At 59.4% G+C, this 226,918-nt stretch carries 210 protein-coding genes, 6 tRNA genes and 4 pseudogenes (1 of these 220 only partly in view); 106 read left to right on the forward strand and 114 right to left on the reverse strand.

Annotated elements, in window-relative coordinates:
- The 5 genes in view from ccmE to ccmI are tightly spaced (at most 10 nt apart) and all read left to right on the forward strand, a layout consistent with a single transcriptional unit that may run on beyond the window.
- Positions 1-56 carry the 3' end of a cytochrome c maturation protein CcmE gene (gene ccmE, locus AAIA72_RS01945; RefSeq protein WP_369601773.1) on the forward strand. It extends 397 nt beyond the left edge of the window, so the window shows 56 of its 453 coding nt (coding positions 398-453); the start codon falls outside the window, past its left edge; its stop codon occupies positions 54-56.
- Positions 53-2,047, forward strand: coding sequence for a heme lyase CcmF/NrfE family subunit (locus tag AAIA72_RS01950; RefSeq protein WP_369601774.1), 1,995 nt, complete (start codon positions 53-55; stop codon positions 2,045-2,047). The genes ccmE and AAIA72_RS01950 overlap by 4 nt, the downstream gene beginning before the upstream one ends.
- A 10-nt stretch (positions 2,048-2,057) precedes the next feature.
- The gene (locus AAIA72_RS01955) at positions 2,058-2,603 is read left to right on the forward strand and encodes a DsbE family thiol:disulfide interchange protein (RefSeq protein ID WP_369601775.1); all 546 of its coding nucleotides are present in this window, start codon (positions 2,058-2,060) and stop codon (positions 2,601-2,603) included.
- Positions 2,600-3,079: a cytochrome c-type biogenesis protein CcmH gene (locus AAIA72_RS01960; protein ID WP_369601776.1), complete on the forward strand. Its 480-nt coding sequence runs from the start codon at positions 2,600-2,602 to the stop codon at positions 3,077-3,079. Before AAIA72_RS01955 ends, AAIA72_RS01960 begins: the two co-directional genes overlap by 4 nt.
- Positions 3,076-4,323 (forward strand): c-type cytochrome biogenesis protein CcmI, encoded by a 1,248-nt coding sequence (gene ccmI / locus AAIA72_RS01965; RefSeq protein ID WP_369601777.1) that lies wholly within the window; start codon positions 3,076-3,078, stop codon positions 4,321-4,323. Before AAIA72_RS01960 ends, ccmI begins: the two co-directional genes overlap by 4 nt.
- 144 nt (positions 4,324-4,467) lie before the next feature.
- On the opposite strand, the gene AAIA72_RS01970 is transcribed toward ccmI, so the two are convergent.
- Positions 4,468-4,785: a hypothetical protein gene (locus AAIA72_RS01970; RefSeq protein ID WP_369601778.1), complete on the reverse strand. Its 318-nt coding sequence runs from the start codon at positions 4,783-4,785 to the stop codon at positions 4,468-4,470.
- 281 nt (positions 4,786-5,066) lie between these two features.
- Here AAIA72_RS01970 and AAIA72_RS01975 point away from each other — a divergent pair, with 281 nt between their 5' ends.
- Complete coding sequence (locus AAIA72_RS01975; protein WP_369601779.1) at positions 5,067-6,671, forward strand: isocitrate lyase; 1,605 nt, start codon at positions 5,067-5,069, stop codon at positions 6,669-6,671.
- Between the two features lie 270 nt (positions 6,672-6,941).
- Here AAIA72_RS01975 and AAIA72_RS01980 read toward each other — a convergent pair whose 3' ends face one another.
- From AAIA72_RS01980 to AAIA72_RS01995, 4 genes are read right to left on the reverse strand one after another with little or no spacing between them, the layout of a single operon-like run.
- Positions 6,942-7,700, reverse strand: coding sequence for a YciK family oxidoreductase (locus AAIA72_RS01980; protein ID WP_369601780.1), 759 nt, complete (start codon positions 7,698-7,700; stop codon positions 6,942-6,944).
- Between the two features lie 2 nt (positions 7,701-7,702).
- Positions 7,703-8,380, reverse strand: coding sequence for an HAD family hydrolase (locus AAIA72_RS01985; RefSeq protein ID WP_369601781.1), 678 nt, complete (start codon positions 8,378-8,380; stop codon positions 7,703-7,705).
- Positions 8,377-9,093, reverse strand: coding sequence for a bifunctional 2-polyprenyl-6-hydroxyphenol methylase/3-demethylubiquinol 3-O-methyltransferase UbiG (ubiG, locus tag AAIA72_RS01990; RefSeq protein WP_369601782.1), 717 nt, complete (start codon positions 9,091-9,093; stop codon positions 8,377-8,379). The genes AAIA72_RS01985 and ubiG overlap by 4 nt, the downstream gene beginning before the upstream one ends.
- A complete protein-coding gene (locus tag AAIA72_RS01995; protein WP_369601783.1) occupies positions 9,090-10,397 on the reverse strand; it encodes a TRZ/ATZ family hydrolase in 1,308 nt (435 codons plus the stop codon). The genes ubiG and AAIA72_RS01995 overlap by 4 nt, the downstream gene beginning before the upstream one ends.
- Before the next feature lie 145 nt (positions 10,398-10,542).
- Between AAIA72_RS01995 and AAIA72_RS02000 the strand changes: the two genes are divergently transcribed.
- The 4 genes from AAIA72_RS02000 to AAIA72_RS02015 are packed head-to-tail and all read left to right on the forward strand — an operon-like array spanning position 10,543 to position 14,852.
- Positions 10,543-11,043 carry a (2Fe-2S)-binding protein gene (locus AAIA72_RS02000; protein ID WP_369601784.1) on the forward strand — a complete coding sequence of 167 codons (501 nt, stop codon included), beginning with the start codon at positions 10,543-10,545 and terminating at the stop codon, positions 11,041-11,043.
- Positions 11,036-13,228: a molybdopterin cofactor-binding domain-containing protein gene (locus AAIA72_RS02005; RefSeq protein ID WP_369601785.1), complete on the forward strand. Its 2,193-nt coding sequence runs from the start codon at positions 11,036-11,038 to the stop codon at positions 13,226-13,228. Before AAIA72_RS02000 ends, AAIA72_RS02005 begins: the two co-directional genes overlap by 8 nt.
- The gene (locus AAIA72_RS02010) at positions 13,225-14,229 is read left to right on the forward strand and encodes an XdhC family protein (protein WP_369601786.1); all 1,005 of its coding nucleotides are present in this window, start codon (positions 13,225-13,227) and stop codon (positions 14,227-14,229) included. The genes AAIA72_RS02005 and AAIA72_RS02010 overlap by 4 nt, the downstream gene beginning before the upstream one ends.
- Positions 14,226-14,852: an NTP transferase domain-containing protein gene (locus AAIA72_RS02015; protein WP_369601787.1), complete on the forward strand. Its 627-nt coding sequence runs from the start codon at positions 14,226-14,228 to the stop codon at positions 14,850-14,852. The genes AAIA72_RS02010 and AAIA72_RS02015 overlap by 4 nt, the downstream gene beginning before the upstream one ends.
- Here the strand turns inward: AAIA72_RS02015 and AAIA72_RS02020 are convergent.
- The gene (locus AAIA72_RS02020; protein WP_369601788.1) at positions 14,789-15,769 is read right to left on the reverse strand and encodes an AraC family transcriptional regulator ligand-binding domain-containing protein; all 981 of its coding nucleotides are present in this window, start codon (positions 15,767-15,769) and stop codon (positions 14,789-14,791) included. The genes AAIA72_RS02015 and AAIA72_RS02020 overlap by 64 nt on opposite strands.
- A gap of 266 nt (positions 15,770-16,035) precedes the next feature.
- Between AAIA72_RS02020 and AAIA72_RS02025 the strand changes: the two genes are divergently transcribed.
- Both AAIA72_RS02025 and AAIA72_RS02030 read left to right on the forward strand, forming a co-directional pair.
- Positions 16,036-16,779, forward strand: a complete 744-nt coding sequence (locus AAIA72_RS02025) for an SGNH/GDSL hydrolase family protein (protein WP_369601789.1) — start codon at positions 16,036-16,038, stop codon at positions 16,777-16,779.
- A gap of 47 nt (positions 16,780-16,826) precedes the next feature.
- Complete coding sequence (locus AAIA72_RS02030; RefSeq protein ID WP_369601790.1) at positions 16,827-17,867, forward strand: hypothetical protein; 1,041 nt, start codon at positions 16,827-16,829, stop codon at positions 17,865-17,867.
- A gap of 14 nt (positions 17,868-17,881) precedes the next feature.
- Here the strand turns inward: AAIA72_RS02030 and AAIA72_RS02035 are convergent, their stop codons facing one another.
- From AAIA72_RS02035 to AAIA72_RS02070, 8 genes are all read right to left on the reverse strand, one after another.
- Positions 17,882-18,829: a LysR family transcriptional regulator gene (locus AAIA72_RS02035; RefSeq protein WP_369601791.1), complete on the reverse strand. Its 948-nt coding sequence runs from the start codon at positions 18,827-18,829 to the stop codon at positions 17,882-17,884.
- 12 nt (positions 18,830-18,841) lie between these two features.
- The gene (locus AAIA72_RS02040) at positions 18,842-19,858 is read right to left on the reverse strand and encodes an ABC transporter ATP-binding protein (RefSeq protein ID WP_369601792.1); all 1,017 of its coding nucleotides are present in this window, start codon (positions 19,856-19,858) and stop codon (positions 18,842-18,844) included.
- Positions 19,851-20,834: an ABC transporter ATP-binding protein gene (locus tag AAIA72_RS02045; protein ID WP_369601793.1), complete on the reverse strand. Its 984-nt coding sequence runs from the start codon at positions 20,832-20,834 to the stop codon at positions 19,851-19,853. The genes AAIA72_RS02040 and AAIA72_RS02045 overlap by 8 nt, the downstream gene beginning before the upstream one ends.
- Before the next feature lie 3 nt (positions 20,835-20,837).
- Positions 20,838-21,791, reverse strand: coding sequence for an ABC transporter permease (locus AAIA72_RS02050; protein ID WP_369601794.1), 954 nt, complete (start codon positions 21,789-21,791; stop codon positions 20,838-20,840).
- The gene (locus AAIA72_RS02055; RefSeq protein ID WP_369601795.1) at positions 21,788-22,768 is read right to left on the reverse strand and encodes an ABC transporter permease; all 981 of its coding nucleotides are present in this window, start codon (positions 22,766-22,768) and stop codon (positions 21,788-21,790) included. Before AAIA72_RS02055 ends, AAIA72_RS02050 begins: the two co-directional genes overlap by 4 nt.
- A gap of 59 nt (positions 22,769-22,827) precedes the next feature.
- Positions 22,828-24,390, reverse strand: a complete 1,563-nt coding sequence (locus AAIA72_RS02060; protein WP_369601796.1) for an ABC transporter substrate-binding protein — start codon at positions 24,388-24,390, stop codon at positions 22,828-22,830.
- A 133-nt stretch (positions 24,391-24,523) separates the two neighbouring features.
- A complete protein-coding gene (locus AAIA72_RS02065) occupies positions 24,524-26,671 on the reverse strand; it encodes a GNAT family N-acetyltransferase (RefSeq protein WP_369601797.1) in 2,148 nt (715 codons plus the stop codon).
- Positions 26,668-26,946, reverse strand: coding sequence for a hypothetical protein (locus AAIA72_RS02070; protein WP_369601798.1), 279 nt, complete (start codon positions 26,944-26,946; stop codon positions 26,668-26,670). The genes AAIA72_RS02065 and AAIA72_RS02070 overlap by 4 nt, the downstream gene beginning before the upstream one ends.
- 232 nt (positions 26,947-27,178) lie before the next feature.
- On the opposite strand from AAIA72_RS02070, the gene AAIA72_RS02075 reads away from it, so the two are divergent.
- The 9 genes and pseudogenes from AAIA72_RS02075 to AAIA72_RS02115 all read left to right on the forward strand — a co-directional run bounded on the left by AAIA72_RS02075 (position 27,179) and on the right by AAIA72_RS02115 (position 36,393).
- Positions 27,179-27,682, forward strand: a complete 504-nt coding sequence (locus tag AAIA72_RS02075; RefSeq protein WP_369601799.1) for a type VI secretion system-associated FHA domain protein — start codon at positions 27,179-27,181, stop codon at positions 27,680-27,682.
- A gap of 46 nt (positions 27,683-27,728) precedes the next feature.
- Positions 27,729-28,211 (forward strand): type VI secretion system-associated FHA domain protein, encoded by a 483-nt coding sequence (locus AAIA72_RS02080; protein ID WP_369601800.1) that lies wholly within the window; start codon positions 27,729-27,731, stop codon positions 28,209-28,211.
- Between the two features lies 1 nt (position 28,212).
- The gene (gene tssJ / locus AAIA72_RS02085; RefSeq protein ID WP_369601801.1) at positions 28,213-28,692 is read left to right on the forward strand and encodes a type VI secretion system lipoprotein TssJ; all 480 of its coding nucleotides are present in this window, start codon (positions 28,213-28,215) and stop codon (positions 28,690-28,692) included.
- Between the two features lie 29 nt (positions 28,693-28,721).
- Positions 28,722-30,041, forward strand: a complete 1,320-nt coding sequence (tssK, locus tag AAIA72_RS02090; protein ID WP_369601802.1) for a type VI secretion system baseplate subunit TssK — start codon at positions 28,722-28,724, stop codon at positions 30,039-30,041.
- Positions 30,042-30,072: 31 nt separating this feature from the next.
- Entirely contained in the window at positions 30,073-30,936 is an 864-nt protein-coding gene (icmH, locus tag AAIA72_RS02095) for a type IVB secretion system protein IcmH/DotU (RefSeq protein ID WP_369601803.1), read from the forward strand.
- Positions 30,933-34,208, forward strand: coding sequence for a type VI secretion IcmF C-terminal domain-containing protein (locus tag AAIA72_RS02100; RefSeq protein WP_369601804.1), 3,276 nt, complete (start codon positions 30,933-30,935; stop codon positions 34,206-34,208). Before icmH ends, AAIA72_RS02100 begins: the two co-directional genes overlap by 4 nt.
- Positions 34,209-34,219: 11 nt before the next feature.
- A complete protein-coding gene (locus tag AAIA72_RS02105; protein ID WP_369601805.1) occupies positions 34,220-34,897 on the forward strand; it encodes a PP2C family serine/threonine-protein phosphatase in 678 nt (225 codons plus the stop codon).
- On the forward strand, positions 34,894-35,748 hold the full coding sequence (locus AAIA72_RS02110) for a serine/threonine-protein kinase (protein ID WP_369601806.1): 855 nt from the start codon (positions 34,894-34,896) through the stop codon (positions 35,746-35,748). Before AAIA72_RS02105 ends, AAIA72_RS02110 begins: the two co-directional genes overlap by 4 nt.
- A gap of 127 nt (positions 35,749-35,875) precedes the next feature.
- Positions 35,876-36,393: pseudogene (locus AAIA72_RS02115) on the forward strand (Hcp family type VI secretion system effector).
- A 146-nt stretch (positions 36,394-36,539) separates the two neighbouring features.
- On the opposite strand, the gene AAIA72_RS02120 reads toward AAIA72_RS02115, so the two are convergent.
- The 4 genes from AAIA72_RS02120 to arsC all read right to left on the reverse strand — a co-directional run bounded on the left by AAIA72_RS02120 (position 36,540) and on the right by arsC (position 39,786).
- Positions 36,540-37,190: a hypothetical protein gene (locus AAIA72_RS02120; protein WP_369601807.1), complete on the reverse strand. Its 651-nt coding sequence runs from the start codon at positions 37,188-37,190 to the stop codon at positions 36,540-36,542.
- Between the two features lie 61 nt (positions 37,191-37,251).
- Positions 37,252-39,060, reverse strand: a complete 1,809-nt coding sequence (locus AAIA72_RS02125) for a GspE/PulE family protein (protein ID WP_369601808.1) — start codon at positions 39,058-39,060, stop codon at positions 37,252-37,254.
- Positions 39,044-39,436, reverse strand: coding sequence for a DUF2069 domain-containing protein (locus tag AAIA72_RS02130; RefSeq protein WP_369601809.1), 393 nt, complete (start codon positions 39,434-39,436; stop codon positions 39,044-39,046). Before AAIA72_RS02130 ends, AAIA72_RS02125 begins: the two co-directional genes overlap by 17 nt.
- Positions 39,433-39,786, reverse strand: a complete 354-nt coding sequence (arsC, locus tag AAIA72_RS02135; RefSeq protein WP_369601810.1) for an arsenate reductase (glutaredoxin) — start codon at positions 39,784-39,786, stop codon at positions 39,433-39,435. The genes AAIA72_RS02130 and arsC overlap by 4 nt, the downstream gene beginning before the upstream one ends.
- 85 nt (positions 39,787-39,871) lie before the next feature.
- On the opposite strand from arsC, the gene AAIA72_RS02140 reads away from it, so the two are divergent.
- The 4 genes and pseudogenes from AAIA72_RS02140 (at position 39,872) to tilS (ending at position 46,391) form a co-directional block, all read left to right on the forward strand.
- The gene (locus AAIA72_RS02140) at positions 39,872-40,558 is read left to right on the forward strand and encodes a hypothetical protein (RefSeq protein ID WP_369601811.1); all 687 of its coding nucleotides are present in this window, start codon (positions 39,872-39,874) and stop codon (positions 40,556-40,558) included.
- On the forward strand, positions 40,559-44,038 hold the full coding sequence (dnaE, locus tag AAIA72_RS02145) for a DNA polymerase III subunit alpha (RefSeq protein WP_369601812.1): 3,480 nt from the start codon (positions 40,559-40,561) through the stop codon (positions 44,036-44,038).
- 34 nt (positions 44,039-44,072) lie between these two features.
- Positions 44,073-45,049: pseudogene (gene accA / locus AAIA72_RS02150) on the forward strand (acetyl-CoA carboxylase carboxyl transferase subunit alpha).
- Positions 45,030-46,391, forward strand: coding sequence for a tRNA lysidine(34) synthetase TilS (gene tilS, locus AAIA72_RS02155; protein ID WP_369601813.1), 1,362 nt, complete (start codon positions 45,030-45,032; stop codon positions 46,389-46,391). Before accA ends, tilS begins: the two are co-directional and overlap by 20 nt.
- Here the strand turns inward: tilS and AAIA72_RS02160 are convergent.
- Complete coding sequence (locus AAIA72_RS02160) at positions 46,337-48,916, reverse strand: EAL domain-containing protein (RefSeq protein ID WP_369601814.1); 2,580 nt, start codon at positions 48,914-48,916, stop codon at positions 46,337-46,339. The genes tilS and AAIA72_RS02160 overlap by 55 nt on opposite strands.
- Positions 48,917-49,117: 201 nt before the next feature.
- Between AAIA72_RS02160 and AAIA72_RS02165 the strand changes: the two genes are divergently transcribed.
- Positions 49,118-50,419 (forward strand): DUF3422 family protein, encoded by a 1,302-nt coding sequence (locus tag AAIA72_RS02165; RefSeq protein WP_369601815.1) that lies wholly within the window; start codon positions 49,118-49,120, stop codon positions 50,417-50,419.
- A gap of 78 nt (positions 50,420-50,497) precedes the next feature.
- Here the strand turns inward: AAIA72_RS02165 and ccoM are convergent, their stop codons facing one another.
- From ccoM to AAIA72_RS02205, 8 genes are all read right to left on the reverse strand, one after another.
- Positions 50,498-50,611 carry a cytochrome c oxidase subunit CcoM gene (ccoM, locus tag AAIA72_RS02170; protein ID WP_369601816.1) on the reverse strand — a complete coding sequence of 38 codons (114 nt, stop codon included), beginning with the start codon at positions 50,609-50,611 and terminating at the stop codon, positions 50,498-50,500.
- Positions 50,612-50,745: 134 nt separating this feature from the next.
- Entirely contained in the window at positions 50,746-52,086 is a 1,341-nt protein-coding gene (locus AAIA72_RS02175) for a hypothetical protein (protein WP_369601817.1), read from the reverse strand.
- Positions 52,083-55,772 (reverse strand): OmpA family protein, encoded by a 3,690-nt coding sequence (locus AAIA72_RS02180; protein ID WP_369601818.1) that lies wholly within the window; start codon positions 55,770-55,772, stop codon positions 52,083-52,085. Before AAIA72_RS02180 ends, AAIA72_RS02175 begins: the two co-directional genes overlap by 4 nt.
- A 48-nt stretch (positions 55,773-55,820) precedes the next feature.
- Complete coding sequence (locus AAIA72_RS02185; RefSeq protein WP_369601819.1) at positions 55,821-56,921, reverse strand: hypothetical protein; 1,101 nt, start codon at positions 56,919-56,921, stop codon at positions 55,821-55,823.
- A 181-nt stretch (positions 56,922-57,102) separates the two neighbouring features.
- Positions 57,103-58,203 (reverse strand): hypothetical protein, encoded by a 1,101-nt coding sequence (locus AAIA72_RS02190; RefSeq protein WP_369601820.1) that lies wholly within the window; start codon positions 58,201-58,203, stop codon positions 57,103-57,105.
- A gap of 48 nt (positions 58,204-58,251) precedes the next feature.
- Positions 58,252-59,256, reverse strand: a complete 1,005-nt coding sequence (locus AAIA72_RS02195; RefSeq protein ID WP_369601821.1) for a hypothetical protein — start codon at positions 59,254-59,256, stop codon at positions 58,252-58,254.
- Between the two features lie 157 nt (positions 59,257-59,413).
- Positions 59,414-60,724, reverse strand: coding sequence for an ISNCY family transposase (locus AAIA72_RS02200; protein ID WP_369599988.1), 1,311 nt, complete (start codon positions 60,722-60,724; stop codon positions 59,414-59,416).
- Between the two features lie 203 nt (positions 60,725-60,927).
- Positions 60,928-63,402 (reverse strand): type VI secretion system Vgr family protein, encoded by a 2,475-nt coding sequence (locus AAIA72_RS02205; RefSeq protein ID WP_369601822.1) that lies wholly within the window; start codon positions 63,400-63,402, stop codon positions 60,928-60,930.
- 503 nt (positions 63,403-63,905) lie between these two features.
- Here AAIA72_RS02205 and AAIA72_RS02210 point away from each other — a divergent pair.
- Genes AAIA72_RS02210 through AAIA72_RS02225 form a run of 4 tightly spaced genes read left to right on the forward strand, consistent with a single transcriptional unit; the run spans position 63,906 to position 67,154 of the window.
- Positions 63,906-64,520 carry a flavin reductase family protein gene (locus AAIA72_RS02210; RefSeq protein ID WP_369601823.1) on the forward strand — a complete coding sequence of 205 codons (615 nt, stop codon included), beginning with the start codon at positions 63,906-63,908 and terminating at the stop codon, positions 64,518-64,520.
- Positions 64,520-65,533, forward strand: a complete 1,014-nt coding sequence (locus AAIA72_RS02215; RefSeq protein WP_369601824.1) for a methyltransferase — start codon at positions 64,520-64,522, stop codon at positions 65,531-65,533. The genes AAIA72_RS02210 and AAIA72_RS02215 overlap by 1 nt, the downstream gene beginning before the upstream one ends.
- The gene (locus AAIA72_RS02220) at positions 65,530-66,381 is read left to right on the forward strand and encodes an RluA family pseudouridine synthase (protein WP_369601825.1); all 852 of its coding nucleotides are present in this window, start codon (positions 65,530-65,532) and stop codon (positions 66,379-66,381) included. Before AAIA72_RS02215 ends, AAIA72_RS02220 begins: the two co-directional genes overlap by 4 nt.
- A complete protein-coding gene (locus AAIA72_RS02225) occupies positions 66,378-67,154 on the forward strand; it encodes a methyltransferase (RefSeq protein ID WP_369601826.1) in 777 nt (258 codons plus the stop codon). Before AAIA72_RS02220 ends, AAIA72_RS02225 begins: the two co-directional genes overlap by 4 nt.
- On the opposite strand, the gene cmoB is transcribed toward AAIA72_RS02225, so the two are convergent.
- Both cmoB and cmoA read right to left on the reverse strand, forming a co-directional pair.
- Positions 67,155-68,129, reverse strand: coding sequence for a tRNA 5-methoxyuridine(34)/uridine 5-oxyacetic acid(34) synthase CmoB (gene cmoB / locus AAIA72_RS02230; RefSeq protein ID WP_369601827.1), 975 nt, complete (start codon positions 68,127-68,129; stop codon positions 67,155-67,157).
- The gene (gene cmoA / locus AAIA72_RS02235; protein ID WP_369601828.1) at positions 68,129-68,854 is read right to left on the reverse strand and encodes a carboxy-S-adenosyl-L-methionine synthase CmoA; all 726 of its coding nucleotides are present in this window, start codon (positions 68,852-68,854) and stop codon (positions 68,129-68,131) included. The genes cmoB and cmoA overlap by 1 nt, the downstream gene beginning before the upstream one ends.
- A gap of 136 nt (positions 68,855-68,990) precedes the next feature.
- On the opposite strand from cmoA, the gene asnS reads away from it, so the two are divergent.
- On the forward strand, positions 68,991-70,388 hold the full coding sequence (asnS, locus tag AAIA72_RS02240; RefSeq protein ID WP_369601829.1) for an asparagine--tRNA ligase: 1,398 nt from the start codon (positions 68,991-68,993) through the stop codon (positions 70,386-70,388).
- Between the two features lie 32 nt (positions 70,389-70,420).
- Here asnS and AAIA72_RS02245 read toward each other — a convergent pair whose 3' ends face one another.
- Positions 70,421-71,782, reverse strand: coding sequence for a response regulator (locus tag AAIA72_RS02245; protein ID WP_369601830.1), 1,362 nt, complete (start codon positions 71,780-71,782; stop codon positions 70,421-70,423).
- Between the two features lie 158 nt (positions 71,783-71,940).
- On the opposite strand from AAIA72_RS02245, the gene msrA reads away from it, so the two are divergent.
- Positions 71,941-72,588 (forward strand): peptide-methionine (S)-S-oxide reductase MsrA, encoded by a 648-nt coding sequence (gene msrA, locus AAIA72_RS02250; protein WP_369601831.1) that lies wholly within the window; start codon positions 71,941-71,943, stop codon positions 72,586-72,588.
- A gap of 565 nt (positions 72,589-73,153) precedes the next feature.
- On the opposite strand, the pseudogene AAIA72_RS02255 reads toward msrA, so the two are convergent.
- Positions 73,154-73,228, reverse strand: a pseudogene (locus AAIA72_RS02255) (hypothetical protein); the annotation flags it as partial.
- A 15-nt stretch (positions 73,229-73,243) separates the two neighbouring features.
- Positions 73,244-73,714, reverse strand: a complete 471-nt coding sequence (locus AAIA72_RS02260) for a transposase (protein WP_369601832.1) — start codon at positions 73,712-73,714, stop codon at positions 73,244-73,246.
- Between the two features lie 47 nt (positions 73,715-73,761).
- Between AAIA72_RS02260 and AAIA72_RS02265 the strand changes: the two genes are divergently transcribed.
- Entirely contained in the window at positions 73,762-74,028 is a 267-nt protein-coding gene (locus tag AAIA72_RS02265) for an ATP-binding domain-containing protein (protein ID WP_369601833.1), read from the forward strand.
- 38 nt (positions 74,029-74,066) lie between these two features.
- A complete protein-coding gene (locus tag AAIA72_RS02270; protein WP_369601834.1) occupies positions 74,067-76,772 on the forward strand; it encodes a cation-translocating P-type ATPase in 2,706 nt (901 codons plus the stop codon).
- Here the strand turns inward: AAIA72_RS02270 and AAIA72_RS02275 are convergent.
- The 8 genes from AAIA72_RS02275 to AAIA72_RS02310 all read right to left on the reverse strand — a co-directional run bounded on the left by AAIA72_RS02275 (position 76,740) and on the right by AAIA72_RS02310 (position 85,396).
- The gene (locus AAIA72_RS02275; RefSeq protein ID WP_369601835.1) at positions 76,740-77,153 is read right to left on the reverse strand and encodes an ExbD/TolR family protein; all 414 of its coding nucleotides are present in this window, start codon (positions 77,151-77,153) and stop codon (positions 76,740-76,742) included. The two genes, AAIA72_RS02270 and AAIA72_RS02275, sit on opposite strands and share 33 nt — an antisense overlap.
- A complete protein-coding gene (locus tag AAIA72_RS02280) occupies positions 77,153-77,716 on the reverse strand; it encodes a MotA/TolQ/ExbB proton channel family protein (protein WP_369601836.1) in 564 nt (187 codons plus the stop codon). The genes AAIA72_RS02275 and AAIA72_RS02280 overlap by 1 nt, the downstream gene beginning before the upstream one ends.
- 154 nt (positions 77,717-77,870) lie before the next feature.
- Positions 77,871-78,254 (reverse strand): hypothetical protein, encoded by a 384-nt coding sequence (locus AAIA72_RS02285; protein WP_369601837.1) that lies wholly within the window; start codon positions 78,252-78,254, stop codon positions 77,871-77,873.
- 134 nt (positions 78,255-78,388) lie between these two features.
- Positions 78,389-79,039 (reverse strand): isoprenoid biosynthesis glyoxalase ElbB, encoded by a 651-nt coding sequence (gene elbB, locus AAIA72_RS02290; protein ID WP_369601838.1) that lies wholly within the window; start codon positions 79,037-79,039, stop codon positions 78,389-78,391.
- On the reverse strand, positions 79,032-79,703 hold the full coding sequence (locus tag AAIA72_RS02295; protein WP_369601839.1) for a helix-turn-helix domain-containing protein: 672 nt from the start codon (positions 79,701-79,703) through the stop codon (positions 79,032-79,034). Before AAIA72_RS02295 ends, elbB begins: the two co-directional genes overlap by 8 nt.
- Before the next feature lie 3 nt (positions 79,704-79,706).
- Positions 79,707-81,842, reverse strand: a complete 2,136-nt coding sequence (locus AAIA72_RS02300) for a carboxy terminal-processing peptidase (protein ID WP_369601840.1) — start codon at positions 81,840-81,842, stop codon at positions 79,707-79,709.
- Between the two features lie 179 nt (positions 81,843-82,021).
- Positions 82,022-84,175, reverse strand: a complete 2,154-nt coding sequence (locus AAIA72_RS02305) for a 3-hydroxyacyl-CoA dehydrogenase NAD-binding domain-containing protein (RefSeq protein WP_369601841.1) — start codon at positions 84,173-84,175, stop codon at positions 82,022-82,024.
- Positions 84,176-84,187: 12 nt separating this feature from the next.
- Complete coding sequence (locus AAIA72_RS02310; RefSeq protein ID WP_369601842.1) at positions 84,188-85,396, reverse strand: acetyl-CoA C-acetyltransferase; 1,209 nt, start codon at positions 85,394-85,396, stop codon at positions 84,188-84,190.
- A 146-nt stretch (positions 85,397-85,542) separates the two neighbouring features.
- On the opposite strand from AAIA72_RS02310, the gene AAIA72_RS02315 reads away from it, so the two are divergent.
- Positions 85,543-85,827 (forward strand): late competence development ComFB family protein, encoded by a 285-nt coding sequence (locus AAIA72_RS02315; RefSeq protein WP_369601843.1) that lies wholly within the window; start codon positions 85,543-85,545, stop codon positions 85,825-85,827.
- 11 nt (positions 85,828-85,838) lie between these two features.
- Here AAIA72_RS02315 and AAIA72_RS02320 read toward each other — a convergent pair whose 3' ends face one another.
- A complete protein-coding gene (locus AAIA72_RS02320) occupies positions 85,839-88,526 on the reverse strand; it encodes a DUF349 domain-containing protein (RefSeq protein WP_369601844.1) in 2,688 nt (895 codons plus the stop codon).
- Positions 88,527-88,702: 176 nt separating this feature from the next.
- Here AAIA72_RS02320 and AAIA72_RS02325 point away from each other — a divergent pair, with 176 nt between their 5' ends.
- Entirely contained in the window at positions 88,703-89,734 is a 1,032-nt protein-coding gene (locus AAIA72_RS02325) for a spermidine/putrescine ABC transporter substrate-binding protein (protein ID WP_369601845.1), read from the forward strand.
- A gap of 17 nt (positions 89,735-89,751) precedes the next feature.
- A complete protein-coding gene (locus tag AAIA72_RS02330) occupies positions 89,752-92,199 on the forward strand; it encodes a putative bifunctional diguanylate cyclase/phosphodiesterase (RefSeq protein WP_369601846.1) in 2,448 nt (815 codons plus the stop codon).
- A 109-nt stretch (positions 92,200-92,308) separates the two neighbouring features.
- Here the strand turns inward: AAIA72_RS02330 and AAIA72_RS02335 are convergent, their stop codons facing one another.
- Together AAIA72_RS02335 and AAIA72_RS02340 are read right to left on the reverse strand one after the other, a co-directional pair.
- On the reverse strand, positions 92,309-93,478 hold the full coding sequence (locus AAIA72_RS02335) for an ISNCY family transposase (protein WP_369600308.1): 1,170 nt from the start codon (positions 93,476-93,478) through the stop codon (positions 92,309-92,311).
- A gap of 195 nt (positions 93,479-93,673) precedes the next feature.
- Positions 93,674-94,843 carry an ISNCY family transposase gene (locus AAIA72_RS02340; protein ID WP_369600308.1) on the reverse strand — a complete coding sequence of 390 codons (1,170 nt, stop codon included), beginning with the start codon at positions 94,841-94,843 and terminating at the stop codon, positions 93,674-93,676.
- A gap of 176 nt (positions 94,844-95,019) precedes the next feature.
- On the opposite strand from AAIA72_RS02340, the gene AAIA72_RS02345 reads away from it, so the two are divergent.
- The 4 genes from AAIA72_RS02345 (at position 95,020) to AAIA72_RS02360 (ending at position 96,656) form a co-directional block, all read left to right on the forward strand.
- Positions 95,020-95,095 (forward strand) — tRNA-Ala (locus tag AAIA72_RS02345).
- 11 nt (positions 95,096-95,106) lie between these two features.
- Positions 95,107-95,182: transfer RNA gene (locus AAIA72_RS02350), tRNA-Glu, on the forward strand.
- 63 nt (positions 95,183-95,245) lie between these two features.
- Positions 95,246-96,205 (forward strand): LysR family transcriptional regulator, encoded by a 960-nt coding sequence (locus AAIA72_RS02355; RefSeq protein ID WP_369601847.1) that lies wholly within the window; start codon positions 95,246-95,248, stop codon positions 96,203-96,205.
- A gap of 145 nt (positions 96,206-96,350) precedes the next feature.
- The gene (locus AAIA72_RS02360; protein ID WP_369601848.1) at positions 96,351-96,656 is read left to right on the forward strand and encodes a hypothetical protein; all 306 of its coding nucleotides are present in this window, start codon (positions 96,351-96,353) and stop codon (positions 96,654-96,656) included.
- On the opposite strand, the gene AAIA72_RS02365 is transcribed toward AAIA72_RS02360, so the two are convergent.
- The 7 genes from AAIA72_RS02365 to AAIA72_RS02395 all read right to left on the reverse strand — a co-directional run bounded on the left by AAIA72_RS02365 (position 96,641) and on the right by AAIA72_RS02395 (position 103,041).
- A complete protein-coding gene (locus AAIA72_RS02365; RefSeq protein WP_369601849.1) occupies positions 96,641-97,594 on the reverse strand; it encodes a GNAT family N-acetyltransferase in 954 nt (317 codons plus the stop codon). The genes AAIA72_RS02360 and AAIA72_RS02365 overlap by 16 nt on opposite strands.
- Positions 97,591-98,751 carry a cupin domain-containing protein gene (locus AAIA72_RS02370; RefSeq protein WP_369601850.1) on the reverse strand — a complete coding sequence of 387 codons (1,161 nt, stop codon included), beginning with the start codon at positions 98,749-98,751 and terminating at the stop codon, positions 97,591-97,593. Before AAIA72_RS02370 ends, AAIA72_RS02365 begins: the two co-directional genes overlap by 4 nt.
- Positions 98,748-100,139 carry an adenylosuccinate lyase gene (gene purB, locus AAIA72_RS02375; protein ID WP_369601851.1) on the reverse strand — a complete coding sequence of 464 codons (1,392 nt, stop codon included), beginning with the start codon at positions 100,137-100,139 and terminating at the stop codon, positions 98,748-98,750. The genes AAIA72_RS02370 and purB overlap by 4 nt, the downstream gene beginning before the upstream one ends.
- 53 nt (positions 100,140-100,192) lie before the next feature.
- Entirely contained in the window at positions 100,193-100,813 is a 621-nt protein-coding gene (gene hflD / locus AAIA72_RS02380) for a high frequency lysogenization protein HflD (RefSeq protein ID WP_369601852.1), read from the reverse strand.
- Positions 100,810-101,904: a tRNA 2-thiouridine(34) synthase MnmA gene (gene mnmA / locus AAIA72_RS02385; protein ID WP_369601853.1), complete on the reverse strand. Its 1,095-nt coding sequence runs from the start codon at positions 101,902-101,904 to the stop codon at positions 100,810-100,812. The genes hflD and mnmA overlap by 4 nt, the downstream gene beginning before the upstream one ends.
- Before the next feature lie 71 nt (positions 101,905-101,975).
- The gene (locus AAIA72_RS02390) at positions 101,976-102,431 is read right to left on the reverse strand and encodes an NUDIX hydrolase (RefSeq protein ID WP_369601854.1); all 456 of its coding nucleotides are present in this window, start codon (positions 102,429-102,431) and stop codon (positions 101,976-101,978) included.
- The gene (locus AAIA72_RS02395) at positions 102,376-103,041 is read right to left on the reverse strand and encodes a pseudouridine synthase (protein WP_369601855.1); all 666 of its coding nucleotides are present in this window, start codon (positions 103,039-103,041) and stop codon (positions 102,376-102,378) included. The genes AAIA72_RS02390 and AAIA72_RS02395 overlap by 56 nt, the downstream gene beginning before the upstream one ends.
- A gap of 140 nt (positions 103,042-103,181) precedes the next feature.
- Between AAIA72_RS02395 and icd the strand changes: the two genes are divergently transcribed.
- Positions 103,182-104,444, forward strand: coding sequence for an NADP-dependent isocitrate dehydrogenase (icd, locus tag AAIA72_RS02400; protein WP_369601856.1), 1,263 nt, complete (start codon positions 103,182-103,184; stop codon positions 104,442-104,444).
- Positions 104,445-104,534: 90 nt separating this feature from the next.
- On the opposite strand, the gene AAIA72_RS02405 is transcribed toward icd, so the two are convergent.
- Complete coding sequence (locus AAIA72_RS02405) at positions 104,535-104,879, reverse strand: cold-shock protein (RefSeq protein ID WP_369601857.1); 345 nt, start codon at positions 104,877-104,879, stop codon at positions 104,535-104,537.
- Between the two features lie 319 nt (positions 104,880-105,198).
- Here AAIA72_RS02405 and clpS point away from each other — a divergent pair, with 319 nt between their 5' ends.
- Both clpS and clpA read left to right on the forward strand, forming a co-directional pair.
- On the forward strand, positions 105,199-105,561 hold the full coding sequence (clpS, locus tag AAIA72_RS02410) for an ATP-dependent Clp protease adapter ClpS (RefSeq protein WP_369601858.1): 363 nt from the start codon (positions 105,199-105,201) through the stop codon (positions 105,559-105,561).
- Positions 105,562-105,575: 14 nt separating this feature from the next.
- Positions 105,576-107,861, forward strand: a complete 2,286-nt coding sequence (clpA, locus tag AAIA72_RS02415) for an ATP-dependent Clp protease ATP-binding subunit ClpA (RefSeq protein ID WP_369601859.1) — start codon at positions 105,576-105,578, stop codon at positions 107,859-107,861.
- Positions 107,862-107,935: 74 nt separating this feature from the next.
- Here the strand turns inward: clpA and infA are convergent, their stop codons facing one another.
- The gene (gene infA / locus AAIA72_RS02420) at positions 107,936-108,154 is read right to left on the reverse strand and encodes a translation initiation factor IF-1 (protein WP_369601860.1); all 219 of its coding nucleotides are present in this window, start codon (positions 108,152-108,154) and stop codon (positions 107,936-107,938) included.
- Between the two features lie 225 nt (positions 108,155-108,379).
- On the opposite strand from infA, the gene AAIA72_RS02425 reads away from it, so the two are divergent.
- Positions 108,380-109,549: an ISNCY family transposase gene (locus tag AAIA72_RS02425; RefSeq protein WP_369600308.1), complete on the forward strand. Its 1,170-nt coding sequence runs from the start codon at positions 108,380-108,382 to the stop codon at positions 109,547-109,549.
- A 98-nt stretch (positions 109,550-109,647) separates the two neighbouring features.
- Here the strand turns inward: AAIA72_RS02425 and AAIA72_RS02430 are convergent, their stop codons facing one another.
- The 8 genes from AAIA72_RS02430 to AAIA72_RS02465 form a co-directional block, all read right to left on the reverse strand.
- Positions 109,648-110,352: an arginyltransferase gene (locus AAIA72_RS02430; protein ID WP_369601861.1), complete on the reverse strand. Its 705-nt coding sequence runs from the start codon at positions 110,350-110,352 to the stop codon at positions 109,648-109,650.
- Entirely contained in the window at positions 110,306-111,064 is a 759-nt protein-coding gene (gene aat, locus AAIA72_RS02435) for a leucyl/phenylalanyl-tRNA--protein transferase (protein ID WP_369601862.1), read from the reverse strand. The genes AAIA72_RS02430 and aat overlap by 47 nt, the downstream gene beginning before the upstream one ends.
- Positions 111,065-111,072: 8 nt before the next feature.
- Positions 111,073-112,023, reverse strand: a complete 951-nt coding sequence (trxB, locus tag AAIA72_RS02440; RefSeq protein WP_369601863.1) for a thioredoxin-disulfide reductase — start codon at positions 112,021-112,023, stop codon at positions 111,073-111,075.
- A gap of 103 nt (positions 112,024-112,126) precedes the next feature.
- Complete coding sequence (locus AAIA72_RS02445) at positions 112,127-113,035, reverse strand: AAA family ATPase (RefSeq protein ID WP_369601864.1); 909 nt, start codon at positions 113,033-113,035, stop codon at positions 112,127-112,129.
- On the reverse strand, positions 113,032-113,934 hold the full coding sequence (locus AAIA72_RS02450; protein ID WP_369601865.1) for a carbon-nitrogen hydrolase: 903 nt from the start codon (positions 113,932-113,934) through the stop codon (positions 113,032-113,034). Before AAIA72_RS02450 ends, AAIA72_RS02445 begins: the two co-directional genes overlap by 4 nt.
- Positions 113,934-114,968 carry an agmatine/peptidylarginine deiminase gene (locus AAIA72_RS02455; protein ID WP_369601866.1) on the reverse strand — a complete coding sequence of 345 codons (1,035 nt, stop codon included), beginning with the start codon at positions 114,966-114,968 and terminating at the stop codon, positions 113,934-113,936. Before AAIA72_RS02455 ends, AAIA72_RS02450 begins: the two co-directional genes overlap by 1 nt.
- Positions 114,969-114,973: 5 nt before the next feature.
- The gene (locus tag AAIA72_RS02460; RefSeq protein WP_369601867.1) at positions 114,974-115,252 is read right to left on the reverse strand and encodes a hypothetical protein; all 279 of its coding nucleotides are present in this window, start codon (positions 115,250-115,252) and stop codon (positions 114,974-114,976) included.
- 65 nt (positions 115,253-115,317) lie between these two features.
- Positions 115,318-115,887: a PilZ domain-containing protein gene (locus AAIA72_RS02465; protein ID WP_369601868.1), complete on the reverse strand. Its 570-nt coding sequence runs from the start codon at positions 115,885-115,887 to the stop codon at positions 115,318-115,320.
- Positions 115,888-115,978: 91 nt separating this feature from the next.
- Between AAIA72_RS02465 and AAIA72_RS02470 the strand changes: the two genes are divergently transcribed.
- Both AAIA72_RS02470 and AAIA72_RS02475 read left to right on the forward strand, forming a co-directional pair.
- A complete protein-coding gene (locus AAIA72_RS02470) occupies positions 115,979-117,223 on the forward strand; it encodes a lipoprotein-releasing ABC transporter permease subunit (RefSeq protein WP_369601869.1) in 1,245 nt (414 codons plus the stop codon).
- Positions 117,216-117,896: an ABC transporter ATP-binding protein gene (locus AAIA72_RS02475; protein WP_369601870.1), complete on the forward strand. Its 681-nt coding sequence runs from the start codon at positions 117,216-117,218 to the stop codon at positions 117,894-117,896. Before AAIA72_RS02470 ends, AAIA72_RS02475 begins: the two co-directional genes overlap by 8 nt.
- A gap of 99 nt (positions 117,897-117,995) precedes the next feature.
- Here the strand turns inward: AAIA72_RS02475 and AAIA72_RS02480 are convergent, their stop codons facing one another.
- The 9 genes and pseudogenes from AAIA72_RS02480 to AAIA72_RS02520 all read right to left on the reverse strand — a co-directional run bounded on the left by AAIA72_RS02480 (position 117,996) and on the right by AAIA72_RS02520 (position 127,549).
- Positions 117,996-119,273, reverse strand: coding sequence for a bifunctional O-acetylhomoserine aminocarboxypropyltransferase/cysteine synthase (locus AAIA72_RS02480; RefSeq protein WP_369601871.1), 1,278 nt, complete (start codon positions 119,271-119,273; stop codon positions 117,996-117,998).
- Positions 119,274-119,309: 36 nt separating this feature from the next.
- Positions 119,310-120,278, reverse strand: a complete 969-nt coding sequence (gene tal, locus AAIA72_RS02485; protein WP_369601872.1) for a transaldolase — start codon at positions 120,276-120,278, stop codon at positions 119,310-119,312.
- The gene (gene dusA / locus AAIA72_RS02490; RefSeq protein WP_369601873.1) at positions 120,275-121,288 is read right to left on the reverse strand and encodes a tRNA dihydrouridine(20/20a) synthase DusA; all 1,014 of its coding nucleotides are present in this window, start codon (positions 121,286-121,288) and stop codon (positions 120,275-120,277) included. The genes tal and dusA overlap by 4 nt, the downstream gene beginning before the upstream one ends.
- A gap of 77 nt (positions 121,289-121,365) precedes the next feature.
- Positions 121,366-122,318, reverse strand: a pseudogene (selD, locus tag AAIA72_RS02495) (selenide, water dikinase SelD); the annotation flags it as partial.
- Positions 122,319-122,371: 53 nt separating this feature from the next.
- Positions 122,372-123,334: a response regulator transcription factor gene (locus AAIA72_RS02500; protein WP_369602958.1), complete on the reverse strand. Its 963-nt coding sequence runs from the start codon at positions 123,332-123,334 to the stop codon at positions 122,372-122,374.
- The gene (locus AAIA72_RS02505; RefSeq protein ID WP_369601874.1) at positions 123,262-125,058 is read right to left on the reverse strand and encodes an AAA family ATPase; all 1,797 of its coding nucleotides are present in this window, start codon (positions 125,056-125,058) and stop codon (positions 123,262-123,264) included. The genes AAIA72_RS02500 and AAIA72_RS02505 overlap by 73 nt, the downstream gene beginning before the upstream one ends.
- A 15-nt stretch (positions 125,059-125,073) precedes the next feature.
- Positions 125,074-126,129 (reverse strand): DUF2156 domain-containing protein, encoded by a 1,056-nt coding sequence (locus AAIA72_RS02510; protein WP_369601875.1) that lies wholly within the window; start codon positions 126,127-126,129, stop codon positions 125,074-125,076.
- A gap of 103 nt (positions 126,130-126,232) precedes the next feature.
- Entirely contained in the window at positions 126,233-127,141 is a 909-nt protein-coding gene (locus tag AAIA72_RS02515) for a ChaN family lipoprotein (protein WP_369601876.1), read from the reverse strand.
- A gap of 120 nt (positions 127,142-127,261) precedes the next feature.
- Positions 127,262-127,549 carry a ComEA family DNA-binding protein gene (locus AAIA72_RS02520; protein ID WP_369601877.1) on the reverse strand — a complete coding sequence of 96 codons (288 nt, stop codon included), beginning with the start codon at positions 127,547-127,549 and terminating at the stop codon, positions 127,262-127,264.
- Between the two features lie 110 nt (positions 127,550-127,659).
- Between AAIA72_RS02520 and AAIA72_RS02525 the strand changes: the two genes are divergently transcribed.
- On the forward strand, positions 127,660-128,013 hold the full coding sequence (locus tag AAIA72_RS02525) for a histone-like nucleoid-structuring protein, MvaT/MvaU family (protein WP_369601878.1): 354 nt from the start codon (positions 127,660-127,662) through the stop codon (positions 128,011-128,013).
- A gap of 34 nt (positions 128,014-128,047) precedes the next feature.
- On the opposite strand, the gene AAIA72_RS02530 is transcribed toward AAIA72_RS02525, so the two are convergent.
- Positions 128,048-128,851, reverse strand: coding sequence for a metal ABC transporter substrate-binding protein (locus AAIA72_RS02530; protein WP_369601879.1), 804 nt, complete (start codon positions 128,849-128,851; stop codon positions 128,048-128,050).
- Positions 128,852-128,978: 127 nt separating this feature from the next.
- Here AAIA72_RS02530 and AAIA72_RS02535 point away from each other — a divergent pair, with 127 nt between their 5' ends.
- The 10 genes from AAIA72_RS02535 to phaC all read left to right on the forward strand — a co-directional run bounded on the left by AAIA72_RS02535 (position 128,979) and on the right by phaC (position 138,584).
- Entirely contained in the window at positions 128,979-129,326 is a 348-nt protein-coding gene (locus tag AAIA72_RS02535) for a PilZ domain-containing protein (protein ID WP_369601880.1), read from the forward strand.
- Between the two features lie 31 nt (positions 129,327-129,357).
- Positions 129,358-130,167, forward strand: coding sequence for a TatD family hydrolase (locus AAIA72_RS02540; protein WP_369601881.1), 810 nt, complete (start codon positions 129,358-129,360; stop codon positions 130,165-130,167).
- Positions 130,157-131,011 (forward strand): alpha/beta hydrolase, encoded by an 855-nt coding sequence (locus AAIA72_RS02545; RefSeq protein ID WP_369601882.1) that lies wholly within the window; start codon positions 130,157-130,159, stop codon positions 131,009-131,011. Before AAIA72_RS02540 ends, AAIA72_RS02545 begins: the two co-directional genes overlap by 11 nt.
- The gene (locus tag AAIA72_RS02550; RefSeq protein WP_369601883.1) at positions 130,986-131,840 is read left to right on the forward strand and encodes a DUF4892 domain-containing protein; all 855 of its coding nucleotides are present in this window, start codon (positions 130,986-130,988) and stop codon (positions 131,838-131,840) included. The genes AAIA72_RS02545 and AAIA72_RS02550 overlap by 26 nt, the downstream gene beginning before the upstream one ends.
- Positions 131,837-132,862 carry a patatin-like phospholipase family protein gene (locus AAIA72_RS02555; protein WP_369601884.1) on the forward strand — a complete coding sequence of 342 codons (1,026 nt, stop codon included), beginning with the start codon at positions 131,837-131,839 and terminating at the stop codon, positions 132,860-132,862. The genes AAIA72_RS02550 and AAIA72_RS02555 overlap by 4 nt, the downstream gene beginning before the upstream one ends.
- 28 nt (positions 132,863-132,890) lie before the next feature.
- Positions 132,891-133,808, forward strand: coding sequence for a 50S ribosomal protein L3 N(5)-glutamine methyltransferase (gene prmB, locus AAIA72_RS02560; protein ID WP_369601885.1), 918 nt, complete (start codon positions 132,891-132,893; stop codon positions 133,806-133,808).
- Positions 133,809-133,836: 28 nt separating this feature from the next.
- Positions 133,837-134,934, forward strand: coding sequence for a chorismate synthase (gene aroC / locus AAIA72_RS02565; RefSeq protein WP_369601886.1), 1,098 nt, complete (start codon positions 133,837-133,839; stop codon positions 134,932-134,934).
- Between the two features lie 2 nt (positions 134,935-134,936).
- Positions 134,937-136,079 carry an MFS transporter gene (locus tag AAIA72_RS02570; RefSeq protein ID WP_369601887.1) on the forward strand — a complete coding sequence of 381 codons (1,143 nt, stop codon included), beginning with the start codon at positions 134,937-134,939 and terminating at the stop codon, positions 136,077-136,079.
- A 263-nt stretch (positions 136,080-136,342) separates the two neighbouring features.
- Positions 136,343-136,705, forward strand: coding sequence for a phasin family protein (locus tag AAIA72_RS02575; protein ID WP_369601888.1), 363 nt, complete (start codon positions 136,343-136,345; stop codon positions 136,703-136,705).
- 67 nt (positions 136,706-136,772) lie between these two features.
- The gene (phaC, locus tag AAIA72_RS02580; RefSeq protein WP_369601889.1) at positions 136,773-138,584 is read left to right on the forward strand and encodes a class I poly(R)-hydroxyalkanoic acid synthase; all 1,812 of its coding nucleotides are present in this window, start codon (positions 136,773-136,775) and stop codon (positions 138,582-138,584) included.
- Here phaC and AAIA72_RS02585 read toward each other — a convergent pair.
- A complete protein-coding gene (locus AAIA72_RS02585) occupies positions 138,574-139,446 on the reverse strand; it encodes a LysR family transcriptional regulator (RefSeq protein ID WP_369601890.1) in 873 nt (290 codons plus the stop codon). The genes phaC and AAIA72_RS02585 overlap by 11 nt on opposite strands.
- A 115-nt stretch (positions 139,447-139,561) precedes the next feature.
- Between AAIA72_RS02585 and leuC the strand changes: the two genes are divergently transcribed.
- The 21 genes from leuC to cysG all read left to right on the forward strand — a co-directional run bounded on the left by leuC (position 139,562) and on the right by cysG (position 164,728).
- The gene (gene leuC / locus AAIA72_RS02590; RefSeq protein ID WP_369601891.1) at positions 139,562-140,992 is read left to right on the forward strand and encodes a 3-isopropylmalate dehydratase large subunit; all 1,431 of its coding nucleotides are present in this window, start codon (positions 139,562-139,564) and stop codon (positions 140,990-140,992) included.
- Positions 140,992-141,648 (forward strand): 3-isopropylmalate dehydratase small subunit, encoded by a 657-nt coding sequence (gene leuD, locus AAIA72_RS02595; RefSeq protein WP_369601892.1) that lies wholly within the window; start codon positions 140,992-140,994, stop codon positions 141,646-141,648. Before leuC ends, leuD begins: the two co-directional genes overlap by 1 nt.
- Positions 141,645-142,736: a 3-isopropylmalate dehydrogenase gene (gene leuB / locus AAIA72_RS02600; protein WP_369601893.1), complete on the forward strand. Its 1,092-nt coding sequence runs from the start codon at positions 141,645-141,647 to the stop codon at positions 142,734-142,736. The genes leuD and leuB overlap by 4 nt, the downstream gene beginning before the upstream one ends.
- A gap of 16 nt (positions 142,737-142,752) precedes the next feature.
- A complete protein-coding gene (asd, locus tag AAIA72_RS02605; protein ID WP_369601894.1) occupies positions 142,753-143,856 on the forward strand; it encodes an aspartate-semialdehyde dehydrogenase in 1,104 nt (367 codons plus the stop codon).
- A gap of 239 nt (positions 143,857-144,095) precedes the next feature.
- The gene (locus tag AAIA72_RS02610) at positions 144,096-147,335 is read left to right on the forward strand and encodes a FimV/HubP family polar landmark protein (RefSeq protein WP_369601895.1); all 3,240 of its coding nucleotides are present in this window, start codon (positions 144,096-144,098) and stop codon (positions 147,333-147,335) included.
- A gap of 54 nt (positions 147,336-147,389) precedes the next feature.
- Entirely contained in the window at positions 147,390-148,223 is an 834-nt protein-coding gene (gene truA, locus AAIA72_RS02615) for a tRNA pseudouridine(38-40) synthase TruA (protein ID WP_369601896.1), read from the forward strand.
- A complete protein-coding gene (locus AAIA72_RS02620) occupies positions 148,220-148,849 on the forward strand; it encodes a phosphoribosylanthranilate isomerase (protein WP_369601897.1) in 630 nt (209 codons plus the stop codon). The genes truA and AAIA72_RS02620 overlap by 4 nt, the downstream gene beginning before the upstream one ends.
- A complete protein-coding gene (trpB, locus tag AAIA72_RS02625) occupies positions 148,833-150,053 on the forward strand; it encodes a tryptophan synthase subunit beta (RefSeq protein WP_369601898.1) in 1,221 nt (406 codons plus the stop codon). Before AAIA72_RS02620 ends, trpB begins: the two co-directional genes overlap by 17 nt.
- Positions 150,054-150,056: 3 nt before the next feature.
- Positions 150,057-150,866: a tryptophan synthase subunit alpha gene (trpA, locus tag AAIA72_RS02630; RefSeq protein ID WP_369601899.1), complete on the forward strand. Its 810-nt coding sequence runs from the start codon at positions 150,057-150,059 to the stop codon at positions 150,864-150,866.
- 11 nt (positions 150,867-150,877) lie between these two features.
- On the forward strand, positions 150,878-151,795 hold the full coding sequence (accD, locus tag AAIA72_RS02635) for an acetyl-CoA carboxylase, carboxyltransferase subunit beta (RefSeq protein WP_369601900.1): 918 nt from the start codon (positions 150,878-150,880) through the stop codon (positions 151,793-151,795).
- On the forward strand, positions 151,785-153,086 hold the full coding sequence (locus AAIA72_RS02640; protein WP_369601901.1) for a folylpolyglutamate synthase/dihydrofolate synthase family protein: 1,302 nt from the start codon (positions 151,785-151,787) through the stop codon (positions 153,084-153,086). The genes accD and AAIA72_RS02640 overlap by 11 nt, the downstream gene beginning before the upstream one ends.
- 39 nt (positions 153,087-153,125) lie before the next feature.
- Positions 153,126-153,806, forward strand: a complete 681-nt coding sequence (locus tag AAIA72_RS02645; RefSeq protein WP_369601902.1) for an SPOR domain-containing protein — start codon at positions 153,126-153,128, stop codon at positions 153,804-153,806.
- A 59-nt stretch (positions 153,807-153,865) separates the two neighbouring features.
- Complete coding sequence (locus AAIA72_RS02650) at positions 153,866-154,357, forward strand: CvpA family protein (protein ID WP_369601903.1); 492 nt, start codon at positions 153,866-153,868, stop codon at positions 154,355-154,357.
- A gap of 32 nt (positions 154,358-154,389) precedes the next feature.
- Entirely contained in the window at positions 154,390-155,910 is a 1,521-nt protein-coding gene (purF, locus tag AAIA72_RS02655; RefSeq protein WP_369601904.1) for an amidophosphoribosyltransferase, read from the forward strand.
- Positions 155,911-155,928: 18 nt separating this feature from the next.
- Entirely contained in the window at positions 155,929-157,155 is a 1,227-nt protein-coding gene (locus tag AAIA72_RS02660) for an O-succinylhomoserine sulfhydrylase (RefSeq protein WP_369601905.1), read from the forward strand.
- Complete coding sequence (locus AAIA72_RS02665) at positions 157,152-159,722, forward strand: DNA translocase FtsK (protein WP_369601906.1); 2,571 nt, start codon at positions 157,152-157,154, stop codon at positions 159,720-159,722. The genes AAIA72_RS02660 and AAIA72_RS02665 overlap by 4 nt, the downstream gene beginning before the upstream one ends.
- A 12-nt stretch (positions 159,723-159,734) precedes the next feature.
- The gene (lolA, locus tag AAIA72_RS02670) at positions 159,735-160,364 is read left to right on the forward strand and encodes an outer membrane lipoprotein chaperone LolA (RefSeq protein WP_369601907.1); all 630 of its coding nucleotides are present in this window, start codon (positions 159,735-159,737) and stop codon (positions 160,362-160,364) included.
- Positions 160,357-161,676: a replication-associated recombination protein A gene (locus AAIA72_RS02675; RefSeq protein ID WP_369601908.1), complete on the forward strand. Its 1,320-nt coding sequence runs from the start codon at positions 160,357-160,359 to the stop codon at positions 161,674-161,676. The genes lolA and AAIA72_RS02675 overlap by 8 nt, the downstream gene beginning before the upstream one ends.
- On the forward strand, positions 161,673-162,071 hold the full coding sequence (gene crcB / locus AAIA72_RS02680; protein WP_369601909.1) for a fluoride efflux transporter CrcB: 399 nt from the start codon (positions 161,673-161,675) through the stop codon (positions 162,069-162,071). Before AAIA72_RS02675 ends, crcB begins: the two co-directional genes overlap by 4 nt.
- Positions 162,072-162,099: 28 nt before the next feature.
- Positions 162,100-163,377 (forward strand): serine--tRNA ligase, encoded by a 1,278-nt coding sequence (gene serS, locus AAIA72_RS02685; protein WP_369601910.1) that lies wholly within the window; start codon positions 162,100-162,102, stop codon positions 163,375-163,377.
- 22 nt (positions 163,378-163,399) lie between these two features.
- Entirely contained in the window at positions 163,400-164,728 is a 1,329-nt protein-coding gene (gene cysG / locus AAIA72_RS02690; RefSeq protein WP_369602959.1) for a siroheme synthase CysG, read from the forward strand.
- Positions 164,729-164,730: 2 nt separating this feature from the next.
- On the opposite strand, the gene AAIA72_RS02695 is transcribed toward cysG, so the two are convergent.
- Positions 164,731-165,804 carry a 3-deoxy-7-phosphoheptulonate synthase gene (locus tag AAIA72_RS02695; RefSeq protein WP_369601911.1) on the reverse strand — a complete coding sequence of 358 codons (1,074 nt, stop codon included), beginning with the start codon at positions 165,802-165,804 and terminating at the stop codon, positions 164,731-164,733.
- Positions 165,805-165,908: 104 nt separating this feature from the next.
- Positions 165,909-166,097, reverse strand: a complete 189-nt coding sequence (locus AAIA72_RS02700) for a hypothetical protein (RefSeq protein ID WP_369601912.1) — start codon at positions 166,095-166,097, stop codon at positions 165,909-165,911.
- A gap of 357 nt (positions 166,098-166,454) precedes the next feature.
- Here AAIA72_RS02700 and AAIA72_RS02705 point away from each other — a divergent pair, with 357 nt between their 5' ends.
- From AAIA72_RS02705 to AAIA72_RS02715, 3 genes are read left to right on the forward strand one after another with little or no spacing between them, the layout of a single operon-like run.
- Positions 166,455-166,769, forward strand: a complete 315-nt coding sequence (locus AAIA72_RS02705; protein ID WP_369601913.1) for a hypothetical protein — start codon at positions 166,455-166,457, stop codon at positions 166,767-166,769.
- Between the two features lie 23 nt (positions 166,770-166,792).
- Positions 166,793-168,781 carry a DUF1631 family protein gene (locus AAIA72_RS02710; protein ID WP_369601914.1) on the forward strand — a complete coding sequence of 663 codons (1,989 nt, stop codon included), beginning with the start codon at positions 166,793-166,795 and terminating at the stop codon, positions 168,779-168,781.
- Complete coding sequence (locus tag AAIA72_RS02715) at positions 168,778-169,182, forward strand: PilZ domain-containing protein (protein ID WP_369601915.1); 405 nt, start codon at positions 168,778-168,780, stop codon at positions 169,180-169,182. The genes AAIA72_RS02710 and AAIA72_RS02715 overlap by 4 nt, the downstream gene beginning before the upstream one ends.
- A 124-nt stretch (positions 169,183-169,306) precedes the next feature.
- Here AAIA72_RS02715 and AAIA72_RS02720 read toward each other — a convergent pair whose 3' ends face one another.
- The 7 genes from AAIA72_RS02720 to AAIA72_RS02750 form a co-directional block, all read right to left on the reverse strand.
- Positions 169,307-170,404, reverse strand: a complete 1,098-nt coding sequence (locus AAIA72_RS02720) for an alpha/beta fold hydrolase (RefSeq protein WP_369601916.1) — start codon at positions 170,402-170,404, stop codon at positions 169,307-169,309.
- A gap of 193 nt (positions 170,405-170,597) precedes the next feature.
- Positions 170,598-171,383, reverse strand: a complete 786-nt coding sequence (locus AAIA72_RS02725) for an enoyl-ACP reductase (RefSeq protein WP_369601917.1) — start codon at positions 171,381-171,383, stop codon at positions 170,598-170,600.
- A 5-nt stretch (positions 171,384-171,388) separates the two neighbouring features.
- On the reverse strand, positions 171,389-172,984 hold the full coding sequence (locus AAIA72_RS02730) for an ABC transporter ATP-binding protein (RefSeq protein ID WP_369601918.1): 1,596 nt from the start codon (positions 172,982-172,984) through the stop codon (positions 171,389-171,391).
- A gap of 1 nt (position 172,985) precedes the next feature.
- Complete coding sequence (locus AAIA72_RS02735) at positions 172,986-174,029, reverse strand: ABC transporter permease (RefSeq protein ID WP_369601919.1); 1,044 nt, start codon at positions 174,027-174,029, stop codon at positions 172,986-172,988.
- Positions 174,026-175,120, reverse strand: a complete 1,095-nt coding sequence (locus AAIA72_RS02740) for a microcin C ABC transporter permease YejB (protein WP_369601920.1) — start codon at positions 175,118-175,120, stop codon at positions 174,026-174,028. Before AAIA72_RS02740 ends, AAIA72_RS02735 begins: the two co-directional genes overlap by 4 nt.
- Entirely contained in the window at positions 175,117-175,677 is a 561-nt protein-coding gene (locus AAIA72_RS02745; RefSeq protein WP_369601921.1) for an ABC transporter substrate-binding protein, read from the reverse strand. Before AAIA72_RS02745 ends, AAIA72_RS02740 begins: the two co-directional genes overlap by 4 nt.
- Before the next feature lie 11 nt (positions 175,678-175,688).
- Entirely contained in the window at positions 175,689-176,921 is a 1,233-nt protein-coding gene (locus tag AAIA72_RS02750; RefSeq protein ID WP_369601922.1) for an extracellular solute-binding protein, read from the reverse strand.
- 159 nt (positions 176,922-177,080) lie between these two features.
- Between AAIA72_RS02750 and AAIA72_RS02755 the strand changes: the two genes are divergently transcribed.
- Entirely contained in the window at positions 177,081-178,517 is a 1,437-nt protein-coding gene (locus AAIA72_RS02755) for an HDOD domain-containing protein (protein ID WP_369601923.1), read from the forward strand.
- Positions 178,518-178,523: 6 nt separating this feature from the next.
- On the opposite strand, the gene AAIA72_RS02760 is transcribed toward AAIA72_RS02755, so the two are convergent.
- Genes AAIA72_RS02760 through gloB form a run of 3 tightly spaced genes read right to left on the reverse strand, consistent with a single transcriptional unit; the run spans position 178,524 to position 180,973 of the window.
- Complete coding sequence (locus tag AAIA72_RS02760) at positions 178,524-179,408, reverse strand: LysM peptidoglycan-binding domain-containing protein (protein ID WP_369601924.1); 885 nt, start codon at positions 179,406-179,408, stop codon at positions 178,524-178,526.
- Positions 179,396-180,163, reverse strand: a complete 768-nt coding sequence (locus AAIA72_RS02765) for a transglycosylase SLT domain-containing protein (protein ID WP_369601925.1) — start codon at positions 180,161-180,163, stop codon at positions 179,396-179,398. Before AAIA72_RS02765 ends, AAIA72_RS02760 begins: the two co-directional genes overlap by 13 nt.
- Before the next feature lie 39 nt (positions 180,164-180,202).
- Positions 180,203-180,973 (reverse strand): hydroxyacylglutathione hydrolase, encoded by a 771-nt coding sequence (gloB, locus tag AAIA72_RS02770; RefSeq protein ID WP_369601926.1) that lies wholly within the window; start codon positions 180,971-180,973, stop codon positions 180,203-180,205.
- A 72-nt stretch (positions 180,974-181,045) separates the two neighbouring features.
- Here gloB and AAIA72_RS02775 point away from each other — a divergent pair, with 72 nt between their 5' ends.
- The 3 genes from AAIA72_RS02775 to dnaQ are packed head-to-tail and all read left to right on the forward strand — an operon-like array spanning position 181,046 to position 182,955.
- On the forward strand, positions 181,046-181,798 hold the full coding sequence (locus AAIA72_RS02775) for a class I SAM-dependent methyltransferase (protein WP_369601927.1): 753 nt from the start codon (positions 181,046-181,048) through the stop codon (positions 181,796-181,798).
- Positions 181,799-181,816: 18 nt separating this feature from the next.
- On the forward strand, positions 181,817-182,242 hold the full coding sequence (gene rnhA / locus AAIA72_RS02780; protein WP_369601928.1) for a ribonuclease HI: 426 nt from the start codon (positions 181,817-181,819) through the stop codon (positions 182,240-182,242).
- The gene (gene dnaQ / locus AAIA72_RS02785) at positions 182,239-182,955 is read left to right on the forward strand and encodes a DNA polymerase III subunit epsilon (protein ID WP_369601929.1); all 717 of its coding nucleotides are present in this window, start codon (positions 182,239-182,241) and stop codon (positions 182,953-182,955) included. The genes rnhA and dnaQ overlap by 4 nt, the downstream gene beginning before the upstream one ends.
- A 9-nt stretch (positions 182,956-182,964) precedes the next feature.
- Here dnaQ and nhaB read toward each other — a convergent pair whose 3' ends face one another.
- A complete protein-coding gene (nhaB, locus tag AAIA72_RS02790) occupies positions 182,965-184,470 on the reverse strand; it encodes a sodium/proton antiporter NhaB (RefSeq protein WP_369601930.1) in 1,506 nt (501 codons plus the stop codon).
- Positions 184,471-184,712: 242 nt separating this feature from the next.
- Between nhaB and AAIA72_RS02795 the strand changes: the two genes are divergently transcribed.
- The gene (locus tag AAIA72_RS02795) at positions 184,713-186,419 is read left to right on the forward strand and encodes a chemotaxis protein (protein ID WP_369601931.1); all 1,707 of its coding nucleotides are present in this window, start codon (positions 184,713-184,715) and stop codon (positions 186,417-186,419) included.
- A gap of 99 nt (positions 186,420-186,518) precedes the next feature.
- Here AAIA72_RS02795 and AAIA72_RS02800 read toward each other — a convergent pair whose 3' ends face one another.
- Positions 186,519-186,830, reverse strand: a complete 312-nt coding sequence (locus AAIA72_RS02800) for an SCP2 sterol-binding domain-containing protein (protein WP_369601932.1) — start codon at positions 186,828-186,830, stop codon at positions 186,519-186,521.
- A 187-nt stretch (positions 186,831-187,017) separates the two neighbouring features.
- On the opposite strand from AAIA72_RS02800, the gene sohB reads away from it, so the two are divergent.
- The gene (gene sohB / locus AAIA72_RS02805) at positions 187,018-188,055 is read left to right on the forward strand and encodes a protease SohB (RefSeq protein ID WP_369601933.1); all 1,038 of its coding nucleotides are present in this window, start codon (positions 187,018-187,020) and stop codon (positions 188,053-188,055) included.
- A gap of 59 nt (positions 188,056-188,114) precedes the next feature.
- A complete protein-coding gene (locus tag AAIA72_RS02810; RefSeq protein WP_369601934.1) occupies positions 188,115-189,104 on the forward strand; it encodes a YhdH/YhfP family quinone oxidoreductase in 990 nt (329 codons plus the stop codon).
- A gap of 9 nt (positions 189,105-189,113) precedes the next feature.
- Here AAIA72_RS02810 and AAIA72_RS02815 read toward each other — a convergent pair whose 3' ends face one another.
- The 5 genes from AAIA72_RS02815 to metH form a co-directional block, all read right to left on the reverse strand.
- Positions 189,114-190,277: a cation:proton antiporter gene (locus AAIA72_RS02815; RefSeq protein ID WP_369601935.1), complete on the reverse strand. Its 1,164-nt coding sequence runs from the start codon at positions 190,275-190,277 to the stop codon at positions 189,114-189,116.
- 81 nt (positions 190,278-190,358) lie between these two features.
- On the reverse strand, positions 190,359-190,862 hold the full coding sequence (locus tag AAIA72_RS02820; RefSeq protein WP_369601936.1) for a DUF934 domain-containing protein: 504 nt from the start codon (positions 190,860-190,862) through the stop codon (positions 190,359-190,361).
- On the reverse strand, positions 190,846-192,507 hold the full coding sequence (locus tag AAIA72_RS02825) for a nitrite/sulfite reductase (protein WP_369601937.1): 1,662 nt from the start codon (positions 192,505-192,507) through the stop codon (positions 190,846-190,848). Before AAIA72_RS02825 ends, AAIA72_RS02820 begins: the two co-directional genes overlap by 17 nt.
- Positions 192,508-192,618: 111 nt before the next feature.
- Positions 192,619-192,831: a DUF2970 domain-containing protein gene (locus AAIA72_RS02830; protein ID WP_369601938.1), complete on the reverse strand. Its 213-nt coding sequence runs from the start codon at positions 192,829-192,831 to the stop codon at positions 192,619-192,621.
- Positions 192,824-196,540: a methionine synthase gene (gene metH / locus AAIA72_RS02835; RefSeq protein WP_369601939.1), complete on the reverse strand. Its 3,717-nt coding sequence runs from the start codon at positions 196,538-196,540 to the stop codon at positions 192,824-192,826. The genes AAIA72_RS02830 and metH overlap by 8 nt, the downstream gene beginning before the upstream one ends.
- 201 nt (positions 196,541-196,741) lie before the next feature.
- On the opposite strand from metH, the gene nfuA reads away from it, so the two are divergent.
- From nfuA to AAIA72_RS02860, 5 genes are all read left to right on the forward strand, one after another.
- Complete coding sequence (gene nfuA, locus AAIA72_RS02840) at positions 196,742-197,326, forward strand: Fe-S biogenesis protein NfuA (protein WP_369601940.1); 585 nt, start codon at positions 196,742-196,744, stop codon at positions 197,324-197,326.
- Positions 197,327-197,443: 117 nt separating this feature from the next.
- The gene (locus tag AAIA72_RS02845) at positions 197,444-198,112 is read left to right on the forward strand and encodes a hypothetical protein (RefSeq protein WP_369601941.1); all 669 of its coding nucleotides are present in this window, start codon (positions 197,444-197,446) and stop codon (positions 198,110-198,112) included.
- Positions 198,055-198,648 (forward strand): DUF445 domain-containing protein, encoded by a 594-nt coding sequence (locus AAIA72_RS02850; protein WP_369601942.1) that lies wholly within the window; start codon positions 198,055-198,057, stop codon positions 198,646-198,648. The genes AAIA72_RS02845 and AAIA72_RS02850 overlap by 58 nt, the downstream gene beginning before the upstream one ends.
- Positions 198,636-198,974: a hypothetical protein gene (locus AAIA72_RS02855; protein ID WP_369601943.1), complete on the forward strand. Its 339-nt coding sequence runs from the start codon at positions 198,636-198,638 to the stop codon at positions 198,972-198,974. The genes AAIA72_RS02850 and AAIA72_RS02855 overlap by 13 nt, the downstream gene beginning before the upstream one ends.
- A 118-nt stretch (positions 198,975-199,092) precedes the next feature.
- Positions 199,093-199,476, forward strand: a complete 384-nt coding sequence (locus AAIA72_RS02860) for a DUF2750 domain-containing protein (RefSeq protein ID WP_369601944.1) — start codon at positions 199,093-199,095, stop codon at positions 199,474-199,476.
- Between the two features lie 6 nt (positions 199,477-199,482).
- Here the strand turns inward: AAIA72_RS02860 and AAIA72_RS02865 are convergent, their stop codons facing one another.
- From AAIA72_RS02865 to AAIA72_RS02890, 6 genes are read right to left on the reverse strand one after another with little or no spacing between them, the layout of a single operon-like run.
- Positions 199,483-200,490, reverse strand: coding sequence for a glycosyl transferase family protein (locus AAIA72_RS02865; RefSeq protein ID WP_369601945.1), 1,008 nt, complete (start codon positions 200,488-200,490; stop codon positions 199,483-199,485).
- An 8-nt stretch (positions 200,491-200,498) separates the two neighbouring features.
- On the reverse strand, positions 200,499-200,813 hold the full coding sequence (locus AAIA72_RS02870) for a TusE/DsrC/DsvC family sulfur relay protein (RefSeq protein WP_369601946.1): 315 nt from the start codon (positions 200,811-200,813) through the stop codon (positions 200,499-200,501).
- Between the two features lies 1 nt (position 200,814).
- Positions 200,815-201,090, reverse strand: a complete 276-nt coding sequence (tusB, locus tag AAIA72_RS02875) for a sulfurtransferase complex subunit TusB (protein WP_369601947.1) — start codon at positions 201,088-201,090, stop codon at positions 200,815-200,817.
- A complete protein-coding gene (locus tag AAIA72_RS02880) occupies positions 201,090-201,437 on the reverse strand; it encodes a DsrE family protein (protein ID WP_369601948.1) in 348 nt (115 codons plus the stop codon). The genes tusB and AAIA72_RS02880 overlap by 1 nt, the downstream gene beginning before the upstream one ends.
- Positions 201,434-201,832: a sulfurtransferase complex subunit TusD gene (gene tusD, locus AAIA72_RS02885; protein WP_369601949.1), complete on the reverse strand. Its 399-nt coding sequence runs from the start codon at positions 201,830-201,832 to the stop codon at positions 201,434-201,436. The genes AAIA72_RS02880 and tusD overlap by 4 nt, the downstream gene beginning before the upstream one ends.
- 43 nt (positions 201,833-201,875) lie before the next feature.
- A complete protein-coding gene (locus AAIA72_RS02890) occupies positions 201,876-202,529 on the reverse strand; it encodes a Bax inhibitor-1/YccA family protein (protein ID WP_369602960.1) in 654 nt (217 codons plus the stop codon).
- Between the two features lie 226 nt (positions 202,530-202,755).
- Between AAIA72_RS02890 and AAIA72_RS02895 the strand changes: the two genes are divergently transcribed.
- The 9 genes from AAIA72_RS02895 to AAIA72_RS02935 all read left to right on the forward strand — a co-directional run bounded on the left by AAIA72_RS02895 (position 202,756) and on the right by AAIA72_RS02935 (position 207,874).
- A tRNA-Ser gene (locus tag AAIA72_RS02895) sits at positions 202,756-202,845 on the forward strand.
- Positions 202,846-203,099: 254 nt separating this feature from the next.
- Positions 203,100-203,756: a response regulator gene (locus AAIA72_RS02900; protein ID WP_369601950.1), complete on the forward strand. Its 657-nt coding sequence runs from the start codon at positions 203,100-203,102 to the stop codon at positions 203,754-203,756.
- Positions 203,749-203,916 (forward strand): GIY-YIG nuclease family protein, encoded by a 168-nt coding sequence (locus AAIA72_RS02905; protein WP_369601951.1) that lies wholly within the window; start codon positions 203,749-203,751, stop codon positions 203,914-203,916. The genes AAIA72_RS02900 and AAIA72_RS02905 overlap by 8 nt, the downstream gene beginning before the upstream one ends.
- Before the next feature lie 38 nt (positions 203,917-203,954).
- Positions 203,955-205,580, forward strand: coding sequence for an excinuclease ABC subunit UvrC (gene uvrC / locus AAIA72_RS02910; protein ID WP_369601952.1), 1,626 nt, complete (start codon positions 203,955-203,957; stop codon positions 205,578-205,580).
- Entirely contained in the window at positions 205,570-206,166 is a 597-nt protein-coding gene (gene pgsA / locus AAIA72_RS02915) for a CDP-diacylglycerol--glycerol-3-phosphate 3-phosphatidyltransferase (protein ID WP_369601953.1), read from the forward strand. Before uvrC ends, pgsA begins: the two co-directional genes overlap by 11 nt.
- 51 nt (positions 206,167-206,217) lie before the next feature.
- Positions 206,218-206,293: transfer RNA gene (locus AAIA72_RS02920), tRNA-Gly, on the forward strand.
- A 44-nt stretch (positions 206,294-206,337) separates the two neighbouring features.
- Positions 206,338-206,411 (forward strand) — tRNA-Cys (locus AAIA72_RS02925).
- Positions 206,412-206,416: 5 nt separating this feature from the next.
- Positions 206,417-206,505: transfer RNA gene (locus tag AAIA72_RS02930), tRNA-Leu, on the forward strand.
- 112 nt (positions 206,506-206,617) lie between these two features.
- Entirely contained in the window at positions 206,618-207,874 is a 1,257-nt protein-coding gene (locus AAIA72_RS02935; protein ID WP_369601954.1) for an MgtC/SapB family protein, read from the forward strand.
- Here the strand turns inward: AAIA72_RS02935 and AAIA72_RS02940 are convergent.
- From AAIA72_RS02940 to AAIA72_RS03015, 16 genes are all read right to left on the reverse strand, one after another.
- Positions 207,844-208,629, reverse strand: coding sequence for a substrate-binding periplasmic protein (locus AAIA72_RS02940; RefSeq protein ID WP_369601955.1), 786 nt, complete (start codon positions 208,627-208,629; stop codon positions 207,844-207,846). The two genes, AAIA72_RS02935 and AAIA72_RS02940, sit on opposite strands and share 31 nt — an antisense overlap.
- Positions 208,630-208,715: 86 nt before the next feature.
- Positions 208,716-210,533 carry a nitric oxide reductase activation protein NorD gene (locus AAIA72_RS02945; RefSeq protein WP_369601956.1) on the reverse strand — a complete coding sequence of 606 codons (1,818 nt, stop codon included), beginning with the start codon at positions 210,531-210,533 and terminating at the stop codon, positions 208,716-208,718.
- Between the two features lie 57 nt (positions 210,534-210,590).
- Entirely contained in the window at positions 210,591-211,973 is a 1,383-nt protein-coding gene (locus AAIA72_RS02950; protein WP_369601957.1) for a cbb3-type cytochrome c oxidase subunit I, read from the reverse strand.
- A gap of 12 nt (positions 211,974-211,985) precedes the next feature.
- On the reverse strand, positions 211,986-212,432 hold the full coding sequence (locus AAIA72_RS02955; RefSeq protein WP_369601958.1) for a cytochrome c: 447 nt from the start codon (positions 212,430-212,432) through the stop codon (positions 211,986-211,988).
- A gap of 168 nt (positions 212,433-212,600) precedes the next feature.
- A complete protein-coding gene (locus tag AAIA72_RS02960) occupies positions 212,601-214,160 on the reverse strand; it encodes a cytochrome D1 domain-containing protein (RefSeq protein ID WP_369601959.1) in 1,560 nt (519 codons plus the stop codon).
- Positions 214,148-214,951 (reverse strand): uroporphyrinogen-III C-methyltransferase, encoded by an 804-nt coding sequence (cobA, locus tag AAIA72_RS02965; RefSeq protein ID WP_369601960.1) that lies wholly within the window; start codon positions 214,949-214,951, stop codon positions 214,148-214,150. The genes AAIA72_RS02960 and cobA overlap by 13 nt, the downstream gene beginning before the upstream one ends.
- A 13-nt stretch (positions 214,952-214,964) precedes the next feature.
- Positions 214,965-216,125, reverse strand: coding sequence for a heme d1 biosynthesis radical SAM protein NirJ (gene nirJ / locus AAIA72_RS02970; protein ID WP_369601961.1), 1,161 nt, complete (start codon positions 216,123-216,125; stop codon positions 214,965-214,967).
- The gene (locus tag AAIA72_RS02975; protein WP_369601962.1) at positions 216,113-216,643 is read right to left on the reverse strand and encodes an Lrp/AsnC family transcriptional regulator; all 531 of its coding nucleotides are present in this window, start codon (positions 216,641-216,643) and stop codon (positions 216,113-216,115) included. The genes nirJ and AAIA72_RS02975 overlap by 13 nt, the downstream gene beginning before the upstream one ends.
- On the reverse strand, positions 216,618-217,079 hold the full coding sequence (locus tag AAIA72_RS02980) for an Lrp/AsnC family transcriptional regulator (protein ID WP_369601963.1): 462 nt from the start codon (positions 217,077-217,079) through the stop codon (positions 216,618-216,620). Before AAIA72_RS02980 ends, AAIA72_RS02975 begins: the two co-directional genes overlap by 26 nt.
- On the reverse strand, positions 217,072-217,578 hold the full coding sequence (locus AAIA72_RS02985) for an AsnC family protein (RefSeq protein ID WP_369601964.1): 507 nt from the start codon (positions 217,576-217,578) through the stop codon (positions 217,072-217,074). Before AAIA72_RS02985 ends, AAIA72_RS02980 begins: the two co-directional genes overlap by 8 nt.
- A complete protein-coding gene (locus AAIA72_RS02990) occupies positions 217,565-218,044 on the reverse strand; it encodes an Lrp/AsnC family transcriptional regulator (protein WP_369601965.1) in 480 nt (159 codons plus the stop codon). The genes AAIA72_RS02985 and AAIA72_RS02990 overlap by 14 nt, the downstream gene beginning before the upstream one ends.
- Positions 218,045-218,052: 8 nt before the next feature.
- Positions 218,053-219,270 carry a cytochrome D1 domain-containing protein gene (locus tag AAIA72_RS02995; protein ID WP_369601966.1) on the reverse strand — a complete coding sequence of 406 codons (1,218 nt, stop codon included), beginning with the start codon at positions 219,268-219,270 and terminating at the stop codon, positions 218,053-218,055.
- Positions 219,270-219,578 carry a cytochrome c gene (locus AAIA72_RS03000; protein WP_369601967.1) on the reverse strand — a complete coding sequence of 103 codons (309 nt, stop codon included), beginning with the start codon at positions 219,576-219,578 and terminating at the stop codon, positions 219,270-219,272. Before AAIA72_RS03000 ends, AAIA72_RS02995 begins: the two co-directional genes overlap by 1 nt.
- Positions 219,579-219,660: 82 nt before the next feature.
- A complete protein-coding gene (locus AAIA72_RS03005; protein WP_369601968.1) occupies positions 219,661-221,382 on the reverse strand; it encodes a cytochrome D1 domain-containing protein in 1,722 nt (573 codons plus the stop codon).
- A 106-nt stretch (positions 221,383-221,488) separates the two neighbouring features.
- Positions 221,489-221,857: a hypothetical protein gene (locus AAIA72_RS03010; protein WP_369601969.1), complete on the reverse strand. Its 369-nt coding sequence runs from the start codon at positions 221,855-221,857 to the stop codon at positions 221,489-221,491.
- Positions 221,838-222,620 (reverse strand): CbbQ/NirQ/NorQ/GpvN family protein, encoded by a 783-nt coding sequence (locus AAIA72_RS03015; RefSeq protein ID WP_369601970.1) that lies wholly within the window; start codon positions 222,618-222,620, stop codon positions 221,838-221,840. Before AAIA72_RS03015 ends, AAIA72_RS03010 begins: the two co-directional genes overlap by 20 nt.
- A 77-nt stretch (positions 222,621-222,697) precedes the next feature.
- Between AAIA72_RS03015 and AAIA72_RS03020 the strand changes: the two genes are divergently transcribed.
- From AAIA72_RS03020 to AAIA72_RS03030, 3 genes are all read left to right on the forward strand, one after another.
- Positions 222,698-222,943, forward strand: a complete 246-nt coding sequence (locus tag AAIA72_RS03020) for a hypothetical protein (RefSeq protein WP_369601971.1) — start codon at positions 222,698-222,700, stop codon at positions 222,941-222,943.
- 118 nt (positions 222,944-223,061) lie between these two features.
- Positions 223,062-223,649 carry an SCO family protein gene (locus tag AAIA72_RS03025; protein ID WP_369601972.1) on the forward strand — a complete coding sequence of 196 codons (588 nt, stop codon included), beginning with the start codon at positions 223,062-223,064 and terminating at the stop codon, positions 223,647-223,649.
- Between the two features lie 69 nt (positions 223,650-223,718).
- Entirely contained in the window at positions 223,719-224,021 is a 303-nt protein-coding gene (locus tag AAIA72_RS03030) for a hypothetical protein (protein WP_369601973.1), read from the forward strand.
- A 27-nt stretch (positions 224,022-224,048) separates the two neighbouring features.
- On the opposite strand, the gene AAIA72_RS03035 is transcribed toward AAIA72_RS03030, so the two are convergent.
- Together AAIA72_RS03035 and AAIA72_RS03040 are read right to left on the reverse strand one after the other, a co-directional pair.
- Positions 224,049-224,720 carry a hypothetical protein gene (locus AAIA72_RS03035; RefSeq protein WP_369601974.1) on the reverse strand — a complete coding sequence of 224 codons (672 nt, stop codon included), beginning with the start codon at positions 224,718-224,720 and terminating at the stop codon, positions 224,049-224,051.
- 125 nt (positions 224,721-224,845) lie between these two features.
- Complete coding sequence (locus AAIA72_RS03040; protein WP_369601975.1) at positions 224,846-226,780, reverse strand: putative bifunctional diguanylate cyclase/phosphodiesterase; 1,935 nt, start codon at positions 226,778-226,780, stop codon at positions 224,846-224,848.
- Between the last annotated feature and the right edge of the window lie 138 nt (positions 226,781-226,918).

Here is a 226,918-nt window from a genome sequence, read left to right on the forward strand (position 1 = left end):
TGTCCAAGGCACTGGAAGACGCCAAATCCACTACGTCGCAGCAGGTGAACCAATGATCCCCGAACTCGGACATTACAGCCTCGTTCTCGCGCTCGCGCTGGCCGTGTTGCTGGCAGTCATACCCATGACCGGCGCGCTCATGAAAGACGGGCTCTGGATGCGCTTTGGTCGCCCGCTGGCCTATACCCAGTTGTTGGCACTGGCCACCGCCTTTGCGGCACTGACCTGGGCATTCCTGACCGATGACTTCACCGTTCAGTATGTGGCCAAAAACTCCAACAGTCTCATGCCCTGGTATTACAAATTCAGTGCAGTCTGGGGCGGGCATGAAGGCTCGCTGCTGCTCTGGATACTGATTCTCGGCGGATGGACAGCTGCCGTGGCACGGTTCAGCCGGGCGCTTCCGGATGAAATGGTGGCCCGGGTACTCAGCGTCATGGGCATGGTGGGTGTCGGGTTTCAGAGCTTCATCCTGCTGACCTCCAACCCGTTCAACCGTTACCTGCCCAACGCGCCCCAGGATGGGGCCGACCTCAATCCGCTGCTGCAGGATATCGGCCTGATCATGCACCCGCCCATGCTGTACATGGGTTATGTGGGCTTCTCCGTTTCCTTTGCGTTTGCCCTGGCGGCCCTGATGGGCGGCAAACTGGACGCGGCCTGGGCACGCTGGTCGCGCCCCTGGACCACCGTCGCCTGGGTCTTCCTGACCTTGGGCATTGCACTGGGGAGCTGGTGGGCCTACTACGAACTCGGCTGGGGTGGCTGGTGGTTCTGGGATCCGGTGGAAAACGCCTCCTTCATGCCCTGGCTGGCGGGCACCGCACTGGTTCACTCACTGGCCGCAACCGAAAAGCGGGGTGTGTTCAAGAGCTGGACCGTGCTGCTGGCCATCTTCGCATTCTCGCTCAGCCTGCTGGGCACCTTCTTGGTGCGTTCCGGTGTCCTGACTTCCGTTCACGCCTTTGCATCGGATCCGGAGCGGGGACGCTTCGTGCTCATGCTGCTGGCCATCACCATTGGCGGTTCGCTGCTGCTTTACGCGCTGCGCGCCCCGGTGGTCAGAAGTCAGATCCGCTTTACCGAACGCTCCCGCGAAGTCTTCATGCTCGTCAATAATATCCTGTTGCTCGTCGCGACACTGACGGTTCTCGGCGGCACCCTGTTCCCGCTGATTGCCGAGGCCATGGGACAACAGGTCTCCGTGGGGCCGCCTTACTTCAACACCATGTTCGCGCTGATCGTGCCGGTACTGGTGCTGTTCATGGGGGTGGGCCTGTTCAGCCACTGGAAGGATACGCGTCCGGGCCAACTGAGTCGCCGCATTCCGCTGCTGGCCGGTGTCGCGGTGCCTGCCGGGGTTTTCCTGCCCATGGCCTATGGCGAATGGCACTGGACGGCGGGGTTGGGTGTGTTCATCGCCTCCTGGCTCATCACCGCACAGCTTTGGGATGCCTGGGAAAAGGCCTCCGGCAAGGCCGGACTGATCCGTGGCATCCGTCGCCTTTCCCGCTCCTACAAGGGCATGGTGCTTGCGCACCTCGGATTGGCGATGACCATTCTGGGTGTGGCCATCGTATCCAACTACACGGAGGAGAAGGATGTCCGTGTGGACAAGGGGGTGAAGGTTGAGTTGGCCGGCCTGAGCTTTGTGTTCAAGGGCCTTGAAAAGGTGGAGGGCCCCAACTACCTCTCGGACATGGGGCATTTTGAGGTCTATGACGGAGACAAGCTCATCAGTCGTCTGAATCCGGAAAAACGCCGTTATCTGGCCTCCGGTCAGGTCATGACCGAGGCGGATATCGATGCAGGTCTGTTCCGGGATATCTATGTGGCCATGGGGGAACCCCTGGAAGGCACGGCTTGGGCCGCACGGCTGCAATACAAGCCGCTGGTGCGTTTTCTGTGGTTGGGCGGTCTGCTCATGGCGGCAGGAGGCGTTCTGGCCATTTCTGACCGGCGCTACCGTATCCGTGTGAAAGCCCGCAGTGCGGCTGCGGGCAAGCCGGAAGCGCCGGCGGTGCCGTCACCGGCAGTTGACGCATGAGGAAAATACGATGAACCGGAGAGTACTGCTTTTCATTCCCCTGATACTGTTTGTCGGGCTCTTCATCCTGTTCAACTGGGGTATGGATCAGGATCTGACTCAGTTGGAACTGGCCCGGAAGGACAAACCGGTTCCGGCATTCAGGCTGCCGGATCTGATTGATCCGGCCGTCATGCACACGGAACAGGAACTCAAGGGCAAAGTGACGCTGCTGAATGTGTGGGCCACCTGGTGTCCCACCTGCCGGGTCGAGCATCCGTACCTCCTGCGCATCCGGGAGACCGGCCTGGTGCGTCTGGTGGGGCTGGATTACAAGGACGATCGGGGGGCTGCGCTCAAATGGCTCCGTGATCTGGGGGATCCTTATGATCTTCATCTGTTTGACGAGGAAGGTCGCTTTGGACTGGATCTGGGGGTCTATGGCGCGCCGGAAACCTATCTGATCGATGCGCAGGGTATCGTGCGTTACCGTCATGTGGGCGCGGTGGATGACAAGGTCTGGCAGACCATTCTGCTGCCCAAGGTGCGCCAGTACAGTCAGGAGAACGGATCATGAGAGGCCCTCTGACAGCGGTCTGTCTGCTCTGGGTTCTGACGGCTCAGGCGGCCATTGATGCCTACGAGTTCAAATCGGACGCAGATCTGGAGCGTTATGAACGTCTGACCTATGAACTCCGGTGTCCGAAATGCCAGAACAACAATATCCGCGATTCCAATGCGCCGATTGCCAAGGATCTGCGCAGGGAGGTGTACCGGATGATCAACGAGGGCAAGACGGATGAGGAAATCATCCAGTTCATGCTCGACAGGTACGGGCAGTTCGTGCTCTACCGGCCGCCGCTGAACGGCACCACCAGTCTGATCTGGTTCGGGCCGCTGGTGGTGCTCATTCTGGCGCTGGGAGGGGTAGGCTGGGCCGTGCGCCGCAAGGCCCGCCAGTCCGATGCGCAGGACGTCAGCCTTACAGAAGAAGAAGCAGAACGCCTCAAGGCGCTGCTAGAAGATACAGACAAACGGAGTACGCCTTCATGATGACACTATGGCTCGGCATCGCAGCCCTGACCCTGACCGTTCTGGCACTCCTGCTGATTCCGGTATGGCGCGATGGCCGGCGCGTCCGGGTGGACCGTGCACGTCTGAATCTGGCCCTGTATGAGGACCGTCTCAAGGAACTGGCCGAGGAACATGCTCAGGGTGCACTGGCGGATGACGAATATGAGCGCCTCTGCCAGGAAGCCAAGAAAATGCTGCTCAATGACGTGGATACCACGGACATGGACGGTACAGTCCAGTCGGAGAGCCGGCGTGGTCCGCTGATTGCGCTGATTGTGGTGGCGACCATCGGGTTGTCCCTGTCAGTGTACTGGAAGTTGGGCGCGCATGAAGAACTGAAACAGGCCGAGTGGTTGAAGGAAACCCGTCATCAGATGGCGGGGCAGGGCGGTGACATGGAGAAGATGCTCGCCACACTGGAGAGCCGCCTGGCGGACAATCCGGACAATGTCGATGGCTGGATTCTGCTGGCCCGTTCCTACATGCAGCTCAAGCAGTATGACAAGGCAGCAGTGGCGTGGCAGCGACTTGCGGCAGCCATGGACAAGGCGGGTGAAGAGTCCGCACCGGCGCTGGGCCTGCGTGCACAGGCGCTGTTCCTTTCCGGCGCAGATCGTGACACGGTCATGGCGGCGGCCAACGAGGCACTGGCCCGCGACCCGGAAGAGGTCTATACCCTCGGGTTGCTCGGTGGTATGGCCATGCAGTCCGGTGAATACCTCAAGGCCATCGATTACTGGAAGCGTGTTCAGGCACAGGAGCAGGACCCGGAGCAGAAGCGCCTGATCGGTGAGTCCATTGCTCAGGCCCAGAAGATGGCGGTCCAGGCCGGCCAGCTCAGCGAAGCAGAGCTGGAGAAGGTCAAGGCGGCGTCAGGTGCCCGGCTGCATGTCATTGTTGACGTGCCTGCGGACATCCGGGCCGGCCTGACGGGCAGCGAAACGGTCTTTGTTCTGGCTCGTCCGGTCGGCGGGCGCATGCCGCTGGCGGTCGTACGCAAGACAGTGAACGATCTGCCACTGGACGTTACCCTGGACGATTCCATGGCCATGGGCCCCATGGCCAGACTGTCGTCCGTGCCGGAGGTGGAGATTGTGGCCAAGGTGTCGAAGTCCGGCACACCCCAGTCACAACCGGGTGACCTGGAGGTGGTGGTCGGACCGGTCAAGGTCGCGGAAGCCAAGGATCCCATTATCCTGTCGGTGGACAAGGTCGTCCGTTAAGTCATATGCAAGGCGAAGCGAGCCGGGTCAGTGGCATGGGCTCGCAAGGACCCGGGCTATCGGGCTGGCCAGGCGTGGGTCAACGGGCACCGTGATTGCCGGACCGGCGGGTTGCACATGCCGGTTCCGGCCTGAAACGCGGGCTCAGAGTGACTGGTCGTCATGTTTGTTTTTGTAGATCCGCGCGGACTCAATGTCGGCCTTGTGCTGCAGCCGCGCGCGCTCACGTGCAGTGACCACACCATCGGCCTTTGCGCGCCGCTCCATGCGGTGCAGTTGATGCTGTCCCCGGAGCAGTTTTGCCGTCTCGCGGGCAGTCAGCTCGCCGCTTTTCACACCCTGAACAATCCGGTTTTTCTGGTTGTGCTCGCGTGCATCGAGAAGCGGTGTGCCGGCCATGGCAGTGGTGGAAGCAACGATCAGGGTGCCGAGCAGTACGGTGGCCATAGCTTTCATTTTCATGGTGAGTCTCCTGTATTCAGTCCGTGTTCGGTGGTGTGTCTGGTCACTTCAACGTCCGGAAGGGGGGAAGGTTGACAGGGCAGTGCGGCGAAACACGATTTTTGTCTCGGACGTGCCGGACAACGTGAGATGATTGCACGGATATTCACAATATATATACCCGGTATCATGTCTATATATTTTATTTATTTTCGGTAACCCCTTAGAATGGGCCCCGTTCACACAACCGATGCGCCTCGTGCCGCATCACTTCAAGTGTCAGTACCGAAAGGAACGAATGTATGTCAAAGTACCTTGATCTGGTGAAAGCCAAACAAGCCCTGATTGAGAGCAACGGCGAAGGCTGGAGAGACATTAAGGCCGAAGCTGCCGTACGCATGGAGCTCCAGAACCGCTTCAAGACCCACCTGGACATCGCCAAGTACACCGCCAAGATCATGCGGGAAGACATGGCTGCCTATGACGCCGATTCCTCCAAGTACACCCAGTCTCTGGGTTGCTGGCATGGTTTCATCGGTCAACAGAAGATGATTTCCATCAAGCGTCGTTTCGGCAGCACCAAGCGTCGCTACCTGTACCTCTCCGGCTGGATGGTTGCCGCACTGCGTTCCGAGTTCGGCCCGCTGCCTGACCAGTCCATGCACGAGAAGACTGCAGTGCCGGATCTGATCCGCGAACTCTACACCTTCCTCAAGCAGGCTGACGCATGGGAACTGAACCACCTGTTCCGCGCCCTGGACGATGCCCGCAAGGCTGGCGACAAGGCCAAGGAAGAAGAGATCATCAACAAGATCGACAACTTCGAAACGCACGTTGTGCCCATCATTGCTGACATCGACGCCGGTTTCGGTAACGCGGAAGCGACCTACCTGCTGGCCAAGAAGATGATCGAAGCCGGTGCCTGCTGTATCCAGATCGAGAACCAGGTTTCCGACGAGAAGCAGTGTGGTCACCAGGACGGCAAGGTTACTGTACCGCACGAAGACTTCCTGGCGAAGATCCGCGCTGTGCGTTATGCCTTCCTCGAGCTGGGCGTTGACGACGGTGTGATTGTTGCCCGTACCGACTCTCTGGGCGCTGGTCTGACCAAGCAGATCGCCGTGACCAACGAGCCGGGTGATCTGGGTGACAAGTACAACTCCTTCCTGGATGGCGAATACATCAGCAGCGCTGACGACATCGAGAACGGCGATGTGGTCATCAAGGCAGAAGGCAAGCTGAAGAAGGTCAAGCGTCTGCCTTCCGGCCTGTTCTGCTTCAAGGAAGGTACCGGCGAAGACCGCGTTGTGCTCGACTGCATCACTTCTCTGCAGAACGGTGCAGATCTGCTCTGGATCGAAACCGAGAAGCCTCACGTGGGTCAGATCGCAGGCATGGTCAACCGTATCCGCGAAGTCGTACCCAACGCGAAGCTGGTGTACAACAACTCTCCGTCCTTCAACTGGACGCTCAACTTCCGTCAGCAGGTATTCGACGATTGGGCTGCTCAGGGCAAGGACGTTTCTGCATACGATCGTGACCGCCTGATGGCGCGTGAGTACGACGACACCGAACTGGCTGCAGAAGCGGATCGTCGTATCCAGAACTTCCAGGCTGATGCCTCTCGCGAAGCGGGTATCTTCCACCACCTGATCACGCTGCCGACCTACCACACTGCAGCGCTGTCTACCGATGACCTGGCCAAGGGCTACTTCGGAGACGAGGGCATGCTGGCCTACGTGGCGGGTGTACAGCGCCGCGAAATCCGCGAAGGTGTACCGACCGTCAAGCACCAGGATATGGCCGGTACCTACATTGGCGATGACCACAAGGAATACTTCGCCGGTGAGGCTGCGCTGAAGGCAGGTGGTGCAGCAAACACCATGAACCAGTTCGAGAACATCTGAACCGGTTTGGTGCAGGCACCATAATGAAACAGGGTCGCATATGCGGCCCTGTTTTGTTTCAGTTGTTCAGATAGACCCAGTCAAAGTATTCCCTGAGTTCCTTCAGAACAAGCTCTTCAAACGGATCGGTCAACTCAAACAGGCGATCAGATGCAGTGGCAACCGTCATGGTAACCTCCTTTGCATGCTGAAAGTCAGTTTGCCGAGTTGAAGTCACCTTGCGACACCCGGGGTGCCGCAAGGCTGAAGATAGGGTTGGTGTTCAGAATTTCAAGAGGCGGGTTTGGGCTGCGCGTCGAAAGCCTGACCATTGACACCCTGGCTGTCAGGTCCCATCAGATACAGATAGGCCGGCATGATGTCTTCCGGTCTGGGGTTGTTTTCCGGATTTTCCGCAGGATAGGCAAATGCACGCATCTGTGTCCGGGTGGCTCCGGGGTTGATGGAGTTGACCCGCACGTTGTAATTGGGATCATCCATTTCGTCGGCCATCACCTGCATCAGTCCTTCGACGGCAAACTTGGAGACAGCATAGGCACCCCAGTATGCCCGTCCTTTGCGACCGACACTGGACGAGGTAAAGACCACGGAAGCATCCTCCGACTTGCGCAGCAGCGGGATCAATGCCTTGGTCAGCATGAAGGCGGCATTGACATTTACATGCATGACTTTCATCCAGGTATCCGGATCGTAGTGATCCAGCGGCGCACGCATGCCCAGAATGGCGGCATTGTGCAGCAGGCCATCCAGACGTCCGAACTCGTCGTCAATGGCATTGGCTACTTCCTGATAATCCTTGTAGGCGGTGGATTCCAGGTTGACCGGCAGGATCGCGGGCTGAGGGTATCCGGCCGACTCGATTTCGTCGTACACGGCTTCCAGCTTGGCGGTGGTGCGGCCGAGCAGCAGCACGGTGGCGCCGTGACGCGCAAAGGTCAGGGCGGCGGCACGGCCAATACCGTCACCGGCACCGGTCACGAGAATGATGCGGTCTTTGAGCAAATCAGGTCGGGCGTTATAGGTATGCATAATCAGTCCAGCTTCAGAGTCTGTTTCAACAGGTTCAGGAGTGCGATGGGAGAAGGAATCAGCACATCGGCGCCCCAGCTTTCAGGAGGATGCCGGTCGGAAATGTAGCCCCAGGTGGCGCCCAGCGTCGGGCAGCCGGCGGCCTGTCCGGCTTCCACATCACGGGGGTGATCACCTACGTACCAGGTTGCGGCAGTTTCCGTTCCGAGGGCATCGCAGGCTTTGAGCAGGGCGTCAGGCGCCGGCTTGGCCCGGGGCACATCGTCAGGGCAGACAACAGCATGCGGTCTGAGCTTCAGGGTGTCCACAATCACTTCGGTGAAGCGTCTGGGCTTGTTGGTGACAATGCCCCAGGGCAGTGTCTGGCTGTCAAGCCAGTTGAGCAGCGCATCCGCCCCCTCATACAGGCGGCTGTGATGGCACGCCTGCTCGCTGTAGGCGTTCAGAAAGGCGCGGTGCAGGTCGGGGAACTCCGGGTGATCCGGCGGCAGGCCAAAGGCCAGGGTCACCATGGCGCGCCCGCCTTCGGAAACGACTGCATGCAGCGCCTCGTAACCGGGCGCGGGCCGGCCATGTGCCTTGCAGAGTCGCGTCAGGACAGCATGAAAGTCCGGCGCAGTATCCACCAGGGTGCCGTCCAGGTCGAACAATACGGCGCCGGGCTGTCCGGGGTGGGTCATTCGGCCTCCGGCTTGCGGGTATGAATCATGTAATTGACATCCACATCCGGCCCCAGCTTGTAGGTCCGGGTGACGGGATTGTAGGTCATGCCGATCATGTCCTGCATGTTCAGCCCGGCCTGGCGGACAAAGCGCGCCAGCTCACCCGGCTTGATGAACCTGGACCACTGGTGTGTACCCCGCGGCAGCAGTTTCAGCACATATTCCGCGCCGACAATCGCGAACAGGAAGGATTTGGGGTTGCGGTTGAGTGTGCTGAAGAACAGGTGCGCACCGGGTTTCGCCACCCGGGCACAGGCTGCGACCACCGATGCCGGATCCGGCACGTGCTCCAGCATTTCCATGCAGGTGACCACATCGAAGCTTTCGGGCGCCGCGTCGGCCAGGGCTTCAATGGTCGTGCGCTGATAGTTGACCGGTATGCCGGATTCGAGGCTGTGCAGTCGCGCAACGGCCAACGGGGCTTCGCCCATGTCGATGCCGGTCACGTCCGCACCGCGGGCAGCCATGCTTTCGCTCAGAATGCCGCCGCCGCAGCCGACATCAAGAACACGCTTGCCCCGGAGCCCGGCGCGGCTGTCGATATAGTCCAGCCGCAGCGGGTTGATCTGATGCAGTGGCCGGAACTCGCTGTGCGGGTCCCACCAACGGTGCGCCAGCTCCTCGAACTTGCGGATCTCTTCGAGATCCACATTTTCCTGAGTCCGGGTCATGACTTGATCCTCGCCTGCCAGTCAGCAATCCGCTCGCGCAGTGCTGCCGTATCAAGGCTTGTGAGTCGTCCGTTCGCGAGACGGCGCTTGCCAGCGGTCCAGACGTCACTGACCTGTCTGGCACTCATGCTGTACACCAGATGCGAATGCAGGTTGTACACCGGCTGGACAAAGAGATCGCCCATGTCCACGGCGATGACATCCGCGAACTTCCCGGGTTCCAGTGAGCCGATGCGGTCGGCCAGACCTAGCGCCCGGGCACCTCCCATGGTGGCCATTTCCAGCGCCTGCCAGGCATTGACCGCAGCCGCATCGTTGCTCTGCACCTTGGCTATCAGGGCGGCTGTCTGCATCTCGCCAAACATGTCCAGGTCGTTGTTGGAGGCGGCGCCGTCGGTACCCAGTGCCACGTTGATGCCGTGCTCGAGCAACGTGTTGACGGGACAGATGCCGCTGGCCAGCTTCAGGTTGGATTCCGGACAGTGCACGATGTGGGCGCCGGTTTCCTTCAGGATGGCCAGATCAGTTTCGTCAATCTGGGTCATGTGAACGCACTGGGTGCGCGGGTTGAGCACGCCCAGTTCGGCCAGTCGCTGTGTCGGCCGCTTGCCGGTATTTGCGATGGCCTGTTCGACTTCCACGGCAGTTTCCTGCAGATGGACCTGGATGGGCAGGTCATGCTCTTGCGCCGCCGCCACCACCTTGCGGAACGGCTCGTCCGATACCGTGTAGGGGGCGTGCGGACCGAGCGCGACCTGAACCCAGTTGCTGCCTCGCCATTGGGCGGCCAGCGCCACGGTTTTTTCCAGATAGTCGTCCGGCCCCTGTCCCCAGGGAGTGGGGAAGTCCATCAGGGGGCAGCATATCTGAACACGCATGCCTTCGGCCTCGGCCACGCGTGAAGCGACTTCCGGGAAGAAGTACATGTCGCTGAACGTGGTGGTACCGCTGCGCAGCATTTCGGCGATGGCCAGACGGGTGCCGTCCTCCACGAACTGCCCGGAGACCCACTGACCTTCCGCTGGCCAGATATGCTCCTGGAGCCAGGTCATCAGTGGCAGGTCATCGGCCAGGCCGCGGAACAGCGTCATGGCTGCATGACCATGGGCGTTCACCAGGCCCGGCAACAGCACGTGCTGACCAAGCTCGACGATCTCGGCCGCTTCCCGGGGCGCCTCTGCAGCAGGCCCCGCATACACAATCTTGTCACCCGCCATGGCGAGTGCGGCATTTTCAATGACGGTACGCGTGCCGTCCAGTTTCAGCATCCAGCGCGCGCGAATCAGAACATCAATCTCAGACATGTGCAATTCCTGTCAAAACACTGGGGTGAAGTATACCGGGAATGGAACAGGGGCGCGAGGTGGGGAATACCCTGTATCCCGCTTGTGGACAAGTGACTAACGGTCACATAACATGAGGCCGATACGCCTCAAACAGGATGCTGCCATGAAAATAACGATAAACGGGCAGGAGCACACCGTCACGGATTCTCCTGATACACCTCTTCTCTGGGTCATACGCGATTCAATCGGTCTCAAGGGCACCAAGTTCGGCTGCGGGCGTGGCTTCTGCGGTGCCTGCACGGTATTGCTGGGGGATCAGCCGGTCCGCTCCTGCAGTACCCCGCTAAGTGCCGTGGCCGGTCAGCCGGTGACCACGATCGAAGGCATCGGTTCGCCCGAACAGCCTCATCCGCTTCAGCAGGCCTGGATGGCACTCAACGTGCCCCAGTGTGGCTATTGCCAGTCCGGTCAGATCATGAGTGCCTATGCACTGCTCAGGCGTATACCCGATCCCGATGATGACGCCATACGCGGGGCCATGGCCGGCAACATCTGCCGGTGCGGCACCTATCCGCGCATTCAGGCCGCCATCCGCCATGCCGCAAGGCAAATGGTGGGCACCTGGACACCGGAAGCTGAAACCGGGGAGGTGTCCCATGGCTGAGCTGAACATGGATCGCCGCACTTTCCTCAAGGTTTCCGCCAGTGCAACGGGCGGATTGATGATGGCCTTTGCGTTGCCGGGGTGCAGCACACTGCCCGAAGGGCAGGATCCCGCCTCGCTGCGGCCCAACGCATGGATAGAAGTGACACCGGACAGCCGCGTGATCCTGACGCTGGACCGGGTGGAGATGGGCCAGGGCACCATGACCGGACTCTGTACGCTGGTCGGTGAGGAAATGAACCGTCCACCGGAGAGCGTGGATGTGGTCTTTGCGCCCGTGGACAAGGTTTACAACCAGCCGGTGTATGGCCTGCAGCTGACAGGTGGCAGCACCAGCATGGCGACCAGTTGGCAGCGTATCCGGGAAGCGGCCGCAGGCTGCGCGGTGCTGCTCCGGAAGGCGGCGGCACGGGTGCTGGACGTGCCCATGGATCAGGTCATCCTTGACGAGCGGGGTTGCACCGTCGGTGACCGGACGCTTGCATTGGGCGATCTGGTCGCGCTGGCCCGCTCCGAAACCCTGCCGGATACCCTCCCGCTCAAGCCGGCTTCCGAATACCGCTGGATCGGCCGCCAGAACAATCGGCGCGACAAGGTGCCCAAGGTCTTTGGCCAGGCCCGGTACGGCATCGATGTGGAGCTGGACAACATGCTCCATGCGGTCGTGACCCGGCCGCCAGTCCTGGAAGCGCGGCCCGCAATTCTGAATGCGGAGGAAATCCGCCGCATGCCGGGCGTGGTGGATGTGGTGGAAATTCCCCGAGGTGTGGCGATATTGGCAGAGCGCTACTGGCAGGCGCGCAAGGCCCGGGAGGCGTTGAAAATTGACTGGCAGGGTGGCCGCCGTGATCTGGATACGGAAGCGGTCTGGGCCCTGTATGAGCAGAAAAGCAGCGAAGACGGCTCCGTGCACCGGGACGAGGGCAATGCCGCCAGAGCCCTGGAACGCTCGGGACGCGTCCTGGAAGCGGAATACCGGGCTCCGTTCCTCGCCCATGCCACACTGGAACCGCAGAATTGCACGGCATGGCTGCGGGATGGCCGTCTGGACGTCTGGGCGCCGACCCAGGGGCCGGATGTGGCCCGGGCCGTGGCCATGCGTGAATCCGGGCTCGGTGCGGAGGCCATTCAGATTCACACCACCTGGATCGGCGGGGGATTCGGTCGCCGTCTGAGCCAGGACTACGTGGCCGAAGCCGTGGCCATCGCCACCCATACGAACCGGCCCGTAAAGGTGATCTGGTCGCGGGAAGAGGATACTCGGCACGATCTGTACCGCCCGGCAGCACTGCACCGTCTTCAGGCCTCTCTGGATGATCAGGGATCACTTGACGCCTGGCGCCACAAGATTGTCTGTCCGCGCATCATCGACTGGTTCGTCAGGGATGCCGCCGGAGCGGTTGTGCCCGCCTGGACGCCTCAGATGATGGTACGGCTTGCCGCCCGCATGGCGCCCATGATCAATCCGGATTCGTCGCCGATTGAAGGGGCCGAAGACGTGCCCTATGCTGCACCCAATGTGGAAGTGGCCCATGTTCAGGCAGATGCGGGCATTCCGGTCAGCTATTGGCGTTCCGTGGGCCATTCTCACAATGCATTCGCCGTGGAATCCTTCATTGACGAACTGGCCCATGCTGCGGGTGAGGATCCGGTTGAGTTCAGACGTCGGCATCTCCGCAACCATGCCAGGCACCTGGGCGTGCTCAATGCCGCCGTTGCAAAGGCAGGCTGGGGGAAACCCGCACCCGGGCGGTATCAGGGGGTGGCCTGCCACAAGAGTTTCGATACCTATGTGGCTCAGGTGGCGGAGGTTGAAGTGGATGAGGCGGCGGGTACCTTCCGGGTTGTCCGGATGGTCTGCGCCGTGGACTGCGGCACCATCGTTAACCCGGATATCGTGGTGGCACAGATGCAAAGCGGAATGATCTTCGGTCTGACCGCAACCCTTTTCGGCCGGATAGACTTCCGGCAGGGGGGTGTTGTGCAGTCCAATTTCCACGACTACCGGATGTTGCGTACCCACGAAGTACCGGAGATGGAAGTGGTGCTGGTGCCGACCGACCATCCGCCCACGGGTGTGGGCGAGCCGGGCGTGCCACCGGTGGCACCTGCGGTGGCCAATGCGCTGTTTGCCGCAACCGGCAGGCGGTTGCGTGAGCTGCCTCTGGAACTGAAACCGGCATGATTGCGGCGGAACCGGATGTCTGGCGCCGGCTGGCGGAAGGTCTGGCGCAGGGCCGCAGCGGATGGCTCGTGACGGTCCTCAGCACCTGGGGCGCTGCACCCCGGTTGCCCGGCAGTGTCTGGGTGTTGTGGGATGATGGCACCATGATGGGGTCGGTCTCGGGTGGTTGCATCGAAGAGGATCTTCAAAGCCGGCTCCGCACATCCCGGAGCCCGGGCTATCGGCTTTTCGGGTTGACCTATGGTGATCGGGAAGGTGACCGGGAGCGGTTCCGGTTGCCCTGTGGCGGCACCCTGCATCTGGTGGCCGAACGTCTGGTACCGGTTCCGGACCTGATGTCGCATTTCCGCCAGGTGGCCGATGCCCTGCTGAACCGGAGGGCCATCTGCAGGGGATTGTCCCTGAGTGGCAGTCTGCCGGATCTGACAGCACCGCGACGGGAGGCGGTGGAGTCCGAACCGGAGCGTATCTGTCTGACCTATGGTCCGGTTGTGCGCCTGCTGCTCATGGGGGCCGGTCCGGTGGCGGAAGCACTGACGGTCATGGCCTTGCAATCGGGGATGGATGTGGCTGTCTGCGAGCCCCGGGAAGCCTGGCGGTCAAGCTGGTCCGTGGCGGGAGTCCGACCGGATGCGGCCCTGCCTGACGACTGGTTGCAGCAAAAGAAACCCGACCACCAGTCAGCGATCGTTTGCCTGTCTCATGATCCGAGAGTGGACGACATGGCCCTGCTGGAAGCACTCAAAGGGCCGGCACTGCTCGTCGGGGCCATGGCATCGGCCCGGACGGCGCGGAAACGGGCAGAACGCCTGCAATCTCTGGGCCTGTCACCTTTTGAGCTGGCACGCCTGGAGTCACCGGTCGGCATGGATATCGGCAGCCGCACGCCTGCGGAAATCGCCGTCTCCATTCTCGCGCGGATCTTTCAGGTGAAAAACCAGCGGTTGCCCGTTCGGACAGACTATCCCGTGCCGGAGGCCCTGCCGGACAGACTGGCATGAACGGCTGCTGGGTCATTCTGGCATCCGGGTATGCCCGGCGTTATGGTGCCGACAAGACGCTGGCGCCCTGTCCGCAGTGTCAGAGGCCGATGTTTGACCATGTTCGGGTGCTGGTTTCAGGTTTCAGCATGCCCGTGGCCGTTGTGCTCAGGCCCGACCAGACGTCGTTGCAGGACCTGGCAACCCGGGCGGGACTTACGCCACTGATCAATCATGATGCGGAAGAAGGGCTGGCGGCATCGTTACGCTGTGCCGCAGCCTGGGCGATCGGCCGGGAATGGATGGGCGTACTCCTGGCCGACATGCCCGCCATCCGGCCCTCCACCCTGACGGCCGTGATGGCCCGGGCAGGCCGGGACCGGGTCGCGAGGCCGCTGGATACCTGCGTCACCCCCGCACGGCCCGGTCATCCCGTGATTCTGGGCAGTGACTTCTTTCCGGCTCTGAAAACGCTGGAGGGTGATCAGGGCGCCCGTGAGTTGATCCGTTCACTGCCCGGTTCCTGCCATGTCACCGTACCGGTCAGGGACAGCGGAGTCTGGCAGGATGTGGATCACCCTCAGGACTGGGCCAGCCTGACGGGGTGTCCCGAAGGGCTGAATGTGCGACAAAAGCGCCGGTAGCCGGAAACGCTGCCGAATCCGAGCAACTCGGAAACATCTTCGGCCGGAAGATTCAGTAACCCCGCATAGACCGCCCAGAGTTCACGGCGAACGCGCGTGAGCATGTGCTGAAAGGTGTCGTGGCACCTGACCAGATGCTTTTGCAGGGTACGGACGGACATGTTCAGGTGCGTGGCCAGCGCCGTGGCATGAAGCAGTTCCGGGTGGTGGCGGATCATGGCATCCGTTGCGCGGTAACTGAAATTGGCGGCCCGCATCTGTGCCTGCCAGTGCTGTTCGGCCCGTTCCAGCGACACCGCATGCAAGGCATCATCACGGCTGATCACGGGGGCTTTCAGATACCGTGCGGGAAACGACAGGGCGGCTGCCGGTGCGTTGAATTCCGGTGCAAGCGGCCAGTGTCTGACAAACAGACGCTGGTAACGCGGCGGCGCGCAGGGCAGGGTGATGCGCACATCTTCCGGCCAGTTGCCCAGCATGGCCTGCAGCCCATTGAGGGCAAAGGAAAAGGTGGCTTCCATGTGGAAGCGTCTGACGCCGTCGTGTAGCGGAAACTGGTGAGGAAAGGTCAGAAATACCCAGACTCTTCCCCCTTCCTCCCGGGTGAACAGGCTGAAGCAATGCCCCCGCGCGAAACTCATCCGGGTCAGCAGTTGCAGGCTGGAGCGTATATCCGGGGCGGTATAGAGTGCCCGGGCAAAGTCGCACAGGCCGGCAGGATGCAGATGATGCCCGTAACGCAAACCCAGATCGGTATCAGGGTGCAGGGAATACACAAGGTTGAGAAACTGGCGTGCCAGCGATTCCGGGTCACTCCCGCTACCGGAAATCGACTGCAGCCTGTCGGACGGAATGACGGGGCCTTCCCGCCCCAGAACGGCCATGAGCAGCCGTGCGTAGATGTCATCACTCACCATGGTTCTTGTTCTCGTTGTCGGTGATCGGTTGCGCATGCAGCCTAGCGAACTTGCACGGACAGTTTCAGGGACAGATGTCTCAAAAACGGCATTCTGTTGTTTTCGGGCATCCCCTGTTTGGGTGATATGCCCGCCCAAGCGCGCAAATTGCGAAGATCCGGCGGGCAGGTGGGCGCAATCGGCCACCCGGACATGCCGGGTGAAGGGGTATCGTGAAAGGGCTGTATTCCCTACAACCTCAACAACAATAACAAGGCAGATCCGATATGAAACAGAAGGCAAAAACCCTCAAAACCCTGTTCTCCTGGCAAGGTCTCAGAGCGCTGATTGCGATGGCTGCGGTCGTCACCCTGGTGGGCTGCACGTCGGGCAACAGTTATGTGCGTCAGGCCGACCGTAACGAGATCATCACCGTGGGCGATTCAATCTTTGATTTGTCCGGAAAGATCCAGCAGTTTCTCGAAGAACGGGCCGGTCAGACCTTCAGGGACTATACCCTCAGCGGCGCGGAGCTTTCCGGCGGGTTTGTGGCCACACCGGTGACACAACAGTATCAGGATGCCCGGCAGGATGACCCCAATATCGAAACGATCGTCATGGATGGAGGCGGTAATGACATTCTGATTCCGGCGCTGGTGTTTGACCCTTACGGCTGCCGTACTCACTGGTGGCGGTGGAACATCTCCTCATCCTGCCGGAATCTGGTCAACGACGTTTACGTGGATCTGGTAGATCTGCTCAACACCATGGCATCCGACGGTGTGCAAAACATCATTTATCTGGGGTACTACTATCCCAAGGGCTTGCAGGCCAATCTGGCCAGGGCCGTGGATTACGGAGATACCCGTCTGGCAGACGCCTGCAGCAACACCTGGGCCAACTGCACATTTGTGGATCCCCGGCAGTTCATCAGTTCCTCCGACATCATTATTGATGGCATTCACCCGGCCACGTCCGGCTCCCGGAAGCTGGCGGATCTGATCTGGCCACATCTGCAACCGCTGCTGTAACGGTTGAACGCGGGGTGACTGCGGTCACCCCGCAAAGGAGTGTAGCCATGAAGATCATGCGATATGGTTCGGTCATCGCCGGACTGGGACTCATGCTGGCCGGAAGTTTCCTTGTCGGTGTTTCCGGAGTGGGGGAGTGGCTGGGCGACAATCTTGCGGCCAATTCCACACCTGTGCCGGAGAGGACAGCGCAGCCGGAACCGGACTCACAGACAACCGGCCAGGATCGCCGGGAAGCCCTCAGACTCAGCCTCATCCGTCGTCTGCGCGAAGACTACGGCACCTACGTGAACTCGGTGGCTGCCCGTGCCGAGCTGCGTGACTTGCGGGACTCGCTGATCAAGGCCTGGCCTGACGAGGGCGATGCCCTGTTCAGGTCGGTGATCCGGGGTGCGTTTCCCGAGCAGGCGGAGGCCATTCTGAACCTGATTGCCCGCCTGGATGCGTATGATGAATGGGTGATTCGCGAGCTGGTCAGCCTGAACCACATGGACCCCCTCTCCAGACAGGGCACACTTTGGGCCAAGCGCCGGGAAATGTTCGGTGACGACGCCGAACAGCTCTGGCAGGACGAGCTGCGTTCGCGGGAAGCCCGGGCGCAAACCGTCCAGCAGACCGTTGCGTTGCTGAACAAGGCGGACGAGACGCCCATGGAGGAGCGCCTTTATCTGCTCCGCACCACGCTTGAAGAACAATACCGCAATACGGTGGAAGCCCCGCTCGTCAATGCGGGCCTGGTTGCCCAGGTCTTTTTCAGGCTGGATTCGGTTCAGAACGACCTAAAGCGACTGCCACCGGATGCGAGACAGTCACGAATCAATGCGCTGCGCAGGCAGATGGGGTTGACCGAGGCACAGGTGGCGGCACTGGAGAAGCAGGACCAGCAGCGCCAGAAACAATGGGAAACCGGGATGGCATACATGGAGGCCCGGCGGGCGCTGACGGCACGTTATCACGGGCAACCGCCGGCTGCGGAACTGGACGCGCTGCGCCGGCAATATTTCGGGAGCAATGCCGTCACCATTGCGCGCGAGGAAGCACAGGGATTCTTCCGCTTCGAGCGACCGCGCCTGTACGGTCGCAACTAAGCCGAGGCGCAGCGTCAGCCAGCAGCCGGCATGACCGGCTGCACGACCTTCCGGTCCTGAAGTCCTGCCCAGAAACGGGCCAGGTTGACGTTATGGTTTTCCTTCCACCGGTACAGCCTGATTTCTACCGGGATATCCCACTCGGGGCCGCCGGCGCGCACCAGTTTGCCGAACTGTTCGGCCTCCTGGGCCAGTCGCGACGGAATCCAGCCCACGCCGAACCCCTCCTTGATCATGGCCTTGATGCTCACCGAGTGAAAGTTGGTGTTGACCGTGGTCAGAAACGGCGGCTGTGACCGCGCCTGCAAGGAAGCGGAGACGACGGGCTTCAGCGGCGCACCGTGGTGGTAGTCGATGAACGGCAGCGGGCGACGGCGTGATCCCGGCAACGCGTAGCGGGGTCTGCCGGACTCATCCGGGACAGAGTAGGGCACCAGTTTCTCGTCGCAGAGCCGGACAAACTCGAATTCGTTGCGTCCCAGATCGCCGGCAATATCCAACGCCGGATGCCAGTAGTACATCATGAGGTCGCAGCGCTTCTGGAGCAGGGCCTGAACAAAGTCGCGGGGTTCCCAGGCCGTGGACTTGAGGTTCAGCTCGACATCCACTTCCTGACGCGCACAGAAGGGTTCGACCCAGCTCTTGTAGAGACACAGATACAGCGTCTGGGACGTGGCAAAGACGAGCCGGTTTTCCTGTCGCTGACGAATCTGCTGGCAGCGTTCCCGCGTGTCGGCCAGCAGTTCGGTGATTTCCCGCGCACTTTCCAGAAAGATCTCCCCGGCCGGTGTCAGTGACAACGGCAGCGAGTTGCGGTCGATCAGCTGCACCCCCATTTCTTCTTCCAGCATCTTGATGCGGCGGCTGAACGTCGGTTGGGTGACATTCTGCTCCTCCGCTGCGCGGGAGAAATGGCGTGTGCGGGCCAGCGCGATAAAATCTTCAAGCCAGCGAATTTCCATCCGGTGATCCGTTCAAAGGCGACCTTCCTCGACAGCATGACACGCGACCCGCGTTTCGTCCACTGTTCTCAGCTTCGGAACCTCGTTACGGCAGCGCTCGTTGGCATAGGGGCAACGCCCGTGGAACACGCACCCGGAGGGCAGGTTGACCGGCGTCGGCACCTCGCCCTTGAGCCGGATGAAGTTCGGCCGGTCGTCCTTGAGTCGCGGAATCGCGCTCAGCAACGCCTGCGTATAAGGGTGACGCGGCATGGCGAACAGCTTGCGGGTGGGGGCATATTCGCACACCGTCCCCAGATACATCACTGCCACCGAGGTGCCGAAGTGCTCGACCACGGCCAGGTCGTGGGTGATGAACATGTAGGTCAGGTTGCGCTGTTCGCGGGCATCCATCAGCAGGTTCAGCACCTGGGCCTGGATGGAGACATCCAGTGCCGAAATGGGTTCGTCCGCCACAATGAATTCCGGGTCCACAATCAGAGCCCGCGCGATACTGATCCGCTGTCTCTGCCCGCCCGAAAATTCATGGGGGTAGCGCACACCCCAGGACGGATCCACGCCCACCGAGAACATGACCTCGTGGATCTTGTCCCGGCGCTCGGTGGCAGACAACTCCGGCTGGTGAAACCGGATGGGCTCTTCCAGCGTCTGGAAGATGGTCATGCGCGGATTCAGGGACGCATACGGATTCTGAAAGATCATCTGCATGCGCTTTCGCCAGGGCAGCAGGGCCTTCTGGCTCAGGTGATCGATGCGCTGTCCGTCGTAATGGATCTCGCCCGACGTGGGCGAGATCAGCCCCATGACCGTCCGGGCCACCGTGGACTTGCCGCAGCCGGACTCACCGACCACGCACAGGGCTTCACCACGCGGGATGTCCAGTGTGACACCGTTGATGGCATGCACGTATTCCTGCTTGCGCACCAGCTTGCCCTTCTCGAACTTCAGCTGATCCAGAAAATCCCCTGAAATGCTGAAGCGCTTGTAGAGATTGCGGATTTCCAGCAGGGACTTGCCCGTATTACTCATCCTCGGCCTCCCGGACCAGTTCTTCGACCATGTGACACGCCACTTCGCAGCCACCCGAACGGACGAAGGTGGGGAGGATGTGCTTGCAGGCGTCACGCACGTAGTCGCAACGCGGATGGAAGGGGCAGCCCGGCGGAATGCGATGCAAAGGAGGCATGGTGCCGCGGATCTGATTCAGTCTCTGGCCGGGCAGTGCCTGCTGGGGCAGGGCATTGATCAGGCCCTGAGTATAGGGGTGTTGCGGGTCATTGATGATTTCCCGGGTCGGGCCCTGTTCGATGATCCGGCCCGCATACATCACGACCATTCGCTGGGTGACCTGGGAGACCACGCCCAGATCGTGTGTGATGAGGATCAGCGCAAGATTCTGACTTTCGCACAGATCCAGGAGCAGGGCCATGATTTCTGCCTGAATGGTCACGTCCAGCGCCGTGGTGGGTTCATCCGCAATAATGATGTCCGGGTTGAGCAGCAGGGCGATGGCAATGATGACACGCTGCCGCATGCCACCGGACAACTCGTGGGGATACTGGTCCAGCCGGGTTTCTGGGGAAGGAATCTGAACCAGGCGCAGCTTCTCCACAGCGATGGCCCGGGCTTCATCGACAGAAATCTGAGTGTGCGCCGTCAGGCACTCCACCATCTGCTGTCCGATGGTCAGCACCGGGTTGAGTGTCATCATCGGATCCTGAAAGATCATGCTGATCCGGTTGCCCCGGATCTTGCGCATCTGTTCCGGGGACAGGCTCGCCAGATCCTGGCCTTCGAAAAGAATCTGGCCTCCGGAAATGTAACCCGGCCGGCTGATGAGATTGAGGATGGAGAAGGCGGCCACGGACTTGCCGGCACCGGATTCGCCGACAATGCCCAGCCGTTCGCCCCGGTTGAGCGTGAAACTGATGTCATGCAGTGCAGTCACATCGCCGGTTCTCAGACCGAAACGGACCTGCAGGTTCTTGACCTCGAGAAGTGCCATGTGTCAGCCCTTGTAGAGTTTCGGATTGAGTACGTCGCGGAGCCAGTCGCCCAGCAGATTCATCACCAGCACCAGACCGATGAGAACCAGACCGGGGATGATGGTGATCCACCAGGCCCCTGAAAAGATGTACTCGAATCCGGAAGAAATCAGCGAGCCCAGGGAGGGCTTGGAAACCGGCATGCCCAGTCCGAGGAAAGACAGGGAGGCCTCGGAAATGATGGCATTGGCAATCTGCACGGTGGAAATGACCAGAATGGGTGACAGCGTATTGGGCAGAATGTGCCTGAACATGATCCGTGCCGAGGGCATACCCATGACCCTTGCCGCATCCACGTATTCCTTCTTCTTCTCGGCCAGCACCGAGGCGCGGATGGTTCGCGCATACTGGGGCCATTCCGCAATACCGATGACGAGAATCAACATGATGAGCGCCAGTTCCTGATACAGCTCCGTGCCGAAAGCGGCCTGAAAGACGGCCAGCACGATGATGGCGACCATCATGGTGGAGAAGGACAGCTGAACGTCCGCGATGCGCATGAGAATGGCATCCACGCGCCCTCCGAAGTAGCCGGCAGTCAACCCCAGCACCACCCCCAGGAAGGCCTGCAGCAGCACGGCGCCGATGCCGATGGTCAGTGAAATGCGTGTGCCATAGAGAATGGTGGACCAGAGGTCCCGGCCCTGTGCATCGGTACCCAGAATAAAGCGTTCGTCACCGTTCTCTTCCCAGATGGGCGGCAGTTCCGAGTCCATGATGTCGATCTGCGTCTGATCGTACGGATCATAGGGCGCAATGACCGGTGCCAGCAGTGCCGCCATCACGTAGATGAACAGCAGGGTGAAGCTGATGATGGCCACCTTGTCGCGTTTGAAACTGTGCCAGAAGTGGGAGTCACGGAAACGTTCCCACGCGGAAGGTGCTGCTTCCTGTTCCAGAACTGTCTGATCACTCATGCCTTATTGCCTGCAACTTTGACCATGGGATTTACCAGACCATAAATCAGGTCAACCACCGTATTGGTCACAACGAAAATGGCGCCGACGACGATCAGATACGCCACAATCAGTGGGGTATCCACCCGGTTGACGGCCTCAAGGAAAAGAAAACCCATGCCCGGCCACTGGAACACGGTTTCGGTCAGTATGGTGTAGGCCACCATGGTGCCAATCTGGACGCCACCGACGGTGATGACCGGCAGCATGGTATTCTTGAATGCGTGGACAAAATAAATCCGTGCCGGCGACAGGCCCTTGGCCCATGCAAAGCGTACATAGTCCTGCTCCAGTACCTCCATCATCTCCGAGCGGATCAGGCGGATGAAGAGGGGCAGCATGATGGATGCAAGCGAAACGGCAGGCAGTACCAGATGTTTCAGCCCGTCAGCCGTTACCAGTCCGGTATTCCAGTACCCGAAGACGTGTACGGTTTCCCCGCGCCCGAAGGACGGCATCCACCCGAGCTCAATGGCAAAGATGAACATCAGCATGATGGCGGTCAGGAAGACCGGGATAGAAATTCCGACAATACTCAGGCCCATGACCACCTTGGTCAGCCAGGCTTGCGGGCGAATGGCGCAATAGATGCCCAGAGGAATGGACAGCGTCACGATAATCAGTGTGGCCGCAAAGACCAGCTCCAGCGTTGCCGGAAGCTTCTTCAGAATGACCGTCAGTGCCGGCTCCTTGAAGAAATAGGAGGTGCCCAGGTCTCCATGCAGGGCGTTTTTCAGAAAGCGGCCATACTGCACCAGAAAGGGATCGTTGAGACCGAGCTGTTCACGCAGTGCGTCACGCTCCGCCTCAGATACGGACTGCCCCACCATCTCGCGAAGGGGGTCACCCAGATTGTCCTGTATGGAAAAGCTGATCAGGCTGATCACGAACATCACAATGATGCCCTGAATCAGTCTGCGAATAAAAAATGCCAGCATGATTCACCTTGTAGCCTGCAAAAAGGGCGCGCATGTGCGCGCCCTGTCGGCGATTCGCCTTACTTGACGACCAGGTCACCCAGGTACGGGAAGTTCATGACGTTGACGACGTCTTCGATCATGACATTCTTCTTGCTTGCCCAGGCCAGGTTCTGCCAGTGCAAGGGAATGAATGCGGCTTCGTCATACAGGATCTTTTCGATGCCCTGCATGATTTCCGCCCGCTTCTTCGGATCGGTTTCGACATTGGCCTGGCGAACCATCTCGTCCACTTTCGGGTTGCAGTAGTTGCCACTGTTGTACTGGCCCCATCCTGTCTTTTCATCCGGACAGGTAGCGAGGAACTCGTAGAAGTTGTTGGAGTCCTCGGTATCGGAGTGCCAGCCAATCATCATGATGTCAGCAGACCGTTTGTCGAACTCGGGCCAGTACTGAGCCTTCGGCATGGTCTTCAGGTCTACCTTGATGTTGATCTTGGACAGCATGGCTGCAACCGCCTGAGCAATTTTCTCGTCATTCACATAGCGGTTGTTGGGCGCCATCATGGTGACCGTGAAGCCATTTTCATACCCGGCTTCCTTCATCAGCTGCTTTGCCTTCTTCAGATCAAAGCGCGGCTTGAGGTCCGGGTTATGGCCGAGATAGCCTTTCGGACTCATCTGCGCGGCAGGTGTGGCAAAGCCCTTCATGATCTTCTTGACAATGCCCACCTGGTTGACGGCATAGTTGATGGCCTGACGGACGCGTACATCCTTGAATTCCGGACGGCGGTTCTGGTTCATCTGGAACATGATGATCCGGGTGCCGCTCATGGTGACCAGCTTGTCCTTGTCGCTCTTGCGAATACGCTCCAGATCATTGGGCGGAACCGGTGCGATGAAGTCCACATCTCCGGAGAGCAGGGCAGCGACACGGGTCGGGTCTTCCTTGATCGGTGTCAGCGTAATGTGATCAACATTGCCCTTTGATGCCTTGTCCCAGTAATCCTTGAAGCGCGCGAACTCAACCCGCACACCCTGTTCACGATAGGTAATGGTGTAGGGGCCGGTGCCACTGACGTGGCGGGAGGCAAAGGAGTTGCCGTGCTTGACGATGGCATCCTTGGGATTGCCGTTTTCGTCAGTCCCGCTGTAGAACGCACTGTCCATCGGGAAGATGTAGGTGGCATTGTTGAGTACCAGCGGGAAGGGATTCTTGGTGACCAGGTCTACGGTATAGTCATCGACCTGCTTTGCCGCCTCGAATGGCTCGAAGATGCCCTTGAAGTCGGGAGAGTTGCGCAGACGGTTGAAGGTCCACACCACGTCCTTGGCGGTCAGGGTATTGCCGCTGTGGAACTTGACACCCTTGCGGAGGTAGAAGCGAACGGTGCGGTCGTCAATCCGTTCCCACTTTTCAGCCAGACGCGGCTCGAAAGTCAAATCCTTGGTCCAGCGCACGAGCGGATCAAAAACCATGTGTGACAGTTGCAATGTGCCGCCTGACAGCTGCTCATGCGGGTCGAGGGATACCGGATCGGCATCGTAGGCGACCTTGAGGTCTGCCGCCATGACAGGAGAAGCAATCAGCCCCAGGCTGAGCGCCGCACCAGCGAGATAATGGAGAGCTTTTTTCTTTTTCATTATGGTTTTCCTTTGTTGTTGCGTTTGCCGAATGGACATACGTCCATTCAGGCTACAGAAATCCGGCGCAATGACCAATCGAAAATATGAAAGACGTTATGTGCGGAATGAATGACGAGGGGGCAGGGCGCGATCAGGCAGCTTCCAGATACGCCAGAAGCGCCTTCCGCCAGGCGTTTTCGGCTGCCGAAGGATGACCATGGTCAAACAGCCGGCACAGATCAGCCCAGTTGCGCTGCTGGAGAACCCGCGCCACCGTCCAGCGGCGGAATTCGGGGGCCAGACGTCTCCAGGTGCCGGTTTCTACCTGAAGAATCAGCCATTCCCTCAGCTGGGGCAGTACCTGATCCAGCGGTCGCTGTCCGCGCGCGTAGGCCAGCAGCTGGCGTGGCGGCGAATCGGGCCAGGGTGAGGGATCGCGGGACAGGGAGCAGAGCAACTCATCCAGCAGGCCGGGTGCGGCATGGGCCAGCGCCGTCGGCCCATAGGTCTGAAGCGTCGCTTCCAGGGCACGTTGCGCCTGAGTCGCACAGCCAAAGGACTGGAAACAGCGGATCACCCCCACGGCATGAGACGCGGTCCAGGTGTCCTGCCGGGTGCCGAGATAGAAGGCATCGAAGTGCTGCCGGTGCCAGAAACGCAGGACCCGCTCGTCCCCGGCAAACACGGCGCCTGCACCGGCCAGCCCGGGGTATTCTGCATTCAGATGCTGAACCAGCTTGTGCAGCAGCAAGGAGCCCACGCCCATGTTCTGGCAGCGCGGGTGCACTGCAATGCGCATGATCCGCGCCCACAGGTGTTTCAGTGGTGCCTTGTCCACACTGATCTGTGTCAGCAACTGGGGCAGGACATGGCCACGGGGCCGCCTGCGCCCTTCCGTAATCGCCTCAATCAGTTCCGGATCACCCAGAGCGCCTTCGAGGACGAACCAGCCAAGGCCCACCACCTCATCCCCGCTGAAAGCGGCGAAGAGCCGGCCTGAGGGGGCATCGAGCAGAACCTTCAGATCGTCAGGCGTGGTGCGGTAATGGGCTTCGCGCAGCAGGGTAAAACAGTGTTCCAGCAAGCGCTCGTCCGCATCCAGCTCGGATGCGGGAATGGCTCTGAAAGTGAGCAGTGTGTCGCCGCTGACCTGCACATCGGGCAATGGCGTCTGCTGGAGGAAGAGCCGATTGCACCAGGCTTCAAGCGGATCGCCGGCAGACCAGCGCATGGGGTATGCCAGTTCCAGCGTGCGCAGTTGCGGGCAGATGGCCCGGATACCCGGTTCCACCCTCAGACGGAATCCCTGCCCGCTGCCTTCATAACCACAGGTTGTAGTGGCCAGTGCCACACGTCTGTAATGGCGGACAAGTTGCAGAACGACCGGGGCCGGCATGGCGGCCGCTTCATCAATCAGCAGCAGATCTGCATCCGGAAGATCGCGCAGCAAGGCGTCCGGTGTCATGAAGGTCAGGTGGGGATGAGTCGGCATGCCGGACTGCTGTTCAAAATGGCGCAGCAGGTTTTGTACGGCCAGCTTGTCCGGTGCAGTGACCAGAATCCGGGCTTCCGGTCTGGACGTCAGAATGCGTGCCGCCGCAATCCCCATGGCGGCGGACTTGCCACGGCCCCGGTCAGCCATCAGGACCAGCGGGCGGCGGGCACGCTGGGACATCAGCCGCACAAGGGCTTCGATGGCTTCGGATTGCGTTACGGCCGTGTCACGCATCACCACGGGCAGACGCGCGGGAGCCTCCGGTGTCACGCGCCAGATGACACCCTTTTCCGACAGGACCAGTACCGGGAAAGGACTCTGTGCGACCTGGGTTCTGAATCGCTGCAGAAAGAGCCCGTTGCCCGAATCGGGCCGGGAAGGCCAGGCCAGCAGTCGTTCCAGATCCCGGTCGGATTCGGGGCGCCAGCGCATCATGTCGGGCATCAGCACACACCAGACACCACCCCCTCTTACCCAGCCCTGGCTGGCAGCCAGCGCATTGGCAATGAGCCCCTGACGCACGTCCACAATGACCCGCTCAAACTCCTGGCCGAGATATTGGCGAAAATTTTCGGGGGGTGTGCGGGGCGTTGCCATGACCGGCAGTCCGGCAGCGGAAAGCAACAACCCGCCACCCGGACACAGGGCTTCAAGGCCTTCCAGAAAGGCGGGCAACAAGGCTTCGGAGTGAACTTCCACCCAAAGCGGCAAGCGGAAACCTTCGCGGCGGCACTGAGCCAGAATGGGTGACAGGGCGCTCAGCTCGTCAGCCAGCACTTCATGACCAAAAACACTGAAACTCAAACGGCCTGATACTCCGGCTTGTCAGGGCGGGGGCGACGATCCGTCCCGAGCCACTTGATTACAAAAACAGCGTGCCCGGTTTCAGCGAAGCTTTCCTTCATGACGCAACTAACGGCATGATTCACTGCATCAAATTCCCCGAATACCTGGGTGCTGATCCGGTTTGGCAGAACCTCGATATCAGGGAACGACTGCAGCCGGGCGATGACCTTGCGGACCCGTTCAGCAAAATCGTCCTGCAGCGGATAGAAACTCAGTTCAGCAGAAACCAGCATGGCGGGCACCTGTATCGTCCATTTGGATGAGATCGCTATGATACCCGTTTTGTCCGGCGGTCAGAAGTGCGACGCACAAAAAATGTGCAGCAAGTGGTGTGATTCGCTTTTCGCAGCCGGGAGCCAGGCCCGAAATTATACTTTTTGGACTATTGCCCCGGTGGTTTCGGCTTTGATAATTTAATCCGCGTTGCAGGACGCATCATTCCCATCACTCAAGGAAGAGGTCAGTATGGAACTGGTATTGTGCATATCCCGCCATCCCGAAGGCGTTGAAATTCCTCACTCCCGTTATACGTTCGATCTGCTTGGCGGCGTCATTGGTCGTGGTCAGGATTGCGACTGGGTGCTTCCGGATCCCAGACGTATCCTGTCTTCCCATCACGCGCTGGTGGGCGTGGAGAACCGCTGCTTTTTCATCGAGGATACGTCCACCAACGGTGTTTACGTCAATCAGTCATCCCGGCCTCTGGGGCGGAACCAGCGGCATGTGCTGTGCAGCGGGGATACGTTGCGCATGGGTGAATATGTGCTGGATGTGGTGGCGACCGGAAAGGAAGAAACCCGGCATTCCGACATGCCGGCCGCTGAGCCGGAGCCAGAACCGGTCGCGGCTTCCGGTCTGGCGCATGGGGCAGATTTCGGCCCCACCGATTTTTCCCCGCGGAACCGGAAGCGAAGGCTGAGCCGGTGGCCACGATTGCCCCGCAGGAGCCCCCCGGGGACGTGCCCGTGAACCGGTCGCATCACAGTCCGTGTCGTCGGAACAGGCATACCGGGAAATGAGTGCGGATACGGCCTGGTCCCTGTTTGTCCGCGAACTGGGTATCGAGGATTATCTGCGGTTGCGTGAATCGGAAGACACCGTCCGGCAGCTTGCCCGGGTTTACCGCAGTGCACTCCGCGTGATCCTGAAGCTGTTGAGCGAGGAGGCGGCATTTTACCGTCGTCATCACCTGACGCCACCGGACGAAGGCGCTTCCGAGGTCAATCCCATGCGCATCTCGGTCAACGAACGCCAGCTCCTTCAGCAACTGATCTTTGACCGGCAGCCCGAATGCATGGATATCGAACATACCATGCAGGACACCTGTGAAGGCCTCACGCGCCACATGCATGCCCTCGAAGCAGTGGTGGCGAGTCTTTGCCCGAGGAAGGCCTTCAGTGGCCGGGACGGCTCGGTGAAACGTGAAAGACAACGGGCACAATGGCTCGAACAGATCATGCGTGAACGTTATTTTGCCAAGGACAGGGAGAAAGCCTGACGTGACCGGTCTCAGACATCATTTGGCCGTGCTTGTCTGGATTCTGGCAAGTCTGGCGATGACAGGCTGTGCCGGCTGGATCAGGTCGGACACCACCAAGCTGGATCTGAGAATGACCGCCGGTGCGGATCTCAATCCCGATCTCAGCGGGCGACCTTCTCCGGTAGTCATCCGGATCTTCGAGCTCAAGGCGCCCTCACTTTTTGCAAATGCGGATTTTGTCGCCCTCTACGAGTACACTCAGGATACGCTGGGGGTTGACTTGGTGCGTTCCGAGGAGCTGGTGCTGGCGCCTGGCGAATCTCGGCATTTCAAGTATGCCCTGGCACCGGAGACCAATTTTGTGGGGGTCATGGCAGCCTACCGGGATATCAGTCAGGCGAACTGGCGACAGATCTTGCCGGTTGCCGCCGGTGAACGAAACAAGGCACAGTTGATCATGGATGCACGGGGTATTTCGGCCGTTGGTGCCGGTCAATAGAAAAGCGCGCTGCAGGGAGCAGACGGATCATGGAATCGATCGTGTGGTCAGAGGGCTTGCTGCTCAAGCCACACCATTTTCAACAGCAGGATGCACTGCACCGCGATGCACTGACACAGCGGACACGGTGGGTGTGCAGTGATCTTTGGGGCGTTGCGGAGCTTGAGGTCAGCCAGAATCAGCTGGAAAACGGTATTGTTGAACTGACACGCCTGCAGGCGCTGTTTCCCGATGGCACCGCGATTGACCTGCATGGCGCGGAGGCACGGAGGCTTTCCGTTTCCGTGCAGGAAGCACCCGTCACCGTATGGCTGGTCCTGCCAGCGGAGGGTCAGGTTCGTCTGGACGAAGATCAGGCCGGGCGAGACGCACCCCGACAGGTTGTCTGGCGGACCGTTGCCAGCGATGTGCAGGATGGTGCCGGTGAGGAGGAGATCGCCTTCTCCCGCCCGAATCCGCACTTGTCCTTGTCGCCGCCGGACAGTTCTCAGACCGGCTTACCCATCCTCAGAGTTTCGGCCATCCTGGGGCAGGACGTGTTGCGCCTTGATCACGGATTCATTCCGCCGGTGCTCAATGCCAACCGGGTTGAGCCCGTGCGGGCACCGCTTGCGGAATTGCTGGCCCTGCTGGAGCGCAGAAGCCAGCAGTTGGGACATCTGATCCGGCGCAGTCGCGTCAGTCTGGCGGCCCGCCTCAACGAAACCCTGGCCCTGGCCGCCGTCAACCGTGCGCTGTCGGCCGGTCGCTTTCTCGCATCGCGACGCAGCGCCCTGCTGACGGATCATCTGCAATGGCTCCTTGCTCTTGCAGCGGATCTGGCTGCGCTGGAAGGACAATCTTTCCCGGACGAAACATTGCCCGATTATGATCACGCCCGACCGGGCGATGTGCTCGAGGTCCTGTTGCCGCGCATCCGGCAGGCGCTGGCCGGTATTTACCAGTCACGGGCCACATCCGTTGAAATCCGGGCGAGCAAACCCGGCTGGCATCTGGCGACCTTTCAGGACAGCGGCCTGTTGCGCGGTGCGGACATCGTTCTGGCCATCAAGGCCGATCTGGGTGGGCAGCAATTTTCGCGGGTGGTCAGGCAGCAAATCAAGATTGCCGCACCCGGTGCCCTCAGGGATCTTGTGTCGCTTCAGCTGCCAGGCATGGAGCTGGCCCCCCTCACCGTGATACCCGCTGATCTGCCCACGCTCAACGGATATCACTACTTTACGCTGTCTCAGGAGGGGCGTTTCTGGAAGGACGTCCTGGATGAGTCGGCGCTGGCCATACACGTATCCGGTGACATCCCCGGGCTGGATCTGGCCATGTGGTCAGTGCGCCGGTCGGCAGCAGACTGAAAGCATCAGCATAATCTGGAGAAGTCGCATCATGGATGAGCGTACTGTTTTTCTTCCCGACATCGTGGCAGACGACCGTACCGAGTTTGCCAGGGATGATCAGGGCTGGGCACACCCCTCGGGGTATGGCGAACCGGACTTTACGGGCGAGTCAGGCCCGTCCATGGGCATGTGGCTCAACAAGCCTTTCGTGCATGTGGAAAACCACGATCGGGCACTCGGCCGCAATGTGCTGGCGGATGCCGCTCAACCCTTGTTCAACCACCTGCAGATATTGCTTGAAGGGGGGGCATTGAAGCAGCCGCGGGCCACGCTGAAGGACGACATCGAACTGTTCGAGCGTGCCGTTCATGAATGCGGCATCGAATGGCCGCGCATCCGTCTGGCGCGTTATGTGCTGTGCACATTTGCTGATGAAGTGCTGGGTGTGCAGGGACTGACCCGAAGCGGAGAGGAAACGCTGCTCTTTCATTTTCACCAGGAAACCTGGGGCGGGGAAGGCGTTTTCTGGGCGCTCAGACGGTGCTGCGAGCAGGCCGTCGATCACTGGATGGAAATCGAGCTGATCTACTTTTGTCTGACCATGGGATTTCAGGGGCAGTTCCGGCGCGAGAAAAATGGCCTGCAGCAAGTGGAGCGGTTGCGGACCATGCTGTGGGGCGTCCTGCAGCGACTCGGCCGGGTCGCTGCGCCCAATCCCCTTGCACAGATACCGCCCATGGCGCCGGTCAGGGTCTCCCGTAGTCAGGTGTTGCTGCCCGTCCTGTTCATGGTGATCCTTGTCCTGTCGGCGGGTGTGGTGTTCGTCAGCAGGACGGATACGGAGTCGGAAGTGAATGCATTGGCAGCCCGGCTGAGTGCGCTCAATCAGACCCTCGGGGAGGCAGCAAAATGATCGGTAACCGGATGCGTCGCAGGCCGCTGCTCCGACCGCTGGCGGAGGGGAAGGGACGCGTTTCCCTGATTCTGGTGCTCTTGTCGGCCATTCTGATCCTGCTCTTCGGTCAGCATCTGATCTGGGCCGGTCAGGCACCCCTGGCCCCTGCCGGATGGCGCATGCTGGTGGCGGCGCTGCTGTTGCTGGCATGGGCCGTGTATTACGGCTTGCGTTATGTTGTACCGCGCCAGACCGCAGCGGATCTGGATCGTCAGGGCATGGAAGCCCGTCTTGAGCGGGAGGCCCGGCAGATACACCGTCATCTGACAAGACAGCGCTGTCTGGACAGTCTGGGCAGGCGACCGCATATCCGGCGTCATCTGTGGATTCTCAATGTGGCGGATGCGGATCTTGAGAGCGCATTGTGTCTGTCAGGACGCCGGCGCCTCATTCACGAGAGTCACGCACTCGGTGTTCGCGTCGTCGAGATCGGTTCCTTGCGTTGTCTCGTCGCACGCGAAACCGGTGATTCGGCCTTGCAGTCCCGGCAGGACAGCGTGACGGCAATTCTGGCCAGGGTACTTTATTCAGGGACAAGGCCGGCCCCGGATGCGGTACTCTGGCAGGTGAAGGCTCAGGATCTCATTCATGATGAAAATCAGTGCCTGATGCAACTGGGGAGACTGAACGAAGCCGTGGCATCCCGAACCGCCACGCCCGTGCCGCTGATGATCTGGATGACCGGGCTGGACACGTTGCAGGGCAGCGAAGTGGTTTGGAGTCCCCGGCGTCGCGAAGTGAGCGGTTTCGATTTTGATACCGGCACAGATCAACTCATCGTGAACTGGCATCAGGGGGCACAGGTTGTTTTCGAGCGTACCCGGGGGGCGGTGCACGATGTGCTGGCCTCGGAGACGGATCCGGCCGTACGCATGCGCGGACTGCGGTTTCTGGCCGAGATTCACGAACTCCTGAACAGCATGGAGCGCGTGCTGTTTCGGCTGGGCAACGACGTCGCAGTGAATGTTCTGAAACCCGTAACCTTTGCGCTCGGAGAATGTGCACAGCGGTTTGCGGATGCGTCCGCACATCCGGTACTTTCCCGTATTCCGCTCCCGGGTCAGGGGCATGAGCGTGCACGCTGGCGGAAGTGGGGACTCGGCCTGGCGTGGCTGAGTGCTGCCACGGCCTCCGCTGCCTTTGCGACCATCAGCTGGCAGGATCGGCAGGCTGCCCACTCAATTCTCCTGCCGCTATCAGACGCTGTGGATCAGCAGGCGGAGGCGGATCGGGGAGCGGCCCTTGCAAGCCTGAGGTCCTGGGATTCCCTGAGATCACAGGTCGCTGCTGCCATGAAAGAGACCACGGTTTCGCTTGATGCACTGGACGGTCCGCTCAGTGCCGGCTATGCGTCTCGCCTGGTCCGGGCGCTTTCGGAAGACGGAGAGGCCTGGATTCTCGGGCAGGTCCGTCAGGCAGACCGGAATTATCAGACGCTTTCACGACTCAGCCGCATGGTGGCTGCATTTGAGGGGCAGGGCGAGTGGTCAGATACACTCCGTCAGGCATGGCTGGCGCCTTGGGCGGACGAACCGGCCGCCGCGCGCTGGCTGAATGACTACATTGCGCTCGGGCACAAGGCTGCCATGCCGGATGCCAGAGCGGCATTGCTTGAAGCCATGTCGGAAGTGCCCCTTGAAGAGCAGTTGATCGCCCGTCTGCTGGATGAGGAAATGATTGCCCGGATGGGGTACGTGGATACGGAGACATTACTGGGGCGCGAGGCCAGGAACTGGCTGCGTGATGACCGGGTGATTCGCCTGCCACGCTATTTCACCGCAGCGGGTTATCACACTGCATTTGCGCCGGGATTGGAATCCCTGCTGGATGAACTGGAGCAGGAATCAAGACAGATACAGGGTGAAAGCGCTCATTTTCCGCGTGACGCGCTCAAGGCTGCTGCCGAGAATGCATACGCTGACGCCGTGCAGAAGGCCTGGTCCGCAGCTCTCGATCAGATCGGGATCCGGCGGCCCCGCAATGACGAGCTGGCTGATTATCTTGCCTGGCTGGGCAGCCGCAGTGATTCGCCGGTGCGCCATCTGTTCGAATCAGTGGTCACGCTGACCGATTACAGTCTGACCACAACCGCCAGCCGGGTCTCGGTTGAAAAGGCCCTGAGACTCGCATCACTGGGGACGGGCTCTGCTGCACGCCTTGCGGTCAGGGCAAAACGCCTGCAGACAGCGCTGGGCGAAAACGCCATGCCGGCAGACAAGTCTCTTGATGTTCCCCCGCAACTGAAGGAAGTGCAGCTCCGCTTCAGAGACGTTCAGCAGTGGTTGCCTGGCAACACTGCGGCCGGGCGCTGGGATGCCCTGGCGGATGTCCTGAAAAAACTGGCTGACGAACTCCGCGAGCAGGCCGACTTGTCACCGTCGGAGCAGTTCACGTCCGCCAGCCGTCAACTGACATCGGACACCGCTTTCCGTGATTACCGGGCCTGGATGAGTACGGCAAGAAGCTTGCCCGGGCCGGCTCGGGAATGGGTGGTTGCATCCCTTGCGCAGTACCGTGGCAATCAGGCCGCTGCAGTCAAGTCGCAGATCGCTCAGGCCTACGGTGTGCTTCAGAAGGCATGGCACGAGCAGTTTGAGGGCCGTTATCCGTTCAGTGCTGAAGGTGGCGATGCGGACATGGCGTCGCTGGAGCGGTTTTTCGGGCCCAAGGGGGATCTGTCCCGCTTTATCGAGACCTATGTTCAACCGTTCGCCATCAAGAACAATGCCGGTTATCGGAACAAGGGTGGGGCCGGATCGCTGGGCTTCTCGAATCGCGCGCTGGCAGTGTTCACCTGGGCCGATGCCTTGCGGAATACGCTATTCGACGAGAGTGGTACATTCCATGTGGGCATGACATGGCGCCCGCAGTATCTGGATGCCAACCTGAGCATGTTCGGGTTGAGCGTTTATGATGAAAGTCTGACCTACCGGCACGGTCCGCTGCTCAGGAAAAGTACGATCTGGACCGCGGGGGATGACCCGGAGCGGGCGGTGGTCAGACTGGTGGATTACAACGGGCTGACCTACCACGAAGCCTTCGAGGGCCCTTGGGCGCTGCACCGCATGTTCATGCGCTTCCGTCCCAGGCAGATCAGCAGCAGCCGTTATCAGGTCGAATTCGAGGTACAGGGCCGCCGTGCCGTTTACGATCTGTCTTTCGACAAGCCCGATGCCTGGTCTCTGCTGGCGCAGGCCAGCAGCATCGAACTCGTTCCCTTGTTTGACTGAGGTGCCGGATCATGTACGGGCAGGCCGGACAGATCGTCGCATTCCACGGCAGATCCCATCAGGGGTTGGTCAGAGACGCCAATGAGGATGCCTGGTGGGCGTCCGAGGATGGCGGCCTGCTGGTGGTTGCGGATGGCATGGGAGGGCTGAGGTTCGGCCGCTGGGCCAGCGATCAGGTTGTGCGCGCCATGTCCGGCATCAATCGTGTCAGCCAGGTCGGACACATGCAGGCCAATGTGGAAGCCGCGTTGCGGCGGGCGAACTGGGAAATCTACAACCAGGCCCGTCATCTTGGTGCCCGCATGGGTACGACCGTGGCAGCAATCTGCTTCACCAACCGGGATGCCCTGATCAGCTGGTGCGGTGATTCCAGGGTCTACATCATGAGGTCCGGCAGGCTGTATCAGCTGACCGCGGACCATGTCACAACCATGGCGTCCGGAAAGGAAGCCCTTTCCCGGGCGGTGGGTGTGGAAGCACGTGTCAGTCCCGAGTTCAAGCGCATTCGCGTTCAGTCGGGAGACCGTCTTTTGCTCTGTACGGATGGTGTCCACCACATGCTGGACGACGAGGATCTGGCCATTCTCCTTAACGTCGGTGATTGCCAGCAGGCGGTTGCTGCCATCGAGCGACAGGTTCTTGCGCGTGGGGCACCGGATAATCTGACATTGATAGTGGTGGATCTATGACAGGAAGCATCAGTCTGGCGGCGGCCAACGCCCCCCCTTTCTGGGAGGAAGGGCATTTGGTGAACGGGCGCTACCGGATTCACGGGTGCAATCGCCTGGGGGGCGCCTGTCTGGTGTACAAGGCAACGGATACCTGGCTGACGGATCCCCGGCACCCCGCGCTGGTGGCCATCAAGACGCTGCGGCCGGAGTGGGAGGCTTCGCAGGAAGCCCGGAACGCACTCCGCTATGAAACCCGGGTACTCAGGGAGGCATTTCATCCGGGTGTGGTCCGGGTTCATGATCTTGCCAGTCTGGAAGGGCGCATGAGCATTGTCATGGACTGGATTCCGGGCGTCACACTGGGCAGGTGGGTGAACGAGCAGGGCGGCACGCTGCCGGTGGAGTTGCGCTTCGGTTACTTTCTTGCGCTGATCAGGGTGGTCAGTCACCTGCACGAGCAGGGCATTGTGCACGGCGATATCAAGCCGTCCAACATTATTGTGCGTGGCCGCATGCAGGTTGTCCTGGCAGATTTCGGTCTTGCGCGTCTGTTGGCAGGGCCAAGGCCCCCGGTGCGCCTGCGGGGTTGCACCCCCGACTACACCTTGCCGGACAGACCGAAATCCGAGCCGGCAGGCATTGTGGATGACCAGTATGCCTGCCTGTGTATCCTCAGCCGCATGTGTTTTGGCACGCCGGACATCACCGCTGCAGACCCGGATAACCGCGCTCAGGCAGCGGCGTCAGGTGTTGTCAGACGTGCCACGGAACAGCTCATGACGACACGCAAGCCGATGGACTGGGAACCGTTCGTCCGCGACTTCAGGTCAGTATTCCGGGAGGGGAGGCGCCGCTGGCGGCTGTGGTAGACCGATTTTTTCTGGCCACGGAAGGTCTGGCCAGGGCAGGCTTCTTTCCGCAGCGGGTTGTCGCGGAAGAAAGGTGTGGGCTTTCGGGCTCACGTTTAATCAACAAGGGAAAAGTAAGGAAACGTTTATGCCAACTCCAGCGTATATGACGATTCGTGGGGAAAATCAGGGCTTCATCACGGAAGGTAACTTCACTGAGCCTTCAGTCGGCAACATCTATCAGGAAGGCCATGAGAATGAAATCCTGGTTGAGGCTTTCAAGCACAATGTGGTCCTGCCCCGTGATCCGCAGAGCGGTCAGCCGACCGGTCAGCGGGTGCATCAGCCGGTAGTGATCACCAAGGTGTTCGACAAGTCTTCCCCCTGTTGTATCAGGCGCTGACCAGCGGCGAACGTCTGCCGGAAGTCCAGATCAAGTGGTATCGGACTTCTGCGACTGGCCTCCAGGAGCACTATTTCACCATTACGCTTGAAGACGCGATCATTGTGGACATTCACGCCCACATGCCGAACTGTCAGGATCCCAGCCAGGCGCATTTCACGCATCTGGAAGATGTGTCCTTCACGTATCGGAAGATCAGCTGGACTCACGAAGTGTCCAGCACGTCAGCGTTTGATGACTGGCGCTCTCCGAAGGCCTCCTGAGGAAGGCTGTCACTGATCGGCTGATCAGTATTGGCCCTGGAGACGCTCGTCTCCGGGGCGTTTTCAACATGACGGGGTGATCGGGCATATCCCGCATGACGCGGACACCCGCTGACCGAAACCTGCCGGACAGCATGCGGAAAAGATCAGTAGCAGCTCAGGGTTTGGTTGATGGCCCGCGCATATCTTGTGCCGTAGTAGGTGCGATCCGCGTCCGTCAGAGACACCTCCCAGCCACGCCAGTTGTTTTCTCCGAAGGCTTCCACCCATGCGGCCGCGGGATCCTTGACGGCCACACTGAGCCGGTCAGACACATCCCACAGACCGGGTTGAGAGAGGTGTCTGTCGCTGACCACGTCAACCACATTCCGGCGTTCCTGTGTATCGTGATAGACGAGCGCGGTCTTGAGCGGTGTACGGATCACCGTAAAGGCCGGGGCACCGCAAAATTTCGGAAACTGATAGAAACAGCTCGTCAGGGCGGACGCGTTGACATCACTGTTCAGCTTTTGCGGAACGCAGTGAATCTCGGCGGTCTGGATGACCTTGTGAATCGTCTCGGTGAAGCCATAGCGAAGGGTGACCGCTGAATTGTCCTGCAGACTGACCCCATCGGCCTGATAGGGCTCGGCTTTGGGGCCGGCAGGGGTCACCGGCCGGGCATCGACAATTCTTGTCTGGCCGGGGGTATTCTGACCGACGGGTCGGTATTCGCTGTCATCAAGCCGTGTGTTCCAGCCGCAGGCAACCAGTGTTGCACAGGCTGAGGCAAGCAGTATGACGCGTCCTGCGTGCATGGTGTCCTCCCTGACCGATAGGTTTACTGCACCGGCATTCTACCACGCGCCCCCGGGGCAGTTAAGTCGTATCCGGGCGGGAGCCACCAAACTGTGATGCGGGCGTCACCCTCAGGACCTCGTCCACCGTGGTCAGCCCTTGGGCAATCTTCTGGGCACCACTGAGGCGAAGCGTTCGCATGCCTTCCCGTATGGCGTGCTTGCGCAGGGTTTCCAGGTCTGTCTGTTCGCTCACCAGTTGCTTGAGGCCGGGTGTCATCATCATGATCTCGTACACGCCCGTGCGTCCCCGGTACCCGGTGTTGCGGCATTCCAGGCAGCCGACAGGAGCCTGAATGGTTTCCGGTGCCGGTGCCTTCCAGGGACGGATCAGTGTTTCCCACGCCCGGGTATCCAGTTCTTCCGGCTGCTTGCAGTGAGGACACAGAACGCGTACGAGGCGCTGCGCCATCACCCCCAGCAGGGTGGCCTTGACCAGATAGGGCGGAACGCCCAGTTCCAGAAGGCGGCTGATGGCCGATGGTGCGTCGTTCGTATGCAAGGTGGACAGCACCAGGTGGCCGGTCAGCGCGGCCTGTATGGCCATTTCGGCTGTTTCCAGATCGCGGATCTCACCGATCATGATGATGTCCGGATCCTGACGCAGCAAGGCCCGCACACCCGCCGCAAAAGTCACGCCGATATTGGGCTGCACCTGTACCTGGTTGAAGGCCGGTTCGACCATCTCGATGGGGTCTTCGATGGTACAGACGTTGACTTCCGGGGTGGCGAGCTGTCTGAGGGTGGAGTAGAGCGTGGTGGTCTTGCCCGATCCGGTCGGACCGGTCACCAGTATGATGCCGTTGGGCTCGTGGGTCATCGTGCGCCAGCGCCTGGCGTCATCCGGGCCAAAACCGAGGTCGTTGAAGGACTTGAGCAGGACTTCCGGATCGAAGATCCGCATCACGAGCTTTTCGCCGAAGGCGGTCGGCAGCGTCGAGAGGCGCAGCTCCACCTCCAGCCCGTCCGGGTTCTTGGTCTTGATGCGTCCGTCCTGGGGCTTGCGTTTTTCGGCAACGTTCAGCCGGCCGAGAATCTTCAGCCGGGAGACCACTGCAGCAGCGACCTGTGCCGGCAATTCATAGACATTGTGCAGCACACCGTCAATCCGGAACCGGACATGGCCGACTTCACGCCGTGGTTCGATGTGGATATCGCTGGCACGCTGGTCAAATGCGTACTGAAGCAGCCAGTCCACGATGTTGACGATGTGCTGGTCATTGGCGTCCGGATCCCTGTCGCCGCTGCCCAACTCCAGCAATTGCTCGAAATTGCCCAGTGCCGTGCCGGCTTCGGAACGGCCCGCGGTCGCGGCCGAGACGGAGTTGGCCAGCCGGTAGAATTCCACGGTGTAGCGGCGGATATCGGCAGGGTTGGCGACGACCCGTTCGATGCGTCGCTTGAGAACGTGGGCCAGGTTGTCTTCCCAGACTGTGTGGAAGGGCTGGGCACTGGCAATCACGACCCTGTCCGGATGGACTTCCAGCGCCAGGATCTGATGCCGCTGGGCAAACGCAAAGGACATGACTTCAGCGATGGCCCGGGCGTTCACCTTGAGCGGATCGATATGATAAAGCGGTTGGCCGGCCCGGTTGGCCAGCCAGGCGGTCAGCAGATTGAGATTGAGGGGCTTGCCTGTCCGGGCATCCGTCAGCTCCGCTTCCACCAGCCTTTCCAGCGGGTGCAGTCCTTTCTGATGGGGGCGGGTGGGTGCCGTCAGCACGCTCTCCGCCTGTTCCCGGGAGAGCAGGCCGTCTTCCACGAGCATGCTGACGCACCGGGTCAGCGTCAGTTCACCTTCCTGAGGCAGTGTCTCAGGCGTTTTCCCCATCAGCCGCAGCCTCCTCTTTTTCAAAGCGTGCCTGCCAGCGGGTGGAGATGGTCAGGACCGAAAACAGCAGCCCCAGCAATACGGCAATCACCGTGTTCAGTACGGGCAGGATCTCCAGCGCGGCATCACTGACTGCGTCGATGAAATACAGGCAGAGTACGAAGCACAGCCACACGTAGGCGCGGATGTTGCGACGGATCAGGCCCGGCATGAACGCCAGCAGCGGCAGCAGCTTGATGGTCGCAGGCAGCAGGGGCGACTGGCCCGTGGACTGGCTCTCCAGGACCACGGCAGCCAGATAGAGAATCAGCAGGAAGGCATACAGCACCAGGGCAATGATCCACCCGCCCGTAGCCTTTTGACCGAGTGAACTCATGAAATCAGTTCCAGCACGTTTTCCGGCGGCCGCCCGAGTACGGCCCGGTCACCGGCCACGACAATCGGTCGCTCGATCAGCCTGGGATGAGCGACCATGGCCTCAATGAGCGCCTCCTCGGAAAGCGACGGATCATTCAGTCCCAGGGTCTTGTATTCTTCTTCCTTGGTGCGGATGAGTTCGCGTGCGGTCATGCCGAGTTTGCCCAGCAGCGCCTTCAGTGTCGCGGCATCAGGCGGTGTATCCAGATAGCGGATGACCTTGGGCTGTATGCCCCGTTCTTCCAGCAGGCTGAGGGTCTGACGTGATTTGGAGCAGCGGGGATTGTGATAAATCGTGATCATGTCCATTGAGGTGTCCTGTTGAGTCAGGTGCAAGTGTATAAAAGATCCGAATGATGTGCCATGCGGGTAAATGCGCTACCATACTCACCCTATGAAAAACCGACTCCGTGAAACAGTTGACCATCCGGTCTTGCGCGACTGGCTGAATGCGTTGGCATTGCCCGTACTGGTGGTGGTGCCCGATCATCCGGCCTGGGTCAATGCGGCCTGGGCGAGACTGGAAGGCCACGTCAGAAAGCAGGCGGAACAGGCACTGGCTGAAGCGGAACCGGGGGCTCAGCCTGTCAGTGTGGCACTGCCGGGCGCCGGATCCCTGGTGATCAGCACCATGGAATCGGGTGGCCGGGTAGCCTGTCTGGTCACTGAGCCGGACAAGGCGCCGGTCACGGGACGCTGGACCCGGCATGCCTTTGAATATCAGCTCATGCGGGAGTTTCAGCGGGCGCAGCGTTACGGTGAGCAGCTCTGTTTTGCCCAGCTGACGCTGGCGCCGGGAGCCGATGCGATGAGCGTGCTGATCTGGCTGGAAGGCCAGCTCCGGCTCTCGGACGCGGTTTGCCTGACCGATGCCTCAAATATCCGGATACTGCTCCCGGAAACCGGTCCGGGCGGTGCAGAGCAACTGTTGCGTCGCCTTGCCGAACGTATCCGGCGGACGCTGCATCAGGACGTGGCGGTCAGTGTCGTGAGCTGCCGGCCGGATCAGAAACACTACAGTGAAATGTTGCGTGCCCTGGAAGCGGAAGTCCTCCGGGGCCATCAGTCAGGACGGGTTTGAATGACATCTTTTGTGCATCTGCGCATACACAGCGAATTTTCCCTGACAAACGGACTGGTGCGGATCAAGCCGCTGGTGGCACGGGCAGCGGAAATGGGCATGCCAGCACTGGCACTCTCGGATCAGTCCAACATGTGTGCCATGGTCAAGTTCTACAAGGCCTGTCAGGGTGCCGGCATCAAACCGGTTGCGGCGGCGGACATCTGGCTGTACAACCCGGAGGATCCTGAACAGCCCCATCGCATGACCCTTTATGCCTGTGACGATACCGGTTACCGCAATCTGACCGAGATCGTTTCCCGGGGATATACGGAAGGCCGTCACGGCCCGCTGGCCCTCATTCGCCCGGAGTGGATCGAACAGCAGCCCGAAGGCCTGATTGCACTCTCCGGTTTTCAGGATGGTGAACTGGGCCGGCTGCTGATCAACGGACACCCGGAAGCGGCCCGGGAGCGGGCGGCACACTGGGCCGGCGTCTTTCCCGACCGCTATTACATCGAGCTGCAGCGCACCGGACGGCCGGGTGACGAAACCTGCCTCCATGATCTGGTCAGCCTGGCCACCGATCTCTCCCTGCCCGTGGTGGCCACCAATGACGTACATTTCCTCGAACGGTCGGATTTTGAAGCGCATGAAGCCCGTGTCTGCATTGCCGAAGGCGTGACACTGGATGATCCGCGGCGCGAGCGGCGGTTCAGCGAGGAACAGTATCTCAAATCGCCGGAAGAAATGGCCGAGCTGTTTGCCGACATTCCCGAAGCCCTTGAGAATACGGTGGAAATCGCACGGCGCTGTACCGTGACCCTGAAGCTGGGCACCTACTATCTGCCTCAGTATCCCATTCCCGAAGGGATGACCATGGATGAATACTTCATCAAGGTCAGTGAGGAGGGCCTGGAAGAACGGCTGCAGAAAATTCTGGATCCGTCGGATCCGGATTATGAGACCAAGCGGCAGACCTACTACGACCGCCTGAAGTTCGAGCTGGATATCATCACCCAGATGGGCTTCCCGGGGTACTTCCTCATCGTGATGGACTTCATCAAGTGGGCGAAGAACAACGGCGTCCCCGTGGGCCCGGGCCGGGGGTCGGGTGCCGGATCCCTGGTGGCCTATGCCCTGAAGATCACGGATCTGGATCCGCTTCAGTATGCGCTGCTTTTCGAACGCTTCCTCAACCCGGAGCGGGTGTCCATGCCCGACTTTGACGTGGACTTCTGCATGGAAGGCCGGGACCGGGTCATCGCCTATGTGGCCGACACCTACGGCCGTGACGCCGTATCCCAGATCATCACCTTTGGCACCATGGCGGCCAAGGCGGTGGTGCGTGATGTGGCGCGGGTACAGGGCAAACCCTATTCACTGGGGGATCGCCTCTCCAAGCTCATTCCCTTTGAAGTGGGCATGACGCTGAAAAAAGCCTGGGAGGCCGAGGAACCCTTGCGCGAGTACCTCGAAAACGATGACGAGGCGCGTGAAGTCTGGGAGATGGCCCTCAAGCTTGAAGGTATCACCCGAAACGTGGGCAAGCACGCCGGTGGCGTGGTCATCGCCCCCACCAAGCTGACCGATTTTGCGCCCGTCTATACGGACGAAGAGGGTGGCGGCATGGTCACCCAGTTTGACAAGGACGACGTGGAACAGGCCGGCTTGGTCAAGTTCGACTTTCTGGGGCTGCGTACCCTCACCATCATCAAATGGGCCCTGGACATCATCAACCCCATAAGGGCTCGCAAGGGTGAGCCGCCTCTGGCCATCGAAGATGTCCCCCTGGATGATGAGGCCACCTTCAACCTGCTCAAGAACGCGGAAACCACCGCCGTCTTCCAGCTGGAATCCCGGGGCATGAAGGATCTCATCCGCAGGCTCCAGCCTGACCGGTTCGAGGATATTGTCGCCCTCGTGGCCCTGTTTCGTCCGGGTCCGCTGCAATCCGGCATGGTGCAGGACTTCATTGACCGGAAGCACGGCCGCGCCAAGGTTTCCTATCCGCACCCCGAGTATCAGCTGGATATCCTCAAGCCCATCCTGGAGCCTACGTACGGGATCATTCTCTACCAGGAACAGGTCATGCAGATTGCTCAGGTCATGGCGGGTTACACCCTCGGCGGTGCCGACCTGCTGCGCCGTGCCATGGGCAAGAAGAAGCCGGAAGAGATGGCCAAGCAGAAGGCCATCTTTCTGGAGGGTTGCGAAAAGAACGGTATCGACAAGAATCTTGCCGAGAAAATCTTCGACCTGGTGGAAAAATTCGCCGGATATGGCTTCAACAAGTCGCATTCTGCGGCCTATGCCTATGTCTCCTACCAGACGGCATGGCTGAAGGCCCATTATCCGGAACCCTTCATGGCGGCGGTGTTGACGGCGGACATGCACAACACCGACAAGGTGGTGCCCCTGGTGGAAGAATGCCGGCGCATGAAGCTGAAGCTCGTGCTACCCGACGTCAACCTCAGCCAGTACACGTTTACCGTGGACGACCAGAACCGGATCGTTTATGGGCTGGGGGCCATCAAGGGCCTCGGAGAAGGTCCGGTGAGTGCCATTCTGGAAGCCCGCAAGACGGGTGGCCCGTTCAGGGACCTGTTCGATTTCTGCAAGCGGGTGGACCTGCGCAAGGTGAACAAGCGGGCCCTGGAAGCACTCATCCGTTCCGGCGCCATGGATTCCATCGGGCCCAGCCGCGCCCGCCTGATGGCCTCGCTGCCCGAAGCCCTGGCACTGGCCGATCAGCATGGTCGCAATCAGAATATCGGCATGGGGGACCTGTTCGGCGACGTGGATCTTGCTGACGAGAACGGTGATCCCTATGCCTCCACGGCCCATCTGCGCGAGTGGCCGGACAAGGAGAAACTCCAGCAGGAGAAGGAAACCCTCGGGCTCTATCTCACCGGCCATCCGTTCGATGGCTATGAAAAGGAAGTCCGGCGCATGGTCCGGACGCCCATCAGTGACCTGCACGCCGCCCGGGATGACCAGAAGGCGGCCGGTCTGGTTGTGGCCCAGCGCATCATGAAGAACAAGAAGGGCCAGTACATGGGCTTCGTGACCCTGGATGACCGTTCCGGACGGATCGAGGTGGCCCTGTTTTCAGAGGTCTTCGAGCAGGCTCGTCCGCTGCTGAACATGGACACCATCCTGATTGTGGAAGGGCAGGTGGATGAGGACGAGTACTCGGGCGAGCTGCGGATGCGGGCCAAGTCCGTGGATGACATTACCACTGCGCGCCTCAAGTACGCCAAAGAGCTTATTTTGTTTTTGGACGAAGACGACTTTAATAGAGGGCTTGTGAGTCAGCTGCAGCACACTCTGACCGGTTATGCCGGGGGAGGTTGTCCGGTGCGCATCGAGTACACAAGGCCCGGGGCCCGTGCAGCGGTCAGACTGGGTGAACAGTGGCGGGTGAAGCCCGCCGATGATCTGGTGATCCATTTGCAGGGCCTGCTGGGCCAGGATCGCGTCAAACTGGAATTCAACTGAGGGCCGGATCTGACCGGCCCGTGGATGGCAAATCATGTCAGGACAAGAACGCCAGCACAACCCTTACTATCTGGACTTCGAGCAGCCCATCGTGGAGCTGGAAGAAAAAATCGAGGAACTGAAGCTCGTCAGCACCGGCAAGGATGTGAATCTGCAGGACGAGATCAACCGCCTGGAAACCAAGTGCCGGGCCTTGACGGAGGAAATCTTCCGCGACCTGTCGAGCTGGGATATCGCCCGCCTTGCGCGCCACCCCAAGCGTCCCTATACGCTGGACTATGTGGAACGCATCTTCGAGGATTTTGACGAACTGCACGGTGACCGCAAGTTCGCTGATGACCAGGCCATTGTGGGCGGGATCGCCCGCCTGGATGGCAAGCCGGTCATGGTGATCGGACACCAGAAAGGCCGGGAGATCAAGGACAAGGTCAAACGCAATTTCGGCATGCCCCGTCCGGAAGGCTATCGCAAGGCATTGCGACTGATGGAAATGGCGGAGCGCTTCCGCATGCCCGTGATCACCTTCATTGACACGCCCGGTGCCTATCCGGGAATCGGTGCGGAAGAGCGGGGGCAGAGTGAGGCCATCGCCGTCAACCTTGCGGTCATGTCACGTTTGCGTACACCGATCATTTCCACCGTCATCGGGGAGGGCGGTTCAGGGGGGCACTGGCCATTGGGGTGTGTGACCGGCTGTACATGCTTCAGTACGCCACCTATTCAGTGATTTCACCCGAAGGGTGTGCATCCATTCTCTGGAAAAGTGCAGAGTATGCCGCCGAAGCCGCCGAGGCCATGGGCATCACCGCAAAGCGCCTGAAGGAACTGAATCTGATTGATGGCATTATCGACGAGCCGCTGGGTGGGGCGCATCGCGATCCGGACATGGCCGCAGCGCAGGTCAAGCTGCAGCTGACACAGGCCCTGGACGAGCTGACTGCACTGGACCGGGATACGCTGGTGCAGCAGCGCTATGAAAAGCTCACCGACTTTGAGCGCTATCTCGGCTGAACAGGCTGACCACCTGATCCGGGAAGCGCTTGGTCGCGCCCCTGTCGCATCAGGATACGTGGTGGCACTCAGTGGTGGCCTGGACTCCATGGTGCTGCTGCATGCCTGTGTTGCTCAGGGCATGGCACCACTGACAGCCATCCATGTTCACCATGGCCTGCACCCGGACGCCGAGAGCTGGGCCCGTCTCTGTCTCAGGGAGGCGGAGCGGCTCGGCGTGCCCTGCATGCGCCACGATGTGGTTGTGGAGCCGACAGGGCAGGGTCTGGAAGCGGCTGCCCGTGAGGCGCGTTACAGGGTCTTTGAAGAGGTGCTGGCACCCGGTCACTGCCTGCTCATGGCCCATCATCAGGATGATCAGCTTGAGACCGTGTTGCTGCGCCTGTTCAAGGGGGCTCAGCCGGAGGATCTCATGGGCATGCCCATCAGCCGCGGGCTGGGAGCGGGAACGCTGTACCGGCCCTTCCTTCACCTGCCTCGTGCCGTGCTGCGGGTCTGGGCCAGGCACCGTGCCGTGCACTGGGTCGAGGATCCCAGCAACCGGGATACGGTCTTTGACCGCAATTTCATCCGGCACGATATTCTGCCCCGTCTGACCGGGCGCTGGCCGGATCTGAACCGGCGTCTGACCGCCCTGCAGGCCAGAATGCGTCAACGCTTGCAGGCGGCGGACAGCGCGGCCCGGGACGTCCTCACCGCCATGCAGGCCGACACCGTGCTGCCTCTGGATGTCTGGAGCCGTCTGAGCCCGGACATGCAGAACAGTACGCTGAAGTGCTGGCTGAGCGAGCGCGCGGGGCAACCGGTGCCGGAATCGATGCTTGCGGAATTCATCCGCGAATTGCATGCCGGTCAGGCGGCCCGCCTGCATCTGAAAGCGGGCATGGCGGCCCGGTATCGTCATGACCTGTACTGGGTTCCTGCACAGGTGATGACGGCGAAGCAGGAGCCAATCGACCTTCACCTCGTGGCGGGCGAGGATACCGTTCTGTCTCTGGCTACCGGACGGCTGACGCTGCGCTGGGTCAGCTGGGGTGCCTGGCTGGCGGCCCCGCCACCCGAGGGGCTGACGATCAGGGGGCGCCAGCAAGGGGACCGGTTGCCGTCCCGGCATCAGGAGGGCAAACCGCTCAAGGACAGCTTTCAGGCAAATGGCATCCCGCCCTGGTTGCGTGATGTCTGGCCGTTGTTGTGTTCGGGGAGTCGTGTCCTGGCCCTGGGTGATCGCTGGCTGGACACCCTGCCAGAGCCGGAAACTGCAGGCTGGCGAATCGATTGGGTGCCCGATCAGGCCTTTTTCTGCAACCCGAATGCCCAGGGATCAAAATCCCGCAGCCACTGAGCCGTGGCCTCCAGGGGCTCCGGGCGATGCAGGTAATAGCCCTGGATCAGATCACAGCCCAGTGCATGCAGTTGCTTGAGTTGCGCCTGATCTTCCACGCCCTCGGCCACCACCGAGCACTCCAGGACCTTGCCCATGGATATGGTCTTGGACAGGACCTGGTAGCGTCTGGTATCGCCATCAATCCGGGTCAGACTGCGATCCACCTTCAGTTCCGTCAGGCGCAGGCTGGAGAGCTGAGCCAGATTGGAATACCCGGTACCGAAATCGTCCATCGAGATCTGCACGCCTGCCTCGTGGAGCCGGTCCAGTGCCTGTCGCGCCTGATCCGGCGCGATAAAGGATTCGGTTTCGGTGATTTCGATGCAGAGGCAGGAAGCCGGCAGCCGGAAGCGCGTCAGGGACTCCAGCACCGTGGTGCTGAAATCCCATTCTTCCAGATTCCGTGCCGAGACATTGACTGACAGTCTCAGCCAGGGTGCGTGCTCCCTGAGGATCACCAGATCGTGCAACCCCTGTTGAATCACCCATTGGGTCAGCGGTCGGATCAGCCCTGTCTGGATGGCGATACTGACCAGTTCATCCGGCGGAACTGTGCCGATCTCCGGGTGATGCCAGCGCAGCAGTGCTTCGACACCCTCGACCCGCTGCGTCATGAGATTGAGCTGTGGCTGGTAATACAGCCGCAGCTCACGATTGTGCAGTGCCGGCTCCAGTGCCTGGATAATATGCTGTCTGCGCTGGTGAAGGGCCAGCACTTCGCCCGTATAGGCGGAAAATCCGGACTGATTGTCTGAGAGGGTGTCACAGGCCCACTGAGCGCAGTGCAGCCACTGATCCGGATCCCTGGGCGCACTTTCCGGGACAACGATACCCGCCTGAAGGGAAAAGCGGACTGGACGGTCGTGAATGACTATGGGTTTCTCAATCTCGCTGATCCAGTACCGTAACCGGGATTCAGTCAACCGACGCCCCGCATGCAGCAAGGCCGCAAAACAGGCCGTATCCACACTGGCCAGGGGATAGCTGCGGTTCAGATCGGGCCCGACAACCGGGCGAATGGCATTTTCCCTTGACAGCAGTGCCGACAGCCTGGCGACCAGGGCCGTACGGGCTTCAGCCAGAAATTCCGGACCCAGTATGGTGCCGAGGCTGTTGAGCTGGGGAATCCGGAGCAGCACGAGGCCGCCTGCCACACGCTGGCGGTGTTCGGACTGAAGACGGCTGCGCAGCAGATGCGCGTTGGGCAGATCGACGCTGTCATCCATCAGAGAAGCCCGTCGCAGTTCCTTCTGGGCCGCCTGCTGCGCGGCCCGGGAACGTTCCGCCGCCGCCTGATGCGCATCCCGCTCCCGGTGTTCATCTCCCATGCGCATGGCTAGCGCAACGGTAAGCATTACGGCGTCCACGGCGGAGCTGACCTGGATGGCATACCGGGACCATAGAGTCGCGGGTATCAGCGCCAGGTTGGCCAGTGTGGTGATCAGGGCGCCACAGGCCAGAATACCGGTGGCGAGCGTGTACAGTGGTGCTCTGGGAACACCTCGTAACCAGCAGACCGGCCCCGTAAACAGCATGGGGACAAGGGTCAGACCCGCCAGGAAAACCCCCACCAGATTCAGGATCTGGTATTCCAGAAACGGAATCAGCAGCAGAAAGAACAGTGCAGCCTGCTGGGTAACACGATAGAACAGAGCCATCTGAGGGGCATGAACCTGGAGGTTGAGAAAGTGACGCGTGAAAGCGCTGAGCGCGCTCAAGGTCGCAAAGATACCTGCCAGGAGTGCATCCTGATACAGATCGGGATGATTGGGCAGGACATAGCGGAACAGGGAGCCCTGCATGGACGCAATCAGCAGCAGCAAACCCAGGGTGGTGAGCGCATAATGCAGGAAGGCCCGTTCTTCGCGTATCTGCCAGAAGAGCAGCAAATTGATGATGGCAATGATACCCAGCGTGCCGTAGTAAAGACTGTTGAGTGTTGACGTCAGGGAGGCGTGACGGACGAATTCTGCCGTAGAGTGAAGCTGGACAGGTATCTGGACACCACCCGTGGATTGGATCCGGACGTACAGCACAGGCCAAGTGCCGTTGTCGAGACGGCTTACCGGGAAGGCAAAGTTTTCGAAAGCAACGGGACGGGTATTGAAGGGCAGGTGATCTCCTGTACTCCAGTGTGTCCGGGGTTGACGTGACGCCGGGGGAACAACGAACACATCCACATAATCGAGCATCGGAAAGGCAATTTCCAGAACCGCCTGACGAATGTCGGCCGGCCCGACCCGGGGCGTGACCTTTAGCCACCAGGCGGCCGTATTGTAACCCGGATTGAGAATGTGTGCGTCGGGCAGCCGTTGCCAGTGTTCCGCAGGCAGGTCGATGATATCTGCCAGCGACTGATTGCCGGTCACATCCTTGACCCACTCGACTTCCATGGACAACACATCGCTGCGCGCCATGCCCGCCATGACAGAGATCAGGAAGAACAACACGGGTATCAGCGCATTACGGCACGGAGTGGGCATAACACCTTCAGCACGGGTCAAAATCAGTCAATTCAGTATAACCGCACATGACACTTATGCCAGTTTTTTCACAAGGTTAGCCTTTTTCAGGAAGTGGCAGGTATGCCGGCGAACCCGGTGAATGGCTCTCATGCGCTTCCATTTCGGCAGGTGCACCGTTATGCTTGGCGCCGTACGTATTACTACGCAGGTTTTTGTCTCATGACGGTTCGCTCAGGGTTGCCCTTCAGTGCACAACGTGATGCGCTCTTCAACGAGTTGCATACCCGGCCGTTTCCCACACTGGCGCATCCCGCGCATTTGTCTCACCTTGCCATTGAAGCGCCTGCGGATGCAGAGGCCGAACGTGCGCATCTCAGCAGGCTCTGCACGCGTTACGCGGTACCGGCACCGCTGCCTGATGCCAATTGCTACTATCAGGATTTTGGTGCGTTCACATTGCGCTGGGAACGGCATACGGAATTTTCCACCTATCTGGTGATTGTTCAGGATACCGGGGGTGAACCTTTTGCACAGCCCGCACTGGATGTGTTGCCTGCCGAGTGGCTCAGGGAGATACCGGGCGCCGTCTTTTCCGCCCTGCATGTGGAAATCGCCGAGGCGGATACGCATCCCACCGACAAGGATGCCCTGCGGCGCTACTTTGAAGGGCAGCGCCTGCTGGGCAGCAAGGTTGTGGGGGAGGGGGCCGAAGTCTGGACGGCCTACCGGATTCATGCGGACGGATTCGGCCGGTTCCTGGTCCTCAACCGACGGCTCAATCCTTGCCAGCTCGGGCGACTGGTTCGCGCCCTGCTTGAGCTGGAAACCTATCGCATGTCCATGCTTCAGGCATTGCCGCTGGCAAAATCCATCGCACCGCAAATGTGGTCCATGGATGAAGAGCTGGCACGCATCATTCAGCAGATCACGGATATCGAAAGCCTGGAGGATGAACAGCGCCTGGTCAGGGAACTTTCTGTGCTGGCAGCAAGAACCGAACGCCTGATCTCGGATACCAACTACCGGTTTTCAGCCGCGTCGGCATATCATGCGCTGGTTCAGGCCCGGCTGGATGAGCTTCGGGAAACGGAGATTCCGGGGCTGATGACACTCAGAGAATTCCTCGGGCGCCGGCTGGTGCCGGCCTGGCGGACCTGCGAGTCGACGCGGGACTATCTGGATGATCTCTCCACCCGCATCAACCGGGCCAACGCATTGCTGCGTGCCCGTGTGGATCTCTCGCTCGAACAGCAGAATCAGGCGTTGCTGGCGTCCATGAACCGCCGCAGCCGGTTGCAGTTGAGGCTCCAGCAGGCGGTCGAGGGGCTGTCCGTCGTCGCCATCAGTTACTATACGGTTGGCCTGATCAAGTACGCAGGTGAAGCTGCCAAGGCAGGGGGGCTGCCGGTCAGCTCAGGCGCCGTGGCCGGGGCCTCCGTGCCCCTGGTGCTGGCCGGTGTCGCCTGGATGCTGCATCGTTTTCGCAAGCAGGTTCACGAGGACGATCAGCAAAGCGCCTGAAAAAGCTGCCTTCCGGCGGGGCACCGGAGATCACGCCGTGCGGCTCCCGCCATTCAGGCCGGGACCGGGCGGCTGACGTCAATGGTGGTGCTTTTCTTCGTCCTTGCGGATCATGTAATACACACCCCCGAAGAATGCCAGCGTCAGCAATACCACGCCTACCCCTGCAATCACCACTTCATCCAAGTACATTTTGACATACCTCCAAACGGTGAGTTGGTATGTGTTATTGTGTGGCACTTACCTCCAAGGGGATATGATCTCGGTCAATTTGACGCGAGATTGATGCCTTCTACGCATCCGGAATCCGGTGGATTGCGGGGTCGTTAACTGCCCCCCAGCACACTCGGCAACTTCTGTTTCAGCCATGTCGCTTCTTCGGCATCGGTCAGCCAGCGTTGCAAACGTTCAGCCTGCTTGTTTTGCGGCAGTTTTGCCCAGCGCAGGGCCGGCGTCAGGGCATGCTTCAGGATGGTGCGTGCGGGGCTGTCAGGATCATCCCGGGTCAGTGATTCGGTCTCGTTTTCCGCCTGCTTGCGCCGCAATGTGTCCGGATCGGTGCCGTCCGGCAGCTTCTTCCAGAGACTGCTCTTCAGTGTTTCGGGCAGTTGTATCAGCAGCAGATAGTGATGATCGCTATCCTGTGGTGTCCACCCTTCGACATCCAGGCCGCTGTCGCCGGCAGAGACAATGCGGCCGAAGCCCAGGGCGGCAAAGGGCTGCTTGCGTTTGAAATGTTCGCCATACAATTCCCCGAACGGGCGCAACCCCTGGAATGTCCGGCCGCTGGGACCCTGATAATTCAGCTTCAGTGTGCCGGCAAATACGTGGCGGGTACCTTGTCCCAGCAGGGTGGTCAATGTCTGTCTGCGTTGCCGGGCACCGACCGGGGCGCTGTCGATGAGGGATTTCAGAAGCGGTGGCAGCTTGGTCTGATCCGTCTGTTCGGGGTTCAGCTGGCCCTGGGAGGTCACGGTCGTGCTGAGCATGGGGCCGTTGACCACATCATGCAGGTTCAGCGTGGTATTGTCATTTTCAAACTGTGCAACCAGGCTGCACGCCTGCAGTTGCACGCCCACCGGGTGAAGTGGCAGAGGGTGTTGGCCTCCGCCTTCATTCGTGTAAGCCTTTCCCAGACGGTCACAGGTGACCACCACCAGCATTTCTGTGGGGGTATCCCAGGCGGCTTCATTGAGCATCAGCGCGTGGTAGCGCACCAAATCCTCCAGATTGCTCATGTTGGCCATGGAGATGAGTCTGGCTATGGCTAGGGCATGATCCGCCAGGTGATCACTTGGGGCAGATTCGGGCGCAAAAACTCCTGTGACCGGATCGCTGAAGGTGCGTTCTGCATTCCAAGCCGGTGACGGATGCAGCCAGGGACCGTTGTCGAAACGGAAGAACAGCTCGACCCGTATCTGGCCGTCGAACAGTTTCGGAAAGGCGTAAGTCACAGCCTCCTGAGTCAGAAAGGCATTGTCGGTCAGCAGGTATTCATCACTGAGCCTGCGTCCGTCCACTTCATGCACCCGCTCGGGATCAACGCTCATGGTAAAGAGACTGTCGTGTGATGCTTCAAGCGGGTTGCGGGAGATTTCACGGTCAGTCCAGGCCAGAAAATAATCCGTCTTGTCGTTGCCGAAGCGCAGGCTCAGGGCACAGGTCATGTGAGAGAGCGCGCCGTAGCGCCAGCCACACTCCGCTCTGTCGGGGAGAACGCCCACTTCATCAGGTCGACTGCCATGTCCAGCCAGTTGTCCGACGCCACGGGACGCAGCCCGTGGTGAGTTACGGGGCCAAACTGAAAGAACGGATGGATGACCGCACCCAGGCGTCCGGCATAGTGCCGCTCTTCCTCCGGCAGCTCATGCTCCTGCAGGATGTGCAGATTGACATCCATCAGCGGACAGCTGACGTTGATGCCATCAAAGCGATGCAGCCAGAGCGTCACAGGTACCGGCGAGGGCCTCAGGAGGATGGGCTTTTTATGTTTATCCAGTCTGAATCGTTTTCCGGTAAGAGGGTCTGTCATGTAATCCTTGTCGGGGATTCCTTCGGCATGGGAGGGCCAGATCTCGTATTTTTCCATGACGACCAGAATCCTGACCGGCTCGAAGGGTGACAAGGGGGCGTGGTTGCCGAAGGGGCCGAACCGGAAACGAAAGGGTGACCATTCGCCGGCCTTGCCCCGCGGGCACCAGTACATATCAGTCCACGCCACACTTTCCGGTGTCAGGGTATGGACAATGGTTGCCAGTTGGGTGGCCAGCATTTCCGTATCTTGAGAAAACTGGCCGTGCAGGGGAAACAGGGTTTGGGTGCGGGCATAAACATGATCCCGCCAGGGCAGATCATGGTAACTGGTCAGACGCTGGTAATGATAGCGCAGTCCATGTGTGAATGACGCCATGTACAGATGCTCAGGGGTGTGTCGGATGACATTTTGTCCGTCAGTACGGGTGTACCAAGAGCGCCTGCGCACCTGGGAGAGCCACAATGCATCGGGTGCGACAGGTATGGCCTCACGGGTATCAAATAACCAGCCATCCCTGAGCAGGTAGGTGTCAATGTAGCCCGGGATGTCGAGCCGGTCGAACCATTTGGCCAGGCTGCTCTGCCTGGGCTCGTCCCCGGTAACTGCCAGCCAGCATGCACGCTGGATCAGGCCCAGCAATCCGTTGAGTATCTGATACCGCAGATGAAACTGCAGTGCGGTCCAGGACTCCAGCCGCGCGTCCCGCTCTGCGTCGGGCGCCTGTTCTGCACGGGCATAATCCCGGGCCGCGGTCAGGGTGAGTACTTCGTTGTGCCGGGCCCGGTCGCGTACCTCGGCAAGACTTTTGTGGATGTGCTCCAGGGAGTCCAGCGCATTGCCGGCAAGTGCGAGACCGTACTCCAGGACACCCCCCAGGGCACCGACAGATTCCGAGGAGCGTATGATATCCGCCTCGGTGGACCCGATCAGATCGGCGCCATTAGCAAGTGCCGAGGCGATGGCCTTGGCGGCGATCAGGGCGCCGGAAACGGGCTGCAGGCTGGGAATCACTCCGAGAATGACCGTGACACTGTCATACGCGCCTGAAAGCGTGGTCAGCAGGGTCGTCGCCCACGCCTTGTCATAACCCAGACTGGCGGCAATGGCGGCATCGCAGCGTAGCGCCAGTGACTGTTGCGCTTCCCGGCAGGGCAGCCAGGCGGCTGGTACGCCTTCGACTACTTCATGGCAGTCCAGCACCACACGCTTTGAAGCCGCCTCGTCCTCGCTGCCATCCGGCCTTGTCACCGGTTCCGACTCGCCCCGACCGGTCACTTCAATGCGCAGTGATTCCGGATAGTCAGCCGGGTCAGCTCCACGGGCGCGCAAGGCCCGCTTCAGTGCCTTCTCTACCTCCCTGGCGCGTTTTTCCGAGAGCAACTGGTTCCAACTGTCACTGCCCGGGGTACTGGCATGCCCGGTCAGCGAGATGATTAGCCGCGATCCGGATTTCAGCTTCTCGGCCAGGGTGTCCGCCAGGCTCGCAAGGAATGTCATGTCGTTCTTGCGCAGGGTGGACAAATTGTGCCCGTAACCGAAGCGCAGAGTGTGCATGGCAATCCGCTTTCGGGGCTTCAGGGCCTTCCTGAACGGCTCTTCGGGCAGAATATCGTCAGGCAGCCAGCCTGAATGCTGCCCGGAAGAACTGTGGTCAGTCATTGGCCTTCCGGTATCCGGCAGGCTCAGCCGGCGGGCATATTCACCGGCAAGGTGACGGAAGGCCGCCACCGCATGGTCCTGCTGGCTGGCGGCCCGATCCACGCTGGCCCAGGTCTGCGGGATGCCCATGATGGCGGCGGCCAGGCTGAAGACATCCAGTGCACTGCCGGCAGCCCGAGCGGAACGCAGGGTGACATCCAGCGGCCCCTTGAGGAATCTGGGGACGTCCAGGGTAGAAAGATAGAACGGCTTCCCTTGCTGTTCCAGCGGATCGGTCCAATTGAGACCCAGGGTCTTGCTTGCCTCTTTCCAGAAAGAAACCGTTTTGGCTGCCTCTCTCAGTCTGCCTTTCTGTTTCAGCGCAGCCAGATCCCCCAGTGCTTTGCGGTTACCCTCGTGCAGGGCATTGCGGATGTCGCGAGAGGTGAAGACCAGGTTGGCAAAACTTCTGAGCTCAGTATCACGTCCAAAAAACTGGGACCCACGCAATGCGTCCGCAAGGTTCCAGTAGATATCACGCGCCGAGGTGGCGGTCAGAGTACCGGCTGCCCACTTGCTGGCCGCTCCGCCGGTCAGGAGCAGACGATCCAGGGCCGGCGCCTCCGCCGGTCGGAAGGTGCCGCCATTGAGGGCCTTCAGCCGGGCTGACCAGCGGCTTTTCCAGGCGTCCGGGAACTGCTGTACCAGCACTTCCTCCACGGTCACCGGATCACCCCGCACCACCTGTGCCGGACCCAGCGGGGTTTCAATGGGAAAGTCCAGGTGGACCATCAGAGTCCAACCCCTGGCGTCCGGAGGCAATCCTGTTGCAGTTTTGCCAAGTACCTGGCTCAGGCGGACACCTTTCGGGAGTTCCACATGAAGATAATAGAGGCCAGAGACGAAATACTGCCCTGCGCCGCCAATGGCCGCACAGGCCCCGAATCCATTGGTGTCAGAAGCTCTGTCACTAAATCTTCTCCCGGTGTCAATGGAGGTCAGGCTGACCAGAGCACCGACCAAATCGGCAGAGGTGAATGTGACATAAACGGTTCTGAAGCGAGGCAGTACCAAGGCGCTGGCAAAGCCGCTGATCTGTCCGAGATCTTGCAGGGATTTGCCCTGACCGGGAAACGCATTCAGGTCGATCTCCTTTATGGGAATCTTTTGCAGGGGGATAAAAGGGATATCCTTTTTTACATCCGGCGCGCTGAGCAGCTTGTGCATCTGCGCTTTCCACTCCTCGCGCCCGTATGCCAGCATCATGGTCTGTACGTCCTGAACCGGTAGCCGCACAAGGGTTAAACCGGCGCCTTTGGATGGATGATGCATGGCTTGGGTGATGCCCGCCATGAAGTTCTGCCTCGTGAGTTCGATACGGCCATCGGGGGTGGTGCGATGCTGCAGATGGTTCAGCTCACCCTGAGCATCGCTGTATACAGGCTCAAAACGCCGCACCAGCCCCGGCAAGCCGTCGTTCCGGGGTACGTCCAGCTCCATCATGAAAAAGAGATGGCTTGCCGGCCGGCATTTGGCACCGGGTACGAAACGGCGCTCGTCCGGATCGTAATCCTTCGTGAATACGCGCCGGCAGATGATGTCATCCTGTTCGAGCCGGCGAGCCAGATCGTTTTGGCGGGGGTTCCCGGTTATGTCAGGACCTTGGACCTGTGCGGACATGGTGACCTTCCTGTCTTAACTGCATCTCACCACTCCCGGTGAGGCGGGTTATTGATTGATCAGTATGTTGGCGCGGTAAGTCAGTGTTGGTGATCCCAGCGGATTGTAGTCATGATGGACAGGCGCACGGTGGCTCAGATAGGGAATGAGTTCAGGGAGCGCGGGGCTGGCGCCGTGCACGCGCCTGAGCCCCTTCCGATCTTCAAGGTAGAGATCACCGTTCGCTCCCAGTATGTTATCAGACGGGAACGGTGTGTCCGGAACTTCTTTCAGGCCCACGCCTTTGATTGTATCCACCAGCCATCCTGTCCCGTCTGTAAGCAGGATATAGGCAAAGCGGCCGTTCTCGGAGACAATGGATGAGCTCGTGCCCGTCACCAGCCGTCTGGCCGTATAGGTCCTGAACAGACTGGTGAACGGATAGGTTTGCAGCAGGGTGCCGTCAAAGGAATAGATTTCAATCTGCTCCGGGTTGATGTTGACGATCTGGTTGTTTTCGCCCCGGAAGCCAAAGCCTGCCGAGCGGAGTTTCAGGTTATAACGGGTGACATGCTCCCCGGTACGGATGTTGTAGCATTTGAAGTCGCCACTGAAATAACAGAGCTTGTCACCCTGAGCAGTGAACTTCAGATCAATGCCGTCATCATCCACATGGGTGAACTGGCGGGTCTTGAGGTCCACCAGCCAGATGGATAGCTCACCTCCGGAGCCGGGTGGCAGTTGCTTGTAGGGGATGTCCTCGCGTCGCCGTAACTCGAAGGCCACGTAGCGGTTATCCGGTGAGCGGGCGAGATGCAGGCTGCTGCGGATACAGCAGGCACTGCGTCCGCTGTCCTTGTACAGTTCCTCTTCGGTCAGCACCAGACGCAGGTCGGAGCCATCGGGCCGGGCGGAAAAGAGCAGCAGGCCATGTTTGTGGTCGGCATAGCGCAGTGGCCAGGGGGAACTGCCGAAGAACATCAGGCGGGGACCATCGAACTGTTTCGGGTCCGTGTAGTCTTCCATGGGCAGGCTGAAGGTTTCTTCGGTGATGGGGTCGCCGTCCTCCATGGCCTTTTTGACCCGTTCCTGCCAGGTGTCGGGTGTGCAGGCGGTGAGGATCAGCAGCCAGATGGCCGTGCAGATTCTTGATGTGTGCGTCCGTGGCATCTGTTCATTCCTTGTGTGCTTTTCCATCGCATGGGGCGTGCCGAAGGTATTATAGCGTGGCGGATGGCTTTTCGGGAAGGTCGTGCCGGGTGCGCCAGCTGCCTCACGCAGGACCCTGGACCTGTGCGGACATGGTGCCCTCCCTGTCTGAACTGCGTCTCACCACTCCCGGTGAGGCGGGTTATTGATTGATCAGTATGTTGGCGCGGTAAGTCAGTGTCGGTGATCCCAGCGGATTGTAGTCATGATGGACAGGCGCACGGTGGCTCAGATAGGGAATGAGTTCAGGGAGCGCGGGGCTGGCGCCGTATACGCGCCTGAGTCCGTCCCGGTCCCCCAAGTAGAGATCACCGCTTGTCCCCAGTATGGCTTCAGCTGGCAAGGGTGTGTCCGGAATTTCTTTCAGGCCCACGCCTTTGATTGTATCCACCAGCCATCCTGTCCCGTCTGAGAGCGAGATATAGGCAAAATGGCCGTTCTCGGAGATGTTGGAGGCAAGTGTGCCTGTCACCAGCCGTCTCGCCGTATAGGTCCTGAACAGACTGGTGAACGGATAGGTATGCAACAGGGTGCCATCAAAGGAATAGATTTCAATCTGCTCCGGGTTGATGTTGACGATCTGATTGTCTTCGCCACGGAAGCCGAATCCCTTGGACCTCAGTTTCAGGTCATAACGGGTGACACGCTCCCCGGTACGGATGTTGTAGCACTTGAAGTACCCACTGAAATAACAGAGCTTGTCGCTCTGAGCGGTGAATTTCAGATTTGTACCTCCGTCGTCCACATGGGTGAACTTGCGGGTCTTGAGGTCCACCAGCCAGATGGATACCTCACCTCCGGAGCCGGGTGGCAGTTGCTTGTAGGGGATGTCCTCGCGCCGCCACAACTCGAAGGCCACGTAGCGGTTATCCGGTGACCGGGCCAGGCGCTCACTGCCATAGATACAGCAGGCACTGCGTCCGCTGTCCTTGTACAGTTCCTCTTCGGTCAGCACCAGACGCAGATCGGAGCCATCGGGCCGGGCGGAAAAGAGCAGCAGGCCATGTTTGTGGTCGGCATGGCGCAGTGGCCAGGGGGAGCCGCCGAAGAACATCAGGCGGGGACCGTCGAACTGGTTCGGGTCCGTGTAGTCTTCCATGGGCAGGCTGAAGGTTTCTTCGGTGATGGGGTCGCCGTCCTCCATGGCCTTTTTGACCCGTTCCTGCCAGGTGTCGGGTGTGCAGGCGGTGAGGATCAGCAGCCAGATGGCCGTGCAGATTCTTGATGTGTGCGTCCGTGGCATCGTTATCTCCCTGTCTGAACTGCATCTCACCACTCCCGGTGAGGCGGGTTATTGATTGATCAGTGTTTCGGCGCGGTAAGTCAGTGTCGGTGATCCCAGCGGATTGTAGTCGTGATGGACAGGCGCACGGCGGCTCAGATAGGGAATGAGTTCAGGGAGCGCGGGGCTGGTGCCGTATACGCGCCTGAGTCCGTCCCGGTCCCCCAAGTAGAGATCGCCGGCACGGGTCAATAGTGCAGAAACGGAGGGCATCGGTGTGTCCGGAACTTCTTTCAGGCCCGCGCCTTTGATTGTATCCACCAGCCATCCTGTCCCGTCTGTAAGCAGGATATAGGCAAAGCGGCCGTTCTCGGAGACAATGGATGAGCTCGTGCCGGTCACCAGCCGTCTGGCCGTATAGGTCCTGAACAGACTGGTGAACGGATAGGTTTGCAGCAGGGTGCCGTCAAAGGAATAGATTTCAATCTGCTCCGGGTTGATGTTGACGATCTGGTTGTCTTCGCCCCGGAAGCCAAAGCCTGCCGAGCGGAGTTTCAGGTTATAACGGGTGACATGCTCCCCGGTACGGATGTTGTAGCATTTGAAGTCGCCACTGAAATAACAGAGTTTGTCACCCTGAGCAGTGAACTTCAGATCAATGCCGTCATCATCCACATGGGTGAACCTGCGGGTCTTGAGGTCCACCAGCCAGATGGATAGCTCACCTCCGGAGCCGGGTGGCAGTTGCTTGTAGGGGATGTCCTCGCGTCGCCGTAACTCGAAGGCCACGTAGCGGTTATCCGGTGAGCGGGCGAGATGCAGGCTGCTGCGGATGCAGCAGGCACTGCGTCCGCTGTCCTTGTACAGTTCCTCTTCGGTCAGCACCAGACGCAGGTCGGAGCCATCGGGCCGGACGGAAAAGAGCAGCAGGCCATGTTTGTGGTCGGCATAGCGCAGTGGCCAGGGGGAACCGCCGAAGAACATCAGGCGGGGACCGTCGAACTGTTTCGGGTCCGTGTAGTCTTCCATGGGCAGGCTGAAGGTTTCTTCGGTGATGGGGTCGCCGTCCTCCATGGCCTTTTTGACCCGTTCCTGCCAGGTGTCGGGTGTGCAGGCGGTGAGGATCAGCAGCCAGATGGCCGTGCAGATTCTTGATGTGTGCGTCTGTCAACCCAATTCTAAAATGTCCCCTTTTTACCAAAGCTAAAGTGTCCCCTTTGGGTATCCTGTTTCAGGAGGTTACCGACTGCCTGCCGGAGGCCGCTTTACCAACCGGAGAACGTCGCCATGGATGGTCCGGCGCGGGCTTTCTGCCTGAGGATGCCTTTTGTCTGGCTCTCGCCTTGTCGACACGTTGGTGGAGGCTTTTCTCGTCATCCAAAGGGACCGGGGGCTCGCCTTCGCTCAGGATTTGCCAATCCAGTTGATGCCCTTTGTGGAGCACCGTCACATGGCCATCCTGTGCTTCACAGATGGTGATCCGGGCGCCCCGGAGCCGATAGCCCTTTCCATAGCCGGTGAGCTGGTATTCCCGGTTCCTGAACTGAAAGGTCAGGTTCTTTGAGAGCTTTCGGTGGTTGTGCAGGCACAGGATGAGCGCCAGCTCCTCTGGTGTGTGCAGAACGGGGCGGTGAGCATCCGTGGCGTTCTGGGCGGGTTTGGCAAAGCGTGCGTTGAAATCGCGCATAAAGCCCGGCAGCCAGGCATTGGCGGTCTCAATGTCCGAGATGCCCGCAAGACGCAACTCCTTGACGAGGCGGTCCTGAAGCGTCTGGTTGGCACGCTCGACACGCCCCTTGGCCTGAGGGGTATTGGCATGAATGGGCTCGATATCCAGCGTTTTGAGAGCCCGGGTGAACTGGGTCAGCTCACCTTCGCGCTCGGGTTGGTTTACCCGGAAGATGCTGTGCTTGTCGGAATACAAAGCAGCGGGGCGGCCGTGCTCGGCCAGATAGCCTTGCAGTGTCTGCAGGTAAGCCCAGGTGGTCTCGGCCGGGGCGAAGCGTAATGCCATCAGTTCACTGGTGGCGTCATCAATGAACACGATCAGGGTGCAGCGCGGGCCGCGCCCTTCAAACCAGTCATGTGGTGAGCCGTCAATCTGAATCAGCTCGCCGCGACAGGGCCGTCTGGGACGTCGCTGGTGAATCCGGGCGGCCTTGCGTTTTCCGGGTTTCCAGAGTCCGTCAGCGATCATCCACTGTCGGAGGGTCTCGGCTGACAGCTTGTATCCATGCAGTGCGGTGAGTTTTTCACAGGCAAGCGTTGGTCCGAAATCAGGGTAGCGTGTGCGAACCAGAGAGAGTACTTCCTTGCGCACGGCCCCGGGAATTGCATTGCCCGGGCGTTTACCGAGATGGCCGGAAACCAGTCCTGACGGCCCCTTCTGACGAAAGCGGGCGACCAGACGCTTAACTTGCCGGACACTCAGCCCAAGCTGCCGGGCAGCTTCCTGTTGCCGAAGCTGTTTTGCGGTCACCTGCTGAATGATTGCCAGCCGATCGATCGCTTTTTGCGTCATTGCAATGGTCTCCTCTGCCATTGCCCCCTCCTGTATCCCAAAAGGGGACATTTTAGAATTGCGAGAAGGGGACATTACAGCTTTGGGCTAACACTTGATGTGTGCGTCCGTGGCATCGGTTGTCCTCAATACTTCACACTAGTGTGTCTTTAACCCTGTATTGTGTTCCAGGAAAAATGTATCGGGGTATAGTGTACTGGCCGACAGATTTCAGCACCTTTCATTCAGTTGTCCTGCGTTGTGCGGTGATTTTTGTCCGGAATAACCGTTCTGAGGTAGTGCCTGGCTGATGTCATCGAATCTGAACATACATACAGATGTAGTGGCTCGTAAGGCGGTTTGCCATCAAAGGGGATCTCATACACTCTTCCATATTGGCGAACCCTTTCGAGCGTGCAGACAGATGTCCACTTGCCATCTCCAGTTGAAAGCTCGAACCGGGCGTCTTCAGGTAATGCGTCAACTGCCAGTTCTCCCGTAAATACGTAACCCGGCGATACCGGATCCGGTGATGCATTGTTGTTCCCGGTGGCAGGCGGAGGGTATCGGAGTGAGTGGGCAAATGTTTTTGCATCCTCACTGCTGCTTTGGGGAGCTATTGCTGACATATTCACTCCGGATTGCACTTGGCGGGGGGCTTGACATGATGTACTGGCACCCAGCACCGCCGAGGGCACGGGTGGCTCGGGTCGTGATGTCGCCGGCGCGGATCCGCTCCCGGTCGTCAGGGGCATGAGCCGCTGAATGTGTGCCGCGTCACCAGACTGGCCGGCCAGCGGCCTGAGCCGTGTACGCAGTGCGCCACGCTCAGGGGGGACTGCCGGGCTTTTCTCCGGCGCGGCGGGACTGGCCGTTGCCGCAGCGCCCCCGCCGCCCCCCATGTTGACCATGACCACCGGTGCGGAGAGAGAAACCCCACCGGGGCCGCAGCTTACGGCGGCACCGCCGACCTTGAAGATGACCGTCTGGCCGCTGTTGAACAGGGCGTTGCCACCCTTGAGGTGGATGCTGCCGCCGGCTTCCAGTGTCAGTGACTGACCGCCCAGCACCAGGGACTGTCCGGCCTGGAGATGTGTCTGGCCGCTGACATGTTCGTTCCAGTTGCCGTCGGCCTGTTCACTGGCCGCGCCGTCAGTGGTTTCCTGCAGGTGACCTGCCACCTTCTGGTGCACGCAGCCCTGTACGGAGGCCTGGTAGCGCTTGCGGGCCCTGAGGGCGAGCTGGCCGCTGCTGTGCAAGAGAATATGGGCGTTGCCGGGGCTGTCGTCCAGCAGGACTTCATGACCGGTGCCATTGGCGGAGCGGGAGCGGAACATCCACTGGTGCTGTCCGTCGGGCAGGGACTGGGGCGCTTCATGGGCGCTGTGGTAACGCCGGCCGGCGACCACGGGGGTGTCGGGGTTGCCTTCGAGAAACAGGACGCTCACTTCATCGCCCGCACGCGGCAGCATGAGACTGCCCCAGCGGTTGCCGGCCAGACGTTGGCTCACACGCAGCCAGGTGCCGGGCTGGCCGTCCGGGTCCCAGGCAAAGCGTACCTGCACGCGGCCCTGATCGTCCGTGAAGACCTTGCCGGGTGCGGGGCCGGTGACGATGGCGGGCCAGAAACCGGTCAGACGCCGGGGTGTCTGTCGGGGTGGCCGCCAGGTCTGGGTGTCCGGTACGGCGGTGAGGGTCTGGTAATGCCGGAACGAACCGCTGGCCAGTTCTTCAAGCACCTGAGGGTGGGCCATCTGCTGGGTGAGGCCGGTGATCAGCCAGTCCGAGCGGGTGTCATCGGGGAAGCGGAAGCTCAGCACCTCGCCGCAGTTCAGATCCGCCCGGTTGCCTTGGGCGATGCAGTGGTCGCAACCGGTATTGAGGCTGTTCAGCCAGCTTTCTGCCTGCCTCCGGGCATCGGGAGCGTCTTCCTGGTGTACATAGTGCTCGTGCAGGCCGGAGGGGGAGGCCTGGTCATGCCTGGCTTCGCCCGTCTCGATGGCCAGCGGCGTGCCCATGCGGTAACGCCGGGTTCTGACCTGATGCAGGGCACGGCGGCGAACGCGTTGAAAGCGGTAGAGGATTTCGCTCTGGCCGCTCTGCCGGTCGTAATGGATGGCCACATGGCGTCGCGTGCCGTCTGGGCGCATCAGGGCGCCGGCGTGATCCGAAACCATGAGGATGTGGCGGTCCGCTTCGTGACGGAAATACCAGTACCAGCCCAGTTCACTGAACAGCCGGCAGAGGAAGTCCCACTCGCTTTCGCCGGACTGGGTGCGGTATTGCCAGACGGGCGGCGTTGCCCGAAGGTCAAAGACCAGATCGTCCTGCCGCAGACCGGCTTCGCGCCAGAGAGCGCGGGCGATGTCCACGGCAGTGGTTTCGGTGAAGATCCGGTAGCGGCAGCGCTCGGTCAGCCACCAGGCATGGGGCACCACGGTGATCTGCATGCGCTGAAAGCGGCCGATATCCTGCAGACGCCATGCCTCGTTCACGGCACCATGCAGGTGTCGTTCACCGTAGCGGCCCCGGAAGCTGACGTGGACATCGCGTGACAGCCAGTCCTCTGGCCCGGGCAACGGTTCCGGCGAGACAATGACGAGGGTGGCATGCGAGAGCTCGGCAAGAGCTTCGCTGAGGGTCAGACTGAGGACACGGAGATCCGCGTCCATTCGGGCAACCCGCACCGTCAGGCGGGCAGTATTGGCAGCCAGTTCCATGGCAGCGTCCTGTTCAGATCCCTGAAACTGCACGGATTATAGGCAGTCCGGCCGCGGGGTGCCATAGGCCGGATGACATAGAGCAACTGCCTCGGACCTTGTCTCATCGTTACGGACAACGCAGCGAATGCCGGTCAGAGGATCCGCAGGCGGGCCTGTTCAACGAAGGGAACGCCGGCTCCATCTGGCCGGGGCATGGGTTATGGATTATGGATCGCTTGCCTTTATTTGCAATAATCACATTCACAGGGTGCTTCCAAATAACCAACATCCCTATGTTTGCCAACTATTACCCCAATATCCTGTTTTGGGCATCAAGCAGTATGCTTTTTGTTTTTTCGAAACGCTGATCTTGCCTGGCAATGGCGTAAATTGGTTGCGCCAGCCAGCTCTTGCGTGATGCTGTGTCCGGTGGTAGGGGCATGACATGGCCATGAAAACCTGCCGCCCTTGAGCAGCACACGGGAATCGGAGACAATCGCACTCTGCATCTGGAGGTGCCCATGATCATTGATTTTGCACGACTCAAGCCCCTGGAGCGTTACCACTGGGTAACGCAGACACTGATTCCCCGGCCCATTGCATGGGTGCTGACCGAAAACCTTTCCGGACAATACAATCTGGCCCCGTTTTCTTACTTCACGGCGGTATCCAGTGCGCCCCCGGTAGTCATGATCTCCATCGGCAAGAAGCCGGATGGCTCACCCAAGGACACCGCAGTCCATGCGAAGCGGACCGGCAGGCTGGTCATCCATGTGGCGGGCTATGCTCAGCTTGATGCACTCAATCTCAGTTCCGAGACCTTGCCCGAGGCGGTTTCGGAGGTGGAGAAGCTGGGCATCGAGCTGACCGCTTTTGAAGGTTTTGCTCTGCCCAGGGTAGCGGATGCGCCGGTGGCGTACGGATGCCGGGTTCACAGCATTCAGGAGCTCGGCGATGTGCCGCAAACGCTGCTCTTTGCGGAAATTGAACAAGTGTACGTTCGGGATGATGCGGTGATCGAGGAGACACCGGGCCGTTACAAGGTCAATGCCCGGGTACTGGATCCGCTGGCCAGGCTGGGTGCCCGGGAATACGCCACGCTCGGCGAAGTGGTCGAGCGGGAGCGCCCCGCCTGATGCTGGATGCGGCCACCTTTCAAACCTTGCTGGAACGCACTCCCCCACAGGGTCGGACCCGGCTTTGGGTCAGCCCACCGGTCGGGACGCGACTGCCCGGGGATGGGGCAGACGATGCCGTGTTGTCGCTGCATGCCGGTGATGCAGCATCATGGCGCAAGGCGGGCAAGGCAGTCCGCTTCGGTCCGGATGACCCGTCGCCCTGGCCGGAGACCTTTGACGAAGCCTGGCTGGTCATGCCCAAGGCGCGTCGTGAGTTCAGCTGGCTGCTGGCACAGGTGGTGCCGTTGCTGAAGCCCGGGTCGCGACTGATCTGCACCGGCCACAAGAAATCCGGTGTGGAAGGTGCCCTCAAGGGCTTGCGGGCTGCGGGCGCAACGGTGGAAAAGCTGGATTCGGCGCGGCACTGCCAGGTCTGGTCCGTGGTGCCGGAAACGGTTCGGTCCGAGCCGGCCGGATTTGAGTACTGGCCCTTTGTCTGGCAGGAGAGGGAAATCCGGGTGGCAACCTTGCCCGGTGTCTTTGCAGAAGGGCGATTGGATGACGGCACCGCCATGCTGCTTGAAACGCTGGCTACTCAACCCTTGCCGCCGGGACGCTGGCTCGATTTCGGCTGTGGAGCCGGCGTGCTGAGCGCTGCTCTGGCCACCTGTCCGGGCGGCGAGGTGGAGGCCGTGGACGTGCAATGGCAGGCGGTGACCTGTACCCGCCGGACGTTGGCAGAAAACGGACTGCAGGGAGAGGTGATGGCTTCGGATGGTCTGGACGCGGTGGAAGGCCGCTATGACGCCGTCATCAGCAACCCTCCGTTTCACGCTCATGTCAGGCAGACCACGGATGTCACCGAACGCTTTATCCGGACTGTCCGGGCGCATCTGCGACCTGGTGGCAGGCTGCGGCTGGTGGCCAACGCCTTTTTACCCTATGCGCAGCTTCTTGAGCAGCATGTGGGGCCGGTTCAGGTGCTGGCGCGGGATGGCCGTTACAAGGTTTACGAGGCGACCACATCATGACGGCCACACCCCGTGAGTGGCACTGGACGTTGTCAGCACCGGCAGTGGCAGTGGACTGGATGGCGAGCCAGACCGGGCTGCCCAAAAGTCGTCTGAAGGATGCCATGAACAAGGGTGCCGTCACCCTCAAACGGGGGCGGAAGGGCGTCAGGCGATTGCGTAGGGCCACTTTCCGGCTGCTGCCGGGCGATGTGCTCAGTCTGTATTATGATGCATCCATTCTGGCCGCCCGCCCGGAAGCGGAGCCGGAGATTCTGGGTGTCCACTGCGGTCAGGTGCAGGTGTTCAAGCCTTCGGGATGGCTGTCCCAGGGCTCGCCGTGGGGCGATCATCTCAGTCTGGAGCGCTGGCTGACGCAACACGGTTTTCCAGACGCCCGGGTGGTCCACCGCCTTGACCGGGAGACCGCGGGCGTCATGGTCTTTGCACGCACGCGTCATGCTGCCGCGACGCTGGGCCGCCTGTTTCAGTCGCGGGATGTCACGAAGGTGTACCGGGCCTGTGTACGGGGTACGCTTGCCCAAACCATGACCCTTGATCTGCCGCTGGATGGCAAGCCTGCCCGGAGTCATGTGGTGCCACTGCGGCCATCCGGTCACGACACGCTGGTGCGGGTGGAGATTGAAACCGGCCGCTTTCATCAGGTTCGCCGGCATCTGGAATCTGCCGGGCATCCCGTTCTGGGTGATCCCCGATATGGTGAGGACAATGCTCACCCGGACGGACTCATGCTGCTGGCGTGGGCACTGACCTACCGATGTCCCGAGTGCGGCGCCCGGCAAAGCCTCACCATTCCGCAAAGCCGTCAGCCCGGTTGGAGCCGCGACGATCCGGAGACCGGGCCATGAGTGCCGGCAACCCGTTTGACACACTGGCTGATGCCTTCACGACAAAAATCTATGGCAGTCTGAAAGGTCAGTTGCGGCTCGAAGGCTTGCGCCGCGATCTGTGTGAGGCTGTGGGTTGTGATCGGCTCGAGGCCGCACCTGCAGCGCTGACTGTGCTGGACGTGGGGGCCGGAGATGCCCGCCTGTCCGCCGAGCTGGCAGAAGCCGGGTGTGCGCTGACCGTGGTTGAGCCGTCCCGGGCGCTTCGGGAGCGTGCCCGGGCACGTTTGTCCGGCGTTTCCCGGGTAGCCTGGGTCGAGGCCCCCTGGGAGACGGTGGCAGGCACTCTGGGACAGTTTGATGTGGTGCTGGTGCATGCGGTGCTCGAATGGCTGGCGGATCCGGTTGCGGTACTGCCGTCGCTGGCGGAGGCTGTGGCACCCGGCGGCTGGTTGTCCGTGGCATTCTATAACCGTCATGGCATCGTCATGCGCAATCTGGCCAAGGGCAACCTGCGCAAGGTGGAGCGCGGAGATTTCAGTGGCATGGCCGGAGGTCTCACGCCGCGGCATGCCTTCGAGCCGGAACAGTTGCGGTCAATGCTGGAAGGGCTTGGGCTGGAGACCCGGATCTGGTCAGGCCTGCGCACGTTTTATGACTTCATACCACGGCATGTCCGTGCCAAGCTCAATGCGGACGACATTCGCCGGCTGGAAGCGCGCTTCAGCCGACAGGATCCCTACCGGCAACTGGCCAGCTATCAGCACTTGCTCTTGCACCGGCCGGCTGGCTGATCAGCCCGGTTTGCGCGCCAGAATCACAGCGCGCTTGGGGGCTGGGTAGCCTTCAAGGGTGCGGCTGTGGTCGTCGGGGTCCAGAAAGTCGCGGAGCGAGTGAAAGCGCATCCAGTCTGTCCGGCGCTGCTCGTCCAGTGTGGTGACAGAAATGTCCACCGTGCGGATGTTCTCCCAGCCAGTGCGCCGCAACCAGCGCTCGGCTGCCAGCGGAGACGGGATGCACCAGACATTGCGCATGCGGGCATAGCGGTCTTCGGGAGTCAGTACCGTATTTTCATCACCGTCCACGACGAGGGTTTCCAGAACCAGGGTGCCACCGGGGCGTAGGAAGGATCTGAGCTCGTCCAGATGATCGAACGGTGCCCGGCGGTGATAGATGACGCCCATGGACAGCACCAGATCAAAGGCCCCGAAGGCGGGCAGGTCCTCGGACTTCAGAGGCAGGTAATGTACCGGTGCATCAGGAATATAGCGCTTGACCGCGCTGAACTGATAGAAGAACTTTTGTGACGGATCGGCGCCCACCACCCAGCCTGCGCCGGCGCCATGAAGTCGCCAGCAATGGTAGCCGCTGCCGCAGCCCACATCCAGGACACAGCGTCCGGAAAGATCGGGCAGGTGAGGGGCAATGCGGTGCCATTTCCAGTCAGAGCGCCACTCCGTATCCACGAAGGTCCCGAAAAAATCAAAAGGACCCTTGCGCCACGGCATCATGGATCGCAGGGCGGTCTCCAGATCTGCCTGCTGTTCAGGTGTCAGCGGCGCCTCACGCGTGATGGTGATGGTGTCTGATGAGGTATCCACCCGGGCGTCGTCCACGTCGGGCAATTTCAGATAGCCTGCGTGCCAGGTGGGCGTATCGCCATTGAGGCGCTCCAGATATTCGCGCCTCAGTGCATCGCGCAGATGCGGTTCGAACCTGGCGAGCCCGGCCCTCTGCAGGGCATCAAAGAAAGGTTCAAGGGGCAACATCACTTCACCGCCAGAATGGATACGAAATTGAAGCACTGGAACCAGCAGGCCGCATGGCGGAACCCGGCGTCCCGCAACCGGTTCAGATGCATGTCCAGCGACTCGGGGATCAGCACATTTTCCAGTGCCGCCCGTTTCTGGGCAATTTCCAGATCGCTGTAGCCCCGGGCGCGCTTGAACCCATGGTGGAGTTCCGTCAGGCGATGCTGGGTGTCTGCATCGGGAAAACAGATCTTCTCTGACAGGATGAGGGCTCCGCCATCCACCATGCCGTCAGCAATGCGCCGGAGCAGGGGCGAGCGGTCTGCTTCCGGTATGAACTGGAGTGTAAAGTTCAGGGCGACGAGAGAGGCCTGTTCGAATTGCAGTTCCCGGATATCCTGTTCCAGCAGGGTCACTGGTGCTCCGTCCGGTTCCCGGTCAATGTTGATCCGGCAGCGTTCCAGCATGGCAGAGGAGGTGTCCACGGCCACGATGACGCTGTCCGGGGGAGCCTGCCGGCGCATGGCCAGCGTTGATCCGCCCAGGGAGCAGCCCAGATCGTACAGCCGGGTCTGTGGCCGGGCATAGGCACGGGTGATCACGCCGATCATTTCCAGGATCATGGCATAACCCGGCACGGACCGGTTGATCATGTCGCTGAATACGGAAGCGACGCGCTCGTCGAAACGGAACGCTTCCACATCGGGTTGAGGCGTGCTGAACAGCGTGTCTTTTGCGGACATGGGTGCACCTGATGAAAACCGGTGCAGGATTGTATCCGGTTGTGTCGCAGGCTGCCAGCGTGGAACCTGCGCATGGACTTTTTGCACCACAGGGGTAACATGCCACACCATCGCAAAGTCTGTGTGAGGATATGGCATGTCTTGTCCCAGTATCAAAACCCTGCTCAATGATTTAGCGCTGATTGGCCAGCCGGTTACTGCGCGCGGTTGGGTACGCAGCCGCCGGGATTCGAAGGCGGGTGTCTCCTTTCTGCACGTGCACGACGGTTCCTGTTTTGACCCGATACAGGCCGTGATTCCGGCTGATCTGCCCAATTATGAAAGCGAGGTGTTGCGGCTGACCACGGGCTGTTCCGTGGAAGTGTCCGGCACGCTGGTGGAATCCCCTGCTGCCGGTCAGCCCTGTGAAATCCAGGCCACGGAAGTCCGGGTCGTCGGTTGGGTGGATGATCCGGAAACCTATCCGGTCGCCAAGAAGCGCCACACACTGGAACATTTGCGATCCGTGGCGCACCTGCGCCCGCGCACCAATGTGATCGGCGCGGTGACGCGTGTGCGTGCAACGCTGGCTCATGCCATTCACGACTATTTCTATCGCAATGGCTTTTTCTGGGTCAATACACCGATCATTACCGCCAATGACTGTGAAGGGGCCGGCGAGCTGTTCCGTGTGTCCACCCTGGACCTGATGAATCTTCCGCGGACGCCGGACGGGCAGGTGGACTTCAGTCAGGATTTCTTCGAGCGGGAGGCCTTTCTGACCGTATCGGGACAGTTGAATGTGGAGAGTTACTGCCTGGCCATGTCGAAGGTCTATACCTTTGGTCCCACATTCCGGGCGGAAAACTCCAATACCAGCCGGCATCTGGCGGAATTCTGGATGGTGGAGCCGGAAGTGGCCTTCGCGGATCTGTCGGATGACGCCGATCTTGCGGAAGACTTCCTCCGCAGCGTGATCCGCGTGGTGCTGGAGCAATGCGAGGCGGATCTGGCATTCTTTGATCAACGGATTTCAAAAGGTCTGCTGGACAGGTTGCGCAATGTGGTGGAGACATCCTTCGTGCGCATGGATTACACGGATGCGATCCGCATTCTTGAGCAGTCCGGCAGGGACTTCGAGTTTCCCGTCAAATGGGGGCTGGACCTGCAGTCCGAGCATGAGCGCTTCCTGGCCGAGACACACGTCAAGGGCCCCCTCGTGCTGATGAATTATCCGAAGGAAATCAAGGCGTTCTACATGCGTCTGAATGACGACGGCAAGACGGTGGCGGCCATGGACGTGCTGGCGCCGGGTATTGGTGAGATTATCGGCGGCAGCCAGCGCGAGGAGCGTCTGGATGTGCTGGATGAGCGCATGAAAATGCTGGACCGCCCGGAAGGGCTGTCATGGTACCGGGATCTGCGCCGTTATGGCACAGTGCCCCATGCAGGGTTCGGTCTGGGATTCGAGCGTCTGCTGGCTTACGTGACCGGCATGGAAAATGTGCGCGATGTGATTCCGTTCCCCAGAACACCGGGACACGCCGAATTCTGATTCCGGCGCGCCCCGGCTTTCCGCCACGGGCCTCAGGGAAGCAGGCCCGTCAGCTTTGCCAGGGCCACACCCGCCGTTGCCACAGCGATGAGACCCAGCGTCCAGCTCTGCAGCCGCAATGAGGACAGCGCCTGATGGAGACGCTGGTTGTCGGCCTTGAGTTCGCGCACCCATTCGTTGTCTTCGCTTTCCGCCATGGGCGCGCTTTCCGGACTGGCATCGGCGTGTTGTGAGTGCTGAGCCAGCTCCCGGGAGAGGCGCTCCGCCAGCTGTGCCGCCATGTTTTCTGCTTCGGTTTTGAGCTGAGCCGCAACCCAGGATTGCACTTCCGTTTTCAGCGCGGCCATGTCCGGGCCGGCTGAGGAGCCTGCGGCCTGGGACCCGGCGCCTGCCCTTTGCACCTGTTCTGCCCGGAAGGCGGCCAGCGCCTGCTCCACGCGTTCTTCGGCCTGCTGTTCGAGCTGGGCCAGCTTGTGGGCCAGCATGGCTTCCACGGTGTCCTGAGCCACGGTCAGCACCTTGTCGGTCAGCGCGGCTTCATCAGCGACCGGCGCCGGTGCGGGCGCTGCGGATGCCGAAGGTATGGCATGCTGCAGGGCGTCAATCTGAGCTTCCAGGTCGGCACGGGATTCGCTGATGGCTTCATCCAGGGAGGTCTGAACCCGTGCAGAGAGGGCATTCAGCTCGCTTTCAAGCAGCGGCATGAGCGTTCGCTCCGCATCCCGTGTGGCTCGTGCGGCCAAGGCTTCCTCGTCCACCACAACCGGTTGCGGCATGGTCTGCCGTAGCTTCTCCAGTTCGTCGGCCAGGCCGGAAACCCGCCCTTCCATGGCATCCAGACGGGCAAGAATGGGCTGAAGATCCACCACGGGTGCCGTGACAGATGGCTGCGGTGCCGGAGCTTGAGCAGGCACGTCGGTGGTGTCGGCTGTCCCCGTCGTGGCCAGATCTGCTTCAGCTGAGGGTTGCGTTGCCGGCTCGGTGGGTTCTGCCGTCTGAGCGGCCGGACGGGCCTGACTCAGCTCGCGGTTGAGCTGCTTGAGCAGGCCATCCAGCACTTCGGCCTGAGGCGGCTTGGCCAGGGTGCCGCTGGCACCGATGGCGCGCGCCTGGTCATCATAATCGGGGATGCCTTCCTTTCCGGTGCACATGATGACCGGAATGTGTGCGGTGGCCGGATTGGCCTTGATCTTTTGTGTGGCTTCGAAGCCATCCATGTTGGGCATCATGTGATCCATGAACACCACATCAGGCAAAGTCCGGTTGATGATGTCCAGTGCTTCTTCTGCGGAGCCGGCCACGGAAACGCTCAGCTGATGTTTCTCAAGCAGGCGTTTGAGCGTGATGCGGGCCAGTTTGGAATCATCGACCACCAGTGCGTTCTGAATCGTCATTTTCATCCTTCCAAGCAGTAATCAGGCTAAATCTAGCACAGGAGCGCTGGCATGATAAAACCCTAATTTGACGGAACTTTGTAACAGAAAATGGGGTCAGGTATACAGCGGGCCAAAGGCGTGAGAAGATAAACGGATCAAGAGCACGGGGGTGATTCATGTTCAGACAGACTTTGCCGGATCCCGCAGAGGCCCTGCCGGGGCGGGATACGCCGATTGATCCGGGCGGGGCGCATGCGGTCAGCGGACGTCCCATGCTGCCACCATTCCCTGGGGGCATGAAGGAAGTCCGGTTGGGAATGGGGTGTTTCTGGGGTGCTGAAAGGCTGTTCTGGCAGTTGTCGGGGGTCTGGGTGACTGCGGTGGGATATGCAGGGGGCCTGACTCCGCATCCCACCTACGAGGAAGTCTGTACCGGTCGTACCGGTCATGCCGAGGTAGTGCGTGTAGTGTACAACCCGGACGAGATTACCCTGCTGCAACTGCTCAAGAGCTTCTGGGAAAATCACGATCCCACGTCCGGAATGCGACAGGGCAATGACATCGGTACCCAGTACCGGTCCTGCATTCTGGTGGATGACGAAACGGATCTGGCGTTGGCCTGTGAAACGCGTGACACCTATCAGGAGGTACTGACCCGGGCGGGCAGGGGGCACATCACCACTGCGATTGCGCTGGACCCGGTCTTCTATTTCGCCGAGCCCTACCATCAGCAATATCTGCACAAGCATCCGGATGGGTATTGCGGGCTGAGATTCAACGGTGTGAGCTGTCCGCTTCCGGCTGGTTCTGCCCACCAACGCTGAAAGTGGAGGCTATGCACGGGGAGCAATGAGCCTGCGTGTGCCGGGACAACGACTGCTTCCTCCTGAAGATAAAAGCAGCGTTTCACGCTAACCCGCGGTGAACCTGAAAAACCGCCCTCAGTGGTCTGTCTTGTCCGGGTTTTTCTTGAGATGGTCCAAAAGTTTCTTGTCCAACTTCTTGAAAAACCTGTCCGCACTATCGGTCGTAGACCACCAAAACAGGAGCAAAGTGGTTACGCCTATCACTGTTCCGGCAACGGCTACAATTTCGATAGGAGCCATAATGTCCCTCCTTGTTTTGGAACTCGTCCAGTGCTTGATTATACACGAAAATGATGGGTTGCTCAGTGCAGAGCAAGAGGCCGCACACGAAGAAGAATTCGGCTGTCAGCATATCCGCCGCATTCGGATGGCTCATCAGGAAAGGCCGGGTGTCGCCTGCGCCAGCCATGATAAGGCCAACGTTATTCAGCACTTTGCATAATCCGCGAAATAACTTTCAAGCATATGTCACCTTCCGTTTGCCAAGTTATTCGCAGGTTTTGGTGTTGCAGAGGGGAGAGGATCACTTTGCGATGGTCTTGCGATTCAGGGCATGTCCGTTTTCGGCCATTTCTGCCACCAGCCGGGGAGCACCATAACGTCCCTTTTTCTGTCAGAAGGCCTCACTGACGGCCTGATCTGTTGCTTCACGGCGCTGATGACGCGCAGAGCGTGCCACCTGCCTGCGGCGCCAGGCGTAATAGCCACTGCGTGAAACACACAGAACACGGCTCATCGTTTTCAGGCGGAACTCTCCTTCATGTGCCTGCATGAACACGTACTTCACTTCAGGCTCTTGGCGAAGTACGCCGCCGCCTTTTTTTAAAATGGCCAGCTCCTCTGCCTGTTGTGCCAGTTGCCGCTTGAGGCGGGCGTTTTCCGCGGCGAGCTGCTTTTCGGCCTCGCTCTGGCCCTGGGCCTGCCTGGCCTTGCTGCGCCAGTTATACAGCTGTGATTCGTGCAATCCCAGGTCTTTGGCTGCCGCACTGATGCCAACGCTGTCAGCCAACGCCAGCGCCTCCTTCTTGAAGTCCTCGGAGTAGCGCTTGCGTGTTGATTTGCCTTGTGTGTTCTTTCTTGCCATGGTTCACCTCTGTAGCGTAGTGTACTCGCTTAATGAGGTGTCCACTATTGCTGGGCAAGATCATCTTCGCCATGACCATCCACAAGACACAGGGCTCAGAGTTTGACCATGTGCTGATGCTCCTCCCGGAAGAGGCCGAGCGCCTGCTGAGCCGGGAACTGATTTTCACCGGCTTGACCCGTGCGAAAAGCGGCTTTACGCTGCTGGCCGAAAAGGCGATCTGGCAGGCGGGCATTGCCCGGCAGATTGAGCGAGAAGGTGGATTGAGGCAGGCGCTCAAGGCGATTGAGACATCCTTGTGCAGCCCCACATAACGTCAGGATATTAGTATTCACAGAGACAGGAGCGCCGAATGAACGCAGGGCAAAGCCCTTTCAACCCGGCTAGGCAGCCATGGCATGCGCATGACAAGGCAACCGCGGCCCGGTTGCTGAGCGTGGACCCCGCTGCAGGGTTAAGCCAGGTCGAGGCAGAAACCCGCCTCGCGCAGTGTGGTCCCAATCAGCTTGCCGAGAACCCCCCACGCTCCAAGTGGCGGGCGTTTCTGGATCAGTTCAAGAATCTGCTGGTGGTCGTGCTCATCGGCGCGGCGATCCTCGCCGGCATGATCGGAGATCTGAAGGATGCTGTGGTCATTCTGATCGTGGTGTTGCTGAATGCGTTGCTCGGATTCTGGCAGGAAAACCGTGCTGAGCAGACCCTCGCCGCGCTCAAGAAAATGTTGGCGCCGGTGGCGCGGGTGAGGCGTGAGGGCAAGACGGAAGAAGTGGATGCCCGGTGCCTCGTACCCGGGGATATTGTACTGCTCGAAGCAGGGAACCGGGTGCCCGCGGACGGTCGTCTCGTAGTGACGCACAATGTAGAGATCGATGAGTCTGCCTTGACCGGCGAGTCTCAACCCACAGGCAAGGACGCCGATGTGCAGTTGCCCGAAGATGCGCCGCTGGCGGAGCGCACCAATATGGCCTTCATGAACACGGTGGTGACCCGCGGGCGTGCAGAGCTGATGGTAACGGCTACCGGAATGGGGACGGAGATGGGGCGTCTTTCCGGTATGCTGGCCGAAGCCGAGTCCGGTCCTACACCGCTGCAGGAGCAGCTTGATGGCTTGGCGCAGCGGCTGGCAATCATTGCAGCAACCATCATTGCGCTGATTCTGGGGCTCGGTCTCTGGCGCGGTGAGCCCTTGGTGGAAACGCTCCTGACGTCCATCGCGCTGGCAGTGGCAGCGATTCCGGAGGGCCTGCCCGCAGTGGTCACGGTGACGCTGGCGATCGGCATGCATCGCATGGCGCAGCACCGGGCCATTGTCAAAAAGCTTGCGGCGGTGGAAACGCTGGGATGTACGACAGTCATCTGCTCAGACAAGACTGGCACGCTGACGCTCAACCAGATGACCGCCCGCGCCGTCGTTTACCAGGGCAGGCGCTTCTCGGTAACGGGTGAAGGTTATGGTACGCAAGGCGAAATCCGCGCAGAAGACAAGGGTGGCACGCCCGACTTCTCGCCCTTGCTGTATCCAGCTGCATTGGCCAATGACAGCCGCCTCCGCGACGGCGGGCTGATCGGCGATCCCACGGAAGGGGCCCTGCTGGCGTTGGCAGCCAAGGGAGGAATCAATACGGATGAGCTGACCCGGAAATGGCCTCGCATCGCTGAGATCCCCTTTGATTCGGCATACAAGTTTCATGCAACCTTCCATCGTGACGGCGAGGTAGTGCGGGTCTTTGTCAAAGGCGCTCCGGATGTGCTGCTGACACGCTCTGCCCGACAGCTTGGGCCGGACGGCGAAACACCTCTGGATATCCAGTGGTGGCAGGCCGAGAATGAGCGTCTGGCCGGAGAGGCCATGCGGGTACTGGCCGTGGCCAGCCGAACGCTTGCCGCAGCTGAGTTTGACCCGACGATTGATCTGATGACGCTGGTGCAGGATCTGACGTTTGTGGGGCTGGCAGGCATCATAGATCCACCGCGGCCGGAAGCACGGGATGCTATCGCCTTGTGTCGGCGTGCGGGTATTCAGGTCAGGATGATTACGGGGGATCACAAGGCCACCGCGGCAGCCATTGCCCGTGAACTGGGTCTGCAAGGGGGTGTTCTGGAAGGTCGTGATCTGGATGCCCTGGGCCCGGAGGCGCTGCGAGAGAAGCTCCGGGGTGTCTCAGTGTTTGCACGTGTGGCGCCCGAGCACAAGGTGCGGATCGTCAAGGCCCTGAAGGCCGATGGCCATGTGGTGGCCATGACCGGTGATGGCGTGAATGACGCGCCGGCACTGAAGGCGGCGGATATCGGCGTGGCAATGGGTATCACGGGTACCGAAGTGACCAAGGAAGCGGCTACCATGGTGCTTACCGACGACAATTTCGCCACGATTGTGCGGGCGGTGAAGGAAGGACGCGCTATCTATGACAATATCATCAAATTTGTGCGCTTCCAGCTCTCCACCAACATGGGGGCCATTCAGACCGTTCTCGGTGCTAGCCTGCTTGGCTGGAGCACCCCCTTCACAGCCATTCAGATTTTGTGGATCAATATTATCATGGATGGCCCGCCGGCCATGAGTCTGGGGGGTGAGCCGGCGCGTGACGGTCTCATGGATGAGCCACCCCGAGTGCGTGATGCGCGTGTTCTGACTGGAGGGCGGTTGGGCCGCTTGCTTGTTTACGGGCTGACCATGGCCGTTGGTACATTATCGCTGTTCTGGTACGCCCAGTCCCAGGGAGAAGCGTACGCGCTCACGCTGGCGTTCACCACCTTTGTGCTCTTTCAGTTCTTCAACGTATTCAACGCGCGCGCTGAAACGGGCTCAGCCCTGAATCGACACTTTTTCAGAAACCGCTGGCTGTGGCTGTCACTTGTCGCCGTCCTGATCTTGCAGGCACTGGTAGTGCACTGGGCGCCTGCTCAGGCGATCTTCCGTACTACTGACCTGGCCCCGGCTGACTGGGGACTGGCGGTGCTGGTGGCTTCCACGGTGTGGGTGTTTGACGAGCTGCGCAAGTTGATGACCCGGATGTTACATTCTTTACCGGCTTTCCATGACAAAGGCGACCTGTGACAGACCGGCGCGCTGAGCGGCCGCGAGGATCCGGCTGATATGGCGGTACTCGGCCTTTTCATCAATGCGAAGATCCACCGGCGCCTCATCGTCCTGTGTGGCCAGGCGGGCAAAGAGCGGTTCGATCCCGTCGACCTGCAGTGGCGCGTCATCAAAGTAGTAGTTGCCCTTTGCGTCGATGGCGAGGCTGTGGTGCTTGGTGTCGGGCTGCTCGGGCGCACCCTGTTCCTTGGGTAGGTCCAATGGCACCGTGTGGGTGAGCAGCGGCGCGGTGACCAGAAAGATGACGAACAGCACCAGCATGATGTCCACCAGCGGGGTGGTATTGATCTCGGCCAGCGGCGCCGGGACTTCCGGTGAAGAGCGGGTTGAAAGTGCCATCAGCTTGCCTCCGTGGCTGTTTCGTCATCGCGCTCTGCGGGCTGCGGGTGATAGAGACAGCTGTGCTGAAGTCGTTCAGCGAGCTGTTGCAGCAGTTGGTGGTGGACGCTGTTTAGGCGGCCCAGACTGTTGTAGGCGATCAGCGCCGGGATGGCCACGAAGAGGCCGAAGGCAGTAGCCACCAGTGCCTCGCCCATTGGGCCGGAAACGACCGCCAGAGAGGCCGACTGCTGGGCGGAGATGGCGGTCAGGGTGCGATAGACTCCCCAGACGGTGCCGAACAGGCCGATGAAGGGGGCGGCGCTCGCGGTTGTGGCGAGGATGGCGAGCCCGCGGTCGCGGCGCAGCCGCTCGCGCTCCAATGCATGCTGAAAGAGATCGCCGGCCACCTCGCGCACCCGGAACTCACCGGGGTGGATCAAGGTTTCGCGCTGGATCATCAAACCCGTGTCCAGCAGCGATTTGACCGGCCCGCGCGCCTTGAGCAGGGATCGTGCGTCGATCCGGGTATACGATTCTATCGTGAACCCTTCCCAGAACAGGGCAAGAGGATTAGTATTCATCTGGACGGCGATAAGTCGGTTGGGGTTGTTTTTCGCAGATTCAAAACCAACCGATTTTACCGCCGTCTCCTACTTTTTCACGCTAACCCGCGATGAACCATAAAAAAGCCCCCTTTTGGGGGGCAAGTCACTCTTGCTCTCAGTAAACACGGGGTTAGTGTGTGAACTTGTCGGCAACCGTTTCGGCCTTTTCGCGCAGAGCGCGGAGCTGATTCTCAAGCTGCTCGGTATAGGCCTGGAGCTGGGGCTTGACCTTCTCTTCGAATGCCTTCTCAGCCTGCAACTGGGAATAGGCTGCCATCATGCGGGCATTCCACTTCAGGCGCTCGCGCAGGTCATAGGTGGCGGCATCCAGGTTGTAGGACAGGGTTTTCAGATCGGGATTCTTTTCCCGGAGCTGTGCGACAACGTCTGCCAGTGTCGGCGCGTTGTCCAGGTCAGCGCCAAGCTGTTTCAGAACGCGCTTGCCTTCGGTTTCAACAAGGTCACGCACCTTGTTCAGCTGGGCCACGGGAGCCTTCAGTTTATCTTGCAACATACGTCGCCTCTGCTATGTGTCTGCCTTGATGTTGAGGGCAGTGTATCGGGAGAAATTAGAATAATCTAACTAGCGACAGAAGGGGCGGGTGCAGGGGATGGCCGGGCAAGAGGAGCGCCCGGCCGGATATCAGGTCAAAGCCAGTCGCGGATCTGGCGGACAAGTTTTTCGATGCCGGCGCCGGCTTCGGAGATCCGCCGGGCGAGCATGTATGCTGGCGTGCTCACCACCTTGTAGCGTTCGTCTGCCACAATGTCATCCACCGGGCAGTTCTGGTGTTCGGCACCCATGGCCTGCAGGGCGGCTGCGGTTTCCGTGTCCGTGCCGATGGTACAGCGGACGCCGGCGGGATAGATCCGGGGGATCATGGCCGGCGCGATGCAGATGTATCCGGCTGGCTTGCCGGCTTCGGCAAAAGCCCGGGCTACCCTTTCAACTTCCGGGTCCAGCTGCATGCCCGTTCCGTTTACCGCGAAGTCGCAAAGGTTCTTGGCTGCGCCATATCCCCCCGGAAACACAATGGCCCGGAACTGTGCGGGATCCAGCTCGCTGAGCGGGTGGATGGCGCCACGAGCAATCCGGGCCGCCTCCGTCAGCACATTCCGCTGCTCATCGGCCGGTGTCTTGGTGTAATGATTGACGACGTCCTGCTGGGGCTTGTCGGGCGCGAAGCATTGATAGGACAGTTCATGACTGTCCAGTGCCAGCAGGGTCATCACGGATTCATGAATTTCCGCACCATCCAGAAAACCGCATCCGGACAGCACCACGGCAACATCAGTCACGGGGCACCTCCTTTTCATTGTGGTCTGCATTTCGTGTTCTGCCCGCCTTGGCTTCGGGGGCTTCTTCTTTTACGGCTTCTTGCGCAGCGTCAGCTTTCCGGGCACTGGGCTTGCGCGTTTTGGCCGGTTTTTCCGGCGCGGCGAAATGCAGCGCCATGTCAAAGGCGGATTCGGTAAAGGTCAGAATCTTGTCGAAAGCTTCGTCATCCAGATCCTGCACCTGCTCGCGGCTGCGCAGGATATTGAGAAAACGTCTTTCACGCTCATACACGACGGGCAGTCGACCGATACCCCACTCCTGAAGCAATTGCCAGAGTTCCGGATTGTAGGCCCGGACATACTTGAGGATGAATGGCACCGGGTCATTCCGTGCCAGCACGGCGGCCAGTCGCACGATCAGATCAAAGGACAGGGTGGCCGTGCCGGCTTCGGCAGCTTCGAGAATGGATTTGTCCTTCAGGTCGATGGCATCAGCCAGTTCGTTGAGGGTGAGGCCGGCCACCTGGCGAAGTTCCTTCAGGGACTGACCGGCACGGGCCAGGGAAGCCAGATGCTCGGGGTTGTCCAGTAATCGCCGGCCGACCTTCAGCGACGTCGAGGCGGAGCGTCGCGCAACGCCCATGGCATTGCCGGTCAGTTCGGTCAGGCGGTCCAGCCAGCTCATGGTTTACTCCAGCATGGTCAGAGGAGGGGTTGTCCCGGCAATGCGCGGACCTTCCACCAGAAAGTCGGCAATGATCTGACCGCTTTCCTTCAGCCAGGCATCATTCTCTGCCGGTTTTTCACGATCCGTTGCGGTTTGTTCATCCTGCCAGTTTTCCACTTCATCCCAGGTTCTGAACGGTGCCTCTCCCCGGGCCTGGCGCTTGAGGTTGAGGATGGCCAGCTGCTCGGCCCGCTGCCGGGTCTGCTCCGTCTTGCGTACATTGAGATTGAGTGAAACCGTCTTGATGTCACGCTGGGCTTCCAGCCACTTTTGCTCGGCCAGCACGGCCCGGAACATGGGATCTGCACTGACCCGCGCATCATGTGCCTGCTTCAGTTCCGGCACGACGGTTTTCCACCTGGTATATTGCGCGTGGAAGACGCTGGAAATCTGATCCCAGGGCAGCGCATTGGGCAGCGCGTCTTCTCCCACTTCCGTCTTGTCGATGCTGAATGGCAGCGTCAGGTCGGGCAGGACACCCTTGTGTTGCGTACTGCCGCCCGAAATGCGATAGAACTTGGCTTCGGTGAGCTTGACCTGACCGTGATTCAGCGGACGGATGGTCTGAACGGTACCCTTCCCGAATGTCTGGTCTCCGACGATGAGTCCGCGGCCATAGTCCTGAATGGCGGCAGCAAAAATTTCAGAGGCTGAGGCGCTCATGCGGTTGACAAGAACCACCAGAGGGCCGTCATAAAGTACGCTGGGATCCGGGTCGTCATAAACACGCACACGGTTGTCCGAGGCGCGCACCTGCACGGTGGGACCGGAGGGAATGAACAGGCCGGTGAGGGCAATGGCTTCGTTCAGCGCACCGCCGCCATTGTCGCGCAAATCAACGATGAGACCGTCTATCCCTTCGGATTTCAGTTCCCCGATGAGTTTTGCGACGTCTCTTGTCGTGCTGCGGTACTCCGGGTCGCCACGCTGCATGGCCTGGAAATCGGCATAGAAGGCGGGCAGTTCGATGACCCCCATGCGCAGGGTCTTGTCGCCGCGGCGGATGGTGAAGGTTTTTTTCTGGGCCGACTGCTCTTCAAGCCGGACCTTGTCGCGGACAATGCTGATAATCCGGGTTTCGGTTTCCGATTTGGCCTTGGCCGGCAGGATCTCGAGCCGGACCACACTGTTCTTGGGACCGCGGATGAGATCCACCACTTCGTCCAGGCGCCAGCCAATCACGTTCTGGATTTCACCATCCGGCCCCTGGCCCACGCCCACGATGCGGTCTGACGGCTTGAGGCCGCCGGCCCGTTCAGCCGGACCACCCGGAACCAGGCGGACGATCTTCGTGTATTCGTTATCGGACTGAAGTACCGCCCCAATGCCTTCCAGTGACAGGGACATGTTGATGTTGAAGTTTTCCGTGACACGCGGGGAAAAATACGACGTGTGCGGATCATAGAGCGAGGTGAGGGCGTTCATGTAGGCCTGAAACGCATCCTCGGCCGTGGTCTGGTAAAGGCGCTTGAGCTGTGTTTCATAGCGCCGGATGAGGGCGTTGCGGATTTCTTCACGCGGCTTTTCATCCAGAATCTGACTGATCATGGCGTTCTTGAGCCGTTTACGCCACAAGTCATCCAGTTCTGCCTCGCTGGCCGGCCAGGGGGCTGCTTCACGATCCAGCTCCAGCATTTCGTTCTTCCCGAAATCCGGCTTCCAGTCCGGGTCCCGGAGCAGCCCGAGCATGTACCCCAGACGCTCGGCAACCCGCTTCTGGTAGCGGTTGTAGATGGCAAAGCCTGATTTCAGCTCGCCGGTCAGCAGTTCATTGTCCAGCGTGTGGCGCCAGGCACTGAAGGCCTCCACATCACTTTTCAGAAAGTAGAGACGCTGAGGATCCAGCCATTTCAGGTAGTTGTCCAACAGCTTTTCTGACAGGACATCATCCACGCGCATGTTGCGGTAGTGGCCGTATTCCAGTTGTCGTGACAGCTCCTGGGCTGCGCGGCGCATGTCGGCACTGGGGGCCAGTTCCCTGAGTTGGGCGACGGCCGCAACCCCGGGGGCAGCTTGCGCTACCGTGGCCTGTGCGGGCGGCAGGCTCATGGCCATCAGGCCGAGCATCAGGAAAAGGCGGGCCAGTGTCCGTTTCATGGGGTGTATCCGGGTGTCTGTGCTGGGCATCTGTCTTTCATTCAATGGATAATGGATTGATTTGATTGTAGGAGATTGCGCGCAGCGCCTCTAGTGCCGGGAGTGAATCTTTTGTAACACGTTGAAGGGTGGCGCCCCGCAGGGCGGGGCGCGCTCGGGAGAGAGGACTATGGCCGCAGTCACTCGAAGGGTAGATTGTCGGCCAGTTGCTGGCGGAGACGTCCCTGCAGACGGAACCGTTCTCCGTGGGCCTCCGCCAGTTCATCGGCTCGTTCCATAAAGCGGGCCGGGCCAACGTAATTGATGAACTGGAGGACGCCGCCGGTCCAGGGGGCGTAACCGATGCCGAAAATGCTGCCGATGTTGGCATCGGTGGCAGAGCGCAACACGCCTTCTTCCATGCAGCGTACGGATTCGATGGCCTGAATGTACAGGATGCGGTCCTTCAGTTCCTGAAGTGGGGTGGCGCGGGTCTTGTCCTCGTCGGCAAAGCGCTCGATGAGTCCTGGCCACAGGTGCTTGGGCTGTCCTTTCGGGTAATCATAGAAGCCTGCACCATCGGCCTTGCCGGTTCGTCCGAACTCCTGAACCATCAGGTCCACGATGCGCTCTGCCGGATGGGGCGTCCAGGTGCCGCCCTGGGCTTCCGTATCTTTCCGGCTCTGGTCCCGGATATGAGTGATCAGTCTGAGGCTGACTTCGTCCGAGAGTGCCAGCGGTCCGACGGGCATGCCTGCAAGCTGGGCGGCATGCTCCACACTGGCCGGGTGAATGCCTTCTCCCACCATGGCAATCCCTTCGTTGATGAAGGTGCCGAATACGCGGGAGGTGAAAAAACCGCGGCTGTCGTTCACCACGATGGGCAGCTTGCCGATCTGGATCACGAAATCGAAGGCCTCGGCCAGGGTCTGGTTGTCGGTTTTCTCCCCGACAATGATTTCCACCAGTTGCATCTTGTCCACCGGTGAGAAGAAATGCAGGCCGATGAATTTCTCAGGCCGTGCCGAGGCTTGTGCGAGCTGGGTAATGGGAATGGTGGAGGTATTGGAGGCGAAGATGCCATGCTCGGCAAGCAGGGGCTCGCTCTCACGCGTTACCTGGCCTTTCAGGTCGCTGTCTTCAAAGACTGCCTCGATGATCAGTTCACAACCTGCGAGATCTTCTGTCCGGTCTGTTGCATGAATGCGGTTCAGGATGGCATCACGCGCTTCTGCACTCATGTGCCCCCTGGCCACTTTCTTGTCCAGCAGTTTGCGGCTGTAGTCCTTGCCGTGTTCGGCCCGCTCCCGGGTCACGTCCTTCAGTACCACGTCAATGCCCCGGATGGCCGTTGCGTAGGCGATGCCGCTGCCCATCATGCCGGCACCGAGCACGCCGACCTTGCTGAAGGTTCGTGTCGGGAAACCTTGCGGGCGGTTGTCGCCGGCCTTGAGGGCATTCATGCCGAACCAGAACGTCCGGATCATGTTCTTGGAGATCCCGCCGCAGACCAGTTCGGTGAAGTAACGGCCTTCGATTCGTTGCGCCGTATCAAAATCCACCTGGCAGCCTTCCACCACGGCAGACAATATCCGTTCCGGTGCCGGGTAGCATCCCCGTGTTTTCTTGCGCAGCATGGCAGGTGCAATGGCGAGCATTTGTGCGACCCTGGGATGCTTCGGATCCCCTCCAGGGATGCGGTAGCCTTTTTCATCCCAGGGCTGTCTGGCCTGTGGATGAGCCAGAAGCCAGTTCCGGGCCTGCGCGATGAGGTCTTCCGGCGTGTCTGCCAGGTCGTGAACGATGCCGGCCTTGAGGGCGTCGGCGGGCCTGAGCTGTTTGCCCTCGAGCAGCAGTGGCAGTGACTTTTCGATGCCAAGCAGACGGGGCAGGCGACAGCATCCGCCACCCCCCGGCAGCAGACCCAGTGTGACCTCCGGTAATCCGAGGCGGATGCGGTCATCATTCAGGCAGACCCGGTAGTGGCAGGCCAGTGCCAGCTCAAGTCCGCCGCCCAGTGCCGAGCCGTTGATGGCGGCAGCGACCGGCACCCCGAGTGTCTCGAGTGTACGCAGGGGGCCCGTGATGCCTTCCCTCAGCAATCTGAAGAAGTCTTCCGCATGTTCAGGTGTGACCTGAACAAGTTCACGCAAGTCACCGCCCGCAAAGAAGGTTTTTTTGGCAGAGGTGAGCAGGATGCCGCGCAGATCCGCCTTGTCCGCCTGCAGGCGGGCCAGTGTTTCGGCAAAGGCTTCGCGAAAAGCGGCGTTCATGGTGTTGGCTGACTGCCCCGGCATGTCCAGCGTCAGGGTGACGATGCCCTGTTCGTCAAGATGATAAAGAATGGCACTCATTGGGGTGTCCTCCTATACGCGTTCAATGATGGTTGCGATGCCCATGCCGCCGCCCACACAGAGTGTGGCCAGTCCATAGCGCAGCTGCCGCCGCTCCAGTTCGTCGAGCAGCGTGCCGAGAATCATGGCGCCGGTCGCGCCAAGGGGATGCCCCATGGCAATGGCACCACCATTGACGTTGATCTTCTCCATGGGAATGTTCATGTCCTTCCGGAATTTGAGGACCACCGCCGCAAAGGCTTCATTCACTTCGTAAAGGTCGATGTCATCTGCGGTGAGACCCGCCTTGGCCAGCGCCTTGCGGCTGGCCGGTGCCGGTCCGGTCAGCATGATGGTGGGATCCGTGCTGGTGACTGCGGTGGCGACAATGCGTGCCCGGGGTGTCAGATTCAGGCGTTTGCCCATGGCCTCGCTGCCGATGAGCACTGCTGTCGCACCATCCACGATGCCGGAGGAATTGCCCGGCGTGTGCACATGACGAATCTGCTCCACCCAGTGGTACTTTCTCACCGGTACTGCGTCAAACCCCATCTGGCCCATCATCTCGAAAGAAGGCTTGAGGCTGGCGAGGGCGTCCATGGTGGTATCCGGACGGATGAATTCATCGCGATCCAGAATGGTCAGGCCGTTCTGGTCCTGCACCGGCACGATGGATTTTTCGAAACGCTGTTCCTGCCATGCCCGGGCCGCTTTCTGCTGCGACTCCAGCGCGAAGGCATCCACCGTGTCGCGGTCGAAACCTTCGATGGTGGCGATCAGGTCCGCACTGATGCCCTGGGGAATGAACTCGGTGCGGAGATTGGTGGCCGGATCCAGTGCCCAGGCACCGCCGTCACTGCCCATGGGGACGCGGGACATGGATTCCACACCACCGGCAATCACCAGGTCTTCCCAGCCGGAGCGTATTTTCATCGCGGCAAGATTGACGGCTTCAAGTCCGGATGCACAGAACCGGTTCAGGGTGACGCCCGCGACGGTTTCGTCATAGCCGGCCACCAGTGCCGCAGTCTTGGCAATATCGGCCCCCTGGTCCCCGATGGGCGTCACGCAACCCATCACCACATCATCCACCTGCGCCGTATCCAGCGCGTTGCGTTCACGCAGGGCTTCGAGAACGCCGGCCAGAAGGTTGACCGGCTTGACCTCGTGAAGCGAGCCGTCCTTCTTGCCGCGCCCGCGCGGTGTGCGTACCGCATCGTATATCCAGGCATCCTGTGTCATGTGCATCCCCTCATGCATGTTATTGTCATTTCTACCCTAAAACGTGCGGGAGGAGGGGTGAATGGCCGTTCAGATCATTCAAACTGACAAAATCGGCCAGGATCGTCTAAGCTCAGGACAGCAAACCGAGACAGGAGAACTGTGGCATGTCGATCATGGACAATATTTCCAACTACTATGAAAAGATGGTGCTTGAAGAGCTGGCCCAGCAGGCGGCAGCCCATGCCGGTGACGAGGATTTCCTGATGGATGCGGCCTGTCTGGCACTGAACAGTCTGCCGCCCCGGTATTACCGTCATGGTGTTGACATGGCGTTCTATCTCCCCAGTGGGGAGTATCTGGAAATGCGCAGCCGGGTAAAGCTGGCCGTTGCGGAGGCGATTGCCAAGGTTGAAGCGGATCAGCGATCCGCTTCAACGGGTGAGGGCTGACCCGGCGGAGCTCAGACGGCCTTTTGGTTGCAGAAGGATTCCACTGCTGTGTCCAGCCGTTGGCGCCGGGCTTCGACAAAGTCCGGATCCCGGGCCAGCCGCGCCAGCAGGCTTTCAAACTGGGTGGCCGTATCGTCCGGTACGGCGCCCTTGAGGCCGGCATTGAGGCGCTCGACCTGCAGTACCATGCGACGCTCCCGCTCGTCTGAAGGTGATTCCGTTCCGGCGAGGATTTCCAGCAGCAACAGGCTGTCTTCCGGGGAGCGGTCTGCATCTTCGGGCAGCAAGGTCCCGGGAATCTTGTTGTCGAGAATGTCTTCCAGGTGCTGCCGGAAGGCAGCGCGGCGCAAGGCCTGCAGACGGGTTTCAAGGGTTTTCACGATATCACGGTAGCGTGCCTGCAGTGCCTGGGCATCGCGCGGGTGGAGCCGGAGTTCGGTAAACTCGCTGCGAAGCCTGTCAGACGCAGCTTCCAGTGCGCCGGGGTCGGTTTCTTCGGAAAGTGACTGCAACGCATCAAGCAGCTCTTCCGCACGGGCCTTCTGGGCGTGCAATGCCTCTTCTTCGGCCTTGCGGGCTTCCCCGAGCCGGGCAAAGATATCATCGCAGTGTCCACGGAAAGCTTTCCAGAGCGCACGGTCGCGCTTGTAATGGGTAATACCCACCTGTTCCCATTCCTTCTGCAGGGCCTTGGCTTCGCGTGTGGCGACCTTGACGTCAGGCTCGTTGACCAGCGCTGCGGCACGCTGAACAATGTCTTCCTTGAGTTTTTCGTTGCGTGTACGTTCCGCGTCCAGCTTTTCATCCAGTCGGGACAGAAGCGCATTGAATTGCTTCTGCAGTTTCCGGCCCTTGCGCGGGTCTACCGGGAAGCAGGCTCGCCACTCTTCCCGGGCTTTTCGGTTCACCGTGTCCACCAGCTTCCAGTCCGGGGCAGTCCAATCGTAGTCTTCCAGGAAGCGTGAAAGCTGTTCGATAATTTCCTGACGTTTTTCCAGATTGGCCGCCTTGAGACGGGCTTCTTCCTCAAAGAAGGCCTTGAGTGGCTGGTAGGCGGTTTCGGCCGCTTCCTGGAAGGCATGCCATAGGCTCTGATCCGGTGTGCCGCCCAGATTCCGCCACTCCTGCTGCAACGCACGGATGGCTTCGGCTTTCGCATGTGGTTCCATGGAATGTCCGGCCAGGTGGCGCATCCGTTCGATCAGTTCTTCCAGTTTGGGTCGTGTCGCGAAGCCTTTCCAGTCCTCCAGATCCCGAAGTTTCTGAGTCAGCCGGGTCAGTTCGGCACGCAGTGACTGTGTTTTTCTTTCGGGGAGAAGGTTGAGCTGATGTCCGACGTCTCTCGCAATGCGCCGGGCTTTCCGGAGGTGGCCTTCATCGATCAGTGTTTCCAGCTTGGCAAGCTGGTTGCGTGCCTTCTCGAGCCGCTTTTTCTCGTCTTCCAGGGCTTCACTGCGTTGTGTTTCGATGCGCCCGATCACGTTCTGGATGGCTTCGAGCTGTTCGGGGAGCGGAAACTCGGTTGGCCAGCGAACGTCCTCGGCGATCTTGCGCAACGTCTTCTCACGCGTCACCAGCTCTTCCGCATCCGTGGAGGCGATGAGTCGTTCCACTTCGGCTTCATGCTCAAGCAGACGCTTGCATGCGAGCAGATAATGGTGAAGCAGGCCCATGGCAGCCAGGTAGCGTTTCTGCTCGGCTTTGTCGATGGCTTCGTGGTGACTGGCTTCAAGCCAGCGTGTTTCCTGGGTCTTGCACAGTGCGTCCAGGGCAGACACTCTGGCAGCATCCGGCCGTCGGACCTGCTTGAGGTCTTCTATCGTCTGTTCGAGCGTCAGCAAGGTCTGTTCCCGTTCCCTTTGCTTGCGCTGCGAAGTTTCCTGAGCTGCCCGGGCGGCCTCTTCTTCGGCACGCATCTGTTCAATCCGTGCCAGGCAACGGTCCGCCAGGGCCTGCCATTCATCCCGGAAAGCGTCACGTACTGTCCCGGGCAGGGTTTCCCATTGCTGCATGGCCGAACTGACCCTACCGCTGTACAGGGCTTCATCCGTTGTTTCGGTCAGTTGCTTCATGGCCGCAAGCAGCTCCTTCGCCCTGGCCCGGTCCGCATTTGCCTTCTCTTCGGCTTCCCGAAGCACACGCAGGCGTTGCCGCGCGATCTGATAGACCGTCTTGTCCTTGCCCTTGCTGTGTTTGGCCAGGTATTCGAGTCCTTCCTGCCCCTGAATCAAGCGGGCGGCGGTTTCCCGTATCAGGGCTGCCGGATGTTCCAGCGCCAGCGATTTCAGTCTGCTGACGGGCTGGCTGGAAAGCAGGTGCTGAATTTCTTCGGGCGGTAGTGCCCTGAAAAGGTTGCCAAGGTGCGATTCGGGGGTTTCCAGTGCCTTGTCCAACGCCGATCTGAAGGGCTCCGGTGTGGAGGTGTAAAGGGCCAGCACGTGATCAAGAATCTTCTCGCGTCGTTTCGGGTCGGGCAGCAACATCACATGCGCCAGAATGGCCGGATCCTGCTGTTCGGCCAGCCATTCAGTGAAGGTGACATCATCCAGTGCTGCCAGCATGTCCAGTGATGCCTTGATGCTGGCTTTATCTGACCAGTCCGGAAGATCCCGCTTCGCGGCGGAGGTGTTGACTTTTTCCTGTTGGGGCTTTGTCTGGGTCTTGCGGGAACCGAACAGCTTTTTGATCAAGGTTGGCATCAGCAATTTCTCCCTGTGGAATCGGACCGGTAACCGACGGTGCCGGCAGTTGAAACGCCGCCATGGGCGTGCACAGCCAACAAGTCTACTCCCTTTTAATTGGGGGACAAAGTCCATGCAAACGATCGCGGCTGTGCTAGCCTTGAAGGTACAGGAAATCAAGGAACTGACAGGCCATGAAACGATGGGTCACCCTGCTGCTGTGCATGTATGCTGCGCTGATACATGCCCGCGCACCTTCCCGGGAAGTCGTGCTGTACAACTGGTCCGAATACATGGATCCGGCCATTCTGAGGGATTTCGAGAGCGAAACGGGGATTCACGTTACCGAAATCCATTATGACTCTGACGAAGGCAAGGAAGAATTGCTTGCGCTCAATGGCGGAGCAGGGATGGATGTGGTGCTCACATCTGCCGTGTCGCTGCCCGGTTATGCCCTGGCGGGATGGATCCGGCCTTTGGACGCGTTGGAAGGCGATGCGGCCATGCTGGCCTGGAGCGAGCGTTATCCGGGGGTGAATGCGCGACTCGGATTGCCTCTGCTCTGGGGCACGGTCGGTATCGCTTACCGGCGTGATCAGGTGGCCCCGCCCACATCCTGGTTGGCGCTGTTCAGACCTGATCCTTCTCTGGACGGAAGAATCATGCTGATTGATGACATGAAGGATACCTTTGGTCTGGCTCTCAAAGCACTGGGTTACAGTCTGAACAGTGTGGATCCGGAACAGAATCAGGAGGCTGCCCGGCTGCTGGAGCGTCTCAAAACCCATCGGCCCATTCTGGATTATCCGGCTCTGAACGCGGATAACGTTTTGTCCCGGGGGCGTGTGACCCTGGCCATGGTCTATAACGGTGACGGGCTTGTACTGCAGCAGCTTGATGAGCGGTTGGCATTCGTCGTGCCCGAAGAAGGGACCAATCTCTGGCTGGATACGGTGGCCTTGCTGAAAGCCGCCCCGCATCCGGAGGACGCGCTGGTGTTCATCCGGTACCTTGCGCGCCCTGACGTGGCTGCGCGCCTGAGCCGGTATACCCGCTGCGCAACAGCCAATCCGGAAGCGGAAGCTCTCTTGCCGGAAAATTTCCGCAAGAATCCGCTGATTTACCCGCCTGCCGATATCCGGGCCAGATCAGAAGGCTTCAGGCCCTTGCCACCGGCTATTCTTCGGCAGCGGCAAGCGGCGTTCAATCGCCTTCGCAATCCTTGAGCAAGGGAGTCACAGGGATGACGTTAAGACAGAAGCTGTTGATGACCTTGGTTCCGGTACTCATTTTTCCATTGCTGATCGTCGGCGGGAGCTCCTGGCTGTACATGCGGGAGGCTGGCATAAGGCTGCTCAATGCCCAGCTCGAGGAGAACCTGCAAAGAGCGGAGCAGGCGCTTCAGGCTGTCATTCAGTCAACCCACGCGACCATGGAGCTTCTGGCGCAGCACGATCTCACCCGTCGTTATCTGGGATTGCCTGAAGCCAACCGCTATGCCATCGCCTACCGACCCATGATCAACCTGTTCAACCAGCACATGCAGGTAAAGCCTGCGCTGGCACGGATTGCGGTGCTTGATCAGCAGGGGCGGATGGAACTGGTGGCAGAACGAACCGGGGACATCGTGCCGGTTTCTCCTGTCCGGCTGCGTGAGCTGTACGCTGGCAAGCCGGCAAGAACCCAGTGGCTTCAGCGCGATGCGGGCAGTCAGAGGATGTATTTTGTTACCGCAAGGAAGGTGGTGGCATTGGGGCAGGCTCTGGATATGCCGGTCACGGCCGACAGCTTCAGAGGGTATGTTATCGTCATGTCGGAGCTTCCTGTCAGTGTGCTCAGGCCGGAGAAGGAGGCCGGCGGACTTCCCCTGGTGCTGCACCTGGTGGATGCCGCCGGAAAGATTCAGGACAGCACGCTCGACATGCCCGGCATTCGCGAGCACCAGAAAATGTCCGCACGCATCCTCGAGTCAAGTCTCACTCGGGTGCACGCATTCGGAGAGGGGGCGTTCTGGGGCGGATACCGGCGGCTGACAGACGGCCTGTTCCTCTCCGGCGTCATGGAGGGGCGTCATGTGGCGGAGCTGACGCAACCACTCGCGACCTCGATCTGGGTGATTGTCGCGTTGACGGCCGCCGGTGCCATGCTCATATTGTGGTGGCTGGCTCATGTCCACGTGTTGGCTCCCGTCCGGCAAATCCGCTACATGGTTGATCTGTTCAAGACATCTCATGCACTGCCCGAGGCCATCACCGACCGGCACGACGAGCTGGGTGACATACAGAGGGCGTTGCATGAGTTGCTGGACGGATTGTTGAGCAGCTACGAGCGCATCAATCAGCTGTCCCGTTTTGATCTGCTGACCGGACTGCCAAACCGGCAGACATTCACGCAGATCCTCGAGGGGCGTATCCGCGATGACAGGTCGCCGGGCCCCGGGCGTGTCATTGCGCTGGTGCATCTGGATGTGGATGGATTCAAGTTCATCAATGATGCGTACGGGCATCAGGCAGGTGACCAGTTGCTCAAACAGATGGCAGAGCGGCTGGAGCAACTGATGGGGTATGTTTCGGGTGCGTCGGGTTCGCCTTGCCGGGATATGGCAGCGAGGCTGGGTGGAGACCAGTATGCCGTCTTGCTGGATGGACTCAGTCAGGCACACCAGGCATCACTGGCCGCCGCACGCATTCAGGACGTCCTGACCAAGCCCTACGATCTGGGTGGGCATACCGTCAACATCACCATCAGCATGGGAATTGCCTTGTATCCGGTTGACGGGGAAACGGCAGACCAGCTCCTAAAGAGTGCAGACCTGGCACTGTTCGAATCCAAGGAGAAAGGCAAGGGGGGATATCAGTTCTTTACCGAAGCGCTCAATGTTTCAGCACACCGGCGGCTGGAGCTGGAGCAGGCGCTGAGAGAAGCTTTGCACCAGCATCAGTTTGAGGTCTGGCTTCAACCCAAGGTCGATCTGGTTCGTGGCGTGGCAACGGGCTACGAGGCATTGGTCCGGTGGCGTCATCCCGAGCGCGGCATGATGCCGCCGGCAGCCTTCATCCCCGTGGCGGAAGAAACCGGACTGATCAACGACCTGGGGCGTGAGGTGTTGTACCTGGGATGCCGGGCGCTGGTGGAGGTGCGCAAGCGGCTGAAGGACACGACCCTGACGCTGGCCGTCAATTTGTCCCCACGCCAGCTGACGGATGACGGGCTGATCGACTACATTCAGGAAACCCTGCAGTATTTTGGTCTTCAGGGCCGGGATCTGGAGTTCGAGGTCACCGAGAGCATCCTGATGGAAGACCGGGATCAGGCCTGGCTTGTCATGTCGGATCTGCATGCACTGGGTGCAACCATCGCGCTGGACGATTTTGGTACCGGATACTCTTCGCTCAGCTATCTCCGGCAGTTTCCCTTCGATGTCGTCAAGATTGACCGTTCCTTTGTCATGGAACTGGACGAAAAGGATGAGGCCGGCCACATTGTGGAGGCGATTTGCCGCTTGATTCTGGATCTGGACAAGAAAGTGGTGGCGGAAGGGGTGGAAACCCCCGGACAGCTGCGGCGCTTGCAGCAATGCGGCGTGCATCTGGCGCAGGGTTATCTGTTTGACAAGCCGAAACCGGCAGATGAAGCCGAGCGGGACTACCGTGTCCATTTTGTGCCGGCGTCGCCTGGTAGGGATGAATAACCCCCGCAGGATCAGAGTACGAAAAAAAATTGAAAAAAGGGGTGTTAGCAACAAATAGAACTGTCCGGTTTTGTAGCACATAAACTGTCCGCTTTGGGTCCACTGATGATCAGACTTGGCAGCGGACGTTGGCCGGTGCCTGATCAATAGGTTCGAGGGGGTCGAAGGGCAGGCCTTCTGGGGTGTAACTGGCCAGTCTTCTGGGGCCGTGGAAGATCGCCAGGGAGCGATCAGGATAACGGTGTACCCGAACCTTGGCCTTGACGTAATGGCGCCGATAGCGGTCGGCAGGGATCTGCAGCTTGAGTCCCTCGAACGAGACGCAGTTGTCCTTGTTCACGGTGCGTTCGTACTGCTCACACAGGATGTCGTCCAGTCCAGGGCCGATGAAAGGCACGAAGGCGCTGCCCTCGACGGCGGGTTTGACGCAGAACTCCCGGTTGAAGGCCGGCAGGTAGTGCTCCCGAAGGTAGCGGTTGGCCGCCGCCATGGTGGTAATGCCCTGGGCTGCAAGTTCCTTGGGCAGGCGTCCCTGATGGGTGGCGAACTGGCGCTCACAGCGGCCCCGGGCCTCGGGGGAATAGGCGGGGATCATCTCGACCCCGAGCTGGGCCATGGCCCTGCCGAACTGGGTGAGGTTGGACTTGTCGACCTTGCCGCCGGCCTTGGGGGTGTGCCAGTAGTGACTGCCCCGGTCGGTATAGAGGCTCGAGGGAAGGCCGTGATCGGTGATGACCTCTCGCATGGCCTGGAAGCTCGAAGCCGTGCCTTCCTCCTCGACGAAGAACATGGAGTAGTGCTCAGAGGTGGCGTCATCGAAGGTGATGATCAGATCCCAGTGGTGGCCGGGAACCCATTCGTGGGTGGAGCCATCCTGGTGGAGCATCATGCCGACCATGGGCGCCCGCTCGCGGCGTCGACGATGCTTACCCCGAGCCGGTGCCTTCTTGACCAGGCCTGCCTTCTGCAAGGTGTTCCGTACCCAGGTATAGCTGCGTGTGCCGCCGTGACGGTCGCGGTAGAAGCTGTAGAAGTGTTTGATGTTCCAGCCGTCGTAGCGCTCCTTGTAGAGCGCCTCGAGGCGTAGAACCTCATCCACCGGGGCCTTGCGGTGGGAAACCTGACTCAGGCGCTTGTCGATCAGGCCGTCGAGGCCCTCCTCCTCGTAGCGGTCGATATAGCGCCGGAAGGTCCGCTCACAGACCCCCAGCAGCCGCGCCGCCTCTTCCTGGGTCAGCCGTTTCTCGGTCCATCCCGTATAGGCTTCTTCGAATCGCATTTTCCGGATCTCCTGTAGCAGTTCTGTCCGTCTCATGGCTCACCTCCTTGGTGATCATGAAACCGGACAAATCACGTGCTACAAGTCCGGACAGTTTATTTGCTCCCAACAAAAATTGAAAAAAGGGGTGTTAGCAACAAATAGAACTGTCCGGTTTTGTAGCACATAAACTGTCCGCTTTGGGTCCACTGATGATCAGACTTGGCAGCGGACGTTGGCCGGTGCCTGATCAATAGGTTCGAGGGGGTCGAAGGGCAGGCCTTCTGGGGTGTAACTGGCCAGTCTTCTGGGGCCGTGGAAGATCGCCAGGGAGCGATCAGGATAACGGTGTACCCGAACCTTGGCCTTGACGTAATGGCGCCGATAGCGGTCGGCAGGGATCTGCAGCTTGAGTCCCTCGAACGAGACGCAGTTGTCCTTGTTCACGGTGCGTTCGTACTGCTCACACAGGATGTCGTCCAGTCCAGGGCCGATGAAAGGCACGAAGGCGCTGCCCTCGACGGCGGGTTTGACGCAGAACTCCCGGTTGAAGGCCGGCAGGTAGTGCTCCCGAAGGTAGCGGTTGGCCGCCGCCATGGTGGTAATGCCCTGGGCTGCAAGTTCCTTGGGCAGGCGTCCCTGATGGGTGGCGAACTGGCGCTCACAGCGGCCCCGGGCCTCGGGGGAATAGGCGGGGATCATCTCGACCCCGAGCTGGGCCATGGCCCTGCCGAACTGGGTGAGGTTGGACTTGTCGACCTTGCCGCCGGCCTTGGGGGTGTGCCAGTAGTGACTGCCCCGGTCGGTATAGAGGCTCGAGGGAAGGCCGTGATCGGTGATGACCTCTCGCATGGCCTGGAAGCTCGAAGCCGTGCCTTCCTCCTCGACGAAGAACATGGAGTAGTGCTCAGAGGTGGCGTCATCGAAGGTGATGATCAGATCCCAGTGGTGGCCGGGAACCCATTCGTGGGTGGAGCCATCCTGGTGGAGCATCATGCCGACCATGGGCGCCCGCTCGCGGCGTCGACGATGCTTACCCCGAGCCGGTGCCTTCTTGACCAGGCCTGCCTTCTGCAAGGTGTTCCGTACCCAGGTATAGCTGCGTGTGCCGCCGTGACGGTCGCGGTAGAAGCTGTAGAAGTGTTTGATGTTCCAGCCGTCGTAGCGCTCCTTGTAGAGCGCCTCGAGGCGTAGAACCTCATCCACCGGGGCCTTGCGGTGGGAAACCTGACTCAGGCGCTTGTCGATCAGGCCGTCGAGGCCCTCCTCCTCGTAGCGGTCGATATAGCGCCGGAAGGTCCGCTCACAGACCCCCAGCAGCCGCGCCGCCTCTTCCTGGGTCAGCCGTTTCTCGGTCCATCCCGTATAGGCTTCTTCGAATCGCATTTTCCGGATCTCCTGTAGCAGTTCTGTCCGTCTCATGGCTCACCTCCTTGGTGATCATGAAACCGGACAAATCACGTGCTACAAGTCCGGACAGTTTATTTGCTCCCAACAAAATTGAAAAAAGGGGTTGACGCGGGGAAGGGCGATCCATAATATACGCACCCGTTACGACGCGTGGGGCCATAGCTCAGCTGGGAGAGCGCAACGCTGGCAGCGTTGAGGTCAGGAGTTCGATCCTCCTTGGCTCCACCACTTTTCCTAGCGTCCCCTTCGTCTAGAGGCCTAGGACACCGCCCTTTCACGGCGGTAACAGGGGTTCGACTCCCCTAGGGGACGCCACTTTATCCGGCCGCGAACACGTCTATACTGTGACGTGTCAGACAAAGCAGTGAGCCATGCGGCATGGACCTTTCCAGAATTGATCTCAATCTCCTTGTCTACCTTGATGCGCTTCTGCGTGAAAAGAACGTCACGCGTGCCGCGCAGATGACGGGTATCACTCAGCCCGCCATGAGCAACGTGCTCAAGCGTTTGCGGGATGTATTCGATGATCCCCTGCTCATTCGTACCAGTGACGGCATGGTACCCACCGCCCGTGCGCTGGAACTGCATCCGCGGGTCAGGCAGGTGCTGGATCAGATTGAACTGATCGTTCAGCCCAAGACACGATTCAATCCGGCCACCAGTCAGCGCGTTTTCCGCATCATGGCCAGTGACTACGCCGAAAGTACGGTGATTCCGCGTGTGCTTGGCCGGATTCGCCGGGTGGCGCCGAATGTCATTCTGGATATCCTGACACCGTCCGATGTGGCTTTCCACGATATGGAACAGGGGCGGGTGGATATGGCCATCAACCGCTTTGACAAGATCCCCCAGTCCTTTCATCAGAAGACCATCTGGCGTGATGGTTTTTCGTGCCTGTTGAGCGTGCACAATCCGCTGGTCTATGACTTTACGCTGGAGAATTATCTCAAGGCCAAGCATATCTGGGTCAGCAAGACCGGGTTTGGTGTGGGGGTGGGCATGAACCCCAAGGATGTCCAGCGACTCGGCTGGGTCGATGATGCCTTGTCCAGGCTCGGCAAGACGCGGCAGATCAGCGTGTTTACCCGTCATTACCAGGTGGCGAGCCTGCTTGCCCAGCAGCATGATCTCATCGCCACGCTGCCCACCCGGGCGGCGTTGCTGCAGCGGGACAATCCGGAACTGGTGATCCGCGAGGTGCCCTTTCCCATTCCTGAAATCGAGCTCAAGATGGCCTGGAGTCCGCTGCTTCAGCATAATCCGGATCATATCTGGCTGAGAAACCTCATACACGAGGAAGCCAACCGGGAAGAAGAGGAAGTCCGGGCGCTGGACTGATTCGCTGTGTACAGTCGGACGGGAAACTGGCGCCGGGAGTGGAGCCAGGATACAAAGTTTTACATTTCAGAGCTGATCATTAATTGATCATGGCGTATACTTTGAGCGTATACGACTTTAGTCTAATGCCCTGGGAGATGCGCCGATGCTCACACCCCGTCAACGCGCCTTGCTGGCCGCCCGAGAAGACACCTATTTCATGAACTGGATTGCACGCTGGATTCCCCAGGACGGGCTGGATGAGCGGGAGCGCTTTGTCCTGTGTCGTGACGCATTCCGAATGACCGTCTGGACGCTCACGCTGCTTGCCGTGCTGCTGCCGCTGGGCCGGATTCTGGAGCTGGTTGTGCTGGTGGCCTGGCCCAATTATCTGTTTTTCGGTCGCTGGGCGGCGTATGCCCGGTCCGCACAGGCCGAACCGGTGCCTGTCCGCCGTCAGAGTGACAGCTGACGAAATTCCGGGCAGGGTACTGAACGGCTGAACAGGGCTTCAAAGTCTGAGGTCAGCATGCGTGCCCGCGCCGGATCGTAGTAGCAGGCAAACCCCTCCGGATAGCTGGTTCGGTGCTGGTAAAGCACTGCCATTTCATCCACGATGACATATTGCGGTTCATCAGCGGACCTGGCTTCAGGCAGCGGTTGTCGCAGATCCAGTGCGGTGCTCAGCCTGCCCAGCAGGGAATGGAGCTCGCCGCTTTGCTGCATGCATTGTGCCGGCTCGCGAATAATCATGCGGACGCTGGGCTGGTTACGGCGGCGTGACAGATATTTCAACCTTTCTGCAATATCCGGGTGCCCGAAAAGCGCAGCGGGCAGGGTATCCGTGACAATATCCAGCCGGTGTGTGCACTGACGGATCAGGCACACCAGATGTGCCGAAATGTCTTCCCATTGCGTCAGTTGATGGCTCTGGCGGTCCTTGCCTACCACCTGAGGCGTCTCGGATGGCGCTTCCCGGAGTTGAAGGGTCATGCGGATGTGGGGGATTCCTGCCTCCTCGTAAACCTCCCCTTCGGTAACGAATCCTTCGGAAGCATAAAAATCCGCGACCTGGGTCTGGGCCGACAGAACGGCACGCTGAAAGGGCTCGGAGCGGGCGTAATTGAGCACATAACGGAGCAGGCTGCGGGCGATACCCCGGCGGCGGTGGTCGGGCAGTACCGCCATGCGGCCGATGCGGGCCTGGCTCTCTTCAGGCACGAGCCTGGCGCAGGCGACGGGTTCGCCGTGCTCCGAGTAGTAGAGAAAATGCAGGGCCCGGGGGTCATGTTCATCCCACTCCAGGGATTCGGGCACGCCTTGTTCCCGGATGAACACCGTCTCCCGGATGTGTCTGAGCACCTGTTGTTCCGGGCTGTCCCAGGCAAGTATCCGGATGTGCGCGATCATGCGGCTTCCTGCACCAGACTGCCCTGATTGATCAGCGCAGTGAGTACGGACCATGCCAGTTCCTGATCATCGGCGCTCAGCTCATACACGACGGAAAGATCCGGGGCGGACCGGGCCGACAGGGCGGCCGCAAAAGGTTCGAGGGCATGTGGCAAATCAAAGAGTGTGCCGTCCACGGCCAGGCAGAGCGTATCACCAATGCGGGTATAGACATACCTGGATCCTTCATTCCAGAGCCAGCCTTGCAGACCTGCGTCGGCCACTTCGGAGATGGTCACCTGTTCTTCGGGTGGAATCACGATACCGGAGTGCTTCGGCTCGGTAGAGAGTCTCAGCAGGGTGCGCGTGAGCCGGCTTTCGGTCAGCAGTTGTGTGACCAGCGCCTCCCTCGCGTTCCGGACCACGCGCGGATCCAGCCAGCCCGGGCGGGATTGCGGCGTGCTCACCAGATCATCCACATGCAGGGGGGCAATGGCGTCCAGTTCGAGCTGATCAAGCCAGGCTGATGCCACCTCGGTGAGCGTGGGGCTTCGGAAGCCTACGGACAGGGTAATCGAAAAACCGTCCGCTATGCCATGGTGAGCCACACCCGGCGGCAGATAGAGAATGTCACCGGGTTCCAGAACCCAGCTATCGGTCACGGCCATGTCCGCAAGGATGCGCAAGGGGGTTCCTGCAACCCGGGGACTGGTTTCGTCACATACGGGACCCACATGCCAGCGCTTTCTGCCTTCGGCCTGGATCAGGAAAACGTCGTAATAGTCAAAATGAGGGCCGACGCTTGCGCCATCCGGGGAAACGGACGCCATGATATCGTCCAGGCGCCAGTTGGGAATGAAGCGGAACAGGTCAAGCAGTGCGGCCAGAGGGCGGTGCCAGTGATCAAGGCCCTGGATAAGCAGCGTCCAGCCGCGATCGGGCATGTTGCTCAGCGTGCGCTCGTCAAAGGGACCGTTCTCGGGTTGCCAGGGCTTGCCATGGCGTGACTCCCAGACGATCCGTGATTCGACGTCTTCCTCCATGGCGAGGCCTGCCAGGTCATTGGCATCCAGATCAAAACCGAAGCCTTCCAGTCCCTGACGGATGAGGAGCGGGCGCTTCTGCCAGTAGTCTGACAGAAAACGCCCGGGCGTCAGCTCGCCCAGGTTCAGCTTCATGGCTTGTCCTGACTGCGGATGCGTCGTGCCTGGTCGGCGGCATTGCCGGTATAGGTCGCGGGTGTCAGCGCCTTGAGCGCGTTTTTGGCCGCCTCCGGCAGGTCAAGGCTTTCGATGAAGTCGGTCATGGTTTCACGGGTAATTGCCTTGCCGCGGGTAAAGGCCTTGAGTTTTTCATAGGCCTGCTCGATGCCAAAACGGCGCATGACCGTCTGAACCGGTTCGGCCAGCACTTCCCAGGCGCTGTCGAGGTCCAGCGCGACGCGCTCGGCGTTGAGTTCAAGCTTGTTCAGCCCCTTCAGTGTTGCCTGATACGCGATGAGCGAGTGGGCCAGCCCGACACCCAGGTTGCGGAGAACGGTCGAATCGGTCAGATCACGCTGCCAGCGGCTGACGGGCAGCTTCTGAGCCAGGTGGGTCAGGATGGCGTTGGCCAGGCCAAGGTTGCCCTCGCTGTTCTCGAAATCGATCGGGTTGACCTTGTGTGGCATGGTGGACGAACCGACTTCATTGGCGATGACGCGTTGCTTGAAGTAGCCCAGGGAAATGTAGCCCCAGATGTCCCGGTCCAGATCAATGAGAATGGTATTGAAGCGACAGAAGGCATCAAACAGCTCGGCGATATAGTCGTGCGGCTCGATCTGTGTGGTATAGGGGTTCCAGCTCAGTCCCAGGGAGGTCACAAAGGCCTGTGCATTGGCTTCCCAGTCAATATCCGGGTAGGCGCTCAGATGTGCGTTGTAGTTGCCGACCGCACCATTGATCTTGCCCAGCAGCTCCACTTCGTCTATCTGTCTGAGTTGACGCTTCAGGCGATAAGCCACGTTGGCCAGCTCCTTGCCCACTGTGGTGGGGGACGCTGTCTGCCCGTGGGTGCGGGACAGCATGGGTACATCCGCCCAGTTTTCAGCCTGCTCACTGAGCTTGTCGATGATTTGCTGCATGAAGGGCCGGATTTCGGCAAGGCCGCCCTTGAGCATGAGCGCATGCGAAAGGTTGTTGATGTCCTCGGAGGTGCAGGCAAAGTGTACAAATTCCCTGGCCTCTTTCAGTTCGTCGGGAGCGTCGGGCCGGTCAAACTGCTCCTTGATGAAGTACTCGACGGCCTTGACGTCGTGATTCGTGGTGCGCTCGATTTCCTTGATGCGCTGTGCGTCGGCTTCCTGAAAGCCTCCAACCAGCGCATCAAGCCAGGCATGGGTGGCTTCGCTGAAAGCAGGCAGTTCGTCAATCCCCGGGTGGCGGGACAGTTGTTGCAGCCAGCGGATTTCCACTTCAACACGGGCACGGATCAGCCCGAACTCGGAGAAGTGGTTGCGCAGGGCATGAACCTTGTCGGCATAGCGGCCATCGACCGGTGAAAGAGCAGTCAGCGTCGTCAGAACCATGTTGAAATTCCTGGTTGGCTAGGTGAAAAAGGGGGCGAAAAGTATAACACGACTCAGCGGTGGAGTAATGCCTCGCAGGTCTCCAGCAGGCGGCGGCGACGTACCAGCAGATGCCAGCGGCGGCCTCCAAGCTGGCGCCACAGGCGGGCTGCCCGGATACCGCCCAGCAGCAGGGCACGAATCCGGTTGGCACTGGCTTCCGGCTTCAGATATTGAGGGTCGCCCACGACACGGATGCGCTGAGACAGTGTGCCGACGGTTGCGGAGTAGGCGTTGGCCAGGGTGGCCAGTACCGCTTCATCCTGCAGGTCTGCGCCGGAAACCTCTCCCAGTTGATCCAGGAACTCTCCGATGCGTGCCAGCAGAACCGGCTTCTTGTTGAGTTTGCCTTCTAGGTAAAGCAGGGTGATGGCATACCGGAGCGCGTTGATCCGTGACGGATCATTTTCGCGGGCCAGCAGGGCGCGCAACTCCTGAAGTCCGGTTTGCAGGGCAAAAAGGTCACCGAACACATCCAGTGCCGAATCGGGATGTCTGACGAACAGGCTGCCCAGAGTGGCGTTGATTGCTGTCTGACCGGCCATGCCCTGGCGGGCGAGCTGATCCACGAGTGCACCGGCCTGAAAGACCCCGGCAAGGGCAATGACCTGTTCTTCCTGCGGGGTCAGGTTCATGTCAATGCCTGCTCGATGACGCCGCCGCCCAGGCACCGTATGCCATCATAGAGCACCAGTGACTGACCCGGTGTGACCGCCCGTTGCGGGCTGTCGAAATGGATGCGATAGCCGGATCCGGATCGGTGCACGGTACAGGGCTGGTCAGCCTGGCGATAGCGGATCTTGGCCATGGCCCGCAATGGAAAGTGATCGGGGGATCCGTTGATCCAGTCGATGTGAGCGACTTCCAGAGTCTGGCGGTAGAGCAGGGGGTGATCCTTGCCCTGCACAACCACCAGCTGGTTGTTCTCCAGATCCTTGTCCGCGACATACCAGGGTGCTTCGGGAAAGTCTTTCAGGCCGCCAATGCCCAATCCCTGGCGCTGACCGATGGTGTGATACATCAGGCCGTTGTGCCGGCCGATGACCTGTCCGTCTTCGGTCACGATGTCTCCCGGCTGCGCAGGAAGGTAAGTCCTGAGAAAATCCGTGAACTTGCGCTCCCCGATGAAGCAGATGCCCGTGCTGTCCTTCTTTGTTGCCGTGGCCAGTCCGTGACGTGCCGCAATGGCCCGCACATCCTTCTTGTGCATGCCACCGACCGGAAAGAGTGTGCGCGCCAGCGCGCCGGCGGGCACGGCATGCAGGAAATAGGTCTGTTCCTTGCCGGGATCGGCACCCTTGATGAGCCAGGTGTCGGTGCCCTGACCCATTCGCTGGGCATAATGCCCGGTTGCGATGTAATCCGCGCCCAGTGTCAGGGCGTATTCCAGAAACGCCTTGAACTTGATTTCCTTGTTGCAGAGGATGTCCGGGTTGGGGGTGCGACCCGCCCGGTATTCAGCCAGAAAATGTTCGAATACCCGGTCCCAGTACTCGGCGGAGAAGCTTGCCGTGTGCAGAGGAATGTCGAGGGCTTCCGCCACCTTGCGGGCGTCTTCCAGGTCGGTCATGGCGGTGCAGTATTCGGTACCGTCATCCTCGTCCCAGTTTTTCATGAACAGGCCTTCCACCTGATAGCCCTGAGCCTTGAGGATCAGGGCCGAGACTGAGGAATCCACGCCGCCGGACATGCCGACAATCACTTTTTTCTGCTTCGCAGCCTGCATGAGTTGCTGTGACCTGCCATTTGATGGGAGCCGGGCATTATAGCGTCTGATGCCCGGCGATGCAGCCGTTGTCAGATATCCAGACGGGTTTCTCGGATGGTGTCGAGCGGCAGGCGACGCCCCGCCAGGTAATCGTCGATGCACTGCATGACCAGCGGGCTGCGCAGGGCCTCCGGCTGGGCGCGCAGTTCCTCCGCAGTCAGCCAGTGTGTGGAAAGGATATCCGGATCCAGAGGCAGGGGCTTGCGTTCCACCGGGCGTGCGACGAAGGCATAACGATGGTAGGTCACGTCACGGGCCGGTACGTGCAGAACGTAGATGCCCAGAAAATCGGTCAGCTCGACCTTCCAGGCAGTTTCTTCCAGGGCTTCCCGCAATGCGGCCTCGAGAATGGATTCACCCTTTTCGATATGGCCTGCCGGCTGATTGTAGACCGGCTTGCCCTTGACCTTTTCCTTGACGACCAGAAACTTACCGTCTTTTTCCACGACGAGCGCGACGGTGGCGCGCGGTGTCCAGCGTTGCATGGGCAGTATTCCTCTTGTTGCCTGGGCGTGCCGTGGGCCGGGTATGATCATGAGTGGTTGTCAGCGTCGGGACATCGATGCGACGCCATTCACCCGGGGGCAGCCCGTCCAATGTCCAGTCGCCCACAGCATAGCGGATCAGGCGTAGTGTAGGGAAGCCGACCGCTGCAGTCATGCGGCGGACCTGCCGGTTGCGACCCTCGCGGATTGTCAGTCTGATCCAACTGGTCGGAATGGATTGGCGAAAACGGACGGGCGGAGTGCGCGGCCAGAGTGATTCGGGCTCGGTCATGTGCTCAGCCTCGGCAGGCAGGGTCAGGCCATCTTTCAGAGTCACCCCCCGGCGCAGCTGATTCAGTGCGGCGTCCGTGATGTCTCCCTCCACCTGAACCCAGTAGGTTTTCGGGCACTTGGTTTTGGGGTGTGCGATGCGATGTTGCCAGCGGCCATCATCCGTCAGGATCAGCAGTCCTTCCGAGTCAAAATCCAGCCTTCCGGCAGGGTACACGCCCGGAACCGGAATGAATTCTGCCAGGGTGCGCTTGTCTCCACTGGGGCTGAACTGAGACATGACCCTGAAGGGCTTGTTGAAGAGAATGAGGGCTGACATGTGGGGGGATCCTTGCGATGTAACAAAATTACTTTTATCTCGTGATATACTTGTGGTGCTGTAATAAAACTACAAATAGATGTGCCCGAAAGGCCCAACTGGCCGGGGCAGGGTCCGAGTCATGACAAATGGAGCGACACATGGGATACGAAAAAATCCGGGTACCCGCTGACGGCGACAAAATCGGCGTCAATGCGGACCTTTCACTCAATGTCCCCAACCATCCGATTATACCTTTTATCGAGGGCGACGGTATTGGTGTGGACATCACGCCGGTCATGCGAAAGGTTGTCGACGCGGCGGTTGACAAGGCCTACGGTACGCGTCGGGCCATTGCGTGGATGGAAGTCTATTGCGGCGAAAAGGCCACGCGGGTCTATGGCCCGGATGTGTGGCTGCCGGAAGAAACGCTGGAAGCCTTCCGCGAGTTTTCCGTGGGCATCAAGGGGCCACTGGCCACGCCGGTCGGCGGGGGCATCCGCTCCCTGAACGTGGCATTGCGCCAGAAGCTCGATCTCTATGTCTGCATGCGCCCGGTACGCTATTTCAAGGGGGTGCCGTCACCGGTGCGCTGTCCGGAGAAGACCGACATGGTCATCTTTCGTGAAAACTCGGAAGACATCTACGCGGGGATCGAGTGGAAGGCAGACAGCCCTGAGGCGAAGAAAATCATCCGCTTCCTGCAGGAGGAAATGGGCGTCACCCAGATCCGTTTCCCGGAGCATTGCGGTATCGGCATCAAGCCGGTCTCGGAAGAGGGCACCAAACGCCTGGTCAGAAAGGCCATCCAGTATGCCATCGACAATGACAAACCTTCCGTTACCCTGGTTCACAAGGGCAACATCATGAAATATACGGAAGGTGCCTTCAGGGACTGGGGGTACGAGCTGGCGCGCGAGCGTTACGGTGCTGAACCGCTGGACGGCGGGCCCTGGCATGTCATGAAGAATCCGAAGACCGGGAAGGACATCATCATCAAGGATGTCATTGCGGATGCCTTTTTGCAGCAGATTCTCATGCGGCCAGATGAGTACAGCGTGATCGCCACCCTGAATCTCAATGGTGACTACATTTCCGATGCGCTGGCCGCAGAAGTGGGTGGAATCGGTATTGCTCCGGGTGCGAATCTGGGGGGATCCATTGCCATCTTCGAAGCGACCCACGGTACGGCGCCCAAGTACGCGGGCAAGGACAAGGTCAACCCGGGGTCACTGGTGCTTTCTGCCGAAATGATGCTGCGTCACATGGGCTGGACCGAGGCGGCGGATCTGGTGCTCAAGGGGATCTCGCGCGCCATTGAGGCGAAGACGGTCACCTATGACTTCGAGCGCCTGATGCCGGATGCCACCCTGCTCAGATGCTCGGAGTTTGGTGAAGCCATCATCGACCACATGGATGACTGAGCCGCAAGCAACCCGCGCCCCGCATTGTGGGGCGCTGTCCTGCACCCATTGTACCCGGCAGCAGGCATCGCCTGCTGCGCCTGCCGCATCTCAGGCGTGAATCAGGTGTTCTGCCTTGGCGTTGCTGTCAGCGGATTCCGGCTGTGCAGAGGGCTGGCTTTCTCCCGCGTGGTCAGGCTCTCGCTTGGGCTGGGATTTGACGGGATTGCCATCCTCATCCAGCGGAATGATATTGACGGCATGGAGTCCCTTTCCGGAAGGCTGAGTATCGAAAAGGACACTCTGCCCGGCCTTCAGGGTTCGGTAGCCTTCCATCTGGATGGAGGAAAAATGCACGAAGAGATCTTCGCCGGCGAGTTCGGGCCAGTCTTCATCCGCGATGATGAATCCGTAACCCTTTGCATTGTTGAACCATTTGACTTTACCTTGAGGCATGATCGACTCCCTTGTCTCGGAAGGTTGCGGGCAGCGCCCATTTATTATTGTTTGTTGAGCGGCTCAAACGACTTCCGCCAGGGCCATCCAGGCCCGAATGACGCCCGGCTGAACGCCTAGTTTGATACTCTCCAAAAAGGTATTATAAGAGCATTGATCAAAAATGGTACCGCCCATGTGGAAAAAAGTGCTTGAAACCCGGCACTTTGGCATCCATAACTGTATGAGAGTGCACGGACACAACGTATGCGTGGCAGTCCGGTGCCTGGGCGGGGTTCACAAAGCGTTACAGCTTTAAATCAAATTTAATCCGGCAGCTATGGGAAATCCAGAAAGTCCTCGTCTAATATTGAATCAGGGACCGCATGAGGAGGAGGGGGATCACGAAGGTGATCTGAAGGTCGCTCCTGCGAAACCGCAGGTGCGCAAACCCTCCATGTACAAGGTTGTCATGATGAATGATGACTACACCCCGATGGACTTCGTCGTGGAGGTTTTGATGAGGTTCTTCGGCATGTCCGAGTCCAGAGCGACTCAGGTCATGCTGACCGTGCACACGCAGGGAAAGGCGGTGTGTGGGGTGTACACCCGCGATATTGCCGAAACAAAGGCGATGCAGGTGAATCAGTACGCTTCCGAATGCGAGCACCCGCTAATGTGCGAAATTGAAAGAGCCGATTAGGCCAGAGGTGAGCAATGCTGAGCAAAGATCTCGAACTGACCTTGAATGCTGCATTCAAGAACGCCAGGGAGAAACGGCATGAATTCATGACCGTTGAGCACCTGCTTCTCGCATTGCTCGACAATGATTCAGCCGCACGTGTCCTGGCGGCCTGTGGTGCGGATCTGCAGCAGCTTCGTAACGAGCTGACGGAATTTGTGGATTCCACGACCCCCCTGATTCCGAGCAATGATCCGGATCGGGAAACCCAGCCGACACTCGGTTTTCAGCGTGTCCTGCAGCGGGCCGTATTCCATGTCCAGTCTTCCGGCAAGAAGGAAGTAACGGGTGCAAACGTCTTGGTGGCCATTTTCTCCGAACAGGAAAGTCAGGCCGTCTACGTGCTCAAGAAGCAGAACATCGCACGCATTGATGTGGTCAATTACATTTCCCACGGGATCAGCAAGGTGGGAAATGAGCAGGAGCGTCCGCAGGAGAGCGAATCCTCCGAGGAAACCATGGAAGATGCCGGTGGCCCGAAACCGCTGGAATCCTACGCGACCAATCTCAACGAACAGGCACGTCAGGGGCGGATTGATCCGCTGATCGGCCGCGAGAAGGAAGTGGAACGGGTCATTCAGATTCTCTCGCGCCGGCGCAAGAACAACCCGCTGCTGGTGGGTGAGGCCGGCGTGGGCAAGACGGCCATCGCCGAGGGTCTGGCCAAGCAGATCGTGGAGGGCAATGTCCCTGATGTTATCAAGGACGCCGTGGTCTACTCGCTGGATCTGGGTGCGCTGCTGGCCGGCACCAAATACCGTGGCGACTTCGAGAAGCGTTTCAAGGCGCTGCTCAAGGATCTCAAGAAGCAGCCAAAGTCCATTCTGTTTATTGATGAAATCCACACCATCATCGGTGCCGGTTCGGCTTCCGGTGGTGTCATGGATGCCTCCAACCTGCTCAAGCCACTGCTGAGTTCAGGGGAGATTCGTTGCATCGGGTCCACAACCTTTACTGAATTCCGTGGCATTTTCGAGAAGGACAGTGCACTGGCACGCCGGTTCCAGAAGGTGGATGTGGTGGAGCCCTCTGTAGAGGATACCGTGGAAATTCTCAGGGGACTGCGCAAGCAGTTTGAGGCGCACCACGAAGTGGAATATACGGATGAGGCGCTGCGAGCGGCGGCCGTCCTGGCTGATCGCTACATCAACGACCGGCACATGCCGGACAAGGCCATCGACGTGATTGACGAGGCCGGGGCCAGCCAGCGCCTGAAGCCGGAAGGTGAGCGCAGTCGCGTGATCGACGTGGACATCATCGAGCAGGTCGTGGCCTCCATCGCGCGTGTGCCGGCCAAGACCATTTCGGCAACGGACAAGGACAAGCTGCGCAACCTCGAGCGCAACCTGAAGATGGTTGTCTTCGGTCAGGACGAGGGTATCGAGGCGCTTGTGACCGCCATCAAGCTCTCACGTGCCGGGCTCAAGTCTCCGGAAAAACCGGAAGGCGCATTCCTGTTTGCCGGTCCGACGGGGGTTGGCAAGACGGAGGTGACGCGGCAGCTTGCCAAGATTCTCGGGATCGAGCTGGTACGCTTTGACATGTCCGAGTACATGGAGCGGCATACGGTTTCCCGCCTGATTGGTGCTCCGCCGGGATATGTAGGCTTCGATCAGGGCGGTCTGTTGACGGAGGCCGTGAACAAGCATCCGCACTGTGTGCTGCTGCTGGATGAAATCGAGAAGGCACATCCGGAAGTGTTCAACCTGCTGCTGCAGGTCATGGACCATGGCACGCTAACGGACAACAATGGACGCAAGGCCGATTTCCGTCATGTCATTCTGGTCATGACGACCAACGCCGGGGCCGAAGTGCTCAACAAGCGGTCCATTGGCTTTCAGCATCAGGACAACTCCACGGACGCGATGGAAATCATCAACCGGGCATTTACGCCGGAGTTCCGAAACCGTCTGGATGCCATTATCCAGTTCCGTGCGCTGACGCCGGCCACCATCAGTCATGTGGTAGACAAGTTCCTCACTGAACTGCAGGCACAACTGGACGAGAAGCGCGTGCAGCTTGAGGTATCTGACGGCGCCAAGGTCTGGCTTGCCGAACATGGCTACGACGAGAAGATGGGGGCTCGTCCGATGGCCCGGCTCATTCAGGAGCGCATCAAGAAGCCGCTGGCCGAGCATATCCTCTTCGGGGATCTGGCGGAAAATGGGGGTGTGGTGCACGTGGATGAGCGGGATGGTGAGCTGGTATTCACCTTTGACCCGGCGGTTCGCGCACTGGCTGATGAGTCGGCCTCAACCTGAGCCGGTTTGCTGCAACGCAAAGCAAAAAGGGAGCTTCGGCTCCCTTTTTCACGATGCACAACCTTGAATTGGTCTCAGCGGGCGCGGTAAACGATGCGGCCCTTGCTCAGATCATAGGGTGTCAGCTCGACCTTGACCTTGTCGCCGGTGAGAATGCGGATGTAGTGCTTGCGCATTTTCCCGGAAATATGTGCGGTCACAATGTGACCGTTTTCCAGCTGAACCCGGAACATGGTGTTCGGCAGCGTCTCAATGACGGTGCCTTCCATTTCTATTGCATCTTCTTTCGCCATCTATTAAAGGACCTCAACAACCTTGTGCGTTGGGATTGCCCACAGGGGGCTATAATCAGAGTGCGCAGATTTTGCCTGATTTTGCGTCAAATAGCAAAGGTTTGGGTGTTCAGGTGTTGGGAGCAAATAAACTGTCCGGACTTGTAGCACGTGATTTGTCCGGTTTCATGATCACCAAGGAGGTGAGCCATGAGACGGACAGAACTGCTACAGGAGATCCGGAAAATGCGATTCGAAGAAGCCTATACGGGATGGACCGAGAAACGGCTGACCCAGGAAGAGGCGGCGCGGCTGCTGGGGGTCTGTGAGCGGACCTTCCGGCGCTATATCGACCGCTACGAGGAGGAGGGCCTCGACGGCCTGATCGACAAGCGCCTGAGTCAGGTTTCCCACCGCAAGGCCCCGGTGGATGAGGTTCTACGCCTCGAGGCGCTCTACAAGGAGCGCTACGACGGCTGGAACATCAAACACTTCTACAGCTTCTACCGCGACCGTCACGGCGGCACACGCAGCTATACCTGGGTACGGAACACCTTGCAGAAGGCAGGCCTGGTCAAGAAGGCACCGGCTCGGGGTAAGCATCGTCGACGCCGCGAGCGGGCGCCCATGGTCGGCATGATGCTCCACCAGGATGGCTCCACCCACGAATGGGTTCCCGGCCACCACTGGGATCTGATCATCACCTTCGATGACGCCACCTCTGAGCACTACTCCATGTTCTTCGTCGAGGAGGAAGGCACGGCTTCGAGCTTCCAGGCCATGCGAGAGGTCATCACCGATCACGGCCTTCCCTCGAGCCTCTATACCGACCGGGGCAGTCACTACTGGCACACCCCCAAGGCCGGCGGCAAGGTCGACAAGTCCAACCTCACCCAGTTCGGCAGGGCCATGGCCCAGCTCGGGGTCGAGATGATCCCCGCCTATTCCCCCGAGGCCCGGGGCCGCTGTGAGCGCCAGTTCGCCACCCATCAGGGACGCCTGCCCAAGGAACTTGCAGCCCAGGGCATTACCACCATGGCGGCGGCCAACCGCTACCTTCGGGAGCACTACCTGCCGGCCTTCAACCGGGAGTTCTGCGTCAAACCCGCCGTCGAGGGCAGCGCCTTCGTGCCTTTCATCGGCCCTGGACTGGACGACATCCTGTGTGAGCAGTACGAACGCACCGTGAACAAGGACAACTGCGTCTCGTTCGAGGGACTCAAGCTGCAGATCCCTGCCGACCGCTATCGGCGCCATTACGTCAAGGCCAAGGTTCGGGTACACCGTTATCCTGATCGCTCCCTGGCGATCTTCCACGGCCCCAGAAGACTGGCCAGTTACACCCCAGAAGGCCTGCCCTTCGACCCCCTCGAACCTATTGATCAGGCACCGGCCAACGTCCGCTGCCAAGTCTGATCATCAGTGGACCCAAAGCGGACAGTTTATGTGCTACAAAACCGGACAGTTCTATTTGTTGCTAACAAGGTTTGGGTGTTCAGGCCGGGGCGTGGGGTTCAGGCACGTACCCACTGCTGATCCAGGTAATATTCCAGCGGAGAAAACTGGTTCTTGTACTGCATCTTCCGGCTGTTGCGGATCCAGTAACCGAGATACAGGTAGGGCAGACTGAAACGACGACACTGGTCAATCTGTGTGAGAATGGCCAGGGTACCCAGGCTGTTGTGAGGCATGTCTGGCGAGAAGAAGGTATAGATGGCGGACAAGCCATCAAGCAGCCGGTCCACGACTGACACACAGACCACGGTGTCACCCTCCCTGAACTCGTTCAGATAGGATCCCGGGCGGGCATCCAGTAAAAAGGAATCATATTGCTCTCGACTGGGTGGATACATGTCGCCGTCTGCGTGGCGGGCATTGATATAGCGGCAATAGAGATCAAAGTGCTCCGGGTAGAAATCGACCGGTTTTTCAGTGACCCGAAGGTGTGCGTTGGCACGCAGTACACGCCGGTGGCGGCGGCGCATATCAAAGTCCCAGACGGGAATCCGGACGGGAATGCAGGCCTGGCAACCGGCACATTTCGGTCTGTAGTAATGCTGGCCGCTGCGCCGGAAACCGATTTGTGACAATCGGGTGTACAGGGTGTCATTGATGGGCATGGATGGATCAACGAAAAGCGTCACCGCCTGTCGGCCAGGCAGATAGGAGCAGTCATGCTCTGGTGTGGCGTAGAAGACCAGTGTTTTCAGATTGCTCATGTGACAGGATCACCTCAAGCCCGATCGTGGGTGCCCAGTGTGTCTGGTCGGGCAGGGCCACGCTTTCTTCAAGTATAGTCAAGAATTGAGCGCGCGGTATGGTAAAGGCACCCAGACTCTGGAGATGACTGTTGGGTAGCTGGCAATCAATCAGGCTGAACTCCCACTGCGTAAGTTGCAGCACCATCCATGCGAAGACCAGCTTGGAAGCATTGGTCTGCCTGCTGAACATGGACTCTCCGAAAAAGGCGCGCCCGATAGCGACGCCGTAAAGGCCACCCACCAGGTTGTCTCCGTGCCAGAGCTCAAACGAGTGGGCTATGCCCGTTTGATGCAGTGCTTTGTAGGCGGCAATCATTTCCGGCGTGATCCAGGTTCCGCTGGAATAGGTGCGGGGAGCGGCGCAGGCCTCAATGACCTGATCGAAGGCCTGATCAATGGTAATGATCAGGTGACTCAGATTCTTGCGCAGGTGTTTTCTGAGCGAGCGTGAGACATGCAGATGATCCCGGTCGATCAGGCAGCGCGGGTCGGGTGACCACCAGAGAATGGGCTGGCCTGCTTCATACCAGGGAAAAATCCCCGAAGCGTAGGCCAGCCTGAGACGCTGGATTGAAAGATCCCCGCCTGCGCAGAGCAGGCCATCCGGTTCTTTCAGGGCAAGCTGTGGAGGTGGAAACCACAGCTCATCATCCAGCCAGACAACAGACAAGGCAGGCCTTACTCACCGTCAAGGAAGCGCTCGGCATCCAGCGCGGCCATGCAGCCGGCTCCGGCAGAGGTGACCGCCTGACGGTATACCTGGTCGGCCACATCGCCGGCAGCGAATACACCGGGTACACTGGTTGCCGTGGCGTTACCCTCGCTTCCGCCCTTGACGCGGATATACCCCTTGTCCATCTCCAGCTGACCTTCAAAGATGTCCGTGTTGGGCTTGTGGCCGATGGCGATGAAAACACCCATCACGTCAATGTCTTTGGTCTCGCTGCTCTGGGTGTGCCTGATACGGATACCGGTCACGCCCGCGTCGTCACCCAGTACTTCGTCCAGGGTGTGGTTCCATTCGATGGTGATCTTGCCTTCCTTCTCGCGCTCAAACAGCTTGTCCTGCAGGATTTTCTCGGCCCGAAGCTTGTCGCGTCGGTGTACCAGTGTGACATGGCTGGCGATATTGGCCAGATACAGGGCTTCTTCAACCGCTGTATTGCCGCCGCCAATGACGGCCACTTTCTTGCCGCGATAGAAAAAGCCATCGCAGGTGGCGCAGGCGCTGACACCGCGGCCCTTGTAGGCCTCTTCCGAGGGCAGGCCGAGATACTGGGCAGATGCCCCCGTGGCAATGATCAGTGCGTCGCAGGTGTAGGTGCCCTGGTCACCGGTCAGCGTAAAGGGCCGGTTCTTCAGATCAACAGTATGAATGTGATCAAAAATGATATTGGTTTCAAAACGTTCCGCATGTTTCTTCATGCGTTCCATGAGTTCCGGGCCTTGTACCCCTTCCCAGTCTCCGGGCCAGTTGTCCACATCGGTCGTGGTGGTCAGCTGGCCACCCATTTCCATGCCGGTGATCAGGGTGGGTTGCAGGTTGGCACGTGCCGCGTAGATGGCTGCGGTATAACCGGCGGGACCGGAACCGAGAATGATGAGCTTGCTGTGCTTGCTTTCGGACATGGTGACCTCATGATGCAGAATGGTTTGGACATACGGTATCACAGACCGCATGTCTTTGGGATTGAATGCGCCAATGATACAAATAGCAGGCGTCTATCTGCTGTTACAGAACGTTCACGCTGGCGAGAATATACTCGGAAAGGGGGCTGCTGCCCAGTGGTGAATGACCTCCCAGACGATGCTCTGCCACCGCCGGGAATACGGCCTGGACGTCTTCCGGCAGGACATGTGTCCGGCCATTCAGGAAGGCCCAGCCCCTGGCAGCGTGAAGCAGATTCAGGCCTGCCCGGGGTGAGAGTCCGTGCGGAATGCTGTCGTCCGTTCGGGTGAAATTCAGAAGCCGCAGCACGTAGTCCACCAGTGGTTGGGTCACGGTGAGACGGGTAATCTGGTGCTGCAGCGCGATGATGTGCTCCGGTTTCAGCAAGGGAGTGAGCTTGCGGATCGCATCGCGACGATTGTGTCCCATCAGCAGGGCCCGTTCCGCATCTTCCGGCGGATAGCCCAGGTGGATGCGCATGAAGAATCGGTCCAGCTGAGATTCGGGCAGCGCCTGGGTGCCTTCCTGATCCTGCGGGTTCTGGGTGGCGATGACGAAGAAGGGCTCGGGCAGGGGGTGCGTTTCGCCTTCGATGGTGACCTGACGTTCTTCCATGGCTTCGAGCAGTGCGCTCTGTGACTTGGGACTGGCCCGGTTGATTTCGTCCGCCAGAACCAGATTGGCAAACACGGGTCCGGGGTGGAAGGTGAAGGTCTGGGTTTCACGGTTGAAGATGTTGACACCCAGGACATCGGAGGGCAGCAGGTCATTGGTGAACTGAACGCGGTTGTAGCTCAGGCCCAGTACCTGGGCAAGCGCATGGGCCAGGGTGGTCTTGCCCATGCCGGGGACATCCTCGATGAGAAGGTGTCCACGGCAGAACAGGCAGGTCAGCGCCAGACGGATCTGGCGCTCCTTGCCCAGGATGATGGTGTTGAGCTGCTTGAGCAGGGCGTTCAGCGGCTTGCTCATTGGTCTCCCAGCCAGCGCTTGACGATGGGGGGGTAGGCATCAATCCGGCGGTCACGGAAAAACGGCCAGATGCGGCGTACGTCTTCACTGTGTCCGATGTCCAGCGTATGCACCAGTGCAGTATCCTGTCGGGTGTCCGCCATGGCGAGAATTTCACCCTGGGGCCCGGCGATGAAGGAGTGTCCCCAGAACAGGATACCCTCGGACTGTCCGCTCGGGTCGGGTTCGTGCCCCACGCGGTTGATGGCAATGACAGGCAGACCATTGGCGACCGCATGGCCACGCTGAACCGTTTCCCAGGCGCCTTGCTGGCGGGATTGCTCGGCTTCGTCGTCGCGCGGATCCCAGCCGATGGCAGTGGGATAGATCAGCAGGTCGGCACCACCGAGTGCCATCAGTCTGGCAGCTTCCGGGTACCACTGATCCCAGCAGACGAGAACGCCCAGGCGCCCGACGGATGTGCTGATCGGCCGGAAACCGGGTTCATCTGCATCACCCGGCGTGAAATAGAATTTTTCATAGAATCCCGGGTCGTCCGGAATGTGCATCTTGCGGTAAAAACCTGCCAGAGAGCCGTCCTTTTCCAGCACGACCGCTGTATTGTGATAGAGCCCAGGTGCCCGGCGCTCGAAGATGGAGCCCACGATGACGACAGAAAGCGCTTGTGCGAGGCTGGCAAGCCGCTGTGTCGTGGGCCCGTCCAGCGGTTCGGCAAGATCGAACAGGCGGGTGTCCTCGGTCTGGCAGAAGTAGAGGGTGGCATGCAGCTCCTGCAGACAGATGAGTTCCGCGCCTTCCCGGGCGGCGGCGCGGATCAGTTGTTCGGTATGATCCAGACTGCGGGTCTTGTCAGCAAAACTGTGTTGCTGGATGGCGGCGACAGTCAGGGTTCGGGTCATCAGCTCAGTACTCCTTCGGGAATTTGCATGGTGACGCAATGCAGGCTGCCATGCTGTTCGATCAGGGTGCGGCAATTGACGGCCTCAATGGCCCGGCCGGGAAATGCTTCGGCCAGCCGCTCCAGTGCCACGCGGTCTTCCGGAACGCCATAGGTTGGCACCAGTACGGCGTCATTGATAATCAGGAAGTTTGCGTATGTGGCGGGCAGCCGATGACCGTCTTCGCTGTAACAGGCCTGAGGCATGGGGAGCGGGATCAGCGTGTACGGGTTGCCGTCACGACGGGTAAAGCTCTGTAGCTGGGCTTCCATAGCCCGCAGGGCATCGTAATGCGGGTCGTCGGGATCCGTGCACTGAACGTAGGCAATGGTGTCCGGGTTACAGAAGCGGGCGAGGGTGTCCACGTGGCTGTCCGTGTCGTCTCCTTCAAGATAGCCGTGATCCAGCCAGAGCACCCGATCCACGCCCAGTTTCTCGCCGAGGTAATGCTCAATGTCTTCCCGGGTGAAATCCGGGTTGCGCGTCGGGGTCAGCAGGCACATGGATGTGGTCAGCAGGGTGCCCTCGCCGTCGCTTTCTATGCCGCCGCCTTCCAGCACGAAGGGCAGACTTTCAACCGGTGTCCTGCCGAAGGCGCCCTGCTGGTGCAGGTTGCGTGTGATTTCGTTGTCCAGCGTGGCGTCAAACTTGCCGCCCCAGGCATTGAAGGTGAAATCCAGCAGTACGGGCCGGCCGTCCCGCAGCACGGTGACCGGTCCGTGATCCCGGGCCCAGGTATCGTTGCTGGGAACGGTATACAGGTACACCGGATGAGGCAGGTTGTGTGCCAGTGTTTCGATGGCCGCGCGGTCTGCCGCCGGGTCACAGGCGACAATGACGGGCTCATGCCGGGCAATGCGCACGAGAAGCTGGCGAAAGTTGTCTTCTGCTGCCTGGAGGATGTCTGCCCAGTCCGTGTTGCGATGAGGCCAGGTAAGCATGACGGCGTCCTGGCGTGCCCATTCGGCAGGCCAGACTACGGAGTGCTGTGTCATGAAACTCATTTCCGGTTGATGACGCTGTGAATGACGTATTGCCGCTCGAAAAAGACGGTAAATGCGGGATAGACCCAGGTTTCAATGGGCGGTTCACCGACCGGTCCTTTCACGCTCTGTGGCTGGCCGAACCGATCCAGTACCTGTTGCATGGTCATGCCGCGTGTGGGCATGTTCTGCACTTCCTGGCCGGCACCTTGCTGCCCGACGGGGATTTTTACCTGTTCGGCCTGGGCGGCCAGCGCGCTGCACAGCAGAGCGATCATCAGCAGGATGTGTTTCATGGTCATTTCCTTCTTGCCTTGCGTGTGATCAATGAGGCCTGACAACTCAGGCCCGGGACAGGTTTCTAGTTTATGGAGTTGTCCCGGTTTTGTCTCGTATGTTGTTGGTGTTGCAGAACCAGCTTGGCCAGCAGCTTGCGATCATTCTCGGCCAGGTTCCCGAACTGGAGGTGAATGCGCCAGCGGCTGCCTTCCGGGTCGGCGTGCAGGACAAACCCCCTGAGCCGGAAACCGATATAGTCCGGCAGCAGGACCAGATGAATCTGAACCGGTTGCCGCACGGGGAGTCCGGCGTCCGAGAGGTAGGAGAGCCCGCCTTCGCTGAGATTGATGGTATGAATGTCCGTCTCGGAAAAAGTGGTCTGCGTGGCGGTCAGGGTCCGGGCAAGCAGGTCGATTTTCCGGTTGATCACCTTCAGGGCCGCCAGCATGGTCTTGTCGCGGTCGTACAACAGCGCTGCAAGGTGGCTGAACTCGCCGTCAAGAGCGGCCAGGTTGCGTTGCAGGGCGGGCCAGGCTTCTTCCCCCATGTTGACGGGTGAAGTCTCCGGATCCTTGTCCTGCGGCAGAACCCTGAGCAACGCACGGGTCTCGATTCGGTAGAACTTGCGGCGATTGGGCTTGGACTTTGTCACTCGGCCTGTGTCCCGGTGCTTTGTTATGAGCGTTGAATCCATTATAGTGGGCGCTTCGCAAACCTACTACATGGATTGAGTCGTACGGATCATGTTTCGCCCCCTGTCGTTTTTCATAGGGCTGCGCTATACCCTTTCAAAGCGCGATAATCATTTCATATCGTTCATTTCCCTCACCTCCATGATTGGACTGATTCTGGGCGTGCTGGTTCTGATTACGGTGTTGTCGGTCATGAACGGGTTTGACCGGGAGCTGAGACAGCGCATTCTGGGCACCGTTCCCCATGCCGTGATCGAGAAGCGGGGGGCGCCACTCATGGACTGGCAGCAGGTGGCGGCACGTGCACTCGAACATCCGTCCGTGGTGGCCGCAGCGCCTTATACACAGGCGCAGGGCATGGCGACGGCCAGGGGGCAGGTGCATGGTCTGCTGATCAACGGGGTGGATCCGGCCTGGGAAAACCAGGTGTCCATTGTCGGGCAGCACATGGTGGCCGGTTCGCTGGATGACCTGAAGCCGGGCCAGTTCGGCATCGTGCTGGGGGATATTCTGGCCAGCTACCTCGGCGCTCAGGTCGGCGACCGCATTACGGTGATCCTGCCCAAGGCGTCCGTGACGCCGGCAGGGGTCTTTCCGCGCATGAAACGTTTCACGGTCGTCGGTCTCTTTTCCATCGGGGCGGAGCTGGACGCCTCGCTGGCCTACATTCACATCGAGGATGCATCCCGGTTGATGCAGCTCGGCGGAGGCGTTCAGGGCGTCCGCCTCAAGCTGGACAACCTGTTCGAGGCTCCGGCGGTCTCATGGGGGCTGGCGTCGCTGCTGGGCAAGGATTTCACCGCCACCGACTGGACGCGGACCCATGGCAATCTGTTTCAGGCCATTCAGATGGAAAAGACCATGGTGGGTCTGTTGCTCATGTTCATCATCGCCGTGGCCGCCTTCAACATCGTGGCCACGCTGGTCATGGTCGTGACCGACAAGCAGGCGGATATCGCCATTCTCCGCACGCTGGGCATGAGTTCGGGGGGCATTCTGCGGATATTCATGGTTCAGGGACTGATCATCGGGCTGGCGGGAACGCTTACGGGCGCGGTGCTGGGGGTTGCACTGGCTCTGAACATCAGCGATCTGATTGCCTGGTTCGAGCATGCCATGGGCATTCGTTTTCTGAGCCCGGACGTGTACTTCATCAGCTATCTGCCGTCGGAGCTCATGTGGTCGGATGTGGCGGTCATTTGCAGCACCACTTTTGGTCTGACCGTGCTGGCAACCATCTACCCCGCATTCCGGGCTTCTCGCATTCAGCCGGCGGAGGCGCTCCGATATGAGTAAAATGGTGCTGAAGGCCGAAAATCTGTCCAAGGTCTACCGGCAGGGGCGGGAGGAAATCCGTATCCTGAATGGTGTCAGTCTGGCAGTTCGGGAAAGTGAGCTGATCGCCATTGTGGGGGCGTCAGGATCCGGCAAGTCCACGCTGCTCAATATTCTGGGCACCCTGGATTATCCGACCAGTGGCCGGGTTGAGGTCTGCGGCCAGGATGTGGCTTCGCTCAGTGACCGCGCCCGGGGCAGATTGCGCAATGAGTCCATTGGTTTTGTCTATCAGTTTCACCATCTGCTGCCCGAGTTTTCCGCACTGGAAAACGTGGCCATGCCTTGTCTGATTGGTGGCATGGCACCCCGCAGGGCGCGTGAGAAAGCGGTGGCGTGGCTGGAGCGTGTCGGGCTTGGGCACCGGCTTTCACACAGGCCGGCCAAGCTGTCGGGCGGGGAGCGCCAGCGCGTGGCCATTGCCCGCGCATTGGTGACTGAACCGGATCTGGTGCTGATGGATGAGCCCACCGGCAACCTGGATCCGGATACCGCGGCACATGTACAGGAGACATTGCTGGAACTGGCACGAAATCAGTCCATGGCGTTTGTGCTCGTCACCCATGATATGGATCTGGCTTGCCGGACGGGCAGGGTGCTCAAGCTCACTCATGGGCATCTGGAACCGGCCTGAGCAGACAGGCGCCCTGATGCGCCGGGATACGCCACCTCTTCACAATAAAAAGCCGGACCCTGTCGGGTCCGGCTGTCGTTACAGGCTACCTCTGCCGGATCAGGCTTGAGATGCTTCCAGCGCCTGGCTCAGATCGGCGATGATGTCATCAATATGCTCGATGCCGATGGACAGGCGAACCATATCTTCCGTGACACCGGCACTGGCCAGTTCTTCGGCATTCAGCTGCCGGTGGGTGGTACTGGCCGGATGGCAGGCGAGTGACTTGGCGTCACCGATGTTGACGAGCCGCACGACCATCTGAAGTGCGTCGATGAATCTGGCACCGGCCTCACGGCCTCCCTTGATGCCGAAGCTGAGAATGCCGGATGCCTTGCCTCCCATCAGGCGGTTGGCCAGTTCATGGTAGCGGTTTTCCGGCAGACCGGCGTAGTTGACCCAGCTGACTTCGGGACGTTTTGCCAGAAATTCTGCGACCTTTTGCGTGTTCTCGCAGTGACGCTCCATGCGCAGCGGCAGTGTCTCCATTCCCTGCAGGATCAGGAAGGCATTGAACGGGGACAGGGCGGCACCCATGTTTCGCAGCGGTACGACACGGGCCCGGCCAATGAACGCGGCTTCGCCCAGTGCTTCGGCATAAACCACACCATGATAGGAGGGGTCAGGCTCGTTGAACTGGGGGAAGCGATCCTTGTGCTCGGCCCAGGGGAATTTCCCGGAATCGACGATCACGCCACCAATGGTGGTGCCATGTCCACCGATGTATTTGGTCAGCGAGTGGACCACGATATGGGCACCATACTCGAAGGGGCGGCACAAGACGGGGGTGGCAACGGTATTGTCAACGACCAGCGGAACGCCCACTTCGTTGGCCAGCTTGCCAAGCGCTTCCAGATCAATGATGTTGCCTGCCGGGTTGCCGATGGATTCGCAGTAGATGGCCTTGGTGCGGTCGTCAATCAGTTTGCGGAAGGCCCCGACGTCATCGCCGCTGGCGAAGCGGACTTCGATGCCCTGTTGGGGAAGCGTGTGGGCGAACAGGTTGTAAGTGCCGCCATACAGTTGGCTGACGCTGACGATGTTGTCGCCTGCGGCGGCCAGTGTCTGGATCGTCGCGGTGATGGCGGCCATGCCCGAAGCCATGGTCAGGGCGCCGATTCCGCCTTCCAGTGCGGCCATTCGTGCTTCCAGCACGGCATTGGTCGGGTTCATGATGCGTGAGTAGATGTTGCCCTGAACCTTGAGGTCGAAGAGGTCCGCGCCATGCTGTGTATTGTCGAAGGCATAGGAGGTGGTCTGGTAGATGGGCACTGCGACAGCCTTGGTGGTCGGATCGGGGCTGTAGCCAGCGTGAATGACGAGAGTTTCCTGTTTCATTGAGCGTTTCCTGTTGATGTTTGTGTTGTTGTGGTTTCAGCCCGCATGGTTGCGGGCCAGATCCTGAATTTTTGCAAGCAGCGTACGCTGGTCTGCGGCAAACTTGCGGATGCCTTCCGCCAGCTTTTCCGTCGCCATCGCATCTTCGTTCATCTGCCAGCGGAATTCGGCCTCGTCCAGCTCCAGTACCGTTTCCTTTGCCACCTGATCCGGACTGAGCACTCGCTTCAGCGGGCCATGATCCTCTGAAAGCTGTGCGAGCAGCTCCGGACTGATGGTCAGCTTGTCGCAGCCAGCCAGGGCCTCGATCTGTCCGGTATTTCTGAAGGATGCACCCATCACGATGGTTTTGTAGCCGTGACTCTTGTAGAAGTGGTAAATCCTGCGGACAGACTGTACGCCGGGATCTTCTGCCGGGGGAATGTGGCTGACACCGCGTTGCCTGCAGTACCAGTCATAGATTCTCCCCACGAACGGGGAAATCAGAAACACGCCGGCCTGCGCACAAGCGACTGCCTGCACGAAGGAGAACAACAGTGTCAGATTGCAGTGGATGCCTTCCTTTTCCAGCTGTTCCGCAGCCTTGATACCTTCCCAGGTGGCCGCGATCTTGAACAGGATCCGGCTGCTGTCGGTGCCCATCTTTTCATAGGCCTCGGCCAGTCGCCTGACCCGGTCTGCCGTGGCATCGGTGCGGAATGACAGGGTCGGATCCACTTCGGTCGAGACAAAACCCGGTACGCGCTTGCTGATGTCGGCACCCACGGCCACACTGAGGTAATCGATGGCCGCAGCGGCAGCTTCATCCGGATCGCTCGTGTTCCGATAACGGCGCGCCGCCTCCTCGAGGACGGGGCGAAACACCGGTAAGGACACGGCCTTCAGGATCAGGGAGGGATTGGTGGCGGCATCCCGGGGCCTGAATCGTTCGATGGCCTCCAGATCACCGGTATCCGCCACGACTTCGGTAAACTTCTGCAGTTGTTCCAGCTTGGAGGGATTCATGAGGTCTCCAGACGTCCTGTGCGAGTGATTGAATACTGTGCCATGGTTTCCCGGAGGTGTCCGAGAAGCTCCGGTGTGGCGTCCTGCCGCACGCCCTGAGTGGAAAGCGTCCGGCGAAAGACCCGGCCACCCTTGCAGCCATGGAACAGGCCCAGAATATGACGCAGACTATGCCATACCGGCTGACCGCGTTCAAACTCTGCCTGCACGTAGGGAAGAAAGGCGTCCAGCACTTCAAGCCTGTCCCCGGTCGGTGCCGGTGTGCCAAACAGGAGGGGATCCACGTCATGCAGGATCCACGGGCGCTGATAGGCCGCCCGGCCAATCATCACACCGTCAACATGCCGGAGATGGTGTTGTGCTTCGGAAACGTCCTGAATACCGCCATTGATGATGATTTCCAGGTCCGGAAAATCCTGCTTGAGCCGATAGACGCTTTCGTGATCCAGCGGCGGGATCTCGCGGTTTTCCTTGGGGCTCAGGCCGCTGAGGATGGCCTTGCGGGCGTGTACGTAGAACGTGCGAATGCCTGCATCCGCCTGCCGGGCGACAAAATCCCGCAGGAACGCATAGCTGTCCAGATCATCAATCCCCAGACGATGCTTGATGGTCACGGGGAGGCGGGTGGCAGACTGCATGGCCTTCAGACATTGGGCCACGCGTTCGCCGTGTCCCATGAGGCAGGCTCCGATCATGTTGTTCTGAACGCGGTCGGAAGGACAGCCCACGTTCAGATTAACCTCGTCGTAACCCCATTCTTCAGCAAGGCGGGCACACTCGGCCAGCTCTGCCGGGTCGCTGCCGCCAAGCTGAAGGGCGACCGGATGTTCCACCGGATGAAAATCCAGGAAGCGCTTCCGGTCACCATGGAGAATGGCGCCGGTGGTGACCATTTCGGTGAACAGGAACGTGTGCCGGCTGATCTGGCGGGCAAAGTAGCGCCAGGCCGGTGTGGTCCAGTCCATCATGGGCGCCGCGCAGAAGCGCCGGTCGGGGAGGGAGTCTGTCATCGTATCCGTATTCCGGGTGAATCCGTTTGCCGGTCAACAAGGTGTCCGATCGGGCTGGCCGGCAGACCGTGGGCCGTCAGGCACTGCTCGACTTCATTCCGGGCCTCTTCGGCAACAGCGACGAGAAGGCCGCCGCTGGTCTGGGGATCTGCCAGAAGGTTGAGCCACTGGTCGTCGTCGGCAAAAATCCGGGCCCCGTAACTCTCCAGATTGCGGCGGGTGCCACCGGGAATGGCGCCTGCGGTCATGGCCTCGCGACACCGGGCAGAAGCGGCAGGGAGGCGGCATCGAGTTCCGCCACCAGTCCGGCAGGTGTGCACATTTCAAGCAGGTGGCCGGCAAGCCCGAAACCGGTCACGTCGGTCATGGCATGGACACCCGCGATGGCGGCCAGGGCCTGTCCTGCACGATTCATCTGGCACATGGTGTCAACCGCCGGCTTTACCCCGGACTCGTCGATGAGTCCGCGTTTCAATGCGGTGGTCAGTATGCCGATACCCAGGGCTTTCGTCAGGTAAAGCAGGTCGCCCGGCCTTGCCGTGTCATTGCGCCTGAGATTCTGAATGCTGACCCGGCCCGTGACCGCAAGGCCGAAGATGGGTTCCGGCGCATCAATGCTGTGACCGCCCGCCAGGGGGATTCCGGCATCGTGGCAGGCCATCCGGCCGCCATCAAGTACCTGTGCAGCCACCGATGCCGGCAGCACGTTCACGGGCCAGCCCAGAATGGCAATGGCCATGAGTGGCTGGCCGCCCATTGCATAGACGTCGCTGATCGCATTGGTGGCGGCAATGCGTCCAAAGGTGGTGGGATCGTCCACAATGGGCATGAAGAAGTCGGTGGTGGAAATGATCGCGGTGCCGTCTCCGAGATCCAGGACGGCAGCATCATCACGGCTGTCATAGCCGACCAGCAAGCCGGGCGCATCAATGCGCTCCAATCGGGATTGCAGAATCTCGGTCAGCACCTGGGGTGCAATCTTGCACCCGCATCCGGCGCCGTGACTGTACTGTGTCAGACGTAAGGTCATGCCTGGAAAACTCCCGCTCAGGCTGGAAATTTGCCTGCCGGAGTGTAGCAGATTCAGCCGGAATCCAGAATGCCGGTTTCTACCGCCCTGATCACGGCTTGCGCCCGGTTGCGCACGCCCAGTTTGCCGTAGAGGTTGCGCAGGTGCGTCTTGACGGTGGCCGTGCTGATATGGAGCGCATCGGCAATATCCTGGTTGCTCTGGCCGGTTTTCAGCCAACTGAGGATTTCCCTTTCCCGTTCACTGAGTGGCTCGGTCATCGGGTTGTCAACCTGCCCGGACGCAGCGCTTGCTGCCGGGGCCTGGTCGCCCAGGATATGCGCCACCACCGCACCCATGCCAGGTTGGGTGCGGACATGGTGTAAAACCGGGTTCAGGTCCGGGCACTGATCCCGATAGAGTTGGAGCATCTCCCAGGGATCGGCCCGTCTGACGGCGCCGGCAAATGCTTCCGAAGCTCCCGCTTTGTCGCCGTTCAGCCAGTGCCATTGGGCCTTGAGAAGAAGTACCTGTGCTGCACGCGCCTGCTGACCTTCGCGCAATGAGGCCTCCAGCAGTGCTTCAATATGTGTGACCATATCAGGGGGCGGGCACTGCAGGCGAACCTTCAGCCACAGCAATGTCAGGCGCCGCCGCTGCTCAAGGGTGCCCGCAAGCGTGTCCGGAGAATGGCGTATCGCCCATTCTGCCAGCGGCATGGGATTGCCGCGAGCGGCTTCGCATATGCTGAGCATGACATCGGGGGGCGGTGTGAGGAACGGCCAGGCGCCCTCAATCTGTGCGGCAGTTCTCGAAAGCTCGGAGGCGGCGCGAGTGGCCTCGTCCAGATCGCCGAGTCCCAGGTGAATCCACCAGTGGTACAGTCTGAAGTACACGGCGTGATAAGGGTTCAGGGCACCACCTGAGTGACGCCACGCTTCTGCCAGAGATGCCCTGGCCTTGTTCAGCTCCCCCGCTCGCGGTGAATGATGGCTGAAAAGTAGTGCGTAACGGCGTAAACGGGATGGTGGATCCAGATGTCGTTCAGTTGCTGTCGGGCATCGCGAAGAAAGACTTCGGCCAGGCTGATTTCTCCGCGGTCGACAAGGGCCGGTATCAGCCATGACAGGGTGGCAACCAGGCAGATCCGGTCGCCCGATTCGGTGGCGGCCGAGACGGCCCGGGTCATGAATCGGATGCCTTCGGCGCTGGCACCCTGCATGAAGGCGTCGGCACCCTTGGATTTCAATGCCCAGGCCTGAAGATGGGGTTGATCCTTGAAGCGCGAGACATCCAGGTTCCGGGTCAGACGGGCGCTTTCTTCAATGTCGCCCCGCCACCGGGCCAGATGTGCCAGCAGGAAGCAGAATCTTGCACGGAGCGCTTCGATGGCTTCAGCGTCGGCCTGCAGGCCGCTGGCAGCGACCTGGTCCGGGCCGAGCAGCGGCTGTGCCTGCGCCGCCAGCGCAGCGGATAATTCCGCGTTGCCCTCTGCAAACGCCCGGGATGCCCGCAGATACAGTACCCATGGATTGTTGCTCGTCCAGGGCTCCGGGAGCTGTTCCAGAATCCGGCGTCCCCTGTGGTAATGGCCGCCCTGAACAAGATCCTTCTGATGGTCTGACAGGGCCTGACTGAGTTGCGGCCACATGCCGTGATCCGCGAGCAGATCAAGACCCTCGATCAGCTGGCCCGTGCTCAGGTACCAGCGGCTTGCCGCAAGGATGACCTCCTCCGGCAGCTGTCCGGTGCCGAAACGTCGCCTGAGCCAGCTGCGGAGGAGATCGTGCAGGACATACTGAGGTTCGTTTTCCAGTCTGTGCTCGGTACAGGGCAGGCTGGAGGATGCAAGGGCCCTGAGCAGTATCCGTGCATCCCAGCGGGGCAACACCTCTCGGCAAAAACTTTCGGAAAAGGAAGGAAACGCAGCCAGAACGGGCAGTGCATCCTTGAGCACCTGGGGCAGGTAGGGGAAGACTTCATGGGTCAGGTAGTCGTCAAGCAGCCTGTCGTCGGTCAGACTGGGTGGTCCGCTGAGTTGCCCCGTCTGTGTGAGCCGGCAGGCCGTAAACTGAATGGCTGCCGCCCAACCTTGAGTCTGCCGGAAAAGGGCACCGGACAGCTGTTCGTCGAGTTCCAGCTGAAAGCGCCTGCTGACCCACTCCCGTATGTCCGACTGGCCGAACGAGAGTGCAGTCTTGTCAATCATGGCGAGCTGGTTGCGGACTTGCCTGCGGGGCAGGTCCAGCTCGGGGAGTTGCCGGGCTGTCAGGACGACATGAAGGTAGTCCGGCAGGTAATCCAGAAAACGGGCCAGATCGGCGAGCAGGGCGGGGTCTTCGATGGCATGAACATCATCCCATACCCAGACCAGTCTGTCCGGCCTCGACCAACTGCGTGCGTGATCCTGAAGTGCGCTCAGTAAAGCAGTGCAAGGGTCATCAGCGGGAAAGGGGGTCATGGAGGGGCTTTCTGTCACCAGGAGGCGGCGAACCCGGTCCACAGTCCTTCCCAGGCTGTGAATGAGCGTATGCCAGAGCCGGTCCGGGTCATTGTCCGTCCGGTCCAGGGTGGCCCAGGCCTGCACGGGGCGCCGCAGTGCCAGCCATTGCGCCACGGCAGTCGTCTTGCCATAACCGGCTGGTGCAATCAGTGCCGTGACGGGCGCCCGGGTGGCCTGATCCAGCTTGTCCATGATGGCAGGACGCTGAACCAGATCGTCCGGCAGTCGCGGCGGGCGTAATTTGGTTTCAATGAGCATGAATTCAGTGTGCCATCAATCCGGGAGAATGCCAGTCCCCTTGAGTACGCCCCAGGTGACCTTTAACGCATTTTTTGACGGGGTGCACACATACCAGGGCTCCAGGTTTCCGCGGTATCTGGATTTGTGATAGGCGAGCGCCTGAAATGCATAGAACCGGTGCCCGTACCGGTGCATGAGCTGACCGACACGGAAAAGCATGGCGGACTGGTTGGGGCAGGGCCGGAGCTGATCCAGTGGTGCAATACCCAGGGACAGGCGACGGATGCCTTCCTTCCGGAATATATCGATGGCATGGAGCAATGTGTAGTCCAGTACAGGATGTTTCGCCCATTCCGGGTCACTGCGCAGAATGTTGGCGCAGTATCCGGAGATCATGCCGTTTTCAAACCAGGGGTCAAAAAAAATGAAGCCGAGGAGACGTCCGTCTGCATGATGACAGTAAAACTTTCGGACGCCCCACTCAGCCTTGAACACAGGTGGTCGTGTCAAAAGGCGTAGTTCCCTGGCCTGTATACGCTTGGTTTGCCGCCAGGCCTCCGAGATGGAGTCGACGGAATCCGGAATATGGGGAACGTGGGTATGTTCCACCACGGTAACAGGTAACCTCCTGCTGAGGTTGGCCGCATGGCGAAGCTGCTTTTTCTCCTTGCCGGCGAGATCGAAAGTCTGCAGATCGATGGCATGTTCCATGCCCATGTGATTGACAGTCCAGCCAAGCCTTGCTGCCGCCTTGGCAACTTCGGCGGTCACACCCAGCAGAACAGGTGTTCCGGGGAGTTGCTGGGCCTGGACAAGCGTCTGTTCAAAGGCCTGTTGCGGTACCAGAGGATTGGTGCAACTGAGGTTGATGGTTCCGAAAGGTGTGCGAACCGGGGCATAACTGAAGCATCCGTCATTCACAAAGTGGTGGGTGAGTCCGGCCTGGACCGTGAAGTAGGCGCTGCTTTGACTGCCATGACGGATCAGTGCGTCCCGGAGTCGTTCCGGTATCCGGTGCAATTCTGTTCTGGCTTGTTTGTTTTCTGCCACATGCTGGAGATGGGCGGTGTGTCGCAGTGTCGATTCCATGATCGTTTATCCCGGCAGACTTTCATGCTTGTCAGCCTACACTGCAGGACGCAGGGAAACATCCACCGGGAGGATGAGTGGGATGAGTGAACTGTGATTCGGTTCAAGGTTTCGTTATCCTGCGTTGATTGAAGGCTGCGCACAAATCTTCCGGTACCGTTTCCGGCGGGGCCAGATAGACCACGTCGTACCTGGGGCGTTCGGGGAACCTGGAGTCGAACAGGTAGGCTTCCGCGTGTGGCTTGTCCGTCTCGGTTTCAAGCAGACCCATGTTCAGAATGCTGACATCGGGGCGAAGTGACTTGAGCCTGCTGATCAGCCCCAGGTTATAGTCCGTGTGTCCGTTGCCGACAATGACAACAACCGGTCGTCGGTCCGTCTCCAGCATGGCTGCGATTTGTTCGGCCATGGTTTGATTGCGCGCCTGCCAGACACGGAACAGCTTTCTCAGGTAGGGCTCTGGTCCCCAGCCACAGTGGGATGCCCTGATCCGCTCGAACATCACCTTCCGGTAAAGCGGATCTGCATCCTCTGTCTCGGGCAACTGGCGCCTTTCCACGGGCAGCAACTTGTCCTCGCCCAGTGCTCCGAGCCGGGCACGCAGGGCGACGGGCAGATCGATGCCGAATGCCGGGCTGCCGGATGCCTTCAGCTGTCGGAAAAGCGGCGCATACTGTTGCCAGGGCAGCCCGTCTTCCTCCATGTTCAGTGCCCTGCGCAGGGCTTCCTCGGTCATGGGCTTTCCATGGACCGGAGGATCGATATATTGCATGAGCAGAGAAGTCTGGTCGCGGCTGAACATCTCCATCCCGAGCGCCGGACGACGACCGTGTTCGACAAGCGCTTTCAGCAGCTTTTGCTGTAGCCCGTGGTGATACCGGTTGTCATGTTTCTCGGCCAGGATGACCACGTCCGCCTGCATGGCGCGCCGGAAAACTTCGGATTCGGCAATGCCTCCCTGAACCGTCTGAAACGTATTGTTCAATGGATGTGGACGGGGAGACTGTTGCATGAGGCTGCAGGATTGCAGAAACCAGACAGCAATCAGAATCAAAGCGGGGCGGATCTTACGGGCGGACAAACGGTTCACTTCAATGCTCTATGAGTTGTATTGAAAACAGTATAAACGCATTTATGGTCCGGTCGTGATTCTGTGCGCATTCTTTTTGACTGTTTTTTCGCCGATACCCTTGACAAGAACCAGCTCATGGATGTTCTTGAATGGTCCGTGTTTGCGACGGTATTCAATAATGCGCCATGCTTTTTGCGGGCCTATGCCTTTTAACTGAACCAGCTCGTTGGCTGTCGCGGTATTGATATTAATTCGTTGCAACAATTCAGCATGGGATTGAAGCGAGATGCTGAGCGATATCAAAAGTGCGCCAATCAAAGTCATAAAAAACCGCTGAACGGACATCATGTCTTTCAAAGCCTCCTGCTTTAATGTTCGGGTTTCGTTTATTGCTTGACCATTATAAAATAATCTCTATCTTATAAAAGGCCCTTTATTTATTAACCGGAGAAATCTGAATGGCGAACAAGATTGAAGAGTTTTTTGAACTGAAGCGTCTGCTCGAAGAAAAAGAACGGCGTCTCAAGGCACTTGAAGCAGACAAGGATATTCAGAACTATTTCAGATTTCAGGAAGAACTGAAAGCCCTGATGGGCAAGTATGACATGCGCCCGGCTGACGTGGCCAAGGTGCTGGGGCTGGGTGCACCGGCCGGGAGCGCCAAGTCAGGCGGCGCCAAGAGAGCGCTGCGGGTTTACAAGAACCCCAATACTGGCGAAGTGGTGGAAACCCGTGGTGGCAACCACAAGGTGCTGAATGCATGGCGCAAGCAATACGGAAAGGAAACGGTCGAAGGCTGGCGCGTTCAGTAATTGCGCGTCCGGTATTCGGATAAAAGGGTGGCGTTCAGCCACCCTTTTTCATGCAAGCCCGGAAGGTATCAATCAGCTGTATGTATATCTCTTTCAAAGACGAGGCCTGCCTGAAAAGCGGATCCACCGGCATGATGACCTGAAAATGGCGTGCAAGACTCGGTTTTCGGGACAGGCCGGACCACTCGGGCTCGACAACCAGGCAGCGGTTTGCACTGGTGCTTTCCAGATTGCGGAGTTTGTCTGACGATAAACCATGATCGCCGCTGGTCAGGGTGTGATAGTTAAAACCGAAATCTTTTTCCAAGGCGTCCAGAAACGGGTGAAAGGCCCACACCTCAATATGGGTGCGCTTGAGTTGGAGGAGTGTGGCTGCCAGTTCCGCCTCCTTTTTTTCGAGTTCAGTTTTAATGCCGGGCAGTACGGGCAGACCGAGTTGGTCTGCCAATATCTCCAGCTGGCGGAGAGTTTGGCTCGGTGAAAGCCAGAAGTGCGTGGGTCCATCCTCTGGTGTCAGCACCAGAACCTTTTCCTGCGGCATGCGCTCCAGTGCCCGCGCAAGGTGAGGTTCCAGGTGTGGGCCGCTCCAGATGATCCGGTCCACGGACAGCAATGTCCTGAGGTCCGAAGGGCGGAGCATGAAACTGTGGGGATCTGCCTGCTCGGGAATCAGCATTGTTGTGGTAACCGCTGTGTCTGCAGGTGGTGCCAGGGCTTCCACCATGAGCCGGTATGGGTGAATCGTGACGCCAATCTTGACGGGCTTGGACAGTCCGGGGACGGACCAGGTCATCAGGAAGAGAAAAATGGTGCGGATGATCAGAGTATGAACGGACACGTCGGCGCCTCGTGAATGTTATGTTATAACGTAAGCACGCATTCTCCGCGTTCTGTTGCAGTATTTCAACTTCAAAAATGCAGAAAATGCAGTATCCTTGTAGGTATCCGTAATCAGAGGACATCACATGGCGAATTTCGGGCCACGCAGCGGTATTCTGACGCTGACCATCAAGGACAAGGCAGTGCTCTATGCGGCCTACATGCCCTTCATCGAAAATGGTGGCTTGTTCATTCCCACGCAAAAGCCCTATCAGCTCGGGGATGAGGTGTTCCTGTTGCTTAACCTGATGGATGAGCCGGAAAAGATCCCCGTCGCAGGAAAGGTCATCTGGATTACGCCCAAGGGTGCCCAGGGAAACCGTGCCACAGGCATTGGCGTCCAGTTCGCTGAAGATGCGCGCATCGCCAAGGAAAAGATTGAAAAGTATCTCGCCGGTGCGGTGAATTCCGAGCGCCCCACGCATACCCTTTGACAGATCTTGAAACTCCGGGAAAACAATACTGATGACTGTGAGCACCATTGCATCACTGACAGACTCCCATTGCCATCTCGACAGGCTCGATCTTGAACCCTTTGGCGGTGACCTTTCCGCGGCACTGAATGCCGCCCGTGAGCGTGGCGTCACGCGCTTTGTCTGCATCAGCATCGATCATGGCAACATGGATCAGGTGGTTGACCTAGCGGAGCAGCACCCGGATGTCTGGGCGACCGCCGGAATTCATCCGCTGACGGAGCCCGAGTCCCCCTTTGATGCAGGTGAAATCGAGCGCGTGGCCAAACGTTCTTCTCGTGTGGTCGCCATTGGGGAATGTGGTCTGGACTACTACTATCACCCCGAATCCAGACCGGTTCAGCTGGAGCGGTTTGAAGCACAGCTGGACCTGGCTGCCCGCCTTGGAAAGCCGGTGGTGGTGCATACACGCCAGGCCGTCGAGGACACGCTGGCCCTGATCCGGCAATACAGTCAGCAGGGCGTCACCGGGGTGCTGCACTGTTTTACGGAAAGCTGGGAGATGGCCAGGGCAGCCCTGGATCTGGGGTGGTACATCAGTTTCTCCGGTATCATCACCTTCCGCAACGCCTCCGAACTCCGGGACACGGTCGCCCGGGTGCCTCTGGAGCAGATGCTGGTGGAGACCGACAGCCCTTATCTGGCGCCCGTGCCACACCGTGGCAAATCCAACTCGCCCATGTGGGTCAGGGAGGTGGCCCGGCAGGTTGCCGACATCAAGGGGGTTGACCTGAGCGTCGTTGCCCGGGAGACCTCCTGCAACGCTTCCACCTTGTTCGGGCTTGAAGCGCATGCAGGCTGAACCATTTGAATGGCCTGCCTCCGGCGGCACACTTCGCGGTTTGTGCTGGAGACCGGGCGAGGCGCCAAGAGGAAACCTGCTCGCCGTGCACGGCTGGCTGGACAATGCCGCCAGTTTCAGCCTTCTGGGTCCGTCTCTGGCCAGGGCAGGGTGGTGTGTCTGGGCGGTGGATTTGCCCGGACACGGTCAGAGTGACTGGCTGCCGGCAGGCGCCGGCTACGCGCTGGCAGACTATATCCCGCCTTTGCTTGAGGGGGTAACGCATCAAAGAGGGGCCTCCTGGTACTATCTCGGGCACTCCCTGGGGGCGGTCATCGGCATGCTTGCGCTGGTCGCAGCCCCTGGAACTTTCGTTCGTGCGGTCTGGATCGATGCTCTCGGCCCCATGACCACCCCACCGGGCCAGACAGCCGACCAGTTCCGGAAGGCCATTCATCACCGTCTTCAGCCAGTGCCGGAAACCTTGCGTGAATATGCCTCCCTCGAAGAGGCAGCAAGGCACCGTGCCAGCCGGTTCTCACCTTCGGATATGAGCGCGGCCCGGATCATCATGGCGCGCAGTCTGGTCAGGAAAGGGAATGTCTGGCAGCTGCGGGCCGATCCCCGGGTGAACTGGCCATCCACCTTTCGGCTTTGTGAAGCTCAGATTCAGGAAATGCTTGAGGCCATTGCCTGTCCGGTGACGGTCATCGGGGCCAGGCAGGGGCTGGTGAAGAAGCCGGGGCCCAGAATGGGCTGGCTTTCACAGGGTAACTTCGTTAGCCTGAGCGGAGGGCATCACCTGCACATGGAAAACACGGCTCTGGAGGCAGTTACGAATGAAGTGGTCAAGGCTTTCGCTTGACATCATTACCCTGGCGCTGATCTTGTGGGGCACTGCGGTTCATGCACTGGAACCGTTTCCGTTTGCGGAGGAGGTTCAGCAAAGCGTATCGGACGAGCCGGACTACCGGATTGTGCTGTCCGGTGTCACCGCCGGGCAGGGCGAGCCGCGCGTGGAACGGGACTACCGTGTGGCCGGCAAGGTGGAGCGCCACACTCTGGAAATTACATCGGACAGAACGCCGCGCGAGGCCTTTGATCATTACCGCGCCCAGGCTGAACTGGACGGGTATGATCTGGTATTCGAGTGTCATGGACGGGATTGCGGAGACAGTGCCACCTGGGCTGCACAGATTTTCAGACAACCCCAGTTGTATGGCTTCAGCCGCGATCAGCACTATTTTGTGGCCGTCAAGCGGGCTGAAGGCAAGGCCTTGATGGTGTACGCCATCCGCCGGGGAAATCAGCGGGTTTATGTGCACTGGGAGCGGGTCAGCACCGGTCAGCCTCTGGATATTCGCCTCACCGTCAATCTGCGTGATACGGCACTGCTGGGGTCCGAACTGGACAGCATTTCCGAGATCGAGCGCAAGATTCGTCCTCTGATGGATGCGCGGGAAAGCGGAGACTACTGGGTGATTGTGTCCTGGAGCCGCAAACCCGGAGCATCGCTCAGGCAGAACATGCGCACGGCCCGATCCCAGGCCCAGCTCATCCGGGATATCCTGACACGGCGTCTCGGACCCGATACCCGTACGGAGATCCATGTCCTGGGACCCTTCGGTCCTGAATATCTCTTTGCACAGGAAGACCGGGTAGTCAGCATTCATCGCACAGGAGAAGCACCATGACGCCATTTCAGCCCAAGGCACCTGGAAAGGGAAAGACTGTCGCACTGGTTCTGGGAAGTGGCGGTGCGAGGGGGTATGCACATATTGGCGTGATCGAGGCGCTGGAAGCGAGGGGCTACAAGGTGGTGGCCATCGCCGGATGCTCCATGGGGGCGCTGATTGGCGGGGTCTACGCCTGCGGACAACTGGAACCGTTCAAGCGCTGGGCAGAATCCCTGAAGGGAATTGATATTGTTCGCCTGCTGGACTTGTCACTTGCCTCACCCGGTGCCATCCGGGGAGAAAAGGTCTATTCCGTGGTGCGCGACCTCATCGGAGAAACCCGCATCGAAGACCTCCCGGTCACCTACACGGCAGTGGCAACCGATCTGGCGCGTTACAAGGAAGTCTGGTTTCAGAACGGCCCCCTGGAAAAGGCCATCCGGGCTTCGACGGCCATTCCCAGTCTCATCACGCCCATGATGGATCGCGGACGCATTCTCGTGGATGGCGGGTTGCTGAATCCGCTGCCCATCATTCCGGTGGTTTCGGCCCATGCTGACATGATCGTGGCCGTCAACCTCAGTCATTACGACCGGGCATTCGAGGAACGTTTCCGGCTGAGGGAGAAGGCACGCAGCCGGCGCGAGTTCGAGGCCTGGATCGAGGCGGTCAAGCAGAAGGCATCGGAGCTGTTTGACTTTGATGCGCTGGACGAGGACGAGGCGCGTGCGGCACCGCCGCCCAAGAAGCGTGACAAGAAGGAAGATTCCGAGGACCAGGTTCACGCCTTTTTGAGCAAGTTCGATATCATGAACCTGTCTTTCGAGACGATGCAGAGTGCGCTGACCCAGTACAAGCTGGCGGGGTATCCGCCGGATGTCCTGATCAATGTCCCCAAGGCCGTTTGCAAGACCTTCGACTACCACAAGGCGCCGGAGCTGATCCAGTTGGGCCGCGCACTGGCTGAAGAGGCACTGAACCAGTGGGAAAATGACGGCAAGTCTGCCAGGGCTGCCAAGACAGAGCCGGATCACGTATAATCGCCGACCCGATTGACCGGAACAGACCATGACCCGACCTCTGACAGATCAACTTCACACGGTTCGCGATTATATCCGCTACGCCTGCTCCGAGATGTACCGGAATCCGGTCTGGCTCGGGCACGGCACGGACAGTGTCTGGGACGAGGCGGTTCAGCTGGTGCTGGGAGCGGTGTCGCTGCCCTGGAACGTGGATCCGGCCGTGCTGGATGCGCGTCTGACCCTTGAGGAAAGGGAGCGGGTTCTGGAGGTGCTCCGGCGTCGCGTCCGGAATCGCGAGCCCCTGCCTTATATCCTTGGGGAAGCCTGGTTTTTCGGCATGCCCTTCTACGTCAATCCGGATGTCCTCATTCCCCGGTCGCCCATCGCCGAACTGCTCGAACAGGCCCTGATGCCCTGGCTGGAGCAGGTGGAAGGCGAGCCGGGTGAACCCCTGCGCATTCTGGATCTTTGCTGTGGTTCGGGCTGTATCGGTCTGGCAGCCGCCAGGGCGTTTCCGGAGGCAGTCGTGACGCTGGCCGATATTTCGGAACCGGCGCTGGAGGTCGCTCGCCGGAATGTGGAGAGGCACGACATGGCAGACCGGGTTGAAGTGGTCAGGTCTGACCTGTTCGATCAGCTGGACGGGACCTGGCATGTGATCCTGACCAATCCTCCGTATGTGGACGCAGAAGACATGGCCGATCTGCCGCCCGAATACCGGCACGAACCGGAACTGGCCCTGGCTGCCGGTCAGGATGGCCTGGATCTCGTACGCCGTATTCTGGTCGAATCTGCCGATCATCTGTTGCCCGGAGGTTTTCTGGTCTGTGAGGTGGGCAACAGTGCAGAGGCCGTGATGAATGCCTGGCCCGACCTGATGCTGACCTGGCCGGAATTCGAGAAGGGCGGCCACGGGGTTTTTGTTGTGGACCGTGATACGCTCGCTGAATACTTTTCAAACTGATTGCTCAAGACAGGACACGGATACGCACATGGCAGGAAATACATTCGGGCAGCTCTTCACAGTCACCACCTTCGGGGAAAGTCACGGCCCGGCACTGGGCGCCATCGTCGACGGGTGTCCGCCTGGCCTGGCCATTACCGAGGCGGATCTGCAGAAAGATCTGGATCGGCGCAAGCCCGGCACCTCACGGCATACCACTCAGCGCCGGGAACCGGATCAGGTCCGTATTCTCTCGGGTGTGTTTGAAGGTGTGACGACCGGTACACCCATCGGGCTGCTGATTGAAAATACGGATCAGCGCTCGAAGGACTATGGCAATATTGCCCGGCAGTTCCGTCCTGCCCATGCCGACTACACCTACTGGCACAAATACGGTGTGCGGGATTATCGTGGCGGTGGCCGCAGTTCCGCACGCGAGACTGCCATGCGGGTGGCGGCCGGGGCCATCGCCCGCAAGTACCTCCGGGAGAAGCTCGGTGTCGAAATCAGGGGGTATCTGGCCCAGCTTGGCCCGGTAGTCTGCAAGCCCGTGAACCTTGATGCCGTGGATGAGAATCCGTTCTTCTGTCCCGATCCTGATCGTGTACAGGACCTTGAGGCGTACATGGATGCCTTGCGCAAGGAAGGCAATTCAGTCGGTGCGCGCATCAATGTGATCGCGACCGGCGTGCCTGTCGGTCTGGGTGAGCCCGTCTTTGATCGCCTCGATGCGGATCTGGCCAAGGCGCTCATGAGCATCAACGCGGTCAAGGGGGTGGAAATCGGTGATGGGTTTGACGTGGTCGCTCAGAAGGGTACGGAGCACCGCGATGAAATGACCCCGGAAGGATTTCTGTCCAATCATGCGGGAGGCATCCTTGGCGGCATCTCCACGGGGCAGCCCATTCTGGCGTCCATCGCGCTCAAGCCCACCTCCAGCCTGCGCCTGCCGGGACGCAGCATAGACGTTGATGGCAATCCTGTGGAAGTGATCACCACCGGGCGCCATGATCCCTGTGTGGGAATCCGGGCGACACCGATTGCCGAGGCCATGATGGCGCTGGTGCTCATGGATCACTATCTGCGCCATCGGGCACAAAACGCTGACGTGCGTGTCACGACACCCGATATCGCCCGTCAGGAGTAAGTGTGTCCGCACCGGTTGTCCGGCTGAGCGCCACCTATCTGGTGTATTTTACCATCGTGGGGGTCGTGGCGCCGTACCTGCCGGTGTATCTCAAGTATCTCGGGTTCGGCTACGAAGAAGTCGGCCTGCTGACCTCCATTGTGCTGGGAACCAAAGTATTCGCGCCGCTGTTCTGGGGGCACCTGGCGGATCGCAGCGGGCGCTTTGTCTACTGGGTCCGGCTGGGCACACTCGCTGCATTGGCCCTGGGTCTGTTTTTCCCCTTCGTGCGCCACATCGTGACTGTCGGTCTGGTGCTGTTCGGGTTTTCCTTTTTCTGGAACGCCGTTCTGCCGCAGCTGGAAGTGATCACACTGACCGCACTGGGAGCACGGCGGCACCAGTACAGCCGTATACGTCTCTGGGGGTCCATCGGTTTCATTGCCGCCGTGACCGGAATCGGCCAGCTGCTGGATATCACCACGCCCATGGCCATTCCATGGAGTGTCGTCGCGCTGCTGGCCTTGCTGGCCGTGCTGGCCTGGTCGTTGCCCGAACGTACGGGGCAGGGTAAACCGGCGGCGGTGCGACGATTCCGTCGCGCTGCACTGAGTCGGTCGGTCTGGCCTTTCTGGGTTATGGTCTTCCTGCTGCAATGGTCATTCGGGGCTTACTACGTATTCTTTACCCTGACGCTTGAGCAGGCCGGCTACAGCTTTGTTCAGAACGGTATGCTTTGGAGCCTGGGAGTCGTGGCGGAAATTGCCCTGTTCACCCTGATGCCACGCCTGCTGGCCCGTTATACGCTCCGGCAATTGTTTGGCGTGGCGCTGGTGGTGACCGTGGTGCGCTGGCTGGTCATTGCCTGGTACGCCGACCTGCCTGCGCTGGTGACCGTGGCTCAGCTCGGGCATGCCTTTTCGTTCGGCATCATGCACGCCTGCAGCATCGAATTTCTGCATCGTACCTTTGCCGGCAAGGGGGAAGGCATGGCGCAGTCCACCTACAGTGCCTTGAGTTTCGGGCTCGGCGGTGCGGTCGGTGCGACCACGTCAGGCCTGCTTTACGAGGCGGGTGGTCCGGCGCTGACCTATAGTGTGGCGGCTGTCATTGCTGCTCTGGCCCTGGCCACACTCTGGTCACCGCTCAGGACCCGTCTGACCTGAAGCGGCACATTTCTGCATTCCGTCCATCCGGCGCAGGCCAGGGTTTCCCGCATCCGGACGAATCCGGATCAGACTGTTGATCCCGGATGCCCGGATCATACACATGTCTGATACAAATCAATCCTAGTTGTCTGTTAAGCTGCTAACGTGTCCTGCAGAAAGCGCCGTGAAGAAGCGTCGGGCATGCAGTGGCACACGGTCATCTCGTTGTCAGATTGACCAGGGACAATCAAACGGGCCAGGCCCGCAAACAGGAGGATGTCATGAACGACACGATCTGGACACAACTTACCGACACTACACAGAAAGCACTCGAACCGCTTACCCGGCTCAATGAAATGATGGCAGCCGGACTGCAAAAGGTCGCCGAATTTCAGATGGATGCCCTGAAAACCTACGCTGACCTGGCAACACGCCAGATGACGGCAGCCATGGAAATACGCGATGCAGAGTCGTTAGGCCAGTTTCTGCAGCAGCAGACTGAAGTGGCCGGAGAAATCTCGCGCAAGTTTCTGGAAGATCTCCGTACTCTGGGGGAAATGGGGGCGGAATTCAGGGAAGAAGTGGAAAAGCTGTTCGAACAGGCGCGTCAGACAACCGGGCAGAGCGAGAAGCAGGCTGCCTGATTACCGGGGGGGGCTGGCAATACTGCCGGCCTCTGCCGTTTCAGGGAATCGATGACAGGAGTTGGGGATGGGTGTCCTTCAGAACAATTTTATTACGGGTAGTGTCAAAAAGGCCAGAGCAGTCACGGATCTGGTATCGTCTCAATATCGTGACGCGTTGCAGGAGTGGATCGGACAGAACAAGCATCTGAATGATGCGCAGGTCACCATTTTCCTTGAAATGCTGGATACGTTCAGGGAGATGGGTGGTCAGCTGGCCAGACATCCCGGAAAAGTGATTCGCAAGGAGGCAGAGTTTGTCCGCGGCTATGCCGGAATCCTCGGGCATGCGGTCAAGCGCATCTTGGGCAAGCCCACGGAGCCGGTCATCAGGCCGGAGCCCGGCGACCGGCGGTTTGCCGACCCGGAGTGGGAGGAAAACATCGCCTTTGATTATCTGCGTCAGGCCTATCTTCTCTATGCCCGGACGCTGCTGGAACTGGCGGAGTCCGTGGAAGACACCCCGGAGCACAGCAGGGAGGAATTTCTGTTCTTCACCCGTCAGCTGGTCAATGCCCTGTCACCGACAAACTTCCCGCTGACCAACCCTGAAGTGCTGCGCAAGATTGTCGAAACCCGCGGCAGCAACCTGATTGACGGTTTTCGCAACTTCCTGGAGGATTACAAGCGCAACCCCCAGTTGCTCAACATTGCCATGACCGACTTTTCGGCATTCGAGGTCGGCAAGAATGTGGCGGCCACGCCGGGAAAAGTGGTGTTCCAGAATGACCTGATGCAGCTCATTCAATACACCCCGACAACGGAAAGTGTCTACAAGACACCGCTTCTGGTCATTCCGCCCTGGATCAACAAGTATTACATCCTGGATCTCAAGCCGAAAAACAGCCTGATCAAGTGGCTGGTGGATCAGGGACACACGGTATTCGTGATTTCCTGGGTCAATCCGGGGCCCGAGCTTCGTGACAAGTCCTTCGGGAACTATCTCGGGGAAGGCAGTCTTGCGGCTCTGGATGCCATTGAGAAGGCCACCGGTGAGGCATCCTCCAATGTCATCGGCTACTGTGTGGGCGGAACGCTGCTTGCGTGCACTCTGACATGGCTGAAGGCGAAAGGACAGGAAAACCGCATCCGATCCGCCACCTATCTGACCACACTGCTGGACTTCTCCGATCCGGGTGGTATCGGTGTTTTTCTCAACGAACGTGTCTTGCGGGGTATCGAGAAGCAGATTCAGAAGCAAGGCTATTTTGATGGTCGTGCCATGGCCTTCAGTTTCAATCTGCTGCGGGAGAACGACCTGCACTGGTCCTTCTACGTCAACAACTACCTCAAAGGGGCCAAGCCCGCACAGTTCGACCTGCTGTACTGGAATTCCGACAGCACCAACCTGCCGGCAGCCATGCACGCATTCTATCTGCGCAACATGTATCTGGAAAACCGGCTGGTCAAGCCTGGCGGCATCACATTGATGGGGGTGCCCATGGATCTCACCACCATCGAAACACCGGTTTACTTTCTGTCCACGCAGCAGGACCACATCGCCAAGTGGAAGGCGACCTACAAGGGTGTGCATCTGCACAAGGGCCCGCGGGCATTTGTGTTGTCCGGATCCGGTCATATTGCCGGCGTGGTCAATCCGCCCACTCAGGTCAAGTACGGTTACTGGACCAACGATCAGCTGCCCGAGGACCCGGATGTCTGGCTGGCTTCGGCGCAGCAGCACGAAGGCTCCTGGTGGCCGCACTGGCAGCGTTGGGCACTTACCTTTGCGGGCGAACGGGTTGCGCCGCGCATCCCGGGCGACGGCGAGCTGCCGGTGATCGAGGACGCGCCGGGAAGCTATGTCAGGCAGCGTGTCGAAGACGTGATCAGCCGCTGACGCCGAGGACATCAAGAAAGGCCCCGGCCACCGTGCTCCGTGTGCGCCGGGTGTCCAGCATGATCCCCAGGGGGCGTGTGATGAACAGTTCCGGCAGCGGTAGCCTGCGGATGGCGCCGTTGACCATGAATGCCGGCAACACGCTCCAGCCCAGATCCACGGCGACCAGCGCCCGTATGGTTTCAATGAAATTGGCGGGCGTGCCGGGTGTCAGCGACAGGCCTTCACGGGTGAAGCACTCCGCGACGCGGCGAAACGTGTAGGTATCCTCGGAAGGCAGAATGTTGGGGTGTTCGATCAGGTGCCGGAGCGTCAACAGTGAATTCTGATGGAGCGGATGGTGCTCGCCGGCGACAAAGACCAGCTTTTCCTCCCAGACCAGATGCCCGGCCAGAGGCGGGTCAAACTGATCCGGCAGGGTGCAGAGTGCCAGATCCACTTCGCCGCTGAGCAGCGCATCGGCAGACTGCTCGGATGTCATGAAGTGCAGATCCAGCCGGATATCCGGATAGCGGCTGCGGATTTCGCGTACCAGACCAGGCAGATAATGAATGCCGATATGGTGGCTGGTGGCCAGTCGCAATATGCCGCCCACATGGGCATCCAGATTGCGGATGGCTAGGGTGGTATTCTCCACTTCACGGAGAATGTGCTGGCACCGCTCGTGGAGGACCCTGCCTGCTTCAGTCAGCTCGATTTTGCGCGGAAGACGAACAATCAGGGGGGTTCCGAGCTGCTCTTCAAGCGACTGGATGCGCTTGGAGACCGCCGGTTGCGTCAGATTCAGTGCGCGTGCCGCGCCGGTGAACGAACCATGCTGCACGACTGCCGAGAACAGGGCTAGATCCTGAAGATTAAGCATTAGGATATGGAATCCAAAACATAATAAACATGAATTTGCATTATTAACGTTCCCTGCGTAGCATTCAAGCCGAATACGAAAAAATACTCGTACCCATTCTTGATGAGGAACAGACATGGCAGGTAAAACCCTGTATGACAAGCTGTGGGACGCACACGTCGTCAAACAGCGTGAGGACGGTACGGCGCTGCTGTATATCGACCGGCAGCTGCTGCATGAAGTGACTTCGCCCCAGGCATTTGAAGGACTCCGTCTTGCCGGACGCAAGCCCTGGCGGGTGGATGCCAACCTGGCGACCCCGGACCACAACGTACCGACCCTGAACCGGGAACAGGGTGTGGAAGGCATCGAGGACCCGGTTTCCCGAATCCAGGTGGAGACACTGGATGCCAACTGTGACGAGTTCGGAATCACCGAATTCAAGATGAATGACCCACGGCAGGGCATCGTGCATGTCATCGGGCCGGAGCAGGGTGCCACACTTCCTGGCATGACAATCGTTTGCGGCGACTCCCATACCTCCACTCATGGTGCATTTGCTGCACTGGCCCACGGCATCGGCACATCGGAGGTGGAGCATGTGCTGGCGACTCAATGCCTGATCCAGCGCAAGATGAAGAACATGCTGGTCCGGGTGAAAGGCCGGCTGGGCAAGGGTGTCTATGCCAAGGACCTGATTCTCGCCATCATTGGCCGGATAGGTACCGCCGGCGGTACGGGGCATGCCATTGAATTTGCCGGCGAGGCGATCGAGGCGCTGAGCATGGAAGGACGCATGACCCTGTGCAACATGGCCATCGAAGCCGGTGCGCGAGCTGGCCTGGTGGCCGTGGATGACAAGACCATCGAATACCTCAAGGGCAAGCCCTATGCGCCGAAGGGAAAAATGTGGGAACGTGCCGTTGAGGCGTGGCGCGAGCTGCACAGCGATCCGGACGCCGTTTTCGACAAGGTCGTGGAAATCGACGCCAGTACGCTTGAACCACAGGTCACCTGGGGAACGTCTCCGGAAATGGTGGTGCCTGTCTCCGGCAGGGTGCCGGACCCCGAGGCAGAATCGGATCCGGTCAGGGCGGAAAGCATCCGCCGCGCCCTGAAATACATGGGGCTGACACCCAATCAGCCGGTGACGGATATCCGGCTTGACCGGGTGTTCATCGGTTCCTGTACCAATTCCCGAATTGAAGACCTGCGCATTGCAGCGCAAGTGGTCAAGGGTCGCAAGGTCGCTGACAACATCAAACAGGCGCTGGTTGTACCGGGGTCCGGTCTGGTCAAGCAGCAGGCAGAAGCCGAAGGTTTGGACAAGATTTTCATTGAAGCAGGCCTGGAGTGGCGGGAGCCCGGATGCTCCATGTGTCTGGCAATGAATGCGGACAAACTGGGGCCGGGCGAACATTGCGCGTCCACGTCAAACCGCAATTTCGAGGGCAGACAGGGGTTCGGCGGGCGCACACACCTGGTCAGCCCCGCCATGGCTGCGGCCGCTGCCATCGCCGGTCATTTTGTGGATGTGCGTGAAGGTTGGCTGGAGGAGGCCGAATAATGGAAAAATTCACTGTACACCGTGGACTCGTGGCCCCTCTGGACATGGCCAACGTGGATACGGACATGATCATTCCCAAGCAATTCCTGAAGTCCATCAAACGTACCGGCTTCGGTCCCAACCTCTTTGATGAACTGCGTTATCTGGACGAAGGACAACCGGATCAGGACTGCAGCAACCGGCCGCAGAATCCGGATTTCGTGCTCAACAAGCCCCGCTACCAGGGGGCAAGCATCCTGCTGGCGCGACAGAATTTCGGTTGTGGTTCCAGTCGCGAACACGCACCCTGGGCGTTGGCGGATTACGGTTTTCGGGCCATCATCGCTCCGAGCTTTGCTGATATCTTCTTCAATAACTGCTTCAAGAATGGCTTGCTTCCTGTTGTTTTGAAAGAGGAAGAAGTGGATGAGCTGTTCCACCGAACGGAAGCGAACGAAGGTTACACACTGACGGTTGACCTGGAACGTCAGGTTGTCGAAACCCCGGAGGGTGACCAGTTCGCCTTTGATGTGGACGCTTTCCGCAAACACTGTCTGCTGAACGGTCTGGATGATATCGGCGTCACGCTCGAAGATGCGGATGCGATTCGCGCCTATGAGGCCCGTCGCCGGAAGGAAGCGCCCTGGCTTTTTGGAGTGACTGAGGAGGAAGCATGAACAAGAATGTACTGATCCTGGAAGGCGATGGCATCGGCCCGGAAATCGTGGCGCAGGCCCGGGCTGTGCTGGAAAAGGTCAACGCCGCAAAGGGGCTCGGCCTTGTCTTTCACGAGGCGCTGGTGGGCGGCGCTGCCATTGATGCGACGGGTGTACCCTTGCCCGAAGAAACACTGGAGAAGGCACGCAAGGCCCGGGGTATCCTGCTGGGTGCAGTGGGCGGCCCGAAGTGGGATGGTCTGGACATGGCCATTCGCCCCGAGAAGGGGCTTCTGGGGTTGCGCTCAGGGCTGGAACTCTTCGCGAATCTGCGTCCGGCCATACTTTACCCTCAGCTTGCTGCAGCTTCGTCTCTCAAGCCTGAGGTGGTCAGCGGCCTGGATATTCTGATTATTCGCGAGCTGACGGGGGGCATTTATTTCGGTCAGCCGCGCGGGGTGGAAACACTGCCCGGCGGTGAACGCAAGGGTTTCAACACCTATGTGTACACGGAAAGCGAAATCCGGCGGATTGGGCGGGTCGCCTTCGAAGCTGCCCGGAAACGCAGCACGCGTCTCTGTTCCGTGGACAAGGCCAATGTCCTTGAGGTAACGGTTCTGTGGCGAGAGATCATGGACGAGTTGTCCAAGGACTATCCGGATGTGGAGCTGTCCCATATGTACGTGGATAACGCCGCAATGCAGCTGGTTCGTGCGCCCAAGCAGTTTGACGTGATCGTGACCGGCAACATGTTCGGGGATATTCTTTCGGATGAGGCTGCCATGCTGACCGGTTCCATCGGCATGCTGCCTTCAGCATCGCTCAACGCAAGTGGCCAGGGCATGTATGAACCCTGCCACGGTTCGGCGCCGGATATCGCCGGCCAGAACAAGGCCAACCCCCTGGCAACTATTCTTTCCGCAGCGATGATGCTACGCTATTCCTTCGCCCTGAATGACGCTGCAGACCTTATCGAGGCTGCCGTGGGTGATGTCCTGGATCAGGGGTTGCGCACTGCAGACATCCGCACCGGCGAGGCCGATCAGGTGGTCTCCACGTCGGAAATGGGTGAAGCCGTGTTGCGGGCGCTGGACAACAGACTGAACTGACAGGAGAACAGCACAGATGAAAAAAGTCGGCCTGGTCGGCTGGCGGGGCATGGTAGGCTCCGTCCTTATGGGGCGCATGCGTGAAGAGGGTGACTTCTCCCGCTTTGAGGCCCACTTCTTTTCCACCTCCCAGGCGGGAGAGCCTGCACCGCAAGAATCGGCGGAAGGCGTGCTCAAGGATGCCATGTCCGTTGATGCGTTGGCGGAAATGGACATCATCATCACCTGTCAGGGGGGCGATTACACCAAGGACATTCATCCCAGACTGCGTCAGGCTGGCTGGAAAGGTTACTGGGTGGACGCGGCAAGTGCCCTTCGCATGGCCGAAGACAGCATTATTGTGCTGGATCCGGTAAACCGTCATGTCATTGAGCGGGGGCTGGATCAGGGCATCCGCGATTACATCGGAGGAAACTGTACCGTCAGCCTGATGCTCATGGCGTTGGGCGGATTGTTCCGCGAGAATCTCATTGAATGGGTATCGCCCATGACTTACCAGGCTGCATCCGGTGGCGGTGCCCGTCACATGCGTGAGCTGGTGAGCCAGATGGGGTTGCTGCATGCCAGTGTGGCGGAGCTTCTCGAGGATCCGGCATCCGCCATTCTGGAGATTGATCGCCGGATTACTGAAACCATGCGTTCAGAAGATTTTCCGGCGCCCATGTTTGGCGCACCGCTGGCCGGTTCGTTGATTCCCTGGATTGACTCCCCCATGCCCAAGGGTCAGACCCGTGAGGAGTGGAAGGCTGAAGCCGAGGCCAACAAGATTCTGGGGCTGCAGGATGCGCCCATTCCCGTAGATGGCCTCTGTGTCCGGATTGGTGCCATGCGGTGTCATAGTCAGGCGCTGACCATCAAGTTGCGCAGACCGCTTGATCCGGCCGAAGCGGAATCCATTCTGGCGACCGGCAATGATTGGGTCCGGGTAATCCCCAACGAAAAGGAAGCTACCCTGTCACAGCTCACGCCGGCTGCGGTCAGTGGAACCCTGCAGGTGCCTGTCGGACGTATCCGCAACCTCTCCATGGGACCGGACTATCTGGGGGCATTCACCGTCGGTGATCAGCTCCTGTGGGGCGCAGCGGAACCGCTGCGACGCATGCTGGACTTCCTGCTCTGATGAAAAAATGGCCGGTGAGAACCGGCCATTTTTGTTACAGCCTGTAACGTCTTCATCCGTCACGGGAAATGGATCACAGGCAGGATTACCGGGCGGATTAATTTCTTGTAAAAACAGATGCTCTCTATAATACTTACTCGCTATAGTCCAGGTGTTTTCTAAGAAACAACACTAAGTCATTCAGCAGTTCCCGCGGGGCATGTGCCCGGGACGGGGTGAAAGGAAAAAAGGAATCGACTATGTTTCGCAAGTTCGCGACCGGAATGATCGCTGCATCCACGCTGGTTTCTGGCATTGCACAGGCGCTCGGTCTGGGGGAGGCCACTGTGCAGTCTGCGCTCAATCAGCCGCTCAGGGCCGAAATAGAACTGGTCAATGTGCGGGATCTTCAGCCCAGCGAAATCATCGCCAATCTGGCGCCTCGCGAAGAGTTTCTTCGTGTCGGTGTGGATCGGGTGTTTTTTCTCAGTGATCTGCGATTCAAAGTCGTCTACAAGGACAATGGCAAAGCGGTCATCCAGGTCACCAGTTCCAAGCCGGTGAGGGAACCCTACCTTGATTTTCTTGTGGAGGTGACCTGGCCGAACGGACGTCTCCTGCGGGAATATGCACTGCTGATTGATCCTCCCACATACAGCCTCGAAGTTCCCCAGCCGGTTCAGCCTGCAACCACCAGTGCGGCACCAACCACAGCAGACTCTGCGACACAGCCGCCCGCCCGCAGTACAGCGCCGGCGAGGCAGGCAACCCCCGCCAGTGCGCAAGGGACCAGTTATGGTCCGACGAGGGCTTCCGATACGCTGTGGGATATTGCCATGCGTTTCCGCCCGGATTCCCGTATCACGCCGCAGCAAATGATGCTGGCTATCCGCGATCTGAATCCGGATGCGTTTGTGAATGGCAATATCAACCGTCTGAAGGCGGGGCAGGTGCTGCGTATTCCGACGGCAGAACAAGCGCTGTCGCGCACTGCACGCGAGGCTATTGCCGAGGTGGCGGCCCAGAACCGTGCACTGAAGGCAGGCAAGCCAACCCGAAGCGCCGTGGATGCCACCGGCCGCACCGCGCGCCAGGAAGGCACTGTTCGACCGACAGGTGAAGATGTTCTCAAAGTGGTCGTTGCCGAAGCGGCTGAAGGACAACAGGGCAGCGAGTCAGGTACCGCCAAATCAGGCAGCTCAAAGGGCAGCGCACTGGCATCAGATGAGGTCGCGAAGCTGGAGAATCAGCTGGCGGTCGTCATGGAGCGTCTGGATACCTCCAGTCGTGAAAATGCAGAACTCAAGGCGCGCCTGAAGGAGCTGGAGGCACAGGTTGAAACCCTGTCGCGCCTGGCTGCTATCAAGGACGACCAGCTCGCCGCACTTCAGCGGCAGCAAGATGTTGAAGGTCAGCTCCAGCCTGCTGAGGGAGCCGCTTCGACCCCATCCGGCACTACAGAGCAGGAGGCTTCGGTACCTCTAACTGAAGCTCCGACTGAGACCACTTCGGCCGCCACAGGCGCAGATAATGCTGCAGATCAGATGCCGGAAGCCACCCCGGAAGCCCCTGCAGCAGCTGAAGAAACCACGGCAGAGGCCGGAGCTCCTCGGATGCCCGTGGAGGAGCAGCCGGTTCAGCAACCGGTCACTCCCATTACTCCGCCTCCTGTCCAGCAGGCGGAGCCCAGTCTCATGGAACGCTTGCTGACTGACCCCATGTATCAGATCGGTGCGGGAACAGGCCTGCTCGTGATTCTTCTTGCCCTCTGGGGCATCTCGCGCAAGCGTGAGCAGGCAGAGGAAGAATCCGACGTTAATGTTCTGATCACGGGTGAAGATGGCGGGGCCGTGGCCTCGGATGCTGATGAAGCCGCCACGGAGCTCGAAATGCCGGAAGGTGGTGCGGGCGAAGGGCAGGATGTGATCGCCGAGGCGGATGTCTATATCGCATACCAGCGTTTTGACCAGGCTGCCCAGATTCTTGAAAAGGCACTTGAGTCCGAGCCTGACCGAACAGATATCAAGCTCAAACTTCTCGAGGTCTTGGGTGAAGATCGTCAGGCAGAGCGGTTCAACTCGCTCTACGCTGAGTTGTTGAACAGTGGTAATGATGACGTGATTGCACAGGCCGAAGCTATTCACGAGCGCTTTGGCGATCTTGGAGAGGAAGAGCCCGGGTTGTCGCTGGATGATCTGGAGAGCCAGCTGTTGTCGGGAGGGGAGTTCGATACCCAGTTCAAGGCCGGACAACAACAGCAAGGTGTCGTGGATCAGGATAGTGTCGAGGATACGGATGATCTGCTGGCAGATCTCAGCCTGGACGAGACGGAAGAAACGGTTGAAGCGTCCGAGGCAGGCGACGTCCTGTCTCTGGACGAAGAAGAGGATAATCTGGATATCGAGTTTGATCTCTCGGATATCGACTTGGGTGAAGACAGCGCCGACACCGGGCAGGCTGTTGCAGAGCAGTCTGAATCCGTTGATTTTGGTGAGGATATTGAATTCGATCTGGATCTTGAGCCTGTCGAAGGTGATGATCGGACAGACATGTCTTCAGCAGAGGACGATAAGCTGACTGACCAGGTTCCGGCCGGGGATGTGTCGGAGTTCGATCTTGATCTGGATATCGGTGAAGACCTTGACGCCCTGAACGAAGCGGATACTGCCGAACAACAAGCCGCGGAAAGCGAGGCTGTTGATGCCGGGGAAGCTCCCGATCTGGATGCAGAGCTCAGCGAAGAATTTCTTGAGGCCGTGTCCGAAGTGGAAGACACGCCTGAAAGTATTGAAGAGGAAGAGGATGAGGCGCTTGATCTCTCCCTGGATGAAGAGATCCCCGAATCGCAAGATGAGTCTTCGGAGCTGTCCGAGGCAGGCCTGGATACCGATTTGGGTATGCAGGATGTAAGCACCGGACCGACTGAAGAGGAGCTCGCGACTGACGGAGAGTCCGCGGTGACAGACTCCGGAAGTGCAGAGAATGAAGCGGATGAGGCGCTTGATGAGTTTGATCTGGATACGGCTGATCTGGATCTCGACAATCTGGAAGGTGAACTGGAGGCGCTGAGTGGTTCTCTGGATGAGACCGACGCACTTCTGGACGAGCTGGATTCCGGATCGGAAGAAGCGTCGGACATTGTACCCGATGAAGGCGGTGACGCTGAAAATCTGACAGAGAGCGTGACAGCAGCCGAAGCGCAGGATGACCTTCAGGAGGTTGCCGAAGAGGCAGCAGAAGAGCCAGTCTCTGCTGAAAGTGCCGACCTGGCTGGCGAAACGCAAACACCCGAACCCATGGAAGGAGAAGATGAGGTGCTGGACGAGGAAGACTTTGATTTTCTGGCGGATACCGATGAGGCAGCGACCAAGCTGGATTTGGCGAGGGCCTACATCGATATGGGAGACAAGGAGGGCGCCCGGGATATTCTTGAAGAAGTTGCGGAGGAAGGTTCCCCGGAACAGCGTGAAGAGGCCCGGTCGTTGCTGAAAAATCTGTAAAGGGTTGCATCAGCAAGTCAAACGTCAATAATGCCCTCTTCGGAGGGCATTTTCATGGTGCAGTACCCAGTATTTTCAGATCAGCCTCTTCCAACGGGGCGTGTGGCGGCAATCGTGGCCTATACAGGCACGCGCTATTCAGGGTGGCAATCCCAGAAGCATAGCGAGGAAACGGTTCAGGGACACGTCGAAAGGGCGCTGAGCGCCGTGGCCGGGGCACCCGTCAGTGTCACCTGTGCCGGGCGGACGGATGCAGGGGTGCATGCCGCAGGACAGGTTATTCATTTCGATGTGTCTGTCAGCCGCAGCCCCAAAGCCTGGATCATGGGAGCCAATCACCACTTGCCAGCAGATATCCGGCTTGTCTGGGCGAATACGGTGGACCCGGCGTTCCATGCGCGATACAGTGCTCTTTCCCGGCGCTACCAGTATATTCTGGTCAACCAGCCCGTTGCGCCGGCCTGGTGCGTGGGCAATCTGGGCTGGTACCATAAGCGATTGGACGAGCAAGCCATGGATCGCGCAGCGCAACAGCTGGTGGGCGAACATGATTTCAGTGCATTTCGTGCGGCCGAATGTCAGTCACGAACTCCGGTTCGCAGGCTGACCAGAATCAGGGTGCGCCGGGATGGGGACCTGATCTGTGTAGATGTGGAAGGGAATGCGTTTCTCCATCACATGGTACGTAATATAGTGGGTACACTTATATACGTGGGCTGTGGCCGGCAACCGGAATCCTGGGTCGGTGAAGTACTGGATTCCAGAGACCGGCGGCAGGGCGGCCCGACGGCACCCGCGAGCGGATTGTACTTTTGCCGGGTGACCTATCCGGAGCATTTTGACATTCCTGCACGAGCTGTGCGCCTGCCTTTCAGAGGAGTGGAATGAGAACACGCATCAAGATTTGCGGGATCACGCGTATTGAGGATGCTCTGGCTGCTGTGGAGGCGGGTGCGGATGCACTCGGCTTCGTGTTTTACCCACCAAGTCCCAGATATATTACACCCGAGGCGGCGTGCAAGATTATCCGTCAGTTGCCCGCGTTCGTCACTGCCGTCGGTCTTTTCGTCAACGAGGCGGCCGGGACGGTGAGAGAAAGCATCCACAAAAGCGGTGTTCACTGTGCCCAGTTTCACGGCAGCGAAACAGTTGAATACTGCGAGCAGTTCGGTATACCTTATATCAAGGCCATTTCCATGGCGCCGGATGTGGAGCCGGCGTCTGTCATGCAGCGTTTTCCTTCCGCTTCTGCCATCTTGCTTGACAGTTTCGACCCCAAACTTCCAGGGGGTACAGGTCGCACATTTGACTGGCAGCGCATTCCCGCGTCAGTGGCCCGGCCCGTCATTCTGGCCGGCGGCCTGACGCCTGACAATGTCGGTCAGGCCATCCGCCAGGTCCAACCCTGGGCTGTCGATGTCAGTGGCGGTGTCGAGGGCCCGGTAAAGGGCATCAAGGATCATGCAAAAATCAAGCAATTCACAGGAGAAGTCTATCGTGTCAACCCAAACTGAGTCGCCTGTGCTGCCGGATGAGAAAGGGCATTTCGGCCCGTATGGCGGTCGCTTTGTCTCCGAAACCCTGATTGCCGCTCTGTTCGAGCTCGAGCAGCAGTATGCGCGGCTCAAGGATGACGCGGAGTTTCTCCGTCAGCTTGACAACGATCTCAAGCATTATGTCGGCAGACCTTCACCCCTGTACTTTGCCGAGCGGCTGACCCGGCACGCCGGTGGTGCACAGATCTGGCTCAAACGTGAAGACCTGAATCACACAGGTGCACACAAGATCTGCAATACGGTAGGGCAGGGGCTTCTGGCCAAATATCTGGGCAAGCCCCGTATCATTGCGGAGACAGGTGCAGGTCAGCACGGTGTGGCAACCGCGACCATTGCAGCGCGGCTCGGGCTTGAATGTGTCGTATACATGGGGGCTGAAGACGTTCAGCGTCAGGCCCTGAATGTATACCGCATGAAGCTGCTTGGTGCGACTGTGATCCCGGTGGAATCCGGCACCCGCACGCTGAAGGATGCCATGAACGAGGCGCTTCGTGACTGGGTGACCAATGTCGATAACACGTTCTACATTATCGGTACCGCCGCGGGGCCGCATCCCTATCCAATGATGGTGCGTGACTTTGCATCCGTGATCGGACGCGAAGCGCGGCAGCAGTCTCTCGAGCAGATCGGTCGCCTGCCTGACGCGCTGGTGGCCTGTGTGGGTGGAGGTTCCAATGCCATCGGACTGTTTCATCCCTTCATTGGCGACGAAAGCGTGGCCATGTATGGTGTTGAGGCTGCGGGGTTGGGACTGGAAACCGGTCAGCACGCTGCGCCCTTGTCTGCAGGGCGTCCCGGTGTTCTGCATGGTAACCGCACATATCTCATGGAAGACGAGAACGGACAGATTCTCGGGACGCACTCCATCTCGGCAGGGCTCGATTATCCCGGGGTCGGACCCGAGCACGCCTGGCTCAAGGACACGGGGCGCGCCACCTATGTGGCGGCCACGGACGAGGAAGCACTTGAGGCGTTTCATCTGCTGACGCGCATTGAGGGTATCATGCCGGCACTTGAGTCCAGCCATGCCGTGGCCTACGCCATCAAGCTGGCGCGGGAGATGTCGCCGGAACAGAGCATTGTCGTGAATCTGTCCGGTCGGGGCGACAAGGACATCCATACCGTTGCAAAGCTTGACGGCCTGAAAGTGGAGGTGGGCTGAACCATGAGCAGAATTCAGCAGGTATTCGATAAGCTGGCCGCGGAAGGCCGGAAAGCGTTGATTCCTTACATCACCGCCGGAGACCCCCGGCCGGAATGTACCCTGGATTTCATGCGGGCGCTGGTCGGGTCGGGGGCCGACATGATCGAGCTGGGCGTGCCTTTCTCGGATCCCATGGCGGACGGGCCGGTCATTCAGCTCGCCTGTGAGCGGGCGCTGGCCGCCGGGACCAGTCTCCGGAAGGTGCTGAGCATGGTGAGCGAATTCCGCAAGGAAAATACGCACACACCCATCATTCTGATGGGGTACCTGAATCCGGTGGAGGCCATGGGCGCCGGTGAATTTGCCCGGGCAGCGGCTGAAGCCGGCGTGGATGGCGTGCTGTTGGTGGACTTGCCCCCCGAAGAGGCAGGCGAAACGGTTGCGCTGCTTGCCCGCCATCAGCTTGATCCCATCTTCCTGATTGCGCCCACTACCCGGGATGATCGTATTCAAAGCGCAGCAGAATTGGGAAAGGGTTACCTGTACTATGTGTCTCTCAAAGGGGTAACCGGTTCAGCTGACCTGGATGTGGAGGATGTCTCGCGGCATCTTGGCCGGATCCGCAAGCATACGGAGTTACCGGTTTGTGTCGGCTTCGGCATCCGTGACGAGGCTTCTGCCGCGGCGGTGGCCCGCGTAGCCGATGGTGTAATTGTGGGGAGTGCGCTGGTGTCTAGAATAGCAGAACATCAGCAGGCCCCGGAACAGGCGCGCGCTGCACTTGTGGCGCTGATGCAGGAACTGAGGCGGGGCGTCGATTCGGCAACCTGAAAGGGTAATTCATGAGTAACTGGCTGGAAAAAATCATCCCGGGCATGCGCCGTTCAGGCGCGCCCAGCAAGGCCAACGTGCCCGAAGGGCTCTGGAAGAAATGCCCCAACTGCAATGCGGTACTGTACCGTCCGGAGCTGGAGCGTAACCTGGATGTCTGCCCCAAATGTCAGCATCACATGCGCATCACCGCACGCCGGCGTCTGGACCTGTTTCTGGATCCCGAACCCCGTCTGGAGATCGCTGCCGATCTGGAGCCGGCAGACCGTCTGCGATTCAAGGATACCAAGCGCTACCGGGACCGCCTGGCGGCCAATCAGAAGGCGACCGGTGAGAAGGACGCGCTCATTGTCATGAAAGGGGCCGTAGAGGGAATCCCTGTCGTGGCCTGCGCCTTCGAGTTCAATTTTCTCGGCGGCTCCATGGGCGCTGTGGTGGGCGAGAAATTTGTCAGGGCCGTCAATGCCGCGATCGAAGCAAGATGTGGTCTGGTCTGTTTCTCTGCCAGCGGTGGTGCACGCATGCAGGAGGCGCTCATCTCCCTGATGCAGATGGCCAAGACGGCTGCAGCGCTGGAACGACTCAAGGCAGAGGGGCTGCCCTACATTTCCTACATGACAGACCCGGTTTTTGGTGGTGTGTCCGCCAGCCTGGCCATGCTGGGCGACCTCAATGTGGCCGAGCCCAAGGCACTGATCGGCTTTGCCGGTCCCCGGGTGATCGAGCAGACCGTCAGAGAAAAGTTGCCGGAAGGTTTTCAGCGTGCCGAGTTCCTTCTGGAGCACGGCGTGCTGGACATGATCATTCACCGTGTCCACATGCGTCACCGGACTGCATCATTGCTGGCCAAACTCATGGGCCTGCCGGCAGGCAAGGAAGCAGGCCTTCACCTGCAGGGGCCTCTGACACCGGTCGGACATGACGAATAAGCAGCTGGAAGACTGGCTGGCACGCATCAGTGCCATGCATCCCAGTGAAATTGAACTTGGGCTTGAGCGCATCTCCGAAGTCTGGGCACAGTTGAAGCCCGAAGGAGCCATTGCCAGACGCGTCGTCACCTATGCCGGAACCAACGGCAAGGGGTCCACGCTGGCCATGACGGAACGCTTGCTGCGGGATGCCGGCCTGCATGTGTGCGCGTACACGTCGCCGCATATACTGCGTTTCACGGAACGTTTGCGCGTGGACGGGCTTGAAAGTGAAGCGCAGGCCTGGGTTCATGCCTTTGAGCGGGTTGAAACTGCACGCGCAGGCACTCCGCTGACCTATTTTGAATTCACCACGCTGGCCGCGCTTGACATTATTGCGAGCCTGCAGCCGGACGTGGCGCTGCTTGAAGTGGGCCTTGGTGGCCGGCTGGATGCGGTTAACATCATTGATCCTGACGTGGCAGTCATCACGCCCATCGACCTCGATCATGCGGACTGGCTGGGCGAGGATCGCGAGGCCATTGGCCGGGAAAAAGCGGGCATCCTGAGACCCGGCATTCCGCTGGTGCTTTCGGATCCGCAACCACCCGAATCGGTACTGGAGACCGCACGGCAACTTCAGTGTCAGGTGTATGCACTGGGACGGGACCACCGGATCCTCATGGAGGCAGGCAAACCACCTGTATGGACAGGGAGTCTCGAGCCGGCAGGCGGGCCCGTCTTGCACAGGACGCTAGATGATATGAGTACCTGCGTGTTGCCAGCCGAGAACGTGTCAGCCGCCATGCAGGTCGGGGCGCTCCTCGGTGTCCTGCCCGAAGACGAGGGCAAATCCCTTGCGCCCTGGCACCATCTGCCCCTGCGGGGCCGATTGGAGAGGCTGTCTGCTGCGCCTGAAATTCTGGTGGACGTGGGGCACAATCCCCATGCCGCGCGCTATCTGCACCGCTGGCTTTGTGAACATCCGGTGCAAGGCAGAACTCACGCCATATTCAGCGCACTGGAAGACAAGGACATTGAATCGGTGGTGGACGCTATGCGTTCCGTCATTGATGTCTGGCATGTGGCTTCACTTGACGTGCCACGTGCGGCAGCCATCGACCGCCTCGAGGGGGCGGTTTCAAGTCGGTCGGGACAGACACCCCGTCGCCACGAGACGGTACGACAGGCCGTTTGCCAGTTACTGCCACAGCTTGACAAGACAGACAGGCTTCTGATTTTTGGTTCTTTTTACACGGTTTCAGAAGCGCTGCCGGTTCTGCAGAAGCCGGGCCTTGCAGCTTGGGAATGAGGCCCGTACACTGGGCCTCAGACTGACGAGGAGTCCAGCATGAACCGTATCAAGCAAAGGATTATCGGTGCTATCGTATTGGTGTCGCTCGCCGTCATCTTCGTTCCCATGCTTTTTGAGGCACCCCATCCTGATCGCGTTCAGACACCCGTGACCATTCCGCCGGCGCCTGAAGTGCCCGGCTACAAGGTTCAGCCATTACCTGCCCCCCCGCTTCCCGCAGCGCCTCAGGCCGCTCAGAGTCTGCCTGCCATTACCGGCTATTCGGATGGTATGGAACAGGGCAGTCGGGATGAGCCGGAAGCCAGTCCTGAGTCAGAAACTGCCGACATCCAGAGCAGTAATGTCGGGGAGCTCGCAAAACCCGTAACGGCGAAGCCTGAAAGTCCTGCAGGGGAAAAGGAGAAAGAAAAAATCATTGAGGCGGCTCCCGCGGCAGCGAGTGCGGCCCGGCCGGCGATGGCGAAAAACTCTCCGGAGGCATTCTGGAAGGTGAAAGTGGGTACGTTCAGCAAGCGTGACAACGCCATTCGTCTGAGAGATGCGTTGCGAAACGACGGCATCAAGGCCTGGACGGAGCCCATGGTGACGGCAAAGGGAGAAACCTGGCTGAGAGTCTGGGCAGGTCCGGTCGCCTCGAAGGAGGAGGCCGAAAAGCTGTCGGCACAGATCGACAAGAAGTGGAAGACACGCTCACGTGTTGTGAACAGCCGCTCCTGATAAAGGCTTACCCGGTGCGGGCCGTTCTGCTAGAATGCCCGCTCGGGAGGAAAGTACTTATGTCTCAGATTGTTTGGGTGGACTGGGTCATCCTGGGCGTCATCCTGTTGTCCACGGTGGTCAGCCTGATTCGCGGTTTCGTGAAGGAAGCCCTCAGCCTGCTGTCGTGGGTTGCCGCATTTGTCGTCGCCCGGCTGTTCTATGCCAAACTGGCCGTATTGCTTGAAAGTACGGTCAGCACGCCCAGTGTCCGCTACATCGCAGCCTTTGTCATCCTGTTTGTGGCAACGCTGATTCTTGGCGCCATGCTCAACCACCTGATCAGCGCCATCGTCAAAATGTCCGGCATTTCCGGTACGGATCGTGTGCTGGGGATGGTGTTTGGCGCCATCCGTGGCGTTGTACTGGTTGTTGTCGCCATTGCGGTACTGAGACTGACCCCGGTGACGGAAGACCCGTGGTGGAAATCCTCTCAGCTGATTCCTCATTTTGCTAAAATCGAAACGTGGTCGCGCAACGTGTTTGGCGACAGCGTCAAGACACTGATGTAACTTCCCTGTAGTCCGCCGGAGACCCAATCAAGATGTGTGGCATTGTAGGCATTGTTGGCCGAACCCATGTAAATCAGGAGCTTTTTGATGCGCTGACTGTCCTTCAGCACCGGGGACAGGACGCGGCAGGCATCGTCACCTTCGAGAATGACCGGTTCTTTCTGCGCAAGAATAACGGCCTGGTCCGGGATGTGTTCCGCACACGGCACATGCTCAGGCTGAGAGGGAATGTGGGGATTGGTCATGTCCGCTATCCCACGGCGGGCAGCTCCAGTTCGGCGGAAGCTCAGCCTTTTTATGTCAACTCGCCCTATGGCATCACGCTGGCCCACAATGGCAATCTCACCAACACGGACGAACTGAAGCGTGATCTGTTTCGTACGGATCTGCGGCATATCAACACGAACTCCGATTCGGAGGTGTTGCTTAACGTTTTCGCTCACGAGCTGCAGATTCTCGGGAAGCTGACACCCAAGGCCGACGATGTCTTTACGGCCGTGGCACAGGTTCATCGTCGTGTTCGCGGGGCCTACGCGGCGGTGGCACTGATTACCGGATACGGGCTTGTGGCATTCCGGGACCCTCATGGCATTCGCCCGTTGTGCTTCGGCAAGCGGGAGACAGAGGCCGGCACGGCCTATATGGTGGCCTCCGAGAGTGTTGCGCTGAGTGCGCTGGGTTACGAACTGGTGCGTGATGTGGCGCCGGGCGAGGCCATCTATATCGAGTCGGATGGTACCGTGCATACACAGCAGTGTGCGGATCATCCGCAGCTCAATCCATGCATCTTCGAACTGGTGTATTTCGCGCGGCCGGACAGCATGCTGGATGGCATTTCCGTGTACAAGGCACGGTTGAAAATGGGTGAAAAGCTGGCCGCGAAAATCCGCCGTGTCCGGCCCGACCACGATATCGATGTGATCATGCCCATTCCCGATACCAGCCGGACTTCGGCCATGCAAATGGCCATGAACCTGGGGGTCAAGTACAGGGAAGGGTTCATCAAGAACCGCTATATCGGCCGTACATTCATCATGCCGGGTCAGAGTCTGCGCAAGAAGTCTGTCCGGCAGAAGCTGAACGCCATCGATCTCGAATTCCGTGGCAAGAATGTGATGCTGGTGGATGATTCCATTGTGCGGGGGACAACCTGCCGGGAAATCATCCAGATGGCGCGTGATGCAGGTGCCAGAAAGGTCTACTTCGCCTCGGCAGCGCCTGAAGTGCGGTACCCGAACGTCTATGGCATTGACATGCCGGCTGCGAATGAGCTGATTGCCCATGGCCGGACCGTGGAAGAGGTTCAGGCGCTGATCGGCGCCGACTGGCTCATTTACCAGGATCTTGAGGATCTCATTGCCTGTGCACGAGAAGGCAATCCGAACATTGAAACCTTCGACTGCTCCGTGTTTGACGGCAAGTATGTGACCGGCGACATCACCGAGGAATATCTGAACCGGCTGGAAGCAGAGCGCAATGATACCGCACGGCGTAAAAAGGATCCGGATCTGGCTGCCGAGCAGGTGCCCTTGGATCTGCACAACGACGAATGACAGGTGAAAGGAAAGGACATGACCGGTAAAGATACGCGTACCGAAGCACTGCTGGTGCCGGACTGGGACCCGGAATGGGAGGATGAGACACGGGCCATTCGTGCCGGTCAGATCCGTTCTCAGGAACAGGAGCACAGCGAAACCCTGTATCTGACCTCCAGTTTTGTATTCAAGTCGGCGGAGGAAGCCGCCCGGCGTTTTGCAGGAGAGTTGCCGGGGAATATTTATTCGCGCTTCACCAACCCCACCGTCAGCATGTTCGAGAGACGGCTGGCCGCGCTGGAAGGCGGGGAGCGCGCCGTCGCCACGGCGTCTGGCATGGCGGCCATTGTGGCGGTTGGCATGGCGGTGCTGAAAGCAGGTGACCATGTACTGTGCTCCCAGAGCGTATTCGGAACCACCACAACCATCTTCCAGAAGTATTTCGCCAAATTCGGCGTTGAAGTCGATTTTGTCCCGCTGGCCCACAGCGCGGCATGGGAGGCTGCCATGCGCCCCGATACCCGCCTGCTGTTTGTCGAGACACCTTCCAACCCGTTGTGCGAAATCGGCGATATCCGTGCCTTGGCAGCCATCGCGGAGAAGGGTGGTGCACTGCTGGTGGTGGACAATTGTTTTTGTACACCCGTGCTGCAGAAACCCTTGCAGCTTGGTGCTCATCTGGTTGTCCACTCGGCCACCAAGTTTCTGGATGGGCAGGGTCGCTGTGTGGGAGGGGCTGTGGTAGGTAATGACCCGGCACTCATGGAGGAGATTTTCGGGGTACTGCGCAGTGGCGGGCTCACCATGAGCCCCTTCAACGCGTGGGTGTTCCTCAAGGGACTCGAATTGTTGCCCCTGCGGATGCGCGCCCACTGTGAAAACGGCGAGGCGGTGGCACGGTGGCTGCGTGCCCAGAGCTGGGTGGAAAAGGTGTTCTATCCGGGGCTTGAGGATCACCCCGGCCATGATATCGCGCGCCGGCAGCAGAAGGGCTATGGCGGTGTTGTCTCCTTCAGGGTGCGTGGCGGACGTGAAGAAGCCTGGCAATTCATTGATCAGAGCGGCTGGTTCTCCATTACGGCCAATCTGGGGGACGTGAAGACCACGATTACACATCCGGGATCCACGACCCATGGACGGTTGTCGCCCGAGGTCAAGACACAGGCCGGCATTACGGAAAATCTCATCCGGCTTTGTGTGGGGCTGGAGTCCAGAGAAGACATCATCGAACAACTGGAACGTGCGGCTGCTCATCTGGCATGACGCAAGCACAGGCAAAACGGGAGCAAAACAGGGAACAGCGCGATCAGTTCATCGAGCAGCGCCTGCGTGAGGGTGCACTCATTGTTGTACTGGCGCTTGCCCTGTTCATTCTGCTTTCCCTGATCAGCTATCACCCGGAAGATCCGGGATGGACTCATATCGGTGGCCAGGATAGCGTCCGCAACTGGGGTGGGCGCGTCGGTGCCTGGCTGGCTGATGTGCTGATGTTCTTTCTGGGTTACACCGCCTATTTCATTCCCCTGCTGCTCATGATTCAGAGCCTGCGAGTCGTTCGCGTTGATCGTGAAGGCGGCTTTCATGGCGTTCGCTGGGCCATGCGTGTGGCGGGTGGCTTGTTGGTGCTGGCCGGAAGCACGGCGCTGCTGGCAACATACAGTGTTCTGGGACTGGGGCCGGAATCAGGTGGCCTGCTGGGAACACGGCTGGCCGACTGGAGCGTGGCCAGGCTCAATCTTGTGGGGGCGACCCTGGTCTGGAGTGCGGTCTTTCTGACCGGACTGACGTTGGCAACAGACATTTCCTGGCTGACGATCATGGAGCGGACGGGTGCCATGACACTGTCCGCATGGAGCTGGTTGAAAGATCAGGCAAGACGGCTGGGTGAGTGGTGGTCGGCACGCAGAAGTGCGGCTGAAGACGACCGGGCGTCCCGTCCCGTCAAGCCCAGAATCCGGACGCCCGAACCGGAGAAACCCGGGCTGGTGGCACGATGGCGCACCTGGCGGGAAGCGCGCAGGGCTGCGAAACTGGCGCAGTCCGCATCCCGGGATGAAGAACCGGCTTCCCGGAAGGAGCCGGTTCTGGAAGCGGATGTCCCGGTACTGTCCGCCGCGGTATCCCCGGAAGAGCCGGATGACAATGTGCCCATGCTGACGGAAGCTGCTGACGCTGAGGTGGCATCCCGTCGATCGGCAGACAGCGGGAAGTCCGACAAGTCCGGTCATCCGGCGATACGCATCATGCCTTTTCAGCGCAAGAGCACCGAAACCGGTGAGCGCATCCGCAAGGAGACTCAGAAGTCCCTGTTCGGGCATGACAAGGGCCCGCTGCCGCCCATCACCCTGCTTGATCCGCCCACCAAACGCAGCAACGGCGGCTTCTCCAAGGAATCACTTGAACGCATGTCGGCGCTGCTTGAAGAGAAACTGGCAGATTTCGGGGTCAAGGTCACTGTGGTCGAGGTCAATCCCGGGCCGGTGATCACACGCTTCGAGATTCAGCCGGCCCCCGGGGTCAAGGCCTCGCGGATTTCGAATCTGGCAAGGGATCTGGCCCGTTCGCTTGCGGTCGTGGCTGTCCGGGTCGTGGAGGTCATTCCGGGCAAGTCCGTGATGGGCATCGAAATTCCCAATGAGAACCGGGATATCGTGCGCCTGCGTGAAGTGTTGTCCTCGGCCGCCTATGACCAATCCGATTCGCCGCTGACGCTGGCACTGGGGCACGACATCGCCGGCGACCCGGTGGTGGCCAATCTGGCCAAGATGCCGCACCTGTTGGTTGCAGGCACAACCGGGTCGGGCAAGTCCGTGGGTGTCAATGCCATGTTGCTCAGCATGCTGTTCAAGGCGACACCGGACGAGCTCCGCCTGATCATGATTGATCCCAAGATGCTGGAATTGTCCATCTATGATGGCATTCCCCATCTGCTGGCACCGGTGGTCACGGACATGAAGGATGCGGCCAATGCCCTGCGCTGGTGTGTGGGGGAAATGGAGCGCCGCTACAAGCTCATGGCGGCGCTGGGCGTGCGCAATCTGGCCGGTTTCAACAAGAAGATCAGGGAAGCGGTTGCTGCCGGAACGCCCATCAAGGACCCGCTCTGGCAGCCGGACGCCACGGCACTGGAAACCGAACAGCCCGAATTGTTGCCCTTGCCGTACATTGTGGTCGTGGTGGACGAGTTTGCCGACATGATGATGATCGTCGGCAAGAAGGTGGAAGAACTGATTGCCCGCATTGCCCAGAAGGCCCGGGCGGCAGGGATTCACCTCATCCTGGCGACGCAGCGTCCTTCGGTGGATGTCATCACCGGTCTGATCAAGGCCAACATCCCCACCCGGATTGCGTTCCAGGTCTCGTCCAAGATCGACTCGCGGACGATTCTGGACCAGGGCGGGGCGGAACAGCTGCTCGGTCATGGTGACATGCTGTACATGCCGCCCGGCACCAGCCTGCCTGTCCGGGTGCATGGTGCCTTTGTGGCGGATGAGGAAGTGCACCGTGTCGTGGAAGAATGGAAAAGCCGTGGTGAGCCGGATTATCTTGAGGAGATCCTGGAGGGTGTGCACGAGAGCGACTTCCTGGCTTCCATGGACAAGGACGGAAGCGGCGGAGAAAGCGGTACGGAAAGCGATCCTCTGTTCGATCAGGCCGTGGCATTTGTCACCGAAACACGGCGCGCCTCCATTTCAGCCGTGCAGCGGCGTCTGAAAATCGGCTACAATCGGGCAGCCAATCTGGTGGAAGCCATGGAAGCGGCGGGTATCGTCAGTCCGGCAGGTCACAACGGCGCCCGCGAGGTGCTGGCACCACCGCCCCCCAAGTAAAGGAGTCACCGAATGAAGACAATTCATCGCATGTTTTTGGGCATTTTGCTGAATCTGGCTGTCGGGTTGGCTCAGGCGGACGCGCTTGCCGATCTGATTGAGCGCCTTTCCGGTATTCAGTCTGTCGAGGCCCGCTTCAGTCAGGTGGTGACCACCACGGAAGGTCAGCTCATCCAGAACCTTACCGGAGAACTCAAGGCCCAGCGTCCCGGACGTTTTCGCTGGCATACGGATCCGCCACTGGAGCAGGAAGTGGTGACCGACGGCCAGTTTGTCTGGTTCCATGATCCGGATCTGGAACAGGTGACGGTCCAGCCGCTGAAAGGAGAGGCCGCCAGCACGCCGGCGTTGTTGTTCAGTGGTGATCCCGCCCGTATTGGCAGCCGTTATACCGTCCAATCACCCCGGGATCAGGTCTTTGTGCAGACGCCGAAAGAGCCCAGTGACCTGTTTGTCCAGCTGGCCATCCGGTTTGAAGGCGATACCCCGGTTGAGCTGGAAATACTGGATGCCCTCGGGCAGCGTACGCGCCTGACACTCCACAACGTGAAGCTCAATCCGGAACTGCCTGACGGCACCTTCGACTTTGATCCGCCCGAGGGCGTGGACATCATCCGCAGCGAGGCCCCGGCGGGTGGCTGACCTGTTTGCCGACAGCCGGGATACGCGACCGCTGGCGGCGAGGATGCGGCCACAATCCCTCGATGAAGTGGTCGGGCAGCCGCACCTTGTGGGACCGGATGCCCCGCTTCGGCAGGTCCTTGAATCCGGCCAACTGCATTCCTGTCTGTTCTGGGGCCCGCCGGGCACGGGCAAGACCACGCTGGCCCGGCTGGTCTGCCAGTCCTCCGGCGCGACACTCCTGACGCTGTCCGCCGTGCAGTCCGGTATTGCCGATATCCGGCGTACCGCCGAGGAAGCTCAGCGCCTGCGTGCCGCAGGTCAGACGCCGGTTGTGTTCATCGACGAGATCCACCGTTATAACAAGTCTCAGCAGGACGCCCTTCTGCCCTGGGTGGAGGAGGGGACGTTCATCCTCATCGGTGCCACGACCGAGAACCCCGGGTTTGAAATCAACAGTGCGCTGCTCTCGAGGCTTCAGGTCTACGTGCTCAAGGCACTGGATGAGAGTGCGGTCCAATCCCTGCTGCTGCGTGCACTGGAGCGGGAGGCACCTCAGCTGACCGTGGATGCCGCCGTCCTGGAGCGGATTGCCCGTCAGTGCAGCGGTGATGCCCGTGCGGCGTTGACCACGCTGGAGGCGCTGATTCAGCAGGCCATGGCCGCGTCCGAAACACAGATCGGGCCGGACAGCCTCGAGCGGCTGGGGCAGGCGAGGATGCACCAGTTCGACAAGGGCGGAGATGCCTTTTACGATCTGATCTCGGCCCTGCACAAATCGGTCCGGGGATCGGATCCGGACGCAGCCCTCTACTGGCTGGCCCGCATGCTCAAGGGCGGCTGTGATCCGCTGTACATCGCCCGGCGGGTTGTGCGCATGGCCAGTGAGGACATTGGCAATGCGGACCCCAGGGCACTGCGTCTGGCCCTGGATGCCTGGGAAACGCAGGAGCGGCTGGGCAGTCCGGAGGGCAAGCTGTCGCTGGCTCAGGCTGTGGTCTATCTGGCCGTTGCCCCGAAGAGCAACGCCGTGTACAGCGCCTGGAAGGCTGCGCTCAGACTGGTTCGGGAAGCACCCGATTACCCTGTGCCGGAGCACCTGCGCAACGCCCCGACGCGCTTTGCCGAATCCCAGGGACATGGTGCAGGATACCGTTATGCCCATGACGAGCCTGATGCCTATGCGGCAGGAGAATGCTATTTTCCGGAAGCCCTGGCCGACACGCAGTTTTATGAACCTGTCCCGCGTGGGCTGGAGATTCGCATCGGCGAGAAACTTGAACGCCTGAAGACACTGGATGAGCGTGCAGACAAGAGGAGGTATCCGCGGTGAAATCCATCATGCTCGGCCACTTGCCCTGGGTTGCACTGGGGGGTGCCATGGGTGCAACGCTGCGCTACATTCTGGTCGCACTCGTGACCGAATGGGCCGGCAAGGCGTTCCCGTGGGGGACACTCTTTGTCAATGTGCTGGGCTCCTTCATACTGGGTGGTTGTTTTGTCTATATCATGGAAAGACTCGGTGGTCATCCGGAGCTGCGCGCCATCATCATCGTCGGGATGCTCGGTGCACTGACCACCTTTTCCACCTTTGCGCTGGAAATCTGGGGATTTCTCGAACACGCCCAGTGGGGGCTGGCTGTGTTGTATGCGCTGTCCAGCGTGGTACTATGCGTCCTTTCTGTCAGTGCGGGTATTCTTGTCGCCCGGCAGGTCTTTGTCGTCTGACTCTCAACCATATTTGTCAGGAACGTAGATGATTGATCCGAAAAAACTCCGCAATGAAACCGAAGCCGTCGCCCGAGCGCTGGCCAAGAAACATTTTGAGCTGGATACGGCCGCCTTCGAGGCCCTGGAAGAACGCCGCAAGGCCGTCCAGGTGCGTACCGAGCAGCTTCAGAACGAGCGCAACACCACCTCAAAACAGATCGGGCGCCTGAAGGCTCAGGGTGAGGACATTCAGCCCGTGCTGGAGCAGGTTGCCCGGCTCAAGGCCGATCTGGAAGCTGCCGAGGCGGAGCTGCGCCAGATTCAGGAAGAAATGGATGCGCTGATGCTGAGTATTCCCAATCTTCCCGATGAATCGGTGCCGGAAGGGCAGTCGGAAGAGGACAATGTGGAAGTCAGGCGCTGGGGAACGCCTCCGGCTTTCGACTTTGAGCCCAAGGATCATGTGGCACTGGGCGAGGCACTGGGCGGTCTGGATTTTGCCGCGGGCGCGAAACTCTCCGGTGCCCGCTTTGTGGTCATGCGTCAGGATATTGCCCGTCTGCATCGTGCCCTGGCCCAGTTCATGCTGGATACCCATACCACAAAGCACGGCTATCAGGAGGTCTATGTACCGTATCTGGTGGAGCCGCACGTCCTGCAGGGCACCGGGCAACTTCCCAAGTTCGAGGATGACCTGTTCAAGGTACCGGGCGAGCGGAATTTCTATCTGATCCCGACAGCCGAAGTGCCGGTGACCAATCTGGTGCGGGATACCATACTTGAAGCGGATCAGCTGCCCCTGCGGATGACCGCGCACACCCCCTGCTTCCGCAGTGAGGCGGGCAGCTACGGCCGGGATACACGCGGCATGATCCGTCAGCACCAGTTTGACAAGGTTGAGCTCATCCAGATTGTCCGGCCCGAGGAATCCATGGCCGCACTGGAGGCGCTGACCGGCCATGCCGAGTCCATCCTGCAGGCGCTCAACCTGCCTTACCGGGTCGTGACGCTCTGCGGTGGCGATCTCGGGTTCTCGGCAGCAAAAACCTATGACATTGAGGTCTGGCTGCCCGGTCAGAATACCTATCGGGAAATCAGTTCCTGCAGCAACTGCACGGATTTCCAGGCCCGGCGGATGAAGGCCCGTTTCCGCAATCCGGATACCGGCAAGCCGGAACTCGTGCACACGCTCAATGGTTCCGGCCTGGCTGTGGGACGCACGCTGATCGCCGTCATGGAAAACTATCAGCAGGCCGATGGCAGCATCGTGATTCCCGAGGCACTGCGCCCGTACATGAACGGGCAGACCGTCATCGGAGGCTGATATGCACGGCGAATCCCTGCAGCTGGATGTGTTGCCCGTCTCCCTCAAGGTCAGAGGGCAGCGTGTTGTGGTGCTCGGAGACACCACCGAGGCGCGGCGCAAGGTGGAACTGCTCAGGCAGGCCGGGGCGGAAGTGGACCAGCGCCCCCGCCTTCCCGAAGAAGGTGCGGAATCCTGGTTGCAGGGGGCCTGGCTGGCCGTGGGTGCCAGCCAGGATGAAAGCGAGAACGCCAGACTGTCTGCCGCGGCGCAGGCTCAGGACATTCCTGTGAATGTGGTGGCGCGGCCAGCGCTGAGCACTTTCATTTTTCCATCCATCATCAACCGCCATCCCATTACGGTGGCAGTGTCCAGTGGCGGCGCCAGCCCGGTGCTGACCCGCAAGATCCGGGATCAGCTGGAGTCAGTCCTGCCTGCGGGGCTGGGCCGTCTGGCCATGTTCATTCATGGTCTGCGTGAGCGGGTGCGGGAGGCGTTGCCGGAGATCCCGCAGCGTCGCGCGTTCTGGGAGAAGATCATCGACGGGCATGTGGGAGAACGGGTGCTGGCCGGCCAGACAGATGCCGCATCCCGCCAGGTGGATACGTTACTGCAGCATGCCGAGGCCCGGAAGCTGGGTGAGGCCTATCTTATCGGGGCCGGTCCCGGTGATCCGGATCTGCTGACGTTCCGTGCATTGCGCCTGCTGCGCCAGGCAGACGTGGTCCTGTATGACCGGCTGGTGTCACCTCAAATTATCGATATGGTGCGCCGGGATGCGGAACTGATCTACGTGGGCAAGGCCCGTGCCGACCATGCGGTGCCTCAGGAAGAGATCACCCGGCTGCTGATTGAGCATGCCCGCAAAGGCAAGCGTGTGGCCCGCATCAAGGGGGGCGATCCGTTCATTTTCGGCCGTGGCGGCGAGGAGATCGAAGGGCTTGCCGAGGCCGGCATCCCGTTTCAGGTGGTGCCGGGGATTACCGCCGCTGCGGGATGCGGGGCCTATGCGGGTATCCCGCTCACGCACCGGGATCATGCCCAGTCCGTGCGTTTCATCACGGGCCATCTGCGTGACGGCAGCTGTGACCTGAACTGGGAAGCGCTGGCGGCACCCGGACAGACGCTGGTATTCTACATGGGGCTGGTCAGCCTTCCGCAAATTTCCAGAGGACTCACTGGTGCCGGCGTGTCTCCGGAAATGCCCGTCGCGGTGGTTTCCCGGGGCACGCTTCCGGATCAGCAGGTGGTGACGGGAACGCTCGCAACGATCGCACAAAACGTGGCAGACGCCGGTGTCCCGGGGCCTGCCATCGTGATTGTGGGAACGGTGGTGACGCTGCGCGAAAAGCTCAACTGGCGCAGCGCCTAAAGTCAGCCCTGCAGGCGTTCGGGCAGGGTGTCCCGCACCGTATCACGCAGCTTGCGCAGCGCGGTTTCGGTCGTTTCCCAGTCGATGCAGGCGTCGGTCACCGATACGCCATACTTGAGTTGGGACAGGTCTTCCGGGATCGATTGGTTGCCCCAGTTCAGGTTGCTCTCGATCATGACGCCGACGATGGAACGATTGCCTTCCTGAATCTGATGGGCGATGTCATCCAGCACCAGCGGCTGCAGTTCGGGCTTCTTGTTGCTGTTGGCGTGGCTGCAGTCAATCATGATGGCCTCGCGCAGGCCTGCCTTGCGCAGTGCATCTTCGGTCAGCTTCACGCTGACAGTGTCATAATTGGGCTTGCCGCCACCGCCTCGCAGTACCACGTGGGAATAGGGGTTGCCGCGGGTCTTGACGATGGATACCCGTCCCTCGCGGTTGATACCGAGGAAGGCATGGGGTGCCGATGCGGACTTCATGGCGTTGATGGCCACATCCAGATTGCCATCGGTGCCGTTCTTGAAACCGATGGGCATGGACAGGCCGCTGCTCATTTCCCGGTGCGTCTGGGATTCGGTTGTCCGCGCACCAATGGCACTCCAGGATACCGTGTCCTGCAGATACTGGGGTGAAATGGGATCCAGGGCTTCCGTGGCGATCGGCAACCCCATTTCGGTCAGGTCCACCATCAGGCGGCGTCCGATGTGAAGACCGCGCTCGATATCGAAGGTATCGTTCAGATCCGGGTCATTGATCAGCCCTTTCCAGCCCACGGTGGTGCGCGGTTTTTCGAAATACACGCGCATGACCAGTACCAGGGTGTCGGACAGCTCGTCTGCCAGCGTTCTGAGGCGCTCGGCGTATTCCCTCGCGGCCTTGACGTCATGAATGGAGCAGGGGCCCACCACCACGAAAAGACGGTGATCCTTGCCGTCCAGAATGTCCATGATGGTCTGCCGGCCCCGGAGAACCGTTTCCCGGGCGGCGTCTGTGAGCGGGATGTCCTGTTTGAGTTGATCGGGAGTGATGAGTTCACTCAGACTTTCGACATTGACGTTTTCAACTTGATTGAGCATTGCAGTTCCAGTGTGAGATGTCCTGATTGTACGGATTTGTGGCAGCTATGGTGTCCGATCAGGCGGGGAAATGCAATGCTCTGGCGGGCCTTGAGCCCGCTTGGTCAGCAGCAGTTGTGCGGCAACCAGGGGAACGCCTCCAGCGGCAGATCGTTGCGTCGACGGTCATCCCGTCTGCGTTCGAGCAGCAGCGCCCCCTGACGATGAAACGATCCCATTTCATTGGGTGCCAGGCGCCTGCGCTCACGGTGTCGTCTTTCGAGTGTGAGGTCGTAGGGTGTGGAATGTTGCATGATGGGTCCTCCTCCGTCGTTTTTGTTGTCCCCGGTTAAATTTTACCTCATGGCGGCCAGAAGTGTGCGATTGCTCACAAAATATATTGGTCTAACCGAGTCGTGCGGAAATATCAGGAAGATATAAAACGGGCGGCTTGTTTCTCCGGGGTGATATGGACTGTGGCAGGGTTACTCATTCGCCATATCACTCGGTGGGCAACCGGGATCCGGCATGACCTGAACGACCGCAAAGCACTTGATGGCCCTCCCATTTATCGGGAAAGATGGTTAATATGACCCCGGTCAGTTCGGGCGGGAGACGTGTGTCATCCACGCGACCCGTCATCAATAAAATTGTTTCGACAGGGCAACAAGATGAAAACGGTCCACAAGTTCAAGCTCAACAGTGATGGTTCGCTCAACAAGATTGCGCTGCGTGAAGGTTACCGTGTGCTCAAGACAGATTTCATTGTGGCAGAGAAGGCTGTCTTTATCTGGGTGGAGCATCCGCTCAGTGTGACCGTGCCTGAAGTCAGCGTGTATTTCCGTGTCGTCCATTCCGGCGATCCCATTCCCATGGAATATGTCCATGCCGGAACGGCGCTGGATGAATTCACACCTGAAGCCTATCATGTCTATGAGGTGCCCGAAGCCCTGGCGCAGAAAGAGCAGCGGGAAGATGTTGCCTGAGCCATCTTGAACACAGGAGCCGGATGCTGGCTGATACGACCCCATCAATTCAGACGCTTGGGGAGCGCTTTGCCCACGCAGTGATGCGTGTGTCGCTCCCCGATATAGATCGCATTGTCCGGCATGCCGGGGATGTGGTCAGAGCGGATGTGGATCGGCATGAAGCGGCGGCCTGGCTTGTCAGGTACCTTTCGAGTCACGAGAGCGGTCTGGAAGCCATCATCAGAGCCTGGCTTGCCGATACCCGCCAGGCAGACACGACCTTCTTCAACACGCTGTGGTGGGCCGACAAGGCCTTTGAAATCTGGTCCCGCCACAGTCACCTGGATGACTTCATCAAACGCGCATTCCGGCGCCGGCGATTTGTTTTTGCTGCCATCCTGCTGGAGTACACGGAGTTTGTCTTCGACGACGGTCACGCGCTGGCCCGGATGATCGATCTGCTGGAAAATCTCTTTCAGGGCTGGACGGATGAAGGTGAAGCGCCGCCGGATTACATCTATACGCCGTTGAAGCGGTTCAGCGAGTTTCTTGACCACCCGGATTGCCTGGACGAGGCCTTCCGCGAGCGGGTGTTGCAGGACATCGAAGCCGCCTGGAAGAAGGAAGCCCAGCGGCGCGAACGGCTCGAGCAGCGCCTCATTGACAGCGAAAGAGGCTTGGATCAGGCCTGGGTCAGCCAGAAGGCGGCGATTCATACGGTGAACGAGGCGCTGGAAGCACCTCTGCCGCCGGACGCCATCCGTTTCCTGACCGGCCCCTGGCTGGACAGCCTGCGGCTGATCTATCTGGATGAGGGGCATCAGAGCAAGAAGGGCCGGATCGCCCATGCCATGACGCAGAATATGGCCTGGCTGCTTGCCCCGCGCAGCCCTGAGGAAAGGCAGCGCCAGCTTTCACTGGGGGCGCGGATACTGGATTACGTTGAACCCCTGTTCATCAGTCTGGACAGCCAGCCTGAAGACAAGGTTCGCTGGCTGGATACACTGCAGGCATTGATACTGGAAGTGCTGAAAGGCCATGATCCGGAACGCGTCAACCCGGAGCGTTTGCCGGAGCCGGAGGCGGACGGTGTGCCGGCAATGGACAGTGAGGATGTGGCCGTTCAGTGTTGGGTCGGGCGCTGGTTCATGGAAAGTGGTCAGCGGAAGAAACTGCTGACCTGGCTACCGGGGCGGCGAACCATTCTCTGGTGCGACATTAACGGTCGCAAGGTGGGCTATCAGCCGGTCCTGCATTTTCTTGAAGCCCTTGCCGCACATCAGGTGGTGCCCCTGGATGAAGCCGGCACCCTCAGACTCGCCTTGCAGCGTGTCGCCAAAAAACTGGTGGAGCTGGATGAACAGCAGCAGGCGCGACGTCGGCATACCGAGGAAAAAAGAGCGGAACTGATTCGTCTGGCGCGTGAAAAGGCGGCACGGGAGGCCGAAAGGTTGCGCGAACTGCGGGAATCACTGAAGCTGCCTGAGCCCCGGGAGGAAGAGAGTGACGGCGCTGATCAGGATGAGCCGGAAAAGACCGGTGCAGACGCGTCGCAGGCAGAGGCCGGATTCGTTGACAACGCAGCCCGCGCTGGGTCAGAGGTATCGGATGATAACGCCGCAGGGTCGGAAGCCGTTTCGACCTCCTCGGATGGAGTATCCCAATCAGGCACTGCTACTGATTCGCCCCGGTCCGGGCAGACTCAGCCGGAAACACGTCCGGCAGAACCTCCGCCTGGTGACGCAATGCGCATGTTCCGGCGCATACTGGAAACCTTGCAGGCGGATACATGGATTCGTATCGATCATGAAGACGGTGCAAGAAAGTACCGTATTGCGGCACGGCTTCAAAGCACCGGCAAGCTGATACTGGCCAACGAGCTGGGTACCCGCGCCGGTGATCTGAGCTGGCAGGAGGCGCTGGAGTTGCTGTCTGCCGGAAAGCTGACCATACTGGGTAAAAGTGAAGACGTGAACGCTCGTATGACCCGCGCCTTTGGCCGGGTTGCGCGCAGGAGAAAACCATCATGAGTTTTGAGCCGGTTCCAGGTCATGACAACAAGCGCACTGAGCCGCGGCTGGCCCGTTTTGATGCCCTGGAAGTGGAGGTCGTCTTGCCTTCACACGTCCCGGAAGGAGAGCCGCCGGAACTGCTCTGTGCAAAGGTGCTGGACGTCTCGGCGAACGGATTGCAGTTGCAGCTTGGCCGGGCATTGCCAACACAGTTCATTCCCGAAATCCGTGTGGATGATGAGGCACTCGGGCATTTTGATCTCAAGGGCATCGTGCGCTGGACACGCCGACTGCCTGGTCAGGCCGGTTGGGTCAGCGGTATCGAATTGCTGGAAGATCTGGATACGCATATCGTGGAGTGGAAGGAAGCGCTCTGTACGCTGCTGGATGACAGCGCACCGGATCATGTGTGCTTCTGACCAAGGGCAGGTTTTTCCTCGCTAAGGACACGACCTGATCCGCTTCCCTCATCGGACGGGCGGTGCACCGGGCCCCTCAGTTGCTTGACTGAGCCTGGACCCGGTTTACGCAATTGAGCCCGTTTTATTGCACCCCTTCAAGCGGTGCAAAGAGGTCGCTGCCAATCTCTTCACCCTTGAGAATGGATTCCAGATCGTCCACGGACGGTTCTTGGGAGGGCGCATCAATCAACTGACCCGAGTCGAGAAAGGCCAGTGCATCCTTGAGTGTGTCTTCCGGAATTTCTTCCATCGGCACATGGCCGGCGTCCTCATAAATACGGACTTCGGCATTCGGAATATCCTGCTTCCAGCGTTCGGCCAGCCTGACGGGAACCCAGCGATCCAGTTTGCCCCACATGATCAGTGTGGGCGCCTTGATATTGCCAAAGGGCAGGGGGCGTTCCTTGTCAGAAGCTTCTTTCAGCATCTGAAGCGTGCGAGCGTAGGCTTCCTTGGCCCGGTGGCGCTGAGACATGTAAATGTAGCGCTTTACATGCTCGTTTTTCAGCCGCTTCGGGTCGCCGTAGACCTCCTGGACGCCCAGGGTGACTGCCCAGGGAGGCAGAACGAACTGAGACAACTGAGAGATGACGGGCGCGGTGGCTAGGTGAAACAGCCAGGGCAATTCCTGGGGATAGGCCACCGGATCAAGTAGGATCAGCTTCTCCACCTTTTCCGGGTGTCGGGCTGCATACATGGCCGAGATATAGCCCCCCAGCGAATTGCCTGCCAGGGAGAAGCGCTTGAGTTCAAGCTCATCAATGAAGCGCTCGAAGGTGCTTATCAAAAGGGCGTCATCCATCTGATCCACGTCGAAGTCATCCGGAATGCCCGTCAGACCGTAGCCGGGCACATCAAGCCGGATGACCCGGTAGTCTTTCCCGAGACCGGCTGTCCAGTCGTCCCAGGTGTGCAGGGAGGACATGATGCCGTGGAGCAGGACAATGACCGGCCCGTCGGGATTGCCTTCATCCCGGTAATGAATGTTGAAGCCGTTGACTTCGACAAACCGTGAATCCCGATTGACGTACTCCCGGCGCAAATCCCTTTCGGGAATTTCCGCCACACCCATGGCGTTGGCCAGTGTCGGCGTGTTCTTGAGCGAGAGCTTGACGGCCGAGCAGCCGGAGAGGCCGGCCACGACAACAATAACGAGCAACAGGTATCGGATCAGTGACATGGCAATTCAACACGGTCCTGCGTATCAAGAAGTTGGGTAACGATAACGTGCTTTACAAGATGAAACAGTGAAGCAGTGCCATTTTAGGCGAGCAGACTGGAAAACGGCAGGTCCGGAGCTGGCAAAGGGTGGGCATCAGAGGACTGCCCCGGCAAACCGGGAGGTTTCCGGAGCAGTCAGCCGCCTTCAGCCTTTACTCGGAAGAGGGCATGGCGACGATATTGAAGCCGCCATCCACGAACATGATTTCACCGGTCACGCCGCTGGCCCAGTCCGAGCACAGGAAGGTCGCCGCGTTGCCCACTTCCTGAATGGTCACGTTGCGACGCAGGGGCGTTGCCTTTTCCGCATCGCTGAGCATCTTGCGGAAGCTCTTGATACCGCTTGCGGCGAGCGTACGGATGGGGCCGGCCGAGATGGCGTTGACACGGGTCCCTTCGGGCCCCAGTGCCGCCGCCATGTAACGCACGCCGGCTTCCAGGCTGGCTTTGGCCATGCCCATGACATTGTAATTGGGAATGGCCCGTTCGGAGCCGAGATAGGTCAGGGTCAGCAAGGCGCCATTCCGGCCTTTCATGAGCGGGCGCGCTGCCTTGCCCAGTGCCACAAAGCTGTAGGCACTGATGTCGTGGGCAATGCGGAAGCCTTCGCGTGTGGTGGCCTCGACAAAGTCACCATCCAGCTGGTCGCCCGGCGCATAGCCGACGGAGTGCACCACGATGTCGATGCCATCCCAGCGCTTGCCGATGGCCTCGAAAAGGTCTTCGATCTCTTCGTCGCGGCTGACGTCACAGGGGAAAACCATGTCCGTGCCGTAGTCGGCAGCAAAGCCTTCCACACGTGACTTGAGCTTGTCGTTCTGATAGGTCAGTGCCAGTTCGGCACCTTCGCGATGAAACGCATCAGCAATGCCCTTGGCAATACTGAGTTTGCTGGCGATTCCGACGACAAGAGCCTTTTTACCTGCCAAAATTCCCATAACTTTCAACCTGTCTGAATGTCATCAAAGGCTGCTTCGAGCAGCGTACGTGTGTAGGGATGAGCGGGTGCATGAAATACCTGTGCCGTTTCACCGTACTCCACGACCTCACCCTGTTTCATGACCATGATGCGATGGCTCATGGCTTTGACCACGGCCAGGTCATGACTGATGAAGATGTAGCTCAGTTGCCTGCGCGCCTGAAGCGATCGCAGCAGCTCCACAATCTGCTTCTGAACGGTCCTGTCCAGTGCCGAAGTCGGTTCGTCAAGTACCACCACTTCCGGGTCAAGCACAAGCGCCCTGGCAATGGCGATTCGCTGTCGCTGCCCCCCTGAAAACTCGTGCGGAAAGCGGTCCATCGTATCCACCGGGAGACCGACTTCCTCCAGGGCCCCGGCGACCCGATGGCGTCTTTCATCGGCACTGAGACCCTGAACCTCCAGACCTTCGCCGACGATCTCGGCGACGGACATGCGCGGATTCAGGCTCCCGAAGGGATCCTGAAACACCACCTGAAAACGCCGGCGATAGGGTCTCAATGCTTTCTGATCGAGCCGGTCGATCCGATCCCCGCCGAGCATCACCTCCCCGCGGCCCTGTGTCAGGCCCAGCAGGTAGAGCGCCAGCGTCGTCTTGCCGCTGCCGCTTTCACCCACAATGCCCAGGGTCTCTCCCCGGTGCAATGTCAGCGCTGCATCGCGGACAGCGACATGCTCGTCCGTGACGCGGCCGAACAGGGTTCTTTTTAAGGGAAAGGCGACACGGACACCATGCGCCTTTAGTATGACGGGCGCATCCGTCTCGACCGGCGGTGGAGAGCCGGATGGCTCGGCATCCAGCAAGGCCTGCGTATAGGGGTGCTCGGGATGGCGGAATACCCGATTCGCCGGGCCGGCCTCCACCACCTCGCCGCGGGCCATGACCACGACATCGTGGGCATAGTGTTTCACCACGTTCAGGTCATGGGAAATGAGCAGGACAGCCATGTTGTGCCTGAGCTGCAATTCGTGGAGCAGGTCGAGTATCTGTTTCTGGACTGTGACATCCAGTGCGGTGGTCGGTTCGTCCGCAATCAGCAGTTCGGGCTCGTTGGCCAGCGCCATGGCAATCATGACGCGCTGGCGCTGACCTCCGGACAGCTCATGGGGGTAGCTGCCGAGACGGCGTTCCGGCTCCGGAATCCCGACCTGATCCAGCAGTTCCAGTGCGCGCCGGCGCGCGGCCTCGCCGTTCAGCCCCTTGTGAATCAGCAGTGTCTCGGTAATCTGCTGTTCCACGGTGTGGAGCGGATTGAGCGACGTCATGGGCTCCTGGAAGATCATGCTGATGCGGTCGCCGCGAATCTGGCGCATGCGTGCCTCGGGCACTTCCAGCAGGTTTTCCTCTCCGTAAAGAATCCGGCCGGATTCATATTCCGCTGGTGGCTGGGGCAGCAGTCTGAGAATGGATAGCGCTGTGACGGATTTGCCGCTGCCACTTTCACCCACGACCGCAACGGTCCGGCCTTTGGGGATGTCGAAGCTCACGCCCCGTGTTGCGAGGGTGGTTTGCTCACCATTGCGAAAGGCAATGCTCAGGTCTTCGATACGAATCAGCACGTCAGACTTCCTTGCGGGGATCGAAGGCATCACGTACGGCCTCTCCTATGAAAACAAGCAGGGACAGCATGATCGCCAGCGTCATGAAGGCAGTGATGCCGAGCCAGGGGGCCTGGAGGTTGTTCTTGCCCTGGGCCAGCAATTCGCCCAGTGAAGGCGAGCCGGGTGGCAGGCCGAATCCCAGGAAGTCCAGTGATGTCAGAGCACCGACCGTGCCGGTGAGATTGAAAGGAACGAAGGTCAGGGTGGCGACCATGGCGTTGGGAAGGACATGCCGCCGGATGATGACACTATTGCTGAGCCCCAGGGCACGCGCAGCGCGGACATATTCAAAGTTTCGTGCGCGCAGAAATTCGGCACGGACCACATCCACCAGACTTGTCCAGCTGAACAGTAGCATGATGCCGAGCAACCACCAGAAGTTGGGCTCCACAAAACTGCTCAGGATGATCAGGATGAAAAGTACCGGCAGGCCGGACCAGATTTCGAGAAAACGCTGTCCGAGCAGGTCAATCATGCCGCCGAAGTAGCCCTGAATGGCGCCAACGGCCACGCCCACGACGGAACCAAAGCCCGTCACGAGCAGGGCAAAAATGATGCTGATGCGGAAGCCGTAGATGACCCGGGCCAGGACATCGCGCCCCTGGTCATCCGTCCCCAGCCAGTTCTCGGCCGAAGGCGGGGCCGGTGCGGGAACATCCAGATTGTAATTGATGGTGTCATAACTGTAGCGGATGGGGGGCCAGAGCATCCAGCCATCGGCTTCGATCAGCTTCTGAACTTCGGGGTCCCGGTAATCCGCTTCGGTTTCGAAAAAGCCGCCAAATGTGGTCTCGGGGTAAACCCTGAAAACCGGCACATACCACTCGCCCTTGTACTCCACGAGCAGTGGCTTGTCGTTGGCGATGAACTCGGCAAACAGGGACAAGCCAAAAAGGGCCAGGAAGATCCACAGTGACCAGTATCCGCGTCGGTTCTGGCGAAATTTGGCCCAGCGCCGCTGGTTGACCGGTGTCCACTGTGATGGATGCCAGCGCACCGTCATGTTCGACGCTCCCGGTTTTCAAAGTTGATGCGCGGGTCCACCCATACATAGGTCAGATCGCTGATCAGTTTCAGCAACAGCCCGACCAGCGTGAAGATGTACAGGGTGCCGAACATGACCGGATAGTCCCGGTTGACGGTGGACTGGAAGCCCAACAGCCCGAGGCCATCAAGGGAAAACACCACTTCAATGAGCAATGACCCGGTAAAAAACACGGAGACCAGCGCGGCAGGCATGCCGGCAATCACGATCAGCATGGCATTTCTGAAGACGTGACCGTAGAGAATCCGGTTCTCTTCCAGGCCCTTGGCGCGGGCCGTGACCACATATTGCTTGCGGATTTCATCCAGAAAGGAGTTCTTTGTCAGAATGGTCAGCGCGGCGAAGCCGCCAATCACGTTTGCGGTGACGGGCAGAACCATGTGCCAGGCATAGTCGGCGATCTTGCCGTACCAGGGCAGACTGTCAAAATTTTCGGAGGTGAGGCCGCGCAGCGGGAACCAGTCCAGCCAGGTACCGCCTGCAAAGAGCACAATGAGCAGGATGGCAAACATGAATCCGGGGATGGCGTATCCGGCAATGATCACCGTGCTGGTCCAGACATCAAACCGGGAACCATCCAGAACCGCCTTGTGGATACCCAGGGGGATGGATATCAGATAAATCAGCAGTGTGGTCCAGAGTCCCAGCGAAATGGAGACCGGCATCTTCTCGATCATGAGATCGACCACGCTGCGGTCGTGATAGAAGCTGTCCCCGAAGTCAAACACAGCGTAATTTTTCAGCATGATGACAAAGCGTTCCCAAGCGGGCTTGTCGAAACCGTAGAGCTTCTCGATGCGCTTGATCAGCTCGGGATCCAGACCCTGTGCGCCGCGGTATCCGGTACCTGAACCGGTCCCCGGGGCCGGTTTGAGTTCGGCACCGGTGCCCATGCGGTTCTGAAGATCCGGTGAAATCCCGTGCAGCTTGGCCAGCATTTGTTCCACAGGGCCACCAGGTGCCGCCTGCACAATCATGAAGTTGATCAGCAGGATGCCGATCAGCGTGGGCACCATCAAGGCCAGACGTTTGAGGATATAGCCTGTCATGAGCCGGGCGTCATCCACCAGGTATCAAAGTCAAGACCACTCAGGGGCGCCTTGTCCGGGTGCGACAGTGTTTTCCAGTAGGCCAGCCTCAGATAGGGAATGTGCCACTGGGGAATGACCAGAAACTGCCACTGGAGCACACGATCCAGCGCACGTGTAGCCGCAACGAGACTCTGGCGATTCTGTGAGGTGATGATCTTTTCCACCAGGGCATCCACAACGGGCGACCGGACGCCCGTGTAATTGCGGGATCCGGGTTGTGTGGCGCGGCTGGAATGCCAGTATTCCAGTTGCTCGTTACCCGGGGACAGGGATTGCCCGATGGTGCCGACAAACATGTCGAAGTCGAAGCTCCGGATCCGGTTGATATATTGGGTGGAATCTACCAGCCGGATATGCGCCTTCACGCCGATACGGGCCAGGTTCTGAACAAATGGCTGCACGATGCGCTCGAAATCCTTGCTGACCAGAAGGATTTCAAACTCGAGCGGCACCCCATCTGCGGTTCGGGTCAGCACCCCGTTTTTCATGGCCCAGCCTGCCTGACGCAGGAGCATGACCGCCTTCTTCAGGTTGCCCCGGATATTACCGGGTGTGGGATTTGCCGGGGGGCATAGACCTGGGTAAACACACGTTCGGGGAGCTGCTTGCGGAAGGGCTCCAGCAGTTTGAGCTCCTCACCACCGGGAAGCCCGGTGGCTGCCAGTTCGGAGTTCTCGAAATAGCTCCGCGTACGGGTGTACTGGTTGTAGAACAGGTTGGCGTTGGTCCATTCGAAGTCGAAGGCATAGGCCAGGGCTTCACGTACTACCGGGTCACTGAATACGGCGCGCCGGGTATTGTAGAGAAAGCCCTGCATGCCGACGGGCATGTGGTGCCGGACCTCTTCGCGCACGATCTCGCCTCGCTCAACAGCCGGGCCGGTGTAAGCGGTTGCCCAGTATTTGGAGACGTTCTCATTGCGGAAGTCATAGTCGCCCGCCTTGAATCCCTCCAGTGCAACAGTCGAATCCTTGTAGTACTTGATGGTGATGCGATCGAAATTGTAGAAGCCGCGGTTGACCGGCAGATCCTTTGCCCAGTAGTTGTCCACGCGACGGTAGGTGATGGACTGTCCGGGCTTGAACTTTTCAATGGTGTAGGGACCGCTGCCCACCGGGATGGTGAGATCGGCCTTGCCAAAATCGTGGGTGCGGTAATAGTGCTTCGGCAGCACCTTGAGCTGACCGAGAATCAGAGGCAGTTCACGGTTGTCGCCGTTGGCAAACTCGAAACGGATGGTCAGCGGATCCACCACGACTGCCTTCCTGACATCCCGGTAGTAGGCCCGGTAATACGGCGAGGCCTTTTCATGAGTGGTCAGCATCTCGAAGCTGAACTGTACGTCCTCCGCGGTGATGGGCTGGCCATCATGGAACCGTGCATCCGGGTTGATATGAAAGGTGACGGATGTGCGGTCCGGTGCAATCTCCATGGACCGGGCAATGAGGCCATACTCGCTGAAGGGTTCGTCACCGGCCTGCTTGGTGAGGCTGTCATAGAGCCAGTCCAGCCCGTCTGCTGCCACACCCTTGACCAGAAAGGGGTTGAAGCTGTCAAAGCTGTCGCCGATGGCGGACAGCCGGACGTGGCCGCCCTTGGGGGCGTCAGGATTGACATAACTGAAATGCGTGAAACCGGGCGGGTATTTCAGGTCACCATAGATGGCCATGCCGTGCTGTGGATTGGCCTGAGTCGTCAGCGTGCACAGTGTGAGAACAAACAGGGCGGCAAGTCGAAGCGTCCGGCGAAAACTGAGCATGAAAGCGGTTGTCCTTTGGTTTTTATGTTGAAGCTGTTCTAACCTGAATACAAAGAGCGATGCCCCGGCAGCTTCCGGGGGCTTTAAGTGTGCCGTGTGAAGGACTTGGAGATCAAGCACCGTGTTCCGACTGGACATTAAAACTTTGAAGGGTGTCTCTTGAGCCGGTTTGCCCCCCAGACACTGGATCAGTGGGTAGAAGAGCTGAGCGACATGAAAGCTGTTTCGCTCGGAGCGGTGATTCAGGAGCTCAATCGCCTGACCGCCTCGGATGAAACCTCCCTGAATGAGCTCGCCGATGCGATCATGAAGGATCCGGGGCTGACCGGCAAGGTGCTCAAGGCGGCCAACAGCGTGGCCTTCAACCCGCAGGAAATACCGGTGACGACCATCAGCCGGGCCATCATGCATGTGGGGTTCGATACGGTACGGGCCCTCTGTGTGGGGGCATTGCTGGCGGAGCAATTGCTTGGGCCCGAAGCCAGCGACCAGTTGGTCACCCGCATCGCTCATGCGATCACAGCGGCCACACAGGCGCGAAAGCTCTGTCGCGGGTTTCGTTCCCAGTTGCGTGAGGAGGTCTTTGTTGCCACCTTGCTCTATCACCTGGGTGAGTTGCTTGTCTGGAGCTATCCCCACCCGGTGGTTGATCGCGCCTCGCGGATGCTGATCGAGCAGAATGATGTGCGGGCGGCGGAGAAGGTGCTGGGTGTCCGATTCGCCGAGCTGAGCCGGACACTTGCAGAGCGCTGGCGACTCGGCCAGATCCTCGAGGAGGCGCTGGGGCAGCCGGCGTCCAAAGCGGCGAGGGCGGTCCGTCTGGGCGAGGACATTGCCAGGGCATTGCCTCAGGGGCTGGACAGTCCGGCCATGAAGGCCTGTATCACAGAGGCCTGCAAAGTGCTGGGCCTGGACGAAAGGACGGTCACCGAGGGAATCCGCGAAGGCATTCAGGAAGCGGAAAGTCTGGGCCGCAGTTACGGTGATGCGCGGCTGAATGCGGTACTGGGCCAGCAGACCCGTTCACACATGACGCCGAAGACAGGCCAGGGCAAGCTGCTTGAACCGGACAGCAGCCTGCAACTGAAGATTCTTCAGGACATCATGCAGGCGATGAGCACGGGCATGACTTCAACCGAGCTGTTTCGTCATGTGCTGGACGGCCTCCACAGAGGGGTGGGGCTGGAACGAATCTGTCTCGCCTTGCTCAATCCCCAGCGGACTCAGCTTGCGGCCCGCATAGTAGTAGGGGAGGGAACGGAGACCTGGAAGACGAGGTTTGTCTTTCCTTATGAACGTCAGCGCGGCAGTTTCTGGTACGACATCATGCAGACACCCGGTATTGTCTGGCTGGGGCACCCGGATCACGTTCGCCTCGAAGGCGCGGTACCGCCGGCGCTGCGAGCCCTCATCGGTCCCGGACAGGGCCTGATGGGGCCGCTTGTCACGCAGGGGCGCGAAATCGGATTGTTATATGCAGATCTGCGCTCTTCCGGCAGGCCACTCAATCAGGCTTATGCCGGTGGCTTTCGCTATTTTGTACAGCAGGCCAATCTGTGTCTCAATCTGATGGCACAGCGCGCATCCAGAGCCTGATCTGCGTCAGTTGGTCTGGGTGACGTCCACATAAAGCCGGAGTGACTGTCCCGGTCGCAGTATGGCATCCCGGCGCAGGTCATTCCATTTGACGATGTCCGCCACGGACACATTGAACCGGTCGGCGATCCGGTAAAGCGAATCTCCCGACCGCACCCGGTAGCCCACCTTGCGGATGATGCTGCGCTCTGCAATCTGCCCGCGGACCTGGCTGGCTGAACGTTGCCAGATAACAAGCTTGCGGCCCGGCATCAGCGGATCTGTGGGCGCCATCCCATTCCACTTGGCCAATGCCCGGTGGCTGACTCCGAATTTGCGGGAAATATCCCAGATGGTATCCCCCTTGCGAACGGTGTAAGTGAGCTTTCGTGTATATCCTCTTGGTGCCCGGCTTTGTTTGCGGGCCAGTCGCGCAGCCTGTGACCAGGCATAATATTGGCCGGTCTTGAAGGCTGACGGGATCATCAGCGTCTGTCCGGCCCGGATCAGGTTGCCGCGAATTCCGTTGATCTCCCGGATAACATCGACGGTAGTGCGGTATTTTTTGGCCAAGGTCAGCAGGGATTCCCCGGGTTTTACCCGGTGTCGGGTCCAGTTGACTCGCTCATCGGGCGAAAGCCGGGCCAGCCGGGTCTGGAATATCTCGCCATGTCCGGCGGGTACCAGAAGATAGTGCGGTCCGGTGGGCGGTGTGGCCCACTGGTTGAACCCGGGGTTCAGATAGTACAACTCTTCTAGTTCAATGTCCGCCAAATGTGCCGCCTGAGAGAGATCCAACTGGCCGTTGAAGTGGACGATTTCAAAATAGGGCTCATCGGGAATTTCCGGGAGAGTAACACCGTATTTTTCGGGTTCCCTGACGATGCGGGCAATCGCAATCAGCTTGGGCACGTACGCCGAGGTTTCGGGGGGAGTGACAGAGACCAGAAGTCGGTAGGCTTTCCCCTTGCCTGATTTTTCTTGCGTGCACGCAGCACTGTGCCTGCGCCGGAGTTGTAGCTGGCGAGTGCAAGCGCCCAGTCACCGTCAAAATAGCCGGCGAGACGGGTCAGATAGTCCAGCGCGGCCCGGGTGGAGGCGGCAATATCACGGCGACCGTCGTACCACCAGTTCTGCTTCAACCCGTAGAGACGGCCCGTTGATGGTATGAACTGCCAGATGCCCGAAGCACGACCATGAGAATAGGCGAACGGATCGAAGGCACTTTCCACCACGGGCAGTAATGCCAGCTCTGTGGGCATGTCCCGCTTTTCTGTTTCGGAGAGAATATAATGGAGATAACGCTGTCCACGGGTGAAGACCCGGTTCAGGTAATCGGGATGGCTGGCATACCATTTAACTTGAGCCTCAACCCGGCGGCTGTTCACATCCAGGTTGAGTCCGAAACCGTTACGCAACCGTGACCAGAGTGTGTGATCTGTCACGGCATCTGTCCAGATGCGGGTAGCCTGACTGATATCTTCTTCAAGCGCCAGTCGGTCCGGGATGGGGGCTGTCGGAACGAAAACCGGCTCCTCTATCGGGGAGTCCGGGGCCCGCAGACCCGCAGCATTTGACTTGGAGGGATCAGCCACATCAACAGAAGGGCGCTGAATTGCACAGGCGGAGAGCCCGAGCATCATGGCAACAAGTAAACAGAATCGCATGTACATCGATAGTCCGGTCATGGTTCTGAGCGTAATGGCTCAGGCGGCATCTTTCCAGGCCCGGATTGTAGCAAAAAAGTCAGCAGGATGTTGCAGACGTGTTTCCGTTTGCGACTGAATGGCCCGCTGGAGAACCGGATCGGTCAGTGCGCGGAGAAAGACATTGGTTCTTTTTTCCAGTCCCAGGGTGACAGGCAGCGTGGGCTGGCCTTTGGCCAGACAATCTTCCACCTCTGCCAGGCGTTCCTGGATGGCTTCATCATCCGGGAACAGCCGTGCAGCAAAACGGAAGTTGGCCAGGGTGTACTCGTGAGCGGGATAGAGTCTCGTTTCGTCGGGTAGGGAAAGGATGCGCGCCAGTGAAGCGGTCATTTGTTCTGCGCTGCCTTCGAACAGACGACCGCATCCGCCGGAAAAGAGCGTATCGCCGCAGAACAGTACCGGAAACGCATCGGTGTGGCCGAACCAGGCCACATGGTCAAGCGTATGACCGGGGACTTCCAGCATGCGCAGCGCAATGCCACCCGCTTCGACGGTTTCCCCGTCTTGAACCGTACGTGTCAGTGGCTGAAAACGGCTGGACGCACTGCCGATAACCTCCGGCGACCAGCGCTCGGCAAGTCTGCGGATACCCCCGGTATGGTCGGGGTGGTGGTGGGTGACGACAATGCCTGCGACCGGATGGTTGAGTTTGCCGCTGACGCGCTCCACCGCGGCGGCATCACCCGGATCGACCACCCAGAGGCCCTGAGGAGACTGCCAGCACCAGATGTAGTTGTCCTGAAACGCCGGGATGGGGAATATGGTCATGAATACCGCCTTTCCAATCGGGTCTGCAGGTATTATTGTAGTTCAGGTGAAATTAGGCAATATGGAAGGCACATGCCGGGCTTGACGGCGATCAATGAATTCGAACACTGGTACCAGGGGCCTATCGGCCGGGCATTGCTCGCAGCAGAGCGTGTTGCACTGAGGCAGGCTCTGGATCAATGCCATGGTATGGTGCAGGTCAATGTGTGGATCAGTCACCGGCTGCCCGTCGCAACAGAGGCCATGCTGCCATACCGATGTGACCTGGTGCCTGTCTGGGCGGAGGGTATGCCTGACTCCGCAGTCGTTGCCCGTTATACGGAATGGCCTGTTGCCAATGAGTGTGTGGATGTGCTGGTGCTGCACCACAGCCTGGACTTTTCCGAGTCACCTCATCAGACACTCAGAGAGGCCCAGCGGGTGCTCCGTCCGGGCGGTCAGCTTTTCGTCGTGGGTTTCAATCCCTGGTCAACCTGGGGTATGAGAAAACTGCTGTCACGGGGCAGAAAGGGGCCCTGGGCAGGGCACTTCATCAGTCCGGGCCGCCTGAAAGACTGGCTTTGCCTGCTGGATTTTGAACTCACGGAGAAGGCGCATCATTTCTTTCTTCCCCCGCTGGGGAGTTTCAGCTGGCTGAGCAAGCTCGCGTTTCTGGACCGGATCGGACCGCGCTTGCGTTTGCCCACCGGCGCCTTCTATCTCCTGCAGGCCATCAAGCGTGTTCCCGGCGTCATGCCCTTGCGTCCGCAATGGAAAAAGAGGACACTTGCCGGCTCCTCTGTTGTGCCTCAGGTGGTCCCGTTCAAGCCCAATGAAGACTGTTGAAATCCATACTGACGGAGCGTGCAAGCAAAATCCAGGCCCGGGAGGCTGGGGGGCCATATTGCGCTATGGTCGTCATCGCAAGGAAATCTGGGGGGTGAGCCGGAAACCACCAACAACCGCATGGAACTGATGGCTGCCATCGAAGCACTCAGGCAGCTCAGATCCCGTTGTCGCGTGGAACTCTATACGGACTCCCAGTATGTCCGAAAGGGCATCACCGAGTGGATCGGGGGCTGGAAACGGCGCGGCTGGAAGAATGCCGCCGGCAAGCCGGTCAAGAATCAGGATTTGTGGCAGCTTCTGGATGACCTGACGCAGAAGCATGAGGTGCATTGGCACTGGGTCCGGGGGCACTCCGGACATGCCCTGAATGAACGGGCGGACGAACTGGCCAACCGCGGCGTCACCGGCTCCGGTGAACAAACCATCGAGGAGGACGCATGAGGCAGATTGTTCTGGATACGGAAACCACCGGCATTGATCCGAAAGAAGGTCACCGTATCATTGAAATCGGCTGTGTTGAGCTGATTGAACGCCGTCTGACCGGTAACCACTTCCATGTCTACATCAACCCCGAGCGGGAGGTGGAAGAAGAAGCGCTGGCCGTGCACGGCATCAGCAACGAGTTTCTGGCCGACAAGCCTGTCTTCAGGGAGATCGCCGGATCCTTCCTTGAATTTATCCGCGGCGCCGAGCTGATCATACACAACGCGCCCTTTGATGTGGGATTCATCGACCACGAGTTTGCCCTGCTCAATGATCCGCGATTTGGCACGGTGGCGGACATCTGTACAGTGACCGATACCCTGGTGATGGCCCGGCACAAGCATCCGGGGCAGCGTAACAGCCTGGATGCCCTGTGCAAGCGGTATGGCATCGACAACAGCCATCGCGAACTGCACGGGGCCTTGCTGGACGCCGAGATTCTGGCAGATGTCTATCTGGCCATGACGGGAGGCCAGACATTGCTTTCACTGGGAGGCGGGGACGAAGGCGCTGACGACTCTGCGGCGGAACCCATACGGCGTCTGCCGGCCGACCGGCCTCGTCTGCGCGTGATTCACGCGTCAGAGCAGGAACTGGCGGCCCATGAGGCCAGGCTTGACGATATTGCAAAGGCCGCCGGGAAAGTGATCTGGCGTGAGCGGGAAGCCTGAGCACGACGCTCAGGCGGCCACCACAAAATGAACCAGCAGATACCCGCTGACACCCAGTACGACGGTATAGGGTAGTGCCATCCAGACCATCTTCCCGTAGGAAAGCCGGATCAGCGGCGCCAGCGCTGAGGTCAGCAGAAACAGAAATGCCGCCTGACCATTCGGGGTGGCGACGGATGGCAGGTTGGTGCCCGTGTTGATGGCGATGGCCAGGGTTTCGAAATGTTCGCGGCTGATGGTTCCTGCCTTGTACGCGGCCAGCACCTCGTCAATATAGACCGTTGCGACGAATACGTTGTCGCTGATCATGGACAGCACACCATTGGCCACGAAGAACATGCCAGCCTGAATGGACGGGTCAAGATTCAGTACGGCGTTGATGATGCCGGTGAACAGATGCTGGCTGTGAATCACGCCCACTATCGCAAAGAACACCACCAACAGCGCAGTGAAGGGCAGGGACTCCTCAAAGGCCTTGCCAATCTGATGCTCCTCCGTGATACCGGTTCCCGCTGTTACCAAGATGATGACCATGAGGCCGATCAACCCTACCTCCGCAAGATGAAAGGCCAGAGAAAAGACCAGTAATACGGCAACAATGCCCTGGACCCACAGGCTGGCCTTGTCCCTGGGTTTGAGCTTTTTCTGTTCGTGCACCTGGAAGTCTTCCAGGATCCCGCGAACAGATTCCGGCAGTTCGGCGCCGTAATCAAAACGTCGCATTTTCTCCAGCAGGACACAGGTCAGCAGACCCAGCACCAGCACCGGCATGGAAACGGGTGCCATGCGAACGAAGAATTCCACAAAATCCCAGCCCAGCTTTTCGGCAATCAACAGGTTCTGTGGCTCCCCAACCTGCGTGGCCACGCCACCGAGCGCGGTACCGACAATGCCGTGCATCAGCAAGCTGCGCAGGAAGGCCCGGAATTGCTTCAGATCCTCGGCATGATGTTTTCTCAGGCCATGGTCTTCGGTGTGATTGTGATCGTCCCAGTATTTCTTGCCTGACGCGATCTTGTGGTAAACCGAATAGAAACCGACGCCCACGCTGATGATCACGGCGGTTACCGTGAGTGCATCCAGGAAGGCGGACAGCAGTGCAGCCGTCAGACTGAAGAAAACGGAGAGCAGGATCTTGGAGCGGATGCCCAGAATGATCCGGGTGAAAATGAACAGCAGGAGGGATTTCATGAAATAAATCCCTGCAACCATGAAGATGAGCAGAAGAATGACGCCGAGATTGTTCTCGACTTCGGCAAGCACCCCTTCCGGTGTCACCAGCCCCATGATGACGGCCTCCAGCGCGAGCAGACCGCCCGGTTGCAGGGGGTAGCATTTCAGTGCCATGGCCAGTGTGAAGATGAATTCAACGATGAGCAGCCAGCCCGCCAGATACGGGCTGAAGGTAAAGATCAATGGATTGATCACCAGAAACGCGATGATGGAAAACTTGTACCAGTCGGGTGAGTGACCGAGAAAGTTGGCAAAGAATGCCTGGGGCAAGGTTCTGACCATGAGTGCCTCTCCGGATAAAGCGGATTTCACAAGGGAGTTTAGACCAGGATGGCCGGATCTGATGGAGAATTGAAAAAAATGTGCTAACTTGATGGAAGGCAGAGGGATTTATCCGATTTTTTGCGCCACATCCGGTAAAAAAAAGACACAAACCTTTCCTTGAGACACTTGAAGTATGTGTTATAAGTGGTTCATAAGTCGGTTTTTTCGGCCCGCAAACATAAGGAAGGCAGACTCATCTGATGGTCGAAACATCACTCAAGGCAAAGCAGTCCAGTTCATTCAATCTGGTTCAGCAGGAAATACTGCATACGATTGACCAGGCTGAAGCCAGTCTGGACCGCTTTCAGGAAAACAGGGAAAGTGGCGAAGATCTGCAGAATTGTGTGGATGACCTCAATCAGTTGCGGGGCATCTTTACGCTGATCGAACTCAATGGCGGTACGGTGCTGTGTCAGGAGGCGGTGGCGCTGGCCAACGAGGTGCCGGTTGGCGCGAGCGAGGACAAGAACCCGCTGCTGGCAGCGCTGAGTGAAGCGCTGTTCGTTCTGCGTCGCTACACGGAATACTTCGAGCACCGGCGGGAAGACCATCCGGAGCTGCTGCTGCCCATGATCAACCGTCTGCGGGAAGCCCGGAATGCCCGGCCGCTTCCCGAAAGCTATTTTTTCGAAGTGGAGTTTCACCCCAACAGTCCCACTCCGATCCCCAACCTCAATCTCTCTCAGGGTCAGTTTACGCGCCGGGCGCGTCAGCTCAGACTCATGTATCAGGTCGGGTTGCTGGGGCTCTTGCGTAAGCGGGAAGTCGAGAACAGTTATCGCCTGATAGAACGCGCAGCGCATGGCTTTTGCAGGCTTGTCAGCACAGAGTCCGCCATTCATACACTCTGGGAGCTTGTGGAAAAGGCGGCCTGGTGCATGCGTGAGTACGATATGCTCCTCTCGGCCAATCGTCAGCGCCTGTTCATGAAAGTCGAAACTTATGCCCGTGAGCTGGCGCGTATCGGTATTGTGGCGGCGGCCAAAAATGTGCGCGAGACCGTTGCCCGGGACCTGCTGTATATCATCTGGCTCAGTGGCAGTACCGATGAGTCCGTGGTCAGCCTGCTGTCACGCTTCGGGATACAACCCACAACATTCAACGAGTCCAAGCTCTCTGCGCATCGCAGCATGCTGATGGGGCCGGGGAGTGATGTGCTTCGGTCGCTCGGCAAGGCCCTTCAGGAAGAACTGGATCAGGTCAAGGACCGGCTCGATATTCTGGAAAGGGGGCTGGAGGACGACCCTGACGCCATGAATCAGCTCGCATCAGCACTCGGACGTCTTGCGAATACCCTGCTGATGCTGGATCTCAGGCAGCTCAGTGACCTGCTCGTGCGTCAGCAACACCGGCTTGAGGGCTGGTCGCGTCAGGCTATCCGGCCTCGGGAAGAAGATTTGCTGGAAGTCGCTGATGCCATTCTCGGTGTGGAGCAGGCCATTCTGCAGCTTGAAGATGACGGCCTGACGCATGAAACGGACAAGCGTGCCACAGTTCAGACCACGCTGGAAACCAGCCCCTATCTGACCGAGGCCCAGCTTGTGGTTTACAGGGAATCTCAGGCCGCACTGGCACTGGCGAAGAAGGCCATCACCGCCTATATCGAATCAGGTGGCGACAAGCTTCACCTGGCCAACGTGGTGCCCACACTGCAAGGTGTGGAGGGGGCGCTCATCATGATCGAGCAGAAACGCGCAGCGAGGGACCTTGGTGCCTGCGCGCAATGCATTCAGGACAAGCTGGTCGACGCCGAGAAGCGCCCGGACAGTCACTTCCTGGAAACCCTTGCGGACGCGCTGACGGCACTGGAATACTATGTGGACAGCCTGAACCGTTCCGAAGTCGGTACAGTCGAGTTGCTGAAGCTGTGTGATGAGAGCCTCAGGCAGCTTGGCTATGCCGCCTGATTTTCAGGCATTGCCGGACAGATAGTAAAAACTGTCATCAACCGACAACAAAAGGGGCGCCCGAGGCGCCCCTTTTGGGTGATGCTGAAGCGAATCGGCTTACATGCCGAACAGTTCGCCCAGTTTCATGGCCAGCATCATGTCGCCTTCAGCGCGCAGCTGACCGGCCATGAAGGCCTGCATGCCATCGGTTTCGCCGTTGACGATGTTCTGCAGCGTTTCACCACTCATGATCAGGGTCACAGAGGGGTCTTCATGGTTGCCGGCGCCCAGCTCGCAGGTACCATCCTTCACGACCAGGTAGTAGTTGTCGCCATCTTCAATGTCGAACTGGAAAACCAGATCCAGGCCAGCAGCCGCGTCGGCATTGAAGTTGTCTTTCAGTTTTTCAAAAATCTGAGCTACAGACATACGATCATCCTTCTTGTGGAGTGTCACGGTAATTGATGATGGACCAACATGGAATTGGTGCTATGACTGTATGATTAAAGCGTTGACGGTGTCAACAGTTAATCATACGCTTGTTTGAAAAATGCCGCTTGCAGGGCGTCACAACACCCCCATAATGAGGCTTTCCCAGTGATTCAGGAGTACAACCTTGGAGTTTCTTAGCGAATACGGACTGTTTTTGGCAAAGGTCGTGACCTTCGTGGCCGCGATTGCAGTGGTCATTGCCATGATTGTGGCCTCAAGGCGTGAGCAGGGGGCGAGCAAAAAGGGACATATTGAAGTTGAAGACCTGAACGAACGTTTCAGGGAAACCCGTCAGGCCATGGAAGAGGCCATGCTGAGCGAGGAGGAGGCCCGGCGCAAGCGCAAGGAAGAAAGCAAGGCAAAGAAGAAGGCGCGCAAGAAAAAAGACAAACCGGATGACGAGGCAGAAAAGCCGCGTGCCTGGGTACTGGATTTCGACGGCGACATTCAGGCGTCTGATGTGGCCAGGCTACGCGAGTGTATCACTGCCGTGCTGGGCGTTGCCAAGGCCGGTGATGAAGTGGTGGTCCGGCTGGAAAGTCCGGGTGGTGTGGTGCATGGTTATGGCCTGGCTGCCTCCCAGCTCGAGCGTATCCGTCAGCGGAACATACCGCTGACCGTCTGTGTGGACAAGGTCGCCGCCAGCGGCGGTTATCTCATGAGCTGTCTTGCAGACAAGCTGGTTGCCGCCCCCTTCGCCATTGTCGGCTCCATCGGTGTGGTGGCGCAGTTGCCCAACTTCCACCGGTTACTGAAAAAGCACGACATCGACTACGAAATCTTTACGGCCGGAAAGTACAAGCGTACGGTCACGCTGTTTGGTGAAAACACCGAAGAGGGCAAGCGCAAGTTTCAGCAGGATCTGGAGGACACGCATGCCCTGTTCAAGGAATTCGTCCACCGCTACCGGCCAGCCGTCGATATCGAGGCGGTGTCCCAGGGGGATATCTGGTACGGTGTCCGGGCACTGGAGAAAGGTCTCATTGATGAAATCAAGACCAGCGACGACTATATCCTTGAACTGGCCTCGACCCACAAGGTGTTTCACGTGGACTGGGTCGAGAAAAAATCATTGCCGGAACGCCTGGGGCTGGGACTGGCAGCCTTTGTGGACCAGGGTGTGACGAGCGTGTTGCGCCGTTGGCCGGGCCACGGCGCCTGAGCGCCGGGGAAACATAATGTTCAGGGTTGTTCCGGATACCGAACGGATAAGGAGACGAGATGACGACTTACAAGGCCTGGCAAGTCCGGGAAACGGAGGATGGGTGTTTTGTCGGCCAGGTGGAGGATCTTCCGCTGGATGGCCTGCCCGATGGCGATGTACTGATTGAGGTGGCATGGTCCTCGCTCAACTACAAGGACGGACTGTCCGCTTCCGGTAACCGGGGTGTCACCCGGAACTACCCCCACACGCCGGGAATTGACGCGGCGGGCCGGGTGGTCGAAAGTCGGTCTGACAACTTCAGGCCCGGTGATGAGGTGATTGTCACTGGCTACGACCTGGGCATGAACACGCCGGGTGGTCTGGGACAGTACATTCGCGTGCCGGCAGAGTGGGTCGTGCACCGTCCCGAAGGCTTGACGCTCCGGGATGCCATGGTGCTGGGTACGGCGGGACTGACCGCCGGGCTGTCAGTTCAGGCCCTTCAGGAGCGGGTGACCCCCGACATGGGGCCGGTGCTGGTCACCGGGGCAACCGGTGGCGTTGGGGTAGTCGCCGTGGCGTTGCTGGCACATCTGGGGTATGACGTTGAGGCCGTTTCCGGTAAACCCGACGCCAGGGCGGTACTTTCACCGCTCGGTGCGGCGCGTGTCAGTGGTCGCGAGCGAATCAACGAGCTGAAAGACAAGCCGCTGCTGCGTCCGGAATGGGCGGGTGTCGTGGATACGGTCGGCGGTGCCCAGCTGGGCAAGCTGATCGCGGCCACCATGCATTCCGGTGCGCTGACCACCTGCGGGATGGTGGCCGGGACGAGCTTCGAGAGCAGCATCTTCCCCTTCATTCTGCGTGGCGTCACCCTGTATGGCATCGATTCGGTCGAAATCCCGCTGGCACGGAAGGCGGCCATCTGGGAAAAGTTTGCCAGTGAGTGGGCGCTGGATCTTGCCGGGCTCACCCATGAGATCGGCCTGGAGGGTGTGGGAGAGGCCATTGAATCGCTGCTCAATGGCACACATAGTGGCAGGACGGTCGTGAGGCTGGGCGACTGACTGCCGGCCTCAGTCCCGTCGCAGGGCATCCGAAATGGCGATGGGGCTGGGGTATCTGAGGATCACCATGTAGGTATTGATCGCGAACATGGCAATGGCGGTTGCCTGGACCAGCATGGCCGCCGTATCACCCATCAATTGCTTGCTTTGGGCCAGAAAGACCAGCAACAGGGAAAACTCGGAAATCTGGCCCAGACGCATCCCCACCTCCTTCGCATCGGTCGGACGCTCTCCGGTCCAGACCAGCAGCCGTGCAAACACCAGAGGCTTGATCAGCAGCAGGACCAGGGTCAGGGCGGCCACGGGCAACCAGACCTCGGCAAGCAATGCCGGGTTGAAGCCGGCACCCAGGGTGAAGAAGAACATGACCAGGAAAAAGTCGCGCAGTGGTTTGAGGCTTTCCGCGATGTAGCGGGTGACCGGCGTGGTGGCCATGCTGACGCCACCCATGAACGCGCCGATTTCCAGAGACAGCCCGACATATTCGGCCAGGAAGGCCATGGCCAGACACCAGCCGATGGTGAGCAGGAAGAGATATTCGTGATACTTGTCGAAGCGTCTGAGCAGAGGGAGGATGGCAAAGCGGACACCGAGCAGTGCTGCGGCGGCCAGCAAGGGTAACCCCACCAGTGTCCGTGCCAGGGTCACCAGGATATCTCCGTTGCCACTTCCGGCCACAAAGATCAGTGTCACGATGGCGATCAGGTCCTGAAGCAGGAGCAGGCCCACGACTAGTTCACCGGTATGGCGGTGATGCAATACCGTGGTCGGCAGCAGTTTGATCCCGATGATGGTACTGGAAAAGATGACCGCCAGTCCGACCAGTACCGATTCCGTGACCGGCCAGCCAAAGGCCACGCCGATCCCGAAGCCGGCAGCCCAGAAGGCCAGTGAACTGCCTATGGCCACGCCGCTGGCCTGTTTCAGCACATGCAGCAGCGCCTTGGGCTGCATGTCCAGGCCAAGCAGGAAGAGCAGGAAAATGATGCCGATTTCCGCGATCTGGCCGAGCAGCGTGGCGTCCGTGATCCATCGGGTGCCGTGGGGGCCGATCAGGATGCCCAGGGCAATGTAGGCCAGGATGACGGGCTGGCGCGTGAAGAGAGCGACTGAGGCCAGCACGGCGGCGCCTGAAAAGATCAGGAAAACGGAATGCACCAGATGTGCGTCCATGAACGCTCCTTGAAAGTCGGCTGGTGTCAGTATAGCGCGGGAAGTGCTTCGGGAGCGAGGGGCGCCACGGCGCCCCGGTGATCATGCCCGGCTACGGAACAGGGGCAGTGGCTGATCGACTGCACCCTGATAGCACACGGAAAAGGTATCCAGTGCGGAAAGTGCGTCTTCAAGGTCTTCGCCATCTGCCAGGGCAAAGGCATTGAATCCGCAACGCTTGAGGTAGAACAGCATGTCCTTGAAGATATCGCCAAAGGCACGCAGTTCCCCCTTGAAACCAAGGCGCTCGCGCACCAGGCGTCCGATGCTGTAACCCCGGCCATCAGCGAAGACGGGGAAATGTACGGCGATCACGGCGAATGCCTCCGTATCACCGGCCAGCACTTCCGGCTCCTCGTCGGAATCGAGCCAGACACCCAGCGTGGACCGGTCCCTTGCAGCAAGTTCCGCCTTCTGGGCCAGCCAGGTGCTCAGCGGGACAATGACATGTCCCTGCGGCACCTGCTGACTTTCCGGCATGGTGGTCTTGGGCAGGATCTGCCAGACGTCATCAATCAGCTGGCGATCCTTAATGAGCTTTGGCATAGACGCGCTCCTTGAAGGGCTGGATGCCCACACGGCGATAGAATTCGATGAATGATTCGCCTTCCACACGGTTTTCGGTGTAGACAGACAGAATCTTTTCAATCACATCCGGCATTTCATCCCGGGCGAAGGAGGGGCCGAGGATGGTGCCGAGGGAGGCATCCGGGCCGGAGTTTCCGCCCAGGGAAACCTGGTACCACTCTTCGCCCTTCTTGTCGACGCCCAGCACTCCGATGTGGCCCACATGGTGATGACCGCAGGCATTCATGCAGCCGGAAATGTTGAGATCCAGATCGCCCAGATCATAGACGTAGTCCAGATCATTGAAGCGCTGCTGAATGGCTTCGGCAACCGGGATGGACTTGGCGTTGGCCAGTGCGCAGTAGTCGCCGCCCGGGCAGCAGATGATGTCTGTCAGGGTATTGAGGTTCGGCGTCGCAAAGCCCAGTGGCCTGAGCTCGGTCCAGAGTTCATGGAGGCGACGCACTTCCACGTCCGCAAGGACAATGTTCTGCTCGTGCGTAACCCGGGCTTCGCCGAAGCTGTAGCGATCGGCCAGATCGGCGATGGCTTCGAGCTGATGATCGGTGACATTGCCCGGCGGTACTCCGGTACGCTTCAGGGTGAGTGTGACGATGGCGTAACCCGGCATCTTGTGAGGGTGGAGATTCCGCGTCAGCCAGTTGCGGAATTCGGCGTTGCGCCCGGCTTCTGCCTCCACATCCGCATCCTTCTCCGGCAGATCCAGATAGGGAGGGGCCGTAAAATGACCGCTGACACGCTCGATTTCTGCGTCGGTCAGCGTTTCAGGACCGTCCCTGAGGTGCGCCCACTCGGCTTCGACCTTTTCGGCAAAGGCTTCGGGGCCCAGGGCCTTGACCAGAATCTTGATCCGGGCCTTGTACTTGTTATCCCGACGACCGTAACGGTTGTACACCCGCAAAATCGCTTCCAGGTAGGTCAGCAGATGCCTGGCCGGCAGGAACTCCCGGATGGCGCTGCCGAGGATCGGGGTGCGGCCGAGACCGCCGCCAACCAGTACGCGGAAACCAAGCTCACCTTCCGCATTGCGGACAATCTGCAGGCCAATGTCGTGCACCTGGATGGCTGCACGGTCAGAACGCGGACTGGCGTTGACCGCAATCTTGAACTTGCGTGGCAGAAACGCGAACTCGGGGTGAAAGGTTGACCACTGACGGATGATCTCGCACCAGGGGCGGGGATCCGTCACCTCATCTGCAATCACACCGGCGAACTGATCAGTGGTGGTGTTGCGAATGCAGTTGCCCGAGGTCTGAACGGCGTGCATTTCCACTTCGGCCAGCTCTTCGAGAATATCGGGCACGTCTTCAAGCCGCGGCCAGTTGAGCTGCACATTCTGGCGTGTCGTGAAGTGCGCATACCCCTTGTCGTAATCGCGGGTGATGCGGGCCAGACGTCGGAGCTGGGTGCTGTTCAGCATGCCGTAGGGGATGCAGATCCGCAGCATGGGCGCATGACGCTGAACGTACAGTCCGTTCTGAAGGCGCAGTGGCAGAAAACGGTCTCCGGAGAGCTTGCCCTCAAGATAGCGTCTTGTCTGGTCTCTGAATTGCCGGACCCGTTCGCGAATCAGGGTGCGGTCGTGATCATCATATCGATACATGGGGGTTAGTTTCGGTCAGGTTAACGAGTACAGGCAGGAACGATAGCAAGATCGCCTTATAATTAAAACGATTAATTATCTATATGTTAAGAGCGGTGGGTAATAAAGGGGTCAGCCCGTGCTCTCCAGAACCCGGCTGACCACCCACAACAGAGTAAGAATGAAGAGCAGGGTAAACAGAAGCCCTCCGATCACATAGGGCCAGGGCGAGGAGGTCCTGAAGTCCTCCTTCTGAACCTCGCTGCTCTGAACACCGAAGGCGGCGCCAACGATGCTCCTGAGCAGCCGCCAGAAGCGCCTGAAAACATTGGCGCGGTCAGTCATCGCCCGATTCTCCCGGTGTGTAGTCCAGATTGGGTGACAGCCAGCGTTCGGCTTCCTCAAGGGTCATGCCCTTGCGGCGGGCATAATCTTCAACCTGGTCTTTCTGTATCTTGCCCACGGCAAAATAGCGGGCTTCCGGATGGGCGAAATACCAGCCTGAAACGGAAGCTGCGGGCATCATGGCAAAATGTTCGGTCAGGCGGATGCCAGCCGTATTTTCGGCATCCAGCAGCTCGAACAGCTTGCGCTTCTCGGTATGATCCGGGCAGGCCGGATAACCGGGTGCGGGGCGGATGCCGCGGTAGCGTTCGCGGATCAGGTCATCATTGGTCAGATCCTCATCCTGTGCGTAGCCCCAGAACTCCTTGCGCACACGCTGGTGCAGGTGTTCGGCGAAGGCTTCGGCAAGGCGATCGGCCAGGGCCTTGACCATGATGGCGCTGTAATCATCGTGGGCGGCTTCATATTCTGCCGCCATGTCCTCCACACCGAGGCCGGTCGTGACGGCGAATGCACCCATCCAGTCCTGCCCGCCACAGCTTTCCGGCGCAACGAAGTCGGCCAGACTGTAGGTGGGGGCATCCGGATTCCGCTCCGTTTGCTGGCGCAGAAAGTTCAGCGTGGTCAGCTGCCGTTCCGGATTCTCGGGGTCAAAGACGGCGACGTCATCGTCCCCGACGCGGCGGGCAGGGAACAGGGCGAACACGCCACGGGCACGGATGCGCCCGGAATCAATCATGTGGCGCAACATCTTTTGTGCATCGCTGAACAGGTTGCGCGCTGCCTCGCCGACCACTTCGTCTTCGAGGATGCGCGGATACTTGCCTGCGAGATCCCAGGAAATGAAGAACGGCGTCCAGTCAATGAAATCCACCAGTGTTTCCAGCGGATAATTGTCCAGCACGGTCACGCCGGGACGAATGGGCTGGGGCGGCGTATAGTATTCCCAGTCAAAGGCCGGCCGGCGTGCCACGGCTTCGGGATAGGTGAAGATCCGCCGTGCATTGGGTTTGGCGTTGGCCCGGCGTTCGCGGATGTCAGCGTACTCCTGACGTACCTCGCGAACCAGCTCTTCCTTCAGAGTCTTGCTGATGAGACGGGTTGCGACGCCGACACTGCGGGACGCATCCGGGACATAAATGGTCAGGTCATTCTTGTAACGGGGTTCGATCTTGACGGCGGTATGGGCCTTGGATGTGGTGGCCCCCCCGATCATCAGCGGGACGTGGAAGTCCAGCCGCTGCATCTCCGAGGCGACATGCACCATCTCGTCCAGGGAGGGCGTGATCAGGCCGCTGAGGCCGATGATATCCACATTTTCTTCCCGGGCCTTCTTGAGGATGGCCTCACAGGGCACCATCACCCCCATGTCTATGACTTCGAAATTGTTGCACTGGAGCACCACACCGACAATGTTCTTCCCGATGTCGTGCACGTCGCCCTTCACTGTGGCCATGAGGATCTTGCCCTTGGCTTCCTGCTTGCCGCTCTTTTCCGCCTCGATATAGGGAATCAGGTGGGCCACGGCCTGCTTCATCACCCGGGCACTCTTGACCACCTGGGGCAGAAACATCTTGCCCGCACCAAACAGATCGCCCACCACGTTCATACCGGACATCAGCGGCCCTTCGATGACCTCGATGGGATGGCTCGCCTTCTGGCGGGCTTCCTCGGTATCTTCCACAATGTGGGAAGTGATGCCCTTGACCAGCGCATGTTCCAGGCGCTTTTCCACCGGCCAGCTGCGCCACTCCGGATTGTCTTCCTTCTTGGCCTGGCCGTCGTTGCGGTACTGATCCGCAATTTCAAGCAGACGTTCCGTGGCATCCGGCCGGCGGTTGAGTACCACGTCTTCGACCCGTTCGCGCAGCTCCGGATCAATCTCGTCATAGATAACCAGCTGGCCCGGGTTGACGATCCCCATGTTCATCCCGGCCTGAATGGCGTGATAGAGAAAGACGGAGTGAATCGCTTCGCGTACCCGGTCGTTGCCGCGGAAAGAGAAAGAGACGTTGCTCACGCCGCCGCTGACCGATACATGGGGCAGGTTCTCGCGGATCCAGCGTGTGGCGTTGATGAAGTCCACCGCGTAATTGTTGTGTTCTTCGATACCGGTGGCGATGGCAAAGATGTTGGGATCGAAGATGATGTCCTGGGGCGGGAATCCGATGCCCGTGAGCAGGCGGTAGCTGCGCTCGCAGATTTCGATCTTGCGCTCGTAGGTGTCGGCCTGGCCCTGCTCGTCAAAGGCCATGACGACTACGGCGGCACCATAGCGCATGCACAGGCGCGCATGATGCAGGAAGGCTTCCTCGCCTTCCTTGAGGGAAATGGAATTGACCACCGATTTACCCTGCGAGCACTTCAGGCCTTCCTCGATGACCGACCACTTGGAGGAATCGATCATCAGCGGCACGCGGGAGATGTCCGGCTCCGAGGCAATCAGCCTGAGGAATGTGGACATGACGGCAGCACTGTCCAGCATGCCCTCGTCCATGTTGATATCAATGATCTGGGCGCCGTTTTCCACCTGATCCCGCGCCACGTCCAGCGCCTCTTCGTACTGTTCTTCCTTGATCAGTCGCAGGAAGCGGCGGGATCCGGTCACATTGGTCCGCTCGCCCACGTTGACGAAGCGAATTTCCGGTGTGTAAATGAAGGGTTCCAGACCGGACAGGCGCAGCGTCGGCTCAATGACAGGGATTTTGCGTGGCGGGAAGGGTTGTACGGCCTCGGCTATGGCACGGATATGCTCGGGTGTGGTGCCGCAGCAGCCGCCGATGATGTTGATGAGTCCGTCCTGTGCAAAGCCTTGCAGGATGGCAGCCATTTCGGCGGCTGTCTGGTCGTATTCGCCGAATTCATTCGGCAGGCCGGCATTGGGATGGGCGCTGACATGCACATCGGCAATGCGCGACAAGGCTTCGACGTAGGGGCGCAGCGCGTCCGCGCCGAGTGCACAGTTCAGGCCAATGCTCAGCGGCCGTGCGTGCGCCACGGAAATCCAGAAGGCCTCGGCGGTTTGCCCGGAGAGGGTGCGGCCCGAGGCATCGGTGATGGTGCCGGAAATCATGATCGGCAGTTCCCGGCCGCTGTCTTCAAAATACTGCTGGACGGCGAAGATGGCGGCCTTGGCATTGAGCGTGTCAAAGACAGTCTCGATGAGAATGATGTCCGCGCCACCGTCCGCCAGACCTCTGGCCGCTTCGTAATAGTTTTCCACCAGTTCGTCGAACGAGGTGTTGCGGTAGCCGGGATTGTTGACGTCCGGGGAGATGGATGCCGTTCGAGAGGTCGGGCCGATGGCACCGGCCACCCAGCGCACCGTGCCCGGATGCTGCGCGCACCAGTCGTCGGCCGCTTCCCGTGCCACCCGGGCGGCAGCCACGTTCAGATCGTAGGCAAGATGTTCCAGACCGTATTCGCCCTGCGAAACCCGGGTTGCGTTGAAGCTGTTGGTCTCGATGATATGCGCACCCGCATCCAGATAGGCACGGTGGATACCCTTTATCACATCAGGGCGCGTCAGACAGAGCAGATCGTTGTTGCCCTTCAGATCAATGGAGGAATCCTGGAAGAGATCCCCGCGGTAGTCTGCTTCAGTCAGATTGTGACGCTGAATCATGGTGCCCATGGCACCATCCAAGATGACAATCTGCTCCTTGAGCAACTGATGCAGGGCGTCGATACGGGTGTTGCGGTCTGTCATGTCTTAACCATCAATAAAGTCGGAATACTGCCGGGGCCGCTATTTTGTCGGTTTTTGATGCATAAGGCCAGTTTTGCCGGGCAGGAGTGTGAACAGGGTGACCGGAAGAATACCTGACTCTTCCGAATGGTCATTGATGTGGGGGGCAATTGCGTTACAATGGGACTACTTTTAATGAATATCAGCAGGTAACTTGCCGTTATGTCAGTCACCATTACCGATGCCGCACGGGACTATCTTCTTCAGCTGCTCAGCAAGCAGGATGTGGAAGGCATGGGTGTGCGCATGTTTGTCACTCAGCCAGGTACGCGCTATGCCGAGACCTGCCTGGCCTACTGCCGGCCGGATGAAGTCATCCCGGAAGATGAGCTCCTGCAGGTCGGTGACTTGAAAGTCTATCTGGATTCAGCCAGCGTGCCTTATCTTGAAGATGCGGTTGTTGACTTCAATCCCGAACGCATGGGTGGGCAGCTCACCATCAAGGCGCCCAATGCCAAGATGCCTCGTGTCAGTGAAGATTCGCCGTTACCCGACCGGATCAACTATATCCTGTACACGGAGATCAACCCGGGCCTGGCCGCGCACGGGGGTGAAGTGCAACTGGTTGAAGTGACCGACGACAACTATGCCATCCTGCGTTTTGGCGGTGGGTGTCAGGGCTGCAGCGCCGTGGACCTGACCCTCAAGCAGGGCGTGGAGAAAACGCTGCGTGAACGTCTGCCCGAGCTTGCCGGCGTGAAAGATGTCACGGATCATTCGGTGAAGGATCAGGCCTACTACCGGTGACGGGCGTGCGCAACCGAACAGGTACGCCCGTACCGCTGCCTGCTGAAGTGTGACCTGGATCGCGCTTTGCGCCGTGACATGCGTTAAACTGGCCCCGTTTCACAACGGGGCTTTTTGATGGTGCTTTCCTCACTTGAACAGGTTTGGATTGTCCTTGCGGCAGTGGCCTGCGGGGCGGCGGTCGGCTGGGGTACCAATGCCCTGGCCGTGTGGATGCTGTTCAAGCCGGAACGATTTGTCGGTCATCCGCCCTGGCTTGGTTGGCAGGGTGTCATTCCCCGGCGCTCGGTCGCCATCGCCAGAGCTTGTCTGGACGCCTCGCTGCATCACCTTCATGGTCTTGAACAGGTGGTGCGGGATCTTGATCCGGATCTGCTCGCGCGTCACATCGTCTCCGTGCTTGACGAACGTGTTGAGGAACTTGTGGATGAGGTCATGGATGCGCACCACCCGGTGCTCTGGGAGAATCTGCCGCGCAGGGTCAGGGAGCAGGTGTATGCCTGGGTCCGGCGCGAACTGCCCAGGCGCGTGAACCGACTGGTGGACGATATTGCGCATCACGCCGATGATCTGGTGGATTTCTATGAAGTCCTGGAAAAGGAATTTGGCGAGCACCCGGAGCGCATGGCCGAGCTGTTCCGCTGCGCGGGGCAACACACCTTTGAACGTTTGATTGCATGGGGTGCCCTGTGGGGGGGCTGTTGGGCGTCCTCCAGGGTGTTCTGTATGTGCTCTGGCCCTCGGGCTGGATCTGGGTGGCGGGTGCGGCAGTCAACGGATGGGTGACCAACTGGCTGGCCCTGACGCTCAATTTCAGGCCGTTGGCGCCTGTGAAGGTGCTGGGCGTTACGCTGCAGGGGGACTTCCTCCGGCGCCAGCCGGAAGTGGCCGAGCGCTGGGCTGACTACGTTGCTCAGCATGTCCTGACGCTGGATACCATCGCCCGCTACATGGTTTACGGACGTTACGGCGACCGGACCCAAGCCATTATCTCCCGCCATGTGAAACCGATACTGGATGAAGCCGGCGTGATCCGCTGGACCATGCAGGTGGCGGTGGGGACCACAGGCTACGTCGAACTCAAGGAGGCGGTGAGGCACAAGGCGGTGGATCTGGCAGAAGAGCCTTTCCGGGACAAGCCTTTCCGGGAAGCCACTGCGCAACGGATATCGGAACGGCTGTCGCGACTGCTCAGATCGCTGCCGCCGGAAGCCTTCCAGCGCATACTTCTGCCGGCTTTTCAGTCGGAGCAGTGGTTGCTCATGCTCGCCGGCGCGCTGGCCGGTACCGTTGTGGGAGGGCTGCAGGCATGGATCATCTGACTATCTGGCACCTGGTTGCACTGGCGCTGGGAACCGCCATTCTGACATCCGCGATTCTGGGCGGTGTGGGCGCATGGATCTATGTCCATCGCATCAGGCCCGAAAAGGCGCGCCTGGAAGAAAAGATCGCGCATCTTGGCGGGGAGCTGGAGGACTCCATTGAACGCGGTATTCGCCGGGGCGTCAGGAAGGCGGTGGCCGAGCTTCCCCAGAATGCTGCGCGCCAAACCACACAGTCGGTTACACGCATGGGGGCGGACCTGGTCGAGCGTGGTCTGAGCTCGCTCATCGAGAGGCCGGTCCGTCAAAGGAAAGACGCCGAGTAGGTCGATCCCGCAGCCAGGCATCGCAGCCGGGCGCCCGGCAAATACTACTGTCAAACATCTGCGGGTGCGTTCATAATGGCTCCGGTAGAATTCCCCTGCCCAACATGCGAGGCCATCAGTGAGTCACCAGGAAAACAGTGAAACAAACAGTCCGGATTGTGAAACGCGTTATGAAGCGTTTCTGGATGCGGTGATCGAAACACGGGAAATCTGGATACTGGTCAACTCCAGAAACGAGTTTCTCAAGATTTTTGCCGAGGATGAAGGTTTTGAATATGTCCCGTTGTGGCCGGATGCCGACAGTGCAGCCCGGTACGCAGCGGGCGATGAGGACCTCACCCCTCATGCACTGACGCTGCCGGAATTTCTGAAGAAATGGGTGGCCGGACTGACCGGTGATCAGCTGGAAGTCGGTGTCTGGCCGGCAGGCGACGGCACGGTCTGGGTCCTCAGCGCCGAAGAACTGAAAGCGGAACTGAACGAATTGCTCTCCGGCTTCTGAGCCGGATTATCCGAGGCGTGCGCGGTTGCGCTGCTGCCACATTGTGCGCGCACGCGCTACGGCGTCGGCCTCGGAGGTCTCCGGATCCAGCGTTACCAGAGCCAGCGCACAGGTGGACACAACCGCCGCTTCGCCATATTCATCCGCAATCCCGCCCTGCCAGACGGCTTTCAGATGCGCCACATCGAGATCTTCCGGCTTGACGTGCCGGCGCTCGAACAGACTCGGCCATTGCCTTTCCGTAACGGAGCCTTCGTCCACATGCCAGGTTGTCGTGGCCGTGTCAGGATTGCGCTCTGCTTCGCCGCCTTCTCCCTTGATAACGCTGACGTGAGCGTATCCCAGGGCCTGCGCCGCGTGAGCGTGCCGGGGACCGTAGGGCGGATGGAAGATCCCCTGAACCACTGACGGCGCATCAAGCGGATTCAGCAGCCGCGCAAGCGAATGCACGGGGGATCTCAGACCCAGCAGGGGGCGAAGCTGGATCAGGTGTTCCAGCCGCGGGCACAGATCCGCCAAGGGCATGTAGACCAGCTTGTGGGCCTCCAGTTCATGGTGTGCGGCTTCCCAGTCAGACACGACCGGCAGTCCGAGATTGCGGAACACGTCCTCGGTGTACAACCGCCCGAGTGTATGGCCCTTGGCGCCATGCATGAAAACGCGATAGCCGTTTTCGGCCAGAAGCAGTGTGCTCAGTACAAACCAGGGTAGCTGCCGCCTCTTGCCCGCATAGCTGCTCCAGTCCAGGTCCACGTTGATGGGGTGGGGCGGTCGGATACGCTCCCGCGCGGCTTCAACAAAACCGGCCAGTTCGTCAGGGCTTTCTTCCTTTACCCGCAGCAGCATGAGGAAGGCGCCCAACTGTTCCGGGGTGCACGCCTCATCCAGAATCATGCCGAATGCGGTACACGCCTCATCGCGAGTGAGGCTTCGGCTGCCTTTCTTTCCCTTTCCAAGAATTCGAATGAATTGGGCAAACGGGTGTTCTTCTGCGTGACGCGGTGCGTTTTTCATGCTTCGTCCTAGAGGCAGTTGGCGGGTTTGGGTAAACCGGCATAGCGGGCAGCCAGCCTGGCGGGGCTGCCGGGAAAGAGTTGCATCAGGTAAATGCTCTGGCCTTTTTCTTCACCCAGGCGCTCCCGGACGAGTTTGACCAGAACGCGTTGCACGGGGCTGACGCCTGTTTCATCGTAGAAATGGCGAACCAGTTCGATGATCTCCCAGTGGGCATCAGTCAGGTCGAGGCCATCGGCCAGAGCCATCTGTCTGCCCACTTCAGGAGTCCAGTCATTCAGATTGACGAGAAAACCCTCGGTATCACGTTCCGGTAGCGTCATGTCAATTCCAGCAAACAATCGGGGCATGAGTTTCCGTCAGCTCAACCATACCGGCGTAATCCACCGCCGTGACACCCTCCGGGCAGGAAATACCCCGGGCAACGAGGTCGGGTTCGAGGGCGAAGAGGGACTGCTGGCCGGCCAGCTCCGTGATGCGCGGGACGTTCCCGGCAAGCATGCAGACCGCATCTTCGGTCAGCAGCACATCCTGCTCGCCCGACGGCAGGGCATCCAGTATGCCGGGATTATTCATGGAAACCACATGCAATGTTTTCATCAGAACACCGTAATCATGTCATGGGTCTGAAAGAGGGCGTCACGTTGCGCGCGGTCAACGAGTGTGACGCCCGGCGTTCTGCAAAGCTTTTCCGCTTCGGGCGACTCGGCAAGGGCCAGGATCCGCTTCACGCCGTACAGGGCCAATGCGCCCACCATGCGACCGGTGTTCTTGCGCTCAATCGGGCTACTGTCACCGGCTGCGAGGGCAGTCAGGCCGGCGGATTCAAACAGAACCGTCACAGACTGATCGAATGCGGCTGCGGCCAGCGCCATGTCCAGACCTGCCGGGACGCTTGAGTTGCCATACAGGCTGTTGCGGATAACGATCAGCCAGGATCCTTTCATCGTCCGTCTCCGAAAACCAGTACGCGATCCACGAGCTGAACGGCTTCCACCCAACTGCCCAGACCGCCCACTACGAAATGGGCCTCGTCGAGCGTCGGATGCGGGTGTCCATACCGCTTGGCCTCATCTGCACTCAGTACCCCGTGTCGTGCAGCAGACGCAGCGCAGACCATGAGTTCCGTACCACTTTCAGCCAGTTCGTGCCAGGCCTTGGGCAACAGAGCGTCATCCTGAGCCGGGCAGAGCGTATTCAAGGCATTGAGAACGCCAGCCTGATAGAAAAAAATGCGTACAATCTCGTGACCGGCAGCCATGGCGGCGCGGGCGAAATGTACGGCAGTTGTCGGGGCCTGGGAAACGGCCGGGGCGGAGCGTACGAGTATGGCGTACTTCATGGGAGTTGCTGCCCTGAACAGTTCAGGGCAGCATTATGCGGAATCAGTCGTCGCCAGACAAGGCAGTCAGGATGTGCAGCAGGCTGACAAACAGGTTGTAGATGGAGACGAACAGTCCCACCGTGGCCATGATGTAGTTGCGCTCACCGCCATGAATGATGGCGCTGGTCTGATACAGGATGGCTGCGGAGGAGAAGATGGCAAAGCCCCCTGAAATCGCCAGTTGCAGCGCGCTGGACTGCATGAAGAAGCCCAGGATCATGGCGCCCAGCAGTACAAAGAAGCCTGCAGTGAGGAAGCCGCCCAGGAAGGACATGTCCTTCTTGGTGACCAGGACATAGCCGGAGAGGCCGAAGAAGGCAATGGCTGTCATGCCCAGGGCATTGAAGACGATATCCATGGCGCCGGCCCCGGCAAATGCGGCCAGAATGGGGCCCAGGGTATAGCCCATGAATCCGGTCAGGGCGAAGACGGCAAGGATGCCGGCAGCGCTGTTACGCAGGGCATTGGTGAGGAAGAAAAGCCCGTAGAAGCCCACCAGTGTGATGAGGATGCCGGGGTGCGGCAGGTTCATCTGCATGGTGATGTAGGCGACCACAGCCGAGAAGGCCAGGGTCATGCCCAGCAATGTGTAGGTGTTGCGGAGCACGGACGCGACTTCGGCGCTGTTTCCCTGTGCCAGTGTGCCACCATCCATCCGCTCAACAACTGCAGAGGTCGGTCGGTAATCACGGTTTTCCATCGTTTTCTCCATTGAAGAAGTAGGTTGGGTTGCTATCCACCAATATATAGATGTGCAGCCCCTTTTCAAGTGCGAAATGTTTACATTTACCGAAAGGTAACAACAATTTAAGAAACGGTTGACAGGCACGATCTTTTGAGTATGATGGCCCACCAACAACGCATTCTGCGTGTTTCAAAACGGTGGGCTGGCTGAGTGGTTGAAAGCAGCGGTCTTGAAAACCGCCGAGGGTTTACGCCCTCCCGGGGTTCGAATCCCTGGCCCACCGCCACTTTGTTCCTCTCGTGATTCCTGGTCGTTTTCTTAGATAGTCATTGTGTCGTGAACCGGCCGTGAAAGATACGGCCGTTCGAAGGGCGCTGGTCTCGCGGCGAGAGGGTGTCATGTCTGCCTGCTAGGGCGTGTCATATTTTGTCATATAGCCCGTTTGGCCTGTCGCTTCTTTACGAATTGTTACGTATAATTCATTGTCCGGTGGTCAGTCATTGACCACACTCTCCTTAACATCACACTTTTGAGGTACGCATGCTCAAGCTGCTCATTGTGGATGACCATGATCTGGTCCGTGCCGGTCTGTCGCGCATGCTGGCAGATGAAAACTGGCTGGAGGTGGTGGCATCAGTGGGCTCAGGGGAAGAGGCAATCGAATATATTCGTCAGGGCAATCCTGTGGATGTGGTGCTGATGGACGTACAGATGCCCGGTATCGGTGGCATCGAGGCAACCCGGCGCATCAAGCACATCAACAAGGATATTGCCGTGGTGGCGGTAACCGCCTGTGATGACAATCCGTTTCCCACACGGGTCATGCAGGCCGGTGCGTCGGCATTCGTGACGAAGGGTGGTGCGAGCATCAATGAAGCGATAGAGGCTATCCGGGCGGTCAGCCGGGGGCAGGGATTCATCAGTCCCATCATTGCCCAGAAAATGGCATTGGCCTCGGCAACGGGCGAAAAGCCGGAGAATGTTTTCGACCGGCTGTCAGACCGGGAAATGCAGGTTGCCATGATGGTCGTCAGTGGCAGCAAGGTACAGGCGATTTCGGACAAGCTGTGCCTCAGCCCGAGAACAGTGAACACCTACCGTTACAGAATCTTCGAGAAACTGGGCGTGGAGAGTGATGTGGAACTGACATTGCTCGCCATGCGTCACGGGTTGGTGGATGCGGCAAAGGTTGGCTGACTCGGATACCTTTGATCACAAGTCGTTTCTGAAAACGCTGCCGCATCGTCCCGGGGTGTACCGGATGTACGATGCGGCGGGCAATCTGCTTTATATCGGCAAGGCGCGGGACCTGAGAAAGCGCGTCAGCAGTTATTTCCGTTCGGGGGGCTGCCCCTGAAAACGCAGGCCCTGGTTGAGCGTATTGCGCAGATTGATGTGTCGGTCACGCAGACCGAAACGGAAGCCCTCCTGCTTGAGCAGAACCTGATCAAGGCCAATCGTCCTCCCTACAACATTCTGATGCGGGACGACAAGAGCTACCCGTATATCTACATAACGGATCATCCCGAGTACCCTGCCATCCGTTTTCGCCGGGTCAGGCGCAAGAAAGCTGCATCCGGGCGTTATTTCGGCCCTTACACCAATGCCTGGGCTGTCCGTGAAACCCTGGGGCTTCTGGAAAAGATTTTCCGTGTCCGGCAGTGTGAGGAGGCGACCTTCCGCAATCGTTCCCGGCCCTGCCTGCAATACCAGATCGGCCGCTGCTCCGCGCCCTGCGTAGGGTATATTTCTCCCGAAGATTATCAGAAGGACGTGGCCCATGCGCAGCGATTCCTGCGCGGTGAAGACAGCACGCTGATTCAGACACTGGCCGATGAAATGGAAACCGCAGCGGCCGCGCTGGAGTTCGAGCGGGCCGCCCAGTTGCGTGATCAGATCCAGGCCCTGCAGTCCGTACAGGCCGAGCAATCCATCGAGGCCGGGCAGGCGCAGGCGGATGTGTTCGCGTTGGCCAGCGCTGCCGAGGTGCGCATGGTGCACGTGCTTCAGGTGCGCGAGGGCAAGGTGGTCGGCAGTCAGAATCTGCGCATGGAAGGCGGGCTGGATGAAGCCGATGAGGAGGCCCTCGCCAGTTTCGTGGCCCAGTACTATCTGCAGGAAGAGCACCCTTGGATACCCCGTGAGGTGATTGTCTGGCCGGAAATTCCGGAGCCGGAGCTTCTGGAGACGGCGCTTGAAAAGGTCGCAGGCAGGCGGGTTCAGATCAAGACCCAGGTGCGTGAGGAGCGTGCCCGCTGGCAGGAGATGGCGGCTGAAAATGCCAGGCAGGCAGTGCAGCTGCGTGTTCGTGACCGGGAGACACTCCGCTCGCGCTTTGCGGCACTGCAGCAGGTGCTGGGTTGGCATGAGATGCCCGGCAGGCTGGAGTGCTTTGATATTTCCCACACGCAGGGCGAGGAAACGGTGGCCAGCTGCGTGGTATTCAATATCGAGGGGCCGCTGAAATCGGAATATCGGCGCTATACCATCACAGGCATTACCCCCGGTGACGACTATGCTGCCATGGCTCAGGCCCTGGAGAAGCGCTTTGGTGGCAGTCGGGCGTCCGTCAGGCCGGATATTCTTTTCATTGACGGAGGCAAGGGGCAACTCAGGGCGGCGCGCGAGATGCTGGAAAAACTCGGTCAGGGAGATCTGGTCACAATAGGTGTGGCGAAGGGTGTCACGCGCAGGCCGGGAATGGAAACTCTGATTCTGGATTTGGGCGAGGGCGTGTTAAACTTGCCGCCGGACAGTCCGGCGTTGCACCTCATTCAGCATGTCAGGGATGAGTCCCATCGTTTTGCGATCAGCGGACACCGGGCGCGTCGGGGCAAGAAACGCAGCCGCTCGGCGCTGGAGGAGATCGAGGGCGTCGGGCCGAAACGCAGGCGCGAGCTGTTGCGGCATTTTGGCAGCATGAAGGGGCTTGAGAATGCCTCGGTGGAAGAGCTGACCAAGGTGCCGGGCATCAGCCGGACACTGGCAACCACAATTTACCAGGCAATGCATGAAGATTAGGCCCATTACACGATTCAATCTGCCCAACCTGCTGACACTGATCCGGATCATCATGATCCCGGTGATTGTGGTCGTCTATTATCTGCCCTGGAAGCAGGCAGGGCTGGCAAGTGCCATCATCTTCATGGTGGTGGGCTTCACGGACTGGCTGGATGGCTATCTGGCACGCAAATGGAATCAGACCACACCCTTCGGAGCCTTTCTGGATCCGGTGGCGGACAAGCTCATGGTTGCAGTGGCGCTGGTGTTGCTGGTGGAGAGCTGGCATTCGTGGCTGATGACCCTGCCGGCCACCATCATCGTGGGGCGTGAAATCGTGATTTCGGCGCTCAGAGAGTGGATGGCAGAGGTCGGGCAGCGTGCCAGCGTGGCGGTCAGTTACGTGGGAAAGGTCAAGACATTCATGCAGATGGCCGCCATCACGGGGTTGCTGGCTTTCCCTCCTGTGAGTGCGCTGGGTTGGGTCGCACTGGCAATGTTGTATGTGGCTGCGATCCTGACGATCTGGTCCATGCTGGTCTATCTCAAGGCCGCCTGGCCTCAATTGTCAGGGAATATGGAATCCGGGGTTGACAGCCAAGGCTGAAACAGTAAACTATGCGCCACCTGATCGGTGCCGGGCACTGTTCAGAGGTGAGCGGGAATAGCTCAGTTGGTAGAGCACAACCTTGCCAAGGTTGGGGTCGCGAGTTCGAGTCTCGTTTCCCGCTCCAATTCACCTCAGAATCCTCCTTCCGTCCACGTACCTCAGGCACATGGCTGGGTGGCAGAGTGGTCATGCAGCGGACTGCAACTCCGTGTACGCCGGTTCGATTCCGACCCCAGCCTCCATTGTTGCCCGAGTGGCGAAACTGGTAGACGCAAGGGACTTAAAATCCCTCGGAAGTTGACTTCCGTGCCGGTTCGATTCCGGCCTCGGGCACCAGTCCCTCCGGTCACCTGTCAAATCTTGATTCTCCGCAATCTGTCCCCAATCTGGCGGGCAAGCTTTTCCTGTTTTTGTTACCCTCATCCAGAAGGCGACATGAGGATTCGGGATGAATGATTCGTTGGGCCATCTCCTGCTGTTTGCGCAGGCTGTCGGGATCGGATTTCTGATCGGTCTGGAGCGAGAAAAGCACAGCAATGCCATTGCGGGGCTGCGGACGTTCACGCTGATCGCGCTGGCGGGGGCGCTGGCAGGCTATACAGGACATCAGCTGGACAACTGGATCATGGCTCCTGTCATGGCGGTGCTGATCGTGGCAAGCCTGATTGTGGCGCAAGTGAAGTCGGAGTCGCCCGAACCGGATACCACCACGGTCATGGCGGGTATTCTGACGTATGGGCTGGGACTGGCACTCTGGATCGGACATCCGTTATTGCCCAGCGGGCTGGCCATTGTGGTGATGGCCTTGCTCTATTTTCGCAAGGAACTGCGTGAGGTGCCCCGCAAACTCAACAATCAGGACGTGACGTCTTTCCTCCAGTTCGCGGCGGTAGCCTTCATTCTGCTGCCGGTTCTGCCCAATGAAAACATGGGGCCATATCAGGTCATCAATCCCTATCAGATCGGATGGCTGGTGGTGCTGATCAGTGGTATCAGCCTGGCGGGGTATGTGGCGCTCAGGTTCTGGGGCGGCAAGGCAGGATTGATGCTGGTGGGCCTGCTGGGTGGTCTGGTTTCCACCACGGCAACGACACTGGTGTATTCCCGGTATACGCGGCAATCGGAGGGTTTCTGTCTCTTTGCCGTGCGCATCATTCTGCTCTCCCATCTCATTCTGTTTGTCCGGGTGGGCATTCTCGTGACTGCCGTATCTGCGGAGGTGCTGCCATTGCTGTTGCCCTGGTTGCTGGGTGGCCTGTTTGGCGGACTGCTTTTTCTGACCTGGCACATGTTGCGGGATGGTGAGTTGCCCCAGGATGTGCCCCGGCTGCATGTTCAGAATCCGGCTGACCTCAAGACAGCCTTGGGCTTTGCGGCGTCGTTCATGGTGGTACTGATGCTTTCGGCCTGGATGAACGAGCAATTTCCAAGCCTTGGCGGCTATGTGGTGGCCTTTCTTTCAGGGCTGACTGACGTTGACGCCATCACCATCGCCAACCTGAAACTGGCCACAGCGGGGCAGCTTGATGTGAATGTGGCCATTCAGGCAGTCATCATTGCCTTCATAGCCAATTTCATCTTCAAGTTCGGGGCGGCGGTGGTCGTGGGTGACCGGGCCCTGCGCCTTCAACTGGGGGCCGGATTCCTCACCATGGTGATAACCGGCCTGGTGAGTCACGGTATTGCCGTGGTCATATCCGGCTGAGGCACTTCGGCGGCCCGGAGAATCTGCTCGTATTCACCGCTTTCTTTCAGCATTTTCAGACCGCGGTTGAACGCTTCAATCCACTTCGGCGCATCCGGGTGTTTGCGCGAGAGAATAAGATGATAAGCAGTTCTGCGCAGTGGCCTGGGGTGCCAGCGAATCTCTGCACGCTCCTCCGGTGTGAACAGTGTGTTCAGCATGGTCAGACCCACGTCCAGAGATAGCGGGAAAATGGTGATGCGTTTTGCCAGAAGGCGTCTCAGATTGATTTCGTCGCTGACGACACGGTCCACTGTGAGCAACCCTTGTCTTTCAGCCTTTTCAAATCCTTCACCGTAGGTGTAACCCAGGGTTGCCCCAATCTGGATGCCGCGCAGGTCGCTCCAGTCGGACCAGTCGAAGGGGGTGTCGCGGTGATAGAAAAATACGGTATCGGTAAAGATGAACGGGTCGCTGTAGTAAAAGGCCTTGGCCCGCTCGGGGGTATAGCTCCAGATCAGGGAGCCATGATAGATGCCGCGCTCGGCCATGTAGTAGGCACGACTCCAGGGAAAGAAGCCGTAGGACACCCGTATGCCCTGGGTTTCAAAGGCACGGGTCACAATGCGGGAAGCCGGCCCATAGCCGGGCAGGTGCTGTGACTGATAGGGTGGCCACTCGCCATTGGTCAGCTTCAGTGTTTCCTGACCCTGCGCAACCAGGGCGCACAAACCCAACACCCCACCGGCGACTGCATACAGGACATACCGCAACATTGTGTGTCTCGACTCTCTGCCTGTTTCCAGTCTAGACCATTGGGCCGGATCTGAACAGAGGCGCGTCTGTTGCTGTCAGGTCCGGGTCAGTTGCGCGTAGAGTCGGGCAGCCTGGCCGGGAGCTGGTGCGGATTAGAGATCAGGCAATAGTGCTGCGAGCCGAACAGCCAGGGCAGGTAGTCGCCGACCTCCTTGTCGATGGTGACGCAGAAGGGCACGACGCCCTGCATGCGGGCCTCGCGCACGGCCATGCGGGTATCTTCGGCACCGTAGCGACCTTCGTACTGGTCCAGATCGTTGGGTTTTCCGTCCGTGATCAGAAGCAGCAGTTTCTGGTGGGCAGGCCTTTTGGAAAGCAGCTGAGTCGCCCGGCGAATGGCCGCGCCCATGCGCGTATAGTAACCGGGCTTGAGCCCGTTGATGCGTGCCCGGACGGCATCGTTATACGTTTCAGTGAAGCTTTTCAGTTCCGTGATGCGGACATGATTATTGCGTCTTGAGCTGAAACCATAGAGCGCGAAAGTGTCTCCGCTTGCGGTCAGTGCTTCGCTGAACAGCAGGAGGCTGTCCCGGATCACGTCCAGTACCGTACAGCGGTTACCCAGCCAGGCATCTGTGGACAGGCTGAGATCAGCAAGGACCAGACAGTTGAGATCACGCAGTTGCCCGCTGAAGGAGGAAAATACGGCAGGTTCGCCATCGGCGTGGCCATGCTGGCGCGCAGTCTGGAAATCGAGCCAGGCACCGAGGTCAATTTCATCGCCTTCACGCAGGCGCTTCTGCCAGTACCGGACAGGGCGCAGTTCCTGAAAGTGGCGCCGTACCTTCTGTGCGTCCTTTTGGAGATGCTCTGGCAGGTGTTCGTCTCCCAGGTGTCTGGGTGTCAGTGTCAGGACCCGGCAATAATCCTGGCGATAAGCCTGGCGTTTGAAATCCCACTCCGGCAGCCTCAGGCCCTCATCCAGAGGGATGTCGTCCTCGGCTTCCGCAGGCAGGTCAAGGCTGAGTTTGAGGCCTTTGCTGGCTGTGCCTTTTTTGCTCAGGGTGATCACGTCAAGATCATCCGCAACGGCGCTGTCATCCTCTTCGGAATCGTCCTGACTGCGGTCCACCTTGGTCATTTCTGCCCAGCTGAGCAGGCTTTCGAGGCGGAACAACAGCAAGCCATCCTTCTTTCCAGCGTCAGTTCTCTCGGCTCGTTTGCGTTGTGCATTGGCCTGAGGCTGGTTTTCTTCCGAGGGTTGCCGGTGTCCGGGCTCATCCTCGGAGGCATCCCGGGCTGCCGCAGTCTGCTCGGCAAACTGGGGGTAGAGCCAGAGGTGAACAGGCACCGGAGCAAAGCGTGCCGGTGGCAGGGCGCTGACTGAACCCGGATCAAGCAGCGCCTGAAGGATAGCCCGCTCTTGTGCGGCTTCATCCGCAGGGAGGGCATCCGGGTCCGGGCGTTCACGGATCACGGCCTGGGTCAGGTTGTGCCAGGTGGTGCGGATGCCCGGATAGGCCTGAAGGGTTCTGAGCGTTGCGGTCTGGTTATCGACCAGCCAGTTCTGCCAGTCCGGCGGCATCTGGCTTGCCAGAAGGGCCCACCAGAGATAAAGACTCTCGTTGAGTCGGGCGTCTGGCAGAAATGCGACCTTTTCGGGCACATACAGCCGGTGGTGGCTGCGCCAGACCGGCGTGTAGTGACGGCCCAGTCCGGCCAGCTTCTGAGTGGAGGTCTGCCTGACGTAAAACCAGGTTTCGGGGCTGGGCTGGATGTCCAGCACTTCATTTCCGGTCAGTGCCCGTAACAGGGTGTGGAGGCGCTTGCTGATATCTGCCAGGCGCACCTCAGCCTCAGGATGGCTGTGGTCTGCCTTGCGGGTAATGAAGTGATGCCATTTCTGGCCAACCCATTCTTCCATTGTCGCCTCCTGTCAAAATGAAGCCGGCTCCCTTGGGAGCCGGCAGGTTTGGCGTGATCAGGCCGGTTGTGCATCCTTGTCCACAAAGAAGGACCAGAGGTAGGCGACAAGCCCGATCAGGAAAGTGACACCGGCAATTTCACGCAGCCAGTAGAACAGACTGAGCTGATCCTGAGTGGCCATGAAACCGAGGGCAGTGCCGGTTTCCGGGATCCGCTGCAGCCAGACCTGCAGGATACCGGCGCCGGTCAGGAACAGGGTGATGAAGACCATGGAAATGGTCATCAGCCAGAAGCCCCACATTTCCACAACCTGAGCCTTGTTGCTGTTTCCGTCAGGACGGCCGCGCAGTACCGGCATGGCGTAGGAGATGATGGTCAGCACAATCATCGCATAGGCACCGTAGAAGGCCATGTGACCGTGTGATGCCGTGATCTGGGTACCGTGAGTGTAATAGTTCACCGGTGCCAGTGTGTGCAGGAAGCCCCAGACACCTGCGCCCAGGAAAGCCATGACCCCGCATCCCATGGCCCAGAGCGTCGCTGCACGGTTCGGGTGCTCACGGCGACGGCGGTTGACCATGTTGAAGGCAAAGACGGCCATCAGGAAGAACGGAATGGGTTCCAGGGCAGAGAATACGGAGCCCAGGATCTTCCAGTATTCGGGCGGCCCGATCCAGTAGTAGTGGTGGCCGGTACCGATAATACCGGTGATCAGCGCCATGGCAATGATGACGTAGAGCCACTTTTCCACCACTTCACGGTCTACACCCGTCACCTTGATCAGGACGTAGGCCAGGATGGAACCCATGATCAGCTCCCATACGCCTTCGACCCAAAGATGGACAACCCACCACCAGTAGTACTTGTCCAGTGCCAGGTTTTCGGGGTTGTAGAAGGAGAACAGGAACATGACGGCCAGACCGACCAGACCGGTCATCAATACGATATTGATGACTGTTTTCCGACCCTTGAGTACCGTCATGCCAAGGTTGTACAGGAAGCCCAGTGCCACGATCACGATACCAATCTTGGTAATGGTGGGCTGCTCAAGGAACTCCCGGCCCATGGTCGGCAGCAGCTCGTTGCCGGTCATCTTGGCCAGTCCGGCATAAGGCACGAACAGGTACCCCAGAATGGTGAGGGTGCCCGCTACGGCAAAGATCCAGAACAATGCCAGTGCCAGCTTCGGGCTGTGCAGTTCACGCTGGGACTCTTCCGGAATCAGGTAGTAGGCAGCGCCCATGAAGCCGAACAGCAACCAGACGATGAGCAGGTTGGTATGAACCATCCGTGCCACGTTGAAGGGGATGGCCGGAAAGAGGAAGTCGCCGACCACATATTGAAGCCCCATGATCAGGCCAAACAGGATCTGTCCGGCAAAGAGCAAGAGCGCAAAGATGAAATAGGGTTTGGCAACGGCCTGTGACTGATATTGCATGGCTGTATCTCCTTAGCCTTCGATGTTGGGCGGCCAGTCATTGGTTTGGATGCCAGCGGCATACTCGAGGAATGCGGCAAGGTCATCGATTTCCTGGTCGGTCAGATTGAACTGGGGCATCTGACGGCGGCCCGGAACCCCTGTGGGCTGGGCTTGCATCCAGGCATGGAGAAATGCCTTGAAGGTAGCCGGATCACCACCACCGCGGCGCTGGAACACGTTGCCCAGTTCGGGTGCAAAATAGGCACCTTCACCCAGCAGCGTATGGCAACCGATGCAGTTGTTCTGCTCCCAGACGAGCTTTCCGCGCGCAGCCGCTTCAGTCAGCTGTGCCCGGTTGTCCCGCTGAGGCATGGCCTGCATGGTGTCAAAGGTAAGCGCCAGAAACAGTAACACGAAGAACACGCTGCCTCCGAGGTAGATGTTTCTGGCCATGCTTTTGGTAAAGCGTTCAGCCATGTTGTTGTCTCCCTGATGTGGTATGTGGACGATGCCAGCATACGGTTTTTGGGCAGGTACCTGCCTTGATTTGGATCAACCTAGTAATTTACTAGGGATTTATAAAAAAGGCCGGGCAGGGCCCGGCCAAACAATCATGCTCCGGGTAGAGCGATGAAAGACTGCAGATCAATGGCTTGTGCCATCATCGTAATGCGTTTTGTTAAATACGTTGTATTTGCCCGAGGGTTTGGACATGGGCAGAGAACGGATTTCGCTCAGCGTTTTCATGTCATAGATGATCAGCTCGCCCGGGTTCTCCCAGATACTCAGCAATGCATGGCGGCCATCCCGGGTATATTCGACATGTGCACTGGTCTTGCCCGGGCGCGGCGTCAGGAAATGCTCCACTTCCAGCGTGGATTTGTTGATAAGGAGCATCTTGTCCTTGTTCGGCCCGAAAAACACATCTGCCCACACCCAGGGGGACTGGCTGTGACTGCGCATGAAAAAGCCGGGTCCGGGCGTTTTGACGCGTTTGACGATTTCCCAGTTTTTCATGTCGATGAAGACGATTTCACCCTTCTTGAGGTTCTGGGTAGCCAGAATACGGGTATCCTTCCACGCCCAGCTGATACCTGACCCCAGATGTGGCATGCCACCGAGTGCGAGTGTTTTGACGGGCCGGCGCGAATCCAGGTCAAAAACGTGCGCCTGGTTACCGGAACGGCTGGCACCAATCAGATAGTGGTAGTCGGGGTCGAAAAAGAAATCGTCCATATAGTCGGGTACGGCAATACGCTGTACGTCCAGGGGTGCGGTTTCCATCCTGTGCCGGAGTACAACATCCCGCATGGGTTTTTGATACACATGCCGGACAGGCAGCAAGGGATAGGGAATCTCCCAGACCTCCTGAATATCCTTGAGTGCGGCGATGAAGCTGTGCCGGGGCGGGGCCGTGTAGACTGCACTGACTCGCGAAGGGGTACCATCATGCCCAATGACCGGGTAGACCCGGACGGGCTCAAGTGAAATGGCATCCAGTAGCACAAGTGTTTGCGGCAGGTAGTTCGCAACCATCAGCCAATGGCCATCATCGGATATGGCCACATTGCGTGTATTGATCCCGGCGCGGATTTCTGCAACGACCTTCAGGTTATAGAGATCATATTGAGTGATCCAGCCGTCTCGGGAGGCAAAATAAACGAAGCGACCGTCCGGAGAGTACTTGGGGCCGCCGTGAAGGGCGTAACGACTGGGAAAGCGGGTGATGGGTTCGAAACGGTCGCCATCCAGAATCGTGACGTGATGGTCACCGGTTTCCACCACCACAAACAGGTTCTGCATATCGGCATTGAAGGTGGGGGTGGCCGACAGACTCATGATGTCGGTGTGGACGATCCGCGAACGCTGAATGTCCTCAAAAGTCCACTTGGGTTCTACTTTGGGTTTGGAGTAGATAAAATCGACCAGAGCACGTATCTGTTCGGCTTCAAGCTGTTTGCCGAATGCCGGCATCTGTGTGGCCGGTCGACCATTGGTAATCGTCCGGATAGCATGTTTCGGCCGCAACCGGCCCAGATTTTCGGGCAGGAGAGCAGGCCCCATTCCTCCCAGACGATTGGCGCCATGGCAGGCGGCGCAGTACCGGTTATACAAGGTCTCTGCCCCTTGGTTTTCAGCTTGCGCAACCGTGGAATGGGCGCCGATGATCAACAGAACGGGCAATGCAAATTTCAGGATGCGCATGACAGAGCCCCCGGTATGTTTGTTTCCGAAGTCAGCCATTGACCGAAGTCCCTCACATGATTGACGACATCGCCCACGATGATGAGGGTTGGGGGTTGAAGCCCATGCTGTTCGACCGATTCAGGTAATTGTGAAAGCGTCGTGATGCAGCGTCTTTCCTGTGGCGTGGCGCCCCGCTCAATCAGTGCAACCGGCGTTTCTGGGGATCGACCGGCCTTGATGAGGGCATCACGGATCCGGGCCGCGTTGGAGAGTCCCATGTAGAACACCACGGTCTGGTTGGGGCTGGAGAGTGCCCGCCAGTCCAGATCCAGTTCGCCCTGCTTGAGGTGACCGGTGACCAGGGTCAGCATCTGGCTGCATTCCCGGTGTGTCAGTGGCAGGCCATTGAGGGTGGCACACCCCAGGGCTGAGGTCAGGCCGGGCACGACAATGGTTTCAATGCCACGTTCGGACAGGTAATCCTGTTCCTCGCCACCCCGGCCAAACACGAACGGATCGCCGCCCTTGAGTCTGACTACCTTGCGACCTTCCATCGCCAGCCGGGCGAGCAGCGCATTGGTCTGGGATTGTGTCAGCGTGTGGCAATGGCTGCGCTTGCCGGCATAGTGCAACGTTGCCTCCGGTGGTACCAGGGCCAGAATGGCATCCGACACCAGCCGGTCATAAACCACATCCGTGGCCTGACGCAGAATTCGCTCCGCCGCACGGGTCAGCAGATCCGGATCGCCGGGGCCGGCACCTATCAGTGCCACCTGTCCGGGTTTGAGGTCGGGAATGCGTGTCGTCATCATCGGTCTCCCGTTAAACCACCTGGCGAACCGGAATGAGGCCCAGTTCCTCGTCTGTCAGATAGCAGGCCGGATCCTCTGCCCACACATCACCACTCATCTGGCGGGCGCGGACACGGGTGTTGCCATTGCACACATCAAGCCAGGGACACACGCCGCAACGTCCCTTGACCGGGCGGGGGCGCTGACGCAGGCCAAGCATGAGCGGATCCTGTGTGTTACGCCAGATCCCGGAAAATGGTTGCTGGCGGACATTGCCCAGCGTGTGATCCCACCAGAAGGTGTCCGGATGCACATTGCCCAGGTTGTCAATGTTGGCGATATGTTCGCCCGTGGCATTGCCGCCCCAGTTCCGCAGTCGCTGAACCAGCTGCGGAACCTGTTCCGGATAGCGTTCTTCGGCCCACTTGATCAGCCAGACGGCATCGGCATCGTTGTTTCCGGTAACATAGTCCCGGTGAATCCCCTGCTTCAGCTCGGCCTCGCAATGATTGAAGAGCTGGGTCATGGCATCCCGGGTCATGGCCAGGTGGGCGTCATGCTTGCGGTTGCGGTTTCCGCGCCCGGCATAGTTGAGGTGTGACAGGTAGAACTTGTCGATATCATGTTCGGCCACCAGGTCCAGCAGGGCGGGGAAGTCCTGGTAGTTCATTTGCGTGAGGGTGAAGCGCAAACCGATCTTGATGCCGTGCTGCTTGCACAGCTTTGCCGCGTGCAACGAAGCATCGAACGCACCTTCCTTTTGCCGGAACTGGTCATGGACTTCGCGCAAGCCGTCCAGGCTGATGCCCACATAGTCGAAACCGGTTTCGGCTATGGTGTCGATGTTGGATTCGTCGATCAGTGTGCCGTTGCTGGAAAGTCCCACATAAAATCCCATGGCCTTGGCACGCTTTGCGATATCAAAGATATCTGGGCGCAGGAGGGGCTCGCCTCCCGAAAGGATAAGTACCGGTACGCCAAAGGCCTTGAGATCATCCATGACCTCATAGACTTCATCGGTTTCCAGCTCGCCTTTGAAATGGGTGTCGGCCGAAATGGAATAACAATGCTTGCAGGTCAGGTTGCAACGGCGGATCAGATTCCAGATCACCACCGGTCCCGTCGGTTTGCGTGCCGGTGGGACGGGCGCCGGATGGATAAGTGAGTTCATGTATTGGGTCAGTCTGAACATTTGGCGCCTCCTTTGGCGGCGAGCCGGAAACCGGTTTTCTTGAGAATGCGGGTTGAAAACAGAATGTCGGATTGCCGGCAGGCATCTCCCAGCAACAATTCGATTTCCTTTTTCTGTTCCAGAACTTCCTCACGCGTACGGCCATGCAGCATGGCAAACAGGTTGTAGGGCCAGTCCGGCAGATGTCTGGGGCGACGATAGCAGTGGCTGACACCGGGCAGGGCGGCGATGCGTGCTGCCAGCGCAGGCAGGGCAGCATCTTCCACATCCCAGACCGACATGCCGTTTGCGGTATACCCCAGCTTGTAATGATTGGGTACCAGCGCAATCCGGCGAACCACTCCGGCATCCTGCATGCGGGCCAGGCGGGCACAGACTTCATCCTCGCTGATACCCAGTGTGCGGGCCGCCTCGGCGAAGGGCTGTTCGGTCAGCGGCAGACCCTGCTGAGTCACACGTATCAGTTCAAGATCCAGAGCGCTCAATGTCGCTTCAGACCTGGAAGTACAGGCCGACATAGTACTCCTCCTCCTTGGGCATGTTCAGGGGCGTGAGGCCGGTTCGACGTGCGATATCGGCAAGCACTTCCTCAGTGCGTCCGGGGGTTTCCGTGGACACCACGAACCACATGTTGATCGCATGGTCGCGCTCGTAGTTGTGGGCCACTTCCGGATAGCTGTTGACGATTTCGCAAACCTCATCAAAGCGATCCTGAGGCACCGCCATGCCGACAAGCGAGACTTCGCCACCCATGTGCACGGCGTTGTAGAGGGGCCCCAGACGCATGAGAATGCCACGGGCCTGCAGCGACCGGAGTGTTTCCACGATGTCGGCCGGGCTGATGCCCAACTCTCCGGCCAAGGCATCAAAAGGCCGGGGGACGGCGGGTATGCCATACTGAAGCCGGTTGATCACGGTTTTTTCGAGGGGGCTCAGAGGCAGCGCTTCAGTCATGCTGTCCTCCCTTGGCGTTGATCACCAGTCCGTAGTGGCCACCACACTGCTTGAACTGCCGGGTGGAAAACAGCACTTCATGGCGCCACTTTTCAAGTCCGGCCTCTTTCAGAAGCGTCTCCAGTTCGGAGTTCACGTGTTCCCTGGATTGACCATGAATCATGCAGAACAGGTTATAGGGCCAGTTCGGTCGACGCGGTCGCTGATAACACAGGTTGACCCGGCCCGTACTGCAAATGGCGGCAGCTATCTCGCGGATCTGATCGTCGGGGACGTCAAAAACCACCATAGCATTGGCGGTATAGCCCAGTGCATGGTGATTGACCACCAGCCCCATGCGCTTGATGGTGCCATCATTCAGCCAGTCCCGGATTGTCCGGAACACCTCTGTTTCCTGCACGCCCAGTTGTTGTGCCAGCGTCTGCCAGGGGCGATGTGTCCGTGGGATTCCGTGGCGCAGCAACCCCTTGAGTCGGCGGCTTTGTTCAGGCGTCAGCATGATGTGCCTCCACGCCTTCCCAGCGGATGGGGAAGGCCAGATCAATGTGATATTGCTCGACCATGGGCAGATCAAGGACAGGGACATCCGGCCAGCGCCTGCGAATGCCCTCTACCCGGGCTTGCAGAGAATCGGCATCGGCCGCCGTGGCAACACACCACAGATTGAAAAAATGCTCGCGCTCGTAGTTATGGTTGATACCTTCCTGTGCATTCAGCCAGCTCGCAACGTGCTCCAGACGTGACGGTGCAACCGCCAGGGCAATCAGTGTACTGGCGCCGGCCCGGTGATGGTTGAAGACCGGCCCCACGCGGGTAATGATGCCTTCGGCTTCCAGTGCATCCAGCGTGGTCAGCACCTCTTCTTCAGTGACGCCCAGTTCGGAGGCCAGATCAGCCCAGGGCGTGAGCGAAACCGGCAATCCCTTCTGGTATCGGTCAATCAGTGTGCGGGCGAGGGGTGTCATGGAGCCTCCTACAGACCAATCCGGTGAGCACGCCAGGTGAAGAAAATTCCACTGGGCTTTTCTGCCGGCAGGCAGGTTTTTTGTGTCAGCGTGGTGGTGTCGTAGACACAGACCTTGTTGTCATCCCGAACGCTGATCCAGACCTCGTCCCCCTTTGCCGTGAACTCCATGTGCAGCACGGTCTTGCCGGGTTCAAGTGTGCGCAGAATCTTGCCGGTTTCCGTATCCAGAACCTGCACCGCACCGTTGTCAGGATAGGCAAAGTTTACCCAGACCTGCCGCCCGTCCGGCCGACCCATCACAAACACGGGTTGGCTGTATACGGGAATGCGCTGCTGCAGTGTCCAGGTCCGGGTATTGATGACCAGCACCTCATGATGGCCCACTGCAGGCACCCAGGCCGTATCGCCCACAATTGTCCAGCCTTCAAGGTGCGGCATCTTGTAAACCGGGAGTTTGGCCTCTCCCTTGCCGTATTCGGAAAGAATGCGCTGGACACCCTTTTCGGGATGCCAGAGATCCAGCAGACTCATGCCATCTTCCCCGAACAGTCCCGCAATGTAATAGCGGCCATCCGGAGTGATCAGTGCATCATATGGCATGCGTCCTTTGGCCGGATAACGATCCACCTGGGGCGGATTGCTGTCGGTGTGAATGCGCCAGATTTCATCACCGTCGAGCAGCGCTGCCATGAAGACATTGCCCGGTGCATCGACCATGCCCACGGTTTTGGAGGGATGGCCGGTGATGGCCTGGCTGTTCAGGTCGGCAACCAGATCCAGCGACTGCGCATCAAACAGTTTTACGCCACCCGGTTCATAGTTTGAAACAGCAATCAGCCTTCCGTCGGCCGAAATGGCACCACCGATGCTGTTGCCTCCCTGGATCACACGGCGGACGAGCTGGCCGGTGAGAACGTCAACTTTGGACAGGCCACCGTCGCGGCCGAATACATAGGCATAGCGTTCATCGGGGGAGAACACCACTGAAGCGTGGGACAGATCACCCAGTCCTGTAATCCGGTGAAGGATGCTGTGGCTGCGTTGTTCGACGACGAGAACGGAGCCGGTAGCGCGCTCGATGATGACGCCCAGCGTTCCGGTGCCCCGCAGGGTCGTCACCTGCGTGTCCGTCTGCGGTGCTGTGGCGCAGGCGGTCAACCCGAATGCCAGAATCGCCGCCGTGATGAATTCAAAAGTCTTTTTGATTGAAGCAGATACCGTCATCACTTCACACCCTTTTTAAGTTGTTCTGCAAGCCAGCGGGCTTCCTCTTCCTTCAGCAAGGGCCGCCAGGGGGGCATTGCCGTATTGGGACGACCATCCAGAATGGTTCGGGTGAGAAAGTCGACAGGCTTGTCAGACAATGCCTGGGGGGTGAGTGCAGGGCCAAGGCCGCCTTGCAAGGTCATGCCGTGGCAGGAACCACAATCCTGTTTCAATGTGTCGAGAAGGGCTTGCGCCCGGTCGCCCGTCAAAGCCGCAACGGTACCGGACACAAGCAATGCGACAGTCAGACACATTGATTGAGCCATCTCTCTCATCGTCTTTACCCGGAAAAATTTCGTTATCGTTATGAGGCGCGTCCCTGCGCCTTGTATCATCCGTGGATGGTCATCAATAAATGTCGTGCATGGTGTTGTAGACGTTGAACTTGCCTGTCGGCGTAATCAGGCGCTTGTCCTTGATCACAGCCTTCAGCTTGAGTGTCTTGTCGTCCACAATCACGATGGCAGACTCCTTGTCCTTGGCGCTCCAGACGGAGAACCAGACTTCATCACCAGCCTTGTTGAACTCGGGCTGTACGACCCGTTTGGCACCATCGTCTTTCAGGCCTGCCCACTTGGCAATCGGGAGGGTCTTGAAGCCCTTGTCCAGATTGTCCAGATCATAGACAGCGACAGACTGACTGAGCTCCGGCGACGGGTTCAGCGGGGTGTCCACATACAGATGACGGGACTTCGGATGGGTCTTGATGAACAGGGAGCCGCCGCCAGGGCCGTCAAGCTTCTGTACCATCTTCCAGGCATAATCCGGGTGACCTTCCGGATCCGTACCAATCAAGGCAATGCTATTGTCGCCCAGGTGACTGGTCGCCCAGACCGGACCGTACTTGGGATGCACGAAGTTGGCACCGCGGCCGGGGTGAGGAATCGAGCCAACATCGACAAGTGCCACAAGCTTGTCCGTCTTGGAATCAATGACGGCAATCTTGTTGGACTTGTTGGCGGCGGTCAGGAAGTACCGGTGGGTGCTGTCCCAGCCGCCATCGTGCAGGAAGCGGGCAGCGCCGATGGTGGTCACCTTGAGATTGTCGATATCCTCATAGTTGACCATCAGTACCTTGCCGGTTTCCTTGACGTTGACGATAAACTCGGGCCGCTCGTGAGAGGCTACGATCGCTGCAACACGTGGCTCAGGATGGTACTCCTGAGTATCCACGGTCATGCCACGGGTGGAGACTATCTTCAGCGGTTCCATGGTTTCGCCGTCCATGATCACGTACTGGGGCGGCCAGTAGGAACCGGCGATGGCATACTTGTCTTCCCATCCCTTGTACTTGGAGGTTTCCACGGAGCGGGCTTCCAGGCCGATCTTGATGGTCGCAACGGTCGCGGGCTCTTCCATCCACAGGTCGATCATGTTCAGCAGGGCATCACGACCCACGGTGAACAGATAACGCCCGGAAGCGGAGAGACGGGAGATATGTACCGCATAACCGGTATCGAGGATCTTGACGATCTTCTTGCTGTCACCGTCGATCAGCGCCACCTTGCCTGCGTCACGCAGTGTGACGGAGAACAGGTTCTTGAGATTCAGATTGTTCATCTGTTTCTTCGGACGCTTCTCGGGCGGCACCAGCACTTTCCAGGTCGCCTTCATTTCCTTCATGCCAAACTCGGGCGGCTTGGGGGGCTCATGCTGGATATAGCGGGCCATCAGGTCGATCTGCTGCTCGGTCAGCTCGCCTGAGGTACCCCAGTTGGGCATGCCGGCGGGCGATCCGTAGGTAATGAACGCCTTCAGATAATCCGTGCCTTTTTTCTGGGTGATATCCGGCGTCAGCGGCTTGCCTGTGGCCCCCTTGCGGAGCACACCGTGACAGCCGGCGCAGCGCTCGAAATAAATCTTCCGAGCCTGTTCAAACTCGGCCACGCTCATGTCGGGCGCACCGGGTGATTTGACAATCTGTGCATCTTTGCCGCTCATGGCGAGCGGAGCACCTTCATAACCAGAATCGTTTTTGTGACCCTCCTGAGCGAAGCTGCCGCCCGCGAGAATGAGTGCGGACGAAGCCACTGCCAGAGTGATCGGTTTCAGGGCAAGACGAAAGTTCATCTCGTGCGTCTCCTTGTTGTGTCGCACGTTCACTATGGATGAACAAACTTTCATCCACCTTGATCTAAATCAGGTTAACAAGAGGAATAGAGAAAGGCGGGAAATGCTAAAACCCTTTTCCTGACAAAGATTTAGCTAAAGTATAAAGACCGACTATAACGAAGGAGGTATGAAAGATGGAGAGAAAAATGAGCGTATTGAACCAGAACCGGGGGCTGGTACCCAACATGAGATAATAGAACCCCGTCATGCCCCCCAGCAGAAACAGGGCAAGAAAACTGCCCCAGGTCGTGAAGAGCAGGTGCTGGCGAAGCGCCAGGCTGGCGCTGCGCAGGTGGCGGACAGAGAGAAACAGGCAGTACAGGGCGCCGACCAGAGGCAAGGCAAGCAAGTTGACGAGGTAGGCGCACTCAGCCTGGATGGCGATGCGCCTTTCCGGGTCATCCAGTGTCAGGTCAGGGCTCGAAGTGGGCATCAATCATGTCCCGGATAGCCTGCAAGGTATCCTGATCATCGGTCAGGGGTTCTGCAATGGTAGCATAACAGGCCTCCCGTGTGGGTACCCCCGAGCGAATGAGTCGGGCGGCATAGATCAGCAGACGTGTGGAAGCGGCTTCTTCCAGATCGTGGCCGGTCAGATTCCTCAGGGCATTGGCCAGTTTCACCAGGCGCTCGGCAATGCCGCGATCCACATCCGCCTCGTGAATGACAATGGATGCCTCCAGTTCGGGCTTGGGGTAGGTGAAGGACAGCGCCACAAAGCGCTGACGGGTACTCGGCTTCATGCCTTTCAGCACATTCTGGTAACCGGGGTTGTAAGACACTACCAGCATGAAACCGGACGCGGCTTCCAGCAGCTCTCCCGTGCGTTCGATGGGGAGCAGACGGCGATCATCGGCCAGCGGGTGAATGACGACTGTCGTATCCTTGCGCGCCTCGATGATTTCGTCCAGATAGCAAATGGCGCCTTCACGCACGGCACGGGTGAGGGGGCCATCCTGCCAATAGGTCCCGTCCTTGCCGATCAGGTGGCGTCCCACCAGATCCGCCGCACTGAGATCGTCATGGCAGGCGACGGTATGCACGTTCCGGCCCAGCCTGGCGGCCATGTATTCCACGAAGCGGGTCTTGCCACACCCTGTCGGGCCCTTGATCAGGACCGGCAGATTATGGCGTGCAGCGTGTTCGAAGAGCTCCACTTCGTTGCCCTGGGGCACATAAAACGGCGTATCTGTCACGTAAACCTCTCCACTGGTGATTTTGACAAAAGCCTATAGAATGGTGCCCCGCCACGCTTTGATAAAGGTCATGTCCCGTGAAATATCTGATCGCGATGATCGGAATTGCTGCCGTGCTCAGTGGTTGCACTCGTGAAACTGAAGTCATCCTGTGCCGGGCGGACACCCCGTGCGACACTCCGCAGGGCAGACTCCTGATTCATGCCGAGCGCTCCGCCAATCATGCCTTCACGCTCACCCTTGAAGGCGATGCCGCCAGAGGCATCAAAACAGCCTACATTGAAGGCATCAACATGAACATGGGAAGCTTTCCCTGTCCATAGAACTGGAGAACGGTACCATCACCGTCCGGGGAATCGTGCCGGTCTGTACGCTCGGTGATGATATGCGCTGGAAAATCCTCATGAAAACAGAACACTACCAGATAGAGGCAGAATTGCCATGAAGAATCTTTTTGCCAGACAGGGCTTCGCCGTGACGGCCCTGATTATTCTGGCTGTAGTGGGTACAGCACTCTATCGCAGCCAGGCACGGCCGGATCTTGTCCACCTGTTGGGCGGTCCGGAGCAGGTTGAGACGACTGCCGGACCGGTGCCCCTGGATCGCCTGTTTGATGAAGTGACCGTCGTCTTCTTCGGTTTTACACAGTGTCCGGATATCTGTCCCACGACCCTGTCCGTTGTTTCCCGTGCCTACAAGAAGCTTCCGGAAGATCAGCAAAAACGTCTGCGAGTGCTGTTTGTGACGCTGGATCCTGAGCGCGACACCCTTAAAACGTTGACGCCTTACGTGGGTTTTTTCGGTGACCGGATTATGGGTGTCAGGCTTGACCCGGAAGCGCTTGAGCGTTGGGTCAGGACATTCGGCGTATTTTATGAGAAGGTGCCGTTACCGGACTCCGAAATGGGCTACACCATCAACCACACCGCCGCATTCTTCATCATCCGCGCAGCACAGTGGCCGGGCCAGATCATGATGTCACATGATGTGGAAGCGGTGGCAGGGGAACTTGCGGCCGCCTTCCAATGATTGTCAGCCATGCCCGGGATATTGTATAAAGGGCGGATTGTCAGGCAGGAACGAAAGGAAATCAGCCAAATGGTCAAACTGGATTACGCGAATGGCGTCAAGGATGTGCTGATTCGGAAAATCAACAAGGCCGAGCGCGAGCTGGAGCAGCTCAAGCTGGACTACTGCCGTTTTGTCTATGGACTGTCTCACCGGACCCTTGTCATGGCCAACGGGCGACAGTTCCAGGTGCGCAATGTTGATCTGAAATCCATGCGGCGTCTGGATTCCGGCGAATGGTCGCGTCCGGTCGTCTCGGGCGTGCCGGTGGATGAGAATGGCCGGCCCGCGGGCACTGACCTGGTCACGCTGGCCGAATGGCGGGTCGTCTGACCCGCCGGATCCGCATATACGGGGGACTCAGGCCACCAGCCCCCATTCCGTGACGCAACTGAAAAGCGAATCATCTTCTGCAAAATGGCGCTGCGTGAGCCATAGGGTCGCGTTGTTCAGGCCAGCGAGATAGAACCGCTGGCACTCATCATCGGATCCCACCGTGCGCACCTGCTTGCGCGGTTCCGCCTTGACGTGCGAGTACAAACAGCCGTCAATGGCATGTGCCTCCACCTGGCTGATCACCTCGGGCTGCAGATGGTAATGCTGCCCGACCGCCTGAACGATACCGGCAATATAGTGTTCCACGAGTCGGGTGAGGCTCGGGTGATACAGCGCGCTCATCTCCATCCCTTGTTGCCGCCAATCCAGCAACTGCTGACGCCAGATCAGATGGACCTGTGCCATGCAGCCCGCCCGGTTGCCATGGCTGTGTTGGGGCGCCAATTTCAGGGCTGCTTCCTGCCGCCCGGAGTCGTTTGCGGAATCGTCCTCACTGATCCCGAATTCGAAAGCGGGATGCTTTTCGTCAGTCCCGGACTCATCCGGCGACAAGACTAACCCGAAATCTGCAGGCGTCTCCAGAACCGGTGCAAAGTCCTCGTCCTTGCTGCGTTTGTACAAGGCCATCACGCGAACGGTCATCCAGACGATCGCAAGGAAGATGGCTGCTTCAATCAGATGTACCAGTATCTCCATTTTGGTTTGACCACCGACTGCTGATGAATATGTAACCAAGTGTAACGGATCGTGATCGGTGGCGATGGAACCCTGTTCACGTTTGGACAGGCTTAGGGTATGCGGATTGGCAGGTTTGTGACAGCTTAGGCACGTGGTGCGACGGGTGCATCACTGGTATAGCGGAACATTTCCTCGAAGGTCAGAGGATGACTGTAATAATAGCCCTGAGCGTAGTCGCAGTTGTGAATCACGAGAAAATCATGCTGATCCACATTTTCAACGCCCTCGGCGGCAACCTTGAGCCCCAGCTTGTGAGCCAGTGCAATGATGGCCGCCGTCACCTCCATGTCTGCGAGTTGTTCGGGAATGTCACGGATAAAGGCGCGATCCACCTTGAGAATGTCGATCGGCAATTTGCGCAGGTAACTGAGCGATGAATAGCCGGAACCGAAATCATCAATGCTGATGCTGACACCAAAGCGCTTGAGCTGACGCAGCACCCGGCTGCAGTGTGCCAAGTCTTTGAGCAACATGCTCTCGGTGATTTCCAGCACCAGAAACTGGGCCGGCAGGTCCGAAGCCTGAAGGGCCTGCATGACATTGTCGACCAGAGCCGGGTCATGGAACTGCTTGTGCGACAGGTTGACAGCAACCTGCAACGGTTTTCCGGTCAGATTCTGCAGCAACCGGGTCTGGGTCGTTGCCTGTTTCAGCACCCAGGCACCGAGCTGGGAAATCAGCCCGGTGTCTTCGGCCACATCCAGAAAGTCGCCGGGATTCATCAGGCCGCGCTCGGGATGATGCCAGCGCAACAGCGCCTCGGCCCGCACAATCCTGCCGGTTTTGAGATCGAACTGGGGCTGAAAGGTGAGGCTGAACTCTTCCGACCGCAGTGCCGCCCGGAGTTCATGTTCAATGGTCATCCTGCGAATGGCCTTGCGGTTCAGTTCGTCGGTAAAGAACTGGTAGCCGTCACGGCCCATGGACTTCGCCTTGTATAGGGCCAGGTCGGCGTTTTTCATCAGGGTGTCCACTTCCGCGCCATCGTCCGGTGCGAGCGTGATGCCCACCGATGTGGAAACCATCAGTTCAGTGGTGCCGACCATGACGGGCTCCTTGATCTGGGCAATGACATTATCGGCCACACGCGAGACCACGCCGGCCTCATGGACATCCGTCAGAAGAATCACGAACTCATCGCCGCCCAGACGGGCCACGGTATCTTTCTCGCGAACGCACGCTTTCAGCCGCTCGGCAACCGTCTGAAGCAGTGCATCACCTGCATCATGCCCCAGTGTATCGTTGATGCGCTTGAACTGATCCAGATCCAGAAACATGATGGCCAGACGGGTCTGATCCCGGTGACAGGCACGAAGGGCCTGCTCCAGACGGTCGGCAAACAGCCTCCGGTTGGCCAGTCCGGTCAGCTCATCATAGAGCGCCATGGCCTTGATGTGTTCGCTTGTATGCTTGAGTTCGGTAATGTCGATGGCGTGTATGACGTAACGTGTCTCATCACCGTGCCAGGTCACGCGGGTGACATTGACGGCGGTCCAGATCATCTGGCCTTCGCGTCCCCGGCAGGCAATTTCGCCCTGCCAGCCATCGTGCAGCATGTCACCAAGCCATACGCCCGAGATATTCTCCAGCGCGCACTGGCGCGGGGAAGGGCTCAGCCGGTCAAGCGACTGACCAAGGAGTTCGTTTTCATCAAACCCGGTCAGCTTGCAAACGTAAGGGCTGGCATAGTCGATGCGCCCCAGGGAATCGACAATCAGCGCCAGGGTCTTGCCGGTTTTCAGTGCCTGATCAAGCATCATGGCATGACGCCCGGACTCAGTCGTGGGGTCGGGTGCCTGGCGCATCAGATGTTGCCAGGATCGATGGTAAGCATGCGCCCAGATCCCCAGACCGCCGGTCAGCAAAATGACGGAAACGAGAGACCACACCGACTGAGCCTGCTGGCTCAGCCAGAAAAGTGTCCACTGGCTGTTCATCACGGACGCCGCAAGGTTGACAAGGCCCAGCAGGGCCATCGCAAAGCCGGCAATGCGCTGTTTGGTCAGAGTGTGTGACATTCCCTGGTTTCTCCGATATTCCCATAATTATGGTATGTCAGATCCTTTCGCCGGATGTAACAAATTGTTTCTGCGAGCCGAACGAAAAGGCCATGAGTCACAAAAATGAGGCAAGTTGATTCACACTTGGTAAACTGT

It is taken from the genome of Thermohahella caldifontis, assembly GCF_041153465.1.
Lineage (GTDB): Bacteria > Pseudomonadota > Gammaproteobacteria > Pseudomonadales > Oleiphilaceae > Thermohahella > Thermohahella caldifontis.

Bases quoted from the DNA above. Each gene is read 5' to 3' on its own strand.
- AAIA72_RS01950 (WP_369601774.1), top strand. From the start codon at position 53: ATGATCCCCGAACTCGGACATTACAGCCTCGTTCTCGCGCTCGCGCTG.
- AAIA72_RS01955 (WP_369601775.1), top strand. From the start codon at position 2,058: ATGAACCGGAGAGTACTGCTTTTCATTCCCCTGATACTGTTTGTCGGG.
- AAIA72_RS01960 (WP_369601776.1), top strand. From the start codon at position 2,600: ATGAGAGGCCCTCTGACAGCGGTCTGTCTGCTCTGGGTTCTGACGGCT.
- ccmI (WP_369601777.1), top strand. From the start codon at position 3,076: ATGATGACACTATGGCTCGGCATCGCAGCCCTGACCCTGACCGTTCTG.
- AAIA72_RS01970 (WP_369601778.1), bottom strand. From the start codon at position 4,785: ATGAAAATGAAAGCTATGGCCACCGTACTGCTCGGCACCCTGATCGTT.
- AAIA72_RS01975 (WP_369601779.1), top strand. From the start codon at position 5,067: ATGTCAAAGTACCTTGATCTGGTGAAAGCCAAACAAGCCCTGATTGAG.
- AAIA72_RS01980 (WP_369601780.1), bottom strand. From the start codon at position 7,700: ATGCATACCTATAACGCCCGACCTGATTTGCTCAAAGACCGCATCATT.
- AAIA72_RS01985 (WP_369601781.1), bottom strand. From the start codon at position 8,380: ATGACCCACCCCGGACAGCCCGGCGCCGTATTGTTCGACCTGGACGGC.
- ubiG (WP_369601782.1), bottom strand. From the start codon at position 9,093: ATGACCCGGACTCAGGAAAATGTGGATCTCGAAGAGATCCGCAAGTTC.
- AAIA72_RS01995 (WP_369601783.1), bottom strand. From the start codon at position 10,397: ATGTCTGAGATTGATGTTCTGATTCGCGCGCGCTGGATGCTGAAACTG.
- AAIA72_RS02000 (WP_369601784.1), top strand. From the start codon at position 10,543: ATGAAAATAACGATAAACGGGCAGGAGCACACCGTCACGGATTCTCCT.
- AAIA72_RS02005 (WP_369601785.1), top strand. From the start codon at position 11,036: ATGGCTGAGCTGAACATGGATCGCCGCACTTTCCTCAAGGTTTCCGCC.
- AAIA72_RS02010 (WP_369601786.1), top strand. From the start codon at position 13,225: ATGATTGCGGCGGAACCGGATGTCTGGCGCCGGCTGGCGGAAGGTCTG.
- AAIA72_RS02015 (WP_369601787.1), top strand. From the start codon at position 14,226: ATGAACGGCTGCTGGGTCATTCTGGCATCCGGGTATGCCCGGCGTTAT.
- AAIA72_RS02020 (WP_369601788.1), bottom strand. From the start codon at position 15,769: ATGGTGAGTGATGACATCTACGCACGGCTGCTCATGGCCGTTCTGGGG.
- AAIA72_RS02025 (WP_369601789.1), top strand. From the start codon at position 16,036: ATGAAACAGAAGGCAAAAACCCTCAAAACCCTGTTCTCCTGGCAAGGT.
- AAIA72_RS02030 (WP_369601790.1), top strand. From the start codon at position 16,827: ATGAAGATCATGCGATATGGTTCGGTCATCGCCGGACTGGGACTCATG.
- AAIA72_RS02035 (WP_369601791.1), bottom strand. From the start codon at position 18,829: ATGGAAATTCGCTGGCTTGAAGATTTTATCGCGCTGGCCCGCACACGC.
- AAIA72_RS02040 (WP_369601792.1), bottom strand. From the start codon at position 19,858: ATGAGTAATACGGGCAAGTCCCTGCTGGAAATCCGCAATCTCTACAAG.
- AAIA72_RS02045 (WP_369601793.1), bottom strand. From the start codon at position 20,834: ATGGCACTTCTCGAGGTCAAGAACCTGCAGGTCCGTTTCGGTCTGAGA.
- AAIA72_RS02050 (WP_369601794.1), bottom strand. From the start codon at position 21,791: ATGAGTGATCAGACAGTTCTGGAACAGGAAGCAGCACCTTCCGCGTGG.
- AAIA72_RS02055 (WP_369601795.1), bottom strand. From the start codon at position 22,768: ATGCTGGCATTTTTTATTCGCAGACTGATTCAGGGCATCATTGTGATG.
- AAIA72_RS02060 (WP_369601796.1), bottom strand. From the start codon at position 24,390: ATGAAAAAGAAAAAAGCTCTCCATTATCTCGCTGGTGCGGCGCTCAGC.
- AAIA72_RS02070 (WP_369601798.1), bottom strand. From the start codon at position 26,946: ATGCTGGTTTCTGCTGAACTGAGTTTCTATCCGCTGCAGGACGATTTT.
- AAIA72_RS02075 (WP_369601799.1), top strand. From the start codon at position 27,179: ATGGAACTGGTATTGTGCATATCCCGCCATCCCGAAGGCGTTGAAATT.
- AAIA72_RS02080 (WP_369601800.1), top strand. From the start codon at position 27,729: ATGAGTGCGGATACGGCCTGGTCCCTGTTTGTCCGCGAACTGGGTATC.
- tssK (WP_369601802.1), top strand. From the start codon at position 28,722: ATGGAATCGATCGTGTGGTCAGAGGGCTTGCTGCTCAAGCCACACCAT.
- icmH (WP_369601803.1), top strand. From the start codon at position 30,073: ATGGATGAGCGTACTGTTTTTCTTCCCGACATCGTGGCAGACGACCGT.
- AAIA72_RS02100 (WP_369601804.1), top strand. From the start codon at position 30,933: ATGATCGGTAACCGGATGCGTCGCAGGCCGCTGCTCCGACCGCTGGCG.
- AAIA72_RS02105 (WP_369601805.1), top strand. From the start codon at position 34,220: ATGTACGGGCAGGCCGGACAGATCGTCGCATTCCACGGCAGATCCCAT.
- AAIA72_RS02110 (WP_369601806.1), top strand. From the start codon at position 34,894: ATGACAGGAAGCATCAGTCTGGCGGCGGCCAACGCCCCCCCTTTCTGG.
- AAIA72_RS02120 (WP_369601807.1), bottom strand. From the start codon at position 37,190: ATGCACGCAGGACGCGTCATACTGCTTGCCTCAGCCTGTGCAACACTG.
- AAIA72_RS02125 (WP_369601808.1), bottom strand. From the start codon at position 39,060: ATGGGGAAAACGCCTGAGACACTGCCTCAGGAAGGTGAACTGACGCTG.
- AAIA72_RS02130 (WP_369601809.1), bottom strand. From the start codon at position 39,436: ATGAGTTCACTCGGTCAAAAGGCTACGGGCGGGTGGATCATTGCCCTG.
- arsC (WP_369601810.1), bottom strand. From the start codon at position 39,786: ATGGACATGATCACGATTTATCACAATCCCCGCTGCTCCAAATCACGT.
- AAIA72_RS02140 (WP_369601811.1), top strand. From the start codon at position 39,872: ATGAAAAACCGACTCCGTGAAACAGTTGACCATCCGGTCTTGCGCGAC.
- dnaE (WP_369601812.1), top strand. From the start codon at position 40,559: ATGACATCTTTTGTGCATCTGCGCATACACAGCGAATTTTCCCTGACA.
- AAIA72_RS02160 (WP_369601814.1), bottom strand. From the start codon at position 48,916: ATGCCCACTCCGTGCCGTAATGCGCTGATACCCGTGTTGTTCTTCCTG.
- AAIA72_RS02165 (WP_369601815.1), top strand. From the start codon at position 49,118: ATGACGGTTCGCTCAGGGTTGCCCTTCAGTGCACAACGTGATGCGCTC.
- ccoM (WP_369601816.1), bottom strand. From the start codon at position 50,611: ATGTACTTGGATGAAGTGGTGATTGCAGGGGTAGGCGTGGTATTGCTG.
- AAIA72_RS02175 (WP_369601817.1), bottom strand. From the start codon at position 52,086: ATGACCTGTGCCCTGAGCCTGCGCTTCGGCAACGACAAGACGGATTAT.
- AAIA72_RS02180 (WP_369601818.1), bottom strand. From the start codon at position 55,772: ATGTCCGCACAGGTCCAAGGTCCTGACATAACCGGGAACCCCCGCCAA.
- AAIA72_RS02185 (WP_369601819.1), bottom strand. From the start codon at position 56,921: ATGCCACGGACGCACACATCAAGAATCTGCACGGCCATCTGGCTGCTG.
- AAIA72_RS02190 (WP_369601820.1), bottom strand. From the start codon at position 58,203: ATGCCACGGACGCACACATCAAGAATCTGCACGGCCATCTGGCTGCTG.
- AAIA72_RS02195 (WP_369601821.1), bottom strand. From the start codon at position 59,256: ATGGAGGACGGCGACCCCATCACCGAAGAAACCTTCAGCCTGCCCATG.
- AAIA72_RS02200 (WP_369599988.1), bottom strand. From the start codon at position 60,724: ATGGCAGAGGAGACCATTGCAATGACGCAAAAAGCGATCGATCGGCTG.
- AAIA72_RS02205 (WP_369601822.1), bottom strand. From the start codon at position 63,402: ATGGAACTGGCTGCCAATACTGCCCGCCTGACGGTGCGGGTTGCCCGA.
- AAIA72_RS02210 (WP_369601823.1), top strand. From the start codon at position 63,906: ATGATCATTGATTTTGCACGACTCAAGCCCCTGGAGCGTTACCACTGG.
- AAIA72_RS02215 (WP_369601824.1), top strand. From the start codon at position 64,520: ATGCTGGATGCGGCCACCTTTCAAACCTTGCTGGAACGCACTCCCCCA.
- AAIA72_RS02220 (WP_369601825.1), top strand. From the start codon at position 65,530: ATGACGGCCACACCCCGTGAGTGGCACTGGACGTTGTCAGCACCGGCA.
- AAIA72_RS02225 (WP_369601826.1), top strand. From the start codon at position 66,378: ATGAGTGCCGGCAACCCGTTTGACACACTGGCTGATGCCTTCACGACA.
- cmoB (WP_369601827.1), bottom strand. From the start codon at position 68,129: ATGTTGCCCCTTGAACCTTTCTTTGATGCCCTGCAGAGGGCCGGGCTC.
- cmoA (WP_369601828.1), bottom strand. From the start codon at position 68,854: ATGTCCGCAAAAGACACGCTGTTCAGCACGCCTCAACCCGATGTGGAA.
- asnS (WP_369601829.1), top strand. From the start codon at position 68,991: ATGTCTTGTCCCAGTATCAAAACCCTGCTCAATGATTTAGCGCTGATT.
- AAIA72_RS02245 (WP_369601830.1), bottom strand. From the start codon at position 71,782: ATGACGATTCAGAACGCACTGGTGGTCGATGATTCCAAACTGGCCCGC.
- msrA (WP_369601831.1), top strand. From the start codon at position 71,941: ATGTTCAGACAGACTTTGCCGGATCCCGCAGAGGCCCTGCCGGGGCGG.
- AAIA72_RS02260 (WP_369601832.1), bottom strand. From the start codon at position 73,714: ATGGCAAGAAAGAACACACAAGGCAAATCAACACGCAAGCGCTACTCC.
- AAIA72_RS02270 (WP_369601834.1), top strand. From the start codon at position 74,067: ATGAACGCAGGGCAAAGCCCTTTCAACCCGGCTAGGCAGCCATGGCAT.
- AAIA72_RS02275 (WP_369601835.1), bottom strand. From the start codon at position 77,153: ATGGCACTTTCAACCCGCTCTTCACCGGAAGTCCCGGCGCCGCTGGCC.
- AAIA72_RS02280 (WP_369601836.1), bottom strand. From the start codon at position 77,716: ATGAATACTAATCCTCTTGCCCTGTTCTGGGAAGGGTTCACGATAGAA.
- AAIA72_RS02285 (WP_369601837.1), bottom strand. From the start codon at position 78,254: ATGTTGCAAGATAAACTGAAGGCTCCCGTGGCCCAGCTGAACAAGGTG.
- AAIA72_RS02295 (WP_369601839.1), bottom strand. From the start codon at position 79,703: ATGAGCTGGCTGGACCGCCTGACCGAACTGACCGGCAATGCCATGGGC.
- AAIA72_RS02300 (WP_369601840.1), bottom strand. From the start codon at position 81,842: ATGAAACGGACACTGGCCCGCCTTTTCCTGATGCTCGGCCTGATGGCC.
- AAIA72_RS02305 (WP_369601841.1), bottom strand. From the start codon at position 84,175: ATGAGTGCCATTCTTTATCATCTTGACGAACAGGGCATCGTCACCCTG.
- AAIA72_RS02310 (WP_369601842.1), bottom strand. From the start codon at position 85,396: ATGACACAGGATGCCTGGATATACGATGCGGTACGCACACCGCGCGGG.
- AAIA72_RS02315 (WP_369601843.1), top strand. From the start codon at position 85,543: ATGTCGATCATGGACAATATTTCCAACTACTATGAAAAGATGGTGCTT.
- AAIA72_RS02320 (WP_369601844.1), bottom strand. From the start codon at position 88,526: ATGCCAACCTTGATCAAAAAGCTGTTCGGTTCCCGCAAGACCCAGACA.
- AAIA72_RS02325 (WP_369601845.1), top strand. From the start codon at position 88,703: ATGAAACGATGGGTCACCCTGCTGCTGTGCATGTATGCTGCGCTGATA.
- AAIA72_RS02330 (WP_369601846.1), top strand. From the start codon at position 89,752: ATGACGTTAAGACAGAAGCTGTTGATGACCTTGGTTCCGGTACTCATT.
- AAIA72_RS02335 (WP_369600308.1), bottom strand. From the start codon at position 93,478: ATGCGATTCGAAGAAGCCTATACGGGATGGACCGAGAAACGGCTGACC.
- AAIA72_RS02340 (WP_369600308.1), bottom strand. From the start codon at position 94,843: ATGCGATTCGAAGAAGCCTATACGGGATGGACCGAGAAACGGCTGACC.
- AAIA72_RS02355 (WP_369601847.1), top strand. From the start codon at position 95,246: ATGGACCTTTCCAGAATTGATCTCAATCTCCTTGTCTACCTTGATGCG.
- AAIA72_RS02360 (WP_369601848.1), top strand. From the start codon at position 96,351: ATGCTCACACCCCGTCAACGCGCCTTGCTGGCCGCCCGAGAAGACACC.
- AAIA72_RS02365 (WP_369601849.1), bottom strand. From the start codon at position 97,594: ATGATCGCGCACATCCGGATACTTGCCTGGGACAGCCCGGAACAACAG.
- AAIA72_RS02370 (WP_369601850.1), bottom strand. From the start codon at position 98,751: ATGAAGCTGAACCTGGGCGAGCTGACGCCCGGGCGTTTTCTGTCAGAC.
- purB (WP_369601851.1), bottom strand. From the start codon at position 100,139: ATGGTTCTGACGACGCTGACTGCTCTTTCACCGGTCGATGGCCGCTAT.
- hflD (WP_369601852.1), bottom strand. From the start codon at position 100,813: ATGAACCTGACCCCGCAGGAAGAACAGGTCATTGCCCTTGCCGGGGTC.
- mnmA (WP_369601853.1), bottom strand. From the start codon at position 101,904: ATGCAGGCTGCGAAGCAGAAAAAAGTGATTGTCGGCATGTCCGGCGGC.
- AAIA72_RS02390 (WP_369601854.1), bottom strand. From the start codon at position 102,431: ATGCAACGCTGGACACCGCGCGCCACCGTCGCGCTCGTCGTGGAAAAA.
- AAIA72_RS02395 (WP_369601855.1), bottom strand. From the start codon at position 103,041: ATGTCAGCCCTCATTCTCTTCAACAAGCCCTTCAGGGTCATGTCTCAG.
- icd (WP_369601856.1), top strand. From the start codon at position 103,182: ATGGGATACGAAAAAATCCGGGTACCCGCTGACGGCGACAAAATCGGC.
- AAIA72_RS02405 (WP_369601857.1), bottom strand. From the start codon at position 104,879: ATGCCTCAAGGTAAAGTCAAATGGTTCAACAATGCAAAGGGTTACGGA.
- clpS (WP_369601858.1), top strand. From the start codon at position 105,199: ATGGGAAATCCAGAAAGTCCTCGTCTAATATTGAATCAGGGACCGCAT.
- clpA (WP_369601859.1), top strand. From the start codon at position 105,576: ATGCTGAGCAAAGATCTCGAACTGACCTTGAATGCTGCATTCAAGAAC.
- infA (WP_369601860.1), bottom strand. From the start codon at position 108,154: ATGGCGAAAGAAGATGCAATAGAAATGGAAGGCACCGTCATTGAGACG.
- AAIA72_RS02425 (WP_369600308.1), top strand. From the start codon at position 108,380: ATGCGATTCGAAGAAGCCTATACGGGATGGACCGAGAAACGGCTGACC.
- AAIA72_RS02430 (WP_369601861.1), bottom strand. From the start codon at position 110,352: ATGAGCAATCTGAAAACACTGGTCTTCTACGCCACACCAGAGCATGAC.
- trxB (WP_369601863.1), bottom strand. From the start codon at position 112,023: ATGTCCGAAAGCAAGCACAGCAAGCTCATCATTCTCGGTTCCGGTCCC.
- AAIA72_RS02445 (WP_369601864.1), bottom strand. From the start codon at position 113,035: ATGAGCAAGCCGCTGAACGCCCTGCTCAAGCAGCTCAACACCATCATC.
- AAIA72_RS02450 (WP_369601865.1), bottom strand. From the start codon at position 113,934: ATGACCCGAACCCTGACTGTCGCCGCCATCCAGCAACACAGTTTTGCT.
- AAIA72_RS02455 (WP_369601866.1), bottom strand. From the start codon at position 114,968: ATGACACAGCACTCCGTAGTCTGGCCTGCCGAATGGGCACGCCAGGAC.
- AAIA72_RS02460 (WP_369601867.1), bottom strand. From the start codon at position 115,252: ATGAAACACATCCTGCTGATGATCGCTCTGCTGTGCAGCGCGCTGGCC.
- AAIA72_RS02470 (WP_369601869.1), top strand. From the start codon at position 115,979: ATGTTTCGCCCCCTGTCGTTTTTCATAGGGCTGCGCTATACCCTTTCA.
- AAIA72_RS02475 (WP_369601870.1), top strand. From the start codon at position 117,216: ATGAGTAAAATGGTGCTGAAGGCCGAAAATCTGTCCAAGGTCTACCGG.
- AAIA72_RS02480 (WP_369601871.1), bottom strand. From the start codon at position 119,273: ATGAAACAGGAAACTCTCGTCATTCACGCTGGCTACAGCCCCGATCCG.
- tal (WP_369601872.1), bottom strand. From the start codon at position 120,278: ATGAATCCCTCCAAGCTGGAACAACTGCAGAAGTTTACCGAAGTCGTG.
- dusA (WP_369601873.1), bottom strand. From the start codon at position 121,288: ATGACAGACTCCCTCCCCGACCGGCGCTTCTGCGCGGCGCCCATGATG.
- AAIA72_RS02505 (WP_369601874.1), bottom strand. From the start codon at position 125,058: ATGCTCATTGAAACCAAATTACGCCCGCCGCGACTGCCGGACGATCTG.
- AAIA72_RS02510 (WP_369601875.1), bottom strand. From the start codon at position 126,129: ATGGAATCGACACTGCGACACACCGCCCATCTCCAGCATGTGGCAGAA.
- AAIA72_RS02515 (WP_369601876.1), bottom strand. From the start codon at position 127,141: ATGCAACAGTCTCCCCGTCCACATCCATTGAACAATACGTTTCAGACG.
- AAIA72_RS02520 (WP_369601877.1), bottom strand. From the start codon at position 127,549: ATGATGTCCGTTCAGCGGTTTTTTATGACTTTGATTGGCGCACTTTTG.
- AAIA72_RS02525 (WP_369601878.1), top strand. From the start codon at position 127,660: ATGGCGAACAAGATTGAAGAGTTTTTTGAACTGAAGCGTCTGCTCGAA.
- AAIA72_RS02535 (WP_369601880.1), top strand. From the start codon at position 128,979: ATGGCGAATTTCGGGCCACGCAGCGGTATTCTGACGCTGACCATCAAG.
- AAIA72_RS02540 (WP_369601881.1), top strand. From the start codon at position 129,358: ATGACTGTGAGCACCATTGCATCACTGACAGACTCCCATTGCCATCTC.
- AAIA72_RS02545 (WP_369601882.1), top strand. From the start codon at position 130,157: ATGCAGGCTGAACCATTTGAATGGCCTGCCTCCGGCGGCACACTTCGC.
- AAIA72_RS02550 (WP_369601883.1), top strand. From the start codon at position 130,986: ATGAAGTGGTCAAGGCTTTCGCTTGACATCATTACCCTGGCGCTGATC.
- AAIA72_RS02555 (WP_369601884.1), top strand. From the start codon at position 131,837: ATGACGCCATTTCAGCCCAAGGCACCTGGAAAGGGAAAGACTGTCGCA.
- prmB (WP_369601885.1), top strand. From the start codon at position 132,891: ATGACCCGACCTCTGACAGATCAACTTCACACGGTTCGCGATTATATC.
- aroC (WP_369601886.1), top strand. From the start codon at position 133,837: ATGGCAGGAAATACATTCGGGCAGCTCTTCACAGTCACCACCTTCGGG.
- AAIA72_RS02575 (WP_369601888.1), top strand. From the start codon at position 136,343: ATGAACGACACGATCTGGACACAACTTACCGACACTACACAGAAAGCA.
- phaC (WP_369601889.1), top strand. From the start codon at position 136,773: ATGGGTGTCCTTCAGAACAATTTTATTACGGGTAGTGTCAAAAAGGCC.
- AAIA72_RS02585 (WP_369601890.1), bottom strand. From the start codon at position 139,446: ATGCTTAATCTTCAGGATCTAGCCCTGTTCTCGGCAGTCGTGCAGCAT.
- leuC (WP_369601891.1), top strand. From the start codon at position 139,562: ATGGCAGGTAAAACCCTGTATGACAAGCTGTGGGACGCACACGTCGTC.
- leuD (WP_369601892.1), top strand. From the start codon at position 140,992: ATGGAAAAATTCACTGTACACCGTGGACTCGTGGCCCCTCTGGACATG.
- leuB (WP_369601893.1), top strand. From the start codon at position 141,645: ATGAACAAGAATGTACTGATCCTGGAAGGCGATGGCATCGGCCCGGAA.
- asd (WP_369601894.1), top strand. From the start codon at position 142,753: ATGAAAAAAGTCGGCCTGGTCGGCTGGCGGGGCATGGTAGGCTCCGTC.
- AAIA72_RS02610 (WP_369601895.1), top strand. From the start codon at position 144,096: ATGTTTCGCAAGTTCGCGACCGGAATGATCGCTGCATCCACGCTGGTT.
- truA (WP_369601896.1), top strand. From the start codon at position 147,390: ATGGTGCAGTACCCAGTATTTTCAGATCAGCCTCTTCCAACGGGGCGT.
- AAIA72_RS02620 (WP_369601897.1), top strand. From the start codon at position 148,220: ATGAGAACACGCATCAAGATTTGCGGGATCACGCGTATTGAGGATGCT.
- trpA (WP_369601899.1), top strand. From the start codon at position 150,057: ATGAGCAGAATTCAGCAGGTATTCGATAAGCTGGCCGCGGAAGGCCGG.
- accD (WP_369601900.1), top strand. From the start codon at position 150,878: ATGAGTAACTGGCTGGAAAAAATCATCCCGGGCATGCGCCGTTCAGGC.
- AAIA72_RS02640 (WP_369601901.1), top strand. From the start codon at position 151,785: ATGACGAATAAGCAGCTGGAAGACTGGCTGGCACGCATCAGTGCCATG.
- AAIA72_RS02645 (WP_369601902.1), top strand. From the start codon at position 153,126: ATGAACCGTATCAAGCAAAGGATTATCGGTGCTATCGTATTGGTGTCG.
- AAIA72_RS02650 (WP_369601903.1), top strand. From the start codon at position 153,866: ATGTCTCAGATTGTTTGGGTGGACTGGGTCATCCTGGGCGTCATCCTG.
- purF (WP_369601904.1), top strand. From the start codon at position 154,390: ATGTGTGGCATTGTAGGCATTGTTGGCCGAACCCATGTAAATCAGGAG.
- AAIA72_RS02660 (WP_369601905.1), top strand. From the start codon at position 155,929: ATGACCGGTAAAGATACGCGTACCGAAGCACTGCTGGTGCCGGACTGG.
- AAIA72_RS02665 (WP_369601906.1), top strand. From the start codon at position 157,152: ATGACGCAAGCACAGGCAAAACGGGAGCAAAACAGGGAACAGCGCGAT.
- lolA (WP_369601907.1), top strand. From the start codon at position 159,735: ATGAAGACAATTCATCGCATGTTTTTGGGCATTTTGCTGAATCTGGCT.
- serS (WP_369601910.1), top strand. From the start codon at position 162,100: ATGATTGATCCGAAAAAACTCCGCAATGAAACCGAAGCCGTCGCCCGA.
- AAIA72_RS02695 (WP_369601911.1), bottom strand. From the start codon at position 165,804: ATGCTCAATCAAGTTGAAAACGTCAATGTCGAAAGTCTGAGTGAACTC.
- AAIA72_RS02700 (WP_369601912.1), bottom strand. From the start codon at position 166,097: ATGCAACATTCCACACCCTACGACCTCACACTCGAAAGACGACACCGT.
- AAIA72_RS02705 (WP_369601913.1), top strand. From the start codon at position 166,455: ATGAAAACGGTCCACAAGTTCAAGCTCAACAGTGATGGTTCGCTCAAC.
- AAIA72_RS02710 (WP_369601914.1), top strand. From the start codon at position 166,793: ATGCTGGCTGATACGACCCCATCAATTCAGACGCTTGGGGAGCGCTTT.
- AAIA72_RS02715 (WP_369601915.1), top strand. From the start codon at position 168,778: ATGAGTTTTGAGCCGGTTCCAGGTCATGACAACAAGCGCACTGAGCCG.
- AAIA72_RS02720 (WP_369601916.1), bottom strand. From the start codon at position 170,404: ATGTCACTGATCCGATACCTGTTGCTCGTTATTGTTGTCGTGGCCGGC.
- AAIA72_RS02725 (WP_369601917.1), bottom strand. From the start codon at position 171,383: ATGGGAATTTTGGCAGGTAAAAAGGCTCTTGTCGTCGGAATCGCCAGC.
- AAIA72_RS02735 (WP_369601919.1), bottom strand. From the start codon at position 174,029: ATGACGGTGCGCTGGCATCCATCACAGTGGACACCGGTCAACCAGCGG.
- AAIA72_RS02740 (WP_369601920.1), bottom strand. From the start codon at position 175,120: ATGACAGGCTATATCCTCAAACGTCTGGCCTTGATGGTGCCCACGCTG.
- AAIA72_RS02745 (WP_369601921.1), bottom strand. From the start codon at position 175,677: ATGCTCCTGCGTCAGGCAGGCTGGGCCATGAAAAACGGGGTGCTGACC.
- AAIA72_RS02750 (WP_369601922.1), bottom strand. From the start codon at position 176,921: ATGCTCAGTTTTCGCCGGACGCTTCGACTTGCCGCCCTGTTTGTTCTC.
- AAIA72_RS02765 (WP_369601925.1), bottom strand. From the start codon at position 180,163: ATGCGATTCTGTTTACTTGTTGCCATGATGCTCGGGCTCTCCGCCTGT.
- gloB (WP_369601926.1), bottom strand. From the start codon at position 180,973: ATGACCATATTCCCCATCCCGGCGTTTCAGGACAACTACATCTGGTGC.
- AAIA72_RS02775 (WP_369601927.1), top strand. From the start codon at position 181,046: ATGCCGGGCTTGACGGCGATCAATGAATTCGAACACTGGTACCAGGGG.
- dnaQ (WP_369601929.1), top strand. From the start codon at position 182,239: ATGAGGCAGATTGTTCTGGATACGGAAACCACCGGCATTGATCCGAAA.
- nhaB (WP_369601930.1), bottom strand. From the start codon at position 184,470: ATGGTCAGAACCTTGCCCCAGGCATTCTTTGCCAACTTTCTCGGTCAC.
- AAIA72_RS02795 (WP_369601931.1), top strand. From the start codon at position 184,713: ATGGTCGAAACATCACTCAAGGCAAAGCAGTCCAGTTCATTCAATCTG.
- AAIA72_RS02800 (WP_369601932.1), bottom strand. From the start codon at position 186,830: ATGTCTGTAGCTCAGATTTTTGAAAAACTGAAAGACAACTTCAATGCC.
- AAIA72_RS02810 (WP_369601934.1), top strand. From the start codon at position 188,115: ATGACGACTTACAAGGCCTGGCAAGTCCGGGAAACGGAGGATGGGTGT.
- AAIA72_RS02815 (WP_369601935.1), bottom strand. From the start codon at position 190,277: ATGGACGCACATCTGGTGCATTCCGTTTTCCTGATCTTTTCAGGCGCC.
- AAIA72_RS02820 (WP_369601936.1), bottom strand. From the start codon at position 190,862: ATGCCAAAGCTCATTAAGGATCGCCAGCTGATTGATGACGTCTGGCAG.
- AAIA72_RS02825 (WP_369601937.1), bottom strand. From the start codon at position 192,507: ATGTATCGATATGATGATCACGACCGCACCCTGATTCGCGAACGGGTC.
- AAIA72_RS02830 (WP_369601938.1), bottom strand. From the start codon at position 192,831: ATGACTGACCGCGCCAATGTTTTCAGGCGCTTCTGGCGGCTGCTCAGG.
- metH (WP_369601939.1), bottom strand. From the start codon at position 196,540: ATGACAGACCGCAACACCCGTATCGACGCCCTGCATCAGTTGCTCAAG.
- nfuA (WP_369601940.1), top strand. From the start codon at position 196,742: ATGTCAGTCACCATTACCGATGCCGCACGGGACTATCTTCTTCAGCTG.
- AAIA72_RS02845 (WP_369601941.1), top strand. From the start codon at position 197,444: ATGGTGCTTTCCTCACTTGAACAGGTTTGGATTGTCCTTGCGGCAGTG.
- AAIA72_RS02855 (WP_369601943.1), top strand. From the start codon at position 198,636: ATGGATCATCTGACTATCTGGCACCTGGTTGCACTGGCGCTGGGAACC.
- AAIA72_RS02865 (WP_369601945.1), bottom strand. From the start codon at position 200,490: ATGAAAAACGCACCGCGTCACGCAGAAGAACACCCGTTTGCCCAATTC.
- AAIA72_RS02870 (WP_369601946.1), bottom strand. From the start codon at position 200,813: ATGACGCTACCGGAACGTGATACCGAGGGTTTTCTCGTCAATCTGAAT.
- tusB (WP_369601947.1), bottom strand. From the start codon at position 201,090: ATGAAAACATTGCATGTGGTTTCCATGAATAATCCCGGCATACTGGAT.
- AAIA72_RS02880 (WP_369601948.1), bottom strand. From the start codon at position 201,437: ATGAAAGGATCCTGGCTGATCGTTATCCGCAACAGCCTGTATGGCAAC.
- tusD (WP_369601949.1), bottom strand. From the start codon at position 201,832: ATGAAGTACGCCATACTCGTACGCTCCGCCCCGGCCGTTTCCCAGGCC.
- AAIA72_RS02890 (WP_369602960.1), bottom strand. From the start codon at position 202,529: ATGGATGGTGGCACACTGGCACAGGGAAACAGCGCCGAAGTCGCGTCC.
- AAIA72_RS02900 (WP_369601950.1), top strand. From the start codon at position 203,100: ATGCTCAAGCTGCTCATTGTGGATGACCATGATCTGGTCCGTGCCGGT.
- pgsA (WP_369601953.1), top strand. From the start codon at position 205,570: ATGAAGATTAGGCCCATTACACGATTCAATCTGCCCAACCTGCTGACA.
- AAIA72_RS02935 (WP_369601954.1), top strand. From the start codon at position 206,618: ATGAATGATTCGTTGGGCCATCTCCTGCTGTTTGCGCAGGCTGTCGGG.
- AAIA72_RS02940 (WP_369601955.1), bottom strand. From the start codon at position 208,629: ATGTTGCGGTATGTCCTGTATGCAGTCGCCGGTGGGGTGTTGGGTTTG.
- AAIA72_RS02945 (WP_369601956.1), bottom strand. From the start codon at position 210,533: ATGGAAGAATGGGTTGGCCAGAAATGGCATCACTTCATTACCCGCAAG.
- AAIA72_RS02950 (WP_369601957.1), bottom strand. From the start codon at position 211,973: ATGCAATATCAGTCACAGGCCGTTGCCAAACCCTATTTCATCTTTGCG.
- AAIA72_RS02955 (WP_369601958.1), bottom strand. From the start codon at position 212,432: ATGGCTGAACGCTTTACCAAAAGCATGGCCAGAAACATCTACCTCGGA.
- AAIA72_RS02960 (WP_369601959.1), bottom strand. From the start codon at position 214,160: ATGCGCATCCTGAAATTTGCATTGCCCGTTCTGTTGATCATCGGCGCC.
- cobA (WP_369601960.1), bottom strand. From the start codon at position 214,951: ATGACGACACGCATTCCCGACCTCAAACCCGGACAGGTGGCACTGATA.
- nirJ (WP_369601961.1), bottom strand. From the start codon at position 216,125: ATGTTCAGACTGACCCAATACATGAACTCACTTATCCATCCGGCGCCC.
- AAIA72_RS02975 (WP_369601962.1), bottom strand. From the start codon at position 216,643: ATGTCGGCCTGTACTTCCAGGTCTGAAGCGACATTGAGCGCTCTGGAT.
- AAIA72_RS02980 (WP_369601963.1), bottom strand. From the start codon at position 217,079: ATGACTGAAGCGCTGCCTCTGAGCCCCCTCGAAAAAACCGTGATCAAC.
- AAIA72_RS02985 (WP_369601964.1), bottom strand. From the start codon at position 217,578: ATGCTGACGCCTGAACAAAGCCGCCGACTCAAGGGGTTGCTGCGCCAC.
- AAIA72_RS02990 (WP_369601965.1), bottom strand. From the start codon at position 218,044: ATGACACCCCTCGCCCGCACACTGATTGACCGATACCAGAAGGGATTG.
- AAIA72_RS02995 (WP_369601966.1), bottom strand. From the start codon at position 219,270: ATGACGGTATCTGCTTCAATCAAAAAGACTTTTGAATTCATCACGGCG.
- AAIA72_RS03000 (WP_369601967.1), bottom strand. From the start codon at position 219,578: ATGGCTCAATCAATGTGTCTGACTGTCGCATTGCTTGTGTCCGGTACC.
- AAIA72_RS03005 (WP_369601968.1), bottom strand. From the start codon at position 221,382: ATGAACTTTCGTCTTGCCCTGAAACCGATCACTCTGGCAGTGGCTTCG.
- AAIA72_RS03010 (WP_369601969.1), bottom strand. From the start codon at position 221,857: ATGCCCACTTCGAGCCCTGACCTGACACTGGATGACCCGGAAAGGCGC.
- AAIA72_RS03025 (WP_369601972.1), top strand. From the start codon at position 223,062: ATGAAGAATCTTTTTGCCAGACAGGGCTTCGCCGTGACGGCCCTGATT.
- AAIA72_RS03030 (WP_369601973.1), top strand. From the start codon at position 223,719: ATGGTCAAACTGGATTACGCGAATGGCGTCAAGGATGTGCTGATTCGG.
- AAIA72_RS03035 (WP_369601974.1), bottom strand. From the start codon at position 224,720: ATGGAGATACTGGTACATCTGATTGAAGCAGCCATCTTCCTTGCGATC.
- AAIA72_RS03040 (WP_369601975.1), bottom strand. From the start codon at position 226,780: ATGTCACACACTCTGACCAAACAGCGCATTGCCGGCTTTGCGATGGCC.